The sequence below is a fragment of the Streptomyces sp. NPDC096048 genome (assembly GCF_044763415.1).
In the GTDB taxonomy this organism is placed as follows: Bacteria; Actinomycetota; Actinomycetes; order Streptomycetales; family Streptomycetaceae; genus Streptomyces.
The window spans coordinates 284,044-507,371 of the sequence record NZ_JBIWGG010000002.1 but is presented as its reverse complement, the minus strand read 5'-3'; the positions used below and the strand labels follow the sequence as shown (position 1 = coordinate 507,371).

At 71.8% G+C, this 223,328-nt stretch carries 222 protein-coding genes, 1 tRNA gene and 2 pseudogenes (1 of these 225 running past the window's edge); 75 read left to right on the top strand and 150 right to left on the bottom strand.

What is annotated here, in order from left to right:
• Positions 1-61 precede the first annotated feature (61 nt).
• Positions 62-589 (top strand): universal stress protein, encoded by a 528-nt coding sequence (locus tag ACIQ6R_RS06915; protein WP_055417064.1) that lies wholly within the window; start codon positions 62-64, stop codon positions 587-589.
• Between the two features lie 130 nt (positions 590-719).
• Positions 720-1,286: a GPR1/FUN34/YaaH family transporter gene (locus ACIQ6R_RS06910; RefSeq protein ID WP_404219339.1), complete on the top strand. Its 567-nt coding sequence runs from the start codon at positions 720-722 to the stop codon at positions 1,284-1,286.
• Between the two features lie 177 nt (positions 1,287-1,463).
• On the opposite strand, the gene glmS is transcribed toward ACIQ6R_RS06910, so the two are convergent.
• The 3 genes from glmS to ACIQ6R_RS06895 form a co-directional block, all read right to left on the bottom strand.
• On the bottom strand, positions 1,464-3,281 hold the full coding sequence (gene glmS, locus ACIQ6R_RS06905; RefSeq protein WP_404219336.1) for a glutamine--fructose-6-phosphate transaminase (isomerizing): 1,818 nt from the start codon (positions 3,279-3,281) through the stop codon (positions 1,464-1,466).
• 33 nt (positions 3,282-3,314) lie between these two features.
• Positions 3,315-3,572 (bottom strand): hypothetical protein, encoded by a 258-nt coding sequence (locus ACIQ6R_RS06900; RefSeq protein ID WP_404177252.1) that lies wholly within the window; start codon positions 3,570-3,572, stop codon positions 3,315-3,317.
• A 78-nt stretch (positions 3,573-3,650) separates the two neighbouring features.
• Complete coding sequence (locus tag ACIQ6R_RS06895; RefSeq protein ID WP_404177255.1) at positions 3,651-4,541, bottom strand: DUF4429 domain-containing protein; 891 nt, start codon at positions 4,539-4,541, stop codon at positions 3,651-3,653.
• Positions 4,542-4,629: 88 nt separating this feature from the next.
• Here ACIQ6R_RS06895 and ACIQ6R_RS06890 point away from each other — a divergent pair, with 88 nt between their 5' ends.
• Positions 4,630-6,240: a beta-N-acetylhexosaminidase gene (locus ACIQ6R_RS06890; protein ID WP_404219333.1), complete on the top strand. Its 1,611-nt coding sequence runs from the start codon at positions 4,630-4,632 to the stop codon at positions 6,238-6,240.
• Between the two features lie 75 nt (positions 6,241-6,315).
• On the opposite strand, the gene ACIQ6R_RS06885 is transcribed toward ACIQ6R_RS06890, so the two are convergent.
• From ACIQ6R_RS06885 to ACIQ6R_RS06835, 11 genes are all read right to left on the bottom strand, one after another.
• Positions 6,316-8,088 carry an IucA/IucC family protein gene (locus tag ACIQ6R_RS06885; protein ID WP_404219330.1) on the bottom strand — a complete coding sequence of 591 codons (1,773 nt, stop codon included), beginning with the start codon at positions 8,086-8,088 and terminating at the stop codon, positions 6,316-6,318.
• Positions 8,085-8,642, bottom strand: coding sequence for a GNAT family N-acetyltransferase (locus ACIQ6R_RS06880; RefSeq protein WP_404219327.1), 558 nt, complete (start codon positions 8,640-8,642; stop codon positions 8,085-8,087). The genes ACIQ6R_RS06885 and ACIQ6R_RS06880 overlap by 4 nt, the downstream gene beginning before the upstream one ends.
• The gene (locus tag ACIQ6R_RS06875; RefSeq protein WP_404219324.1) at positions 8,639-9,919 is read right to left on the bottom strand and encodes a lysine N(6)-hydroxylase/L-ornithine N(5)-oxygenase family protein; all 1,281 of its coding nucleotides are present in this window, start codon (positions 9,917-9,919) and stop codon (positions 8,639-8,641) included. The genes ACIQ6R_RS06880 and ACIQ6R_RS06875 overlap by 4 nt, the downstream gene beginning before the upstream one ends.
• Positions 9,903-11,345, bottom strand: coding sequence for a lysine decarboxylase DesA (desA, locus tag ACIQ6R_RS06870; protein ID WP_404219321.1), 1,443 nt, complete (start codon positions 11,343-11,345; stop codon positions 9,903-9,905). Before desA ends, ACIQ6R_RS06875 begins: the two co-directional genes overlap by 17 nt.
• Positions 11,346-11,536: 191 nt before the next feature.
• A complete protein-coding gene (locus ACIQ6R_RS06865; protein WP_404219318.1) occupies positions 11,537-12,397 on the bottom strand; it encodes a siderophore-interacting protein in 861 nt (286 codons plus the stop codon).
• A 26-nt stretch (positions 12,398-12,423) separates the two neighbouring features.
• Entirely contained in the window at positions 12,424-13,467 is a 1,044-nt protein-coding gene (locus ACIQ6R_RS06860; protein ID WP_404219316.1) for an ABC transporter substrate-binding protein, read from the bottom strand.
• A gap of 157 nt (positions 13,468-13,624) precedes the next feature.
• Positions 13,625-13,978, bottom strand: a complete 354-nt coding sequence (locus ACIQ6R_RS06855) for a hypothetical protein (protein WP_404219314.1) — start codon at positions 13,976-13,978, stop codon at positions 13,625-13,627.
• 84 nt (positions 13,979-14,062) lie between these two features.
• Positions 14,063-15,223 carry an acyl-CoA dehydrogenase family protein gene (locus ACIQ6R_RS06850; RefSeq protein WP_404219312.1) on the bottom strand — a complete coding sequence of 387 codons (1,161 nt, stop codon included), beginning with the start codon at positions 15,221-15,223 and terminating at the stop codon, positions 14,063-14,065.
• 5 nt (positions 15,224-15,228) lie between these two features.
• Entirely contained in the window at positions 15,229-16,215 is a 987-nt protein-coding gene (locus ACIQ6R_RS06845) for a hydroxymethylglutaryl-CoA lyase (protein ID WP_404219310.1), read from the bottom strand.
• A complete protein-coding gene (locus tag ACIQ6R_RS06840) occupies positions 16,212-18,149 on the bottom strand; it encodes an acetyl/propionyl/methylcrotonyl-CoA carboxylase subunit alpha (protein ID WP_404177992.1) in 1,938 nt (645 codons plus the stop codon). Before ACIQ6R_RS06840 ends, ACIQ6R_RS06845 begins: the two co-directional genes overlap by 4 nt.
• 37 nt (positions 18,150-18,186) lie before the next feature.
• Positions 18,187-19,803 carry a carboxyl transferase domain-containing protein gene (locus ACIQ6R_RS06835; protein ID WP_404219307.1) on the bottom strand — a complete coding sequence of 539 codons (1,617 nt, stop codon included), beginning with the start codon at positions 19,801-19,803 and terminating at the stop codon, positions 18,187-18,189.
• 105 nt (positions 19,804-19,908) lie between these two features.
• On the opposite strand from ACIQ6R_RS06835, the gene ACIQ6R_RS06830 reads away from it, so the two are divergent.
• The 4 genes from ACIQ6R_RS06830 (at position 19,909) to ACIQ6R_RS06815 (ending at position 23,670) form a co-directional block, all read left to right on the top strand.
• Positions 19,909-20,508 (top strand): TetR/AcrR family transcriptional regulator, encoded by a 600-nt coding sequence (locus ACIQ6R_RS06830; protein WP_404219305.1) that lies wholly within the window; start codon positions 19,909-19,911, stop codon positions 20,506-20,508.
• Between the two features lie 123 nt (positions 20,509-20,631).
• The gene (locus ACIQ6R_RS06825) at positions 20,632-21,789 is read left to right on the top strand and encodes an acyl-CoA dehydrogenase family protein (protein WP_404177292.1); all 1,158 of its coding nucleotides are present in this window, start codon (positions 20,632-20,634) and stop codon (positions 21,787-21,789) included.
• A 10-nt stretch (positions 21,790-21,799) separates the two neighbouring features.
• The gene (locus ACIQ6R_RS06820) at positions 21,800-22,672 is read left to right on the top strand and encodes an acyl-CoA thioesterase (protein WP_404177295.1); all 873 of its coding nucleotides are present in this window, start codon (positions 21,800-21,802) and stop codon (positions 22,670-22,672) included.
• Positions 22,673-22,677: 5 nt separating this feature from the next.
• On the top strand, positions 22,678-23,670 hold the full coding sequence (locus ACIQ6R_RS06815; RefSeq protein ID WP_404219302.1) for a cation diffusion facilitator family transporter: 993 nt from the start codon (positions 22,678-22,680) through the stop codon (positions 23,668-23,670).
• Positions 23,671-23,711: 41 nt separating this feature from the next.
• On the opposite strand, the gene ACIQ6R_RS06810 is transcribed toward ACIQ6R_RS06815, so the two are convergent.
• Both ACIQ6R_RS06810 and ACIQ6R_RS06805 read right to left on the bottom strand, forming a co-directional pair.
• Positions 23,712-24,500 carry a phosphatase gene (locus ACIQ6R_RS06810; protein ID WP_404177300.1) on the bottom strand — a complete coding sequence of 263 codons (789 nt, stop codon included), beginning with the start codon at positions 24,498-24,500 and terminating at the stop codon, positions 23,712-23,714.
• A 61-nt stretch (positions 24,501-24,561) separates the two neighbouring features.
• Positions 24,562-26,133: a PucR family transcriptional regulator ligand-binding domain-containing protein gene (locus ACIQ6R_RS06805; protein ID WP_404219299.1), complete on the bottom strand. Its 1,572-nt coding sequence runs from the start codon at positions 26,131-26,133 to the stop codon at positions 24,562-24,564.
• A gap of 183 nt (positions 26,134-26,316) precedes the next feature.
• Between ACIQ6R_RS06805 and ACIQ6R_RS06800 the strand changes: the two genes are divergently transcribed.
• The 3 genes from ACIQ6R_RS06800 to ACIQ6R_RS06790 are packed head-to-tail and all read left to right on the top strand — an operon-like array spanning position 26,317 to position 30,513.
• Positions 26,317-27,789, top strand: coding sequence for a sodium:solute symporter (locus ACIQ6R_RS06800; protein ID WP_404219296.1), 1,473 nt, complete (start codon positions 26,317-26,319; stop codon positions 27,787-27,789).
• A gap of 52 nt (positions 27,790-27,841) precedes the next feature.
• Positions 27,842-28,831 carry an agmatinase gene (speB, locus tag ACIQ6R_RS06795; RefSeq protein WP_404219294.1) on the top strand — a complete coding sequence of 330 codons (990 nt, stop codon included), beginning with the start codon at positions 27,842-27,844 and terminating at the stop codon, positions 28,829-28,831.
• Positions 28,828-30,513, top strand: a complete 1,686-nt coding sequence (locus tag ACIQ6R_RS06790) for a thiamine pyrophosphate-binding protein (RefSeq protein ID WP_404219292.1) — start codon at positions 28,828-28,830, stop codon at positions 30,511-30,513. The genes speB and ACIQ6R_RS06790 overlap by 4 nt, the downstream gene beginning before the upstream one ends.
• Before the next feature lie 4 nt (positions 30,514-30,517).
• Here ACIQ6R_RS06790 and ACIQ6R_RS06785 read toward each other — a convergent pair whose 3' ends face one another.
• The 4 genes from ACIQ6R_RS06785 to ACIQ6R_RS06770 all read right to left on the bottom strand — a co-directional run bounded on the left by ACIQ6R_RS06785 (position 30,518) and on the right by ACIQ6R_RS06770 (position 33,292).
• Positions 30,518-31,339, bottom strand: coding sequence for an endonuclease I family protein (locus ACIQ6R_RS06785; RefSeq protein WP_404219290.1), 822 nt, complete (start codon positions 31,337-31,339; stop codon positions 30,518-30,520).
• A gap of 236 nt (positions 31,340-31,575) precedes the next feature.
• Positions 31,576-32,184, bottom strand: coding sequence for a TetR/AcrR family transcriptional regulator (locus ACIQ6R_RS06780; RefSeq protein ID WP_404177318.1), 609 nt, complete (start codon positions 32,182-32,184; stop codon positions 31,576-31,578).
• A gap of 93 nt (positions 32,185-32,277) precedes the next feature.
• Complete coding sequence (locus ACIQ6R_RS06775; RefSeq protein ID WP_386309793.1) at positions 32,278-32,505, bottom strand: DUF397 domain-containing protein; 228 nt, start codon at positions 32,503-32,505, stop codon at positions 32,278-32,280.
• Positions 32,498-33,292: a Scr1 family TA system antitoxin-like transcriptional regulator gene (locus ACIQ6R_RS06770; protein ID WP_404219288.1), complete on the bottom strand. Its 795-nt coding sequence runs from the start codon at positions 33,290-33,292 to the stop codon at positions 32,498-32,500. The genes ACIQ6R_RS06775 and ACIQ6R_RS06770 overlap by 8 nt, the downstream gene beginning before the upstream one ends.
• A 162-nt stretch (positions 33,293-33,454) precedes the next feature.
• Here ACIQ6R_RS06770 and ACIQ6R_RS06765 point away from each other — a divergent pair, with 162 nt between their 5' ends.
• Positions 33,455-33,778, top strand: a complete 324-nt coding sequence (locus ACIQ6R_RS06765) for a hypothetical protein (RefSeq protein WP_404219286.1) — start codon at positions 33,455-33,457, stop codon at positions 33,776-33,778.
• Positions 33,775-34,056: a hypothetical protein gene (locus tag ACIQ6R_RS06760; RefSeq protein ID WP_404177329.1), complete on the top strand. Its 282-nt coding sequence runs from the start codon at positions 33,775-33,777 to the stop codon at positions 34,054-34,056. The genes ACIQ6R_RS06765 and ACIQ6R_RS06760 overlap by 4 nt, the downstream gene beginning before the upstream one ends.
• 10 nt (positions 34,057-34,066) lie before the next feature.
• Here the strand turns inward: ACIQ6R_RS06760 and ACIQ6R_RS06755 are convergent, their stop codons facing one another.
• Positions 34,067-34,438, bottom strand: a complete 372-nt coding sequence (locus ACIQ6R_RS06755; RefSeq protein ID WP_404219284.1) for a hypothetical protein — start codon at positions 34,436-34,438, stop codon at positions 34,067-34,069.
• 90 nt (positions 34,439-34,528) lie between these two features.
• Here ACIQ6R_RS06755 and ACIQ6R_RS06750 point away from each other — a divergent pair, with 90 nt between their 5' ends.
• From ACIQ6R_RS06750 to ACIQ6R_RS06735, 4 genes are all read left to right on the top strand, one after another.
• On the top strand, positions 34,529-35,533 hold the full coding sequence (locus tag ACIQ6R_RS06750) for an esterase-like activity of phytase family protein (protein ID WP_404177335.1): 1,005 nt from the start codon (positions 34,529-34,531) through the stop codon (positions 35,531-35,533).
• Between the two features lie 90 nt (positions 35,534-35,623).
• A complete protein-coding gene (locus tag ACIQ6R_RS06745; RefSeq protein WP_404219282.1) occupies positions 35,624-39,364 on the top strand; it encodes an ABC transporter ATP-binding protein in 3,741 nt (1,246 codons plus the stop codon).
• Between the two features lie 91 nt (positions 39,365-39,455).
• Entirely contained in the window at positions 39,456-39,848 is a 393-nt protein-coding gene (locus ACIQ6R_RS06740; protein ID WP_404177342.1) for a hypothetical protein, read from the top strand.
• Between the two features lie 94 nt (positions 39,849-39,942).
• A complete protein-coding gene (locus tag ACIQ6R_RS06735; RefSeq protein WP_404177345.1) occupies positions 39,943-41,367 on the top strand; it encodes a S28 family serine protease in 1,425 nt (474 codons plus the stop codon).
• Between the two features lie 48 nt (positions 41,368-41,415).
• Here ACIQ6R_RS06735 and ACIQ6R_RS06730 read toward each other — a convergent pair whose 3' ends face one another.
• From ACIQ6R_RS06730 to ACIQ6R_RS06720, 3 genes are all read right to left on the bottom strand, one after another.
• The gene (locus ACIQ6R_RS06730; protein WP_404219279.1) at positions 41,416-42,090 is read right to left on the bottom strand and encodes a hypothetical protein; all 675 of its coding nucleotides are present in this window, start codon (positions 42,088-42,090) and stop codon (positions 41,416-41,418) included.
• 123 nt (positions 42,091-42,213) lie between these two features.
• Positions 42,214-44,061: a glycoside hydrolase family 3 protein gene (locus ACIQ6R_RS06725; protein ID WP_404219277.1), complete on the bottom strand. Its 1,848-nt coding sequence runs from the start codon at positions 44,059-44,061 to the stop codon at positions 42,214-42,216.
• Between the two features lie 443 nt (positions 44,062-44,504).
• Complete coding sequence (locus tag ACIQ6R_RS06720) at positions 44,505-45,437, bottom strand: LysR family transcriptional regulator (RefSeq protein WP_404219275.1); 933 nt, start codon at positions 45,435-45,437, stop codon at positions 44,505-44,507.
• Positions 45,438-45,555: 118 nt separating this feature from the next.
• On the opposite strand from ACIQ6R_RS06720, the gene ACIQ6R_RS06715 reads away from it, so the two are divergent.
• Together ACIQ6R_RS06715 and ACIQ6R_RS06710 are read left to right on the top strand one after the other, a co-directional pair.
• Positions 45,556-46,500, top strand: coding sequence for an EamA family transporter (locus ACIQ6R_RS06715; protein ID WP_404219272.1), 945 nt, complete (start codon positions 45,556-45,558; stop codon positions 46,498-46,500).
• Positions 46,497-47,216: a GNAT family N-acetyltransferase gene (locus ACIQ6R_RS06710; protein ID WP_404219270.1), complete on the top strand. Its 720-nt coding sequence runs from the start codon at positions 46,497-46,499 to the stop codon at positions 47,214-47,216. Before ACIQ6R_RS06715 ends, ACIQ6R_RS06710 begins: the two co-directional genes overlap by 4 nt.
• Here the strand turns inward: ACIQ6R_RS06710 and ACIQ6R_RS06705 are convergent.
• Positions 47,200-48,000 carry a sugar phosphate isomerase/epimerase family protein gene (locus tag ACIQ6R_RS06705; protein ID WP_404219268.1) on the bottom strand — a complete coding sequence of 267 codons (801 nt, stop codon included), beginning with the start codon at positions 47,998-48,000 and terminating at the stop codon, positions 47,200-47,202. The genes ACIQ6R_RS06710 and ACIQ6R_RS06705 overlap by 17 nt on opposite strands.
• Positions 48,001-48,205: 205 nt before the next feature.
• On the bottom strand, positions 48,206-49,252 hold the full coding sequence (locus ACIQ6R_RS06700) for a LacI family DNA-binding transcriptional regulator (protein WP_404219266.1): 1,047 nt from the start codon (positions 49,250-49,252) through the stop codon (positions 48,206-48,208).
• Positions 49,253-49,464: 212 nt separating this feature from the next.
• Between ACIQ6R_RS06700 and ACIQ6R_RS06695 the strand changes: the two genes are divergently transcribed.
• The 3 genes from ACIQ6R_RS06695 to ACIQ6R_RS06685 all read left to right on the top strand — a co-directional run bounded on the left by ACIQ6R_RS06695 (position 49,465) and on the right by ACIQ6R_RS06685 (position 52,684).
• Positions 49,465-50,616 (top strand): Gfo/Idh/MocA family protein, encoded by a 1,152-nt coding sequence (locus ACIQ6R_RS06695; protein WP_404219264.1) that lies wholly within the window; start codon positions 49,465-49,467, stop codon positions 50,614-50,616.
• On the top strand, positions 50,613-51,764 hold the full coding sequence (locus tag ACIQ6R_RS06690; RefSeq protein WP_404219262.1) for a dihydrodipicolinate synthase family protein: 1,152 nt from the start codon (positions 50,613-50,615) through the stop codon (positions 51,762-51,764). Before ACIQ6R_RS06695 ends, ACIQ6R_RS06690 begins: the two co-directional genes overlap by 4 nt.
• Before the next feature lie 77 nt (positions 51,765-51,841).
• On the top strand, positions 51,842-52,684 hold the full coding sequence (locus tag ACIQ6R_RS06685; protein ID WP_404219626.1) for a sugar phosphate isomerase/epimerase family protein: 843 nt from the start codon (positions 51,842-51,844) through the stop codon (positions 52,682-52,684).
• A gap of 194 nt (positions 52,685-52,878) precedes the next feature.
• Here the strand turns inward: ACIQ6R_RS06685 and rbsD are convergent, their stop codons facing one another.
• From rbsD to ACIQ6R_RS06655, 6 genes are all read right to left on the bottom strand, one after another.
• Positions 52,879-53,268 (bottom strand): D-ribose pyranase, encoded by a 390-nt coding sequence (gene rbsD / locus ACIQ6R_RS06680; protein ID WP_404219260.1) that lies wholly within the window; start codon positions 53,266-53,268, stop codon positions 52,879-52,881.
• Positions 53,269-53,296: 28 nt separating this feature from the next.
• Entirely contained in the window at positions 53,297-54,199 is a 903-nt protein-coding gene (locus ACIQ6R_RS06675; protein ID WP_404177376.1) for a ribokinase, read from the bottom strand.
• 112 nt (positions 54,200-54,311) lie between these two features.
• Positions 54,312-56,264, bottom strand: a complete 1,953-nt coding sequence (locus tag ACIQ6R_RS06670; protein WP_404177379.1) for a substrate-binding domain-containing protein — start codon at positions 56,262-56,264, stop codon at positions 54,312-54,314.
• Entirely contained in the window at positions 56,254-57,822 is a 1,569-nt protein-coding gene (locus tag ACIQ6R_RS06665; protein WP_404219258.1) for a sugar ABC transporter ATP-binding protein, read from the bottom strand. Before ACIQ6R_RS06665 ends, ACIQ6R_RS06670 begins: the two co-directional genes overlap by 11 nt.
• Positions 57,819-58,868, bottom strand: coding sequence for a LacI family DNA-binding transcriptional regulator (locus tag ACIQ6R_RS06660; RefSeq protein WP_404219256.1), 1,050 nt, complete (start codon positions 58,866-58,868; stop codon positions 57,819-57,821). The genes ACIQ6R_RS06665 and ACIQ6R_RS06660 overlap by 4 nt, the downstream gene beginning before the upstream one ends.
• A gap of 189 nt (positions 58,869-59,057) precedes the next feature.
• Entirely contained in the window at positions 59,058-59,546 is a 489-nt protein-coding gene (locus tag ACIQ6R_RS06655) for a carboxymuconolactone decarboxylase family protein (RefSeq protein WP_404219254.1), read from the bottom strand.
• A 145-nt stretch (positions 59,547-59,691) separates the two neighbouring features.
• Here ACIQ6R_RS06655 and ACIQ6R_RS06650 point away from each other — a divergent pair, with 145 nt between their 5' ends.
• Positions 59,692-60,699: an RNA polymerase sigma-70 factor gene (locus ACIQ6R_RS06650; RefSeq protein WP_404219252.1), complete on the top strand. Its 1,008-nt coding sequence runs from the start codon at positions 59,692-59,694 to the stop codon at positions 60,697-60,699.
• Between the two features lie 146 nt (positions 60,700-60,845).
• On the top strand, positions 60,846-61,463 hold the full coding sequence (locus tag ACIQ6R_RS06645; RefSeq protein WP_404219250.1) for a TOPRIM nucleotidyl transferase/hydrolase domain-containing protein: 618 nt from the start codon (positions 60,846-60,848) through the stop codon (positions 61,461-61,463).
• 236 nt (positions 61,464-61,699) lie between these two features.
• Here ACIQ6R_RS06645 and ACIQ6R_RS06640 read toward each other — a convergent pair whose 3' ends face one another.
• Positions 61,700-62,272, bottom strand: coding sequence for a Uma2 family endonuclease (locus ACIQ6R_RS06640; RefSeq protein ID WP_404219248.1), 573 nt, complete (start codon positions 62,270-62,272; stop codon positions 61,700-61,702).
• Between the two features lie 68 nt (positions 62,273-62,340).
• Here ACIQ6R_RS06640 and ACIQ6R_RS06635 point away from each other — a divergent pair, with 68 nt between their 5' ends.
• Complete coding sequence (locus tag ACIQ6R_RS06635; protein ID WP_404219246.1) at positions 62,341-64,593, top strand: ATP-dependent RecD-like DNA helicase; 2,253 nt, start codon at positions 62,341-62,343, stop codon at positions 64,591-64,593.
• A gap of 244 nt (positions 64,594-64,837) precedes the next feature.
• The gene (locus ACIQ6R_RS06630) at positions 64,838-66,127 is read left to right on the top strand and encodes a citrate synthase (RefSeq protein WP_375916983.1); all 1,290 of its coding nucleotides are present in this window, start codon (positions 64,838-64,840) and stop codon (positions 66,125-66,127) included.
• A gap of 658 nt (positions 66,128-66,785) precedes the next feature.
• On the opposite strand, the gene ACIQ6R_RS06625 is transcribed toward ACIQ6R_RS06630, so the two are convergent.
• Together ACIQ6R_RS06625 and ACIQ6R_RS06620 are read right to left on the bottom strand one after the other, a co-directional pair.
• Entirely contained in the window at positions 66,786-69,047 is a 2,262-nt protein-coding gene (locus ACIQ6R_RS06625; protein WP_404219244.1) for a heavy metal translocating P-type ATPase, read from the bottom strand.
• Positions 69,048-69,080: 33 nt separating this feature from the next.
• On the bottom strand, positions 69,081-69,320 hold the full coding sequence (locus ACIQ6R_RS06620) for a heavy-metal-associated domain-containing protein (RefSeq protein ID WP_404177412.1): 240 nt from the start codon (positions 69,318-69,320) through the stop codon (positions 69,081-69,083).
• A gap of 157 nt (positions 69,321-69,477) precedes the next feature.
• Between ACIQ6R_RS06620 and ACIQ6R_RS06615 the strand changes: the two genes are divergently transcribed.
• A complete protein-coding gene (locus tag ACIQ6R_RS06615; RefSeq protein WP_404219242.1) occupies positions 69,478-70,515 on the top strand; it encodes a zinc-dependent alcohol dehydrogenase family protein in 1,038 nt (345 codons plus the stop codon).
• On the opposite strand, the gene ACIQ6R_RS06610 is transcribed toward ACIQ6R_RS06615, so the two are convergent.
• A complete protein-coding gene (locus tag ACIQ6R_RS06610) occupies positions 70,502-71,104 on the bottom strand; it encodes a GNAT family N-acetyltransferase (protein WP_404219240.1) in 603 nt (200 codons plus the stop codon). The genes ACIQ6R_RS06615 and ACIQ6R_RS06610 overlap by 14 nt on opposite strands.
• 50 nt (positions 71,105-71,154) lie before the next feature.
• Positions 71,155-71,346, bottom strand: a complete 192-nt coding sequence (locus ACIQ6R_RS06605; RefSeq protein ID WP_073723204.1) for an AlpA family transcriptional regulator — start codon at positions 71,344-71,346, stop codon at positions 71,155-71,157.
• Between the two features lie 585 nt (positions 71,347-71,931).
• Here ACIQ6R_RS06605 and ACIQ6R_RS06600 point away from each other — a divergent pair.
• Together ACIQ6R_RS06600 and mmsA are read left to right on the top strand one after the other, a co-directional pair.
• A pseudogene (locus ACIQ6R_RS06600) lies at positions 71,932-72,156 on the top strand (hypothetical protein); the annotation flags it as partial.
• A gap of 14 nt (positions 72,157-72,170) precedes the next feature.
• Complete coding sequence (gene mmsA / locus ACIQ6R_RS06595) at positions 72,171-73,673, top strand: CoA-acylating methylmalonate-semialdehyde dehydrogenase (RefSeq protein ID WP_404177423.1); 1,503 nt, start codon at positions 72,171-72,173, stop codon at positions 73,671-73,673.
• Between the two features lie 67 nt (positions 73,674-73,740).
• Here the strand turns inward: mmsA and ACIQ6R_RS06590 are convergent, their stop codons facing one another.
• On the bottom strand, positions 73,741-74,589 hold the full coding sequence (locus ACIQ6R_RS06590) for a hypothetical protein (RefSeq protein WP_404219238.1): 849 nt from the start codon (positions 74,587-74,589) through the stop codon (positions 73,741-73,743).
• Between the two features lie 343 nt (positions 74,590-74,932).
• Between ACIQ6R_RS06590 and ACIQ6R_RS06585 the strand changes: the two genes are divergently transcribed.
• From ACIQ6R_RS06585 to ACIQ6R_RS06565, 5 genes are all read left to right on the top strand, one after another.
• Entirely contained in the window at positions 74,933-76,357 is a 1,425-nt protein-coding gene (locus ACIQ6R_RS06585) for an APC family permease (protein WP_404177429.1), read from the top strand.
• 297 nt (positions 76,358-76,654) lie between these two features.
• On the top strand, positions 76,655-79,306 hold the full coding sequence (locus tag ACIQ6R_RS06580) for a CocE/NonD family hydrolase (RefSeq protein WP_404219236.1): 2,652 nt from the start codon (positions 76,655-76,657) through the stop codon (positions 79,304-79,306).
• Positions 79,303-80,184: an ABC transporter permease gene (locus ACIQ6R_RS06575; protein WP_404219234.1), complete on the top strand. Its 882-nt coding sequence runs from the start codon at positions 79,303-79,305 to the stop codon at positions 80,182-80,184. The genes ACIQ6R_RS06580 and ACIQ6R_RS06575 overlap by 4 nt, the downstream gene beginning before the upstream one ends.
• Before the next feature lie 277 nt (positions 80,185-80,461).
• A complete protein-coding gene (locus ACIQ6R_RS06570) occupies positions 80,462-82,036 on the top strand; it encodes a von Willebrand factor type A domain-containing protein (protein WP_404219232.1) in 1,575 nt (524 codons plus the stop codon).
• A 103-nt stretch (positions 82,037-82,139) separates the two neighbouring features.
• Entirely contained in the window at positions 82,140-84,068 is a 1,929-nt protein-coding gene (locus tag ACIQ6R_RS06565) for an AMP-dependent synthetase/ligase (RefSeq protein WP_404219230.1), read from the top strand.
• Between the two features lie 68 nt (positions 84,069-84,136).
• Here the strand turns inward: ACIQ6R_RS06565 and rdlB are convergent, their stop codons facing one another.
• Positions 84,137-84,529, bottom strand: a complete 393-nt coding sequence (gene rdlB, locus ACIQ6R_RS06560; RefSeq protein WP_404177444.1) for a rodlin RdlB — start codon at positions 84,527-84,529, stop codon at positions 84,137-84,139.
• 261 nt (positions 84,530-84,790) lie between these two features.
• On the opposite strand from rdlB, the gene rdlA reads away from it, so the two are divergent.
• From rdlA to ACIQ6R_RS06545, 3 genes are all read left to right on the top strand, one after another.
• On the top strand, positions 84,791-85,183 hold the full coding sequence (gene rdlA / locus ACIQ6R_RS06555) for a rodlin RdlA (RefSeq protein WP_386507256.1): 393 nt from the start codon (positions 84,791-84,793) through the stop codon (positions 85,181-85,183).
• 293 nt (positions 85,184-85,476) lie between these two features.
• Positions 85,477-85,704, top strand: coding sequence for a chaplin ChpD (gene chpD, locus ACIQ6R_RS06550; RefSeq protein WP_404177998.1), 228 nt, complete (start codon positions 85,477-85,479; stop codon positions 85,702-85,704).
• A 125-nt stretch (positions 85,705-85,829) separates the two neighbouring features.
• Positions 85,830-86,633: a chaplin gene (locus ACIQ6R_RS06545; RefSeq protein WP_404219228.1), complete on the top strand. Its 804-nt coding sequence runs from the start codon at positions 85,830-85,832 to the stop codon at positions 86,631-86,633.
• 362 nt (positions 86,634-86,995) lie between these two features.
• Here the strand turns inward: ACIQ6R_RS06545 and ACIQ6R_RS06540 are convergent, their stop codons facing one another.
• Positions 86,996-88,285 (bottom strand): ATP-grasp domain-containing protein, encoded by a 1,290-nt coding sequence (locus ACIQ6R_RS06540; RefSeq protein ID WP_404219226.1) that lies wholly within the window; start codon positions 88,283-88,285, stop codon positions 86,996-86,998.
• A 144-nt stretch (positions 88,286-88,429) separates the two neighbouring features.
• Between ACIQ6R_RS06540 and ACIQ6R_RS06535 the strand changes: the two genes are divergently transcribed.
• The gene (locus tag ACIQ6R_RS06535) at positions 88,430-89,662 is read left to right on the top strand and encodes a glycoside hydrolase family 26 protein (protein ID WP_404219224.1); all 1,233 of its coding nucleotides are present in this window, start codon (positions 88,430-88,432) and stop codon (positions 89,660-89,662) included.
• A 49-nt stretch (positions 89,663-89,711) separates the two neighbouring features.
• Here ACIQ6R_RS06535 and ACIQ6R_RS06530 read toward each other — a convergent pair whose 3' ends face one another.
• The 8 genes from ACIQ6R_RS06530 to ACIQ6R_RS06495 form a co-directional block, all read right to left on the bottom strand.
• Positions 89,712-90,857 (bottom strand): GNAT family N-acetyltransferase, encoded by a 1,146-nt coding sequence (locus tag ACIQ6R_RS06530; RefSeq protein WP_404219222.1) that lies wholly within the window; start codon positions 90,855-90,857, stop codon positions 89,712-89,714.
• Positions 90,854-91,573, bottom strand: a complete 720-nt coding sequence (locus ACIQ6R_RS06525; protein ID WP_404177459.1) for a lipopolysaccharide biosynthesis protein — start codon at positions 91,571-91,573, stop codon at positions 90,854-90,856. Before ACIQ6R_RS06525 ends, ACIQ6R_RS06530 begins: the two co-directional genes overlap by 4 nt.
• Positions 91,570-92,730: a glycosyltransferase gene (locus ACIQ6R_RS06520; protein ID WP_404219219.1), complete on the bottom strand. Its 1,161-nt coding sequence runs from the start codon at positions 92,728-92,730 to the stop codon at positions 91,570-91,572. Before ACIQ6R_RS06520 ends, ACIQ6R_RS06525 begins: the two co-directional genes overlap by 4 nt.
• A 19-nt stretch (positions 92,731-92,749) precedes the next feature.
• Positions 92,750-93,439, bottom strand: a complete 690-nt coding sequence (locus ACIQ6R_RS06515; protein ID WP_404219624.1) for a polysaccharide deacetylase family protein — start codon at positions 93,437-93,439, stop codon at positions 92,750-92,752.
• A gap of 79 nt (positions 93,440-93,518) precedes the next feature.
• Positions 93,519-95,261: a murein biosynthesis integral membrane protein MurJ gene (murJ, locus tag ACIQ6R_RS06510; RefSeq protein ID WP_404219217.1), complete on the bottom strand. Its 1,743-nt coding sequence runs from the start codon at positions 95,259-95,261 to the stop codon at positions 93,519-93,521.
• Positions 95,258-96,751: an O-antigen ligase family protein gene (locus ACIQ6R_RS06505; protein WP_404219215.1), complete on the bottom strand. Its 1,494-nt coding sequence runs from the start codon at positions 96,749-96,751 to the stop codon at positions 95,258-95,260. Before ACIQ6R_RS06505 ends, murJ begins: the two co-directional genes overlap by 4 nt.
• A gap of 5 nt (positions 96,752-96,756) precedes the next feature.
• On the bottom strand, positions 96,757-98,187 hold the full coding sequence (locus ACIQ6R_RS06500; protein ID WP_404219213.1) for an exopolysaccharide biosynthesis polyprenyl glycosylphosphotransferase: 1,431 nt from the start codon (positions 98,185-98,187) through the stop codon (positions 96,757-96,759).
• Positions 98,184-99,545, bottom strand: a complete 1,362-nt coding sequence (locus tag ACIQ6R_RS06495; RefSeq protein WP_404219211.1) for a glycosyltransferase family 4 protein — start codon at positions 99,543-99,545, stop codon at positions 98,184-98,186. Before ACIQ6R_RS06495 ends, ACIQ6R_RS06500 begins: the two co-directional genes overlap by 4 nt.
• A 390-nt stretch (positions 99,546-99,935) precedes the next feature.
• Here ACIQ6R_RS06495 and chpG point away from each other — a divergent pair, with 390 nt between their 5' ends.
• From chpG to ACIQ6R_RS06465, 6 genes are all read left to right on the top strand, one after another.
• On the top strand, positions 99,936-100,175 hold the full coding sequence (gene chpG / locus ACIQ6R_RS06490) for a chaplin ChpG (protein WP_073723170.1): 240 nt from the start codon (positions 99,936-99,938) through the stop codon (positions 100,173-100,175).
• 274 nt (positions 100,176-100,449) lie between these two features.
• Positions 100,450-101,208, top strand: coding sequence for a hypothetical protein (locus ACIQ6R_RS06485; protein ID WP_404177477.1), 759 nt, complete (start codon positions 100,450-100,452; stop codon positions 101,206-101,208).
• Positions 101,209-101,413: 205 nt separating this feature from the next.
• On the top strand, positions 101,414-101,695 hold the full coding sequence (locus ACIQ6R_RS06480; protein ID WP_404177480.1) for a hypothetical protein: 282 nt from the start codon (positions 101,414-101,416) through the stop codon (positions 101,693-101,695).
• Between the two features lie 57 nt (positions 101,696-101,752).
• On the top strand, positions 101,753-102,268 hold the full coding sequence (locus ACIQ6R_RS06475; RefSeq protein ID WP_404219209.1) for a hypothetical protein: 516 nt from the start codon (positions 101,753-101,755) through the stop codon (positions 102,266-102,268).
• 118 nt (positions 102,269-102,386) lie between these two features.
• Positions 102,387-102,929 carry a tyrosinase family oxidase copper chaperone gene (locus ACIQ6R_RS06470; protein ID WP_404219207.1) on the top strand — a complete coding sequence of 181 codons (543 nt, stop codon included), beginning with the start codon at positions 102,387-102,389 and terminating at the stop codon, positions 102,927-102,929.
• On the top strand, positions 102,913-103,779 hold the full coding sequence (locus tag ACIQ6R_RS06465) for a tyrosinase family protein (RefSeq protein ID WP_404219205.1): 867 nt from the start codon (positions 102,913-102,915) through the stop codon (positions 103,777-103,779). Before ACIQ6R_RS06470 ends, ACIQ6R_RS06465 begins: the two co-directional genes overlap by 17 nt.
• A gap of 109 nt (positions 103,780-103,888) precedes the next feature.
• Here ACIQ6R_RS06465 and ACIQ6R_RS06460 read toward each other — a convergent pair whose 3' ends face one another.
• Positions 103,889-104,200, bottom strand: a complete 312-nt coding sequence (locus tag ACIQ6R_RS06460) for a chaplin (protein WP_404219203.1) — start codon at positions 104,198-104,200, stop codon at positions 103,889-103,891.
• Positions 104,201-104,400: 200 nt separating this feature from the next.
• On the opposite strand from ACIQ6R_RS06460, the gene ACIQ6R_RS06455 reads away from it, so the two are divergent.
• Positions 104,401-105,054: a DUF2087 domain-containing protein gene (locus ACIQ6R_RS06455; protein WP_404219201.1), complete on the top strand. Its 654-nt coding sequence runs from the start codon at positions 104,401-104,403 to the stop codon at positions 105,052-105,054.
• Between the two features lie 159 nt (positions 105,055-105,213).
• Here ACIQ6R_RS06455 and ACIQ6R_RS06450 read toward each other — a convergent pair whose 3' ends face one another.
• Positions 105,214-106,179 carry a D-2-hydroxyacid dehydrogenase family protein gene (locus ACIQ6R_RS06450; RefSeq protein WP_404219199.1) on the bottom strand — a complete coding sequence of 322 codons (966 nt, stop codon included), beginning with the start codon at positions 106,177-106,179 and terminating at the stop codon, positions 105,214-105,216.
• Between the two features lie 392 nt (positions 106,180-106,571).
• On the opposite strand from ACIQ6R_RS06450, the gene ACIQ6R_RS06445 reads away from it, so the two are divergent.
• Together ACIQ6R_RS06445 and ACIQ6R_RS06440 are read left to right on the top strand one after the other, a co-directional pair.
• Positions 106,572-106,805 carry a helix-turn-helix transcriptional regulator gene (locus tag ACIQ6R_RS06445; protein WP_404219197.1) on the top strand — a complete coding sequence of 78 codons (234 nt, stop codon included), beginning with the start codon at positions 106,572-106,574 and terminating at the stop codon, positions 106,803-106,805.
• Positions 106,806-107,717: 912 nt separating this feature from the next.
• Positions 107,718-108,476 carry a GntR family transcriptional regulator gene (locus ACIQ6R_RS06440; RefSeq protein WP_404219195.1) on the top strand — a complete coding sequence of 253 codons (759 nt, stop codon included), beginning with the start codon at positions 107,718-107,720 and terminating at the stop codon, positions 108,474-108,476.
• On the opposite strand, the gene ACIQ6R_RS06435 is transcribed toward ACIQ6R_RS06440, so the two are convergent.
• The 33 genes from ACIQ6R_RS06435 to ACIQ6R_RS06275 all read right to left on the bottom strand — a co-directional run bounded on the left by ACIQ6R_RS06435 (position 108,477) and on the right by ACIQ6R_RS06275 (position 131,459).
• Positions 108,477-108,836, bottom strand: coding sequence for a hypothetical protein (locus tag ACIQ6R_RS06435; RefSeq protein WP_404219193.1), 360 nt, complete (start codon positions 108,834-108,836; stop codon positions 108,477-108,479).
• Complete coding sequence (locus ACIQ6R_RS06430) at positions 108,833-109,270, bottom strand: hypothetical protein (protein ID WP_404219191.1); 438 nt, start codon at positions 109,268-109,270, stop codon at positions 108,833-108,835. The genes ACIQ6R_RS06435 and ACIQ6R_RS06430 overlap by 4 nt, the downstream gene beginning before the upstream one ends.
• Positions 109,270-109,536 (bottom strand): hypothetical protein, encoded by a 267-nt coding sequence (locus ACIQ6R_RS06425; protein WP_404219189.1) that lies wholly within the window; start codon positions 109,534-109,536, stop codon positions 109,270-109,272. The genes ACIQ6R_RS06430 and ACIQ6R_RS06425 overlap by 1 nt, the downstream gene beginning before the upstream one ends.
• Positions 109,537-109,539: 3 nt before the next feature.
• A complete protein-coding gene (locus ACIQ6R_RS06420) occupies positions 109,540-110,370 on the bottom strand; it encodes an N-acetylmuramoyl-L-alanine amidase (RefSeq protein ID WP_404219187.1) in 831 nt (276 codons plus the stop codon).
• Between the two features lie 10 nt (positions 110,371-110,380).
• The gene (locus ACIQ6R_RS06415) at positions 110,381-110,863 is read right to left on the bottom strand and encodes a hypothetical protein (protein ID WP_404219185.1); all 483 of its coding nucleotides are present in this window, start codon (positions 110,861-110,863) and stop codon (positions 110,381-110,383) included.
• A 3-nt stretch (positions 110,864-110,866) separates the two neighbouring features.
• Positions 110,867-112,072 (bottom strand): hypothetical protein, encoded by a 1,206-nt coding sequence (locus ACIQ6R_RS06410; protein WP_404219183.1) that lies wholly within the window; start codon positions 112,070-112,072, stop codon positions 110,867-110,869.
• 1 nt (position 112,073) lies between these two features.
• Positions 112,074-113,141: a hypothetical protein gene (locus ACIQ6R_RS06405; RefSeq protein ID WP_404219181.1), complete on the bottom strand. Its 1,068-nt coding sequence runs from the start codon at positions 113,139-113,141 to the stop codon at positions 112,074-112,076.
• A gap of 16 nt (positions 113,142-113,157) precedes the next feature.
• Positions 113,158-114,561 (bottom strand): phage distal tail protein, encoded by a 1,404-nt coding sequence (locus ACIQ6R_RS06400; protein ID WP_404219179.1) that lies wholly within the window; start codon positions 114,559-114,561, stop codon positions 113,158-113,160.
• The gene (locus tag ACIQ6R_RS06395) at positions 114,558-117,152 is read right to left on the bottom strand and encodes a hypothetical protein (protein ID WP_404219177.1); all 2,595 of its coding nucleotides are present in this window, start codon (positions 117,150-117,152) and stop codon (positions 114,558-114,560) included. The genes ACIQ6R_RS06400 and ACIQ6R_RS06395 overlap by 4 nt, the downstream gene beginning before the upstream one ends.
• A gap of 12 nt (positions 117,153-117,164) precedes the next feature.
• Positions 117,165-117,317 carry a hypothetical protein gene (locus ACIQ6R_RS06390; RefSeq protein WP_404219622.1) on the bottom strand — a complete coding sequence of 51 codons (153 nt, stop codon included), beginning with the start codon at positions 117,315-117,317 and terminating at the stop codon, positions 117,165-117,167.
• Positions 117,290-117,802 carry a hypothetical protein gene (locus ACIQ6R_RS06385; protein WP_404219175.1) on the bottom strand — a complete coding sequence of 171 codons (513 nt, stop codon included), beginning with the start codon at positions 117,800-117,802 and terminating at the stop codon, positions 117,290-117,292. Before ACIQ6R_RS06385 ends, ACIQ6R_RS06390 begins: the two co-directional genes overlap by 28 nt.
• Before the next feature lie 92 nt (positions 117,803-117,894).
• Positions 117,895-118,473, bottom strand: coding sequence for a phage tail protein (locus tag ACIQ6R_RS06380; RefSeq protein ID WP_404219174.1), 579 nt, complete (start codon positions 118,471-118,473; stop codon positions 117,895-117,897).
• A gap of 30 nt (positions 118,474-118,503) precedes the next feature.
• On the bottom strand, positions 118,504-118,830 hold the full coding sequence (locus tag ACIQ6R_RS06375; RefSeq protein WP_404219172.1) for a hypothetical protein: 327 nt from the start codon (positions 118,828-118,830) through the stop codon (positions 118,504-118,506).
• Positions 118,827-119,279: a hypothetical protein gene (locus ACIQ6R_RS06370; protein ID WP_404219170.1), complete on the bottom strand. Its 453-nt coding sequence runs from the start codon at positions 119,277-119,279 to the stop codon at positions 118,827-118,829. Before ACIQ6R_RS06370 ends, ACIQ6R_RS06375 begins: the two co-directional genes overlap by 4 nt.
• Positions 119,279-119,749 (bottom strand): HK97-gp10 family putative phage morphogenesis protein, encoded by a 471-nt coding sequence (locus ACIQ6R_RS06365; protein ID WP_404219168.1) that lies wholly within the window; start codon positions 119,747-119,749, stop codon positions 119,279-119,281. The genes ACIQ6R_RS06370 and ACIQ6R_RS06365 overlap by 1 nt, the downstream gene beginning before the upstream one ends.
• The gene (locus ACIQ6R_RS06360) at positions 119,749-120,435 is read right to left on the bottom strand and encodes a hypothetical protein (RefSeq protein WP_404219166.1); all 687 of its coding nucleotides are present in this window, start codon (positions 120,433-120,435) and stop codon (positions 119,749-119,751) included. Before ACIQ6R_RS06360 ends, ACIQ6R_RS06365 begins: the two co-directional genes overlap by 1 nt.
• Before the next feature lie 3 nt (positions 120,436-120,438).
• Positions 120,439-120,738 (bottom strand): hypothetical protein, encoded by a 300-nt coding sequence (locus ACIQ6R_RS06355; protein WP_404219164.1) that lies wholly within the window; start codon positions 120,736-120,738, stop codon positions 120,439-120,441.
• A 69-nt stretch (positions 120,739-120,807) separates the two neighbouring features.
• Positions 120,808-122,166 (bottom strand): phage major capsid protein, encoded by a 1,359-nt coding sequence (locus ACIQ6R_RS06350; RefSeq protein WP_404219162.1) that lies wholly within the window; start codon positions 122,164-122,166, stop codon positions 120,808-120,810.
• Between the two features lie 351 nt (positions 122,167-122,517).
• On the bottom strand, positions 122,518-123,171 hold the full coding sequence (locus tag ACIQ6R_RS06345; protein ID WP_404219160.1) for an HK97 family phage prohead protease: 654 nt from the start codon (positions 123,169-123,171) through the stop codon (positions 122,518-122,520).
• Positions 123,168-123,353, bottom strand: coding sequence for a hypothetical protein (locus ACIQ6R_RS06340; protein ID WP_404219158.1), 186 nt, complete (start codon positions 123,351-123,353; stop codon positions 123,168-123,170). Before ACIQ6R_RS06340 ends, ACIQ6R_RS06345 begins: the two co-directional genes overlap by 4 nt.
• A complete protein-coding gene (locus tag ACIQ6R_RS06335) occupies positions 123,350-123,703 on the bottom strand; it encodes a hypothetical protein (protein ID WP_404219156.1) in 354 nt (117 codons plus the stop codon). The genes ACIQ6R_RS06340 and ACIQ6R_RS06335 overlap by 4 nt, the downstream gene beginning before the upstream one ends.
• A 2-nt stretch (positions 123,704-123,705) precedes the next feature.
• Positions 123,706-123,996 (bottom strand): hypothetical protein, encoded by a 291-nt coding sequence (locus ACIQ6R_RS06330; RefSeq protein ID WP_404219154.1) that lies wholly within the window; start codon positions 123,994-123,996, stop codon positions 123,706-123,708.
• 2 nt (positions 123,997-123,998) lie between these two features.
• Positions 123,999-126,329, bottom strand: a complete 2,331-nt coding sequence (locus ACIQ6R_RS06325; RefSeq protein ID WP_404219152.1) for a phage portal protein — start codon at positions 126,327-126,329, stop codon at positions 123,999-124,001.
• 9 nt (positions 126,330-126,338) lie between these two features.
• On the bottom strand, positions 126,339-127,691 hold the full coding sequence (locus ACIQ6R_RS06320; protein ID WP_404219150.1) for a terminase large subunit domain-containing protein: 1,353 nt from the start codon (positions 127,689-127,691) through the stop codon (positions 126,339-126,341).
• On the bottom strand, positions 127,688-128,107 hold the full coding sequence (locus tag ACIQ6R_RS06315) for a hypothetical protein (RefSeq protein ID WP_404219148.1): 420 nt from the start codon (positions 128,105-128,107) through the stop codon (positions 127,688-127,690). The genes ACIQ6R_RS06320 and ACIQ6R_RS06315 overlap by 4 nt, the downstream gene beginning before the upstream one ends.
• A 117-nt stretch (positions 128,108-128,224) precedes the next feature.
• Entirely contained in the window at positions 128,225-128,512 is a 288-nt protein-coding gene (locus ACIQ6R_RS06310) for a hypothetical protein (RefSeq protein WP_404219146.1), read from the bottom strand.
• 30 nt (positions 128,513-128,542) lie between these two features.
• On the bottom strand, positions 128,543-129,010 hold the full coding sequence (locus ACIQ6R_RS06305) for a hypothetical protein (protein ID WP_404219144.1): 468 nt from the start codon (positions 129,008-129,010) through the stop codon (positions 128,543-128,545).
• Between the two features lie 130 nt (positions 129,011-129,140).
• Positions 129,141-129,284 (bottom strand): hypothetical protein, encoded by a 144-nt coding sequence (locus tag ACIQ6R_RS06300; protein WP_404219142.1) that lies wholly within the window; start codon positions 129,282-129,284, stop codon positions 129,141-129,143.
• Positions 129,285-129,368: 84 nt separating this feature from the next.
• On the bottom strand, positions 129,369-129,530 hold the full coding sequence (locus tag ACIQ6R_RS06295; RefSeq protein WP_404219140.1) for a hypothetical protein: 162 nt from the start codon (positions 129,528-129,530) through the stop codon (positions 129,369-129,371).
• A gap of 53 nt (positions 129,531-129,583) precedes the next feature.
• On the bottom strand, positions 129,584-129,970 hold the full coding sequence (locus ACIQ6R_RS06290) for a hypothetical protein (RefSeq protein WP_404219138.1): 387 nt from the start codon (positions 129,968-129,970) through the stop codon (positions 129,584-129,586).
• On the bottom strand, positions 129,970-130,476 hold the full coding sequence (locus ACIQ6R_RS06285) for a hypothetical protein (RefSeq protein WP_404219136.1): 507 nt from the start codon (positions 130,474-130,476) through the stop codon (positions 129,970-129,972). The genes ACIQ6R_RS06290 and ACIQ6R_RS06285 overlap by 1 nt, the downstream gene beginning before the upstream one ends.
• Before the next feature lie 12 nt (positions 130,477-130,488).
• Positions 130,489-130,644 carry a hypothetical protein gene (locus tag ACIQ6R_RS06280; RefSeq protein ID WP_404219134.1) on the bottom strand — a complete coding sequence of 52 codons (156 nt, stop codon included), beginning with the start codon at positions 130,642-130,644 and terminating at the stop codon, positions 130,489-130,491.
• The gene (locus tag ACIQ6R_RS06275; RefSeq protein WP_404219132.1) at positions 130,641-131,459 is read right to left on the bottom strand and encodes a DUF2637 domain-containing protein; all 819 of its coding nucleotides are present in this window, start codon (positions 131,457-131,459) and stop codon (positions 130,641-130,643) included. The genes ACIQ6R_RS06280 and ACIQ6R_RS06275 overlap by 4 nt, the downstream gene beginning before the upstream one ends.
• A gap of 187 nt (positions 131,460-131,646) precedes the next feature.
• On the opposite strand from ACIQ6R_RS06275, the gene ACIQ6R_RS06270 reads away from it, so the two are divergent.
• On the top strand, positions 131,647-131,907 hold the full coding sequence (locus ACIQ6R_RS06270) for a hypothetical protein (RefSeq protein ID WP_404219130.1): 261 nt from the start codon (positions 131,647-131,649) through the stop codon (positions 131,905-131,907).
• Between the two features lie 64 nt (positions 131,908-131,971).
• Here the strand turns inward: ACIQ6R_RS06270 and ACIQ6R_RS06265 are convergent, their stop codons facing one another.
• The 23 genes from ACIQ6R_RS06265 to ACIQ6R_RS06155 form a co-directional block, all read right to left on the bottom strand.
• Positions 131,972-132,229 (bottom strand): hypothetical protein, encoded by a 258-nt coding sequence (locus tag ACIQ6R_RS06265; RefSeq protein ID WP_404219128.1) that lies wholly within the window; start codon positions 132,227-132,229, stop codon positions 131,972-131,974.
• A gap of 2 nt (positions 132,230-132,231) precedes the next feature.
• Positions 132,232-133,275 carry a hypothetical protein gene (locus ACIQ6R_RS06260; RefSeq protein WP_404219126.1) on the bottom strand — a complete coding sequence of 348 codons (1,044 nt, stop codon included), beginning with the start codon at positions 133,273-133,275 and terminating at the stop codon, positions 132,232-132,234.
• Positions 133,272-133,544 (bottom strand): hypothetical protein, encoded by a 273-nt coding sequence (locus ACIQ6R_RS06255; RefSeq protein ID WP_404219124.1) that lies wholly within the window; start codon positions 133,542-133,544, stop codon positions 133,272-133,274. Before ACIQ6R_RS06255 ends, ACIQ6R_RS06260 begins: the two co-directional genes overlap by 4 nt.
• A gap of 85 nt (positions 133,545-133,629) precedes the next feature.
• A complete protein-coding gene (locus tag ACIQ6R_RS06250) occupies positions 133,630-134,184 on the bottom strand; it encodes a hypothetical protein (RefSeq protein ID WP_404219122.1) in 555 nt (184 codons plus the stop codon).
• 33 nt (positions 134,185-134,217) lie between these two features.
• Positions 134,218-134,775: a WhiB family transcriptional regulator gene (locus tag ACIQ6R_RS06245; RefSeq protein ID WP_404219120.1), complete on the bottom strand. Its 558-nt coding sequence runs from the start codon at positions 134,773-134,775 to the stop codon at positions 134,218-134,220.
• A gap of 59 nt (positions 134,776-134,834) precedes the next feature.
• Complete coding sequence (locus ACIQ6R_RS06240; RefSeq protein ID WP_404219118.1) at positions 134,835-135,650, bottom strand: phosphoadenosine phosphosulfate reductase; 816 nt, start codon at positions 135,648-135,650, stop codon at positions 134,835-134,837.
• Entirely contained in the window at positions 135,647-136,483 is an 837-nt protein-coding gene (locus ACIQ6R_RS06235) for a hypothetical protein (RefSeq protein ID WP_404219116.1), read from the bottom strand. Before ACIQ6R_RS06235 ends, ACIQ6R_RS06240 begins: the two co-directional genes overlap by 4 nt.
• Before the next feature lie 82 nt (positions 136,484-136,565).
• Positions 136,566-137,003: a hypothetical protein gene (locus ACIQ6R_RS06230; protein ID WP_404219114.1), complete on the bottom strand. Its 438-nt coding sequence runs from the start codon at positions 137,001-137,003 to the stop codon at positions 136,566-136,568.
• A gap of 39 nt (positions 137,004-137,042) precedes the next feature.
• Positions 137,043-137,489, bottom strand: coding sequence for a hypothetical protein (locus ACIQ6R_RS06225; RefSeq protein ID WP_404219112.1), 447 nt, complete (start codon positions 137,487-137,489; stop codon positions 137,043-137,045).
• Entirely contained in the window at positions 137,486-137,701 is a 216-nt protein-coding gene (locus tag ACIQ6R_RS06220) for a hypothetical protein (protein ID WP_404219110.1), read from the bottom strand. Before ACIQ6R_RS06220 ends, ACIQ6R_RS06225 begins: the two co-directional genes overlap by 4 nt.
• Positions 137,698-138,144 carry a hypothetical protein gene (locus tag ACIQ6R_RS06215; RefSeq protein ID WP_404219108.1) on the bottom strand — a complete coding sequence of 149 codons (447 nt, stop codon included), beginning with the start codon at positions 138,142-138,144 and terminating at the stop codon, positions 137,698-137,700. Before ACIQ6R_RS06215 ends, ACIQ6R_RS06220 begins: the two co-directional genes overlap by 4 nt.
• A complete protein-coding gene (locus tag ACIQ6R_RS06210; RefSeq protein WP_404219106.1) occupies positions 138,141-138,638 on the bottom strand; it encodes a hypothetical protein in 498 nt (165 codons plus the stop codon). The genes ACIQ6R_RS06215 and ACIQ6R_RS06210 overlap by 4 nt, the downstream gene beginning before the upstream one ends.
• Entirely contained in the window at positions 138,635-138,916 is a 282-nt protein-coding gene (locus ACIQ6R_RS06205; RefSeq protein ID WP_404219104.1) for a hypothetical protein, read from the bottom strand. Before ACIQ6R_RS06205 ends, ACIQ6R_RS06210 begins: the two co-directional genes overlap by 4 nt.
• Positions 138,909-139,175: a hypothetical protein gene (locus tag ACIQ6R_RS06200; RefSeq protein ID WP_404219102.1), complete on the bottom strand. Its 267-nt coding sequence runs from the start codon at positions 139,173-139,175 to the stop codon at positions 138,909-138,911. Before ACIQ6R_RS06200 ends, ACIQ6R_RS06205 begins: the two co-directional genes overlap by 8 nt.
• Entirely contained in the window at positions 139,172-139,732 is a 561-nt protein-coding gene (locus tag ACIQ6R_RS06195; protein WP_404219100.1) for a hypothetical protein, read from the bottom strand. Before ACIQ6R_RS06195 ends, ACIQ6R_RS06200 begins: the two co-directional genes overlap by 4 nt.
• The gene (locus tag ACIQ6R_RS06190; protein WP_404219098.1) at positions 139,729-140,565 is read right to left on the bottom strand and encodes a Rad52/Rad22 family DNA repair protein; all 837 of its coding nucleotides are present in this window, start codon (positions 140,563-140,565) and stop codon (positions 139,729-139,731) included. Before ACIQ6R_RS06190 ends, ACIQ6R_RS06195 begins: the two co-directional genes overlap by 4 nt.
• Positions 140,562-140,852 carry a hypothetical protein gene (locus ACIQ6R_RS06185; RefSeq protein WP_404219096.1) on the bottom strand — a complete coding sequence of 97 codons (291 nt, stop codon included), beginning with the start codon at positions 140,850-140,852 and terminating at the stop codon, positions 140,562-140,564. The genes ACIQ6R_RS06190 and ACIQ6R_RS06185 overlap by 4 nt, the downstream gene beginning before the upstream one ends.
• Complete coding sequence (locus ACIQ6R_RS06180) at positions 140,852-141,370, bottom strand: hypothetical protein (protein ID WP_404219094.1); 519 nt, start codon at positions 141,368-141,370, stop codon at positions 140,852-140,854. Before ACIQ6R_RS06180 ends, ACIQ6R_RS06185 begins: the two co-directional genes overlap by 1 nt.
• Positions 141,367-141,492 carry a hypothetical protein gene (locus ACIQ6R_RS06175; RefSeq protein ID WP_404219092.1) on the bottom strand — a complete coding sequence of 42 codons (126 nt, stop codon included), beginning with the start codon at positions 141,490-141,492 and terminating at the stop codon, positions 141,367-141,369. Before ACIQ6R_RS06175 ends, ACIQ6R_RS06180 begins: the two co-directional genes overlap by 4 nt.
• On the bottom strand, positions 141,489-142,535 hold the full coding sequence (locus ACIQ6R_RS06170; RefSeq protein ID WP_404219090.1) for a hypothetical protein: 1,047 nt from the start codon (positions 142,533-142,535) through the stop codon (positions 141,489-141,491). Before ACIQ6R_RS06170 ends, ACIQ6R_RS06175 begins: the two co-directional genes overlap by 4 nt.
• A complete protein-coding gene (locus tag ACIQ6R_RS06165; protein ID WP_404219088.1) occupies positions 142,532-142,963 on the bottom strand; it encodes a hypothetical protein in 432 nt (143 codons plus the stop codon). The genes ACIQ6R_RS06170 and ACIQ6R_RS06165 overlap by 4 nt, the downstream gene beginning before the upstream one ends.
• A gap of 92 nt (positions 142,964-143,055) precedes the next feature.
• A complete protein-coding gene (locus tag ACIQ6R_RS06160) occupies positions 143,056-143,379 on the bottom strand; it encodes a hypothetical protein (RefSeq protein ID WP_404219086.1) in 324 nt (107 codons plus the stop codon).
• Positions 143,276-143,581 carry a helix-turn-helix domain-containing protein gene (locus ACIQ6R_RS06155; protein ID WP_404219620.1) on the bottom strand — a complete coding sequence of 102 codons (306 nt, stop codon included), beginning with the start codon at positions 143,579-143,581 and terminating at the stop codon, positions 143,276-143,278. The genes ACIQ6R_RS06160 and ACIQ6R_RS06155 overlap by 104 nt, the downstream gene beginning before the upstream one ends.
• 390 nt (positions 143,582-143,971) lie before the next feature.
• Here ACIQ6R_RS06155 and ACIQ6R_RS06150 point away from each other — a divergent pair, with 390 nt between their 5' ends.
• Entirely contained in the window at positions 143,972-144,283 is a 312-nt protein-coding gene (locus ACIQ6R_RS06150; RefSeq protein ID WP_404219084.1) for a hypothetical protein, read from the top strand.
• A 469-nt stretch (positions 144,284-144,752) separates the two neighbouring features.
• Here the strand turns inward: ACIQ6R_RS06150 and ACIQ6R_RS06145 are convergent, their stop codons facing one another.
• A complete protein-coding gene (locus ACIQ6R_RS06145; protein ID WP_404219082.1) occupies positions 144,753-145,727 on the bottom strand; it encodes a tyrosine-type recombinase/integrase in 975 nt (324 codons plus the stop codon).
• A gap of 112 nt (positions 145,728-145,839) precedes the next feature.
• A tRNA-Arg gene (locus ACIQ6R_RS06140) sits at positions 145,840-145,912 on the bottom strand.
• Positions 145,913-146,233: 321 nt separating this feature from the next.
• On the opposite strand from ACIQ6R_RS06140, the gene ACIQ6R_RS06135 reads away from it, so the two are divergent.
• The 4 genes from ACIQ6R_RS06135 (at position 146,234) to ACIQ6R_RS06120 (ending at position 152,395) form a co-directional block, all read left to right on the top strand.
• A complete protein-coding gene (locus ACIQ6R_RS06135) occupies positions 146,234-147,841 on the top strand; it encodes a dynamin family protein (protein ID WP_404219079.1) in 1,608 nt (535 codons plus the stop codon).
• 3 nt (positions 147,842-147,844) lie between these two features.
• Entirely contained in the window at positions 147,845-149,875 is a 2,031-nt protein-coding gene (locus ACIQ6R_RS06130; RefSeq protein WP_404219077.1) for a YfjP family GTPase, read from the top strand.
• 327 nt (positions 149,876-150,202) lie between these two features.
• Positions 150,203-150,676 carry a single-stranded DNA-binding protein gene (locus ACIQ6R_RS06125; RefSeq protein ID WP_404219075.1) on the top strand — a complete coding sequence of 158 codons (474 nt, stop codon included), beginning with the start codon at positions 150,203-150,205 and terminating at the stop codon, positions 150,674-150,676.
• A 312-nt stretch (positions 150,677-150,988) separates the two neighbouring features.
• Positions 150,989-152,395 carry a TQXA domain-containing protein gene (locus ACIQ6R_RS06120; protein WP_404219073.1) on the top strand — a complete coding sequence of 469 codons (1,407 nt, stop codon included), beginning with the start codon at positions 150,989-150,991 and terminating at the stop codon, positions 152,393-152,395.
• Between the two features lie 90 nt (positions 152,396-152,485).
• Here ACIQ6R_RS06120 and ACIQ6R_RS06115 read toward each other — a convergent pair.
• Positions 152,486-152,976 (bottom strand): annotated as a pseudogene (locus tag ACIQ6R_RS06115) (integrase core domain-containing protein); the annotation flags it as partial.
• Positions 152,977-153,062: 86 nt separating this feature from the next.
• Here ACIQ6R_RS06115 and ACIQ6R_RS06110 point away from each other — a divergent pair.
• Positions 153,063-153,638 carry a hypothetical protein gene (locus tag ACIQ6R_RS06110; RefSeq protein ID WP_404219071.1) on the top strand — a complete coding sequence of 192 codons (576 nt, stop codon included), beginning with the start codon at positions 153,063-153,065 and terminating at the stop codon, positions 153,636-153,638.
• Between the two features lie 36 nt (positions 153,639-153,674).
• Here the strand turns inward: ACIQ6R_RS06110 and ACIQ6R_RS06105 are convergent, their stop codons facing one another.
• The 12 genes from ACIQ6R_RS06105 to ACIQ6R_RS06050 all read right to left on the bottom strand — a co-directional run bounded on the left by ACIQ6R_RS06105 (position 153,675) and on the right by ACIQ6R_RS06050 (position 163,830).
• On the bottom strand, positions 153,675-155,864 hold the full coding sequence (locus tag ACIQ6R_RS06105; RefSeq protein ID WP_404219069.1) for an FG-GAP repeat domain-containing protein: 2,190 nt from the start codon (positions 155,862-155,864) through the stop codon (positions 153,675-153,677).
• 227 nt (positions 155,865-156,091) lie between these two features.
• Positions 156,092-156,610 carry an HAD domain-containing protein gene (locus tag ACIQ6R_RS06100; RefSeq protein WP_404219067.1) on the bottom strand — a complete coding sequence of 173 codons (519 nt, stop codon included), beginning with the start codon at positions 156,608-156,610 and terminating at the stop codon, positions 156,092-156,094.
• Between the two features lie 160 nt (positions 156,611-156,770).
• On the bottom strand, positions 156,771-158,033 hold the full coding sequence (locus ACIQ6R_RS06095) for a tyrosine-type recombinase/integrase (protein WP_404219065.1): 1,263 nt from the start codon (positions 158,031-158,033) through the stop codon (positions 156,771-156,773).
• The gene (locus ACIQ6R_RS06090; RefSeq protein ID WP_404219063.1) at positions 158,033-158,230 is read right to left on the bottom strand and encodes a helix-turn-helix transcriptional regulator; all 198 of its coding nucleotides are present in this window, start codon (positions 158,228-158,230) and stop codon (positions 158,033-158,035) included. Before ACIQ6R_RS06090 ends, ACIQ6R_RS06095 begins: the two co-directional genes overlap by 1 nt.
• 2 nt (positions 158,231-158,232) lie before the next feature.
• Positions 158,233-159,630, bottom strand: a complete 1,398-nt coding sequence (repSA, locus tag ACIQ6R_RS06085) for a replication initiator protein RepSA (RefSeq protein WP_404219060.1) — start codon at positions 159,628-159,630, stop codon at positions 158,233-158,235.
• Between the two features lie 89 nt (positions 159,631-159,719).
• Positions 159,720-160,037, bottom strand: coding sequence for a SpdD-like protein (locus ACIQ6R_RS06080; protein WP_404219058.1), 318 nt, complete (start codon positions 160,035-160,037; stop codon positions 159,720-159,722).
• A 28-nt stretch (positions 160,038-160,065) separates the two neighbouring features.
• Positions 160,066-160,221 (bottom strand): hypothetical protein, encoded by a 156-nt coding sequence (locus tag ACIQ6R_RS06075; RefSeq protein WP_003950175.1) that lies wholly within the window; start codon positions 160,219-160,221, stop codon positions 160,066-160,068.
• Between the two features lie 11 nt (positions 160,222-160,232).
• On the bottom strand, positions 160,233-160,424 hold the full coding sequence (locus ACIQ6R_RS06070) for a mobile element transfer protein (protein WP_404219056.1): 192 nt from the start codon (positions 160,422-160,424) through the stop codon (positions 160,233-160,235).
• Positions 160,425-160,456: 32 nt separating this feature from the next.
• Positions 160,457-161,110 (bottom strand): DUF2637 domain-containing protein, encoded by a 654-nt coding sequence (locus ACIQ6R_RS06065; RefSeq protein ID WP_404219054.1) that lies wholly within the window; start codon positions 161,108-161,110, stop codon positions 160,457-160,459.
• 85 nt (positions 161,111-161,195) lie between these two features.
• Positions 161,196-162,551 carry an FtsK/SpoIIIE domain-containing protein gene (locus ACIQ6R_RS06060; RefSeq protein ID WP_404219052.1) on the bottom strand — a complete coding sequence of 452 codons (1,356 nt, stop codon included), beginning with the start codon at positions 162,549-162,551 and terminating at the stop codon, positions 161,196-161,198.
• A 3-nt stretch (positions 162,552-162,554) separates the two neighbouring features.
• On the bottom strand, positions 162,555-162,911 hold the full coding sequence (locus ACIQ6R_RS06055; RefSeq protein WP_279566084.1) for a hypothetical protein: 357 nt from the start codon (positions 162,909-162,911) through the stop codon (positions 162,555-162,557).
• Positions 162,912-163,050: 139 nt separating this feature from the next.
• A complete protein-coding gene (locus tag ACIQ6R_RS06050; protein WP_404219050.1) occupies positions 163,051-163,830 on the bottom strand; it encodes a GntR family transcriptional regulator in 780 nt (259 codons plus the stop codon).
• A gap of 18 nt (positions 163,831-163,848) precedes the next feature.
• Between ACIQ6R_RS06050 and ACIQ6R_RS06045 the strand changes: the two genes are divergently transcribed.
• Entirely contained in the window at positions 163,849-164,313 is a 465-nt protein-coding gene (locus tag ACIQ6R_RS06045; protein WP_404219048.1) for an NUDIX hydrolase, read from the top strand.
• A 415-nt stretch (positions 164,314-164,728) separates the two neighbouring features.
• Here ACIQ6R_RS06045 and ACIQ6R_RS06040 read toward each other — a convergent pair whose 3' ends face one another.
• Positions 164,729-165,796: a DNA cytosine methyltransferase gene (locus ACIQ6R_RS06040; protein WP_404219046.1), complete on the bottom strand. Its 1,068-nt coding sequence runs from the start codon at positions 165,794-165,796 to the stop codon at positions 164,729-164,731.
• 134 nt (positions 165,797-165,930) lie between these two features.
• Here ACIQ6R_RS06040 and ACIQ6R_RS06035 point away from each other — a divergent pair, with 134 nt between their 5' ends.
• Together ACIQ6R_RS06035 and ACIQ6R_RS06030 are read left to right on the top strand one after the other, a co-directional pair.
• A complete protein-coding gene (locus tag ACIQ6R_RS06035; protein ID WP_404219044.1) occupies positions 165,931-168,051 on the top strand; it encodes an ATP-binding protein in 2,121 nt (706 codons plus the stop codon).
• A 250-nt stretch (positions 168,052-168,301) separates the two neighbouring features.
• The gene (locus tag ACIQ6R_RS06030) at positions 168,302-168,631 is read left to right on the top strand and encodes a hypothetical protein (RefSeq protein WP_404219042.1); all 330 of its coding nucleotides are present in this window, start codon (positions 168,302-168,304) and stop codon (positions 168,629-168,631) included.
• A gap of 145 nt (positions 168,632-168,776) precedes the next feature.
• Here ACIQ6R_RS06030 and ACIQ6R_RS06025 read toward each other — a convergent pair whose 3' ends face one another.
• The 4 genes from ACIQ6R_RS06025 to ACIQ6R_RS06010 all read right to left on the bottom strand — a co-directional run bounded on the left by ACIQ6R_RS06025 (position 168,777) and on the right by ACIQ6R_RS06010 (position 170,854).
• Entirely contained in the window at positions 168,777-169,085 is a 309-nt protein-coding gene (locus ACIQ6R_RS06025) for a hypothetical protein (RefSeq protein ID WP_404219040.1), read from the bottom strand.
• Positions 169,082-169,813, bottom strand: a complete 732-nt coding sequence (locus ACIQ6R_RS06020) for a GntR family transcriptional regulator (protein WP_404219618.1) — start codon at positions 169,811-169,813, stop codon at positions 169,082-169,084. The genes ACIQ6R_RS06025 and ACIQ6R_RS06020 overlap by 4 nt, the downstream gene beginning before the upstream one ends.
• Before the next feature lie 8 nt (positions 169,814-169,821).
• Positions 169,822-170,046, bottom strand: a complete 225-nt coding sequence (locus ACIQ6R_RS06015) for a hypothetical protein (protein ID WP_329470890.1) — start codon at positions 170,044-170,046, stop codon at positions 169,822-169,824.
• A 529-nt stretch (positions 170,047-170,575) separates the two neighbouring features.
• On the bottom strand, positions 170,576-170,854 hold the full coding sequence (locus ACIQ6R_RS06010) for a hypothetical protein (protein ID WP_404219616.1): 279 nt from the start codon (positions 170,852-170,854) through the stop codon (positions 170,576-170,578).
• 78 nt (positions 170,855-170,932) lie between these two features.
• Here ACIQ6R_RS06010 and ACIQ6R_RS06005 point away from each other — a divergent pair, with 78 nt between their 5' ends.
• The gene (locus ACIQ6R_RS06005) at positions 170,933-171,688 is read left to right on the top strand and encodes a GntR family transcriptional regulator (RefSeq protein ID WP_404219037.1); all 756 of its coding nucleotides are present in this window, start codon (positions 170,933-170,935) and stop codon (positions 171,686-171,688) included.
• A 6-nt stretch (positions 171,689-171,694) separates the two neighbouring features.
• Here the strand turns inward: ACIQ6R_RS06005 and ACIQ6R_RS06000 are convergent, their stop codons facing one another.
• Complete coding sequence (locus tag ACIQ6R_RS06000) at positions 171,695-172,270, bottom strand: hypothetical protein (RefSeq protein ID WP_404219035.1); 576 nt, start codon at positions 172,268-172,270, stop codon at positions 171,695-171,697.
• Between the two features lie 240 nt (positions 172,271-172,510).
• Between ACIQ6R_RS06000 and ettA the strand changes: the two genes are divergently transcribed.
• From ettA to ACIQ6R_RS05985, 3 genes are read left to right on the top strand one after another with little or no spacing between them, the layout of a single operon-like run.
• Entirely contained in the window at positions 172,511-174,175 is a 1,665-nt protein-coding gene (ettA, locus tag ACIQ6R_RS05995; protein ID WP_404177513.1) for an energy-dependent translational throttle protein EttA, read from the top strand.
• A gap of 2 nt (positions 174,176-174,177) precedes the next feature.
• Positions 174,178-174,588, top strand: a complete 411-nt coding sequence (locus tag ACIQ6R_RS05990; RefSeq protein WP_404177516.1) for an acyl-CoA thioesterase — start codon at positions 174,178-174,180, stop codon at positions 174,586-174,588.
• Positions 174,585-175,277, top strand: a complete 693-nt coding sequence (locus ACIQ6R_RS05985; protein WP_404219033.1) for a hypothetical protein — start codon at positions 174,585-174,587, stop codon at positions 175,275-175,277. Before ACIQ6R_RS05990 ends, ACIQ6R_RS05985 begins: the two co-directional genes overlap by 4 nt.
• Before the next feature lie 43 nt (positions 175,278-175,320).
• Here the strand turns inward: ACIQ6R_RS05985 and ACIQ6R_RS05980 are convergent, their stop codons facing one another.
• Positions 175,321-175,734, bottom strand: coding sequence for a globin (locus ACIQ6R_RS05980; RefSeq protein ID WP_404219031.1), 414 nt, complete (start codon positions 175,732-175,734; stop codon positions 175,321-175,323).
• Between the two features lie 75 nt (positions 175,735-175,809).
• Here ACIQ6R_RS05980 and ACIQ6R_RS05975 point away from each other — a divergent pair, with 75 nt between their 5' ends.
• Positions 175,810-176,784 carry a methyltransferase domain-containing protein gene (locus ACIQ6R_RS05975; RefSeq protein ID WP_404219029.1) on the top strand — a complete coding sequence of 325 codons (975 nt, stop codon included), beginning with the start codon at positions 175,810-175,812 and terminating at the stop codon, positions 176,782-176,784.
• 13 nt (positions 176,785-176,797) lie between these two features.
• Here ACIQ6R_RS05975 and ACIQ6R_RS05970 read toward each other — a convergent pair whose 3' ends face one another.
• From ACIQ6R_RS05970 to ACIQ6R_RS05905, 14 genes are all read right to left on the bottom strand, one after another.
• Positions 176,798-178,423: an FHA domain-containing protein gene (locus tag ACIQ6R_RS05970; RefSeq protein WP_404219027.1), complete on the bottom strand. Its 1,626-nt coding sequence runs from the start codon at positions 178,421-178,423 to the stop codon at positions 176,798-176,800.
• Between the two features lie 47 nt (positions 178,424-178,470).
• Positions 178,471-179,817, bottom strand: coding sequence for a VWA domain-containing protein (locus ACIQ6R_RS05965; RefSeq protein WP_404219025.1), 1,347 nt, complete (start codon positions 179,815-179,817; stop codon positions 178,471-178,473).
• A gap of 124 nt (positions 179,818-179,941) precedes the next feature.
• A complete protein-coding gene (locus ACIQ6R_RS05960; RefSeq protein ID WP_404219023.1) occupies positions 179,942-181,360 on the bottom strand; it encodes a PP2C family serine/threonine-protein phosphatase in 1,419 nt (472 codons plus the stop codon).
• Positions 181,361-181,363: 3 nt separating this feature from the next.
• Positions 181,364-184,165, bottom strand: a complete 2,802-nt coding sequence (locus ACIQ6R_RS05955; protein WP_404219021.1) for a tetratricopeptide repeat protein — start codon at positions 184,163-184,165, stop codon at positions 181,364-181,366.
• Positions 184,166-184,409: 244 nt separating this feature from the next.
• Positions 184,410-185,744 (bottom strand): hypothetical protein, encoded by a 1,335-nt coding sequence (locus tag ACIQ6R_RS05950; RefSeq protein WP_404219018.1) that lies wholly within the window; start codon positions 185,742-185,744, stop codon positions 184,410-184,412.
• A gap of 59 nt (positions 185,745-185,803) precedes the next feature.
• Complete coding sequence (locus ACIQ6R_RS05945; RefSeq protein ID WP_404219016.1) at positions 185,804-186,862, bottom strand: glutamate ABC transporter substrate-binding protein; 1,059 nt, start codon at positions 186,860-186,862, stop codon at positions 185,804-185,806.
• Between the two features lie 59 nt (positions 186,863-186,921).
• Positions 186,922-188,376 (bottom strand): hypothetical protein, encoded by a 1,455-nt coding sequence (locus ACIQ6R_RS05940; RefSeq protein WP_404219014.1) that lies wholly within the window; start codon positions 188,374-188,376, stop codon positions 186,922-186,924.
• Between the two features lie 375 nt (positions 188,377-188,751).
• Complete coding sequence (locus tag ACIQ6R_RS05935) at positions 188,752-189,723, bottom strand: N-acetylglucosamine kinase (RefSeq protein WP_404219011.1); 972 nt, start codon at positions 189,721-189,723, stop codon at positions 188,752-188,754.
• A complete protein-coding gene (locus ACIQ6R_RS05930) occupies positions 189,714-190,979 on the bottom strand; it encodes a 6-phospho-beta-glucosidase (protein ID WP_404177548.1) in 1,266 nt (421 codons plus the stop codon). Before ACIQ6R_RS05930 ends, ACIQ6R_RS05935 begins: the two co-directional genes overlap by 10 nt.
• A 42-nt stretch (positions 190,980-191,021) precedes the next feature.
• Positions 191,022-191,915 (bottom strand): carbohydrate ABC transporter permease, encoded by an 894-nt coding sequence (locus ACIQ6R_RS05925; RefSeq protein WP_404219009.1) that lies wholly within the window; start codon positions 191,913-191,915, stop codon positions 191,022-191,024.
• The gene (locus ACIQ6R_RS05920; protein ID WP_404219614.1) at positions 191,912-192,856 is read right to left on the bottom strand and encodes a carbohydrate ABC transporter permease; all 945 of its coding nucleotides are present in this window, start codon (positions 192,854-192,856) and stop codon (positions 191,912-191,914) included. The genes ACIQ6R_RS05925 and ACIQ6R_RS05920 overlap by 4 nt, the downstream gene beginning before the upstream one ends.
• Positions 192,857-192,871: 15 nt before the next feature.
• Positions 192,872-194,209, bottom strand: a complete 1,338-nt coding sequence (locus tag ACIQ6R_RS05915) for an ABC transporter substrate-binding protein (RefSeq protein WP_404219006.1) — start codon at positions 194,207-194,209, stop codon at positions 192,872-192,874.
• Positions 194,210-194,261: 52 nt separating this feature from the next.
• Positions 194,262-195,479, bottom strand: a complete 1,218-nt coding sequence (locus ACIQ6R_RS05910; protein ID WP_404219004.1) for an ROK family protein — start codon at positions 195,477-195,479, stop codon at positions 194,262-194,264.
• Between the two features lie 207 nt (positions 195,480-195,686).
• A complete protein-coding gene (locus tag ACIQ6R_RS05905) occupies positions 195,687-196,775 on the bottom strand; it encodes a mechanosensitive ion channel family protein (protein ID WP_404219002.1) in 1,089 nt (362 codons plus the stop codon).
• A gap of 339 nt (positions 196,776-197,114) precedes the next feature.
• On the opposite strand from ACIQ6R_RS05905, the gene ACIQ6R_RS05900 reads away from it, so the two are divergent.
• The 5 genes from ACIQ6R_RS05900 to ACIQ6R_RS05880 all read left to right on the top strand — a co-directional run bounded on the left by ACIQ6R_RS05900 (position 197,115) and on the right by ACIQ6R_RS05880 (position 202,528).
• Positions 197,115-197,651: an HNH endonuclease gene (locus tag ACIQ6R_RS05900; protein ID WP_019325428.1), complete on the top strand. Its 537-nt coding sequence runs from the start codon at positions 197,115-197,117 to the stop codon at positions 197,649-197,651.
• Positions 197,652-198,139: 488 nt separating this feature from the next.
• Positions 198,140-198,445, top strand: coding sequence for a hypothetical protein (locus ACIQ6R_RS05895; RefSeq protein WP_404177557.1), 306 nt, complete (start codon positions 198,140-198,142; stop codon positions 198,443-198,445).
• A gap of 9 nt (positions 198,446-198,454) precedes the next feature.
• Positions 198,455-200,557, top strand: coding sequence for a 4-alpha-glucanotransferase (malQ, locus tag ACIQ6R_RS05890; protein WP_404219000.1), 2,103 nt, complete (start codon positions 198,455-198,457; stop codon positions 200,555-200,557).
• 83 nt (positions 200,558-200,640) lie between these two features.
• Positions 200,641-200,922 (top strand): hypothetical protein, encoded by a 282-nt coding sequence (locus ACIQ6R_RS05885; RefSeq protein ID WP_404177563.1) that lies wholly within the window; start codon positions 200,641-200,643, stop codon positions 200,920-200,922.
• Between the two features lie 154 nt (positions 200,923-201,076).
• Positions 201,077-202,528, top strand: coding sequence for an FAD-dependent monooxygenase (locus ACIQ6R_RS05880; RefSeq protein ID WP_404218998.1), 1,452 nt, complete (start codon positions 201,077-201,079; stop codon positions 202,526-202,528).
• Between the two features lie 9 nt (positions 202,529-202,537).
• Here the strand turns inward: ACIQ6R_RS05880 and ACIQ6R_RS05875 are convergent, their stop codons facing one another.
• Positions 202,538-203,047, bottom strand: coding sequence for a MarR family winged helix-turn-helix transcriptional regulator (locus ACIQ6R_RS05875; protein ID WP_404177569.1), 510 nt, complete (start codon positions 203,045-203,047; stop codon positions 202,538-202,540).
• 119 nt (positions 203,048-203,166) lie between these two features.
• Between ACIQ6R_RS05875 and ACIQ6R_RS05870 the strand changes: the two genes are divergently transcribed.
• From ACIQ6R_RS05870 to ACIQ6R_RS05860, 3 genes are read left to right on the top strand one after another with little or no spacing between them, the layout of a single operon-like run.
• The gene (locus tag ACIQ6R_RS05870; protein WP_404218996.1) at positions 203,167-204,120 is read left to right on the top strand and encodes an EamA family transporter; all 954 of its coding nucleotides are present in this window, start codon (positions 203,167-203,169) and stop codon (positions 204,118-204,120) included.
• A 43-nt stretch (positions 204,121-204,163) separates the two neighbouring features.
• On the top strand, positions 204,164-205,126 hold the full coding sequence (locus tag ACIQ6R_RS05865; RefSeq protein ID WP_404218994.1) for a DMT family transporter: 963 nt from the start codon (positions 204,164-204,166) through the stop codon (positions 205,124-205,126).
• A 29-nt stretch (positions 205,127-205,155) separates the two neighbouring features.
• A complete protein-coding gene (locus ACIQ6R_RS05860) occupies positions 205,156-206,058 on the top strand; it encodes a LysR family transcriptional regulator (RefSeq protein ID WP_404178003.1) in 903 nt (300 codons plus the stop codon).
• A gap of 249 nt (positions 206,059-206,307) precedes the next feature.
• Here the strand turns inward: ACIQ6R_RS05860 and pepN (ACIQ6R_RS05855) are convergent, their stop codons facing one another.
• Entirely contained in the window at positions 206,308-208,893 is a 2,586-nt protein-coding gene (gene pepN / locus ACIQ6R_RS05855) for an aminopeptidase N (protein ID WP_404218992.1), read from the bottom strand.
• Between the two features lie 112 nt (positions 208,894-209,005).
• On the opposite strand from pepN (ACIQ6R_RS05855), the gene ACIQ6R_RS05850 reads away from it, so the two are divergent.
• Positions 209,006-209,491, top strand: a complete 486-nt coding sequence (locus ACIQ6R_RS05850; RefSeq protein WP_404218990.1) for a DUF1203 domain-containing protein — start codon at positions 209,006-209,008, stop codon at positions 209,489-209,491.
• Here the strand turns inward: ACIQ6R_RS05850 and ACIQ6R_RS05845 are convergent.
• On the bottom strand, positions 209,488-210,504 hold the full coding sequence (locus tag ACIQ6R_RS05845) for an aspartate-semialdehyde dehydrogenase (RefSeq protein WP_404177584.1): 1,017 nt from the start codon (positions 210,502-210,504) through the stop codon (positions 209,488-209,490). The genes ACIQ6R_RS05850 and ACIQ6R_RS05845 overlap by 4 nt on opposite strands.
• A 350-nt stretch (positions 210,505-210,854) precedes the next feature.
• Between ACIQ6R_RS05845 and ACIQ6R_RS05840 the strand changes: the two genes are divergently transcribed.
• Both ACIQ6R_RS05840 and ACIQ6R_RS05835 read left to right on the top strand, forming a co-directional pair.
• Positions 210,855-211,391, top strand: coding sequence for an RNA polymerase sigma factor (locus ACIQ6R_RS05840; RefSeq protein ID WP_375912820.1), 537 nt, complete (start codon positions 210,855-210,857; stop codon positions 211,389-211,391).
• A gap of 1 nt (position 211,392) precedes the next feature.
• Complete coding sequence (locus ACIQ6R_RS05835) at positions 211,393-212,127, top strand: hypothetical protein (RefSeq protein WP_404177590.1); 735 nt, start codon at positions 211,393-211,395, stop codon at positions 212,125-212,127.
• 64 nt (positions 212,128-212,191) lie between these two features.
• Here the strand turns inward: ACIQ6R_RS05835 and ACIQ6R_RS05830 are convergent, their stop codons facing one another.
• Positions 212,192-215,488 carry a S8 family serine peptidase gene (locus ACIQ6R_RS05830; RefSeq protein WP_404218988.1) on the bottom strand — a complete coding sequence of 1,099 codons (3,297 nt, stop codon included), beginning with the start codon at positions 215,486-215,488 and terminating at the stop codon, positions 212,192-212,194.
• Positions 215,489-215,737: 249 nt separating this feature from the next.
• Between ACIQ6R_RS05830 and ACIQ6R_RS05825 the strand changes: the two genes are divergently transcribed.
• On the top strand, positions 215,738-216,223 hold the full coding sequence (locus ACIQ6R_RS05825) for an NUDIX domain-containing protein (RefSeq protein ID WP_404218986.1): 486 nt from the start codon (positions 215,738-215,740) through the stop codon (positions 216,221-216,223).
• A gap of 100 nt (positions 216,224-216,323) precedes the next feature.
• Complete coding sequence (locus ACIQ6R_RS05820) at positions 216,324-217,529, top strand: serine hydrolase domain-containing protein (RefSeq protein WP_404218984.1); 1,206 nt, start codon at positions 216,324-216,326, stop codon at positions 217,527-217,529.
• Between the two features lie 15 nt (positions 217,530-217,544).
• Here ACIQ6R_RS05820 and ACIQ6R_RS05815 read toward each other — a convergent pair whose 3' ends face one another.
• Both ACIQ6R_RS05815 and pepN (ACIQ6R_RS05810) read right to left on the bottom strand, forming a co-directional pair.
• Positions 217,545-218,624, bottom strand: coding sequence for a hypothetical protein (locus ACIQ6R_RS05815; protein ID WP_404218982.1), 1,080 nt, complete (start codon positions 218,622-218,624; stop codon positions 217,545-217,547).
• Positions 218,625-218,829: 205 nt separating this feature from the next.
• Entirely contained in the window at positions 218,830-221,487 is a 2,658-nt protein-coding gene (pepN, locus tag ACIQ6R_RS05810) for an aminopeptidase N (protein WP_404218980.1), read from the bottom strand.
• 146 nt (positions 221,488-221,633) lie between these two features.
• On the opposite strand from pepN (ACIQ6R_RS05810), the gene ACIQ6R_RS05805 reads away from it, so the two are divergent.
• Complete coding sequence (locus tag ACIQ6R_RS05805; protein WP_404177607.1) at positions 221,634-222,272, top strand: DsbA family protein; 639 nt, start codon at positions 221,634-221,636, stop codon at positions 222,270-222,272.
• A gap of 18 nt (positions 222,273-222,290) precedes the next feature.
• Here ACIQ6R_RS05805 and ACIQ6R_RS05800 read toward each other — a convergent pair whose 3' ends face one another.
• Entirely contained in the window at positions 222,291-222,518 is a 228-nt protein-coding gene (locus tag ACIQ6R_RS05800) for a hypothetical protein (RefSeq protein ID WP_404218978.1), read from the bottom strand.
• A gap of 389 nt (positions 222,519-222,907) precedes the next feature.
• Positions 222,908-223,328 carry the 3' portion of a superoxide dismutase gene (locus ACIQ6R_RS05795; RefSeq protein ID WP_404177610.1) on the bottom strand. 221 nt of this gene lie beyond the right edge of the window, so only the last 421 of its 642 coding nucleotides appear in the window; its start codon lies beyond the right edge, outside the window; the stop codon is at positions 222,908-222,910.

Sequence of the window (223,328 nt, the reverse complement as noted above, 5' to 3'; positions counted from 1 at the left end):
GGACACACGGCTCCACCGCACACTGTTGTCCCCCATAGAGGATAAAAACGCCGAGACAGCCATGGCCGGTCACGAATTCTTCGAACCCGCGGACCGCAAGCGGCCCGTCGCCGAACCTACGGCGGCCGAGCCCCTGGCGGCCGAAGAGCCACGCCAGTCGTGCGACCCAGCCTTCAAGCACGGTGTCGTCGTCGGCTTCGACGGCTCCACGTCCAGTGAGCGCGCCCTCGCGTACGCCATCGGCATGGCACGCCGGCTCGGCTCCGGCCTGGTCATCGTGCACGTCGCCAACCGGCTGCCCACCACCGTGTGGGCCGGCTGCGAGCCCCCCGTCTTCGTCGACGTACCGGACCACCGCACCGAGGTGCTGGGTCTGGAGCTGGCGTGCGCGGACTATCTCGCCGAGGTGCCCTGGATCCTGGTCGAGCGCGGCGGCGACATCTGCCACGAACTCGAAGAGGTGGGCCGGGAGTACGAGGCGGACGCCATCGTCGTCGGCTCCAGCCACGGCCTGGTGGGCCGCCTCTTCGGCTCGGTCGCCGGCCGGCTCGCCAAGCGGGCGAAGCGGCCCGTGGTGGTCATCCCGTAGCCGCCTCGGCGGTCGAGGCCCCTCCCTGGTCATGCAGCGTGAACCTACCGACGCGTAGAGGTTGCTTGTGCCCTTGTGAAGGGCATGTACGGGTCACGGTACAACCGCACATGCATGAAGGGAGCCCGCCGTGGACAATGACGTCTCCGCGGGAAGCACCACCACGATCGTCGGCCGACTCGCTCTCGGCGTCACCCTGCTGGCCTTCGGCGTCGGCCACACCGGCGTCATCGACGGCGTGACGGCGGCCGACGCCGTGACCGTCGCCCAGTACGTCGGCGGCGTCGCCCTCTTCGTCGCCGGCCTGCTGGCCCTGCGCGACCGGGACACCGCCTCCGGTACGGCCTTCACCGTCCTCGGCGCGCTGTGGTTCACCTGGGCCGTATCGGTCGGCGGCCAGGTCTCCGCCAACGCGGCGGGGCTCTTCCTGCTGCTCTTCGCCCTCGTCGCCCTCTCCCTCGCATTCGCCGGCGGCGACCTGCTCGGGCAGGGGATGTACGGGCTGCTCTGCGTGTCCCTGCTGCTCCTCGCGATCGCCGCCTTCGCGGGCGGTGCGGCGCTGGGGAAGGCGGGCGGATGGTTCGCCGTCGCGGCGGGGGCGGTCGCCTGGTACGCGGCGACGGCGGTTCTGGCGCACTGGCCCACGGCGATGCGGGGGCGTACCGCGGGCGGCCGGGGTGTGACGGCCACCGGCTAGCTGCGCAGGCCGGGGGGTGGTGGGGCGGCTCCCCGGCGACATGGGCGGCCCTCCACGTATGTGGTGGCATACGTGGGGGGCCGTTCGGGCGTGTTGCCATGTGGGTGCGTGGGGGTTGCTCGCGCCCGTACGGCGGAGCCGCACATCGATGCAGCCCCGCGCCCCTTCGGGGCGCTTCTACTCCACCGTCACCGACTTCGCGAGGTTTCGCGGCTTGTCGATGTCCCGGCCCAGGGCCAGGGCCGTGTGGTAGGCGAGGAGTTGGAGGGGGATGCCCATCAGGATGGGGTCCAGCTCGTCCTCGTTCTTCGGGACGACGATGGTGTGGTCGGCCTTCTCCTGGTCCTGGTGGGCGACGGCGAGGATCTGGCCGCTGCGGGCCTTGATCTCCTCCATGGCCGCGCGGTTCTTCTCCAGCAGGTCGTCGTCCGGCACGATCGCGACCGTCGGCAGGGCCGGCTCGATCAGGGCGAGCGGGCCGTGCTTCAGCTCGGAGGCCGGGTAGGCCTCGGCGTGGATGTAGGAGACCTCCTTGAGCTTCAGGGAGGCCTCACGGGCGACCGGGTAGCCGCGGACGCGGCCGATGAAGAGCATCGAGCGGGCGTCGGCGTACTGCGCGGCCAGCTTCTTGACGTCCTCCTCCTGCTCCAGCATCTCGGCGATCTGCGCGGGCAGCTTGCGCAGGCCCTCGATGATCCGCTTGCCGTCGCGTACCGACAGGTCGCGGGTGCGGCCCAGGTGCAGGGCGAGCAGCGCGAAGGCGACGCAGGTGTTGGTGAAGCACTTGGTGGAGACCACGCAGACCTCGGGCCCGGCGTGCACGTACATGCCGCCGTCGGCCTCGCGGGCGATCGCCGAGCCGACCACGTTGACGATGCCGAGGACGCGGGCGCCCTTGCGCTTCAGCTCCTGCACGGCGGCCAGCACGTCGTACGTCTCACCGGACTGGGAGACGGCGATGTAGAGGGTGTCGGGGTCGACGACCGCGTTGCGGTAGCGGAACTCCGAGGCGGGCTCGGCGTCCGCGGGGATGCGGGCCAGCTCCTCGATCATCTGGGCGCCGATCTGGCCCGCGTGGTACGAGGTGCCGCAGCCCAGGATCTTCACCCGGCGCACGGCGCGCGCGTCGCGGGCGTCCAGGTTGAGGCCGCCGAGGTGCACGGTGGAGAAGCGGTCGTCGATCCGGCCGCGCAGCACGCGGTCCACGGCCTCGGCCTGCTCGTGGATCTCCTTGTGCATGTACGTGTCGTGGCCGCCCATGTCGTAGGAGGCCGCCTCCCACTCCACGGTGGTCGGCTCGGCGGTGGTGCGGGTGCCCTCGGTGGTGTACGTGCGGAAGTCGTCGGCCTTGAGGGTGGCCATCTCGCCGTCGTCGAGGGTGACTATCTGGCGGGTGTGGGCGACCAGCGCGGCGATGTCCGAGGCGACGAACATCTCCTTCTCGCCGATGCCGAGGACGACCGGCGAGCCGTTGCGGGCGACGACGATGCGCTCGGGGAAGTCGGCGTGCATCACGGCGATGCCGTACGTGCCCTCGATCACCCGGAGGGTCTCGCGGACCTTGTCCTCCAGCTTCTCCGCCTCGGAGCGGGCGATGAGGTGGACGAGGACCTCGGTGTCGGTCTCGGAGAGGAACTCGACGCCGTCCGCCTCCAGTTTGCGGCGCAGGTCACCGGCGTTGTCGATGATGCCGTTGTGGACGACGGCGACCTTGTTGTCGGCCGACATGTGCGGGTGGGCGTTCAGGTCGGAGGGGGCGCCGTGGGTGGCCCAGCGGGTGTGGGCGATGCCGGTGGTGCCCTTGAAGCGCGCCGGGACCTTGGCCTCCAGGTCGCGGACCCGGCCCTTGGCCTTGACCATCTTCAGGCCGGCCGCCTTCGGCGAGGTGACGACGATGCCCGCCGAGTCGTAGCCGCGGTACTCCAGGCGCTGGAGGCCCTCCAGCAGCAGGGGGGCGACGTCACGCTTGCCGATGTATCCGACGATTCCGCACATGTATACGTAAACCTCGTGTCCCTCTTCGGCTTCTCAGCCGTAGACGATGCGGCGCAACTGGCGGAGCGACAGCTCCGGCGGTGCCACCGCCCGGTATTTCAGGTCCGCCTCGATCCGTTCGAAGATCGTCGCGTTCACCAGGCCCTGGGCCTGGAGCTCGCGGTGGCGGCGACGGACGAATTCCTCGGTCGTCTCGTCGAAGTAGGCGAGCACGTCCTGGATCACGCGCAGCGCCTCGCCCCGGCTCAGGGGGGTGGACCGCGTCAGATGATCAACGAGTTCGTCGTGCACCCGGTAGATCCTGGGGTACGAGTGAGGGTTTCGCAAGAATCCTGCCCGATTTCGGGCAAGCGCGCCGCGTGTGCGTGACTACATCCGTTTCAGTACCGCCTGCTTCGCCAGCGTGAACTCCTCGTCCGTCAGCACCCCGGAGCGGTGCAGTTCGCCCAGTTCCCGCAGCCGCCGCAGCAGCGCGTCGTGCTCGTCCTCGGCGGCGGGGGTCGGGGCGGGCGCGTCCTCGGCGGGCCGGGCGTCCTCCAGGGCGGCGCGGGCCCCCGGTGCGGCCGGGTGCGGGAGGCGGGCCTGCACGGCCGCGGCCACCAGCGCCATCAGCGGGTCCCGCTTGAAGCCCCACAGCTCCACCGCGTTGGGGTCGTACTTGGGCGGTGCCTTGGTCGGCGCGCCCCGCACGGTGAAGCGGAGGTGGCCGTTCTCCAGGCCGACCGTCGGCTGCCACTCCACCGCGGTGATGTCCGCGAGGGGGAGGGTGCGGGTGCCGGCCGCCGACTTGGCGTCCTCCGCCTGCCACTTCCACTCCAGGCGCACGCGTTCGCCGTCGAAGCTCGCGACGCCGTCCCCGGCGGACACCGACAGCGGCACGGACGGGCCGGGCAGCAGGTAGGCGTCCACCGGACCGGACGGAACCTGGTCGAGCAGCAGGGCGTTGCGCACCTCGTCCGCGAAGTACTCGGCGACGCCGTACCGGTCGGACTCCACGGTCAGCTGGTACGGGTCGTGCGGCTCGGTCAGCCGGCCGCCGGTCGCGTGCAGCAGCGGGTCGGCGCCGTCCCGCAGGCGCAGCCGCAACCGCCCCGACTTCTTGCCCTGCTCGAACGATATGCCCGCCAACGCCGCCAGCGGGACGAGTAGTTCACCCAGTTCCCTGCGGAGCAGGCTGACGTTCTTGTCCCGTCCGGGAGTCAGCCGCAGGGTGTCGCCGTCGAAGACCCACGTTCCGTCCTTCTGGATGATTTCCGCCATGCGCGGATTGTTTCACCGCTTCTGCGTACGGCGGTTGTGAGAGAGAGTGGTCTACACCCATCTCTGCACCATCGTGAAGGGAGCGCACGTGAGACCTCATCGACGGCACCACAGAACGACTCCCCGACTGACCCGGATCCTGGGCTCGTTGCTGCTGGTGGCGGCGGTCGGCGCCATGACCACCGGCGCGGCGCCGGACCGGCGGGCGCCGGCGACGACTCCCCTGGACCGGGTGATTCCGGCCCCCGCGTCGGTCGACCCGGGCGGCTCCCCGTACCGCATCACCCGTGGCACCCACATCCGCGTCGACGACTCGCGCGAGGCCCGCCGCGTCGGCGACTACCTCGCGGACCTCCTGCGGCCCTCCACCGGCTACCGGCTCCCCGTCACCACCCACGGCCACGGCGGCATACAACTCCGCCTGGCCAAGGGCCCCTACGGCGCCGAGGGCTACCGCCTCGACAGCGGCCGCGGCGGCGTCACCATCACCGCCCGCGAGGCCGCCGGCCTCTTCCACGGCGTCCAGACCCTCCGTCAGCTCCTGCCCGCCGCCGTCGAGAAGGACTCCGCGCAGCCCGGGCCCTGGCTGGTCGCGGGCGGCACCATCGAGGACACCCCGCGCTACGGCTGGCGCGGCGCCATGCTGGACGTCTCCCGGCACTTCTTCACCGTCGACGAGGTCAAGCGCTACATCGACCGGGTCGCCCTCTACAAGTACAACAAGCTCCACCTGCACCTCAGCGACGACCAGGGCTGGCGCATCGCCATCGACTCCTGGCCGCGCCTGGCGACCTACGGCGGTTCCACAGAGGTCGGCGGCGGCCCCGGCGGCTACTACACCAAGGCCGACTACAAGGAGATCCTCCGCTACGCCGCCTCCCGCCACCTGGAGGTGATCCCCGAGATCGACATGCCGGGCCACACCAACGCGGCCCTCGCCTCCTACGCCGAGCTGAACTGCGACGGCGTGGCACCCCCGCTGTACACCGGCACCAAGGTCGGCTTCAGCTCGCTGTGTGTGGGCAAGGAGGTCACATACGACTTCGTGGACGACGTCGTGCGCGAGATCGCCGCGCTCACTCCGGGCCGCTACCTCCACATCGGCGGCGACGAGGCGCACTCCACCCCGCACGAGGACTTCGTGACGTTCATGGACCGGGTGCAGCCGGTCGTCGCGAAGTACGGCAAGACGGTCATCGGCTGGCACCAGCTGGCGGGCGCGAACCCGGCCGAGGGCGCGCTCGTCCAGTACTGGGGCCTGGACCGCACCAGTGACGTGGAGAAGGCCCAGGTCGCCGAGGCCGCGCGGAACGGGACCGGGCTGATCCTCTCCCCGGCCGACCGGACGTACCTGGACATGAAGTACGACAAGGACACCCCGCTGGGCCTGTCCTGGGCGGGCTACGTGGAGGTGCGGCGGTCCTACGACTGGGACCCGGCCGCCTATCTGCCGGGTGCCCCGGCCGCCGCGGTCCGCGGCGTCGAGGCGCCGCTGTGGACCGAGACCCTGGAGACCCCCGACCAGCTCGACTTCATGGCCTTCCCGAGGCTGCCGGGCGTCGCCGAGCTGGGCTGGTCCCCGGCGAAGACGCACGACTGGGACACCTACAAGGTGCGGCTCGCCGGGCAGGCACCGCGCTGGGAGGCGCTGGGGATCGACTACTACCGGTCGCCGCAGGTGCCCTGGCCGGCCGACTGACCCGCGACGCCATGCCCGACGGGCACCCCGGAAGACCGTCTCCGGGGTGCCCGCCCGTCTGTGCGGGGCCTTCGCCTACCGGCCCGAGATGGGGTTCTTCAGGCTTCCGATCAGCTGGAGCGCGCCGGACGGGTCCGCGAGGTCCACCATCTGCTCGTTGTCGCGCAGCTGGAGCCGGTTGAGGCAGGAGAGCGCGAACTCGGGCGCGAACATGTCGTACCGGTCGAACTTCTCGGCCAGTTCCGGCACCGACTCCTGGTACTCGCGGGTGACCTCCGCGACCGTCCGCCAGAAGTCGTCCTCCTCCACGATCCCCTCGCCGGCGAGGTTCGCGGCGAGGAAGCGGAAGAAGCAGTCGAAGACGTCCGTGAAGATGGACAGGAGCTTCTTGTCCTCCGGCACCTCGACCGCGATCCGGGAGACCTCCGGGGGCAGCACCGCGTCCGGGTCCATCACCGCGATCTCCTCGGCGATGTCCTTGTAGATCGCGCGCTGCACGACCCCGTCCTTCAGGACCAGGATCACGTTCTCGCCGTGCGGCATGTAGACCAGGTCGTAGGCGTAGAAGCTGTGCAGCAGCGGGACGAAGTAGGCCCGCAGGTAGGACCGCAACCACTCGGTGGGCGCGAGCCCCGACCGCTCGATCAGGGCGCCCGCGAAGGAGGCGCCCTCGTGGTCGACGTGGACGAGGGAGGCCATGGTGGCGAGGGACTCGCCGTCCTGGAGGGACGGCACCGGGCTCTCCCGCCACAGCGCCGCCAGCATCTTGCGGTACGGCGAGTAGCGGTCGGTGGCCTGCTCGTACTCCAGGTGCCGGTAGCCGACGGCCGCCCGCTCCCGGATGATGCTCAGCCCCGTGGACTTCAGCACCGGGTCGCCCTCGATGAGCTGGGCGAGCCAGTCGTTGATGGCCGGGGTCGCCTCCATGTACGCCGCCGACAGGCCGCGCATGAAGCCCATGTTGATGACGGACAGGGCCGTCTTCACGTAGTGCTTCTCGGGGTGCGAGGTGTTGAAGAAGGTGCGGATGGACTGCTGCGCCAGGTACTCGTCGTCGCCCTCGCCGAGGCAGACCAGGTGCCCGCGGGCGACCTCGGCGGCGAAGGTGACGGTGAGCTTGTTCCACCACTGCCAGGGGTGGACCGGGATGAACAGGTAGTCGGCCGGGTCCAGGCCGCGCTCGCGCAGGACGCCGTGGAAGCGGTCGACGGTCGCCTCGCCCAGCTCGTCCCGTACGAAGGACTCGTACTCGATGCCGACGCCGGCCGTGAACGCCGCCCGCGAGCGGTCCGCGGCCAGCCACACCAGCCGGACCGGGCTCGCGGTCTCCGGGGCGTAGGACAGGTACTCGTGGATGCCGAAGCCGAGCCGCCCGTTGTTGGCGACGAAGCAGGGGTGGCCCTCGGTCATACCGGTCTCGACGGCCTGGAAGCCGCTGTTCGCCAGCTCGGCGGAGGTGAGCTTCGGCTTGGTGAGCTTGTAGCAGGTGCCGGAGAGGGTGGAGGAGATCTCCTCCAGGTAGACGGGCAGGATCTGGTCGCTCAGACCCAGCGACTCCTTCAGCTCGATGAAGAAGTCCAGTGCGGCGAGCGGGAGTTCGCTGCCGTCGCGGTGGCGGGTGATCGAGTCGGCGTCCACCTGCCAGTGGTCCAGGGCGCGGACGGTGGCGGTGAAGCGGTACTCGGTCTTGCCGTCGTCGGAGCGGACGACGCAGGTGTCACCCGCGGAGCGCTCCGGGGTGATCAGCCGCTCGTGCGTGAACTCGGCGAGGGCCTTGCGGATCAGGAGGCGGTTGGCCTGGGCCCAGCGCTCGGGGGAGAGGTGGGAGACGGCGTCGGTGAGGCTCACGCGGACACCGCCTTCTCGAACTGCTCGCGGGTGCAGAAGCTCAGCAACGCCTTCTTCTCCGGCTTCTGGATCTCGCGCTCGGGCACGAATCCGACGGCCGCGTTCAGGGCGTGGACGGCCTTGTTGTCGAGGTCCGGCTCGACGACGACGCGGGCGGTCGCCGGGTCGGCGAAGAGTTCGGCCATGACGGCGGTGATGACGGCGCGGGTGAAGCCGTGCACGGGCCGGTCGGTGGGGGCGACCAGGAAGTGCATGCCGACATCGCCCGGCTCGGGGTCGTACAGGCCGGTCAGCTCGCGGTGGACCGGGTCGTACTTCTCCATCAGGAAGGCGGGGACGCCGTCGTGCAGGCCGATGTAGGCGTGGTGGTGCTCGTCGGCGGCTATCTCCATGTAGGCGCGCTCGACGTCCACCAGCTTCGCGTCCTGCATCATCCAGAACGCGGACTTGGGGTGCGTGACCCAGCTGTGCAGCAGACCGGCGTCCTTCAGCGGGTCGAGGGGGCGGAGGGTGAGGGCGCCGACGCCGGCGGCCGTGGGGGTGGTGGTGCTCATGCGCTGAACTCCTGGAACGCGATCGACTTCTCGACCGGGTAGTACTCGGTACCGAGCAGCTCTCGGACGATGTAGCTGTTGCGATAGGCACCCATGCCCAGATCGGGACTGGTGATGCTGTGCGTGTGGACACCCGCGTTCTGCAGGAACACGCCGCCGCCCGTGACGTCGACGGCGTAGTTGCGGGCGACGTCGAAGTTCCCCTGGGAGTCGTAGCGGAGCCGGTCCCGTACGGGCTTGAGGAACTCCGGTTCGGCGTACCGGTAGCCGGTGGCCAGGACCAGGCCCTGGGTCTCGATCTCGAAGTCCTTGCCCTGCTCCTCCTGCCGGAAGCCGAGGGTGTACGTGCCGTCCGCGTACCGGGCGTCGGTCAGCGCCGAGTTGGTGAGCAGGCGGGTGGGGACGGGGCCGCCGAGCTTCTTCTGGTAGAGCAGGTCGAAGATGTCGTTGATCAGGTCGCCGTCGATGCCCTTGAACAGGCCCTTCTGCTCGCTGGTGAGGCGGTAGCGGGTCGGCTCCGGCAGCGCGTGGTAGTAGTCCACGTACTCCGGGGAGGTCATCTCCAGCGTGAGCTTGGTGTATTCGAGGGGGAAGAAGCGCGGGGAGCGGGTCACCCAGTTCAGCTGGTAGCCGTGGACGTCGATCTCGCTCAGCAGGTCCTGGTAGATCTCGGCGGCGGACTGGCCGCTGCCGACCAGGGTGATCGACTCCTTCTTCTGCAGCTCGGCCTTGTGCTGCATGTAGCGGGAGTTGTGGAGGAAGTCGCCGGCCAGGCCCCGGCAGGCGTCCGGGATGTGCGGCGGGGTGCCGGTGCCGAGGACGAGGCGGCGGGCGCGGTACGTGTCGCCGCCGGTCGTCGCCACGACGTACATCTCGTCCCGCTCGTCGTACGTCACCTCGGTGACCGTCGTGGAGAAGCGGACGCAGCTCAGTTTGTTCGCGGCCCAGCGGCAGTAGTCGTCGTACTCGACGCGCAGCGGGTAGAAGTTCTCCCGGATGTAGAACGAGTACAGCCGGCCCTTCTCCTTCAGGTAGTTGAGGAAGGAGTAGGGGGACGTCGGGTCGGCGAGGGTGACCAGGTCCGACATGAACGGGGTCTGGAGGTGGGCGCCGTCCAGGAACATGCCGGCGTGCCACTCGAAGTCCGGCTTGGACTCCAGGAAGACGCCGTTCAGCTCGGCGATGGGCTCGGTGAGGCAGGCGAGGCCGAGGTTGAAGGGGCCGAGGCCGATCCCCACGAAGTCGTACGTCGTGGTGGGCTCAGGAAGCGCGGTCAAGGGACTCTCCCAGGTACTGCTCGGCGTGGCCGGCGATCAGGTCGAGGACGGCGGCGATGTCGGCCGTGGTCGTCTCGGGGTTGAGCAGGGTGAACTTGAGGTAGTGGCGTCCGGCCACCTTGGTGCCCGCGACCACGGCGTCGCCGGAGGCGAAGAGGGCCTTGCGGGCGTACAGGTTGGCGCGGTCGATCTCGGCGGGGTCGGTGACGGCCGCCGGTATGTGGCGGAAGACCAGCGTGGACAGGCTCGGCGCGACGACGACGTCGAAGCGCGGGTCGGCGGCGAGCAGTTTCCAGCCCTCGGCGGCGAGGTCGCACACCTCGTCGAAGAGCTGTCCGATGCCGTCGGCGCCCATCACGCGCAGTGTCATCCACAGCTTGAGCGCGTCGAAGCGGCGGGTGGTCTGGAGAGACTTGTCCACCTGGTTGGGGATACGTTCCTGCACCATGCGGCGCGGGTTGAGGTACTCCGCGTGGTAGGTGGCGTGGCGCAGCGTGGCCGCGTCCCGGACCAGCACGGCCGACGAACTCACTGGCTGGAAGAAGGACTTGTGGTAGTCCACGGTGACCGAGTCGGCGCGCTCGATGCCGTCGATGCGGTCCCGGTACTTCAGGGAGGCGAGCAGTCCGCAGCCGTAGGCCGCATCCACGTGCATCCACACGCCGTACTGCTCGCACAGTTCGGCGATCTCCGGCAGCGGGTCGATGGAGCCGAAGTCGGTGGTGCCGCCGGTGGCGACGACGGCCATGGGGACCATGCCGTTCTCCTTGCAGCGCTCCAGTTCGCGGGCGAGGGCGACGGTCTGCATGCGCTTGTCGTGGTCGACGGGGATCGACACGACGGCGTCGGGGCCGAGGCCGAGCAGTTTCGCCGACTTCTTCACGCTGAAGTGGCTGACCTCGGAGGCGAAGACGCGCAGGTCGGCGAAGTCCTCGGTCTTCGCCTCCTCGCGGGCCAGCAGCAGCGCCTGGAGGTTGGACTGGGTGCCGCCGGAGGTGAACACGCCGTCGGCCGCCGGGCCGAGGCCGATGCGGGCGGTGGTCCAGTCGATCAGTTTCCGCTCGATGAGCGTGCCGCCGGCCGACTGGTCCCAGGTGTCCAGGGAGGAGTTGACGGCGGAGAGCACCGCCTCGCCGAGCACGGCCGGGATGACGACCGGGCAGTTGAGGTGGGCGAGGTAGCGGGGGTGGTGGAAGTAGACGGCGTCGCGGAGGTAGACCTCCTCCAGTTCGTCGAGGACCGCGGCCGTGTCGTGCAGCGGCTTGTCGAGGTCGATCTCGTCGATGCGGGGGGAGAGGGCGTCGACCGTGACACCGGTGAACGGGCGGTCGGTGGTGGCGATTTTGGCGGCCACCCGCTCGACTCCTTCGGTCACGGAGCGGCGGTACTGCTCCGCGGTGGTGTCGTTGAGCAGGTGCGAGCGCATGTGGGGGTCCTCCGGTTGGGGACGGGCCGAGAGGGGGACGGGAGAGGGCGGAGCCCTTGGATCGACTTAGGGTAGCCTAACCTAAGTCACTTTGATCAAGCGCATGCCCCTACGTGACTGCCGTCACTCGCGCCTCATCCGCACGTCACGGACGGTGAATTGGGGCGTTCGGGGCTTTGGGGTGCCGGTCGTCAGCCCTGCTCGCGGAGCTGTTCCTCCGTCAGGCCCTGGCGCCAGTAGCCGACGAAGGTGACGCGGCGGCGGTCGATGCCGCGCTCGCCCACGAAGTGCCGCCGCAGCTGCTTGACGCGGCCGGACTCTCCGGCGATCCAGACGTACGGGCGTTCGGCGGGCGGCAGCTGGGCAGCGCGGAGGGTGCCGAGAGTGGCCTCGGGTCCGCTGGTGACGTCCCTGACCAGCCAGTCGACCTCGGCCTCCGCCGCCGTCGTCAGCTCCTGCACGTCCTCGGCGTGCGGCACCTCCAGCCAGACCCGGGCGCGGGTGCCGGCCGGCAGCGACTCGACGATGGCGCAGGCGGCCGGTACGGCGGTCTCGTCGCCCCAGACGACCACCAGGTCGGTGTCGCCGGGCGGCCGGAAGCGGATCGCCCGGTTGTCGGCGACCGCCGGGCCGAGCAGCACGACCCGGTCGCCGGGGGCGGCGTCGGCGGCCCAGCGGGAGGCGGGGCCCGCCTGGAAGGAGGCCCCGGGCTCGACACCGTGCAGCACGAAGTCGATGTCGATCTCGGCGGTGTCGCCGTGGGCGTCCCGGCGCAGGGCGCGCAGCGTGTACGAGCGCATCACCGCCCGCACGTCGTCGGGCAGTTCCCGCCACCCCTGCCACCAGCCGTCGCCCAGCTCGACGGGCACGGCGGGCTCCGGCTGCCCCGGGTGCGGCAGGAACAGCGACAGGGACTGGTCCTGCCCGTCGGAGTGGAAGGCGCGCAGGTCGGGCCCGGCGAAGGTGACCCGGGCCAGAGACGGACCGAGCCGCCTCGTCCGTACGACCTGGAGGGAGAAGAAACGGAACGGGGCGGCCACGGCCGTCGTCATGAAGGGCTCCGGGAGAAAGGGGAGGGTCAGCCGACCTTCTTGGCGTTCTCGATCGCCTCGGCCAGATTGTCGAGGAGCGGCGTGCACTTGTCGTAGGACAGGATCGGCTCGGGGGAGCGGGCGATGACCTGGCCGGCCTTGACCGCGGGCAGCTGCTTCCAGGTGCCCTCGGTGATGTCGGCGGGCTGGATGGTCGAGGCGCGGTCGTCCATGATGATGACGTCGGCCGGGTACTTGTCGACGTTCTCCCAGCTCAGGCTCTCGAACCAGCCGCCGGTCGCCTTCTTGGCCGCCTCGGAGGGCTCGACGAAGTTCACGCCGAGGGCCTTGAAGTACTCCAGGTCGACGGAGAGGTTGGTGCCGGAGACGTAGAACAGCTCGGCGCTCGCGGAGCCGGCCAGCACCCTGATCTCGGGCTTGGCCTTGGCGGCGGCGCGCAGCCGGGCCGCGGCCTTCTCGAAGGCGGCCTTGGCGTCGGTGACCTTCTTGGCCTTCATGTCCGCGCCGAGCGACTCGGCCAGTTCCCACATGCGCTGGAGCGGCTGGGTGAGCTGGCGGTCGAAGACGGAGATCGCGACGCTCGGGGCGAGCTTGGCGATCTTGTCCTTGGAGTCCTCCGGGACGGACCAGAGCGTGCCCGCGGTGTCGAACGTCGTGGTGATGAGCACCTCGGGGGCGAGGGCGGCGTACTTCTCGACGTTGAGCTTGCCCCACTCGTTGCCGAGGACGGTGACCTTGTCGACGTCGAGGTCGCCGGCCTGGACGTCGGGCTTGCCGTCCTTGGTCGTGGTGGGCCCGAACACGCCCTTGACCTGGACGCCGTAGTCGTGGAGGGCGGCGGCGACACCGGTGAAGGCGACGATGTCCGTCGGGACCTTGTCCAGCTTCACGGTCGTGCCGCGGTCGTCCTCGAAGGACCAGGGGCCGGACTCGGCGGCCGCCTTGTCGTCCGGCCCACCGCTTTTCGCGTCGTCGTCACCGCAGGCCGTGAGCACGGCGCCGAGGCCGAGTGCGCCGCCGGCGGCGAGGATTCCGCGGCGGGAGAAGTTGGCGGTTGTGCCGTTCGACATGGGTGGCTCTGCTTTCGTACGTACGGGGCCGCGTGCGCGTGCCGGCAAGGGGCGGAAGCGCGCTTAGGCTAGCCTAACCTCAGCTTTTCGGCCAAGGGGGTGCCGGGGGTGGGCCCCGCCACTTCCGCGTCGGGGAGTGCGGTCGCCGTCCCGGCTCTCAGTCCCCGGCCCAGCCGATGACGACGAGGGCGAGCGTGGGCACGGTGGTGGCCGCGGCGCTCAGCAGCCAGTATCCGCGCGGCGTCAGCACCGTGCTGTGCCGCAAGGGGCGGTTGGCCAGCCACCACAGGAGGCCGAACAGGGTGAGTACCGGCGTCGCGACCATCACCCAGGGGAGGGCCCCGTCGTTCTCCGTGGGCTCGCGGTCGGTCCACCCGAGAGCGGCGAGGGGCCAGTTGGACGCGAAGTACCAGAGCAGGAACGCCGGGACGACGGCCGGAACCCCCAGCAGGACGTTGACGACCAGGGGGAGGCACAGCCGGAGCCATGAGGGTGCGGTGCTCGTCTTCACGTGGTCTCGCTCGGTCCACTGGCGCGTGATCTTGAGTACCGCGCACCCTACCCGGCCGTGCCCGGCGCCCCGGTGTCCGGAGGCTCAGCCGGTCAGGCCCAACTCGCGTGCGATCAGCATCCGCTGGACCTCGCTGGTGCCCTCGCCGATCTCCAGGATCTTCGAGTCCCGCCACATGCGGGCCACGGGGTACTCGTTCATGAAGCCGTAGCCGCCGTGGATCTGCGTGGCGTCCCGGGCGTTGTCCACCGCGACCGTCGACGAGTACAGCTTCGCCAGGGCCGCCTCCTTCTTGAAGGGGTCGCCCGTCACCAGCCGGGAGGCCGCGTCGCGCCACGCGAGGCGGGCCGTGTGGGCCTTCATCTCCATGTCGGCGATCTTGAACTGGATGGCCTGGTTGGCGCCGATGGGCTTGCCGAAGGCGTGACGTTCCTTCGCGTACGCGACCGATTCGTCCACGCAGCCCTGCGCGAGCCCGGTGCCCAGCGCGGCGATGGCGATGCGCCCCTCGTCGAGGATGCGCAGGAACTGGGCGTAGCCGCGGCCCTCCTCGCCCAGCAGGTTCGCCGCCGGGACCCGGACGTCGGCGAAGGACAGCTCACGGGTGTCCGACGCGTTCCAGCCGACCTTCGAGTACGGGGCGGCCACCGTGAAGCCCGGGGTGCCGGACGGCACGATGATCGCCGAGATCAGGGGCCGGCCGTCCGGCTTGCGGCCGGAGACCGCAGTGACGGTCACCAGGCCCGTGATGTCGGTGCCCGAGTTGGTGATGAAGCACTTGGTGCCGTTGATGACCCATTCGTTCGTCGCCTCGTCGAGGCGGGCCGTCGTGCGCGTCGCGCCCGCGTCCGAGCCGCCGTCCGGCTCGGTCAGGCCGAAGGCGCCGAGGATCTCGCCCGAGCACAGCCGGGGCAGCCACGTCCGCTTCTGCTCCTCGGTGCCGAACAGGTGGATCGGCATCGCACCCAGCGAGACGCCCGCCTCCAGCGTGATGGCCACCGACGAGTCGACCCGGGCCAGTTCCTCCAGGGCGATGCCGAGGGCGAGGTAGTCGCCGCCCATGCCGCCGTACTCCTCCGGGAAGGGCAGGCCGAACAGGCCCATGCGGCCCATCTCCCGGACGATCTCGTACGGGAACTCGTGCCGCTCGTAGAAGTCGCCGATCTTGGGCGCCACGACGTCGTGGGCGAACGCCTCCACCGTGCGGCGGAGATCCTCGAGTTCGGGGGAGAGCTTGTGGTCCATGGCTGTCACTGCTCCTTGTGGGAGTCGGCGTGGGAGTCGGCGGCCGAGTCCTGGTGCGCGAGGGCTCGTACGGTGCGGGACGGGCTGGGTCGGCCCAGGTGGGCGGCCATCCAGACGCTGGTGGCGACGAGAGAGCCGAGGTCGACCCCGGTGTCGATGCCGAGGCCGCGCAGCATCCACACGAGGTCTTCGGTGGCGAGGTTGCCGGTGGCGGACTTCGCGTAGGGGCAACCGCCCAGTCCGCCGGCGGAGGCGTCGACGGTCGTCACGCCGTGCCGGAGGGCGGCGTACGTGTTCGACAGCGCCTGGCCGTAGGTGTCGTGGAAGTGGACGCCCAGCGTGCTCACGGGCACACCGGCCTCCGTGAGCGCGGTGAGCAGGGCGCTCACGTGTCCCGGGGTCGCCACCCCGATCGTGTCGCCCAGGCTCAGCTCGTCGCAGCCCATGTCCAGCAGGGCCCGGCAGACCTTCACCACCTGCGGGACGGGGACCGCCCCTTCCCACGGGTCGCCGAAGCACATCGAGAGGTAGCCCCGTACGTGAACGCCGTCCGCGTCCTTCGCCCGCGCCACCACCGGCTCGAACATGGCCAGGGCCTCGTCCAGGGTGCGGTTGAGGTTGGCCTTGGCGAAGGACTCCGTGGCGCTGGCGAAGACCGCGACGCGGCGGGCGCCGAGCGCGAGCGCGCGGTCGAGGCCGCGTTCGTTCGGCACCAGGACGGGCAGCTCGACCGGCAGGTCCGCGACCGCCGGGAAGAGCTGCTCCGCGTCCGCCAGTTGCGGCACCCACTTGGGGTGCACGAAGCTCGTCGCCTCGATGGTGGTCAGGCCCGTACCGGCCAGACGGCGGATGAACTCCGCCTTCACCTCCGCCGGGACGGTCGCCTTCTCGTTCTGCAGTCCGTCGCGGGCGCCGACCTCGTGGATGCGGACACGCGAGGGCAGGCCCTTCTCCGGTACGGCCATGGGCAGGCCGAGTTCAGCGGCGTTCATGCCGTCTCCTCCGGGTCCTCGGCCGGCGTGATGACCGCCAGCACCTGGTCCATGGCGACCGTCGTGCCCGGCGCCACGTCCAGCTCGGCGACGGTGCCGGCGTGCGGTGCGGAGATGACGTGCTCCATCTTCATCGCCTCCACCACCAGCAGGCTCTGCCCGGCGGCCACCTCGTCGCCGACGGCGACCTTCACCACCGTCACCGTGCCCGGCATGGGCGCGGTCAGCGAGTCGGCGCCCGCGTGGGCCGCGCCCGTGAGGGAGGCGGCGACCGGGTCGTGGTCGCGCACGTGCCAGGCGTCGCCGTCGCGGCCGAGCCAGTCGGCGGCGCGGTGGAAGGTGTGCCGGACGCCGTCCAGCGTCACGGACACGTGGTCCTCGGTGACGGTGTGGGTGCCGCGCGGTGTGTGCTCCACCGGATCGGTGATCCGCAGGTGGAAGGCGACCGGCTTCGGCTCGCCGCCCATGCGCCAGCCGCTCGGCACCGAGAACGGGTCCGTCCAGCCGTCCCCGCGCGGACGCAGCGCGTCCAGCCGTACGGCCGCCGCCGCCTCGTACACCTCCTCCGGTACGTCGGTGGGGACGAGGGCGTCGACCTCCCGCTCCACCAGCCCGGTGTCCAGCTCGCCCGCCACCACCGCCGGGTGGGCGAGGAGCCGGCGCAGGAACCCGGCGTTGGTCTGCACGCCCAGCGTCACCGTCCGGGCCAGGGCCGCGCGCAGCCTGCGCAGGGCGGTGGCGCGGTCGGGACCGTAGGCGATCACCTTGGACAGCATGGGGTCGTAGAGGCTGCCGACCTCGCCGCCCTCGCTGAGCCCGGAGTCGGTGCGGACGCCGTCGCCCTCGGGCTCGTGCAGGCGCAGCACCGTGCCGCCGGAGGGGAGGAAGCCGCGGGCGGGGTCCTCGGCGCAGAGGCGGGCCTCGATCGCGTGCCCGGTGAGCCGTACGTCCGTCTGCGCGAAGCCCAGCTCCTCGCCCGCCGCCACCCGCAGCTGCCACTCCACCAGATCCAGACCCGTGACCAGCTCGGTCACCGGGTGCTCGACCTGGAGGCGGGTGTTCATCTCCATGAAGTAGTACTGCGAGGGGTCCTCGCCCGGCACGATGAACTCCACCGTGCCCGCGCCCCGGTAGCCGCACGAGCGGGCCGCCTGCACGGCCGCCTCGCCCATCGCGGCACGGGTCGCCTCGTCGAGGAGCACGCTGGGCGCCTCCTCGATGATCTTCTGGTGCCGGCGCTGGAGCGAGCACTCGCGCTCGCCGAGGTGCACCACGTTGCCGTGGCCGTCGGCCAGGACCTGGATCTCGATGTGCCGCGGCCGGTCGATCCACCGCTCCACCAGCAGCGTGTCGTCGCCGAAGGAGGCGCGGGCCTCGCGGCGGGCGGCGGCGATCTCGTCGGCCAGCACGGCCGCGTCCCGCACCAGCCGCATGCCCTTGCCGCCACCACCGGCCGACGGCTTCAGCAGCACCGGCGTGCCGATCTCGCGGGCGGCGTCGGCGAGCTGCGCGTCCGTCAGGCCGCTGCCGCTGGAGCCGGGCACCACCGGCACCCCGGCCGCCCGCACCGTCTCCTTGGCGCGGATCTTGTCGCCCATCAGGGCGATGGCGTCGGCGGACGGTCCGATGAAGACCAGCCCCGCCTCCTCGCAGGCCCGCGCGAAACCGGCGTTCTCGGCGAGGAAGCCGTACCCGGGATGGACGGCCTGCGCGCCCGTCCGGGCCGCCGCCTCCAGCAGCCGCTCGACGGACAGATAGCTCTCCGCCGCCGGCGCCGGACCGATCCGTACCGCCTCGTCGGCCTCCCGCACGTGCCGGGCGTCCGCGTCGGCGTCGGAGAAGACCGCCACCGAGCGCACGCCCATCGAGCGCAGGGTCCGGATGACACGCACCGCGATCTCACCGCGGTTGGCCACCAGCACCGTGTCGAACATCAAGCTCCCCATCGCGCTTCCCATCGAAGTCCCCTCCTCACATCCGGAAGACGCCGAACTGGGGCTCGCCCAGTGGCGCGTTGGCACACGCGGTCAGGGCCAGACCCAGCACCTGCCGGGTGTCGGCGGGCTCGATCACCCCGTCGTCCCACAGGCGGGCGGTCGCGTAGTAGGCGTTCCCCTGGTGCTCGTACTGCGCGCGGATCGGCGCCTTGAAGGACTCCTCCTCCTCGGCCGCCCACTGTTCGCCCCGGGCCTCCAACTGGTCCCGCTTGACCGTGGCCAGCACGGACGCGGCCTGCTCGCCGCCCATGACGGAGATCTTGGCGTTGGGCCACATCCACAGGAAGCGCGGCGAGTAGGCCCGCCCGCACATCGAGTAGTTCCCCGCGCCGTACGACCCGCCGACCACGACCGTCAGCTTCGGTACGCGCGTGCACGCCACCGCCGTCACCATCTTGGCGCCGTGCTTGGCGATGCCACCGGCCTCGTAGTCCCTGCCGACCATGAAGCCGGAGATGTTCTGGAGGAACACCAGCGGGATGCCGCGCTGGTCGCACAGCTCGATGAAGTGGGCGCCCTTCTGGGCCGACTCGGCGAACAGGATGCCGTTGTTGGCGACGATCCCGACCGGGTGGCCGTGGATGCGGGCGAAGCCGGTGACCAGGGTCTGCCCGTACTCGGACTTGAACTCGGCGAACCGGGAGCCGTCCACCACCCGGGCGATGATCTCGCGCACGTCGTAGGGGGTGCGGGAGTCGACCGGGACCGCGCCGGACATGCCGTGCGGGTCCACCTTGGGCTCGACGGCCGGCTCCACGCCCCAGGGGAGGGTTCCGCGCTCGGGCAGGGTGTCGACGATCTGCCGCACGATCCGCAGGGCGTGCGCGTCGTCCTCGGCCAGGTGGTCGGTCACGCCGGACACGCGCGAGTGGACCTCGCCGCCGCCCAGCTCCTCCGCCGTGACCACCTCACCGGTGGCCGCCTTCACCAGCGGCGGGCCGCCCAGGAAGATCGTGCCCTGAGCGCGGACGATCACGGCCTCGTCGCTCATCGCCGGGACGTACGCGCCGCCCGCCGTGCAGGAGCCGAGGACGGCGGCGATCTGCGGGATGCCGGCGCCGGACATCCGGGCCTGGTTGTAGAAGATCCGCCCGAAGTGCTCGCGGTCCGGGAAGACCTCGTCCTGCATCGGCAGGAAGGCGCCCCCGGAGTCCACGAGATACAGGCACGGCAGCCGGTTCTCCAGCGCCACCTCCTGCGCCCGCAGATGCTTCTTCACGGTCATCGGGTAGTACGTGCCGCCCTTGACGGTGGCGTCGTTGGCGACGATCACGCACTCCCGGCCGCTGACCCGGCCGATCCCGGCGATCACGCCGGCGGCCGGGGCCTGTCCGTCGTAGAGCCCGTCGGCCGCGAGCGGCGCCAGCTCCAGGAACGGCGAGCCCGGATCGAGCAGCGTGTCCACGCGGTCGCGCGGCAGCAGCTTGCCGCGCGCGGTGTGGCGGGCCCGCGCCCGCTCGCCGCCGCCGAGCCGGGCCGCCGCGAGCTTGGCGCGCAGCTCCGCCACGAGGACGCGGTGGGCCTCCTCGTTGGCCCGAAAGGCCTCGGAGGCGGGATCGGCCGCCGTCGTCAGCTCCGGTGCCTCTTGCATCCTGCGGTCCCCTCACCCGATGGTCGATCGGTCGATCGGTTAATGAGCGTTAACGCATTTCCTTCAGGTTAACGACCGCTAACCTCCCTGTCTAGAATTGAGTCCATGGCCATGAGAACCGACGCCCCCACCCGCCGCGAGCAGATCCTCAAGGAGGCCGCCCGGCTCTTCGCCGAGCGCGGCTTCCACGGTGTCGGCGTCGACGAGATAGGCGCCGCGGTCGGGATCAGCGGCCCCGGCCTCTACCGGCACTTCGCCGGCAAGGACGCGATGCTCGCCGAGCTGCTGGTCGGGATCAGTGACTCGCTGCTGACCGGCGCGAAGCGGCGGCTGGCGGAGGCGGACGGGGTGACCGGCCCCGAGGCGGTCCTCGACTCGTTCATCGAGGGGCACATCGATTTCGCGCTCGACGACCGCCCGCTCATCACCCTGCACGACCGCGAGCTGGACCGCCTCCGGGACGCCGACCGCAAGATGGTGCGGCAGTTGCAGCGGCAGTACGTCGAGCTGTGGGTCGGGGTGGTGCGCGAGGTCTATCCGGCGGTGTCGGAACCGAGTGCCCGCTCGGCCGTGCACTCGGTCTTCGGCCTGCTGAACTCCACCCCGCACCTGGGACGCCCCGGCTCCCTGCCGGGCCGCGCGGTGACGGCGACGCTGCTGCACCGGATGGCGCGGGGGGCGTTCGCGGCGGTGGCCGCCGACTGAAGGGGGCTCCGTGGGCGGGGGAGTGACGAGGGTTACCCACGTCCCGCTCTGGACGCCCCTCCCTACTCGCCGGTACCGTGAAGTCTGAGCAAGCGCTTAGATACATACCCTGGAGGTGGCGCGGTGCGCCGTACGGTGTTCAACGAGGACCACGAGGCGTTCCGGGAGACCCTCCGCGCCTTCATCGAGGCCGAGGTCGTCCCCGTCTACGACGAGTGGTTCGCCGCGGGCCAGGCGCCGCGCGACTTCTACTACAAGCTCGGCGAGCTGGGCATCTTCGGCATCAACGTGCCCGAGGAGTACGGCGGCGCGGGCATGGACAGCCACAAGTTCGAGGCCGTCCACTACGAGGAGACCGCCCGCGCGGGCGTCACCTTCGGCGGCTCCGGCGTGCACGTGCTGCTCGCCCTGCCCTACATCAAGATGCTGGCCACCGACGAGCAGAAGAAGCGCTACCTGCCGAAGTTCGTCACCGGCGAGGAGATGTGGGCCATCGCGATGACCGAGCCGGGCACCGGCTCCGACCTCGCGGGCATGAAGACCACCGCCAAGCTCTCCGAGGACGGCACCCACTACGTCCTCAACGGCGCCAAGACCTTCATCACCGGCGGCGTGCACGCCGACAAGGTCATCGTCTGCGCCCGCACCTCCGCGCCCACCGCCGAGGACCGCCGCTTCGGCATCTCCCTGTTCGCCGTGGACACCAAGTCCGAGGGCTACTCGGTGGGCCGCAAGCTGGACAAGCTGGGCCTGCGCACCTCCGACACCGCCGAGCTGGCGTTCGTCGACGTCAAGGTGCCCGTCGAGGACCTGCTCGGCGAGGAGAACAAGGGCTTCTCCTACCTCGGCCACAACCTGGCCTCCGAGCGCTGGGGCATCGCCTACGGCGCCTACGCGCAGGCCAAGGCCGCCGTCCGCTTCGCCACGCAGTACGTCCAGGACCGCACCGTCTTCGGCAAGCCGGTCGCCCACTTCCAGAACACCAAGTTCGAGCTGGCCGCCTGCCAGGCCGAGGTGGACGCCGCCGAGGCCGTCGCCGACCGCGCCACCGAGGCCCTGGACGCCGGCGAGCTCACCCCCGCCGAGGCCGCCAGCGCCAAGCTGTTCTGCACCGAGGTCGCGCACCGCGTCATCGACCGCTGCCTCCAGCTGCACGGCGGCTACGGCTACATGAACGAGTACCCGATCGCCCGCCTGTACGCGGACAACCGCGTCAACCGCATCTACGGCGGCACCAGCGAGGTCATGAAGATGATCATCGCGAAGAACATGGGCCTGTGACCCGCGAGGCATGAGCGAGGCACTCCAGTCCCTCCTCGATCTGCTCGACCTCGAGCGGATCGAGGAGGACATCTACCGCGGCCACTCGCGCTCCGCCGTCGTCCCCCGGGTCTTCGGCGGGCAGGTGGCCGCCCAGGCGCTGGTCGCCGCCGGGCGCACGGTCCCCGAGGACCGGCACGCGCACTCCCTGCACGCGTACTTCCTGCGCCCCGGCGACCCGGGCGCTCCCATCGTCTACAACGTCGACCGCCTGCGCGACGGCCGCTCCTTCACCACCCGCCGCGTGGTCGCCGTCCAGCACGGCAAGCCGATCTTCGGCCTGTCGGCGTCCTTCCAGACGTACGAGGAGGGCCTCGATCACCAGGCCCCGATGCCGCCCGCCCCGGACCCGGCGACCCTCCCCACCGGCGAGGAACGGCTGCGGAGCTACCCGCACCTGCCCGCCGAGACCGTCGAACGCTTCGTGGAGGCCCGCGCGGCGGTCGACCTCCGCTACGTCGACGACCCGCCCTTCGGCGACTTCGGCACCCCGCGCGACCCGCACTCCCAGGTGTGGTTCCGTACCAACGGCAAGCTCGCGGACGACCCCCTGCTGCACGTCGTCCTCGCCACCTACGTCTCCGACATGACCCTCCTCGACTCGGTCCTGCTCGCGCACGGCCGCGGCGGCTGGGCCGTCGGTGACGTCGTCGGGGCCTCGCTGGACCACGCGATGTGGTTCCACCGGCCGTTCCGCGCCGACGAGTGGCTGCTGTACGACCAGCAGTCGCCGTCCGCGTCCGGCGGCCGCGGCCTCGGCCAGGCCCGCATCTACACCGAGGACGGGCGACTCGCCATCTCGGTCATCCAGGAAGGCGTGGTGCGCGTCCCCCGGGAACACTGAGGGGTATGGCGGAACCTGCACGGGAAGCACGGGAAGCACGGGACACGACGGGCGGCGGCGAGAGCACCTTCACGGTGCTCGTCGCCGCTCTCGCCAATCTGGGCATCGCCATCGCCAAGGCGGTGGCCGGCGTGCTCAGCGGGTCCAGCGCGATGCTGTCGGAGGCCGCGCACTCGGTCGCCGACACCGTCACCGAGGTCCTGCTGCTGACCTCGCTCAAACGCAGCGCCCGTCCCGCCGACGAGGACCACCCCCTCGGCCACGGCCCCGAGCGCTACATCTGGGCCCTGCTCGCCGCCGTCGCCACCTTCGTCGGCGGCGCGGTCTTCGCCCTCTACGACGGCGTCCACTCCCTCACCCACGGCGAGGAACCCGGCGACCCGCTGGTGGCGTACCTCGTCCTCGCCGTCGCCTTCCTCCTGGAGGGCTACTCCCTGCGCACCGGCCTGAAACAGGCGCGCGGCGAGGCCCGCCACTACAAGGTGCCCTTCGGGCGCTACCTGCGCCGCACCCCCGACACCGCCGTGAAGGCCGTCGTCATGGAGGACTCCGCGGCCCTCGCCGGCCTGCTGCTGGCCGCGGGCGGACTGCTCGGCGGGCAGCTCACCGGCTCCGGCGTCTGGGACGGCGTCGCCTCGCTCTGCATCGGCGCCCTGCTGCTGTACGTCGCCTGGGTGCTCGGCCGCTCCAACGCCGAGTTCCTCATCGGCCGCCCGCTGCCCCGCACCGTGCGGGACCGGATCCGGGCGGAACTGGTGGCCGTCGAGCACATCGAGGCCGTACTGGAGCTGACCACCCTCGTGCAGGGTCCGCGGGAGGCGCTGGTCGCCGCCAAGGTCGACTTCCGGGACGTGGCGACGGCCGCGCAGATCGAGTGGGCGTGCGAGCGGGCCGAGCAGCGGCTGCGGGAGGAGTTCCCGGTGGTGCGCCGGGTCTACCTGGACCCGACGCCCGGGTTCGCGCAGCGCCGCTCGGAAGGACTCAGCCCCTGGCCGTGACGGGGCCTGCGGGGCGGGCACGGTCGACCAGGCGGACGGGGCTACTTCAGCCCGGCCTCCGTCAGCAGATACGCCGTCATCGGGTCGTAGTAGCGCGGGCTGACCACGTGGTCGTCCAGCGGCACCGCGACCTGGAGGGTGCCCTCGGACTCGGCGAGGAAGAGGGCCGGGTCGTTGCAGTCCGCGTAGCCGACGGAGTCGACGCCGTGCTGACCGGCGTAACCGGCCCAGCCGTGGTCGGCGACGACCAGGTCGGGCAGCGGGCGGCCCGCGCGCTCCAGACCGGTCAGGATCGCCTTCATCGGCTCACCGGAATGGGTGTGCCACAGCGAGGCACCGTGCTCCAGCACGGCCACGTCCGCGAACTGCTGGACGTACCCCTCCTCCGTCGTCAGCCCCTCCGGGATCACGACGATCTCGCATCCCGCGGTGCGCAGCGCGTCGGCCGTGGCGCGGTGCACGTCGAGCAGGCCGCCGGGGTGGCCGGTCGCGAACAGCACGCGCTGCCCGCCGTCCGCCGCCTTGCGCAGCCGCCCGGCCATGCGCTCCAGCGCGGCCACGGTCAGCTCGGGGTCGATGGTGTCCTGGCCGTACCGGTACTCGGGGTCGTCGTTGACGCCGACCCGCTCCGCCATCACCGCCAGCACGTCCTGCTCGTCACTCCAGCGGTCGCCCAGCTCCAGACCGAGCCAGAAGTGGCGGTCGCCGTTCGCCAGCTTCCGGTAGTGGGAGAGGTTGTTCTCGCGGGGCGTGGCGACGTCGCCCGCGATACGGGTTCTGACGAGGTGTTCGGCGAGTTCGGCGCGGCTGGGTGTCCCGGGTATCGGCATGGCTCCATTGTGAAGCAGCCGACAGTCGGCGTCTTGGGCATATCGCACGCTGGGACGCGGGTCACCTCCGCAGCGCGAACCACAACTCCATCCGTACGTCCGGGTCGTCGAGGTCGGAGTCCAGCAGGGCCGCACAACGGGCGATGCGCTGCCGGACGGTGTTGCGGTGCACGGACAGGGCGACGGCGGTGCGGTCCCAGCTGCCGTGCAGGGAGAGCCAGGCGCGCAGCGTCTCGGTGAGCGCCGGAACGGCCGCGACCGGCGCGAGCAGCGCACGCGCGTGCGCCTCGGCCTCGCCGTCCGGCACCAGGTCGGCCAGCGCGGGCCGCGCCCCGTGCCGGACCAGCGGCACCCGCGTGGCCCTGGCCCGGGCCAGCGCGCGGCCCGCCTGGGCATCGGCGGCCGGCCACTCGGCGGGGGCGACGGGGGCGCTGACGCCGAGCGTCCAGCCGGGCTGAGCGGCCGGGGTGGCGACGGCCGCCGACGCTCCGGTCCCGGTTCCCGGGTCGGTCGCGGGTGCGGGGCCCGCGCCGGCCCCGGGGCCTCCTTCCGCGTCGGCGTGCCGGGCGGCCGGCACGAGTACCCGTACGACGTCCCCGGCCGTGTCGACCAGGGGAGAGCCGAGGGCCGTGCCCAGTGCGGAGGCGGAGACCGGGTCGGGGGACCCGGTGGCGGGGCGGGCGTGCACGACGTGCCAGTGGGTGACGCCCTCGCCGCCCCCTCCGCCCAGCAGCGGCGCGACCTCCTCGGGGCGGGCGCCCAGCAGCAGCCGTACGAGTGCCGAGGAGCGGGCCGCGCCCGTGCCGCTCTGGTGCTCGCCGGTGAGGAGGGAGAGCAGCACGGCCGCGACCGACGCGATGGTCTGGTCCCCGGACTCCCGGTGCCGGGCCGCCACCCCGAGGACGAAGCCCTGCCCGGTGCCGAGGGCGTACGCGGCGAGACGGATGCCGGCGACCGTGTCCGTGGCGGTGCTGGAGGCATGGCCGGTGACGTACCGGGCCAGCTCCGCGAGCGCCCGCCGCACCTCGACCCCGGGCTCCCGCCCCGCCGCCGCGATCTCCGCGCCGTCCGGCCCGTACAGCACCGCCCGCCCGTCGAGCCGGGTCGCCAGCCGGCGCAGTACCGACGGCACCGGGTCCGGACGGGAGGCCGCGGCCGCCAGACCCTGCTGCGCCTCGGAGACCCGCCGCAGCTCGGCGAGCCGGGCCTGCGCCATCAGCTGCCACACCGCGCGGGCCACACCCGAGAACGTCGTCCTCGGCGGCACCTCCACCAGCGGCAGCCCGTACGCCGCGCAGGCCGCGACCAGCGCCCTGGGCACGGTGTCGTGCACCGGCGCCACCCCGAAGCCGAGCGCGGCGCCGCCGGCCGCCACGATCCGCGAGACGTAGTCGTCGAAGTACGTCCCCGACTCCGCCCCCGCCGGGATGTGCACGCCCGCCGTCAGCAGCAGCTCGCCGCCCAGCAGGTACGGGAAGGGGTCGGACATCTCCGAGGTGTGCGCCCAGTGGACCCTCACCTCCGCGGCCGGGGGCCCCGCGAGCTGCCGCAGGGCCAGGTCCTCACGGGACAGCAGGGCCGCGAGCGACACCGGGGGAGTGGGAGGCGTGGGCGGAACGGCCGATTCCTGCATGATGGACGTTTCCTCCATCCAAGTGCTGCCGACTGGATGAAACGTACACTTCGCAGTCGCTTTTCGGCCACCTAGTGTCAACCTCGACCGGCGGCCGCGGGTACGGGCGGATGTCCCCGCGACCAGCCACCGGACAACTCCCCACCGCACGACACGCCACCGACACAGGCGAAGGAGGCCCCCATGGCCGTCGACTACGTAGTGATCGTCGTCTATCTCGCCGGCATGCTGGCCATGGGCTGGTGGGGCATGCGCCGCGCCAAGTCCAAGAGCGAGTTCCTCGTCGCCGGGCGCCGTCTCGGGCCCGCGATGTACTCCGGCACCATGGCGGCGATCGTCCTCGGCGGCGCGTCCACCATCGGCGGCGTCGGCCTCGGCTACCAGTACGGCCTTTCCGGCGCCTGGATGGTCGTCACCATCGGCCTGGGACTGCTCGTGCTGTCCGTCTTCTTCTCCGCGCGCATCGCCCGCCTGAAGGTCTACACCGTCTCCGAGATGCTCGACCTCCGCTACGGCGGCAGGGCCGGCGTCATCTCCGGTGTCGTCATGTGGGCGTACACCCTGATGCTCGCCGTCACCTCCACCATCGCCTACGCCACGATCTTCGACGTCCTCTTCGACGTGAACCGCACCCTCGCCATCATCCTCGGTGGCTCCATCGTCGTCGCCTACTCCACGCTCGGCGGCATGTGGTCCATCACGCTCACCGACATGGTGCAGTTCGTGGTGAAGACCATCGGCGTGCTGCTCCTGCTGCTGCCCATCGCGGTGGTCAAGGCCGGCGGGTTCAGCGAGATGAAGGCCCAGCTGCCGACCTCGTACTTCGACCCGCTGGGCGTCGGCGGCGAGACGATCTTCACGTACGTGCTGATCTACACCTTCGGCATGCTCATCGGGCAGGACATCTGGCAGCGCGTCTTCACCGCGGGCAGCGACCGGACCGCCAAGTGGGGCGGCACCATCGCCGGCACCTACTGCCTCGTCTACGCCGTCGCCGGCGCCGTCATCGGCACGGCCGCCAAGGTGCTCTACCCCAAGCTCGGCAGCCCCGACGACGCGTTCGCCACCATCGTCAAGGACGAGCTGCCCATGGGGGTACGCGGACTCGTGCTGGCCGCCGCCCTGGCCGCCGTGATGTCCACGTCCTCCGGCGCCCTCATCGCCTGCGCCACCGTCGCCAACAACGACATCTGGTCCCGGCTGCGCGGCGCGATCCGCAAGGAGGGCGAGCCCGGCGAGGCGCACGACGAGGTGAAGGGCAACCGCGCCTTCATCCTCGCCATGGGCGTGGCGGTGATCCTCATCGCCATCGCCCTCAACGACGTCGTCGAGGCCCTCACCGTCGCCTACAACCTCCTCGTCGGCGGCCTCCTCGTCCCCATCCTCGGCGGGTTGCTGTGGAAGCGCGGCACCGCACAGGGCGCCCTCGCCGCCGTAGCCGTCGGCGGACTCGCGGTCGTCGGCCTGATGGCGGCCTACGGCATCCTCGCCAACGAGCCCGTCTACTACGGCCTGCTCGCCTCCCTCGCCGTCTACGTCGCCGTCTCCCTGGCGACCCGGCCCACCGACGAGGTGATCCTCACCGCCTGGCGCGAACGCCTCGCCGGACGGGCCCCCGAACCCCGGTCCGAACCGGCGGTTCCGGCTCACCAGTAGAGTCGGACCGCAGTAGTACATACGCGACGAAGCGTAAGAAGGAAGGCAGTACATGAGCAGCAACGAGATGCCCCGCGGCCCCGTCGACTCCTCCCGTGTCCCGCGGTACGCGGGTCCCGCGACCTTCGCCCGGCTGCCCCGCCTCGACGAGGTCACCGCCGCCGATGTCGCCGTGGTCGGCGTGCCGTTCGACTCGGGCGTCTCCTACCGGCCGGGAGCCCGCTTCGGCGGCAACGCCATCCGCGAGGCCTCCCGCCTGCTGCGCCCGTACAACCCGGCCCAGGACGCCTCCCCCTTCGCCCTCGCCCAGGTCGCGGACGGCGGCGACATCGCGGTCAACCCGTTCAACATCAACGAGGCCGTCGAGACCGTCGAGGCCGCCGCCGACGACCTCCTCGGCACCGGCGCCCGCCTGATGACCCTGGGCGGCGACCACACCATCGCCCTCCCGCTGCTCCGCTCGGTCGCCAAGAAGCACGGCCCGGTCGCCCTGCTCCACTTCGACGCCCACCTGGACACCTGGGACACCTACTTCGGCGCCGAGTACACGCACGGCACCCCGTTCCGGCGCGCGGTGGAGGAGGGCATCCTCGACACCTCGGCCCTCTCCCACGTGGGCACCCGCGGCCCCCTGTACGGCAAGCAGGACCTCACCGACGACGAGAAGATGGGCTTCGGCATCGTCACCTCCGCCGACGTCTACCGCCGCGGCGCCGACGAGGTGGCCGACCAGCTCCGCCAGCGCATCGGCGACCGTCCCCTCTACATCTCCATCGACATCGACTGCCTGGACCCCGCCCACGCCCCCGGCACCGGCACCCCCGAGGCCGGCGGCATGACCTCCCGTGAACTGCTGGAGATCCTGCGCGGCCTGGCATCCTGCAACCTGGTGTCGGCCGACGTCGTCGAGGTGGCCCCCGCGTACGACCACGCGGAGATCACCTCGGTCGCGGCGTCCCACACCGCGTACGAACTGACCACCATCATGAGCCGCCAGATCGCCCGGGCGCGCGCGACGGACCAGGAGACCGAGACCAAGTGACCCACGACCACGACCTGGTACTCCGCCCGACCGCCGCCCAGACGGAGGCCGCACTCAACCCTCCCCCCGGCCGCAACGGCGGAGACCTGGTCGTGGAGACCCTGGCCGGGCTCGGCGCGACCACCGTCTTCGGCCTGCCCGGCCAGCACGCCCTCGGCGTGTTCGACGCGCTGCGCCGCTCGGACCTGCGCTACATCGGCCTGCGGGTGGAGAACAACGCCGGTTTCGCGGCGGACGCGTACGGCCGCGTCACCGGCGAGGCGGCCCCGCTGCTGCTGTCGACCGGCCCGGGCGCCCTCACCTCCCTGGCCGCGCTCCAGGAGGCGCGGGCCGCCTCCGCTCCCGTCCTCGCGATCAGCAGCCAGGTCCCGACGGCGGGCCTGGGCGGCGGACGCCACGGCTACCTGCACGAACTCCCCGACCAGGCGGCGTCCTTCCGGGGCGTGGTGAAGTCCGTCCACACGGTCCGCACCCAGTCCCAGATCCCGTCCGCGATCGCGGAGGCGTGGACGTCGGCGCTGACCGTCCCGCACGGCCCGGTGTGGGTGGAGATCCCGCAGGACGTCCTCCTGGCCGAGACACCGATCCCCGTGGTGACCGGTGGCGACACCTTCCCCGAGGAACTGCCCCCGCGCCTCGAACTGACGGCGGTCGCGGCCGACCTGCTCTCGCGCGCGGAACGTCCCGCGATCATCGCGGGCGGGGGAGTCGTCCGGGCCGACGCGTCGAAGAAGCTGCGACAGCTGGCCGAGCGCCTCCAGGCCCCCGTCGTCACGACCTTCGGCGGCAAGGGCGCGTTCCCGTGGACGCACCCCCTCTCCCTCCAGTCCTGGCTGGAGGACCGCCACACGACGGACTTCCTGGAGGACGCCGACGTCCTCCTGGTCGTCGGCTCGGGTCTCGGCGAACTCTCCTCGAACTACCACACGTTCAAGCCGCGCGGCCGGGTCGTCCAGATCGAGGCCGACCTCGGCAAACTCGAATCCAACCACCCGGCGCTCGGCATCCACGCCGACGCCCGCCTCGCCCTCCAGGCCTTGCTGGAGACGGTGGACGAGCGCACCGACCCAGCCGCCCCGGAACGCGTACGGGCCGTGCTGGACAAGGTCCACGAGCGCATCGCGTCCCAGGAACTCACCCTCGAGCAGGACGTACTGGCGGCCGTCCGCAACGCCCTCCCGGCCGGCGCGCCGTCCTTCTGGGACATGACCATCCTCGCCTACTGGGCGTGGTCGGCCTTCGACGCCAAGGCCCCCAACACCATGCACTCGGCCCAGGGCGCGGGCGGCCTCGGCTACGGCTTCCCGGCGGCGCTGGGAGCCGCGGCCGCCGACCCCACCCACCCGGTGCTGGCGGTGTCCGGCGACGGCGGCGCCCTGTACTCCATCGCCGAACTCGCCACCGCCCGCCAGTACGACCTGAACGTCACCTGGCTGATCGTCGACGACGGCGGCTACGGCATCCTGCGCGAGTACATGACCGACGCCTTCGGACAGCCGACGGCGACGGAACTGACCCGCCCCGACTACGTGGCCCTGGCCGAGTCGTTCGGGGTGCCCGGCGTGCGTACGTCCCCGGAGACCCTGGAGACGGACCTGGCGAAGGCGCTCGCGTCACCGGGTCCGTCGGTGGTCGTCCTCCCCGCCGTACTGCGGATGTTCGCGCCGACGCACCTGGACTGACCGCCTACCAGATCGCCTCGACCCACTCCGGGTGGTCGACGAACGGGTTGCGGTTGTGCTGGTAGGAGTCGTAGATGACCTGGTTGCGGCGCTTCTCGAAGGCGTCCGGCGGGTCCTCGTCGTTCCATTCCTTCAGTACGGCGAGCTTGCCGATGTACGGGTCGCCGCCGTTGTCCACGCTGCCGTTGACCTCCAGGTCGGCCCAGCCGTCGCCGCCCTCGTAGCGGACCGCCATGTAGAAGATCATGCGGGCGACGTCGCCCTTGACGGCGTCGCGGGGCTCGAAGGAGTCGGAGTCGGTGAGGCTGCCGCCGCTGTCGGTGAAGCCGCTGCCGCCGTTGTCGAAGTCCTTGTTGCCCCGGACACCGTTGACCCGGACGTCCTCGGGGCGCAGGTGGTGGATGTCCGTGCCGGGCCCGATCGAGGTGCCGAAGTCGCCGTGGGACTTGGCCCACACGTGCTCGCGGTTCCAGTCGCCGGTGTCCCCGCCGTTCAGGTACTTGCTGCGGGAGATGCCCGAGTAGAGCAGGATCACGTTGCCGCTGTCGGCCGGGTCCTGGTCGGTTTTCTTCAGCGCGTCCCAGACCGCCGAGTACGAGAGCTTGGTCTGGTCGCTGATGATCGCGTGGAGCGACGACTTGAGGCCTGCACCGGTCTTGCCGATCGCGTCCTCGTAGTACGTCGAGTCGTAGTCGGTTGCCGTTGCCGTTGCCGTTGCCGTTGCGGTGGCCGGGGTGGCGGCCAGGGAGGGGGCGGCGAGGCCGGCGAGTGCGGCTGCTGTGGCGAGGACCGCGGTTTTCCGGTGCCGTATGCGTATCGCGAGCATGTGGGGTGTCCGATCTACGCGAGTAGTGGAACGGTGAACCGAGCGTGACATGGACATGTTGTAGGTCGGGTGTACGGAGCGTGGCGATTACGTGACGACGGGCCCCCGACCGTGGTGGTCGGGGGCCCGTCGTGCCGGATGCGGCTGGGTCGGTCATGGGGGCGGCCGGTTCGCCACTGATGAGGATGAACCGGGGCGGCGCTCTGCGAAGGCGAGCTGTGAATCCCGGGCTGTGCTCAGTCCGCCGGGGCCCAAGGGGCGAGCAGATCGCGCAGCAACTCGGCGAAGGCCCCGTCCAGGGTGTCCTCCCGCTCCTGGTCACCGACGGCCTCGGGGCAGAGAGCGGCGGGCCGGGCGATCCACAGGACCTTCCAGGGCATGGAGAACAGGGCGGCATCGCTCCACACGCCGCCGCGCGGGGCCAGGGGGTGCAGCAGATCGCTGACGTGTCCGGCGACCACCTGCACCAGGGGGCCGTCGGTCGCGGCATGCGCCCGGGGCAGTGCCGTGTGCGAGGTCCGGGCGATGGCCGCCGTCGTCGGATGGCGCCGGACGATGCGTACGACCTGTGTCAGGTGCCGCACGATTCCGTCAACGGTGCCGTCGCTCGGGTGAGTACGGTCCGCCTCGTCGAAGGCCCGGCCGAGTTCCGTCTGGAGCGCGCGCAGATGTAGCCCGGAGGCGGTCTTCCAGTTCTCGTAGAGGTAGTTGCGCGAGGTCCCGGAGGCGCGGGCGATGGCGGTCACGGACACGTTCAGGCCGTCGGTGCGCATGAGGGTGCGCACCGTGCCGATCACGTTCGCGGTGCCGAGGGGGTTGCGGTACGGCCAAGAGGCGGGGCTCATGGCCCCATGGTCGAGAAAAGCGTGAGCATGTGAGGGGTGAATGTCATCTGGGTACTCGGATGAGCGACTGGAGGACAGTCGGGGGCGGAGTGTTCACGCTTTTGAGGGAGGGGGGTCTTCCTTGAGGGACGTGAGGAACGACGTCCAGCCGGAAGTCGAGAGGAGCAGCGCCGGCCCGGTGGGAATCTTCGAATCCCGCACCGGTATCCCCCCAGGGTGACCGTCCACCACCTCCAGGCAACTCCCCCCTTGGTCATTGCTGTGCGAGGACTTGCGCCAGCCCTTCAGAGTGGCGGCGTTGCGTATGGTCCGGTCAGTCATCGCCTTCATAGCCCCTTGCTGTCGCTTCGAGCAGAGCCAGCGTCTCCTCGAGTGGCAGGGCGTTGCCCAGGGCGAAATCGTAGCGATGCTGCAGTTCCTGGACCACGGACGGGGTGTCGTGGAGCATGCCCATGTGCAAGCCCTCGGCGTACGCCACGGGCGGCTGGTCCTCGAACCACATCAGGGTGAGCATGTTGCTCAGAAGAGGGTGGGTTCCCAGCGCGAACGGCAGCACGTGCACCTGGATCCGGCCACCTCGGGCGAAGCTCGCGAGATGCCTCAGCTGCTCTGCCATGACGCGTCGCCCGCCGATCCGGCGGTGGAGCACTGCTTCGTCGAGCAGCACCCACACTACGGGCGTGACGGGATCGTCCAGAACCTTCGCGCGCTCCAGGCGTGTGACAAGGCGCCTGTCACATTCCTCCTCACTGATGCGAGGGAACGTCGTACTCAGAACCGCACGTGCGTACCCCTCCGTCTGAAGAATGCCCGGCACGAAGGACAGCGCGAACTCACGGATCATCACCGCCTGCGACTCCAGCTGCCGCGCCGCCTCGAAGTAGTCCGCGACCGCCGCGTCCTCCTCCGGAAGGAAGCTGCTCAGCACATTCCCCGTGTTCAGGGCGCGGTCCAGCCGTCGCGCGTCCTCCTTCGACGGCACCCGGCGCCCCGCCTCGATGTGCGCGATGTGCGACCGCGTCATGATGGCCATGTCGGCCAGTTGCTGCTGTGTCAGGTCGGCCGCTTCGCGCTGCTGCTTGAGCCAGTCGCCGTAGATGTTGCTCATCCGTTCGACTCCCGTGTGACAAAGGCGCCGTCACATCCGCGCCCCTGGCGAGCCTAGCTCCGACCGTTTCACTCTGTACGCGCATCGCTACGGAAAGCGAGACCCCCGCGACCGTCGCACCGGTCCGGGGGCATGGTCACCGATCTCCACGGAGCCGACGACATGCGTCACCGTATCGCCCGCCTCGCCGGGCTGCCCCTGCTTCCGCTGCTCGCGCTCCTGCTACCCGGCTCAGGGCGCCGCCGCCGACGTCCTCCCGCGACGGAACCCATCGAATCCCCGTACACCCCGGACGTGACCGTCCGTCGCACCGGCATGCCGGCCCTGCGCGGAGAGGACAACGTGCTCGTACGCCCCTACCTGCTCGCCCACGAACGGCAGGAGGAGGCCCGACGGCGCCAGGCCCGGCGCCGCGCGCTCCGGTTCGCGGTGCACGGCATCGACCTCGGGCCCGGGGTACCGCACGACGTGGAGGTGGCACGGTGAGGCCCGGCGCGCGCCCGGCCCGGCTGCTGCCCTGGACCGGCTCCGAGGGCAAACCCTGCTACCTGCTGACCGACGGCGACGGCCCGCTGTCCCGGATCGCCGACGTCGTCGAGACCACCCACCTCGACATGGCGGAGGACCTGTTGGACCACGCCGCCGCCCTGCTCGCGGACGCTCGGGCGACGCCCGAACAGCTCCGCTTCATGCTGCACCGCATGCGCGAGGCACTCACCGAGGTGCACCGCGTCGCGGAGAGCCGGGGCATGCGGTCGCGCTGAAGGCGAGCCGTCACTCGACCAGTTCGGGAAAGGCCTCCTTGAAGTCGGCGAGCTGAGCGCGATAACCGGCGTTGAATTCGGCCAGTCCGTGCACGCCGAGGTTCTTCTCGAAGGCGACGCTCTGCCTGGGCACCAGGGCGGGTATCGCGCGGAACACTTCGCCCGCCGCCCTCGCGTGCCGGCCCTTCTGGACGGTGGCCACCAGGTCCTTGAAGAGGTCCAGTTCCAGGGCCCGGATGCGTTCGCTCGGACTGTCCTGGCCTTTGAGTTCCTCATCGGCGACCGGTTTTGCCACAGAGGGCTTGGCGAGGAACGTCAGCACCCGCATCGTCGCGTACAGCCGACCGGCCAGTCTGTGGCCGCTCTCGTTCTGGTCTGGCATGGCTCATTACTTGCCACCGGTACCGCGCCGAACCCTGTCCTTCGGAAAGCGGTCAACTCTTGGCCATTCCACCGGCCTAGGGTTTCGGCCATGCGCCCGAGAATGCTCCGCACCGCCCTCGCCACCCTCACCGCGAGCCTCGCGGCGGCCGGCTGTCTCATCGCAACCGGACCGGCCGTCGCACAGGAACGTCCGCAGCGGAACGCCTGCTCGCCCGCCGTCTCCCTCACCGGCTACTCCGACGCCCTCGACAAGACCACCCACGACGGCACCTACGTCGGCAACCTCTCCGCACTCGCCCGCGACGGGCGGGGCACGGTCGCCGCCCTCTCCGACCGGTCCGCGCTCTTCCGGCTGGACGCCCGCTCCCTCCAGCCACGGAACGTGATCCCGCTCGCCGACGAGAACGGCGCCGCCCTCGACGCCGAGGGACTGGTCGCCGACAGGGACAGCACCTACCTCGTCTCCTCCGAGACCGAGCCGTCCGTCCGCCGCTACTCCCGTACCGGCGAGATCCTCGGCCGCCTCCCCGTGCCGGACGCCCTGCGCACCACCCCGGAGGGCCGCGCCCGGGCCAACGGCAGCTTCGAGGGGCTGACCCTCCTGCCCGGCGGCCGGACCCTGATCGCGTCCATGGAGTACCCGCTCGCCGGCGACCCCGCCGACCTCGTGCGCTTCCAGAGCTGGCGGCGGACCGGGCACGGCGGCTTCGGGCTCGGCACCCAGTACACGTACCGGACGGACGGCGGCCTCGGAGTCTCCGAGGTCACCGCGACCCCCTCCGGCCGCCTGCTCGTCCTGGAACGCGGCTTCACCTCCGGCGTCGGCAACACGGTCCGCCTGTACCTGACCGACCGGCACCTGGCCGACCGGCGCGGCACCGCACTCGGCAAGACGCTCCTCGCCGACCTCGCCGACTGCCCCTCCCACGGCGCCACCGCCAAGCAGCCGCAGCCCAATCCGCTCCTCGACAACTTCGAGGGGCTGGCCGTCACCGGCCGGAGCAAGGGCCGCCTGGACGTCCTGATCGTCAGCGACGACAACCAGAACGCCGTACAGACCACCCGCTTCCTCAGGCTGCGTGTGCGCGCCTGAATCGTCACGACGGGATGAAATCCCCGCTCGCCCGTGTTGGTGCCTTCCGGTAGATCAGGTGGATCAGGACGACCGACCGGAGGGCACGGCGTGGACGCGCAACGGGGATGGGCACGACGACTGGCGGGCTACGCCTGGCGCTATCCCAAGGACGTCGTCCTCGCTCTCGGCGCCTCGCTGGGCGGTATGGCCGTCATGGCCCTGGTCCCGCTGATCACCAAGGTGATCATCGACGACGTGATCGGCGACAAGACCAGGGACATGGCCGTCTGGGCCGGTCTGCTCATCGGTGCCGCGGCCGCCGTCTACGTCCTCACCTACATCCGCCGCTACTACGGCGGCCGGCTCGCCCTCGACGTCCAGCACGACCTGCGCACCGACATGTACGGGACGATCACCCGGCTCGACGGGCGGCGGCAGGACGAGCTGTCCACGGGGCAGGTCGTCGGGCGTGCCACCAGCGACCTCCAGCTGATCCAGAGCCTGCTTTTCATGCTCCCGATGACCATCGGGAACGTCCTGCTCTTCCTGATCTCCCTGGTGATCATGGCGTGGCTGTCCCTGCCGCTCACGCTGGTCGCACTCGCCGTCGCCCCCGCGCTGTGGTTCATCGCCCGCCGCAGCCGCAGCCGCCTGCACCCCGCCACCTGGTACGCCCAGGCCCAGGCCGCCGCCGTCGCCGGCGTGGTCGACGGCTCGGTGAGCGGCGTACGCGTGGTGAAGGGCTTCGGCCAGGAGGAGCAGGAGACCGGAAAGCTCAGGGAGGTCGGGCGCAGGCTCTTCGCCGGGCGGCTGCGGACGATCCGGCTGAACGCCACCTACACCCCGGCCCTCCAGGCCGTCCCCGCCCTCGGCCAGGTCGCCATGCTCGCCCTCGGCGGCTGGCTGGCCGTACGCGGGAACATCACCCTCGGTACCTTCGTCGCCTTCTCCACCTACCTCGCCCAGCTCGTCGGCCCGGTCCGGATGCTCGCGATGGTCCTCACCGTCGGCCAGCAGGCCCGCGCCGGCACCGAACGCGTGCTGGAGCTGATCGACACCGAGCCCGCGATCGTGGACGGCACGAGGGACCTGCCCGCCGACGCGCCCGCGACCGTCGAGTTCGACGACGTCGCCTTCGGCTACGCCTCGGAGTCCGGGAAGAGCCGCCCCGTCCTCGACGGGCTCTCCTTCGAGATCCGCGCGGGCGAGACCCTCGCCGTCGTCGGCTCCTCCGGCTCCGGAAAGTCCACGGTCTCCCTGCTCCTGCCGCGCTTCTACGACGTGACGGGCGGCGCCGTCCTGATCGGCGGCCATGATGTGCGCGAGCTGACCCTCGACTCGCTGCGGGCCGCCATCGGGCTGGTGCCCGAGGACTCCTTCCTGTTCTCGGACACCGTGCGCGCCAACATCGCGTACGGCCGCCCCGACGCCACCGGCGAGGAGATCGAGGCCGCCGCGCGGGCCGCGCAGGCGCACGGGTTCATCACGGAGCTGCCCGACGGGTACGACACCACCGTCGGCGAGCACGGTCTGACCCTCTCGGGCGGCCAGCGCCAGCGCGTGGCCCTCGCCCGCGCGATCCTCACCGACCCCCGGCTGCTGGTCCTCGACGACGCCACGTCCGCCGTGGACGCGCGCGTCGAGCACGAGATCCACGAGGCGCTGAAGGAGGTCATGCGGGGCCGCACCACGCTCCTCATCGCGCACCGCCGTTCCACCCTCGGCCTCGCCGACCGCATCGCCGTACTCGACCGCGGCCGCCTCGCCGACCTCGGCACCCACGAGGAGCTCCAGGAGCGTTCCGCCCTCTACCGGCGCCTGCTGACCGACCCCGACGAGCTGGGCGGCGTCTCGCCCGGCCACGCGCGCCCCGCCGAACAGGTGGAGGACACCTCCGTACGGGACGAGCTGGACGCCGAGTTCGACGCCGAGCGCGGGGTCACGCCACGGCTGTGGACCGGCGACCGGGCGCCGAAGGACACCGCCCTCGCCGGCACCCCGGCCACCCCCGAGCTGCTCGCCCAGGTCGACGCGCTGCCCCCGGCCGACGGGACCCCGGACGTCGACGAGACACGGGCCGTGGAGCCGGAGGAGTCGTACGGCCTGCGCCGCCTGCTGCGGGGCTTCCGCGCACCGCTGCTGATCAGCCTCGCCCTGGTCGCCGTGGACGCCGGCATGGGCCTGCTGCTGCCGGTGCTGATCCGGCACGGCATCGACGAGGGCGTCACGCAGGCCGCCCTCGGCGCGGTCTGGGCGGCCGCGCTGCTGGGTCTGCTGGCGGTGCTCGCCCAGTGGACGGCGCAGACCGGTGAGATCCGCATGACCGGCCGGACGGGGGAGCGGATCCTGTACTCGCTCCGGCTGAAGATCTTCGCCCAGCTCCAGCGGCTCGGCCTCGACTACTACGAGCGCGAGCTGACCGGCCGGATCATGACGCGGATGACGACGGACGTGGACGCGCTGTCGACGTTCCTGCAGACGGGACTCGTCACCGCCTTCGTCTCGGTCGTCACCTTCTTCGGCATCCTGGTCGCCCTGCTGGTGATCGACGTGCAGCTCGCGCTCGTCGTCTTCGCGACCCTGCCGCCACTGATCATCGCCACCTACTTCTTCCGCAAGGCCAGCGTGAAGGCGTACGAACTGGCCCGGGAGCGGGTCTCCTCGGTCAACGCCGACCTCCAGGAGTCGGTGGCCGGACTGCGGATCGTGCAGGCATTCCGGCGCGAGCACGACGGCGGGCGGCGGTTCGCCGAGCGCAGCGACAGCTACCGGCAGGCCCGTATCCGGGGGCAGTGGCTGATCTCGATCTACTTCCCGTTCGTGCAGCTGCTGTCCTCGGCCGCCGCCGCGGCCGTGCTGATCGTCGGCGGCGGGCGGATCGACGAGGCGACGCTGACGACCGGCGCGCTGGTGGCGTACCTGCTCTACATCGACCTGTTCTTCGCGCCCGTCCAGCAGCTCTCCCAGGTCTTCGACGGCTACCAGCAGGCGTCCGTCTCCCTCGGCCGCATCCAGGAACTGCTGCGGGAGCCCACCTCGACCAAGGCCCCCGAGAAGCCGCTCGACGTGGCGTCCCTGCGCGGCGAGATCGCGTTCGAGGACGTGCACTTCAAGTACGGGGGTGCCGACGAGGCGGACGCGGCCCTCACCGGCGTCGACCTGCGCATCCCCGCCGGGCAGACCGTCGCCTTCGTCGGCGAGACCGGCGCGGGCAAGTCGACGCTGGTCAAGCTGGTGGCCCGGTTCTACGACCCGACGGGCGGACGGGTGACCGCCGACGGGCAGGACCTGCGCGACCTCGACCTCACCTCCTACCGGCACCGGCTGGGCGTCGTCCCGCAGGAGGCGTACCTCTTCCCCGGCACCGTCCGGGACGCCATCGCCTACGGCCGCCCGGACGCCACCGACGCTCAGGTGGAGGCGGCGGCGCGGGCGGTCGGCGCCCACGAGATGATCGCCACGCTGGAGGGCGGCTACCTCCACGAGGTCGCCGAGCGGGGCCGCAACCTCTCCGCCGGGCAACGGCAGCTGATCGCGCTGGCCCGCGCCGAGCTGGTCGACCCCGACATCCTGCTCCTCGACGAGGCGACGGCGGCCCTGGACCTGGCCACCGAGGCGCAGGTCAACCAGGCCACCGACCGCATCGCGGGCCGCCGTACGACGCTGGTGGTCGCGCACCGGCTGACCACGGCCGCCCGCGCGGACCGGGTCGTCGTCATGGACGACGGGCGGGTCGCCGAGGACGGCACGCACGACGAGCTGCTGGCGCTCGACGGACGGTACGCGCGACTGTGGCGGACCTTCGTCGGGGCGGCCGAACCGGAGGAGCCGGTCGGCGCGCTGCGGTGACACTCGCGCAACCATTCGACACACGGTGCGCGTCCGTACAGCCGTACGCCGGTGCCGCCGTACGGCGGAGGCGGAGAGGGAGGGGACCGCTGTGCGCAAGGGTGGTGCTGGAACACGCCGGCGGCTGGCGCTCGGCACGGCCGTGCTGACCGCGGCCGGGCTGCTCGCCGTCGCGGTGCCGCAGGACGCGCAGGCCGCCGCGGCGTGCCCGGGCCGCAAGGTCCGCACGCTGCCGTTCTCCACCGGGTCCGTCCTGGTCTACAAGCGCGGCGGCTACGTCTGTGCCGTCACCCTCCCCGAGAAGCCCGGCACCAAGCGGCAGATGTCCGTCAGCGTGCAGGCGCGCGGCGGCCGGCCGGTCGTGGACTCGGGGCGCTACGCCTACCGGGCGGGGCCGGTGACCGTGCACGCCGGGAAGCGCTGCGTGTGGGTGAAGGGCAAGGTGTCCAGGGGCTCGGTCAGCTCCGGCTGGATCCTCTGCTGAGCCGGTTCCCGGCAGCCAATCCTCGATCTCCCCTGGTGTGCGGGTGACTTGCTCCGATAGCTTCCGGCGCACATCTGTTTCACAGGGAGGGTGCATGCGCAAGGCGCTCAGATGGCTGCTGGCGCTCGTGGTGCTCATAGGCACCGTCAGCACGGCGGGTGCGGCCACCGCCGCCGAGCCGAAGGCCGTCGACATCAAGGACCGGCTGCTGTCCATACCGGGCATGAGCCTGATCGAGGAGAAGCCGTACACCGGCTACCGCTTCTTCGTCCTCAACTACACCCAGCCGGTCGACCACCGGCGCCCGTCCAAGGGCACGTTCCAGCAGCGGATCACCGTGCTGCACAAGGACACGGCCCGCCCGACGGTCTTCTACACCGGCGGCTACAGCGTCTCCACGAACCCCAGCCGCCGCGAGCCGACCCAGATCGTGGACGGCAACCAGGTCTCCATGGAGTACCGCTACTTCACGCCGTCCCGGCCCGAGCCGGCCGACTGGTCCAAGCTGGACATCTGGCAGGCGGCCAGCGACCAGCACCGCATCTTCAAGGCACTCAAGCCCCTCTACTCCGAGAACTGGCTCTCCACCGGCGGCTCCAAGGGCGGCATGACCGCCACCTACTACGAGCGCTTCTACCCCCGCGACATGGACGGTGTCGTCGCCTACGTCGCCCCCAACGACGTGGTGAACCGCGAGGACAGGGCCTACGACCGCTTCTTCGCCCGCGTCGGCACCGAGGAGTGCCGCGACCGGCTGAACGGCGTGCAGCGCGAGGCACTGGTGCGCCGGGCCCCGCTCAAGGAGAAGTACGAGGCGTACGCCGCCGAGAACGGCTACACCTTCGACACCATCGGCAGCCTGGACCGGGCGTACGAGGCCGTCGTCCTCGACTACGTGTGGGGCTTCTGGCAGTACAGCACCCTCAAGGACTGCGCCGACATCCCGGCAGACGCGAAGAACGCGACGGACGACGAGATCTGGAACTCCGTCGACACCATCTCCGGCTTCTCCTTCTACACGGACCAGGGCCTCGCCCCGTACACGCCGTACTACTACCAGGCGGGCACGCAGCTGGGCGCGCCGACGATCCACTTCCCGCACATCGAGAAGAAGTACATCCGCTACGGCTACCAGCCGCCGCGCAACTTCGTGCCCCGGTCGATCCCGATGAGGTTCGAGCCGTGGGTGATGCGGGACGTCGACCGCTGGGTGCGGCACAACGCCGACCGGATGCTGTTCGTGTACGGCGAGAACGACCCGTGGGGAGCCGAGCCCTTCCGTCTCGGGCGCGGCGCGCACGACTCCTACGTCCTCACCGCGCCCGGCATGAACCACGGTGCCAACGTCGCCGGCCTGGTGCCCGAGGAGAAGGCCCTCGCCACGGCCCGCATCCTCGACTGGGCGGGCGTCGCCTCCGCCGAGGTCCGGGCGGACCCGTCGGCGGCCGAGCCGCTGGCGAGGTTCGACGCCAAGCTGGACAAGCGGGACGTGCAGCGCGAGCCGGCGCTGCGCCCGTAGGACGGTGACCGCGCCCGGCCGCCGCTGAGACGCTCCGATACGGGACGCTCACAGCGGCCGGGCGCAGCCCACCGGCCGTTCGCCGCCGAGGCGGACGTAGAGGCCGGTCGAGGCCGGGCAGTCCGTCCGGACGGCGACCGCCTCGACCACCTTGAACTGCGGTTTCCTTGTGCCCTCGCCGTCGCACGCGGTCTCGCGGACCTTGCCGCCCCCGGCGTCGTAGACGCAGTCGCCGACGATGGTGCGCGGGCCGCCCCCGCCGCCCGGATCGCCGGGGTGCGGCGGCTGGAGCCCCCGCATACAGGCGTAGCCACGGGACACGGCCCCGTCGCCGTCCTCGTCGGACGAGGGGCGCTGCTCGCTGATGTGCAGCACGAAGTCGGTGGTGGCGGGGCACGGCGGCCCGTCGCCCGCACGGCCGTCCTCCCGGGCCACGACCCGGGCCGCCGCCCGCTCACTGTCACACGGCACCTCGGTGAACGAGACCGTCCCGAACGAGCTGCACTCGTCGATCGCGAGGAACACCGCCCCGTACCCGGAGGGCCGCACGACGGCCGGGGCCGAGCCCGACGGGGTCCCCCCGCCGAGCCGCCCGTCCCCGCTCGCGCCCTCGCCGCCGCCCTTCCCGCCCGTCAGGCCGGTCGGGCTCTGGCAGCCCGTCAGCAGCACGGCGCACAGCGCCGACAGGGCGCAGAGCGCCCCCGCAGCCCATCTCTCACGCATCGCCGTCCCCCCGGATCCCCGGTCCAGCGTGACCCGCCGCAGCGGGCGCACGCCAGACGCGCGGGGTGCTTTGCGCACGGCGGCCGGGGCGCCCCCGGCGCGTGGCGTAGGCCGGGCTACGCCCTACGACCGGTACGACAGCCCGTGCCCGAGGGGGTACAGCACCTCGGTCGGATCGTCCGCCCGCACCACCGGCACCGGCAGCCTGCCGCGCGGCCGTACCCGCCCGGCGATCACCCGGGCCGCCGCCCGCACCTCGACGTCGGTCCAGGAGTACGCGGCGAGGTACGCGCGGACGTCGGGGAGCCGGGCCACGTCGTACGGATTGCGGATGGCGACCGCGACGACCGGCTTCCCCGTCTCCAGCAGCCGTGCCACCAGCGTGCGCTGGCTGCTGGCCGCGGTGACGTTGTACGTGGCGACCACCACCGCGTCGGCGTCCCCGGCCGCCGCGACCGCGCGGTCGATGACGGCGGCGGACGGCGCGGTGCCCGTGGACAGGGCGGTGGCCGTGAAGCCCAGCTCCGTCAGCTCGCCCGCGAGGACGCCGGTGGGCGGCCCGGTCGTGCCCGAGGGGGAGGCGGGGTCGGCGCCCACGACGAGCACCTTCGGGTGTTTCCGGCGCGACAGCGGCAGCAGCGGCCCCTCGTTGACGAGCAGTGTGGTGGTCCGCTCGGCGATCCGGTCGGCCGTGGCCAGGTGCCCCCGGGTGCCGACGGTGCGGTCGACGTCCCGCCGGCTGGTGTAGGCGTCCCGGAACAGTCCCAGCTTCGCCTTCAGCCGCAGCACCCGCAGGATCGATTCGTCGAGTCGCGCCTCGGTGAGTTCACCGTCGCGTACGGCGTTCAGGACCGCGTTCCAGGCGAGGTCCAGGTGCGGCGGGTTGAGCAGCTGGTCGACGCCCGCCTTCAGCGCCAGCACCGGCACCCGTTCGTCGCCGTACTTGGTCCGTACGCCCTCCATGCCGAGGGAGTCGGTGACCACGACCCCGTCGTAGCCCAGCTCCTCGCGCAGGATGCCGGTGAGGATGGGGCGGGAGAGGGTGGCCGGGTCGCCGGAGTCGTCGAGCGCCGGGACCACGAGGTGGGCGGTCATGATCGCGTCGATGCCGGCGTCGATGGCCGCGCGGAAGGGCGGGGCGTCCAGCTCCGCCCACTGCTCGCGGCTGTGCGTGATCACCGGGAGGCCGGTGTGGCTGTCGGTGGCGGTGTCGCCGTGCCCGGGGAAGTGCTTGGCACACGCGGCGACCCCGGACCGCTGGTACCCCGTCACCTCGGCCGCCACCAGCTCCGCCACCGCCTCCGGGTCGGCGCCGAAGGACCGTACGCCGATCACGGGGTTGGCCGGGTTGACGTTCACGTCGGCGACGGGGGAGTAGTCCTGGCGGATGCCCATCGCGTGCAGCTCGGCGCCCGCGACCCGGCCGAGGGCACGGGCGTCGGAGCGCGACCCGCCGGCGCCGATGGCCATCGCGCCCGGGAAGAGGGTCGCCGGCTCGCCCACGCGGGCCACTATCCCGTACTCCTGGTCGGTGGAGACGAGCACCGGCAGGCCGCGCGGCAGCTCCAGGGACGCCTTCTGGATGCCGTTGGACAGGTCGGCGATCTGGTGCGGATCGCGGGTGTTGTGCGCCCAGGCGAAGTAGATGACGCCGCCGACCCGGTACTTGGCGACCAGCTCGGCCGCGGTGCGGACGCCGATCTCCTTGAGGTTGGCGTCGATGTCGGCCTGGTCCGGGGCGGTGGCGGAGTGGCCGTAGACCCGCATGACGAAGAGCTGGCCGACCTTCTCCTCCAGCGTCATGCGGGAGATGAGGGCGCGGAGTCGGTCGTCGTCCGGCCTGCGGGCGTCGGCGTGCGCGGTGCCGCCGCCGGCCGCCAGGGTCGCGGTGACGACCGCGGTGGCGGTGAGGACGGTACGTCTGGAGGGGTGTGCGGTGCTTCCCGTGCCGGCCGTGCTGCTGTGGTGCACGTGCGCTCCTTCCGGAGTGATCCGCTGGGGAATCGCTGGAGAGGTGCTGAAGGAAACTTCCAAGGAGTCACCAATATCCGGGAAGTTTCTGCCAGTCAAGGGAGCGCACAGGAGTCACCCGAAGCGGTGGGGAGGGAGCCGGAGGGGCCGCCGTCGGCGCCGGGAAGGGGGCGCGCCGACGGCGGCGTGCTGCGGACCGCGGTACGGCGGAGAGGGTGGTCAGCGATCGCAGCCGGCAGCGAGGCCGACACCGCACCGCGCAGACTCATCCGGCAGCGTGCGGATTGGACGACGGGGGCCGGGGAGGGGTTCCCGGTCGGGCCGGCTTTCCCAAGTCGGTACGCACGGGGTCCGTGGGGCGAGGAATGCCTCCCGCACCGATTTGGGGGTGTGCCGATGCCGTCTCCTGTGTCGACCTGGGGGCGCGCCCGCACCGGCGCCGCTCAGTCGGCTCGTGCGGCGGTGCCCGTGCGGGCCGAGGCGTCCGGCCAGTGGGCCCGTAGCGTGCGCACCGTCTCCGCGATCGCCGGGCGGCGAGCCGCGCCCGCGCGCCACAGTGCGTACAACCGCCGTACGGGCGTCGGCACGAGCGGCACCTCCACCACTCCGGCGGGCAGCGGACCGCGCCCCAGCCGGGGGATCAGGGCGATGCCCAGCCCGGCCGCGACCAGCGCGACGAGGGTCGGGTTCTCGTCGGCCTGGTGGACGATGTCCGGCTCGTGCCCCGCGCCCCGCAGGGTCCGCAGCAGCCAGTCGTGGCAGACCCGCCCGGGCGGCTGACAGATCCACCGCTCCCCGCCCAGCTCCTCCCGCCGCACGCCGTCCCGCCCCGCGAACCGGTGCCCCTCGGGAACGAGCAGATCGCACAGGTCCTCCCCGACGGACGCCTGCTCCACCCCGGCCGGGGCGGGCAGCGGCGCGATGTCCCAGTCGTGCGCCACGACCAGGTCGACCGCGCCCTTCGCCACCAGGTCCACGGACAGATGCGGGTCCACCTCGGTGAGCCGGGCGTCGAGCACGGGATGCCGGGCCGCCAGGTCGGCCAGCACGGACGGCATCAGACCGCGCGCCGCCGACGCGAACGCGGCCACGGTCAGCCGCCCCGCCGGCACCCCGCGCCGCTCCTCCAGCCGGGTCTCCGCCCGCTCCACGACGGCCAGCAACTCGACCGCGGTGGCGGCGAGTTGCCACGCCTCGTCGGTGAGCCGCACCCCGCGCCCCTCCCGCTCCAGGAGCACCGTCCGGGTCTCCCGCTCCAGCTTCGCGATCTGCTGGGACACGGCGGACGGCGTGAAGCCGAGCGCGGCGGCGGCCGCGCCGACGGTGCCGTGCACGGACACGGCGTGCAGAGCACGCAGACGCTGAAGATCGAGCACGAGGCAGCCCCCTGATACGGATCCTGATGTCCCTGATGCGAACAGTTAGCGGTGCTTCATCCAACCATGCAGAAATCATCGCTGGTGCTTCATGGTCGATCGGCGTGATTCTCGACGCATGCGACCTTCCCACCTGCTCCTCGCCGTGCTCGTCGCCGCCGTCTGGGGCGTGAACTTCACGGTCATCGAGATCGGCCTCGACCACTTCCCGCCGCTGCTCTTCTCCGCCCTGCGCTTCCTCGTGGCGGCGCTGCCCGCCGTCTTCCTCGTGGGCCGCCCGAAGGTGGCCTGGAAGTGGATCGTGGCGGTGGGACTGGTGCTGGGCGTCGCGAAGTTCGGGCTGGTCTTCGTGGGCATGGACACGGGCATGCCGGCCGGCCTGTCCTCCCTCGTCCTGCAGATCCAGGCGGTGTTCACGGCGGTGATCGCGGCGGCGGTACTGGGCGAACGCCCCACGGGCGTGCGGGTGCTGGGCATGGTGGTGGCACTGGCCGGCATCGGCGTGGCGGCCCTCGACGAGGGCGCCTCCGGACCGCTGGGCGCTTTCGTGCTGGTCGTCGGGGCGGCGGCCGCGTGGGGCCTGTCCAACGTCCTGACGCGCAAGGCCTCCCCGCCCGACGCGCTGAACTTCATGGTGTGGGTGTCCACCGTGCCGGTACTCCCCCTGCTGGCCCTGTCCCTCATGACGGAGGGCCCGTCCCGGGACCTCGCGGCCCTGCGCGGGCTGGACTGGCAGGGTGCCGGCACGATCCTCTTCGTCGCCTGGATCTCGACCGTCTTCGGCTTCGGCGCCTGGGGCTGGCTGCTGCACCGTCACCCCGCCTCCACGGTCGCGCCGTTCTCCCTCCTGGTGCCCGTCTTCGGCATGTCGTCGGCGGCGCTCTTCCTCGGCGAGTCGGTGACCCCGCTGCGGTGGTGCGCGGCGGCGCTGCTGGTGGGCGGGGTGGCGCTGACGACGCTCACTCCCGCCCGGCGCGGCCGGGACCGGCTGCCGAAGGTGGTCGCGGCCGGCCCGGAAAGCGTTGGACGGCCGCCCGCGCGGGCGGAAGAATCCGTCCGGTGACATTCACCCTGGAGGGGCCGGCCCTCGAAGGCACGCTGGTACGACTGGAACCGCTGGGCCCGCACCACGCGGCGGACCTGGCCGGGGCCGCCGAGGAGGACCGCGGCAGCTACGCGTTCACATGGGTGCCCAGGGCCGACGAGGTCGGCGCCTACATCGACGCCCAGTTGGCGCGGGCGGCCACGGGGCGGCTGGCGCCCTACGCGCAGGTGTCCCTCGCCACCGGCCGGGCGGTCGGCGCCACTTCCTACTGGGAGCCCCGCTCCTGGCTGACGGACGACGCCCTCGACGCCATCGAGGTCGGTTTCACCTGGCTGGCCCGGTCGGCACAGGGGACGGGCGTCAACGCCGAGGCCAAGCTGCTGCTGTTCCGCCACGCCTTCGAGGTCTGGCGGGTCTCCCGGGTCGACCTGAAGACCGACGCCCGCAACGCTCGGTCCCGCGCCGCGATCGAGTCGGCCGGCGCCCGCTTCGAGGGCGTACTGCGCAACTGGTCCCGTTCCTGGGCGCCGGGCGAGGAGGGCCGGCTGCGCGACTCCGCGATCTACTCGGTCACCGCGGCGGAGTGGCCGCGGTGCCGGGAGCGGCTGGAGCGCCGGGTGCGGAGGGCGGTGTCGACCGTCACGGCGGCACCCACGCCCACGCACACCTCGACGCCCACGCCCACGGCCACGTCCACGCCCACGTCCACGCCCACGATCACGCCGCGTCGCTGAGCAGCCGGGCGAGGTGCTCGCGCCCCGCGACCAGCAGCTCCGGCAGCGGTGCGGCCGACTCGTACCACCGCTTCTCGTACTCCCAGCACAGCCAGCCGTCCCAGCCGTGGCGGGAGAGGACGTCCACCACCTCGGTGAGCGGCAGTACGCCGGCGCCGAGCGGCAGCGGGGTGGTGTCCTCGGCGGAGGCGATGTCCTTGACCTGGACGTAGCCGAGGTGCGGGGCGAGGGCCAGGTAGCTCTCCGAGGGCTGCTCGCCGCCCAGCCAGGTGTGCATCACGTCCCACAGGGCGCCGACCTGGCGGTGCCCGACCAGGCCGAGGACGCGCATCGCGTCGGCGCCCGTGCGGTGCGAGTCGTGGGTCTCCAGGAGGATGCGCACGTCCAGCTCGGTGGCGTACTCGGCGGCCGTGCCCAGCCGCCGGGCCGCCGTCGCGTCGGCCTCCTCGGGGCTCTGGTCGGTGCCGCCGCCGGGGAAGACCCGGATGTACGGGGCGCCCAGGTCGCGGGCCAGGTCGAGCAGGGCGCGGATCTCGGCGATCACGGGGTCGTCGGCACCCGGCGCGGCGACCCGCGCGTACCCCGCGAGGCCCAGCAGTTCCACGCCCGCCTCCTTGAACCCGGCCGCCACCGCGGCCCGTTCGTCGGGGGCCAGGCCGGGGTGCACCGGTTCCTCCGGGTGGGCGCGCAACTCGACACCGTGGTAGCCGTGCGCGGTCGCGAGCCCCAGCACGTCGGTCAGGGGCAGGCCGGGGACACCGAGGGTGGAGAACGCCAGCTTCATGACCACGGAGCGTACCCGCCGCCGCCTCCCGCACTCCTCCCCGTCAGCGGGTGTCGCCGCCCGGCGGGCCGACCCGGCCCGTCCTGGGGGTCCCCCCTCGGGGGGAGTTCGAGGACGAGGGTGTCCAGGCCGAAGCGGGGGCGTGGGGGCGGCAGCCCCCGTCAGGCCCGCACCGACGCGGGGCGCCCGGAAACCAACGGCACGCTCACTTCCGCGGCCCTCCGGAGGACCCCCGCACCATCAGCTCCCCCCGCACCGTCGCGATCCCCCCGGGCGGCGCCTCCTCCCGCCCCATCGCGATGCGCCCCGCCCGCGCCCCCGCCTCCGCGAGCGGCAGCCGGACCGTCGTCAGCGCGGGTACCGCGTCGATGCTGAAGGGCAGGTCGTCGAAGCCGGCCACGGACACGTCGTCCGGGATGCGCAGCCCCAGCTCGCGCAGCGCCGCGCACGCACCCAGCGCGACGGAGTCGTTCGCGGCGACGACGGCCGTCAGGGAGGGGTCCCTGCGCAGGAGCTCGAGCGTGGCCTCGTAGCCGGACTGCCGGTCGTAGCGGCCGTGGACCACCCAGCGGGGGTCCTCCTCGATGCCGTGCGCGGCGAGCGCGGCGCGATGGCCCTCCAGCCGGTGCCGGGTCGTGGTGCGCTCCTGAGGACCCGCGATGTAGCCGAGCCGCCGGTGCCCGAGCCCGATCAGGTGGTCGGTCAGCTCCCGGCCGCCCCCGCGGTTGTCGAAGGTCAGCGCGATCGCCCCGGTGTCCGGCGCCGGGGGCCGCCCGCACAGCACCACCCGCGTGCCGGCCTCCGCCAGCTTGCGCAGCTTCGCCGCCACGGCCGCCTGGTGCGCCGCGTCCTCCATCGCCCCGCCGGTCAGCACGACGGCCGCCGCCCGCTGCCGTTGCAGCAGGGTGAGGTAGGTCAGCTCGCGTTCCGGGGTGCCGCCCGTGTTGCAGACCACGGCGAGTCTCTCGCCGCCCGCTCTGCCGCCCGGCCCACCGATCTCGGACTGGATCGCGCCGGCCATGATGCCGAAGAAGGGGTCGGCGATGTCGTTGACCAGGATGCCCACCAGGTCGGACGTCGCCGCCGCCAGCGCGCTCGCGGGGCCGTTGAGCACGTAGTCCAGGTCGTCGACCGCCTTCAGCACCCGTTCCCGGGTGGAGGCGGCCACGGGATAGTTCCCGTTCAGCACGCGCGACACCGTCGCGGGGGAGACCTGGGCGCGGGCCGCCACGTCCGCCAGTGTCACCGTCATGTCCTCGTCCTCCGCATCGCGCCTGTGCCGTACACCGTCGTCCCGTCCCGGGTGACCTTACGGCCGCGGCCCGCCGGTGTTCGTCCCCTCGAACAACTCACCCGAACCGCGGTCTTGTCCAGACCACCGTCCACAGGCTAGCTTCGTAGCGTATAGAAAGCGCTTGCTGTACCGCACTACATCTGACTCATCGCTCGTACGAAGGGAATGACGTGACACGCAAGACGGTGCGAATCGCCATGAACGGTGTGACCGGACGCATGGGCTACCGCCAGCACCTCGTCCGCTCCATCCTGGCCCTCCGCGAACAGGGCGGCCTCGACCTCGGCGACGGCACCGTGCTGTGGCCGGAACCGATCCTGGTCGGCCGCCGCGAGCACGCCCTGAAGGCACTGGCGGAGCGGCACGGCCTGGAGCACGTCTCGACGGACGTGGACGCGGTCCTCGCCGACCCGTCCGTCGACATCTACTTCGACGCCCAGGTCACCTCGGCCCGCGAGGAGGCGATCAGGAAAGCGATCGCCGCCGGCAAGCACGTCTACACCGAGAAGCCCACCGCCACCGGCCTCGACGGCGCCCTGGAGCTGGCCCGCCTGGCGAACACCGCCGGCATCAAGCACGGTGTCGTCCAGGACAAGCTTTTCCTCCCCGGCCTGCTCAAGCTCAAGCGCCTCATCGACGGCGGCTTCTTCGGCCGCGTCCTGTCCGTGCGCGGCGAGTTCGGCTACTGGGTCTTCGAGGGTGACTGGCAGGACGCCCAGCGGCCCTCCTGGAACTACCGCGCCGAGGACGGCGGCGGCATCGTCGTCGACATGTTCCCGCACTGGGAGTACGTCCTGCACGAGCTGTTCGGCCGCGTGAAGTCCGTCCACGCCCTCGCCACCACCCACATCCCGCAGCGCTGGGACGAGAACGGCAAGCCCTACGACGCCACCGCCGACGACGCGGCCTACGGCGTCTTCGAGCTCGACGGCGGCACGATTGCCCAGATCAACTCCTCCTGGGCCGTCCGCGTCAACCGCGACGAACTCGTCGAGTTCCAGGTCGACGGCACCGAGGGCTCCGCGGTCGCCGGACTGCGCGACTGCCGGGTCCAGCACCGTTCCGCCACCCCCAAGCCGGTCTGGAACCCGGACATCCCCGCCACCGAGGCCTTCCGCGACCAGTGGCAGGAGGTCCCGGACAACGGCGACTTCGACAACGGCTTCAAGGCCCAGTGGGAACTGTTCCTGCGCCACGTCTACGCCGACGCCCCCTACCACTGGGACCTGCTGGCCGGCGCCCGCGGTGTCCAGCTCGCCGAACTGGGCCTGAAGTCCTCCGCGGAGGGCCGCCGCCTGGACGTACCGGAGATCGCGCTGTGACCCTCCACCTGCCGGACGCCAACGGCACCCTGCGCGCCTACGAGCCCCGCACCGAGCCCCTCGCGGTCTCCCCAGGAAGCGCTTTCACCTCCCGTACGGTCTTCTCGGCCGCGCACGTCGTCGCCGACCCCCGCGCGGACACCACGCCCGACGGCCCCGCCGCCGTCGACTGGGACGCCACCCTCGCCTTCCGCCGCCACCTGTGGTCCCACGGGCTCGGCGTCGCCGAGGCCATGGACACCGCCCAGCGAGGCATGGGCCTGGACTGGGCCGGCGCGGCCGAACTCGTCCGCCGGTCCGCCGCCGAGGCGAAGGCGGCCGGCGGACGGATCGCCTGCGGCGTCGGCACCGACCAGATCACCGGCGGCACCCTCGCCGAGGTCCGGGCGGCCTACGAGGAACAACTCGCCGTCGTGGAGGAGTCGGGCGCCCAGGCCATCCTGATGGCCTCCCGAGCCCTGGCCGCGTCGGCGCGGAGCCCCGAGGACTACCTGGAGGTCTACGGCCACCTGCTCCGCCAGGCCGCCGAACCGGTGATCCTGCACTGGCTCGGCCCGATGTTCGACCCGGCCCTGGAGGGCTACTGGGGGTCGGCGGACCTCGACGCGGCCACCGGCACCTTCCTCGACGTCATCGCCGCCCATCCCGACAAGGTCGACGGCATCAAGGTCTCCCTGCTGGACGCCCGGCGCGAGGTCGACCTGCGCCGCCGCCTCCCGCAGGGCGTGCGCTGCTACACCGGCGACGACTTCAACTACCCCGAGCTGATCGCCGGCGACGAGCAGGGCTTCAGCCACGCGCTGCTCGGCATCTTCGACCCGCTGGGCCCGCTGGCGGCCGAGGCGGTCCGAGTGCTGGACACGGGGAACACGGAGGGCTTCCGCGCCCTCCTCGACCCCACCGTCGAACTCTCCCGGCACCTCTTCCAGACCCCCACCCGCTACTACAAGACGGGCGTGGTGTTCCTGGCCTGGCTGGCCGGCCACCAGAGCCACTTCACGATGGTCGGCGGCCTCCAGTCGGCCCGCTCCCTGCCGCACCTCGCCCGCGCCTACGAACTCGCGGACGGTCTCGGCCTGTTCCCGGACCCGAAGCGCGCGGAGGAGCGGATGCGAACCCTGCTGAGCCTGTACGGAGTGGACCAGTGAGCGCCCTCGGCCCGGACCGCGATCGCGCCGGCCTTCTCGACAGCGATCTCGACCTGACGCGTTTCAGCGTCAACCAGATGACGGTCAGGCAGTTGTCGCTGCCCGAACTGGCCGCCGCCTGCCGAGAACTGGGCGTCGGCAACGTCGGCCTGTGGCGCGAACCGGTCCAGGCGTACGGCGTCGAGGCCGCGGCCAAGCTGGTCCGCGACGCGGGCCTGACCGTCACCACCCTGTGCCGCGGCGGCTTCCTCACGGCGATCGACGCGGACGAACGGGCGAAGGCCCTGGCCGACAACCGCCGTGCCGTCGACGAGGCCGCCACCCTCGGCACCGACACCCTCGTCCTGGTCTCCGGCGGTCTCCCGGCCGGCGACAAGGACCTGCGCGCCGCCCGGGAGCGCATCGCCGACGCCCTGGCGGAACTGGCCCCCTACGCCGAGCGGCACGGCGTACGGCTCGCCATCGAGCCCCTGCACCCCATGTACGCCTCCGACCGCTGCGTGGTCTCCACCCTGACCCAGGCCCTGGACCTCGCCGAACGATTCCCGGCCCACCAGGTCGGCGTCACCGTCGACACGTACCACATCTGGTGGGACGACCGGGCGCCCGAGCAGATCGCCCGGGCCGGGGCGGGCGGACGCATCCACACCTTCCAGCTCGCCGACTGGACCACCCCGCTGCCCGAGGGCGTCCTCAACGGCCGCGGCCAGATCGGGGACGGTGCGATCGACATGCGGGAGTGGAAGGGGTACGTGGAGGCGGCCGGGTACACCGGGGCCATCGAGGTCGAGCTGTTCAACGAAGGGCTGTGGGCGCGGGACGGGCGGGAGGTGCTCGCCGAGACGGCGGCACGGTTCGCCGCGCACGCGGGGGACGCCGGGCACGCGGGGGACGCCGGGAAGGCGGGCCGGGAAAAATAAATCCGGCGACCCGTGCAACCGTTTCGTCGGTCCGCGGGTCGTACTTGGCATCAGAACCCCAGTGGGGGGACCCGGGGGGGGGATCACGGGGTTCTGAAGGGGAGGGAAACCCGAGGGGGCACGGTCGTCGACCGTGCCCCCTCGAAGTTCTCCGGGTCGTCAGAAGGCTCGCCAGAGAGTCGCCAGAAGGGTTCTCAGAAGAAGACCCCGCACCGCAGCAGCACGTTGGCGTACGGCCGGGCCTCCCCGGTCCGCACCACCAGCCGCGCCCCCGCCGAGAGCTCCTTCAGCCGCTCGTGCGGCACGAGTCGGAGGGCGGGGAAGTGCCCGTCGAGCAGCGCGGCGGCCTCCGCATTGGCCTCCCGGACCTCCGTCGCCGCCGTCGCCCCCTCGACCACCAGCTCGGCGAGCAGGCCGTCCACCACCTCCGCGAAGGACGGCACTCCGGCGCGGAAGGCCAGGTCGACGACGCGCGGACCGGCTGGGACCGGCATGCCGACGTCGCACACCAGGACGCCGTCGCCGTGGCCGAGTTCGGCGAGGGCGCCGGACAGGTGGCGGTTCAGTATCCCGGCCTTCTTCACCGCACGTCCCTCTTCACGGCTTCCTCGCTCACAAGGCCTCCGCCTCCGCCGCCGTCGGGTACGACGCCTGCGCGCCCGCCTTCGTGACGGCCGCCGCGCCGACCCGGGCCGCGTACGCCGCCGCCTCGGCGAGCGACGCACCCGTGCCGAGCCGCCAGGCCAGCGCCGCGGTGAACGCGTCGCCCGCGCCCGTCGTGTCCACGGCGTCCACCTTCACGGACGGGACACGGGAGACGTCAGCGCCCGACGCCACCAGCGCGCCCTCGGCGCCCAGGGTCACGACCACCGAACGCGGCCCCTTGGCCAGCAGGATGCGGGCCCAGTCCTCGGGGCGCTCGCTCACGCAGGCGTCGCCGAGGATCACCTTCGCCTCGTGCTCGTTGACGATCAGCGGGTCGCAGGCCGCCAGCACCTCCGCCGGGAGCGGGCGCGGCGGCGACGGGTTCAGCACGAAGCGGCTGTCCGGCGCCAGACTCCGGACCACCTCGACGACCGTCTCCAGCGGGATCTCCAGCTGCGCGGAGACGACCCGGGACGCGTGGAAGAGGCTCGCGGCGGCCCGGACGTCCCCCGGCGCCAGCCGGCCGTTCGCGCCCGGCGACACCACGATGCTGTTGTCCCCGGACGGGTCGACGGTGATCAGCGCGACGCCGGTCGGCGCCCCGCCCACCAGTACGCCGACCGTGTCGACGCCGGCCGCCCGCTGCGAGTCCAGCAGCAGCCGGCCGTAGTCGTCGTCGCCGACCCGGGCCAGCAGCGCCGTACTGGCGCCGAGCCGGGCGGCGGCGACCGCCTGGTTCGCGCCCTTGCCGCCCGGGTGGACGGCCAGGTCGGTGCCGAGCACCGTCTCGCCGGCACCCGGCCGCCGCTCGACGCCGATCACGAGGTCGGCGTTGGCCGACCCCACGACCAGGAGGTCGTAGTCGTACATGAATCGCTCCCCGATCCGAATGAATCCGAGTGAACCCGGGCGAACCCGAGTGAGGCGGGCGGACGGTCGTGGTGACCGCCCGCCCGTGTGTCCGTGGGCCCGTGAACCCGCGTCAGCCCTCGAAGCCGGCCACGTTCTCCTTGGTGACCACCTTCACCGGCACCTTCACCATCTTCTCCACCTTCTTGCCGTCGGCGGCGCGCAACGCGTTCTCGACCGCGATCCTGCCCAGTTCCCTCGGCTGTTGCGCGACGGACGCGAACAACGTGCCTTCCCGCACCGCCTTCAGCCCGTCCGGGGTGCCGTCGAAGCCGACGACCTGGACCGACTCGCCGGCCTTGGAACCCAGCGCCTTGATCGCGCCGAGGGCCATCTCGTCGTTCTCCGCGAAGACGCCGTCGATGTCGGGGTGCGCCTGGAGCAGGTTGGTCATCACGTCCAGGCCCTTGGTGCGGTCGAAGTCCGCGGGCTGCTTGGCGACGACCTTGATGCCCGGGTAGTCCTTCAGACCGGCCGCGAAGCCCGCCCCGCGCTCCCGGCTGGCGGAGGTGCCGGCCTGGCCCTGGAGGATGACGATCGTGCCCTTGCCGCCGAGCTTCTCGGCGAGCGCCTTGGCGCCCAGCTCACCGCCCTCGACGTTGTCGGAGGCGACCAGCGCGGCCGTCTTCGCGTCGTTGACGCCGCGGTCCACGGCGATGACGGGGATGTCGTCCTTGTTCGCCGAACGCACCGAGGGGCTCGCGGCGTCGGAGTCCACCGGGTTGACGATGATCGAGGACAGGTCCTCGCTGGTGAAGTTCTGCAGCTGGTTGGCCTGCTGGGAGGCGTCGTTCTGCGCGTCCGTGACCGTCAGGTCCACGCCCAGCTTCTTCGCCTGCTCCTCCGCCCCGTCCCTGATCTGCACGAAAAACGGGTTGTTGAGCGTGGACAGCGACAGACCGACCTTCTGCGTCCTGCCGTCGGAGGAGCCGTTGTGCAGCAGCGAGGTCGCGCCCACGACGGCCACGGCCACGGCCGCCGCGATCACGTACGTCAGTGCCTGCTTGCCCTTGCCGCCCCCGCCGGCCCCGGCCGCGGGCGTGGTCGCCCCGGTCCTGCGCCGCAGGGTGTCGAGGAGCACCGCCAGCGCGATGACGACACCGATGACGACCTGCTGCCAGAAGGCGGAGACGGACAGCAGGTTGAGGCCGTTGCGCAGCACCGCGAGGATCAGCGCGCCGATCAGCGTGCCCGACGCCTTGCCGGTGCCGCCCGCGAGCGAGGCACCGCCGATGACGACGGCGGCGATGGCGTCCAGTTCGTAGCCCTGCGCGGCCTGCGGCTGCGCGGAGGAGAGCCGGGAGGCGAGGACGATGCCCGCGGCGGCGGCGAACAGGCCGGAGAAGGCGTAGATGGCGAGCTTCTGCCGCTTCACCCGCAGGCCGGACAGCCGCGCGGCCTCCTCGTTGCCGCCGATGGCGTACATGGAGCGGCCGATGTAGGTCCGCCCGAGGACGAACGCCGTGATCAGCCCCATCACGATCATCACGAGCACCGGCACCGGCAGCCACCCGCCGAGCGTGTCGCCCAGGTGGGAGACGGAGTCCGGGAAGGCGATCGGCGAGCCCTGCGAGATGACGAGCGACAGACCGCGCCCCACCGACAGCATGGCGAGCGTCGCGATGAACGGCGGCAGCTTCCCGTACGAGATGAGGAAACCGTTCACCAGGCCGCACGCGATGCCCGTCGCGACGGACAGCAGCACCGCCAGCACGACCGGCATCCCGGCCTCGGTGGCGCTCCAGGCCAGCACGGTGGCCGACAGCGCGGCGACCGAGCCGACCGACAGGTCGATGCCCGCCGAGACGATGACGAAGGTGACGCCGAAGGCGAGGATCGCGGTGACGGCGGCCTGGACGCCGACGTTCAGCAGGTTGTCGGCGGTCAGGAAGTCCCCGGACAGTGCCGACATGGCGACGACGAGGACGATCAGCGCGGTCAGCGCGCCGTTGTCGAGCAGCAGGCGGCGCAGACCGCCCGGGGCGCCCTGCGCGCCCGGCTTGCTCTTGAGCGTGTCAGTGGCCACCGGAGGCCTCCGTTCCGTCGCTGTGGGGGGTGTTGCCGCGGGGGTCGTTGTCTGATGCGCCGTGCGGAGTGCTGACGGCGAGTGCCATCACGGCGTCCTGGGTGGCCTCGTCGGCGGGGAGTTCGCCCGCGATCCGGCCCTGGGCCATCACCAGCACCCGGTCGCTCATGCCGAGCACCTCGGGCAGGTCGCTGGAGATCATCAGCACGGCGGCACCGGCGGCGGTGAGTTCGTTGATCAGCTGGTAGATCTCGACCTTGGCGCCGACGTCGATGCCGCGCGTCGGCTCGTCGAGGATCAGCACCTTGGTGTTCGCCAGCAGCCACTTGCCGATGACGACCTTCTGCTGGTTGCCGCCGGAGAGCGTGCGCACGTGCTGACCGAGACCGGCCATCCGCACGCCGAGCTGCCCGGCGATCCGCTCGGCCGCCGCGTGCTGCCCCTTGAGGTCGACGAGCCCCGCGCGGGAGGTGGAACGGAGGGTGACCAGCCCCAGGTTCTCCTCGACGGAGGCGTCCAGGACGAGTCCCTGGCCCTTCCGGTCCTCGGGCACGAGCCCGATCCCGGCCGCCATGGCGGCGTTCACGTCGTGACGGCGGAGCCGGTCGCCCGCGACGTGCACGGTCCCCGCGTCGTACGGATCGGCGCCGAACACGGCGCGGACGACCTCGGTCCGCCCGGCGCCGACGAGGCCCGCGATGCCGACGACCTCACCGGCGCGCACCTCGAAGCCGACGTCGTGGAAGACGCCGTCCCGCGTCAGTCCCTCCACCTTGAGCAACGCCGCACCGGCGGCGGCGCGTTCGCGCGGGTACTGCTGCTCGATCGACCGCCCGACCATGAGCCGTACCAGCTCGTCCTCGGGCGTGGTGGCGGGCACCTGCCCGACACTGCGTCCGTCCCGGATGACGGTGACCCGGTCGCCGAGGGCGGCGATCTCCTCCAGGTGATGCGTGATGAACACGATCCCGACGCCGTCCTCGCGCAGCCGCCGCACGATGGCGAACAGCTTCTCGACCTCCTCGGAGGTGAGAACGGCGGTCGGCTCGTCCATGATGAGCACGCGCGCGTCCAGGCTGAGCGCCTTGGCGATCTCGACCATCTGGAGGCGGGCGATGCCGAGTTCACGCACCCGGGCGCGCGGCGACACGGTCACGCCGACCCGCTCCAGCAGCACCTCCGCGTCCGCGTCCATCTTCTTCCGGTCGATCATTCCCAGGCGGCGCGGCTGGCGCCCCAGGAAGATGTTCTCGGCGACCGTCAGGTCGGGGACGAGGTTGAACTCCTGGTAGATGGTGGCGATCCCGAGGCGCTCGGAGTCCTGCGCACCGTGGATGCGCACCTCCTCGCCACCGGCCAGGATCCGCCCGGCGTCGGGCGTGTAGGCGCCGGAGAGCATCTTGATGAGCGTGCTCTTGCCCGCGCCGTTCTCACCGAGGAGCACGTGCACCTCGCCCCGGCGCAGGTCGAAGTCGACGCTGTCGAGCGCGACCACGCCGGGGAAGGTCTTGCGGATGCCCTCGATGCGCAGCAACTCGTCCGGACTGCGGCTGCTCACGGCGTACTCCTTCGTACGGGGGTCGGGGACGGGGGTTCTTGCGGACCGGTGGGCTCGCCGCAGGAGCGGCGCACGACCAGCCGCGCCGGGAGGGTGACGGACTCACCGGGCCGGCCCCCGATGCGGTCGACCAGCGCGCGCACGGCGGCCCGCCCGAGGTCGCCCGTGGGCTGGGCGATCGCGGTGACGGGCGGATCGGTGTGCACGAACCAGCGGATGTCGTCGAACGCGGCGAGCGCGATGTCCTCGGGGACCCGCAGCCCGCGCGCGCGTACGGCGTCCAGGGCTCCGAGCGCCATCAGGTTGTCGGCGGCGAAGACGACCTCGGGCGGCTCGGGCAGGTCGAGGAAGCCCTCGGTGACCCGGCGCCCGCTGTCGGTCTGGAAGTCGCCCTGCCCGATGCAGGCGTCGGGCAGGGGAAGCCCGTAGTCGGCCAGCGCCTCGCGGAAGGCGTCGACGCGTTCGCGTCCGGTCGTGGTGGCGGCGGGCCCGGCGATGATGGCGAGCCGCCGGTGCCCGAGGCCGTACAGATGCGCCACGAGGTCCCGTACGGCCGCCCGCCCGTCCGAGCGGACGACGGGCACGTCCACGCCCGGGATCCACCGGTCGACGAAGACCATCGGCGTCCCGGCCCGCGCGGCGTCCAGCATCCGCGGGGAGCCGCCGTCGGTGGGGGAGACGAGCAGCCCGTCGATACGCCGGTCCAGCAGCGTCGTGACGTGGTGGTCCTGGAGATCGGGCCGCTCGTCGGCGTTGCCGATGATGACGCTGTAGCCGAGCGCGCGGGCCTCCTCCTCGACGGACCGGGCCAGCTCGGTGAAGTACGGGTTCATGACGTCGCTGATGACCAGGCCGAGGGTGCGGGTCTGGTCGGTGCGCAGCGACCGGGCGACGGCGTTCGGGCGGTAGCCCAGCGTCTCGACGGCGGCCAGCACACGCTCGCGTGCGGCGGGGCTGACCGACGGGTGGCCGTTGAGCGCGCGCGAGACCGTCGCGACGGAGACGCCCGCCTCGGCGGCGACGTCCTTGATGCCGATACTCGCCATCGCCGTTCCACCTCCTCGTGGAATCGATTACACGAAGGATTGGAATCGATTACACGGACGGATGGCAAGAGGGGGAGCAAGGGCCGCAACCCAATCGTGACCGAGAGCCCCCGCCCCGGGCCGGACATGCGGCGGCCCGGTCCGGGGCGGGAGGGCCCCGGGCCGGGCCGGAGGCGCTGGCCGGCCGGCTCAGTGGTCGAGCGCGGCCTTGAACATCCCCGCCTCGTAGGAGCCGCCCTTGTGGTGCGTGATCACGGCCATCCGGTTGGCCGCGTTGATCAGGGCGACCAGGCAGACCAGCGCGGCGATCTGGTCGTCGTCGTAGTGCTTGCGCACCTGGGCCCACGTCTCGTCGGACACGCCCTGGTGGGCGTCGGCGAGCCGGGTGCCCTCCTCGGTGAGCGCCAGCGCGGCCTGCTCGGCCTCGGTGAACACCGTGGACTCGCGCCAGGCGGCGACCAGGTGGAGCCGCACCGCGCTCTCACCGGCGGCCGCGGCCTCTTTGGTGTGCATGTCGATGCAGTGACCGCAGCCGTTGATCTGGCTGGCGCGCAGCGACATCAGCTCCTGCGTGGAGTGCGGCAGCGACGACTGCTGGAGCACCTGGGCGGTGCCCGCGAACCGCTTGGCGAACCTGCCGCCGATCTCGTTCTCGAACAGGTTGAATCGGGATTCCATGATCTCGTCCTCACGCTCGGTGCCTCAGTGGCGAACACCTCATTGGCGAACACAAGACGCCGGCGGTCCGGTCCCTGTGACGGGGCGACGATGTGACGTGAGCCACCGCCGACGGGTGTCACAGAGCGGCGCCGGCCGGCGTCCTGTGCGCATGAGACCTGCGGAGGCGCTCGAGCGGGAGCAACTGGTGACGAACGAGTACGGCGACCACGAACAGCACGGCGACCACGAACAGGCCACCGCGACCGGGCGGAACGCCGGCGGGGGTGGACGCACGGACCCCGCCACCGAGGCCTTCGTCGCCCACCGCAACCTGCTCTTCACCGTCGCGTACGAGATGCTCGGCTCCGCCGCCGACGCGGAGGACGTCCTCCAGGAGACCTGGCTGCGATGGTCGGGCGTGGACCTCGCGACGGTGCGCGACCGACGCTCCTACCTGGTGCGGATCACCACGCGCCAGGCCCTGAGCCGGCTGCGTACGCTCGGCCGCCGCAAGGAGTCCTACGTCGGCGCCTGGCTGCCCGAGCCGCTGCTCACGACGTCCGACGTGGCGGAGGACGTCGAGCTGGCCCACAGCGTCTCGATGGCGATGATGCTGGTCCTGGAGACGCTCGCGCCGACCGAGCGGGCGGTGTTCGTGCTGCGCGAGGTGTTCGACCTCGGCTACGACGAGATCGCCGACGCCGTCGGCAAGAGCCAGGCCGCGGTCCGGCAGACCGCGCACCGGGCACGCGCACACGTCGCGGCACGGCGGCCGCGCGGGGCCGTCTCCCCGACCGAGACACGGGACGTGCTCACCGCCTTCCGGCGGGCCGTCGTGACGGGCGACCTCCAGGGCCTGCTCGACGTCCTCGCGCCGGACGTGGTCCTCGTGGGCGACGGCGGTGGCATCAAGCGGGCCGTGCTGCGGCCCGTCACGGGAGCCGGGAAGGTGGCCCGCCTCGTGATCGGCGGACTGGTCAAGCAGGCGGCGGGGGCCTCGCTGGAACCGGCCCAGGTCAATGGCTGTCCGGCGTTGATCCTCCGGCTCGACGGCGAACTCGACACCGTACTGGCGGTGCGCTTCGACGACGGCCTCATCACCGGGCTCTACGCGGTGCGCAACCCCGAGAAGCTGTCGCACATGGCCAGGGAGACCACCCTGCGCCGCTGAGCGAGCGGCCCCACCGTCGCCTGCACCGGGTCCGGAAGGGTGTCGCCGGTCTCCAGCGGTGTCCTGGGGCTGGAGAGGAGGGCAGGCCGGCCGGGCTCTGCCGAAAATCACTACCGGCGCGGCCGCTCAGGGCGGAGACTCGTTCCATGGCGGACATGGGGGCGTTCCGGGTCGCGGTCACCGCGTGGGCGGCCGGTGGCCCCGGCGGCCCCGCGCACGAGTTGGCGACGCGGCTGTCGGTACGTACCGCTGTCCTCCTGGAGGGGCCGAGCGACTCGGCGGCGGTCGAAGCGCTGGCCGCGCGTCACGGCCGCGACCTCGCGGCGGAGGGGGTCTGCGTCCTCCCGATGGGCGGCGCGATGAGCGTCGGCCGCTTCGCCTCCCTCCTCGGACCGTCCGGCCTGGGCCTCCGTCTCACGGGACTGTGCGACGAGCGGGAGCAGGGCTACTACGTCCGCGCCCTGGAGCGGGCGGACGCGGCCCCCGACGGTCTCTTCGTCTGCGCGGCCGACCTGGAGGACGAGCTGATCCGCGCGCTGGGTGTGACGCGGGTGAGGGAACTGGTCGAGGCGGAGGGCGACCTGCGCCCCCTGCGGACCTTCCTTCGCCAGCCCGCCCAGCAGGACCGCCCCGCGCAGCAGCAGCTCCGCCGGTTCTTCGGGACCAAGAAGGGCCGGAAGATCCACTACGGCCGTGTCCTCGTCGAGGCCCTGGACCTCGCGCGCACCCCGAGCCCTCTCGCGGGGCTGTTCGCGGGGCTCTGACCGTGCGCAGCGCCTGCGGGCCTCTCGGCGCAGCCGGAGGCTCTGCACCCGACGCGCGCCCGTACCCGACCGGTCCGGGGGCGGGTGCCCGGCCTCCTCTCTGCCGCTCGACCGTGAGCGGTTGGGCTGATGTTGTCCAAGGAACTGTGAGGGGCCCCCACCCGGGCGACCCTCACTTTCCCGGCCGAGACCTTCACCCCGTTCCTCGAAGCCCTCAAGACCCGGGCACCCCGCCCTCAACCCTCCCGGCCGTACCGCCGGAACTCCGACGTCTCCACCACCCACGGCCCGAACGGCACCGAGTCGCCGAAGATGTATGGCTCCTTGGTGCTGTAGCGGCCCTTGCACGGGTCTGAGTGCACCTGGACCGTGCCGGTGCGCGGGTCGACGATCATGTAGTGCGGGATGCCCATGGCCGGGTATTCGGCCAGCTTCTCGTCGTAGTCGTTGGTCGGGTTGGACGGCGAGACGATCTCGACGGCGGCCAGCACCTGCGTCGCGTCGACAGCGAGGCCCTCTTCGTCGAGGGCGGCTTCCGGGATGACGACGGCGTCGGGTCGACGCATGCGGCCGATCGCCGGGTGCTCGATCTCGGGGCCGTTCTCGCAGACGTAGCCGGGACGGGTGGTGGGAAGTTGCTCGTTGAGCTGGTTACGGATGCGGCGGACGGTTCCCTCATGTCGCTTGGAGGGACACATCATGGCCAGTATCGGACCGGACGGCCCGATCTCGACGCTCCACGCGCCTTCGAGCCGCTCCGCGTACGCTCCGAGGTCCTTGGCGATGGCGCGCATCCTGGCGTAGTCCATATCCCGAGAGTACTGAGAACTCCCTTACCCGGCCGCCTCCTGTCAGTCCCCACCGGTACCGTCGGATCATGCCCAACCAGTCCGATGCCGCCCCCGGCGAACGCCGTCTCGCCACCCTCGAAGGCGTCCTGGAGCGCATCACGTACGCCAACGAGGAGAACGGCTACACGGTCGCCCGCGTAGACACCGGCAGAGGCGCGGGCGACCTGCTGACCGTCGTCGGCGCGCTGCTCGGCGCGCAGGCCGGGGAGTCCCTGCGGATGGAGGGGCGGTGGGGCTCGCACCCGCAGTACGGCAAGCAGTTCCACGTCGAGAACTACACGACCGTCCTGCCCGCCACCGTCCAGGGCATCCGGCGCTACCTCGGATCCGGCCTCGTCAAGGGCATCGGCCCGGTCTTCGCCGACCGCATCACGCAGCACTTCGGCGTGGACACCCTCCAGATCATCGAGGAGGAGCCCAAGCGGCTCATCGAGGTGCCCGGCCTCGGCCCCAAGCGGACCAAGAAGATCGCCGACGCGTGGGACGAGCAGAAGGCGATCAAGGAGGTCATGCTCTTCCTCCAGACCGTCGAGGTGTCGACGTCGATCGCGGTGCGGATCTACAAGAAGTACGGCGACGCGTCGATCTCCGTCGTGAAGAACCAGCCCTACCGGCTGGCGTCCGACGTCTGGGGCATCGGCTTCCTCACCGCCGACAAGATCGCCCAGTCCGTCGGCATCCCGCACGACAGCCCGGACCGGGTGAAGGCGGGCCTGCAGTACGCCCTGTCGCAGGCCACCGACCAGGGGCACTGCTACCTCCCCGAGGAGAAGCTGATCGCCGACGCGGTGAAGCTGCTCCAGGTGGACACGGGGCTCGTCATCGAGTGCCTCGCCGAGCTGGCCGCCGAGCCCGAGGAGGGCGAGGACCCCGGCGTCGTACGCGAGAAGGTCCCCGACCCGCAGGGCGGCGACCCCGTCACCGCCGTCTACCTCGTCCCCTTCCACCGCGCCGAGCTGGCCCTCTCCGCCCAGTTGCTGCGCCTGCTGCGCACCGGTGAGGACCGGATGCCCGGGTTCGGGGACGTCGCCTGGGACAAGGCCCTCGGCTGGCTCAAGAGCCGCACCGGCGCCGACCTCGCCCCGGAGCAGGAGGCCGCCGTCAGACTCGCCCTCACCGAGAAGGTCGCCGTTCTCACCGGCGGGCCGGGCTGCGGCAAGTCCTTCACCGTCCGCTCCATCGTCGAGCTGGCCCGCGCCAAAAAGGCCAAGGTCGTGCTCGCCGCCCCGACCGGCCGTGCCGCCAAGCGCCTGGCCGAGCTGACCGGCGCCGAGGCGTCCACCGTGCACCGCCTGCTGGAGCTCAAGCCGGGCGGTGACGCCGCCTACGACCGGGACCGGCCGCTGGACGCCGACCTCGTCGTGGTCGACGAGGCCTCCATGCTCGACCTGCTCCTCGCCAACAAGCTGGTCAAGGCCGTGGCCCCCGGCGCCCACCTGCTCTTCGTCGGGGACGTCGACCAGCTGCCCAGCGTGGGCGCGGGGGAAGTGCTCCGGGACCTGCTCGCTCCCGGCAGCCCCGTCCCCGCCGTCCGCCTCACCCGCGTCTTCCGCCAGGCCCAGCAGTCGGGGGTGGTGACGAACGCGCACCGGATCAACGCCGGGCAGCACCCGCTCACCGACGGCATGAAGGACTTCTTCCTCTTCGTCGAGGACGAGACGGAGGAGGCGGGGCGGCTCACGGTGGATGTCGCCGCCCGGCGCATCCCCGCCAAGTTCGGGCTGGACCCGCGCCGGGACGTGCAGGTGCTCGCCCCCATGCACCGGGGACCCGCCGGCGCGGGCGCGCTGAACGGGCTGCTCCAGCAGGCCGTCACCCCGGGGCGCCCGGACGTGCCGGAGAAGCGGTTCGGCGGTCGTGTCTTCCGGGTCGGCGACAAGGTCACCCAGATTCGCAACAATTACGAGAAGGGTGAGAACGGCGTCTTCAACGGCACCGTCGGCGTGGTCACCTCGCTCGACCCGGTGGACCAGCGCCTCACCGTGCTGACGGACGAGGACGAGGAGGTTCCGTATGAATTCGACGAACTGGACGAACTGGCCCACGCCTACGCGGTGACCATCCACCGGTCGCAGGGGAGTGAGTATCCGGCGGTGGTGATCCCGGTGACGACCGGCGCCTGGATGATGCTCCAGCGGAATCTGCTGTACACGGCGGTCACCCGGGCCAAGAAGCTGGTCGTCCTCGTCGGTTCCCGCAAGGCGATCGGACAGGCGGTGCGCACGGTGTCGGCCGGCCGGCGCTGCACGGCGCTCGACTTCCGGCTGGCGCGCTCCTGACCCGGACACCTTCCGGTGAAACCTCTCGACCCGTGTGAAAAAAATGATCGATCAAACGAGTCGCAAAGGTCACAGAGCACTTCCGGAAGGGGAGGAGAGGGGGCAGGATGAGCAAGTTGGCGGCACTGAGTGCCGCCAATAGGCCCGATGGTCGACCCCGAGTGCACTCTCCTGAGCCAAGTGGGGGATGGTAGAGACAGTCAGGGCACCTCGAAGATGAGGCACTACGTCGGTGAGGGAAGACGTGAGCGACAACTCAGTAGTACTGCGGTACGGCGACGGCGAGTACACCTACCCGGTGATCGACAGCACCGTCGGCGACAAGGGCTTCGACATCGGGAAGCTCCGCGCCCAGACCGGTCTGGTGACGCTGGACAGCGGCTACGGCAACACCGCCGCCTATAAATCCGCCATCACGTATCTGGACGGCGAGGCGGGCATCCTCCGGTACCGCGGCTACCCGATCGAGCAGCTGGCCGAGCGCTCCTCCTTCGTGGAGGTCGCCTACCTGCTGATCAACGGCGAGCTGCCGACCGTCGACGAGCTCACCGCGTTCAAGAACGAGATCACGCAGCACACCCTGCTGCACGAGGACGTCAAGAACTTCTACAAGGGCTTCCCGCGTGACGCCCACCCGATGGCCATGCTGTCGTCGGTCGTCTCGGCGCTGTCGACGTTCTACCAGGACAGCCACAACCCGTTCGACGAGCGCCAGCGCAACCTCTCCACGATCCGGCTGCTCGCGAAGCTTCCGACGATCGCCGCCTACGCGTACAAGAAGTCGATCGGCCACCCGTTCGTCTACCCGCGCAACGATCTCGGCTACGTCGAGAACTTCCTGCGCATGACGTTCTCGGTGCCGGCGCAGGAGTACGAGCTCGACCCGACGGTCGTCGCCGCGCTCGACAAGCTGCTGATCCTGCACGCGGACCACGAGCAGAACTGCTCGACCTCCACGGTCCGCCTGGTCGGCTCCTCGCAGGCGAACATGTTCGCCTCGATCTCCGCCGGCATCAACGCGCTCTGGGGCCCGCTGCACGGCGGCGCCAACCAGTCGGTGCTGGAGATGCTGGAGGGCATCCGCGACTCCGGCGGCGACGTCGACACCTTCATCCGCAAGGTGAAGAACAAGGAGGACGGCGTCCGCCTGATGGGCTTCGGCCACCGGGTCTACAAGAACTTCGACCCGCGTGCCAAGATCATCAAGGCCGCCGCGCACGACGTGCTCTCCGCCCTCGGCAAGTCCGACGAGCTGCTGGACATCGCCCTGAAGCTGGAGGAGCACGCGCTCTCCGACGACTACTTCGTCTCGCGCAGCCTCTACCCCAACGTCGACTTCTACACCGGCCTGATCTACCGGGCCATGGGCTTCCCGACCGAGATGTTCACGGTCCTGTTCGCCCTCGGCCGGCTGCCGGGCTGGATCGCCCAGTGGCACGAGATGATCAAGGAGCCGGGCTCCCGCATCGGCCGCCCGCGCCAGATCTACACCGGCGTGGTCGAGCGCGACTTCGTGCCGGTCGAGGAGCGCTGAGCCTCCCGGCATCCCCGCAGCGCATCCGGAGAGTCCCGTGCCGCCCCGAGTGGTACGGGATTTTCTGTGGGCGGCGGCGGACCGGGCGGCGGCGACCCGGACAGTAGAAGGCGCCCTGGCGCCGGTCCCCCCACGGGCCGACGAACCAGGGCGCCTTCCCATGTCCCGGTGCGGATTCCCCCCACGGGATCCGGCCGGGCGTATGTGAGGACAGCGCCTGAATCGCTGTACTGAGCGCAACGAGCAGAACCCGTCACGCCTGTGGTGCTTGTGGTGCTTGTGGTGCTTGTGGTGCCTGTTGTGCTGTCGTGCGGTCTGCCGGGACAGCGCACGCCCGGGAGGGCCGCTCAAAGCTTCCCGGTGTACGTGTCCCGGCAACGCAGCTCTGGGAAAGTCCCCCAAGACGTCCCCAGATGCCAGGTGGCGCCCCCCAAGACGCTGCCTGACATCGCCAACTTAGACCTTCGAACCCCTTCGATGGTTACGTTCGCATCACTGTGATCTGCGTCTCTTGCATATGTCCGTTAGGTGCGCAAGAGCCCCGGTACGCGTAACGGGACCCCAGCGTAAGGAAGATGCGAGTGCCTTGTGAAGAGCTTATGTGAGGCGCGTGCCGGACTCCAGAGGCGCCGGCCCTCGACCTGCGGGAAATGCGCGCTCACCGAAAGGCCCGCAGCCGGAGGCTGTTGGTGACCACGAACACCGAGGAGAAGGCCATCGCCGCCCCCGCGATCATCGGGTTCAGCATCCCGGCGGCGGCCAGCGGCAGCGCCGCCACGTTGTAACCGAAGGCCCACACGAGGTTGCCCTTGATCGTGGAGAGGGTGCGCCGGGACAGCCGGATCGCGTCCGCGGCCACCCGCAGGTCACCGCGCACCAGCGTCAGATCGCCCGCCTCGATCGCCGCGTCCGTCCCCGTGCCCATGGCCAGACCCAGATCGGCGACGGCGAGCGCGGCCGCGTCGTTGACGCCGTCCCCGACCATGGCGACCGTACGGCCCTCGGCCCGCAGCCGTTCCACCACGGCGACCTTGTCCTCGGGCAGCACCTCGGCGATCACCTCGTCGATGCCGACCGCTCCGGCGACCGCCTCGGCGACGCGCCTGTTGTCCCCGGTCAGCAGTACGGGAGTGAGGCCCAGCCGGCGCAGCTCGGCCACCGCCTCGGAGCTGGTCTCCTTGACCGCGTCCGCCACGGAGACGACCCCGCGCGCCGCGCCGTCCCAGCCGACCACGACGGCCGTACGACCGTCCCGCTCGGCCTCGTCCCTGGCACGGGCGACCCCGGGCGGGAGAGCGTCGTAGAGGCGCCCCACGGCCACCTCGCGGCCCGCCACGCGTGCGCGTACGCCGCGCCCGGGGACGTTCTCGAAGTTCTCGGCGCCCGGCAGCGCGCCGACCCGCTCCTCCGCACCGGCCGCGATCGCGCGGGCCACGGGGTGCTCCGAGGCGTGCTCGACGGCGCCCGCGAGCCGCAGCAGCTCCGCCTCGTCGGTGCCCTCGGCGGCGTACACCCCGTGGAGGGTCATGCGGCCGGTGGTGACGGTGCCGGTCTTGTCCAGGACGACCGTGTCGACGCGCCGCGTGGACTCCAGGACCTCGGGGCCCTTGATGAGGATGCCGAGCTGGGCGCCGCGGCCGGTGCCGACCATGAGCGCGGTCGGCGTGGCCAGACCCAGCGCGCACGGGCACGCGATGATCAGTACGGCCACGGCGGCCGTGAACGCGGCGACCGTGTCACCGGTGGCGCCCAGCCACCCGCCGAAGGTGGCGACCGCGATCAGCAGCACGACGGGCACGAAGACGCCGGAGATGCGGTCGGCGAGCCGCTGCACCTCGGCCTTGCCGCTCTGCGCGTCCTCGACCAGCTTCGCCATCCGCGCCAGCTGGGTGTCCGCGCCGACGCGGGTGGCCTCGACGACCAGCCGGCCGCCGGCGTTCACCGTGGCGCCGGTGACGGCGTCACCGGCCGTCACGTCCACGGGCACCGACTCGCCGGTGAGCATCGAGGCGTCCACGGCGGAGGCGCCCTCGGTCACCGTCCCGTCGGTGGCGATCTTCTCGCCGGGCCGTACGACGAACCGGTCGCCGACCGCCAGCCGGGCCACCGGGATCCGCACCTCGCGCCCGTCCCGCAGCACGGCGACGTCCTTGGCGCCCAGCTCCATCAGAGCCCGCAGCGCGGCACCGGCGCGGCGCTTGGAGCGGGCCTCCAGCCAGCGGCCGAGCAGGAGGAAGGCGGTGACCCCGGCGGCGGCCTCCAGGTAGATCGTGGCGGCGCCGTCGGTGCGGGAGACGGTGAGGTCGAAGCCGTGCCGCATGCTCGGCATGCCCGCGTCCCCGAGGAACAGCGCCCACAGCGACCAGCCGAACGCCGCGAGGGTGCCGAGCGAGACCAGCGTGTCCATGGTGGCCGCGCCGTGCCGGACGTTCGTCCAGGCGGCGCGGTGGAAGGGGAGGCCGCCCCAGACGACGACGGGCGCGGCCAGGGTGAGCGAGAGCCACTGCCAGTTGTCGAACTGGAGCGCCGGGACCATCGCGAGCAGGACCACCGGAGCGGCGAGCAGGACCGAGACGGCCAGCCGCTGACGCAGGGCCGACAGTTCGGGGTCCTCGCCGCTGTGCCCGGGCTCGGCCTCGTCGGCGGGCTCCGGCGGCGGCGCCGGTTCCTCGGCGGAGTAGCCGGTCTTCACGACGGTGGCGATCAGCTCGGCGACCGGGGTGGTCGCCGGGTGGGTGATCCGGGCCTTCTCCGTCGCGTAGTTCACCGTGGCGGTGACACCGTCCATGCGGTTGAGCTTCTTCTCGACGCGGGCCGCGCAGGAGGCGCAGGTCATCCCGCCGATGAGCAACTCGGCCTCGGCGAGGTGCGGGTCGGCGGCCGTCGCGGCGGTGCGTGCCTGCGTGGTGGTGCTGGTCATGGGCCGGACTCCAGAACGGTGCGTGCGCCGGGCTCAGACCCTGCCGACGAGCTCGAAGCCGGCCTCGTCGACGGCGGCGCGTACGGCCTCGTCGGCCAGGGGTGCCTCGGAGACGACGGTGACCTCGCCGGTCGAGGCGACGGCCCGCACCGAGCCGACGCCGGCGATCTCGGAGATCTCGCCGGAGACGGCGCCCTCGCAGTGTCCGCAGCTCATTCCGCTCACCTTGTAGACGGTGGTGACGGAGCCCTGGGTGTCGGTCCGGGTGGTCATGTCGTTACTCCTCGTCGGGTGTTCATGGGCGGGTACCCGTGATCCAGCGTGGACCACTCACCCCCCACTGTACCCCTAGGGGGTATAAGCCCGGCACGGTCTGCCGTGAGATGGGAGAACGGAGGCGGGAACGCCGGTACGGAAGTGAGGGTGACGGATGCGCGCGGTCGTGTTCGAGCGGTTCGGGGAGCCCGCCGAGGTACGGGAGGTACCCGACCCGGAGCCCGCGCCGCACGGCGTCGTGGTCCGCGTCGAGGCGACCGGGCTGTGCCGCAGCGACTGGCACGGCTGGCAGGGCCACGACGCGGACATCCGGCTGCCGCACGTGCCCGGTCACGAACTCGCCGGTGTCGTGGCGGCGGTCGGCGACCGGGTGGCCGGGTGGCGGCCCGGCGACCGGGTGACGGTGCCCTTCGTCTGCGCCTGCGGGAGCTGCGGGGCGTGTGCGGCGGGCGACCAGCAGGTGTGCGAACGGCAGACCCAGCCCGGTTTCACCCACTGGGGCTCCTTCGCCGAGTACGTGGCCCTCGACCACGCCGACGTCAACCTCGTCGCCGTACCCGAGGGCCTGTCGTACGCGACGGCCGCCTCGCTCGGCTGCCGGTTCGCCACGGCGTTCCGGGCCGTGGTGCGGCAGGGGCGCCTCGCGGCGGGTGAGTGGGTCGCGGTGCACGGCTGCGGCGGCGTCGGCCTGTCCGCCGTGATGATCGCGGCGGCCGCGGGCGCGCGGGTCGTCGCCGTGGACGTGTCGCCCCGGGCGCTGGAGCTGGCGCGTGCGTTCGGCGCGGCGGAGTGCGTGGACGCGGCGCTCACGCCGGACACGGCGGCGGCGGTCCGCGACCTCACCGGCGGCGGCGCCCACCTCTCCCTCGACGCCCTCGGCTCGCTCGTCACCTGCGCCGCCTCCGTGAACGGCCTGCGCCGCCGCGGCCGGCACGTCCAGGTCGGGCTGCTGCCCTCGCCGGACGGCACCACACCGGTGCCGATGGCCCGGACCGTCGCTCTGGAGCTCGAACTCCTCGGCAGCCACGGGATGGCCGCGCACACCTACCCGCCGATGCTGGAAATGGTCCGCACCGGAGCGCTCCGGCCCGACCTGCTGGTGACGTCCGCCATCGGGCTGGACGGGGTCCCGGCCGCACTGGCCGCGATGGGGGCGGCGCCCGGCGCGGGGGTGACGGTCATCGAGCCGTGACGCCGGCCTCGGGGCGGGTGCCTTCGGTCCGGGGGTGCCCGCGGTGGGCGGCCCACTGGTGGTCGAGGACGGCCATCAGCACCTCGTCCACCCACGCGCCGTCGCGCCACTCCGCCTCGCGCCGGATCCCCTCCACCACGAACCCGACCTTCTCGTAGACCCGCAGGGCCCGGTGGTTGTCGGCGTAGGCGTCCAACTGGATCCGGTGCAGGCCCAGTTCCTCGAAGCCGTACCCGACGATCAGCCGGGTCGCCTCGGTGCCCACGCCCCGGCCCCGGCCCCGCGCGCCGATCAGTGTGCGGAAGGTGCAGGTACGGCTCTCGGGCTCCCACGCGTGGAGGACGACCTCGCCGAGGAGTCCGCCGTCGGCGGGATCGGTGACCGCCAGGTCGAGCCGGTCGGGCTGTGCGCCGCGGGAGCCGTACCAGGTGCGCAGCAGCTCCGGGGTGAGCTCGCGTCCCGGTGAGCCGGTGAAGCGCTCGACCTCGGGGTCGTTGATGATCTCCCACATCTGCTCGGCGTCGGCCTCGGTGAACGGCCGCAGTACGGTCCTGTCGCCGGTCAGGACGGGTTTGACGGAGAAGTCCATGGGCAGCACTGTGCCCCACCCACCAGCGGGGCACAGAACGGTTTTCCGGCCTACCGCTTCCGGTTGCGGGGCCGGGACGCCACCCAGGCCCGGACCGTGTCCGCGTACCAGTACGGTTTTCCGCCCTCCACGTGGTCGGGCGGGGGCAGCAGCCCGTGCTTGCGGTACGACCGCACGGTGTCCGGCTGCACCCGGATGTGGGCCGCGATGTCCTTGTAGGACCAGAGCCTTCGGTCGGTCACTAGTCGCACCTCCCCGCGCGCACCGCGGCGGCGACCGGGGACGGCCGCCGGGGGGAGCCGGGCGCTGCGCTGGCGATCACCAAGCCTGCGCGGGGTGAACGACGCGGAGCGGGGGACGGTCAGGGGCCGTTCCCGGGTGTGACGGAAGGCCCGCGTGCGCGTGACATGTGTGACGCGAAGGACGCCTTTGTGACAGGAGTGCCGCAAATGGATACGCCGGAGTCCGGGCGCGGCGCGTTGACTCCGAGGGCCTGGGGGGTCCGGTACGCGCGGGCGGGCCGCCACCCGGACCATGTCGTCCGCCATGTCGTCCGAATGTCCGGACAAAACATTGACAGGCCGCACGTGCGGGGCTAGAAACCGGGGGAGACGCAACGGCGGGCAGGCGACGACGGGCACGAAGGGGAACGAGATGGCGCACGACCCGATCGCCGGGGGCGCGAGTCCCTCCCGCCGTCGCCGGTTCCCCCACCCAACGCCTCCGGCGTGGGAAAGGCCGCTTCGCCCTGGCAGGAGCGAAGTCCGAGCGCCGACTCCCCGCTCGTACCGGACCCGCGCCGGAGGTTCCCGCGTCCCGTCGCCGTGCGGGCCGCCGACACTGCCCCACGTGTCTACGCGGACACCCGAACCGCATACACAGTGTCGGGCGCGCCCGGGGCGCCCGGCTGCTGGGATGGACCCATGGCAGTGACCGCGACCGGAACGTCGCAGACCGCGACCCGATCGTCGCGGACCGCGACCCGATCGTCGCCGGTCACGGCCCGTGAGCTGGACCAACGGCACGTCTCGACCCGTCGCCGCCATCTGTGAAGGAGTTCTCGGTCATGACGAACATCGTCAACCACTGGATCGGCGGCAAGACCGCCGAAGGCGCCTCGGGCACGTACGGGCCGGTGACCGACCCGGCGACCGGCGCGGTCACCACCAAGGTCGCCTTCGCCTCCGTCGACGAGGTGGACGCCGCGGTCGCCGCCGCCAAGGACGCGTACCTGACCTGGGGTCAGTCCTCGCTGGCGCAGCGCACCTCGATCCTCTTCAAGTTCCGGGCACTGCTGGACGCGCACCGCGACGAGATCGCCGCGCTGATCACCGCCGAGCACGGCAAGGTGCACTCCGACGCGCTCGGCGAGGTCGCGCGCGGCCTGGAGATCGTCGACCTGGCCTGCGGCATCACCGTGCAGCTCAAGGGCGAGCTGTCGACGCAGGTGGCCACCCGCGTCGACGTGTCCTCGATCCGGCAGCCGCTCGGCGTGGTCGCCGGCATCACGCCGTTCAACTTCCCGGCGATGGTGCCGATGTGGATGTTCCCCATCGCCATCGCCTGCGGCAACACCTTCGTGCTCAAGCCGAGCGAGAAGGACCCGTCGGCCGCGATGAAGATCGCCGAGCTGCTCTCCGAGGCCGGTCTGCCGGACGGCGTCTTCAACGTCGTGCACGGTGACAAGGTGGCCGTGGACCGCCTCCTCGAGCACCCGGACGTCAAGGCGGTCTCGTTCGTCGGCTCGACGCCGATCGCCCGCTACATCCACACCACCGCCTCCGCGAACGGCAAGCGGGTGCAGGCGCTCGGCGGCGCCAAGAACCACATGCTGGTGCTGCCGGACGCCGACCTCGACGCGGCGGCCGACGCGGCGGTGAGCGCGGCCTACGGCTCGGCCGGCGAGCGCTGCATGGCGATCTCCGCGGTCGTCGCGGTCGGCGCCGTCGGCGACGAACTGGTGGAGAAGATCCGCGAGCGCGCCGAGAAGATCAAGATCGGCCCCGGCGACGACCCGGCGTCGGAGATGGGCCCCCTCATCACCGCGGCGCACCGCGACAAGGTGGCGTCCTACGTCGAGGGCGCGGCGGCCGAGGGCTGCGAGGTCGTCCTGGACGGCACGGGACACACGGTCGACGGCCACGAGGACGGCCACTGGATCGGCATCTCCCTGCTGGACCGGGTGCCGACCACGGCGAAGGCCTACCAGGACGAGATCTTCGGCCCGGTCCTGTGCGTGCTGCGCGCCGAGACCTACGAGGAGGGCGTGGCGCTCATCAACGCCTCACCCTTCGGCAACGGCACCGCGATCTTCACCCGGGACGGCGGCGCGGCCCGCCGCTTCCAGCTGGAGGTCGAGGCCGGCATGGTCGGCGTGAACGTCCCGATCCCGGTCCCCGTGGGCTACCACTCCTTCGGCGGCTGGAAGGACTCGCTCTTCGGCGACCACCACATCTACGGCAACGACGGCACGCACTTCTACACCCGCGGCAAGGTCGTCACCACCCGCTGGCCGGACCCTGCCGACGGTCCGGCGGGCGTGGACCTGGGCTTCCCGCGCAACCACTGAGACGCGGCCGCCCGAGACACCCGGTGCCTCCGTCCCACCCGGTGGGACGGAGGCACCGGCACGGGTCTCAGCCCTGCTGCGCTCCGGAGTTCTTCACTTCCTCCGTGAGGTCGCCGGTCTGCCCGGCGGGCGGGGCCACGATCTCCTTGGTGGCACCGAACTTGTCGAAGTCCATGGTGACCGTCATGGCGCCGAACTCCTGCTTCAGGCGCACCGGCAGGTCCTTGTCCCCCACCCAGATGTCCATGGTGATCGAGTCGGAGCCGGTGGAGTTGAGCATGCTGTCGGCGCCGCTGAAGGCCTCCTTGAACTTGCCCATGTCCTTCTGGTCGAGCACCGCCCGGTAGTGGGTCGTGGTCTTGCCGTTGACGGTCTCCTTGCCGAGGTCGTCGACGTCGCTCGCGTACTTGAGGCCCTTCATGGAGTCCGCCGGGCTGGCACCGCCGCCGCCCCCGCTCATCGCGGCGGCACCCGACTCGCCGAACACGGCCGACCCGTCGATCTTCATCCACTCCTTGCCCGCGAGCGGACCGGCGGGCTGGGGGTCGATGTCGTAGTAGTAGGCGCCGTCCACGAACAGGGTGCGCACGGTCGGGGAGTCCGTGAGTTCCTGCATCTGCGCGGCCTCGGCGTCCATCTCGACGTCGAGCGCGTAACCGTCGCCCCAGGAGTACGTGCCGTCCATGGAGATCGGCTCACCGGTGCCCAGGTCGGTCGTCGTCCTGACCTCGGCGGAGCCCAGCTCCTCGGTACGGTCGGTGGCCCGCGAGAGCGCGGCCATGATCGTGTCGGCCTTGTCCACGGCCTTGTCGGCGGTCTCGGCGGCCGTCTTGGCGCCCTCCGAGCCGCACGCGGTCGCCGCGACCATCGCGGCCGCCGTCAGCCCCACCCAGGCAGCGGTGTATGTCAGCTTCATGAGTCCCCACCCGTTGCTGTGTTCCTGTGATTCACCTGTGCGCAGGACTCTACCGGCCCCCACCGACAGCATCCGGGCAGCGGGCGACGGAACGTTTTTTTGCCCCGTTCCCTACGGTTCCCGTATGCCTCAAGAGCCCCCACGGGAAGGGGTCTGACACTGTTTTCAAGTGTTCTGGCGACTCAGTTCAACGAATTCCGTAGGTAAACAGCCATTGACGCACCGGTTTTCGTCGGTATTCCATCTGGCGTCGGGAGCGGACGAGAACGACGTACGACCAAGCCGCCGGAGGCGATAGCGCTCCCGCCCGAACCACGTCGCACGAGTCGATCGGAACCGCTCCATGACCGACACGCTCCGCCCCGCCGAGACCGCCGCCGCGGCGCCCCCGGACCCCCTGGCCCCTGGGGCGACCCGGACGCTCAAGCGCTCCATCGGGGTCGTCGGCGGCACCCTCCTGACGATCTCGTGCGTGACCCCCGCCTCCACGCTCTTCGTGGTCGTCCCCGACCTGTTCGGCTCGCTCGGCACCGCCACCGCCCTGACGATCGCCATCGGCTCCCTGCTCTGTATCGCCGTGGCGTTCTGCTACTCGGAGCTGGGCACCCTCATCCCCAGCGCGGGCGGCGAGTACGCCATGGTCTCGACGATGGCCGGGCGACTGGCGGGCTGGCTGGTCTTCGTGCTCTCCCTGCTGGTCGTCATGATCGTGCCGCCGGTGATCGCCATGGGCACGGCCGACTACCTCGAACCGCTCGTGCGCCTCGACCCGTCCCTGGCGGGCGCCGGCGTCATGGTGCTCGCCACCCTCGCCGGCCTGCTCGACCTGCGCGCCAACGCCTGGATCACCGGCGTCTTCCTGGTCCTGGAGGTCATCGCCGCCGCCGTCGTCGCGGTGCTGGGCTTCGCCCACGGCGAGCGGGGGCCGGGCAGCCTCGCCTCGATGGAGGTGGCCGGCGCGGACGGCGGCGCGGACCCCGTGACGGGCATGCTGGTCGTCTCCGGCCTCGCCATCGCCCTGTTCGTCACCCAGGGCTTCTCCACCGCCGTCTACCTCTCCGAGGAACTGGAGAACCCGCGCCGCAACGTCGCCCGCACGGTGCTCGCCACCCTCGGCATCTCCGCGGTGATCATCCTGGTCCCGGTCGTCGCCATCACCCTCGGTGCCTCCGACCTCGCGGAGCTGACCGGCGGCGACATCGGCGCCATGGTCACCGCCTGGTCCAACTCCGCCGTCGGCACCTTCGTCAGCCTCTGCGTGGCCCTCGCCATCATCAACGCCGGCATCGTGATGGTCATCCAGAACTCGCGCGTCCTGTTCGCCTCGGCCCGCGACAGGGCCTGGCCCGCGCCGGTGAACACCCTCTTCGCCAAGCTCGGCCGGTTCGGCTCCCCGTGGGTCGCCACCCTCGCCGTCGGCGTGCCCGGCGCCGCGCTGTGCTACGTCGACCTGGACACCCTGTACGGCGTCACGGGCGTCTCCGTCACCGGCATGTACCTGCTCGTCGCGGTCGCCGCCCTGCTCGCCCGCCGGGGTGCCCACCGGCACGCGCACGCGTGGCGGATGCCGCTGTGGCCCGTGCTGCCGGTCCTGCTGATCGCGGTCCTCGCCTACGTCCTGACCCAGCAGGAGACGAGCCACCTGCTGTGGACCGGCGGCATCACCGCCGTCGCCACCCTGTACTGGGCCCTGTACCTGCGCCCGCGCCGCGCCACACGCTGGCTGGTGACCGTCCCCGAGGACGTCCGGGAGCCGGCCCGGCCTTGACCGGCGGTCACGGCGACCGTTCCGGTCATGACCGGTGGTTCGGGGGCCGGCCCGGTCGTGTCCGGCGGTCACGGCGACCGTTCCGGTCGCGACCGGCGGTTCGGGGGCCGGCCCGGTCGTGTCCGGCAGTCACGGCGACCGCCCGGCCGTGACCCGACGGGGCAGGCGCCCGTTCGGCGCGCGGCCCGCCCTACCGCGCCCGTGGTACGCGGCGCCGGCGCCGTACTTCCGTGGGAGGGGCGGCGGTTCAGCCCTCGGGCTGCCCCCGTTGTCGGCGGCGGCCCGTACCGTTGACGCATGGATCTTCGACTGCCCCGCGTGCGAGGGCTGCTACGGGGGCCGCGGCGGATGCTCTGTGCCGCGGCCGCCGTCGTCGTCCTCGCCGGCGCCGGGACATGGACGGCCGTCGCCGGCGACGACCCGCCCCCGGTGCACCGCGCCGACCGGGTCATGGCCGTGGGCGACGGGGTGCGCCTGGACACCTCCTACTTCACGGCGGGCTCCGGCGGCCCCCGCCCGGCCGTCCTGCTCGCGCACGGCTTCGGCGGCAGCAAGGCCGACGTACGGGAGCAGGCCGAGAGTCTCGCGCGGGACGGGTACGCGGTCCTGACCTGGTCGGCGCGCGGCTTCGGCGAGTCCACCGGGAAGATCGGGCTGAACGCCCCGGACGGCGAGGTCGCCGACGTGTCCCGGCTGATCGACTGGCTGGCGAAGCAGCCGCAGATCCGGCTGGACGAGAAGGGCGACCCGCGCGTGGGCGTCGCCGGCGGCTCCTACGGCGGCGCGGTCGCGCTGCTGGCCGCCGGGCACGACCGACGGGTGGACGCGATCGCCCCCGCCATAACGTACTGGAACCTCTCGGACGCCCTCTTCCCGAACGGCGTCTTCAAGAAGCTGTGGGCCGGCATCTTCGTCAACCTCGGCGGCGGCTGTGACCGGTTCGAGGACCAGCTCTGCCGCATGTACCAGCGTGTCGCCGAGTCCGGGCAGCCGGACCCGCAGGCCGTGGAACTCCTCGACGAACGCAGCCCGCAGGCCGTCGGCGAGCGCATCGACGTGCCCACGCTGCTGATGCAGGGCCAGACCGACTCCCTCTTCCCGCTCGGCCAGGCCGACCGGGCCGCGCAGGCGATCCGCGCCAACGGCGCCCCGGTGGCCGTCGACTGGATCTCGGGCGGCCACGACGGCGGCGACCTGGAGACGGACCGGGTCCAGGCCCGTGTCGGCGCATGGTTCGACCGCTACCTGAAGGACGACGAGTCGGCCGGCACCGGCCCCGGCTTCCGCGTCAGCCGCACCCTCGGCTCCGGCAGCGGCGACGGCGAACCCCGCCTGGAGGGCGTGAGCGCCGACTCCTACCCCGGCCTGGGCGGCGAGCCCCGCGCGATCGAACTGCGCGGACGCGAGCAGAGCTTCGACAACCCGGCGGGCGCCAGCCCGCCCGCCGTCTCCGCCCTGCCCGGAATCGGCGGCTCCGGCGGACTGTCCCAGCTCTCCTCGCTCGGACTCGGCGTCTCCCTGGACTTCCCCGGCCAGTTCGCCGCCTTCGAGTCGGCGCCCGTCCGGGAGGACCTCCAGATCACCGGCTCCCCGACCGCGACGGTCCACGTGAAGTCCACCCGCGACGAGGCCGTGCTCTTCGCCAAGGTGTACGACGTCGCCCCCGGCGGCGCCCAGCAGGTGCTCCCCGCCCAACTGGTCACGCCCGTCAGGGTGGCGGACGCCGAGGCGGGCCGGGACGTGAAGATCACCCTGCCGGCCGTCGACCATGAGATCGAGAGCGGCCACCGGCTGCGCCTGGTCCTCTCCTCCACCGACCTCGGCTACGCCTCCCCGGCCGCCCCCGCCACGTACACCGTCTCCCTGGAGGGCGACCTGTTGGTGCCGACGGCACTCGGCGGGAGCGGACAGGTGGCCGGACTGCCCGCCTGGGTCTGGTGGGCGCCCCTCGCGGGAGCCGCCGTCGCCGCGGCCCTGCTGCTGACCGCCCGTCGCCGGACCACGGCCCCGCCGCCCGACCCCGCGCTGGCCGACGTGCCGCTCCAGATCACGGACCTCGGCAAGCGGTACGCCAAGTCCAGCGACCGGTACGCCGTCCGGGACCTGTCGTTCCGGGTGGAGAGGGGCCAGGTGCTGGGCCTGCTCGGGCCGAACGGTGCGGGCAAGACGACCACCCTGCGCATGCTGATGGGCCTGATCACGCCCGACGGCGGCGACATCCGCGTCTTCGGCCACGCCATCGCGCCCGGCGCCCCCGTGCTCTCCCGCGTCGGCGCCTTCGTCGAGGGCGCGGGCTTCCTGCCGCACCTGTCCGGCCGCGAGAACCTGGAGCTGTACTGGCGGGCCACCGGCCGCCCGCCCGAGGACGCGCACCTGGACGAGGCCCTGGAGATCGCCGGTCTCGGTGACGCGCTCGCCCGCGCGGTGCGCACCTACTCCCAGGGCATGCGCCAGCGCCTCGCCATCGCCCAGGCCATGCTGGGCCTGCCCGACCTGCTGATTTTGGACGAGCCGACCAACGGCCTCGACCCGCCGCAGATCCGCGAGATGCGCGAGGTGATGATCCGCTACGCGGCGGCCGGCCGCACGGTGATCGTCTCCAGCCACCTGCTGGCCGAGGTCGAGCAGACCTGCACCCACCTGGTGGTCATGGACCACGGCAGGCTCGTCCAGGCCGGGCCGGTCGGCGAGATCGTCGGTTCCGGCGACACGTTGCTCGTGGGCACCTCCGCGCGCGTGGACGCGCCCCTCGTCGAGAAGGTCGCCGCCCTGCCGGGCGTGGCCTCGGCGGCCGTCGCCGACGGCGGCCTGCTGGTCCGGCTGGACACCGGAGGCACGGCCCGGGACCTGATCGCCGAACTCGTCCGCCTCGACGTGCCCGTGGAGTCGGTGGGCCCCCACCGGCGCCTCGAGGACGCCTTCCTCACCCTGATCGGAGACCCGGCATGAGCACGCTGGCCGAAGGCGCCGCGCCCGCCGGCCCCCAGGAGGTCGCCGAGGGCTACCGCGCGGGCCGCACGCTGCCGGTGCGGGTCGAGCTGGTCCGCCAGCTGAAGCGGCGCCGCACGCTCGTCATGGGCGGCATCCTGTTCGCCCTGCCGTTCGTCCTGCTCGTCGCCTTCCGGATCGGCGGCGAGCCGGGCGGGGCCAACAACCAGATCAGCCTGATGGACTCGGCCACCGCGTCCGGAGCCAACTTCGCCGCGGTGAACCTCTTCGCCTCCGCGGGCTTCCTCCTCGTCGTGCCCGTCGCCCTGTTCTTCGGGGACACGGTCGCCTCGGAGGCCGGCTGGTCGTCCCTGCGCTATCTGCTCGCGGCGCCGGTGCCCCGCGCCCGCCTGCTGTGGTCCAAGCTGGTCGTCGCCCTCATCCTCAGCCTGGCCGCGATCGTCCTGCTGCCGCTGGTCGCGCTCGCCGTCGGCTCGGTCGCCTACGGCTGGGGGCCGCTGGAGCTGCCCACCGGCGGCAGCCTGCCCACCGGCACCGCCGTCGAGCGCCTGGCCGTCACGGTGGCGTACGTCTTCGTCTCGCAACTGGTCACCGCCGCCCTCGCGTTCTGGCTCTCCACCAAGACGGACGCGCCGCTCGGCGCGGTCGGCGGGGCGGTCGGCCTGACCATCATCGGCAACGTCCTGGACGAGGTGACCGCCCTCGGCGACTGGCGCGACTTCCTGCCCGCACACTGGCAGTACGCCTGGCTCGACACGGTCCGGCCCGAACTGGACTGGACCCGCCTCGTCCAGGGCACGTCGCTGTCGGTGACGTACGCGCTCGTGCTCTTCGCCCTGGCCTTCCGGGGGTTCGCCCGCAAGGACATCGTGTCCTAGGAGGCGCCGGCCGGGGAGCGGGCCGAGGGACCGGGACCCGGCCCCTCGGCCCCCGCCATCGAGCCCGCCCACCTCACCTCACCCCACCCCACCCCACCCCACCCCGCTTCGTCGCGGAGACCGCGCCCAGGTCACCGGAGGGTCACCCACCGGTCTCGACGGCCCGCCGCCGTGCCCACTTCGAGACGCACCCGTGACGCCCCGTGCCGCACGTTCCGCCCCGCCCCGCCGTCACAGTCACGTACATCGGCGTCAACGGAACCAGGGGGCACGGAAGATGAAGCGGTACCGGACACGAGGGCCGATCGGCGCGCTGCTCGCGCTCACGGCGGCGGGCGGCCTGCTGCTCACCGGCTGCGGGGGCGACGCGGACCACGGGACGAAGGAGACCGCGGCCGACTCCCGGGGCGGCTCGGCCCCGATGCCCGCGCCCGACCGCCCACGCGGCGAGGGCGAACAGCGGTACGACGGCGACACGGGCACCGGGGAGCCCGGCGAGAACGGGGACCCCCGTGAGACCGCCCCGGCCCCCGACCACCTCTCCACCTTCGCCCTGGACGTCGACACCGCCTCCTACGGTTACGCCCGCCGCACCCTTGCCGAGGGCCGGCTGCCCGACCCGTCGACGGTCCGGCCCGAGGAGTTCGTCAACAGCTTCCGCCAGGACTACGACCGCCCCGACGGCGACGGCTTCACGGTGACCGTGGACGGCGCCCGCACCGACGAGGAGGACTGGTCGCTGGTCCGCGTGGGCCTGGCCACGCGGGCGGCCGAGCAGGAGGGCGAACGCCCGCCCGCCGCCCTGACGTTCGTCATCGACGTCTCCGGCTCCATGGCCGAACCCGGCCGGCTCGACCTCGCCAAGGAGTCCCTCGGCACGATGACCGACCGCCTGCGCGACGACGACTCGGTCGCGCTCGTCACCTTCAGCGACGAGGCCGAGACGGTGCTGCCCATGACCCGGCTCGGCGACCGTCGCGGCCGGGTCCACGACGCGATCGACAGCCTGGAGCCGACCGACTCCACCAACCTCGGCGCGGGGGTCGAGACCGGCTACGCCACCGCCGTCGAGGGCCGCCGCGAGGGCGCCACCAACCGCGTCGTCCTCGTCTCCGACGCCCTCGCCAACACCGGCGACACCGACGCGGACACCATCCTCGAACGCATCGCGGACGCCCGCCGCGAGCACGGCATCACCCTCTTCGGCATCGGCGTCGGCAGCGACTACGGCGACGCCCTGATGGAACGCCTCGCCGACAGGGGCGACGGCCACACCACGTACGTCTCGAACACCGAGGACGCCCGCGAGGCCTTCTGCGAGCAACTCCCGCGCCACATCGAACTGACCGCCCGTGACGCCAAGGCCCAGGTCGCCTTCGACCCCGAGACGGTCGCCGAGTTCCGCCTCGTCGGCTACGACAACCGCCGGGTCGCCGACGAGGACTTCCGCGACGACCGCGTCGACGGCGGCGAGGTCGGCCCCGGCCACACGGTCACCGCCCTGTACGCCGTCCGCACCCGGCCCGGCGCCGACGGCCACCTCGCCACGGCCACCGTCCGCTGGCTCGACCCCCGCACCCGTGCTCCCCACGAGGAGTCCGGCGACGTGGAGACCGGCGCCCTCGCCGACTCGGTCTGGGGCGCGGACCGCGGCCTGCGGGTCACGGCGACGGCCGCCTACTTCGCCGACGCGCTGCGCTCCCCGTACGACGGCGACGGCGACGGCGCCCTGCCCGGCGCACCGCACCTCGGCGCCCTCGCCGAACGTGCCGGCGCGCTGGCCGACCGCACGGAGGACCCGGACGTCCGGCAGCTCGCCACGGCGGTGCGGCAAGCGGACCGGCTGACCTGAGCCGCCACACCCGTTGACCACTTACGCGCAAGTAAGTTTACTCTCAAGTAAGTAACGGGAACAGGCAGCACGACACCACTCCGATCCGCGACCGGGAGCCGACATGGGCGTACGCAGGGACCTGAAACGGGCGAAACGGCACGGCGACCTGGCGTCCCGCACCCGGACCGAGACCGTCCGGGACGCGGACGGCACCGTCCGCGAGGCCCGAACCGCCCCCCTGGCGCCCCGCCCCACCACCGGCAGCACCGCCGACATCCCGTTCACCAACGCGGCCGAGGCCCCCGACGCGGTGGTCCTGCGCCGCGAGGTGAACGGGGCCTGGCGGCCCGTCACGGCGGCGGAGTTCGCCCGCGAGGTGACCGCCGTGGCCAAGGGCCTGATCGCCGCCGGCCTGGAACCCGGCGGGCGGGTCGCCGTCATGTCCCGCACCCGCTACGAGTGGACGGTCCTGGACTTCGCGATCTGGGCGGCCGGCGGCCGGACCGTCCCCGTCTACGCCACCTCCTCCGCCGACCAGGTCGAATGGATCGTCCGCGACTCCGGCGCCCGGCACGTGGTCACCGAGACCGCCGCGAACACCGCCACCGTCCTGACCGGCACCGCCGACCACCCCGAGGGCCCGCGCGCCTGGGAACTCGACGCCGGCGCACTCGCGGACCTCACCGCCCTCGGCAGGGGCGTGAGCGACGAGGAGGTCACCAAGCGCCGCACCGCCCTGACCCCGGACACGGTGGCGACGGTCTGCTACACCTCAGGCACCACCGGGCGCCCCAAGGGCTGCGTCCTCACCCACGCCAACCTGCACGCCGAGGCCGCCAACACGGTCGAGCTGCTGCACCCGATCTTCAAGGAGGTCACCGGCCAGACCGCCTCGACCCTCCTCTTCCTGCCCCTCGCCCACATCCTCGGCCGCACGATCCAGATCGCCTGTCTGATGGCCCGCATCGAGATCGGCCACTTCCCGAGCATCAAGCCCGACGAACTGCGCCCCGCGCTGAAGACGTTCCGCCCGACCTTCCTGGTCGGCGTCCCGTACCTCTTCGAGAAGATCCACGACACGGGCCGGGCGACCGCCGAGAAGATCGGCCGCGGCGCCTCCTTCGACCGCGCCCACCATCTCGCCGTCCGTTTCGGCGCCGCCCACCTGGAGCGTTTCCTCGGCCGCGGCAAGGGCCCCGGCCCCGCCCTGCGGGCCGGCTGGGCCCTGTACGACCTGCTGGTCTACCGCAGGGTCCGGGCGGAACTGGGCGGCCGGATGCGCTACGCCATCAGCGGCGGCTCCCCGCTCGACCACGACCTCAACCTGTTCTTCTACGCCGCCGGAATCATGGTCTACGAGGGCTACGGCCTGACCGAGACCACCGCCGCCGCCACCGTCATCCCGCCGCTCGGCCCCCGCCCCGGCACCGTCGGCCCGCCGATCCCCGGCACCTCGGTCCGCATCGCCGACGACGGCGAGGTGCTCATCAAGGGCGGCATCGTCTTCGGCGCCTACCGGAACAACCCGGAGGCCACCGACGCCGTCCTCACCGACGGCTGGTTCGCCACCGGCGACCTCGGCTCCCTCGACGCCGACGGCTACCTCACCATCACCGGCCGCAAGAAGGACCTCCTGGTCACCTCCGGCGGCAAGAACGTCTCCCCGGCCGTCCTGGAGGACCGCCTGCGCAGCCGCCCGCCCGTCGCCCAGTGCCTCGTCGTCGGCGACAACCGCCCCTTCGTCGCCGCCCTGGTCACCCTCGACCCGGACGCCGTCGCCCACTGGCTGTCGGTCCGGGGGCTGCCCGCCGACACCCCGATGTCCGAGGTCGTACGGGACGAGCGGATGCGCGCGGACGTCCAGAAGGCGGTCGACCACGCCAACGCCGCCGTCTCCCGGGCCGAGTCGATCCGCGCCTTCCGGCTCGTCGAGGGCGAGTTCACCGAGGAGAACGGGCTGCTGACCCCGTCGCTGAAGGTGAAACGGCACGCGGCGGTGGCGGCGTACGCGGACCAGATCGAGGCGCTCTACGCGGCGCCCGGGGGCTGAGCGGGGCGGCGAGGGCATGCGAAAGGGGCGGGCCGCCGATGCGCTCGGCGGCCCGCCCCCGGCCGATGTCAGCCCTCGCCGTTGGAGGACAGGATCGAGACGTCCTCCAGGAGGTGCGCCAGCGCACCGTCGCGCTTGGCCTGCGTGGAGTTCTCGGCGCACTGCTGGTTCATGTCATCGGCCAGGACGTTGAGGTCCTGGATCGGGACGATGCCGATGACGCTGACCGGGATGTCGCTGACGGCGATGCACGGCTTGTTGAACGAGCCCTGGATGAGCGCCATCTGCGGGCTCATGTTGCCGTGGGTCGCCGAGTTGCCGAAGTACTGCGAGGCGCCGTTTCCGTTCGCGGAGACGGGGCCGCTGTCGTCGCCGATCGCCATAGCCTGCGGGGCCGCGGCAGCGGAGGCCCCCATGACGGAGGCGGCGATCGCCGCGTAGGCAACAACCTTCTTGATCACTGGCCAGTCCTTTCTGAGGAAACCCCGTCCACCGGAGCCCTCTGGTCAACTCCGTGAGTGCGTTCGGGTTTCTCCCGTTCACTCCGACGGCCCACAACGGCAAATGTGTGCGGATGCGGGTACCGCCGCGTGTTCCAGCGGATATTCCTGCGCTTTCGAGATCCGATGCGGGCCAACCGGGTGAACGCCCGCAACCAATCACTCCCCACCGGGTTGATGAGGCCGTAGGACAGTGCGTCGCTACGACGAAAGGAACGCGAAGTGCTCAAGAAGGCAATGGTCGCCGCGGCGGCTGCCGCTTCTGTGATCGGCATGACGGCTGCCGCCGCTCCTCAGGCGTTTGCCATCGGGGACGACAACGGGCCGGCCGTGGCCAACGGCAACGGCGCCTCGTCGTCGTTCGGCAACTCGGCGACCGACGGCGACATGAGCCCGCAGCTCTCGCTGGTCGAGGGCACGCTGAACAAGCCGTGCGTCGGCCTCGAGGACATCAACGTCGCCGTCATCAACATCGTCCCGATCCAGGACGTCAACGTTCTGGCGGACGACCTGAACCAGCAGTGTGACGACAACTCCACGCAGGCCAAGCGTGACGGTGCCGTGTCGCACGTCCTGGAGGACCTGTCGGTCCTGTCGGCGAACAGCGAGGGCTGAGCCGCATCCCGCTCAGCCCGGGCGGCCCGCTGACTTTCCCGCGGGCCGCCCGGTCGTACACGGGTCGGGTCAGGTTTTCGCCGGGCGAGCGGAACGATGTCGTCGCTGTCCTGGGGGTACGGCCGTAACAGGTCGTGGTGCATCCGAGTGAATATCGCGGGACACCCCGTTCCATAGTTTCTCCGGCTGTCAATTCCTCGTTTGCAGGCTGCAGGTCATGGTGCGAGCCGTCAATGCTGTGCTCGCGCGGTTTCGGCCGTCATTCAGGCATGACCGCAGAGAAGGGAAAGTTCATGAAGAAGAGCGCTGCTGTCGTCGCGGGCGCCATCCTGGCCCTCGGCATGGCCACCCCGGCCTTCGCCGACGCGGGCGCCGAGGGTGCCGCAGTCGGCTCCCCGGGTGTCCTGTCCGGCAACGTCGTCCAGGTCCCCGTGCACGTTCCCGTCAACGTGTGCGGCAACACCGTCAACGTCGTTGGTCTGCTGAACCCCGCGTTCGGCAACGTGTGCGTGAACGACTGACGTCGTTCCGAACCGACCGGCTGCGTCACGGCCGGCCTTGGCCAACTCGTTTGGTTCAGGGCCGGCTTTTCCCCTTTCTGCAGCCCGTTCCCCTCAGCCACCTCTACCAGCAGGAAGACAACAGAGTGCGACAGACCCTGAGCAGGGGGATGGTCGCGGCAGCAGCCGCGACGGGCATCCTTTCCCTGTGCGGCAGCCCCGCCCTTGCCGACTCGCATGCGGACGGAGCCGCCACGAACTCGCCGGGCGTCGCGTCCGGCAACGCCGTCCAGGTCCCGGTCGACGTGCCGGTGAACGCCTGCGGCAACACCGTCGACGTGATCGCCGCGCTGAACCCGGCCTTCGGCAACGAGTGCGAGAACAGCTCGGACGACCAGGCCGGCGGCTCCGTGAAGCACGGCGCGCCCCACGGCGACGACGGCTCGGACCAGGACGGTGCGTACGGCGGAGGAAGCGCCGAGGACGTCCGGGTTCCGTCCGGCGCCTCCGCCGACGGAGCGGCCGTGGGCTCACCCGGCGTCGGCTCCGGCAACAACGCGCAGGTGCCGGTCGACGTGCCGGTGAACCTCTGCGGCAACACCGTCGACGTGATCGCGGCGCTGAACCCGGTCTTCGGCAACTCCTGCGACAACCAGGCGGAGGAGCCCCCGGGCTACGGCGAGGAGGAGCCGCCGCCCACGACGCCGCCGACCGACGAGGAGAAGCCGCCGCCCACCGAGGAAGAGGAGCCCCCGCCGCCCGGCGAGGAGGAGCCCCCGCCGCCCGCCGGCGAGAAGGAGACCCCGCCGACCCCGCAGGTGGAGCAGCCTCCGGTCCTCGCGGAGACGGGCAGCGAGGCCACGTCCGCCGCCGTAGCGGCCGCCGGTGCCGCGCTGATCGCCGGCGGCGCGATCCTGTACCGCCGAGGCCGCGCCGCCTCCCACCGCTGACCCCGGCCCCAGCCCGCCCCCGACGCCCCCGGCCGACCCCGCACGGTCGCCGGGGGCGTTGTGGCGCCCGGCGCCGGTGACAGACGCCGCGCCCGGCGCAGACGCCGCGCGTGACCGGCCCGGCGAGTCGCCGGGCTTTGGCATGGACGGCCCGGCGAGTCGCCGGGCCTCGGCGTGAGCGGCCCACCGAGGCGCCACGCATCGGGACCCGTCTGCCGGCGAGGCACCGCACCCCGGCACGAGCGGCCCACCGAGGTGCCACGCCCGCCGCCGGGGCCGGGCGGGCTGCCGCTGCCGCCCCGCGGGCCATCGCGCCGAAGTTCCGGCGCCCCCGGGGGCACGCGCCCGGCGAGGGCGGCGCGTCAGTGGCTGCCCGCCCTGTCGTCGTCCGGGCGGTCGGAGCGGTCGGCGGAGGGAGCGGTCGCCTGGCGCACCACGCGGGCGCGGGCCGGTGCCCCGGCGCGCGGGCGGCGGTCCTTCCGGCGCAGGCGGTCCAGCAGCCGTGCGGTCACGTGGCGCCCCCACAGGGTCCACAGGGCCCGGCCGGGCGCCCGGTCGTCCGGGGCGTGCCAGGCCAGCTCGCGTCCGCCGGGCGCCGGACGCAGAGCGCTCAGCGGCGCGTAGTTCTCCACCACGAACGCCCGCCCCGGCTGCGGCGCCCCGTCCGGCAGCGTGCGGTGGGTCAGGTCCAGGTGCAGGGCCCGTACGACGTCCAGCCCGGCGGTGTCGGTGAACAGCCGGAACTGGGCGCCGGGACGCGGGTTGAAGTCGAGCAGGTGATAGCTGCCCGTCGTACCGCAGCGACGGAAGTCGAGGTCGAGGATGCCCCGGTAGCCCAGCTCGCCGGTGATCCGCTCGGCCAGGGCCTGCACCTGCGGGTTCGGCGTCCAGCGGCCGACCGCCGTCAGACCGGCGCCGCGCGGCCTGGCGCGCGTCTTGCGGCCGGGACCGCCCGCCCGCACCGCGCCCGAGCGGTCGGCGTACCCGTGGAAGAACCAGTCGCGGTCCGGTCCCGGCGGCAGGAACGCCTGGAGCAGCAGCCGGCTGCCCGCCTCCTCGGCCCGCCGGTACAGCTCACCGGCCTCCCGCGCCGAGCGCACCAGCACGGTGCTGCGCAGTCCGCCGCCCGGCGGCACCAGCCAGGGTCGGCTCCACTTCGCCACCACCGGCAGCCCCAGCCGCCAGGCGGCACGGGCGGCCTCGGCCGGGCCGTCCGGGACCAGGGTCTCGGGGTGCGGGACGCCCAGGGACGCGCACACGCCGGCCAGCTCCGCCTTGTCCGCCACGCGTTCGGGCAGCGCGCCCGGCAGGTCGGGCAGCAGGTACGCGGGCGCCAGCTCCGCCCGCATCCGCCCCACCGCGACGGCACACGCGTCGTCCATCGGGATCAGTACGGCGGGACGCGCGACCCGCGCGGCGACGCGGCGCAGGACCACCGCGATGTCGGCGGGCGACGCCCCGGGCGGCGGCGGGGTGTGCAGCCGGCTCACATAACGCGAGGCGCGGACCGGGCTCTGCGCGCAGTCGGCGACCACGTGCACGTCCACGCCCGCGCGGCCGAGTGAACGCACCGCACCCAGCGTTCCGTGGTGAAAGGGATTCCGGTCGGTCCGCAGCAGAACGGCGGGGACGCGGGTGTCGAACAGCGACACGGGAAACTTCCTTCGCATTCGATTCGGGTCACCGGTGCGGGCGATCGGCGCACTCGAAAGCCGTAGCGGCGGTGGCGTGATGGCATTTCATATGACTGAGTGTCAGTAAGCAGCAAGAAATCGGGGCTAGGAGAGGAGCCGGTCATGGCCGTACGGCAGTCACGGACCCGGTCCAGGCGGCCGGCTCGCGGCGTCGCGACGGTGGTCGCGGCGGCGGCACTGCTGGCCGCGAGCCCCCAGGTCGCCGCCGGCGAGCCGGTCCCGCCCGCACCGGCACCGCCCGCGCCGGCGCCCGCGGTCCCCGACCGGAAGCCCGGTGCCGCTCCCGCCTTCGGCGCGTACCTGGACTACGGCCCGCGCGGCGTGGCCCGGATGGCGCAGCTCAGCCACTGGCTGGGCGGCGCCGAACTGCGCGTCGGCCACACGTACCTGCCCGGTGACCTCTGGAGCAACATCGAGGGCGCCCCCGGCTTCCTCGACGTGTGGGCCGACTGGCGCACCCGCGAGGCCGACCGGATGTTCGTCCTCAACGTGCCCATGATGGAGCGCAACGAGGAGGGCGTCGACGACGACGAGGTGCGGAAACTGCTGCGCCAGGGGGCCGCCGGGCGCTTCGATCACCACTTCAGGGCCCTCGCCGAACGGCTGGTCGAACTGAACGTTCCGGACACGGTCCTCGTGCTCGGCTGGGAGATGAACGGCATCACCTACACCCATCGGTGCGGGCCGGACCCGGAGGCCTGGAAGACGTACTGGAACAGGATCGTCACCACCATGCGTTCGGTGCCGGGCCAGAAATTCCGGTTCGACTTCACCCCGAGCCGCGGCCGGGACGCCATTCCCTGGACCCGGTGCTATCCGGGGGACGCCACGGTCGACATCATCGGTATGGATTCGTACGACCAGCCACGCGGAATGGCGTTCGACGAACAGGTGAGGGAACCGTACGGACTCCAGGCGCACGTGGATTTCGCCAAGGCCCACGGAAAGCCCATCTCCTATCCCGAATGGGGCCTCTTCCGCAACGGTGACAACGCCGAGTACATGCGGCGCATGCTCGCGTGGATGGACGAGCACGAACCCGTGTACAACACGCTCACCGACTACTGCCCGCACGGTGTGTGGCAGTGCGACGACAACCCCCGGTCCACCGCGGTCTACCGGTCCGTGCTCTTCGGTCGCACCGACGAGCCGGACCCCACGGTCCCGGAGCCGGCCACGCCCACCGCGCCCACCGCGCCGCCCGTACCCGCGGTGCCGCCCAGCGCGCCCGAGCCGTCGGCCGACTGTTCGCCGCTGGAGCTCGGCGACTGGGTCGAGTACTGGCTCGGCGGGAAGCTCTGCATGCGCCTCGACTGGTACTCGCGCCGCAAGTAGCCGCCGGCGGGGGCGACGACGAGGGCGGCGGAAGGGGCGGCGGGGGCGGTCAGGTCCTGCCGCCACCGTCGCGCTCCTTCCGTTCCTCGCGCACCTGCCAGTGGTGCAGCAGTTCCTTGCCCCGCCGGCGTGCGGCTACGTCGCACAGGGCCGCCGACAGCAGCGGGGCCGTATGCCGACGGGCCATCAGTAACCGCTGGTTCGGCACCGGTTCCGGGCGCCAGTGGTGTTTGTACGGCTCGTCGCCCCGCAGCAGGCTCAGCGTGTCGCGTCCCGGGGCGCGGGTGTGCTCGGCGCACGCGTCCAGCAGCATCACCGCCACGTCCGCCTTCCGCTCCCGCAGCCGGGGGTGGGCTCCGTACAGATAGCCGCCCGCCAGCCGCCGCGCCAGCAGCGTCACGTCCACGGCCACCACCTCGTCGTCCATCCGGAACTCGGTGACCACCGCGTCCCCGGAACGCACCATCGGGCCCACCGCCCGTACCAGGTGGTCGCGGAACCGCGTCCGCAGATGCTCACCGGTCACCTTCCGCCCCTGCCACTGCAGCCGGTGCAGCTCCAGCAGCCGCCGCAGCGCGGCGTCCACCTCGTCCGGGAGGACGATCCGGCTCTTGACGCCCAGCGCGTCCAGCCTGCGCAACTGGGCGCGCACCCGCTGCCGGCCCTTGGCCGAGGGCAGCCGGGCGGTCAGCTCGTCCATCGGGCGGGCGGGCAGCTCCAGGCAGAGCGAGTCGGCCACCCGGCGCCGGGGGCCGCGCCAATGGGCGTAGACCCGTTCGGCGGCGGCACCCGGCCGTACCTCGCGCAGGTCGATCAGCGCGGTGCGGGCCACCGCGGACAGTCCCTCGGTGAGCGCGGCCACCGCGTCCTGCCCGCGCTCGTCGTCCAGCAGGACGTCGCCGTAGTCGGAGATCGCCCCGCCCAGCGGCACCAGCGACGGCACCGGACGCCGTACGAGCGTCAGCGGCGCGGCGGCGACCAGTTCGCGGCTGTCGCGGGCCAGCAGCAGCCGAAGCCGGCCCCGCACGCCGTACGACCGCCACCACGAGTGCAGCCAGGCATGGCTCTGGAACGGGGTCGCGGTGGAGCACCGGCCGTACAGCCGCCCCCAGTCCGCGGCCAGCTCCGCGAAGGCGCGCTCGTCGGTGACCAGTTCGGTCGTGTACGCCGTCCTGTACGTCGTCGGGTGCGTCACAGCTGTCCGTGGACGTCCGCCGCCGAGGCGGGCCCGGGCACGGCCGCCGTCGTGCGGCCGGCTTCCCGCGCGGCCCGGCGCGGACGGACCAGCAGCGCGAGACCGCCGAGCAGACCGCCCGCGCTCGCGCCCACCAGCCCCGTCACGGCGGCCGAGGCCGAGGACTCCTCGGTGGGCTCGGTGGCGCGCGCGAACTGCCGCAGCTCCACGTGGGTGTCGTCGGCCGACGCGTCCGCGTGCCGGGTCAGCGCGCGGGCGACCGCGTTGGCCATGTCGGCGGCCTCGTCCGGGCGCGCCGAGGTGGCCGTCACCGAGACCATCGGCGCGTCCGGCGAGGTCGCCGTGCGGACGCTCTCCTTCAGCTTCGCCACCGGCACGCCCGCCCACATCTGGGCGTCCCCGAGTACCGCGAGCTGCGTGGCGACCCGGCCGTAGGCCTGCGCGAAGCCCAGCGCGGACGCCGGGTCGGACTTGTCGGAGGGGACGGCGACCACGTAACTGGTGGCCGTGTACCGCGGGGCGGTGACCAGGCCGTAGCCGGCGCCGAGCAGTCCGCCGGCGAGGACGCCGGCCGCGAGCGGGGACCAGGGCGGCAGGGACCGCAGGCGGCGCAGGACGCGGTGCGGGGCGATGAGCGCGCGGCGGGGACGGGCGGGCTGATCGGCCTCGTCCCGCGCCGCGGGCTCGGCCGGGGACTGGGTGAGGGGCTCGGTCATGCGGAACTGACTCCCTGGGGTGCCGGGGACAACGGGTGCGTGAGGGTGGCCGCGTACACGTCCATCAGCTGGGCGGCGCTGCGGGTGACGCAGTAGTGGCGGGCGGCCTCGGGGGCGGTGCGCGGGCCGGGGCCCGGGCCCGCGGACGCGCGGACCTCGGCGAGGGCACGGGCGAACTCCTCCTCGCCGCCGGTGACCCGCCGGGCGGTGAGCGCGGCGGCCGGGGGCAGGTCCTCGATGGCCGGGCAGGAGGCGTAGAGCACCGGCAGCCCGGACGCGAGGCCCTCCACCACCGCCAGGCCGAAGGCCTCCTCCGGCGACGGCGACGCGAGCACGTCCATCGCGGAGACCAGGGACGGCAGGTCGGGGCCGGGGGAGCCGTCGCTCACGTAGGGGCGTTCGCCGGTGAGCAGGACGCGGTCGGCGACTCCGGCCTCGTGGGCGGTGCGGCGCAGGACGTGCTCCTCGGGGCCGCCGCCGACCAGCAGCAGCCAGCAGTCGTCCGGGAGCCGGGCCAGGGCCCGGACCAGGACGTCGAACCGCTTGGCCGCGGCCAGTCGGCCCACGCCGCCGACGACGTACGCGCCCTGGGGCAGGCCGAGACGGCGGCGGGTGCGCAGCCGGGCGACGGGGTCGAAGCGGAAGCGGGCCAGGTCGACGCCGTTGGGGACGACCTCGATGCGGGGCGCGGGCACGCCCCAGCGCCGCAGCCGGTCGGCGACGGTGGGGGAGACGGCGACCGTGGCGCTGCCCAGCCGCTCCCCGGCGAGGTAGAGGGCGCGGATGCCGGGGGTGAGCGGGCGGCCCTCCATCTGGGAGTCGCCGAGGGAGTGTTCGGTGGCGACGACGGCGCGGACGCCGGCCAGGCGTGCGGCGATGCGGCCGTAGAGGCAGGCGCGGTAGAGGTGGGTGTGCACGAGGTCGTAGCCGCCGGTGCGGATGAAGCGGGTGAGACGGGGCAGCGCGGCCAGGTCGCGGTTGCCGGCCATGCCGAGGTGGACGACGTTCACGCCGTCGGCCAGCAGTCCGTCGGCGACCGCGCCCGGGTTGGTGAGCGTCACGACGTCGCAGTCGACGGGGAGGTGGCGCAGGAGCAGCCGCAGTTGCTGTTCGGCACCGCCGACGCCGAGACCGGTGATGATGTGCAGGGCCTTCATGTCCTTCGTGCCCTTCCTGTCAGACCCCGGCCGCGGCGCGGCGGCGCAGGCGGTGCAGCCGGGTCTTCAGCAGCAGGCGTACGGCCGTGTCCCGCTGCCCGATGTGCACGCGGGGCAGGGCGTGCGGGCCGGTCAGCGGGCCGGGGTCGATGGCGCAGGCGTAGGTGTGACCGGCGGCGCGTACGGCGTCGACGGCGCGGGCGTCGACGGCGCCGTACGGGTAGCAGAAGCCGGTGACCGGAGCACCGATCAACTCCGAGAGCAGTGCTCTGCTTTCGGTGGTCTCGGCCTTCAGCGTGGCGTCGTCCGCCTGGGTCAGGTCCACGTGGGTGAGACCGTGCGAGCCGATCTCGACGCCCTCGGCGGCGGCGTGCCGGACGCCGTCGGCGGTCAGCAGCGGCTTGCGCGGGCCCAGCGGGTCCCACGCGTTGTCGCCGCCGAGCCGGCCCGGCAGCACGAAGAGGGTGGCTCCGCAGTCCCAGCGGCGCAGGCACGGCAGCGCGTGCTCGACGAAGTCGGCGTACCCGTCGTCGAACGTCAGCCCCACCAGGTCGCGGCCACCGCCCCGGGCCCGGGCGGCCAGCAGCTCGCCGACCGGCACACCGCGCAGCCCGCGCCGCCGCAGCCAGCCGAGCTGCGCGTCCAGCCGGTCGGGCGTGACCGTGATGCGGTACGGGTCGTCCGAGCAGTCGCCGACGGAGTGGTACATCGCCACCCAGGGGACGGTGCTGGGGCGCGTGCGGGCGTAGCCGCCGGGACGGGTGCGGGTGTCGGGACGCGTGCGGGCGTCAACGGGATCCGCGGAAGGGGAAACGGTCGCGGAAGCGAAGGAGGACACGGGAACGGAAGCGGATGAGGACGCGGGAACGGAAGCCGAAGCGGCCATGCGGGAGCCTTCGTGTGACGGAGCGGACGAGATCGAGGGCCGGCGCGACGCCTTGGACGCGCAGAACCCGGCCGAGCAGGACGAAGACGCCGACGACGGTCACCACGCCGGCGGCGAGGGAGACGGCCGGCACGGTGAGCCGGTCCGCGACCAGCGCGCCCGCGACGGTCGCGCCGGCCGCCGCCAGCACCGGCCTGACCAGGTCACCCAGGACGCGCCGGACGCGGACCGGGACGCTGCGCGGGCCCATCCCGGCGAGCAGCAGGGCGGCGGTGACGGTGATGCCGGCGGCGTTGGCGGCCGCGATGCCGGTCACTCCCCACGGGCCGACCGCCCGGGCGCCGATACCGGCCGTGGCGGCGATGCCGACGGCCATGGCGGCGAGCGGGTACCAGCTGGCGCGGCCCGCCGAGAAGTAGGAGCGGGCCAGTGCGCCCACCACGGTCTGGCCGAGCAGCCCGAGGGCGTACACGCGCATGACGTCCGCGGTCGCCGCCGTGTCGGCTGCCGTGAAGGCGCCGCGCTGGAAGAGGAGGTGGATCATCTGCGGCGCGCAGGCGACGACCGTGGCCGCGCCCAGCAACACCAGGCAGGCCGCCAGCGCCACGTCCCGCTCGACCCGGTCGCGGGCCCGTTCGGTGTCGCCGTCGGCCATCGCCCGGGCCACCACCGGGAAGGTGACCGTGCACAGCATCAGCGACAGCGTCATCGGGATCTGGGCCACCTTCTGCGCGTAGTTCAGGTGCGAGATGGCGCCGGAGGGGAGCCCGGAGGCGAGGAACCTTTCGATGAGGACCTGCGACTGGCGGCACAGGGCGAAGAGCAGCACGGTGGTGAACAGGGCGAGGGCCAGCGGACGCGCCTGGTCCCCGGTGCCCGCCGGCCGCTCGCCGCCGTCCCGGCGCCGCAACTGCCGCAGCAGCGACGGCAGCTGTGCCGCCACCATCAGGAAGCCGCCCGCCGCGACCCCGACCGCCGCCGAGCGCACCCCCCAGCGTCCGCCGAGTACCAGCATCGTGGCGATGATGCCGGTGTTGTAGGCGACGTAGATCGCCGCCGGCGCCAGGAACCGGCGGTGCGCGCGCAGGGCGGCACTGCAGTACCCGGCGAGCCCGAAACTGACCACGCAGGTGGCGGTGAGCCGGGTGCAGTCCACGGCGAGGGCGTGGTCGGGCAGCCCCGGCGCCAGGGCCCGGACCAACTGCGGGGCGCATACGACGACCAGCGCGCCGACCGCGACGAAGGCCGGCGCCAGCCGGGGCAGGGTCGAGGCGACCAGCGCGCGGACCGGGTCGCCGGGGGCGCCCTGCGCGCGGCGGGCCAGGGCCAGGCTGAACATCGGGACCAGAGCGAAGGCCAGCCCGTCCTCGATCAGCAGCGTCGCCGCGAACTCCGGCACCGTCCACGCCACCAGGAAGGCGTCGGTCTCGCTGCCGGCCCCGAACAGCCGGGCGAGCGCCTGGTCCCGGGCCAGCCCGAGCACCGACCCGGCCACCGACAGTACGGCCGTGAGCAGCGCGGCCCGGGCGAGGAAGCCCCCGGAGGACCGGCCCTCGGCCGCCGCCCGGGTGTCCACGTCCGGTGCGGCGCTCCGGGCCGGCGGTACGGACGGGGGCCGGGCGGCCCGGAAGGGCGTCACCTTCATCGCGCCGGTACCTCCTCCGCACCGGGCCCGAACCCGGTCCGGGAGCGGGGCCCGGCCCCGGCCCCGGTTCCGGAGCCAGACCCGGCCTCGGTCCCGGCCTCGGCCCCGGCCCCGGCCTCGGCCCCGGCCCCGGCCTCGGCCCCGGCCCCGGCCTCGGTCCCGGCCCCAGACCCAGCCCCGCCCCCGCCCCCGAGCGCCCACCAGGCAGCCAGCCCGAAGCACACCGCCGTCAGTACGGTCGAGGGCCCGCCGATGTCGGCGTACGCGAAGTCGGTCAGCTGCCACACCAGCAGTCCGCACGCGACCAGTGCGCAGTCCGTCCCGGACCCCGCACCGGAGCGCCGTACCGTCCGGAGCCCGCGCAGCCCCAGGACGAGCAGCGCCAGCCAGCTCCCCGCCAGCGCGAGCAGTCCGATCAGCCCCTGCTCGGCCAGGATCAGCAGGTACATGTTGTGCGGGGACAGCAGCGGCTGCCTGCGGTACCCCGCGCCCGCGCCGTCGGTCTCGCTGCCCGAGGACAGCGCCAGCGAGGCGTGCGAGTCCCGGTGTTCGGGGAAGCCCTTCAGACCCACGCCGGTCAGCGGCCGCTCGCGCCACATGCCGGCCGCCGCCGCCCACATCGTGTAGCGGTCGGTCACCGACTGGTCGGGCGAGTCGGCGACCTGCGTGATGCTGCCGACCCGCTCCTGGAGCATCGCCGTACCGACCCCGAACCCGCCGACCAGCACCACGCCCGCCGCGACCACGGCCGCCCCCACCGCCAGCGCCCTGCGCGCCCCGGCGAGCAGCAGTTGGGCCGCGCACGTCACCGCCGTGGCGATCCACGCGCCACGGCTGAACGACAGGGCGAGCGGCAGCAGCAGGGCGATCGCGCACCCGGCCGCGAGGACGCGCCGCCGGGCGGGCGCATGGCCCAGCGCCAGCCCGACCGCGCAGACCAGCCCCAGGGAGACGACGGTCGCCATCCCCATCACGTCCTGCGGCCCGAAGGTGCCCACGGCCCGGATCTGCTCGCCCTGGTAGGAGGCGCCGGTCCCGGTGACGTACTGGCGCACGCCGACCGCCCCCTGCCACACCGCCAGCCCCACCATCGACCAGGCGAGCAGCCGTACGTCGTCCCGGCCGCGGACCAGCAGCAGTACGGCGGCGGGCACGAGGACGAAGACCTGGAGGTAGCGGCCGAGCCCGGTGAGCCCGGCGCCCGGCGACACCGCGCCCATGGCGGCGAGGGCCAGTCCGAGCACGGGCAAACCCAGCACCGCGGCCGCCGTACGGGTCAGGGGGCGCCGCCGGTCCCGCACCAGGCGCAGGGCGCAGTACAGCACCACCGCCCCGGAGGCCGCGTCGGCCGGATGGGCGCCGCCCTCGCCGTCCCCCGCGGCCGGCAGGGCGAGCAGCGCGACGACCGCCACCACGGCCAGCACGGGCGGCAGGTGCCGTACGCGCGCGGTGGACCGTGCGGCGGACCGCAGGGGCAGGGTCTGGGCCACCTCGCTCAGCTCCCGGTGGGGCGCACGAGCGCGACGGCCGTGCGCAGCAGGATGCAGACGTCCTGCCACAGCGACCAGTCGTCGATGTAGGCGTTGTCGAAGCGGGCCCGGTCCTCGATGGAGGTGTCGCCGCGCAGCCCGTTGATCTGGGCCAGGCCCGTGATGCCGGCCGGCGCCCGGTGGCGGGCGGCGTAACCGGGGTAGGTCCGGCTGAACTGCGCCACGAAATAGGGTCGTTCGGGGCGAGGCCCGACCAGGCTCATGTCGCCCCGGAAGACGTTCCACAGCTGGAGCAGTTCGTCGAGCGACGTACGGCGCAGGAAGCGGCAGAACCACGGCATCCGGCGCTCGTCCGCCACACTCCACCGGGTCGCCGACTCGTGCTCGTCGGCCGGGCGGTGGGTGCGGAACTTCAGCAGTGTGAACAGCCGGCCATCCTTGCCGACGCGCTCCTGCCGGAACAGCACGCCGGGCCCGCCGATGACCCGCAGCAGCGTCGCACACGTCAGCAGCAACGGGCTCAGCAGCAGCAACAGCGCCCCGGACACCGTCACGTCCAGCACCCGCTTGCCGGCGCCGCCCGGCCGCCGCGCCCCCGACTCCAGAGGCCGGCAGGAGAACCCGGCGAGCCGCTCCCGGCCCGCGTACGCGGAGGCGTCCGCGTCGACCTCCCACACCACGCAGCCGGACTCCGCCAGCGCCCGCAGCAGCGGCCCCTGCCGCGTCCGGACCGAGGGGTGCACGGCCAGCACGTCCCGTACGCCGTTCTGCACGACCGCCCGCTGCACCTCCTCGCGCGTGGTGAGCACGGGCAGGCCCGTGGCGCCGCCCGGGTCGTCGGCGACGATCCCGACCGGGCGCACCCCGCAGCGCGGGTGCCGCAGCACCGCCGAGGCCACGCGCTGCGCGGTCGCGGCGGGGCCGACGATCAGGGCCGCGCGCGGGCGGCTCAGCAGCGCGGTGCGGCGCCGCCGGTGCACGACGCCCCGGCCGGCGCAGCCCACCGCCGCGTGCAGCAGGAGGCCGAGGAACAGCGTGCGGGCGGACAGGGCGTGCGGCGGGGCGTACGCCGCGACGAGCGCCGCCAGTGCCAGCCAGACCACCGTGATCCGGCCGCACAGGGCGGGCAGGTCGTCCAGGACACCCGGCAGCCGCCGGGAAGGGCGTGGGCGCGGCAGCAGCGAGGCGGCGACCAGCAGGGCCGCGAGCAGCGGTTGGAGGGGGGTGCCGGTGAGCATCAGCAAGCCCGGCACCGCCGCCGCCGTGCCGTCCGCGACGAGCAGCGGCAGCGGGGACTCCGGCCGCGGTGCGGGAAGCCCGTCGGGGAACCGGAGACCCGCGGTACCGGCACGCTGCGGCAGCACCGAGACGGGTGAGGAGGAGCCGAGGCCGCGCGGCTGGCCGGCGGGGTTGGGGACGGTGCTTTCCGCGGTCACGGGTGCGTGGACTCCCTGTACTCGATGGGCACGACGGCCGACCGCCCCACGAGCGCGGGCCTGTCGCCGGGGACGGTGCGTGTCCCGGTCGGCCGCCCGTCGCCGAGGAGGTCGCCGTACACCGCCGCGATCGCCGCGGCCGTGTGCCGTACGTCGTGCGTGGACCGGACGTGCGCGCGCCCCCGGCGGCCGAGCGACGCGCGCAGCGGGGCGTCGAGCAGCAGCCCGGTGACCGCGTCGGCCAACGCCTCCGGGGCCGTGGGCGGTACCAGGCAGTGCGGCACGAGAGCGGGCGGCAGGCCCTCGCGGGCGCCGTCCACGTCGGTCACCACCACGGCCCGACCGCAGGCCATCGCCTCCAGCGGAGCCAGCGCCATGCCCTCCCACCGGGACGGCAGGACGACCAGGTCGGCGGCCCGGTACCAGGGCCCGGCGTCGGCGACGGCGCCCGCGAACACCACGGACGCGGGGGCGCGTTCCCCGGGGCGGGCCGGGGCCGGTACGCCGTCGTCCGAACCGGGTACCGATGTGTACTCGGCGAGCCTGGCCCGGGCCGGGTCGTCGCCGAGGAATCCGTACGCCGAGGCGCGCTCGGCGAGCCGCGTGCGGTCCGGGCCTTCGCCGACCAGCACCAGCCGGGCTCCCGGGACCCGAGCGAGGACCGACTGCCACGCGGTGAGCAGGACGTCCTGCCCCTTCTGCCGGCACAGCCGTCCCACGCAGACCACCAGCGGGCCGTGCGGGCCGGCGCCGGACCGGTGCCGTACGTCGTCGACGGCCTCCGCGCCACCGCCCACACCCTCCGCTCCCTGCCCACCGAAGCGGTCGAGGTCGATGCCGTTCGGGATCACCGCCCACCGCCCGCGGATCCCGCTCCGCACCCCCCGCAGCCGCTCCGCTTCGCTCACGCACACGATGCGCGCCGCCCACCGCGCCCCCCACCGTTCCCAGCCGAGCGCGAGGACCGCGGCGGCCCCGCCGACCGCCTCGAACGACCAGGCGTGCGGCTGGTAAACGGTCGGGACGCGCCCGCGTACGGCGAGCCGGGCCGCGAGACCGGCCTTCGCGCTGTGCGCGTGCACCAGGTCGGGCCGTACGTCCTCGATCACGCGGGCGAGCCGCCGCACCTCCGGCACCAGCGCCGGACCCGGCGACCGCGTCGCCGGCCAGCGCCGCACGTCGGCGCCCAGCGACCGCAGGCCGGCCGCGAGACCTCCGTCGGGGCAGGCGACCGCGACACGCAGCCCGGCGGCGAGCTGAGCCCGCGTCACATCCGACACGACGCGGGCGACCCCGCCGTCCACCGGCTGGGTGACATGCAGAACCCGTGGCCGGGAGTCGGTCGGTGGCAGGTGCATACGCGTTTCCTCGCTCACGGAAAATGCTCGGGACGGGCGGGAACGCGTCTCACCGCAGGGCGTCGGCCGCGACGCGGCGTACGCCGGCGCACGCCGCGTCCTGCTGGCAAACGAGCCGGAAGGCCGGCTGGTCACCGCCACGTTCGGAGCTTTCGGTAAGTGCCCTCGGCCGATGTCCCGCAGTGGTGCAAACGGGATGCGTCGGATGGTGTGGGACTCTAGCTGCTATCCGTACTAATACGGCGAAACCGGGTAAGTGTGTTGGATTCGTGAACGCCGCTCTCCGGTGAGATCACTCCTTTGGCGGCACAACTCGCGTGCGTGCCACGCGTTGACACTGCGCCGGGCACCCGCCCGGATGTTTGTGTCAACCCCAAGGAGCACTTCCCCATGTCGCGTATCGCGAAGGGCCTGGCCCTGACCTCCGTCGCCGCCGCCGCGGTGGCGGGCACCGCCGGTGTCGCCGCTGCCGACGCCGGCGCGCAGGCCGCCGCCGCTCACTCCCCGGGTGTCCTGTCCGGCAATGTCGTCCAGGTTCCGGTCCACATCCCGGTCAACGTCTGCGGCAACACCGTCGACATCATCGGCCTGCTGAACCCGGCGTTCGGCAACGAGTGCGAGAACGACTGATCGTCGGCTCGAAACCCTTGCACCGGCCGTCCGTACCGCGGTTCATCCGCGAGCGGGCGGCCGGTTCGCGTTGCCGCACGGACGGCGGTGTGCTGCCCCGAATGGGGGGTGCGGGCGCCGACACGGCCGGAAGGCCTTGACAGGGCGTCTCACCAGGAAGGACGCCGGGACGGGGAAAGACGGCCGAGTACGTACGGGTGCCGCTCGGTTGCAGAGCGCCACGAGCGCTTCCACGGTGGGCACAAGATCCGACGCACCACCGAAAGGAACCCCCATGCGTCTGCCCGCACGGCGAATCGCCACCACCGCTCTCACCGCCGGCCTCCTGATCGGCCTCTCCGGGCCGGCGGTGATGGCGGCCGATGGCGAATCGGTCCGGGAACGCACCCACGCGGCGTCCCACGCCCCCCTCCCCGACGTGGCCGAACTGCAGAGCCAGGTCGGCAGCCTGGCCGGCCTGGGCGGCGTGCTCACGCCGGTCACCGACCTGCTCAACGCCGTCCTCAAGGCCGACAACGGTCAGCTCTCCGACACGGACGCGGACAAGCTCGCCGCCGCCGTCAAGGACGCCCTCGCCAAGGCCGACGCGGCGGACGCCGACGCCGACGACACGGCGACCGCCCCGGGCACGACCGCGCCCGGTACCACCACCCCCGGCACGAGCACCCCGGCCCAGCCGCCGGTCGTGACCGCGCCGGAGGCCGAGACGCCGGTCACGCTGCCGGCGCCCGTCGTGGCGCAGGGCACTGACGAGAACGCGGCGGCGGCCGACCTGGCCGCCCAGTCGTACGCCGCTCTGCAGAAGCAGATCGACGCCCTGGTCAAGGCCACCACCTCCGGTACCGCCGAACAGGTGAGCCCGGCCGTCGAGGACGTGGTGACCGGCGTCGTCAACGTGGTCGCCGCCACCCTGGTCGGCAGCGGGCTGCCCGCCGCCGACCTGGCCGGTCTGCCCGCTCTGCCGGCCGCGCCGGAAGCCGCCGCTCCGGAAGCCGCGGTGCCGGCGAACCCGCTGCCGGCCAACCCCTCCTGACGACCGAGGCGTTCCGGGCCGTCGCGCCATCCCGCACGGGGTGCCGCGAGGGCCCTTCGCCGTTCTCCATTCCCTTTCCCCTCCATTCGGCCCTCCGGAGATCTCATATGTCTTCCGGACGCGGGGTTTCCGTGCCCGGTGCAGGTCGTTAGGCACGGCGTCAGCATTTCGTCCGGTGACACGAGTTGCCGAGGAAAGGAACACGATGAAGTCCCTCAAGGCCGCCGCTGTCGTCGCCGGGTCCCTGGTCGCCGCCGGCTCCGCCGCGCCCGCGTTCGCCTACGACGCCGCCGACATCACGCCCACCAGCCTCAACGGCGCCGTGAACGCCCTCACCGCGGAACCCATCGACGTGATGCCGCTCAAGCACCAGTCGGACGCGCTCGACACCGAGAACAAGGAGTCCGTGCTGCACACCGTGAAAGGCGCAACCGCCGACCTGAACTCCGAGGGCGGCCTGCTCGGCGGCCTCCCGCTGGGCGGCTGAGCTCCCTTCCCGCCTTTCACCGTTCTTCTCGCATTCTCGAAAGGGACCGTGCCTGAAATGAAGTCGACCACCAGACGAACCCTGGCCGCCGTCGTCACCGGTGTGGCGGCCGCCGTGGGCGTAGCCGCGACCCCCACCACCGCGGCCGGCGCGATCCCCGTGCCGGTGCCGCTGGACGGTGCGGAGACCGCCCTCGGCATGGAGCTGCCCGAGGTGGCCGGCGAGCTGCCCGTGCCGACGGCCGGCGCGCCCGAGGGCCCGCGGTATGTCGAGGGCCGGCTGCTGCCGGAGCGGACGCTGCCGCAGTTGCCGGTGCACGGCGGGCTGCCCGGCGCCGACCTGCGCCAGCCGTTGCCGCGCGTCCTCGGTGACGACTTCGACCACGCCGCCGTCGACGTCCCCGCCGCCGGGCTGCGGACACTGGCACCGGGCCTGTCCCTGGACGCCCCCCTCACCGCGCCGAACCCCGGCGCCTTCGGCCTGCCGACGGCCAAGCTCCCGCAGGTGGGGCTGCTGACCCCGATGGTCCGGACGGTTCCCGTGGCCGACCTGGGCGTCGGGCCGGGGCTGTAGCCGTCGCGCCTCGCGGCGCGGGTGCGGCCTGTGCTCCGACTGGCCCTGCGAGCGGTGACCGCGGAGCCCGCCGGCCGGTTAGCGGTGCGGACCACCGGAACCGGACGAGGAGCGAGCCATGGTCGTCAACGCGGGCGGAACAGCGAACGACGCGGAGCAGGAGCGGGGTCACCAGGGGGAGGGCCCGGCGAGAGTCGGGCCCGCGTCCGGAACCCGGCGGCAGATGATGCGAGGGCTGCTCGCCCCGGCCCTCGCCGTGACGCTGGCACCCCTGGTCGCGGCCTCCCGGCCCTCCCGGGCCGCCGCCACCGGGGAAGGGGCGGGGGCCGCGCGTCCCGAGCCGCACGCCGTCGAGCCGGGCGAGAGCACCTCGTTCGACGAGACCTACCGGGGCCGTCGTATCCGCGGCATCCGGTCCGCCGCGGGCCGGGCCGTCGGTGCCGGCACCTGGCACGTCACCGTGGACGGCCGCCCGCTGCACCTGATGCGCCGGGCCGACGGCAGCTGGCTGAGCATGATCGACCACTACCGGTCGTACCCCACCCCCCTCGCCGCGGCCCGCGGTGCCGTCGACGAACTCGGCCCCGGCGAGCACCTGCGCGACACGCCGGCCGCCGCCGGCCAGGACCACTCCGGGGGGCACCATGGCGTACACGCGTAAGGACGTCAGCACGCTGACCCGCACCGAGAAGCGACGGTTCGTCAAGGCGTTGCTGGAGATCAAACGGCGCGGCGAGTACGACGAGTTCGTGCGCACCCACATCGAGTACTACGTCTCCGACGGCGAGGACGGACTGCGCACGGCGCACATGGCGCCGTCCTTCCTGCCCTGGCACCGCAGGTTCCTGCTGGACCTGGAGGAGGCGCTGCGCCGGGTCGACCCGTCGGTCACCGTGCCGTACTGGGACTGGACGAAGGACCGCACCACCAAGTCGGCGCCGTGGACCGCCGACCTGCTCGGCGGCACCGGGCGGCGCTCCGACCACCGGGTCACCACCGGGCCGTTCGCCCACGCCGAGGGCAACTGGACCCTCAAGGAGAACGTCACCGACACCGAGTACCTCACCCGGGACCTCGGCCGCGCCCAGGACCCCATCGCGCTGCCCACCAAGAGCGACCTGGAGTGGGCGCTCGACGACCCGGCGTACGACACCGCGCCCTGGGACTCCACGGTCCGCGAGGGGTTCCGGAACAAGCTGGAGGGGTGGGGGACCGGCCGGGGCAGTGTCTCCTGGCGCAACCACAACCGTGTGCACCGCTGGGTCGGTGGGGCCATGGTCGGCGGCGCGTCCGTCAACGACCCGGTGTTCTGGCTGCACCACGCCTTCGTCGACCTCCAGTGGTCCCGCTGGCAGGCCCGGCACCGCGGCGCCCGCTACCAGCCCGCCGAGCCACCCGGCCGGGGCAGCGCACAGCGCGGACGGATCGTCGCACGGCACGAGAGGCTGCCGCCGTGGGACGTGACGCCGGACGAGCTGGAGGACCACAGCCGGATCTACCGGTACGGCTGAGCGCCCGGCCCGGAACGGTCGGATTCGAGCGGTCGGACCCGGGCGGCCGGCGCCGACATGGGGAGAGCCCCGGCCGGGGAGGCCGGGGCTCTCCTGGTGCCTACGGGACTCAGCCGCCGTAGCCGCCGTCCTCGTTCTTGCCGTCCTCGCCGTGCTTGTCGCTCTCGTCCTTCTTGTCGTCGTCGCCGTTTTCGCAGGCGTTGCCGAAGGCCGGGTTGAGCAGCCCGATCACGTTGACGGTGTTGCCGCACACGTTGATCGGCACGTGTACCGGAACCTGGACGACGTTGCCGGACAGGACACCGGGCGAACCGATGGCCGCGGCTTCGGCGTCCGCGTCCGCCATGGCCAGGCCGGTGCCGCTGAGCACCACAGCGCCGGCGCCGAGTACGACGCCGGCGGCCTTCGCGATGCGAGACATCACGTTCTCCTTCTGACTCGGGGAGCACGGCGGCAGGACGCGCCACCGCACTGCCGGTCCAACGCAGCAGGTCGCGAAGGAGTCACGGGAGGAATGTGAGGATCACCCTTTTTGAACAGAAGGGCGGCGAGGGGGCTGAGGGGGCTACGGGGGCGGAAAATCGCTCCGCTCCGCGCCGGGGTGTCCACTAGCCTCCGGGCATGGTTAACGACCAACCCGACCGGTTGACGGAAACGCCGGAGCAGTCCGCGCAGTCCGCGCAGTCCGCGCAGTCCGCGCTGTCCGCGCTGTCCGCTCTGCCCGGCCTGTTCGCCGAGGAGGGCCGGGTGCGGGCCTTCGCGGCCGTGGCCCTGGGGGCGGGCGACGCCGCACAGGTGGCGGATGCGGCCGGCCTGTCCGCCAAGGACACGGCCGCCGCGCTGCGCCGGCTGCGGGAGCAGGGCGTGGTGACGCTCGGGGACGGCGGTGAACTCGTCGTCGCCCACGACCGCTTCAGGGACCTGGCCCGCGCGGGCCGACCGGCGGCGGAGGCCGCCGGGAACCCCGGGGCGGGTGACGACGACCGGGCGGCCGGCATGATCGTGCGGACCTTCGTGAAGGACGGGCGGCTGGTCCGCCTCCCCGCGCGCTGGACACGCAAGAAGGTGGTGCTGCGGCACATCGCCGAGCAGACCTTCCAGCCCGGTGCGGAGTACCCGGAGCGCACCGTCGACGAGAAGCTCCGGGCGTGGTGCGAGGACGGCGACGTCGACCATGTGACGCTCCGGCGCCATCTGGTGGACCTCGACCACCTGCGCCGGAGCGGTGGAATCTACTGGCGCCCGGGGGAGTCCGCCCGGGCGGGCATCGCCTGAGCGTCCGGAGCCGGAGCTGGAGTCGACGCCGGGGCCGGAGCGCGGTCGACGCCGGGGCCGGAGCGGGGGTCGACGCCGGAGCCGGAGTCGAAGCGTGAGTCGGCTTCGGAGCGGGCGCCGGAGCCGCAGTCTGAGCCGGAGCCGGAGCCGGAGTCGGCTTCAGGGCGCGGGCAGGCGGCGTACGGGTGAGCCCGCGAGGTACGCCTGGATCGCCTCGACCGCCTGCCCGTAGTACGTGGCGTAGTTGGCCCGTGAGACGTAGCCCAGGTGCGGCGTCGCGAGCAGGCGCGGGGCGGTGCGCATCGGGTGGCCGGCGGGCAGCGGCTCGGTGTCGAAGACGTCCACGCCCGCACCGGCGATCCGGCCCTCGTGCAGCGCGGCGAGCAGGGCGTCCTGGTCGACGATCGCCGCGCGCGAGGTGTTGACCAGGTAGGCGGTCGGCTTGAGCAGGGCCAGTTCGGCGGGGCCGAGCAGGCCGCGGGTGCGGTCGCCGAGCGCCAGGTGGACGGAGACGAAGTCGGCGGCCCGCAGGAGCTCCTCCTTGGAGGGGGCGAGTTCGACGCCGACCTCGTCGGCGCGCTCCCGGGTGAGGTTCTGGCTCCACGCGCTCACCCGCATGCCGAAGGCGAGGCCGACCCGCGCCACCCGGCCGCCGATCTTGCCGAGGCCCAGCAGTCCGAGCCGACGGCCGTGCAGGTCGGCGCCCACCGTCTGCTGCCAGGGGCCGCCTTCGCGCAGCCCGTTGCCCTCCTGGACGATGCCGCGGGCCAGGCCCAGCAGCAGGGCCCAGGTCAGTTCGACGGGCGGGGTCGAGGAGGAGGCCGTACCGCACACGGTGACGCCGTGGGCGTCCGCGGCGGCGTAGTCGATCACGCTGTTGCGCATGCCCGAGGCGACGATCAGTTTCAGCCGGGGCAGCCGGGCGATCAGTGACCCGGGGAAGGCCACGCGCTCCCGCAGCGTGATCACGATGTCCACGTCGGCGAGCGCCTCGGCGAGGGCGTCCTCGTCGCCGAAATGGGTTTCGAAGGACACGACGTCCACGGCGTCCGCGACCGGGGACCAGTCGAGGATCTCGGTCGCCACCTGCTGGAAGTCGTCGAGCACCGCGCAGCGCAGTCGCACGTCGTCCGGTCCTCCCGCCAAACGGGCAGTGGCGCCCCCGGCAGGACTCGAACCTGCGGCCAAGCGCTTAGAAGGTGCGCGAGGTTTAGCGATGTGCCTACCTGCGTCTTTGCTGGTCGCGTCAGACCAGACTAAGCATAGGCGCTTGGTCTGAGATTCTTCCAACTTTGGCGGGGACTTGATCCCTCAAACGGGCGCCGCCCCGAACCCCACTGTAGGGCCCGGGGCGGCAAGGAGACCGCGGCTCCACCATCTGGGTGGGTGAGTACCTCGCGCGAGGGACCGACCGCGGCTCCCGCTCATCGCGACGCGGAGCGTGCCCGCACCGCAAGATCATTAAATGTGCCCCGCTGGGCACAGACAAGAGACGATGATCACTAGAGCGTGATCGGGTGCCACTCGATCCCATGCCCGCCTGGGTACCAACCCGACGCCGGCAGATCGGGGAGCGCATCCGCGCCGCACGCCTCCACGCAGCCCTCACGCAGGAGCAGCTCGGCGAACGCGTCGGCAGGGACCGCCGCACCATCCACCGGTGGGAGTACGCGCAACGCGTGCCCGACCTCGAAGACCTGCTGCTCCTGGCCGACGCGGTCGGCGTGCCCCTGCGGGACCTGGTCGACTGACGGGCGGCTGCCCTGGTGTTGCTTCGGCACGGGCAGCCGCCCTCTTCCGGATGGAAGGCCGACACCTCGTCGCGAGGAGCCCTCCCCTGGCTGGCTGCCAGGAGTCTGTGGGTGAGCGGCCCGCCCCCGACGGGGAGGCGAGGGTGGGCCGCTCGGGAGTCACCGACACGATCGGCGGGGTGCGCGCCGGTGACGTGGAACCCGCCGATGCCACGTTCGCCCTGTGACACCAGCGGGGGCTCATCAGCGACCGAGGCCCACCGGCGCCGTCTGCGTTGGCACCTTCTTGCATGGCCCCTGGTGCCGGTACAAGGTGACACCCGCGCCCGACGTACCCGGATGGTCGATCGTGTCGAACGGCTCGTCCGGCCCGATCTGCTCGTCGCAGTTCGTACAGATCTTCAGCATGCGCGGGTCCCCTCCAACGGGCGCGGCCGGTTGCCACGCCGAGCTATCCGCCACTCATCGCCGAGCTGGGCACCCTGCGAGCAGACGCCCTCCCTGCACGCCCGGCAGCCAACGGCATGCCGCGACCAAGCACGAAACACGAGCTGCTCGGGACTCCACTCCTCGGACATCCGCTACACCTCTTCCACTTCGGCCCAGATCTCGGGGGTGCCGGTGGCGCTGCTGCTGCCCCATGCGTCGGCGCTGCGGAGCACCGCAAGGGCCGCATGCCAGGCGGGCCAGTCGGTAGCGGCAGGCGCCGGCGCGTGTATGCGAGTGCGGCCGTTCAGGGCAAGCAGATGTACGGGCTCCTCAAGGGCCCGCTCCAGCGCGGTCCTTAACGCTGCTGCTCGCAGGCTGATAGGCACGACTATCCCCGCTCTCGTGCGAGAGAATGACTCTCGTACGAGAGTAGCGACCGCGGCACTACTCTGTCACGCAAGTCACACCGAAAGGAGGCGGACAGTGAGCACCGAGACGCCCCTGTACCTGCAAGTCGCCGAAGCACTGCGCGCCCGCATCGAGTCCGGCGAGCTTCCGCCAGGTACCCGCCTCCCGTCCGTCGCCGAAATCTCCGCCGAACACGGATGCAGCAACAGCGTGGCCACCCGCGCCTACCGGCTCCTCGTCGATGACGGCCTCGTCGTATCCCGGCACGGCGCCGGCCACTACGTGCGCAGCAGCGAGACGCCGGAGCTCCTCGTGCGTCGGCACCGTCGGCGGTCCGAGGACTCGCCGTTCGCGCAGGGCGCGGCCGAGCAGGGCGCCGAGGGGACGTGGCGGCACGAGTCCACGACCGAGCAGGCCACCGAGACCGTGGCCGTGCGGCTGGGGATCGCGCCGGGTGACGCGGTCATGCACACCTCGTACGTGTACCTGGCCGACGACCGGCCGGTGCAGTTGGCCGAGTCGTGGGAGCCGCTCGCGCTCACCGGGCAGTCCCTCGTCGCGCTGCCGGAGGTCGGCCCCTACGCGGGTGTGGGTGTGGCCGCGCGGATGCGGGTCCTCGGTGTCGAGGTGAGGGAGCCGGTGGAGCGGGTCCAGTCCCGCATGGCTACGCGTGCTGAGGCGCAGGCTCTCGCGATGACGCCGCCCGGGCCGGTGCTCGCCATCGAGCGGACGTACCACGATCAGGCGTCGGGCCGCCCGGTGGAGACTGCGGACGTCGTCATGCGTGGCGACCGGTGGGTGGCCATCTACGGGCAGGAACCCACCGGGCGCTGATCACACTCCAGTTCGGTTGTACTCGTCGATCCGATCCGGCGGCGCCGGCGGCTCGATGCGCTGCTGCCGCATCTGCCCGGTCAGCTCCGACACGTACCAGGAGAAGGCACGCACCAACGAGGTGAGGCTGTCGATCCTCCGCTCCTGCCTTTCGATCTTCGCCTTCAGCTCGTCTCGGATTTCCCGGAATGCCGTCAAATCTGCCTGCCGCTGAGCCGGTTCGGCGGCCGCCTCAGCAGCGGCGCGGGTGGCCTCGGCCGTAGCAGCCGCCGCACGCGTCGTTGCCCGGGCGGCGAACGCTCCCGCCACGACAGCCCCAACGGTTCCAATGACGGCAACGAGGCCTGCCCAAAAGGTCACGGCGCCTTACCTTTCCGGGCGGGTCTCAGGTGGGGGACCGAATGTTCCGGCACTGAGCTGGCCCACAGGATGACCCCGACGTGCGAGGTGAGGTACCAGACGGCGACGTACGCGCCGCGTGAGTAGGTGCCGCTGACGACAGCGGCGGTGTAGGCGATGGCCCACACGGTGGGGGGAATGAGCGCGGCCACGAACCCCCACCGGTCACGGCCTACCCGCAGGAACGCGGATACGGCAGTGACGATTCCGGCAGTGATCCACAGCCACGCCCAGTGGCGTAGCGAACAAACGCGGGTGAGGAGTTCCAGGCCCTCGTCGCCTGGTGGGGTGACCAGGAACGACAGCCCCCAGCACGTCTTGCCGACGCCGAGAATCAGGAGGAACTGTCCGCGGCGGCCGAGCTGCTGGCGGAGCCGCCGGGCCGCCGCGCACATCAGACGCTCGGTGCTGTCGAAGCGGAGTTCTTCGGGCCGATCAGGCGGGCCGCTATGCCCTTGACCAGGGTTACGACGGCCGCCATACCGCCGACGCCGACGCTCTCCCAGAAGGAGACGGACAGCATGTCGGCGGGGCCGGCAGCGAGCGCGACCGCGCTGGCCGCTCCCAGGAACGTCCAGATGATCCGCTCGAGGAGGTCGACCGTGTAGGTTCTGGCGGTCTTCACCACGGTGTCGGCGGCGGGCAGGTTGATGTCGGACATGGGTCAGCTCTCCTTCAGTTCGGCGACCTCGGCGCGGAGCGCGGCGAGTTCCTTCTCTTGGCGGATGACCGCGTTGTAGATCGAGCGGAGGTATGACTGGGGGGTCCAGTTCGGGTTGGTCTGGACGTCGGGCGCATCCGACGGGGCCTGAAGGATGTCGCTGAACCAGGCCGCGTTCGCGATGTCGTTCTTGTCCATGCCTGCCATGGGGTCCTCTTCCTGCTCGGACTGGTTGGGGGTCTTGCTGTCGAGGCGGTCGCCGATCCGGGCGCGCATCGACGACATGGTGAAGCCGCGGGGGTCGACCTTCCCGGGCTGCCACTCGAGGTGACCGATCACGGAGCGCTCGTTCCAGCCGTGATGCCGGCACACGGCGGCCGCGGCGCGTTCGATGGCCTCCAGCTGGGCGGCGGGCCAGGGGTCTTTGCCGTCGCCGAGGTTCTCGCACTCGAAGCCGTAGAAGTACCGGTTGCCGTCCGTGTTCGCCTCGTTGTCGGCGGGCAGCGACGTCTCATTGGTGACCGCGCGGAGGACGTCGTCGTCGCCCAGGCCCGCGTGGTTGGCGCGGCCGTAGCCGACCAGGTAGATCGTGCCGTCCTTGGCGATGACGCCGTGACACAGCGGGCCCGGCAGACCGGAGTAGCCCTTGCGGCAGATCTCCACCGTGTTCGCGGTCCCCCGGGTCACGGTGTGATGGATCATCACGCCACGGACCGGGCCCCACGGACCCTTGTGGTTGCGGTTGTGGTCCCGCCAGTTGCCGACTTCGACAACGCGTAGGCCCTCGGCGCGTAGCGCGCTGAGGAAGGTGGACGGGGTCATGGGATCGGCCATGGTGGTCCTTTCAGAGGAGTCGGGCGTAGCGGAAGCTGGCGCCGATGGAGCCGCCGCCGCCGTACTTCCCGCCGGTCGTCGCGCCCGACGTGCGGCGCACCTGCACCTGGACTTTCAGCGACGCCGACGCCCGGTACGTGGCCAGGGAAAGTTCCAGCACCGGGAACGTGTACGTGAACGTGGCGGGCACGTTGCCGGTGGCGACCTGCGTGGAGTCGTCGAACATCACGCGCCACTCACCGCCGGAATTCACGCCGCCCACCTGGTCGCCAACGAAGATCAGGCCGAGGGCCAGCGACGCCGTGCGAGGGGTGAGGATCGTCTCCCATAGGGTGGTCCAAGCCTCGTTGTCCTCGTACGCCAAGACCGGGAACGACGTCGGGTAGAACGGCACCTCGTCCCGCTCCCGCGTGGACCGTTCCAGCCGCGCCACCTTCTCCTCCAGCTCGGCGAGCCGCTGGAGGAAATCGACAGGCTTCTGCACCTTGGGCATCCGTCACACCCCCACGCACGTGAGCTTGACGCGCTCGGGCCCGTTCACCGCTGTGTTCTCCATCGACACGATGCGAAGCACGCCTTGCCGGCCGAGCGGAGACTGCGGCTCCGGGTCGATGACGAACAGCGCCTCGTCGCCCACGCTGTAGCTGCCGAACGCGGGATCGGCGTCGGCCGCCACCTCGAACGTGGGCTGAACCATCGACTGTGACCGTGTCTGGAGATCCGCGTTCGTCATGCCCTGCACCTGTGCCGCGTCCACCACGTTGTCGTACTTGGCGACGCCCTCAAGGAGCGGCCAACCCGCATCGATGAGGGCCTGCGACCGGGCCGTTTTCACGATCCGTGCTGCGCCCTCGCCCTCGCCGAGCCCCGTCATCTCGGTGACCATCGACGCGCCGTCCTCTGGCCAGTCGTAAGAGAGGATCGACCCGGCCACACCGCCCTTGGAGAAGACGAGGCCGCTCTCGTCGGCAGTGCGTCCGCGCCGTGGGTACCAGGCCTGCGCGCGCCGGTAGCGGCGGGGCGCCTGGTTGTTCGCCGAGGACGTCCACCCGACTTCAATGCCGAAGTCGAACCCATCGTCAGCGGCGCTCAGTTCGGAGATGGCTTTGTAGATCTCGGGCCGTTCGTAGCCGAAGTAGGTGGTGCCGTATCGGTTGACGCCGTGCGCGGTCCCGGTCAGCGGGTTGATGTCGACATTGATCGAGCCGCCGGACTCGGCCTGCGCGTACCAGAGCAGCGACCAGATCAGATACTTCTGGTCCTGCCAGATTCGTTGCCCACCCTCGTTGACGTACCGGGTGTCGCTGATCTGGGACAGGTCGCTGGACAGGGTCTTCTTGATGTAGCGGCGCTGGAAGTAGGAGAGGAACTCGGCGGCTTGGATGGCCTTCCCGCCCGATACCTGTTCGCGGGTCCAGACGATGCCACCCCAGATGAGGACGCCGTCCCGGTCGACGTACACGGCGGTGCGGGCGGGCATGCTCGCGATCTCCGGGTCCAGCTGGAGCGTTTCGTCGTTGTACGGGATGGTGCCGCGCAGGGTGCCAATGCCGTTCAGCTCGAAGCTGTACGTGACGTTGGCGAGGGGCAGTTCGGCGAGAAGGACGTCTGTCCGCAGGTCGCAGAACAGGTACGTGTACGTGTGCGTCGGCTGCTGCTGCTCGGCGGCCATCGTCTCGAAGGCCATCAGGTTGATGGTCATCTCAGGCCGCCGTCGCGTAGCTGATGTTGGCGGTGATCCATCCGCCGATACCCATGGTGATGCCAGCCGAGGAGAAGGTGCCCAGACCTCCGTTGGCGGGGTTGACGGCGCCGACCGTGAGGAACGTCGAGTCGTGGTACAGCCAGCACTGGCCCACCCGGAACGTGCCCGGCGGATTGATCATCGCGTCACCGGTCCACCGCATCAGGTCGTTAAGCGGCGACACGGGAAGGGAGAACTGCGGCACGCCCGTCAGGCTCGTACCCGACGCAAATTCGAGGAGAACTTGCAGGTCCACGTGATCCCCGGCATGGCGATACTTCGCCCGCACCGTGCCATTGCCGATGTTGATGTTCGCCAGTGACGGCGTGTACGGGAGCCACTCGCCGAGCACCGGCTGAACGTTGCCCGAACCGTCGCCGTACACGAACCGGTCGCCGTCGGACTGGTAGAACACCTGCCCCGGGTGCGGCCGCGGGGGCTGAATGTTGCTGGTCACCGGCACGATCCCGCCGAGGCCTACGGTGTAGTTCCGCACGTCCGAGATGTGGTTGTTCCCGATGCTGGCCTGCGACGGGCCGACCGTGATGTCCGCGAGGATCTGCGCGTTCGGCGGCAGCGTTCCGCGCACCGTCGCTCCCGACGTCGCAGCGTACGGGCCCTGGATCACTTCGATCCGCGCCTCCGAGATGTCCCCGGCGTACTCCTGGTCGTACACCGACACGACGACCGTGTCCTTGCGGTACTGGCCGGCGCCGCCGGAGGGCTGCACCGTCCGGATCACGTCGGCGTCGTTGCAGACGATGTAGGTACCGGTGCCTCCGGTGTCGTGCTGGTCGATGAACGCGAACCCGCCAGACACGATGACGCTCATGTTCGGGGTGGGCGCCGCACGCACCTTGAGCTGCGCGTTCTGGTACGAGGGCTTGATGCCCTGCCGGATCCGCAGCGGGGTCGCCTCGTCGACCTGGAACCCCGGGTAGGACATGAGCGCGGCGATCGCCAGCCGGTCACTGCGGGCCGGGTAGCTACCGGCCTGAAGCCAGATGGGCGGGTTGATCAGGGCCATGTCGGACCCCCCTTCTTTACAGGCTGGTGTCGCGCCAGGTGATGGTCAGCAGGGACGATTGGTCGGTGGCGCCAGGCAGGGCGCCGCCGCGGTAGGCGATCTCGTTGGTGCCAGGCTTCAGGACGGGCCACGTCGACCCGGCGCGGACCCAGGTGCGACGGGGGCTGGTGCCCATCAGGAGAACCGCCCGGGACCGGGTGTCGATGATCAGGTACTCGTTGGCCTGCACTGTGGCGTCCAGGGCGAGGATCCCGCCCGTGGTGACCTGCTCGATGGCGGGAGTGGCGATCGGGCCGTCCAGGCGCAGTACGGGATAGGCGTCGGCGGCGCCCTCGTTGAGGGCGGTCACCCGGCCTGATGTGCCCTGCGCGCCGTAGGAGCGGCCAGTCGTCCCGTGCAGCCGGGACGGCGACGCGTGCGGCACCGTCTCCCACGTACACAGCGGCTGGTCACCGTCGATGTAGTCGTGGAGGACGGTGCCGGTTTCCACCATCATCGCGTCCGCCAACCATGTAGCCCCGGTTGGCGCGTTGTAGGCGATGGCGACCTCAGTACAGGTCTGACCAGCGGGCACGGTGTACTGAACACTCACCCGCTCCCACTGCCCAGGCGTGGGCGTGCCCGCGCTGGCCACGTCCAGAGTGGCCGAGGCCGAGCGGAACGCGAAGAACGCGGTGGTGCCCGCACCGTCGGTCTTCACCCACACCGACGCCGTCACCGTCGTGCCCGCGGCCGCCGGCGCGATCGAGTACCGGGTGCCACCGAAGGTGGTCCCAGCCTGCTGGACGTGTCGGATAGACGCCGTGCCGTACCGGGCGTCGCTCGTGATTCGGTCGCGGGTCGCGCCGCTGTACACCTGCGTGTTCGACAGGTCCACCTCGGCGGACGGGTTGAGCACCCGGTTCCGCAGCAACGGGACCGGGCCGCCGTAAACCAGCGGGTAGGTACGGCCGGCGCTCGGCGAGTACGCGGCCGTCCACGCAGCCTTCTCCTCGAGCCCGTACAAGTACGGGTCGGCGCAGTACAGCTGGAGGGTGGCGTCGCCGATCCGCCACAGGTACTCCGCGTCGTACGGGATGGCCCGGCGCCTGACCTTCGCCCACACCAGACGGTTCTGGTCCAGGAACTGGAGTTGCGCTGGCCGTACCCCCGGCTGAGTCGCCGCCTGCAACGCCAGCGTCAGCTTCCGCAGATGGTCGGGTGTCTCGCCTCGGATGCCCAACTTCAGGTTGATGGTCCGGGGGCCAGTGAAGTCGGGGCCGGTGTAGTCGCCGTGCTGCTGCGGACGCTCCATGTCCTCGCTGCGGATCTCGGGCAGGTCGTCCAGGCCGTCAAGCGCCGTCACTGTGTACGGGGTGCCGGGGCCGAAGACGAGGTCTCCCCACTGGATACGGCCGATCGCCTGCTGCGGCATCGTCATCGCCTCCCCACGAGACCGAGCCACGACAGCTCCCGGACCACGCCCTGCGGCGTGGCCTCAGTGCCGTGCAGGTGGATCTCGTTGTACTGGTCGCCGCCGCCTGTGCCGGCGTACACGGGCCGCAACTGCTCGGCCGTGGGCACCGCCAAGGAGGACGGGATGGCCGGGAAGGCCGGGCCCGCCGTGGCGGGTAGGCCAGGCAGCTGCTCGAGGACCGCCTGTAGCTGCGGCAGTCGGGCGAGGATGCCCTCTTCGAAGCCCTCGATGAGTGCGCGGCCCGAGAAGCTGGTGTAGCCGCGCCCGGAGAAGGGTCCCTTCTTCGCGGGGCTGAAGGGGAAGTAGTCGCGGGCCGCGTCCACGGCGCTGGCGGCGGCTCTCGCCACCGCTCCGATCATGGACACGATGCCGTCGATGAAGCCCTGAATGAGGCTCCGGCCAGCGTTGAAGAGGACACCGCTGAGGCCACCGACGGCGCCGGCGGCCCGGCTCGGCAGACTCGCGACGGAGGCCACAGCCTCGGCGATCTTCCGCGCGATGACGCTGAGCATCTGGGCACCCGCGGAGGCTGCTGGGGCGAGCATTCGACCGGCCAGCGGACCGAGCGCGCTACCTGCACGGCTGGGCATCCCAGCCAGCTGCGCCACGGAGTCGCCCACCCCGGAGCGGACCCGTTGCAGCATGGACACCGTCGCGGAACCGACCTGCCGTCCCAACGCGCCCTTCAGACCGGAGATCGCGCCCTCGGCGCGGCCCGGCCACGATGCGAACTCGATGACCGTGGTGCTGACCATGTCCACCACGAGATCCTTCGCCCCCTGAAGGGCGCCGGAGAAGTCCCCGCGGAGCAGCTGCGTGACGATCTGGATCGCGGGGATGGCGAACCGCTCGATGAACTCGCCGACCAGACGAATCCAGTAGGTGAACTTCTCCAGCCACACCACCAGGTAGGGAAGGATCGCGGCGATCAGCTCGGCCAGCGGCGGGATCAGCGGGGCGATCGCGTATGCCACCTCGCCGAGCGACGTGGCCAGCTGCTCCAGCAGCCCCGTGTCCTCCAGCTCCTGGAGGATCGTCATCAGGCCCTCGCCGAGCTTGTCGATCAGCTCCTGCGCAGGCGGGCCGAGCTGGATCAGCACCGGCGCGATCAATCCCAGGGCCTTGGCGAGGAGCGGCGCCGCCGTCGTGGCCAGCTTGCTCATCGTGTCGAAGAGCGCATCAAGCCCTTCCTGGAACTCGGGCGTCCCCGTGATCTCGGCCAGCGCGCCGGTGATCTCTTGGAGGACACCGACCATGCCCTCGCCGTCGGCCGCCGAGCCGAAAATGTTCCCGATGATTTCGAAGACGTTCTCGCCGACCTCCCACAGCTCGCTGAGCAGGGAGATCGCGTCCTCGATGGCCTGCTCCATGCGGCCCGACTCGAAGGCGCTGTCCAGCTTCTTGCCGATGCCCTCGGCTGCCTTCGCCGCATGGTCGGTGAGCCGCTCGAAACTGGGACCGGCCGCCGCGCCGATCTGCCCGAGCGCCTTGACCACGATGCCGGGAATGCCCGACAGGTTGGTCAGCCCGGTACTCGCAGAGTCGATGGCCCTGCCGAGGGTGCCGCGCTCGCCGAGGTCCCGCGCGGCGGCCAGTACCCCCTTGCCCATCTCGTTGACCGCATCGGCCGAGGCCAGCAAGCCACGCCGCAGGATGGGCAGCACGGTCTGGCCCGTGCGCTCCAGGTCATCGCCCCAGTCCGCGAAGACCCTGTCCTGCACCTCCTGCTGCAACTCCCGCAGCGCCGGGGCCGCATCCCGAATCGCCGTCGCGAACTTCCGCGCCTCCGGAGACAGCTTCTCCAGCGCCTCGGCGAACTCCTCCGACTTGCTGGGGTCCAAGGCGGCCGTGACCGCGTCCTCCACCCCGACCATGGCCAACTTCAGCGTGCCCGACGCCAGCTGCACCGCAGCCATCCCCGTGACCCCGACGGCCGCCGCCGGCGCCACGTTCGCCAGCGTCGCCACCAGGCCGGCCACCACCGGCACAGCCGTACCGATCCCGGCCGCAGCCACGCCCACACCCGACAGGGCGCCCACCGCCGAACCCGCCATCGCGGGGATCCGGCGCAGCAGGCCCATCAGCCGGTTCGGGCCGTCGGTGTCCACGTCCACGTCGATATCGACGTCCGTGTCGTCCGCGCGGCGGGCGGCGGCTCGAAGCTCCTCCAACTGCCTGAGCGCCTGCCGGGTGGACGCCTGCACGTTGATGTTCGGGTGCGTGTCGGACAGCCGCTGGAGGTGCGGCTCCAGCTCCTCGAGCCGCCGTAGCGCGTCACCGATGGAGACGTCCACGCCGATCCGCTGATCGGCGAGACCCTCAAGCTCATCGCGGACGCGGGCAAGGTCGCGGTCCACATCGTCGGTGGAGGCGTCCACGTCGATCGTGGGCAGGTTCCCCACGAGGTCCCGCAACTCCCGCTGGATGCCGCCGCCGAGGGCCGCGCCGACGCTGGAACCCTGCCGGCGCGCGTCGGCGACCGTCCCAGACAGGCCGGTGAGATCGACGCCCAGGTGGGAGACGAGGTCCGGCAGGTTGATCTCGTCGGCGGCCACAGAGTCACCTCCTCATCGGCGGGCCATCGAGGCGAATCCCAGGAGGGACGTGCCGTCGGCGGGTTCGGGACTGCGTCGGCCGCCGGTCTGGTGGGCGGCCTGATGCTGCTCGGCCAGCGTCAGAAGCTGGCAGAGGGTCATGTCCCAGTAGGCGTCTGGAGGAATGTGGAGGGCACCGACGGCGAGGTAGTAGAGCTCAGCCCAGGGGAAACCGTCTCGATCGTCGCCCCGGCCTCCGGGGCCTGGTCGTTTCCCAGGGCCGCCAGCGCCTTCTGGAACGCGCCCTGGAACGCCTCCACGTACTCCTTGATGCGGCCCGGGTAGAGCAGGTCTGCGATGTCCGCGCCGTCCGTGCGGCGCCGGTACACGATGTCGCCGCTGATGCGGCGCTCGCCCTTGGCGTCCTGGTGCTCGCGGTAGTGCGGTTCGAAGCCGCCCGGGCCGACGCATCCGGCGCCCACCAGTTGGATGACGGGGCCGAACGCGGCGCCCTGACCGGTGGTGTCGATGGCGTTCTGCACGGCTGCGACGGACCCGTACCGGGCTTCGAGGAGGGCCAGGGCGCGGAAGCTGTAGCGGAGCTGGACGCGGGTGCCGTCGGTGAGGTCGACGGAGCCGCCGCCGCCGAGGAGGTCTGTGCCTGCGGTCATGGTGGTGTGTCCCTACGTGAGTGCCGGGTTTCGGCCTGCGGGTGAGGGGAGGGGCCGGGCGGGCGCGTGAGCGAGGGCGCGCCCGCCCGGGGTCACGGAGTCGCGGCGGTCGGGATCGCGATCGCGGTCTCGTTGATCTCGACGTCGATCCACTCGCCCGTCGAGATGAGCGGCACGCAGCGGGCCTGGTTCTCGATCGTGCGGTAGTCCTCCTCGGCCAGGCCCAAGCCCGGAAACGAGGACATGACGCACTTGAGGAGGCTGAAGTGGACGTCGCCGCCGACCAGGTCACCACCGGACGTGGGCGTCTTGCCGACCAGCTTGTAGGGCAAAGGCTTGGCGCCTTGCTTCAGCGACCACTTCGTCTTCTGCGCTGGGGTGGTGCCGGAGTCGGTCACCTCGGAGTCGACCAGCGCGACCAGCACGTCCAGGCTCAGCTTGGCGTGCGGGTACGACACGGTGATGTTGGACAGGGCCGCGTCGGAGTCCAAGAGCCCGTTGTCACCGCGGAGCTCCTTCACCTCCACGTCGCCGCTGATCTCCATGGACTTGATGCCGGGCACGTCGATGCCCGCCCCGTACGACGGAGTGCCGTCGGCGGGGTCGCTCAGCAGCGGGAAGATCTTCGCGTCTTCCACGGCGTACAACTTGGTCACTCGCGAGATGGGCATGGCTGTCCTTCCTGGTGCCGGGGTCCGGCCCTACGGAGTGGTGTCGGCGCCGAACGACGCGGACGGATCGGGGACGTGGTCGGTCATCGGCGGCTGCTCAGGCTCCACGGCGGCCGGAAGCGTGACCAGCTCGTCGCCCTCCAGCTCGGGCAGCGGCCCGGCGTCCTGCGGGACGATCACCCCGTCCACCACGAACCACGTGATGCCGGGCCCGTCCGTCTGCACAGACACCCCGCCGTGCGCGCCCTCGGACAAGAACGCCACCCGCTCGATGGTCGAACCGGCCGCCGCCGGCCAGGCCGAGCCGAGGTACGTCACGACGTCCTCGCGGGGCATCTCGGTGAACATGACGGTCATGCGGGGGTCACTTCCTCACGGAGCAGGGCGCGTCGGATCTGAACGGTGATGGAGTGCCGGACGCGGTTGTCGGCGATGGGGATGCGGTCGATGTCGTCCACGCGGACCGCGTGCACGGTCGCCGGGTGGGCGGGAAGCTGGCAGCCGTGCAGGGCGTGCGCGATGGCTTCAGCGAGGCCGTACCGCTCGGTGACCTTCGTCGTGGTCGCGCCGGTCTTGATGCGGGCCTGCTGCACCAGGTCGACCGTCACCGTCTCGATGATGTTGACCTCGGCATCGGGGTCCCCGAAGTCCCCGTTGGCCACGTTGTCCAGGCCGGCGGGCATGCCCTCCTGCACGACGATGAACGGCGGTGCCTGCCCCTCACGCGGTCCGTCGCGGAAGACGGGGACTCCGAACTGGAGCCCTTCGAGGCGGGCCTTGATGGCGCCCGCGGTGCTCGCGGCCATCAGCGCCTGCCGATCTGCGAGGCGTGGGCCCGCCAGAAGATCTCGGTCATTTCGATGGCGGGCCGCATGAACGGCTGCGCCCTGGTCCCGGGGTGGTTGACCTGCGCGACTGGGTGCGCGGCCCCCGGCCAGTACAGCGCGCGCTTGTTCACGGGCTTGATGACGTGCGGCGACGTGCCGTACTCCACGGCCGCCGCGTAGTTCACGTTCGTGCCGATGACGTAGCCGACCGAGCGGCCCGAGCCCTCGGCGCGGGACACGATGCTGGAGCGCAGCCTGCCGGTGTCGACCGGGGCCCGGCGGCGTGCCTCGTTCTGTACGTCCACGCGGGTGCGGTCCACGGCGCGCTTGACGTCGTCGGACATGCGGCCGAGGTACCGGCGCAGGCCTCGCTCGTACGGACGGGTGTTGATCTGCGTTGACACCTGCGTGCCAAGACGGAGACGGCCACGGGACCGGAAGCGCGCCATCACACACCGCCGATCAGGTTGTAGCCGCGGTTGAGGTAGCCCGTCAGAAGGGCGTCGACCTGCGTCGATCCGGTGGAGGCGGTGGGTCCGACGACGCCCGACGCCCCGTCGTCGTCGGTGTCCTCGATGGCGACGTTGTTGCCCTCGTCGTCCACCTGGAGGCCGCCATCCTCGGCGGCGTCCGCGTCCGACGGTGCGGCCTTCGCCTGCAAGTCCGCAGCGAGCAGCGCGCACGCCTGCCCCACCATCTGCGGCACCGTGTCGTACCCGAAGGAGCCGAGCACCTTGACCTGCTCGGCGCCCCACCGCTCCCACAGGCCGAGCCAGCCCCCGTTGTACGACTCGGCCCCGGCCACGAGATCGTCGTAGCCGCCCCACGCGAGGTGCACGGCGTCGATCTGCCCGAGGACCCGAGACGAGGTGACCCGGTACGCCGATGCGGGGATGGACGCCCCGTCGTCGGGCTCCAGGACGGGCATGACGCTGGTGACCGTGCGGACGCGGCGCGGAAGGATGACCAGTCCATCCGCGCCGACGTCCGCCACCACCACCAGGTCAGTTGGTTCGAAGACCTGCTGTGTGTAGGCGTCGATCCGCTCCTGGGCAGCAGCGATCCACGCGGTGACTTCGGCACTCGTGCCGGTACACCCCGCGTCGCGTGCGTCCTCTTCAGAGCAGTACGCCACAGGTCAGCCCTGCTCGCCCTCGGCCTCGGCGGCGTCCAGCTCCCGGCGCACGCCCTCGGTGACGACGGCGCCCTTGGTGATGATCTGCCGGGCGTAGCCGCCCGGGTGGTGGTCCAGGACCGGGCCGGTGACCTGGCCACTGCCGTTGTCGGACAGCGCCCGGTAGGCGTCGGCCGGCGCCTTCTGCCCGACCTGCCAGCCCTCGCCCGCGTCGTACTCGCGGGTGGAGATGACGGCCGGGTTCGGCTGCTCGGGCGTCTCGGTGGCCTGCGGCTCGGGGCTCTTACGCGATGTGCTCGCCATGGGTGGCTCCTCGGTGGAGGGGTGGTCTGCGGGGTGGGGCGCGGCCGGGGAGGTGGCCGCGCCCAGGGATCAGGCGCCCGCCGGGGCGAACGTGATCCGGACGAAGGCGGCCGGCGTGTGCACGGCGACGTTCGCGCGCATCTCGGCGAGCACGACGAGCGTGTTCTCGACGAAGAAGTTCGCGTGGCTGTCGGACATGAGGATCGTCACGCCCTGCCTGGTCCACAGGGTTGCGCCAGCCCGGAACCCGCCGAGCAGCGCGGTGCCGGCGGCCATGGCCACGGTGGTGACGACGCGCAGACCCCACAGGCGCATCGCGGCGCCCGGCTCCTGCACGCTGGTGATGACGCGGAACTGGCCGTTGTCGTCGGTGTCGAGCTCGATGTCCTGCCAGTCGAGCGGGTTGAGGATCACGGAGTCCGGCGGGTACAGCGCCAGTTCCGCCTGAGTCCTGGCCTTCCTCACCGTGATCAGCTTGGCATCGGTGCTGCCCGCCCCGGGCTGGTAGGTGCCGATGCCGGGCGTCGTGAGGATGCCCTGCATCTCTGTCGTGCCGTTGCCGTTCAGAACCTCGCGGTCCCGCTTGTACAGCAGGCCATAGGTGAGGCGACCGTTGATGTACCCCATCAGCTGGCCGTTGTCGTCCGCAGCCTGCCGCGTGATCGGCACCCAGTGGGCGACGGTCTTGAGCGTCGTGGTGATGAGCTCGAACTCGAACGGACCGCTCATCGGCTTCGTGGCGCCCTCGGCGACGACCGCCGCCTTGTTCCACGTGCCGACACCGGTCACCGGTCCGGAGATGTCCCGCAGGTACTCCAGCGTCGTGCCGTCGCTGGTCTGCTGGTCCAGCAGGTCCGCCACGAGCAGCGGATAGTCGGGGTTCTCGGGGATGACGCCCGGCACCCGCGTGTTCTGGAGCGGGTACGTCTGGGTCGTGGTGGTGCCGGCCGGGGCGTCGCGGGTCTCGATCGGCTCGGAGAAGTCCACGCCGATCTTGCCGCGCATGCCGCCGGCGCGGAACGTCTCGAGGGCCTTGGAGCGGACGAACGCCTCGGCGACGGTGAGCGGGTGCGGATTGCCGCGGTCGTCGGGCTGCATGCCCGGCTCCTCGCGGCGCTGCTGGCCGCCGCCCTGTGGCTGCGGGTCTCCGGCGGGGAGCGTAGCGGCCTGGAGGGCGCGGCGGCGGGCGTCGCGCTGGTTGGCCTGCTCGATCTGCGCGGTGATCTGGTCGGCGCGGGCGAGGAGTTCGTCCACGTCGCCGTCGTAGTTCTCGTCCGCGAGGAGCCGGGCGACCTCGTCGCGCTGCTCCAACAGGGTGGGGGCGCCGCCCTTGATGGCGTAGATCGGGTACCGCTTCGCCGGGTCCTCGCCGATGGCGGCGCGGCCCTTGCGGTATCCGACGGGGCGTACGCGAGCGAAGTTGCTCACGGTGTCCTCCTCGGTCCGTGGACGGCGTGCAGCCGCCCATGCGTGATGGGGTGCTGCGTCCGTCTTTCACGGCCGGTGGAACGCGCCCGGCGGTGCTCGCGGCTTTCACGTCCGGTGCGAGCGGCCCGGATGGGTGGAGGGTAGATCGATTGGCGGGTGTCGTGTGTGGGGGGTCTGCAATTCGCGGTGTCGACGGGCGTCTACCTGCGTCGTCGTCCCCGTCGGGAGTGCTTCGGCAGCGACTTGTACGGCGCCGATCGCTGGTTGCGGTGAGCCCAGCGCCGGGCGAACGGCATCCTCCGTGCGAACATCGCCCGCCACTGCGCCCGGCTCACGAACCGCCGGGCCATGTCACTGCCTCTCCACGGTGGTGAGGCGCAGCAGGGCCGCGCGCCGCTGCCGCTCCTGCATCCGCCGGTCCTGCTCGTCCTCGTCGGCCTGGCGCTCCTGCTCCTCGCGGATACGGTCGGCGATCGTCGGCGCGTCCACCTCGGCGTACAGATCGCCGAGCGCGCTGCGCACCGTCTTCAGCTTCGAGCCGGGGACAGCGGCCATACGGGCGGTGATCTGCGAGACCTCCACCAGCCGCGCGCTGCGGATGTTCTCCAGCGCGTCCTTCCGCTTGTCCTCCTCCATCTCGTACAGCTTCTTCCAGTCCGGCAGGTCGGTGCGCACGAAGCCCACGGACAGCTCCCGTGCCGACCCGGAGCGGGCCATCACGCGGGCGTCCCGCCCGGCGGCGGTGTCGTCGTAGCGGCCCTCAATCCACAGGTGGTCCGCGCGCTCCTCGGCCCGGAAGGTGCCCACCGGGCTGTACGGGGAGTGCATGAACAGCAGGGCGTAGTCCTGCTTGTCGAGACCCTTCCGGAACACCCCGGGGTGGAACGTGGTGCCGTAGCTGTCCTTCTTGCCGTAGCGGCAGGCGTACCCGGCGAAGGTGCCGTCGTCGCCGTCCTCTACGCGCCACTCGATGTCTTCGAGGCTGCGGAACTCGATCTCCGTCATGCTCGGGTCCTCCTGCTCTTGCACGTCTGCGCGTGCGTCTTGGCGGCCGTGAGATCTGCCACCTGCTTGACCTTGACGGCGTCGGGCAGGTCGTCACGGGTGAGGTCGACGTCTGCCACGGCCGTGATCCGGGCTGGCTGCTGGACGTGGCAGTACGGGCACTCGATCATCAGGACGTTCACGAGGCGGCTCCCTTGGCCTTGTTCAGGGCGTGCTCGGCGTACTGCTCGGCCACCGCGTCCATCAGGCCGCGGTGCACCGGGCTCAGGTTCGGCGCGTACCGGTAGACGGCGGTCGTGCCCTTCATGCCGTCGTACTCGTAGACGACGCGCGGGTCCCGCCGCGGGAAGGCGAGCGTCTTGGGGAGGTCGCCGTTCGTGTCGCGCATGACGGCGCCGCGCTGCCCGTCGTACGGGCCGCGGCGCACCTCGTGCAGCGGGACGTTCGGCGGCCGGTACGCCCCGTTGTACTGGTGGTACTCGGCGGCCTGGAGGACGCACGCGACCTCCCCGCGCAGCAGGGTTGCGGCCATGGTCAGGCTCCCTTCCGAGGCGGCCAGCACCACGTGCCGGGCTGGTCGCCTTCTTGGCGAGAGGGAGCGAAGAAGTTGGCGGGCCCGTCCAGCCACACGCTGAGGTTTACGTCCGAGTGGGTTGGGTGGTCGTTCACCGAGGTCACCATGGCCGCGTACGGCTGGCCGAGGCGGGGTTCGTTGAACTGGTCGGACACGTCCGGAGGGTTGTGGCTGAGCTGGTCACGGATGCGAGCCACGTCCTCCTCGGACAGCAGGTAGTGGACGATCCGTCCGACGGTGGGCAGGGGCATGGTCAGGACTCCTCGAACTCGAAGGTGAGCGCGCAGCGGCAGTTGATCGACTGCGCGGCCGGGGCCGACGGATCCGCCGGCCACCGAGACTTGGTGATGGTGAACCGCTTGTTCATCGCCGCGGTGCGGCCGTTCTCCTGGCGGTGGGTCTCGCGGGTCCGCTGGTCGGCGGTGGCCAGCCAGGTCTTGCGGGTGGCGCCCGCGTCCAGGGCGGCGAGGAAGCTGGCCTGGTTGTAGCCGCCGACGGTCTCCGTCCGGGCGATCATCGTGGCCCGGTAGTCCGAGAGGTTCGTGAACACCTGCTGCAACCGGGCGCGCAGCTCGGGGATCGCCTCGCCCTCAGCCACACCGGCCGCCAGCAGCTGCGCGCGCAGCACCTGCTCGGTCGTCGCGGTTACCTGCCCGGCCAGCTCCTCGAGGCGGGCCTTCAGCGCGTCCGCCACGTCGGGCTCGTCCAGGTCGAAGCTGCCGGTGATGGTGGTGCCGCCGCGCCGCCACACCCGCTCCAGGAACGGGCGCATCAGTTCCCCGGTCCGGCGCCGCCAGTACCGGCCGTCGAAGATCTCCCGGACCCGGATCCGCTGCTCCCACCCATCCGGGCCGGACGCAACGTCCATGTCGGTGAGCCGGGCGGCCGGTACCTGCTCCGGGTCGGGCGGGGCCAGCGTCAGCAGCTGCTCGCGGGCGAGCGCGGCGGCCTGCGCCCTCACCTCGGTCAGCCACTCCTCGGACCGCTGGGGCTTCTTCATCAGCCGGTCGAAGTCCCGCAGCACGCGCTCCCGCTGCTCCCGGGCGAGGGCCTGCACGGTGCGGCGCCCGGCACGCTCCAGCTCGTCGTATGCCTCGTTGATCTCGGCGAGGGAGGGTGACGACGGGGCGTCGTCGGCGCGCGTCAGCTCCCGTCGTCGGGGCGTCGGAGGGGCGTCGACCTGCGTCGGAGCGCCGCCGAGGAGCCGGGAAAGGGCGGCCTCCACGGCGCGCTCCACGACGGTCCCGACGTCGGGTGTCGACGGGGGCAGGCGGGAGAAGTCGGCGTCCCACGACCGGGCGTCGTCGCCGCCGGGCACGCCCTGGACGGGGGCGAACTGCGCCCGGTACGGGGTGAGCGTGTTCTGCCCGATCCCGCCCGGCAGCGGGTCCAGGCCGAGGACGGCGCGGGCCTCGTCCACCGTGGTGATGTCCGCGTACATCGAGGCGCGCGCTCGGTTGGCCACCGAGTCCTGCGCCTCCTGCAACGCCTCCACGCCGGACAGGTCGAACACGGCCTCCTCGTTGTCCGAGGGCAGCAGCCGCAAGTCGATCTCGGAGGAGATCATCTCCAGCTTCGGCTTGATCGTGTCCGACCACAGGGTGGCCTTCGCCGCCGCCCGGTTCTCGTACGTCGTGCCCGCGGCGAGGTAGTCGTGCGGCACGCCGAACGCCATCATCACCTCGGCCGCGTTCGCCATCCGCGACTCGAGGTAGGCCATCTCCTCGGGGGTGAAGGTGAGCCGCTCGTAGCCGATGCCCTTCCCGCCGGCCTGGCCGCCCGCGCCCGGCGTCGAGCGGACGAGGAGGTTCTTGCCCGCGTTCTCCGGGCCCTGCATCGACGACCGCCATGCGGCCTTGACCTGCTCGAACTCGGTCTCGTTCATGTCGCCGAGGTAGACGACGCCCGTCGGCCGGGCCCCGTTCGCGTACGAGGAGCGCTGCCACTCGCGGGCGTAGGCATCCATGTCGACCGCGTGCCTGGCGGCCTTCCACGGGGCGAGGCAGCCGAGCGGATCGAACGGGTGCGGGTACCGGAGCCAGAGCATCTCTTCCGGCAGCACCGGAACCTGCGTGCCGTCCGCTCGGCGAATCATGAACCCGGCCAGGTTCGCGGTCGTTGGCCGCTGCGCGAGTGGCTTGTCCACCACCACGTCGACCTGATCGAAGACGAGGTTCAGTTCCGTGATGGGGCCAAGGCCGGTCTCCCCGCGGTCGAGCCACACGAACGCCTGCCCGGCGAGCTCGGCCTGCTGGAGGGCGAGCGACTTCAGCGCGCGGGCGGACATGAAGGGGTTGGGCCGCTTGTTGAACAGGTGGCTGATCTCGTGGTTCTCGATCACGCTGCCGTCCTGCCGGGCCACCACCAGCGGCACCGAGGACCCGTTGTCGGCGATCGCCGCCACACACCGGTACGCCACGGCCGAGTTGGCGTATCCGCGGGTCTCGGCGTCCAGGGCGAGCGTCAACGACTGCTGGCCGCCGATGCTGGCCACGGTGACGGGCATGCGGTCCCGCAGCACGTCCAGCCCGCCGACCCGCTTCTCCCGGGCCCGGCTCAGCGCTCGGTTCCTGTAGTGGCTCAACTGGTCCTCCTAGGCGACCGCGGCAAGGTTGCCCGCAGGGGCGAGCATGAGATGGGTGAGGGCCCACACGTAGGCGTCGAGCCGGTCTGGGGAGTCGTCGCCGGGGACCCAGGTGGTCAGCTGCTCCTCGAGGTCGGGCAGCGAGCCGACGACGTGCGCGGAACGCTGGTCGGTGAGGGCGGCCACCGGCTCGGCCCGGGTCTGCTTGCCGCGGCTGGCGGTGACGGTGCGGTAGTTCACGGTCGGGTCGACCTGCCGGACGACGGTGCCGATCCACTCACCGCCGTTGTTGGTCTCGGCCACGATCGCGTCGGCCCGGTGCTCGTGGTACGCGCGGATCGCGCGGCGTGCGGCCTCGATCGGCGGCATCCGCCCGGACAGGTCATCGATCGCGTAGCCGTGCTGCCGCGCGAACCCGTTCTTGTCCGGGATGTACGCGGCGCCGCGCCCGGCCACGATGATGCCCATCTCATCGGCCTCATCAGTCGACGTGGCCGCGGGGTCCATGGCCACGACGACGCTGGACAACGGCGGGGTAGCGCCGACGCGGGCGGCGTCCAGCCCGGCCATCGACCACAGGGCGCCCTCGATGTCCTCCAGGAGGACGCCGTCCAGCTCCTGCGCCTCGATCCTGGTCCCGGCGTACTTGGCGATCAGGTGCTGGCGCATCTCCTCGGGGAGGTGGATGGCGTCGCGTGTGCGGCCCTGCGTCACGTGGACTTTGGGGCTGGCCTTCAGCTCCACCAGTTCCTTGCGGGGCTTGGGCGTGGTGGAGCCGATGTAGTGGGGGTTGGGGCCGATGCGCAGGCCCATCTCGCTGTGGGTGATGGCCTCGGAGAGGCGGCGTTGCGCGGCCACCTCTTCCATCCAGACGAGGCAGCGGTTACCGCCGGCGCGGAGGCGTTCGACGTCGTCAGGGGTGTGCGCGCCGAACAGCTTGGCCTCGGCTCCGTTCGGCCAGCGGGCGAAGGTGCCGCCGGCCGTGGTGCGCAGGACCACCCGCGGGTCATGGGCGCGGAGCCCCGACGGGCCGTTGACGCAGGCTTCCACCGCGTCGCCCTGTGTCGGGGCGATGATGGCCATGCGGTGGCCGCCGCGTAGCCGCGGGTCGCAGGGCGGGCCGTTGACGTGGTCGACCATGTAGCGGGCGCAGCCGTCGGTCTTGCCGGTGCCTCGGCCGCCGAGCTGGAGCCACCAGCCGAGCGTCTCGATCGCGTCTGGAGGGACCTGCCACGGGTACGGCGTCCACCGGTTCCAGCGCTTCTGCCACAGGCGGGCGGCCAGCTGCTCCTCGAGGAGTGCCAGTTCTTCGGGGGTGAGCTGCTGGACGCGGGCACGCAGCGTCTCCAGGTCGACGGTCATTTGGCCCCCAGCTGCTCGAACTCTTCGGCGAGCGCCATGACGCGGGCCGTCATCTCGTCGGTGACAGTGACGCTGGCCTTCACGGGGGCGTACAGGCCGAGGAGCTTGGCCTGGTGGTCGAAGAGGCGGACGAGGCCTTCGACGGCGCGGACATCGCCCTTGATGACCTTGGGCATCAGGGAGTTGATGGCGATGTCCAGGTTGCCGAGCTGCTCGCCGAGGTACTCGCCGTGGGCGGCCTTCGCCTCCTCGGCCAGTTCGGCGACTCCGCGCTTCCACGCCTTGTAGACGTTCTTGACGTCGCAGTCGAGGCGGGCGGCGATGTCGCGGAAGGCGAGGCGTTCTTGGGTGCGCAGGCGTACGACCTCGTGCTGTCGCACGAGGCCCAGATCGTGGTGCGCCTGGCGCCGCGGCATGTCACCTCCCTGTACGGAAGGTACGGATTTTGAGCGGGCCAGGATCTTGGGGTCTGCAATTCGCGGACGTGGCGAGGCCCCGCTGCCGCTGGTCAACGGGGCCGTGGTGGTACCGAGTCAGGCGTTGCGGGCCCTCCACTCGGCCGCGCGGATGACTGAGGAGTGGATGCCGACGACCGGCCGGGCCGTCTCCGTGTGCGACGGCGCGGGCTGCACGTTGATGGTCGTACGGCTGACCGCCTCGGCGACCGGGCGCAGGGCGCGCCCCAGGTTCTCCAGGAACGTGAATGCCGCAGCGGCCACCTGACGCTCGAATTCGGACGGCTCTCGAACGGAAGCGGCCACACGGCCACGGTCGACCTGGCTCAGGGCCCGGGCGCGGTTGGGATAAGGGCGGTAGGTCATGGTTCATCCTCCCGTAGAACGGGGCCCGCGTCAGCCGGTCGACGGGCAGGCGTCCCACCGCCACGCGCCGCCCTCACGCACCCACGGCTGCCCTTCACGCTCGAACTGCGGGATATTCCCCGCCCCATAGCTCACGCGGGCGAGGTCCCCGGACAGCTGATCGACCTTCACGTCGGTCGCCTTCTGCGCCCCGTACTGCTGGTGCGCACCCTCAGCCATCCCCACCCACGACGCCTTCGTCATGGTCTTCTTGCAGCGCTCGGACAGCGCGGCGTAGCCGGACTCGTCACCGCTGAACAGCGCGGCCGTGTAGTCCCGGACGGCTTCCTCCAGGTCGGCCTTGGCGGTGCCGTCGTCGGGCGCGGGCGTCTGGCCGGCGGCCGGGCTGGACGCCGTGCTGGTGGCCGGTGCGGCGTCGTCGCTTTCGTCGCCCGAGGAGCAGCCGGTGACGGCGAGGGCCAGGGCGGCGGTGAGTGTGATGGTGGCGCGGGTGCGCATGGGTCCCCCCACAGGACGGTGGTCAGTGAGGGGCATGGTGTCATGGCGGGCGTGGGTGAGGCCCCGCCCTGGGGGAATGTGGGCGGGGCCTCGTTGACGGTTCCGACGGTACACCGCCGGTCTGACAGTGCTACTTCTTCGGCTGCTTCGGGGTGCCGGGGACGGGCTTCTTCTCCCGGGGGTACCAACCGCCGCGCGAGGCGCTGTAGTCCGTCTCCTTGCCCCGTAGGCGCGGGTCGTCCTTCTTGATCGGCTTGGGGAATCCGAGTGCCATGATGGCCTCTCCGTCTCGTGCTTCGGGATGGGACCGGGGCGGCCGGCGTCTTGGCGGATGGACGGCCGTCCCGGGGCGAGTGGGTCAGAGGTCGCCGCGGCGCTCCAGTTCGTCGAGACCCTGGTCGATGCCGTAGTGCGCGGCTTCGCGCGTGGCGTCGGACATCTCGGGCCGGTTGATCTCTTCCCTGAGTCGCTGCACCTCGGCCTTGATCTCGGTGCTGCTCACGTGGTCGTAGCGCTTCATCTGATGTGCTCCTGTTCTCTGAGGGAGGACCGGGGCGGGTCGCCTCGGAAGGTCTATGCGGTCGCCTCGTCGGCGGTGTGCACGATGTGCACGTGGGTGTGGTTCGGGCGGTCGGGCGGAACGCTGCGGTAGATCAACATCCCCTTCTGGCCTTCGAGAGGGGTTACGCCGAGAAGCGTGTGACCTGCGCATTCGCTACAGGTGTGGCGCCCCTCCCCCGGTGGGGGAGGGGTGGACGAATCGGACACGCGGCGGGTGACCGACCACCAGACGGCCACAGTGCACGCGGCCACGGTTGCGAGGATTCCGGCGGCGTCGGACACGGCGAACAGCACGCCGAACACGAGGGCGAGCAGCAGCACCACGACCACGGCACCGGCGAGCGTGCTCCGCTCCTCGGGCTCCTGCGGCTCCTCGGCCGCCTGCTTCCGGCGCCCCATCACAGCCGCCCATACAGGCCGTCGCCAAGCCAGTTCACGGCGACCGCGATCGGGGCCGCAGCGAACCCGGCAATGCCAGCCGACGTGCCGTGGCAGATGCCGCACCAGGCGCCGCGCTTCAGGTCCACGCCATACCCGGTCTTCCGGGACAGGACGATCAGGATCGCGGTCAGGATGAGGACGACGGCGCCGCCGGGCTGCGTGAGCGGCAGGTAGGTGACGCGGCCCGCGGTCTGCCCTGCCTGGCCGCCGACGCCCCACACCAGGGCGACGTCACCGAGCCAGTTGGAGATCCACAGCGCGGTGTCCGCGGCCCAACCGATGAGGCCCCCGACGCCGAGAACGACCAGGACGCCGTACGTCCAGGCGAGGAGGAAGGGGAGCAGGGTGCCAGCGTGGCCGGCGGGGTTGTGGCGGAGGGCTTTGAGGCCGGGCCACCAGTCGGCGAGGTGCCAGGCGAGGAGGAGGAAGCCGACGGTCACGCCGCCGTACGTCACGACAGTCATGTCTGGGGTCCTTCAGCGGAGGACGGCGACGCCGAGCGCCGCGAGGGTGAGGATCAGGGCGCACGTCCCGGACACGGGTGGGACGGTGCGGAGGTCGACAAGGGCCAGGCCGAGGAGCCCGAAGGCGGCTGCGAGCACGAAGAACACGGCGAGCAGCACGACGGTCACCCCGCCTGGTGCAGCTGCGTGGGCCGCTGGGGCAGGTCCTTCAGGTGCGGCTCGTGGTTCTCGATCTCGGCGCGCAGGTTGCCCCGGAGGATCGACGCGGACGGCTTGGCCAGTTTGGCGGCGACCAGGGCCGCGCCCATCTCGCCGGTGGTGGGCCGGAACCCGGAGTCGTACAGGCGGCGGATGATCGCGCACCGGGCGTCGCTGTATCGGATGGCCGGTCGCTCCGGTCGCTGCTCCTCGAGGGCGGGCCGCTCTCCGGGCTCCTCGGCGGGCGGGAGGGCGGGGGCCTGCTCGGGCATCGGCGGCACAGGCTGCTCCTCGGCGCGCTCCACCGTCACGGCCGGGGCCGGGGCGGGCGTCTCCTCGGCGGCCGGGCGCCGGGCGAACCAGACGTGCAGCTGCCGCATCAGCGCGCCGAACGCGAGCAGGGCGGCCACCGGCGGGACCGCGGCCACCACGTACTCCAGCACCGGGGCGTCCGGGCCGACGCCGGCCACGTTGAGACCGATGGAGCCGAGGGCGCCGACCGCGGTCAGGGCGATGGCCCACGGGTCGACGGTGCGCAGGTAGGAGGCGCGGAGGATCAGCAGCTCACCGGCGAGGTAGAAGAGGTCGAGGACGGCCGGCCACGCCCACGCTCTCGCGGGGTCGGCGCCGAGGCCGTGGGCTTCGGCGACGTCGTGCAGGTGGTGGTAGCTGAGCCAGAAGGCGATGCCGGTGATGCCGGTGATGATGACGGCGGCGCCGACGGCGAGGCCGAGCCCGGACGTAGCCGCCGGGTCTGGGGTGTGCGTAGGCTGCTGGTCAGCCATGGAGGTCACTCTCCGGTGGTCAGAGTCCCGTTCGGTGGTCGCACACCGGCGGGGCTCGTTTCAGTTGTGGGGCGTCGTCGGGCGTCGTCGGCCCGTCGTGACGCCCAAGGGGTCCCCCTTGGGACCAGAGAGTACCCCTTGGGTGGCGCTGTGTGCAGCCCTACTCTCCGGGCGGGAGGTGGCGTGGGTGGCTGGTGAGGTCGAGCGGGTACGCGAGGCGCTGCGGGGGCTGGAGGCGATCCCCGATGCGCTGGACCGGGCGGCGGCTTGCGCAGAGGTGCTGCGCGAGTGGCCTGAGCTGCACCGGACGTTGGCGGACGTGCGGCAGCAGGCGGTGCGCACGGCGAAGGATCAGGGCCACACGTTCCGGGAGATCGGCGCGCGGATGGGCGTGACCGGGGAGACGGCCGGCCAGATCGCGGCGGGGAAGAACCGGGCGTCGTCGTAGACGTGTCGACGCCCCGTCACCGGCCGTCTGTGGGCGGGGTGACGGGGCGTCTGGCCTGCGTCGATCAGTAGCCGTCGAGGTACTCGGTTTCGATGCGCTGCACGGCCCGGGCCGGGAAGATGATCGGCGCGCCTCTGCTGGTCCAAACGACCCACTGGCCAGTGGGCGAGGCCAGCTCCAGGGCCTTGGCGGTGGCGAAGGTGTAGGCGTTGACCCCCTCGGGGACGGGGATGGTGCCGCCGGGGTACCGCTTGCAGGCGGCGCCGACGATGAGCACGAAGCGGATCTCTCGGGCTGCGGAGGGCGAAGTGGTGACGGCCATGGTCAGTCCTTCGTGGTGGGCTGCTCGGTGCCGTCCAGGGCGTAGGTGATGCGGCGGGCGGAACCTTCGATGGCGAGCGCCGAGGTCTCGTAGCCGTCGGTTCGGGCCGCTGCTGCGTCGGCGTGGAGCTGATCGACCATGGCGCGGACGCGTTCGAGGGCGGCCTGCGCCTGATCCCGCTCCCCCTTCGCGTCCCGCCACTGCCGGTTGCGCAACCGGATCTGCGCCCACAGGTTCTGTATCTGGGTGGGGTCGGCACCGTTCGCGCGAAGGCCGGCGCGAAGGACGCGCAGTTCGGTCTCGGCGATGTCCGCGCGCTGCACCGCGCGGGCGCGTTCGGTCTCGGACCGGTTGGACGTTTCGTGCGCGATGCTCAGCAGCTCCTCGGCCTGCTCGGCGCGGCGGTGGGCGTCGGCGAGGAGATCCGCCGCACGCTCGGCCTTCCGCGCCCGCTCCTTTGCCAGCTCCAGCGCTGCGGCGATGCTGTCCCGGTCGCGCTCGATCTCCTCGGCCTTCGCCTTCCACGTGGCACGGCCAGCGCGCAGCTGGTCGGCGCCCCGTATCTCGGCGTCGACCAGGTCCCGGAGCGCGGCGACTTCGCCGGAGGTGAGGGTGCCTCGGTCGGCGCGGGCGAGGAGGTTGTGCAGGCGTTCGCGGCGGATGGCGCGCTGCTGGTCCCCGTCGGCGGCCGGGGCGCTCAGGTACGCGCGCATCGGCGCTTCGTCTTCGGCGACCTCGCGGGCATAGGGGAACGGCAAGGACCGCTTCACCCCGTCGTCGGCCGGGGCCTGCTGCTTGTGCTCGCGGGCCACGTGCTCGGCGAACAGGCGGCGCGGAATCATCGCGGGCGGCGGACAGAACGGGCAGGGCTGGCGTACTTCGATGCCGCTGAGGGGGCTGGTGAAATCGGGCCTCGGCCCGTCGTCGGCCGTCGTCGTCGGGGCGTCAGCGGACGTCGACAGGGCGTCGGCGATCGCCTTGGCCTGCGTTGTCAGCCTGTCGACGGCGGCGACGACGGCCCGCGCGTCCGCGCTCATGGGGCTCATGTGGTCTGGTCCTTCCGGGTGCAGGTGGTGGGCTCGTGCTCGGCGCCGGCGGACGTCCACCAGCGCTCGCAGCACGCGGCGGCGAGGGCGACGGCGACCACGCCGTCCTCCAGGCCGATGTGTTGGGCGGGTGGGCGTGCAGCGCGCTCCGCGCGTTCGGCGGCAACGCGGGCGGTGATCCGGCCGCGTGACCAGAACCCGTGACACCAGACGGCGGGCAGACCGACGACGATCGCGAGGGTGATCAGGGCGGCGGCGGTGGTGCTCACGGCTTCCTCCAGGGCGGGTAGGCGTGGTGGGCGAGGGGCAGGCCAGCGGTGACCATGACGAGGGCGACGAAGGCGACGACGTGGATCACGGTTGCGCCCCGTCCTGCCGCGCCCCGGCGGCGTGCCCGGTCTCGTCCTCGACGGTGTACGTGGTCGTCTCGCGGACGAGGCGGCGCTGCACCCGCGTGCCGTCGTTCCACAGCGGGCGCCGTTCGCTGGACATCCGCAGCTGCTCGGCGGCCTGGGAACGGTCGCGGCGCAGTCCGCTGGCGGGCATCCACTCGTCGCCGTCGAGGATCTCGACTCGCCACTGGTGCAGCGGTGGGTGGGCCTGCGTCTCGGTGGCTGCCGTCTCGTCGGCCATACGGCGCAGCCGCCGCGCGAGTCCCGCAGCGACGTCGAGGGACCGGGCGCGGGCGTTCGGATGGAAGTCGATCCCGGCGATCTCGTCGGCGGCTTCGCGGAGGACGGCGGTCCGGTCGGCGAGCACGGGCACCCCGGCCAGCACCGCGTCGGCCATCGCCTCGAACACCTCACGGTCCGCCGGGAACGCCTTGTTCCAGTGCGGCTCGCGGGGCGGGCGCTCCCGCTCGTACAGGGCGGCGGCGATGCGGTCGCGGAGCGGAGTCTGGTCGGTCATGGTCGTCTCCTGGTCGTGGTGGTGGGTGATCAGTCAGGCAGCGCGTGCAGCGGCCTGTACGGGCGCAGGAGCGCCGCACGCGCCCTCGGCGGCCCGGCGGTCGCCGAGATCCGCCACAGGCGCTCCAGCAGCCGCACGCGCCGCACGACGACGCTCCGCAGACTTCCGGCCCTGCGCCCGCTTACACGGCACACACGCCTCCTCGCCCATCCGGCGATGCATCAGATAGCCGCGCACCGTCCCCCCAGCCGCGTGCGCCACTGCCAACAGCCGGCGCCGCTCCGCCTCCACGGCCTCGTCGTGCGCGGCCCGGCACAGCGGGCACGGCTGCTCGCTGCGCCGGATGTGCGTCCGGTAGCCGCGGTCCGTCCCGCAACCCGCTGCGCGCGCCTCGAAGTCGACGCCGCCCCACACGCCGTGCTGCTCCTTGTTGGTGAGGGCGTGCTGCTGGCAGGCGAGGAGCAGGGGGCAGGCGTGGCACTGGCGGGCGGCGGCGTGGCGTTCGGTGGGGTCGGTGCTGAACCAGGCGTCGGCGTCGAGGCGGCAGGGCAGGCCGGGGGTGCGGATCATCAGGTCGTGCAGGGCGGTCATCCCGTGCCTCCCAGGGGGTTGGTCGTGGGGCAGTTGGCTGGTCAGGCGGTGGTGGCTGGTCAGGTCATGCACCAGCCGCTGTCACAGGCGCCGTCGGCCTCGTCGAACATCGGCAGCAGGTCGACGCCGTCGGGGATGGCCTGGCGCAGGGGCTTGTTGAAGCGGGTGAGGTAGACGTGGTCCTTGCCCAGCTCGTCACGGCGCTGGTTCAGGAGTTCTTCGAGCTGACACGCCTTCTCGAACAGCTCGGGCTCGTCGCGTCGCTGGTCGTGCCACGTCTCGGGCCGGTGGAACGGGCAGAAGTAGCAGCTGCTCTTGGGCGGTACTGGCAGTCCGGCTTCGCGGATGACGCGGGCACAGTCGGTGCGCCGCAGTCCGAGATCGAGCAGTGGGTACGTGATGACCTCGTGCGGTTCGACGCGCCGGTTGTTGGCTCGGTGGATCTCATCAACGGAGATGCCTATGCCGATCACGGCCGGGGCCGCTTCGGTCGCACCGCGCCGCTTCAGTTCCTTCGCGATCGTCTTGATCTTGAAGTCGACAGTGCAGCTTCGAGTGCCGGGCGCTCCGTTCGACATGCGCACCGGGATGGGCAGGGATCTGGACCCCTCGCGAGTCAGGCGGCCCATCAGGGTCTCAACGGTCCCATCTCGCTTCACGCGGTCGAGGACGGCCAGTTCGATGCCGTGCTCGGCGGCGTAGGGCCTGGCGTACTCCTCGAGGTACCGCAGGGTCGCCGGGTTCTCGGAGTCGTCGCCGACGTTGGCCATGAGGAATAGCCGGAAGTCGATGCGGCCCTGTGCGGCGAGGACGAGGAGGGCAGTGGATTGAACGCCACCGCCGTAGCTGATGGAGCGGAGCGTGGGCGTGGTCATGCGGTGTGCCTTCCGTGGTCGGTGTTCTCGGCGTCGCGTTGGCAGCGGGCGCAGAGTCCGCGGCCGGGACGGATGAGGGGGATGTGGCAGCCGCGGCAGCGTCCAGCGGTGGCGGCGGGCGGTGGTCCGGCGCTCGGCATCGGCGCGGTGGTGGGAGGTTCTTGGGGGAGCTGATCTTGAGGGCCGGAAGCCCGATCCACCTGAGGTTGGTCAACAACCTCAGCCCCGTCATGGGAAGACCGTGGGAACCCCCCTGGGTTGTTCGGGGCGCGGTCCCCCGAACCATTCGGGGCGCGGTGCCCCGAACCCATACCGGGCGCGGTGCCCGGAACTTCTTCAGCCGTACCGCCGGTAAGTTCCGGGCGCGGTCCCCCGAACTGGTTCGGGGCGCGGTCCCCCGAACTTTCGGCGTCCTCGGACCACGCTGCGGGCCGCTTCCCCGGCTTCCGAGCGGTCGACTTCAGGTAGTCCTCGGCCGCCTGCCAGTCCGGGAACGGGTGCACGACGATCACGTACCGGGCCGCCCGGCCGCGCTTCCGCTCGCCGAGCACCTGGACGACGCCGGCTCGTATCGCGGCCTCCATGTAGCGGCGGGCGTCCTTCTCGTCGCAGCACGCAGCCTTGGCGATGTCCTGGATGCGGATGGGCTTGCGGTCCGAGTTGAAGGCGATCTCTCCGGAGGCGGCGGCGAGGTTCCGCAACTGGCAGAGCAGCAGGGGCAGGCCGGACCGGCGCAGGTACGTGGACATGGCGCGTGTCCACTTCCACGACAGGGCGTTCCCGTAGGCGTTGGGGACGCTGCCGCTGGCGGGGGCCTGCTCGTCGCTGCTCAACTCGGTCTTCTTTCAGGCGGGGTGTGGCGGGGGCCGACGGGCCCGGGACGGCGCGCGGTGGGGTCGTCCCGGGCGGTGGGCGCTAGCGGACGTACTCGGCGCGACGGCGGTCTTCCTTCTCCCGCTCGGCCTGCCGGAACTCGGCCTCGGACGGGTAGCCCGCGAACGAGGAACCGAGGAGGTCACCCGCCTTACGGGGGCCGTTGCCGATCTCGTCGAGGGTTCCGTCCATGCGGCGGGCCCTCCACATGGCGCGCTTCGCCTCGAGGAGCGCGGCCTGCTCCTCGTCGTCGCGGGCGGCCTCGCAGCCGGTGACGCGGAGCTTCACCTGCGGCTGCTTCTCCTCGCCCTTGGCGTGGCCGGTGTACTGGACGGAGGACAGTTCGACGATGGCGACGATGGTCTCGCCGGGGTTCTCGAAGAGCTGGCGGCGCTGTTCGTCGGAGAGGGCGACTTCGACGAGGCCGGCGGTGGCGTCGAGCTTGACTTCGACCTGTGCGTCCTTGTGGAGCTTGGGCATGGGGTTCCTTCCGGGTTCGGTGGTGCCGGGGGGTGGGGGTCAGGTGTTGTCGGCGATGGCCTGCGCGAGGGCGAGGCCGAAGCGCTGGCGGTCGCGTACGGGCATGGCGGGGTCGAAGGCGAAGTGGATGCGGACGAACGGGCCGTTGGCGCCGTCGAGGTTGATCACGTCGGGCGAGGGCTCGAGGCCGTCGGCGCCGAGGTTCACGGCCCACTCGGACACGTTCGCCGCGCCGTTGATCAGGGTGTGGATCTTCCGCTGCGCCTCGGCGTAGACGTCCGTCCCGTCACCCTCGGGGTCGAGCGCTCCGGCCCATGTGGCGCCTTCCGGCGCGAAGTCGGGGTCCTCATCGATGACGGTCGACTGGATGTGGCGGTCCTCCATCTGCTCGCCGACGCCTACGTAGTCGGGGTCCGCGGTGAGGCTGGCGTGCTGGCGGGCGGCTTCGGTGCGGAGGTCGTCGTCGGTGTACGGGCGATCGGTCACGTGGTCGGTCCGTTCTCGTGGTGGGTGGTGTCCGCGGCCGAGGCGGCGCGGTAGGTGTAGAGGGCGGGTGCACGGCGCGTCCCGGGTATGTCGAGCCCTTGTAGCGCCCACGGACTGTGGGCGTCGCACCGCCAGCCGACGACGTAGAAATGCACTTCGCCGTCGTGGCCGGGGGCGGGGGTCTCGCAGGGGCCCGGGATCGCGCCGTTCATGCCGACAGTCCGAAGATGGCCGCGAACGCCTTGTCGGCCCGCCGGTTGGCCTCCCGCAGCGGCCGGTCCGCGTAGTGCGCACCAGCGACGCAGCCAGGCATGTCGCAGGTGCGGGTCAGGCGTCCCTCGGGGTCGCGGCCGTGGTGCAGGCGGAACGCGACGCGCGGGGCCGGGGTGCGCCGGCCGCCGTGGCAGACGATCGGCAGCGTGCCGTCCAGGTAGCCGGTCCACCTCACATGCCCGTCGTCGCCAGCCTCGGCGTGGGCGCGGTAGGCGTCCTCGATGGTGGCGTGTGGGGCACCGCCGCCGCGGACCCGAGGAGGAAGGTCGAGCGCGTGGTGGGTCGCGCTGACGGTCTTCCGGCTGACGTGGAGCTGGCGGGCGATGTGGAGGTGGGAGACTTCGGCGCGCAGTAGCTCGGCGATGTCGGCGCGGATCTTCATCGGGTCACCGCCCCGTAGCCGAGGGGGTCCTCGTCGGGGGCCAGGCCGCGGACGACGAGGACCAGCTGCCCGCCCTTCACGACCGGGCCGAGACGCATGTCCGGGCCGAGGAGCCGGGTGTGGTCGTCGTCCTCGAGGAGGCCGGCGTCCACGATGCCGTCCACGGCGGCCTTGAACGACGGGTACCAGTTCGCCGGGTCGTGACGGCCGTTGCCCTTCGGGTGGACGACGCCGAGGACGTGCGCCCGCTGGAACAGCGGTCGGGGGCGGACGGCGTCCAGGGCGTCCATGAGGGCCGGGCACTCACTGACGGCGTCCCGCGCGGCGCGGCGCAGCTTGGCCACCGCCTTCATGCGGTCCTTGTAGTGGAGCGCCCGGTTGGAGTTCAGCAGGGGCAGGCCAGCGGGCAGGGGGATGACGAACGGTGCGGGCCGGGGCCCGGCCACCGCGGGGGTGGCCGGACGCTCGGGGTCGAACAGGGCGGGCGTCGTCACGCTGCACCGCCCTTGGTCTGCTGCTGTGCGCGCCACCGCCGGTGGTAGTCCGGGCGCCGCTTTCGCCACTCCCGCAGGTACTCGCGGGTGAAGACGCGGTGGGCTTCGAGGGCCGGTTCGCAGGCGGGCAGGTTGCCGGTCCGCTGGTGTCGCTGGTAGCCGCGGTCGTCACCGGTGCAGCCGATGGGGCAGGTGCTCGCCTCCGGTTCCGGGGTGGTCGTGTCGCGCATGGGAACCGCGCGCAGCTCGGCGAGGGCACGTTCGATGGGGTCAGCCACGGGCCACCGCCGTGGGCGTCTCGCAACGGCACGTCCAGCAGGTACGGGTGCCGGTGCCGTTGAAGCGGTGCAGGGTCACGCGTTCCTCGGCCGGGCAGTACCCGAGGTCGTCAATCTCGGTCGGCCGCAGCAGCTCCCGCAGGGGCGTGGTCTCCTCGAGGGCGCGCGGCGCGCTGGCCGGGACGGCGAGCCACCGGGACAGGAGCGCGCCGACGCTGATGGATAGGACCAGGGCGAGAGCGATGTAGGCGAGCGTCACGACGTCGCCCCCGCCCCGGGCTGCTCGCCCGCGCCGACAGCGGCCGGAGCGGTGATGCCCGGCAGGGGCAGGGTGCCCGACTGCCACGCCTCGGCGATCGCGTCGCGCGCCGCGGGCTTGAAGCGGAGCGAGTGGTTACGGGACCGGGTCGCCTTCACCTCCACGCCGGGCACGTCGTGCAGCTCGCCCGTCTCCTTGTCCACCACGCGGGCCACGCCGGCGGCCGTCATCTCGGCGAGCAGCTTCTCGGCGAAGGCGCCCCGCACTTCGGCGACGAACCGCCGCTCCACCTCGCCCGGGTATGCCTCCATCACCCACGCCTTGAAGGCGTCGCCGTCGGTCACCTTGGCCTCGGGCTTCGGGTCGGTGAGGGACAGCGTGGCGACGGGCGTACCGTCGGGCAGAAGCGCGGCGATCTGCCGGGTGCCGGTCTCCTCCTCGGCCTTGTCCAGGCCGGACTGGAGGTCGCGGCGGACGGCGGTCAGCCGGTCCTTCACGACGTCGGCGAGGGCCTTCAGCGTGGCTTCCTCAAGGGCCAGTTCACGGAGGTTGCTCATGCGGCGGCGCTCCCTGCCATGAGGTCGCGGGCCTGCCGGAACTCGGCGGCGGTCCCCTGCTCGATCGGGTGGCCGAACGCGGTGACGAACTGGTCGGGCAGCCCGTCGGCGAAGTTGACGGCGCGGGCGGCCTCCCACATGGCGTCGAGGGCCTCCTGTCGCTCACCCGGTCCGGCGGGCGGCATGGCGCCGGGACGCCGCTGCTGCTCGGCCGGGGCCGGGGCGGACGGCTCCTGCTTCGGCACGGCCCGGGGCGCCGGCGGGGTCGGCTCCGGGTCCTGCTCGCCCTCGGCGTGGGCGGGGGTCGGCTCGCCGCCGACCGGGGTGTCCTCCGACTCCTTCACGGGCTCGCCCATGTAGGCGAGGGACCGCAGGACGACGGGGGCCTGCGAGCCGTCGTTGTAGAGGGACAGGCCGAACTGGTCGCCGAGGTTGACCGCGCACCGCTTCAGGGCCTGGCTGAGCGCGGTCTTCATGGCGAGGTCGTGGGCGTCGCCGATGGACGGCTGATTGATCGCGTCGCCTGCGGCGGCGTCCTCGAAGACCGTCATGGGGCGGCCGTCGGTGCCCTTGATCGTGAGGCGGACCTGCGCCCGGTACACGATCGTCCAGCGCGACCGGTTGCCGTCCTTCGTCTCACGCTCGGAGACGAGGTCGAGCGACTGCGTCTCGATGGTGAAGCCGTCGAAGCCGAAGATGCGGATCAGCTGGCGGCGGACGTCCCACGCCTCGAGGTGGGACATGCCCCGCAGGTGACGGACGCGGTTCTCGCTGATGGGCTGGAGCAGGAACGCGACCTGCTTATCGGTCAGGCGACCGGGATTGGTGCTCACGAGATGCGGTCCTTTCGGGCGGTGCAGAGCGTGTAGTAGCGGGCGTTCGGCTGGTCGTGAAGCCGGAGCACGCCCTGCCGGGCGCGGCGGGAGAGGAAGGCGCGGGCGTCCTCGCGGTACAGGCGTCGGCCGTAGCGGACGGCGTAGAGCTGCTGGACGCGGGCGGTGTTCCACTGGCCGCCCCAGGTGCGGATCGCGTGGTCGAGGACGCGGTCCCAGTCCGGGGGCCAGGAGGGGGCGGGGCCGGCGGCCGGGGCGGTTGCCCCGGCCTGCACGACGGTCGACATCAGGCGCCGTCCTTCCTGCTCTTGAGCGTGTAGAAGCGGCCGTCCTTCGGCCCGTGCTGGAGGAGGTGGCCACGGCGGGCCAGTTCGGCGAGGTCCCGGCGCGCGGTGCTGCGCTGCGTCGGCCCGCCCGTCACGCGGCGCAGGGCCTGCACCTGGCCGACTCGCCACTGCCCGCGGTGGGTGCGGATCGTGTCGAGGAGCTGCGCGAGGCGCTGTTCGCGGGCGGGGGTGGCGTCGGCCGGGGTGCGGCTGCTCTTCCCCTGCTCGGCGCGGGCGGCGGCGTCGTCGGCCCGGTGCTCGGCGAGGAGCTTGCGGACGTCGCCGAGGTCGCCGTGCTCGGCGACGGCGTGCAGCGTGGCCAGGGTGCCGCGCAGCATGTCCAGCTCACCCGGGTACGCCTCGGGCCCGGGGCGCTCGGCGTCGTACCGGGCGAGCAGCTGCCCGGCGAAGGCGGCCGGGTCCTGGTACTCGGCGTAGCAGACGCGCAGGGCGTGCTCGATGACGGTGCGGTAGCTCACCGGGCACCCCCGTGGTGGCGGTGGATCAGTCGGGCGAGGAGAGAGGGGAGGTCGCTCGCGCAGAACGCGACCCAGACGAGTCCGGCGGCGGTGGCCCAGATCAGCCATTCGAGGAAGATCACGACCGGTCACCCGCCTCGGCGTCCGGGCCCGGCGCGGTGTTGTGCGCGTGCTGTGCCTCCGCGATCAGCCGCCAGGTCCCGCACGTCTTCTCCACCTCGGCCAGCGCCGTCTCGGCGGTCGCGTGGGTGATGGCGGACGCGGCCAGCTCGTCGAGGAAGCCCGTCAGGTCCTCGTGGTCCATGAGCCGGGCCCACGGCAGCGCGGGCGGGTACGCGTCCAGCTCGTCGCTGCGGTAACCGTGCCCCGGCCTCCGCCAGGCCGCGCACGCCTTCTCCACCGCCGCCAGAACCTCGCGGTCCGGGACCTCCGGGGAGTGCTGCCACCGGCCCATCGCAGCCGACACGAGGTCGCCGAGGAATTCGTGCAGATCGTCGTCCGACATGGTGTGCGCCCACGGGAGCGCGGTGCCGTTCTGCGCCTCCAGCTCGGCGACGCGTGCCTCCGCCTGCCGGATCAGCGCGGCCTGGGCCTCGAAGTTGTCGGCCTGGTTCCTCTGACACTGCTCCAGCTCGGCGACGCGGTCCCGCAGTGCGTTCTCGACCTTCAGTCGCTCGCCGCGCTTCTGCACCAGGTCGGCGACCGTGGCCGCAGCCTCGGCGAACTGACGCTTCACCGTGCGGGTCTCGTTCTCCGCCCGGAGCCGGGCCTGACCCAGTTCGTCGACCTTGGCCAGGAGCTGCTCGTTCGTCGCGAAGACGTTGTCCCGCTGGTCACGGAAGGCGTTGCGCTGCCGCCTCAACTCGGCGGCCCGAGCCTCAGCGTCCAACAGCCGCCGCAGCACCGGCCCCATCCGCTCGCCCATCCAGGACACGAGGTTGAGGCAGTACAGGTCTTCCCACGTCGGGTGCTCGTGCTCGCGCCGGTCCCGCACCGACTTGGCGAGCTGCTCCACCAGGTGGCCAGTCGCGGGCTTCGCGTCGCCAATCAGCTCGGCGATCGCGACGCGCTGCTCGGGCGGCATCTGGGGCTCAGGGCCGACCGGCATCGGCAGCGCGCCCAGCTCACGGACCGCGGTCTCCAGGTCCCGGATCGGCTCGCTCATGCCGCCACCCCGAACTCCGCAGCGCGCTCCAGAACCGCCACCGCCGACTCCGTGGTCCGCAACTCCACGTCGCCCCACGCATCCACGTGCGCCTCAAGTTCGAAGATCCCGCCGAACAGCGGGCCCTCGCCGTCGACCTTCAGGCGCAGCGCCAGCGTGGCGATCGCCTGGTCCGACAGCAGCGACGTGCGGTGCGGGTCGCCGGTCGTCGCCGTCTTCAGCGCCGCCACGATCGACATCGGCCGCAGGAAATGCGGGACGCACATCTCCCGGTCGAACACGTCCGGGACGAAGTCGCCCTTGTACAGGCCGCGCTCGGCGAGCAACCGAGCCGCCACCCGGAACACGCCAGGCACGGTCGTCGGCGCCGCCAGCGGCGACGCGTGCAGCGGGATAACCCTGCTGCTGGTCTGCAATGATGTGGCCACTGGTGGCCTCTCTTCCTTGTTGGAGGGGTGCGCCGGTCTGGGGGGTCGCCGGGCCTGCAAGCGGGCGGCCCTTCGGCGCGTGTGGGGGAGGATCAGGCGGCCGGCTTCGAGCGGGCCTGAGCCAACTCGGCCTTCACGCGGCGGGCCTTGTCCTTCTGGGCCAGCTCCCGCTTGGCGCGGCGGGCCTGCGCGGACTTCAGCGCCAGCTCCTGGTAGTGGGCCTTCTTCTTCGAGGCCGCGATGTCCATCAGCTCGGCCTCGGTCGCGTCCGGGTGCTCCTTGCGCGCCATGTCCAGGAACCGGGTGTGGTGGCTAGCGCGCCGGGCGGCCGCGGTACGGCTCGACCTGTCCGTGGTGTTCGCCCAGCTGATGTGTGCCGCGAGTCGGAGCTGCATCGTGCGCTCGCTCGTGTTCACGTCCATCTCCTTCTGTTCGAGGCCTGCCCGCGCCCATGGGCGTGGGCAGATGTTCCAAAAAAAGAGCGTCTCGGCGTACAGCGAGAACCTCGCATATGCGCTCGGCAACCTCCTCTGTGACTGAAGGTCGCTCCCCGCTCAGCAGTGCGTGAATCTTGCTCTTCGAGACGCCGACGGCGCCGGCGAGACTCCGGATATCCATGGAGCGGCCGCCGGGGGCCCAGGTCATCAGCCCGCGCAGTACGTTCCTGTCGGTCAGATGGAACCTGGTGTCGCTCATGGGTGCGCCTCCGCTTTGCTGCCCACGATCGTGGACAACCCCAGTAGAGCACATCGTTAGAGCGGTGTCCACGATCGTGGGCAGGTGCGAGTTCGGTCAAGATTCGGCTGGGTCCGGTCTTAGGTTCCCCTCACTGCCCTTGATCGTGGACAATGACTCGCGGGCCGAAATGGTTGTACGGTCTGACCTGCAATTTCACGCACACCTTCGAATATGGGTGTGGACTAGAGCGCCTGGAGAGGCGGAGGGATGCCACAGCAGCGAAACGCACTCACGGAACTCGTGCAGGCTCACGTGGGTAGGGGGCGGCGCATGTCGACCCGCGAATTCTCCGCTGTCGCTGTGGACCCAGAGACCGGATGGTCGCCAGGGAAAAGCCTCGTCCAGAAGATCACTGCCGGACAGGGGTACGACATCACCCCCCAACTCGTCTCCGCCGTCGCGGAAGGGCTCGGCGTCGACCGCGAGATCATCGCCGCCGCCGCACACCTCCAGGTGATCGGCTACACCGACGCCGAACTGGCCGACGGGCCGCCGGCGAAATTGATCCGCATCCTAGGCACCGAGGGTGGGTCGGACGACAAGGCCCGCGCGATCGCCGAACGGTGGGACCGCGAGGCGTAGTTGGCCACTCTTCCGAGTGACGTTCCTCCCGGGGTGGTTTACCCCTGCCCATCTCCGGTGACGTGGTAACCCGCTGTTGCGGGTGTTATGCCCTGTGCACACGGCCCCGTGCGTCATACAGTGATCGGACCTCGCGCGGTGTCGAACGCACGTACGAATCGCGCTGCTCGGAATCGTCGTGCGGGAACAGGGGGTCAGGTGACAGAAGTGCGAGTAGAGCAGGCCGAACTAGACAGCGGCACACCCGTCATGTACCGCGACAACGGGTCCCACGTCCGGCTCGCTCACGATCCCCACCAGATAGACGAAGCTGCGGCCCTCGCGCTCCTGTGCACCCGGGTCCCGCGCCTCGTAGGGAACATGCGCATCACGCGCCTGCGGTGAGCCCAGCAACCCCCCACCGGGCCGCACCAACACGCCAGGCCCCGGACACCGGTTCGCCGACGAACCGGAACCGGGGCAAAGGCGCTCAGGATAGACGGTCAGCAGGCGACAGCCGGGCGTGCGCCTTCCGGGCTCGCTCTGCACCCGCCGACGCTCCGTATCGCGCGAGCATCTGCCGCGATCTCCATCCCGTGATCCGCATTAGGTCATCCTCGTTGCCGTCGTACAGTCGCCACTGATGCGCGAACGTGTGCCGGAACTGGTGCGGATGGATGTGCTCGATCCCTGCCTCGATGCAGCGGCGCTCGACCATCGTGCCCACGCCCCAGATCGTCAGCCGGTGCCCCTTCTTCCCGCGGTCGCCCCACCACAGCCACATGCCTTCTTCGAGTGGCTTGCCCTTGTGCTTCGCGGCAGCCCGCAGGTACCGGTCGAGCACACCCGCGCACTTCGCGCCGAACGGCACGCTGCGCGGTACCCCGCCCTTGCCGAGGACTCGCAGCACCTTGAGGTCGAGGTCGAGATCTTCGACCTTGCGGTCGGTCAGCTCGCTGAGACGCAGGCCGGTGTCGATGAACAGCGTGATGATCGCGGTGTCGCGCCGGTCGACGTACGTCTTCCCCTTGCACGTCTTCAGCAGCCTTTCGAGGGCGTCGTCTGGGATGACGGGCACCTCCTTCTCGGGGACCGTCGGCGCCTTCATGGTTCGCATGGGTGTGCGGTCGATCTCTTCCTCATCCTCCAGCCACTTGAAGAAGGTGCGCAGCGCGCGGAAGTGCTGATGGGCGTTCGCCGGCGAGGTCCGTTTGATGGTGGCGGCGATGTACGCCTGCACGTGCTCGCGGTGGACCTCGTCCAGGTCGGTCGGCGCGGGCCGGCCGGGGTTGCCTTCGTCGTCGGCCACCGGCTGATAGCCCGTCTCTGCGTCGAGGAGGAAGGCGCCGAACTGTCTCGCGGCATTTCCGTAGATACGGATCGTGTTGTCTGACTTATTCTCGGACTTGAGGGCGCGCAGCCATGAGGCAGCCATCGGCCCGATGTTGTACCGCTCATCTGCCATGGCCCCACTGTGTGCCCACGATCGTGGACAGTCAAGGCGCTTGGCCTGATAGCGATGTGCACGGGTCGGGAAAAGAAGAAGACCAGCGTTTCCGCTGGTCAACTGGGGTAGGCGCCCCCGGCAGGACTCGAACCTGCGGCCAAGCGCTTAGAAGGCGCCTGCTCTATCCACTGAGCTACGGGGGCCTGGTGTGGTGGCCTCGGTCGTGGTGCCCGGGTGTGGGCTGATCCGTGACGGTACCGGGGACAAGGATAGGGCTCCCGGCTCCATGTCCCTGATGCTTCGCCTCCGTGGCTCGATGTGGAGGTTCGGTGAAGCGGTCCTGATAATCGCAGGCAGGTACGAATCGTGCATCGCTTTTGGCGTCTCGCGCATCGGGTGTTGTGCACTCGTTATGCCTGCGCTGCCCTCGCGTCCCACTAGTCCTTTCCGTCCGGAGTGTCTGGTCGGCGCGCAGACATGCCCATATGCTTCAGAATTCCCCTAAAATTGGGCATTCTTCACATGTGGTGACCTTGGACGTACGGCCTCAGCTGCTCGACGCACTCTCCGCCCTGCGCGACCGTGTCGCGGCCGCACGCTTCCCGCTGCCCCTGGCGGGGGCTCCACGCGCGCGTGCCAACCGCGACGAACTGCTCGCTCAGCTCGACGACTACTTGGTGCCCCGGTTGAAGGAGCCCGAAGCGCCCTTGCTGGCCGTGGTGGGCGGATCCACCGGCGCCGGGAAGTCCACGCTGGTGAACTCCCTTGTGGGGCGGCGGGTCAGCGAGGCGGGTGTGCTGCGGCCCACGACCCGGACGCCGGTGCTGGTGTGCCATCCGGAGGACCATCACTGGTTCAGTGGCATGCGGGTGCTGCCCGACCTCACGCGCGTGTGGGTGCCCCACCGGGAACCGGACGACGACCTGCTCCTGCCGGGCGAGAACCCCGCGCGCGTACTGCGGGTCGAGACCGCCGACTCCCTGCCGCCCGGCATCGCCCTCCTGGACGCGCCCGACATCGACTCCCTCGTCGCCGACAACCGCGTCCTGGCCGCCGAGCTGATCTGCGCCGCCGACATCTGGGTGATGGTCACCACGGCCGCCCGGTACGCCGACGCCGTCCCCTGGCATCTGCTGCGTACCGCCAAGGAGTACGACGCCACCCTGGTCACCGTGCTCGACCGGGTGCCCCACCAGGTGGTGTCCGAGGTGTCGCGGCAGTACGGGGCCCTGCTCACCAAGGCCGGGCTCGGCGAGGTGCCCCGCTTCACCGTGCCCGAGCTGCCCGAGTCCGCCTGGGGCGGCGGGCTGCTGCCGGCCAGCGCGGTGGCGCCGCTGCGGGCCTGGCTCGTCCACCGGGCGCAGGACCTCGGGGCCCGGCACCACGCCATGGCCCGCACGGCGCACGGCATCCTGGACTCCCTGAAGTCCCGGATGCCCGAACTGGCCGGCGCCGCCGCCGCCCAGTACGCCGCCGCACTGCGGCTCACCGCCGCCGTCGACGGCGCGTACGACGCCGAGCACGCGCGCGTGCGGGGGCGGTTGCAGGCGGGGGCCGTACTCGCCGGGGACGCGCTGAAGCGGTGGCGGGCCTTTCCCCTCGACTGCTCCCCCGAGGAACTCCTCGACTCGCTGGTGGAGAGCCTGAGCGCCCTGCTGCTGTGCGCCGTCACCGCCGCCGACGAACGCGTCGACGAGGTCTGGCAGCGCGAACCGGCGGCCGCCGCTCCGGAACTCGCCGACCGCGACCCGGAGCCGGAGACCGCCGAGCACCGCATCGGGATGGCCGTACGGCGGTGGCGGCGGGAGCTGGAGGAGTACGCCGAGGAGGAGGTGGGCCGGCTCGACCGGAGCATGGCACCGGACCCGGGAGTGGTCGCCGCCCTGGTCGCCACCGTGCTGCTGGGCGGGCGGCGCGCGCGCATCGCCGGGGAACGGCTCGCCGAGCGGATCGGTGCCCACGGAGCGCTGCGGCTGCGCGACCGGGGCGGGCGGCTGCTCGACGAACACGTGGACCGGGTCGTGCACATCGAGCGAGAACGCCGACTGGCGCCGCTCGACCGGCTGGAGGTGCATCCCGAACCGCAGGCCGAACTCATCGCCGCGCTGTCCGTACTGCAGAAGGAGAGGTGACCGGTGACCGCTGTCACTGACCAGGACCCCACCGAGCACACCGACCACACGACGGAGGAAGCGGGCCGGAAAGGCCCGGCGGACCGGACGGGCGGCACGGGCGGGACGGGCCGGACGGGCCGGACGGGTTCCGGGGACGGCCGGGGCCCGGAGCGGGGCGCCGACAAGGACGAGAGCGAACGCGCACGCGGCTCCCACGCGCGCGTACGGGACGGCGGAGAGCCCCGCCGTACGGACCGGGACCGGGGGAACGAGCGCGTGGAGCGTACGGAAGGCAGCGAGCGTACGGAGGACGCGGCCGGCGGTTCGCCCGGGTCCGGGGGCGGGGGAGAGGGCGCCTGGGGCGACGGGCTGATCGCGCGGCGGGTGGACGAGAACAGCGGGGCGGAGCGGTTCAGCATCGTGCCGAGCAGGCCCGCCAGTTCCTCGGCCCTCATGCCGCTGGCGTACGACGGACAACTCAGGTCGCGGCTGGACGCGCTGCGCGAGCTGGTGGGGCTCTCCCGTACCCGGCTCGACAGCGGGACGCTGGCCGAGGCGGGCCGGGTCCTCGACGAGGCCGCCGCGCGGCGCAGACTCTCCGGGCAGCACACCGTGGTGGCCATCGCGGGTGCGACCGGCAGCGGCAAGTCGCAGCTGTTCAACACGCTCGCCGGGGTCCCGATCTCCGAGACGGGCGTCCGCCGGCCGACCACCGCGGCGCCCATCGCGTGCAGCTGGAGCGACGGCGCGGCCAGCCTCCTGGACCGGCTCGGCATCCCCGGCCGGCTGCGGCGCCGCCCGCTCCAGCACCCGGACGCCGACTCGCCGCTGCGCGGGCTGGTCCTGATCGACCTGCCCGACCACGACTCGGCGGCCGTGCAGCACCGCGAGCAGGTGGACCGCATCCTGGCGCTCGTCGACGCCGTCATCTGGGTCGTGGACCCGGAGAAGTACGCCGACGCCGTGCTCCACGAGCGCTATCTGCGGCCGATGGCGGGCCACGCGGAGGTCACCCTCGTCGTCCTCAACCAGGTCGACCGGCTGCCCGGGGAGGCGGCCGAACAGGTCCTCGACGACCTGCGGCGGCTGCTCGACGAGGACGGCATCGCGCTGGGCGAGTACGGCGAACCCGGCGCCACCGTCCTCGCCCTGTCCGCCCTCACCGGGGAAGGCATCGGCGAACTGCGCGAAGTGCTCGGCCAGTTCGTCGCCGAGCGGCAGGCACCGGCGCGCCGTATCTCGGCCGACGTGGACGCCGCCGCCTGGCGCCTGCGCCCCGTGTACGTCACCGGGCGGCGGACCGGGCTCAGCGAGGAGGCGCGGGAGGAGTTCGCGGACCGGCTGGCGGACGCGGTGGGTGCCACCGCGGCGGGCGAGGCGGCCGAACGCTCCTGGCTGCGCAACGCCAACCGCGCGTGCGGCACGCCCTGGCTGCGGCTGTGGCGCTGGTACCACGACCGGCGCGAACCCCCCACGGGACGGCTCCCGCTGCGCGCCCAGGCGGACGAGGAGGCCACGGCCCGTCAGCGCGTCGAGCAGGCGGTGCGTACGGTCTCGGAGCGGGCGTCTGCCGGGCTACCGGCGCCGTGGGCGCAGGCGATGCGCGAGGCGGCCTTCCGCGGCGCCCAGGGGCTGCCCGAGGCCCTCGACGAGCTGGCGGTGCGCACGGGGCTGCCGCCGGGGCGTCCGCCGAGGCCGGGCTGGTGGCCGGTGGCCGTGCTGGCCCAGGCCGCCATGACCCTGCTGCAGGTGGTGGGCGGCCTGTGGCTGCTGGGCCAGATCATCGGCTTCATGCCGCCGAACCTGGGCGTACCGGTCCTGCTGATGCTGGCCGGGATCATCGGCGGCCCCCTCATCGAGTGGAGCTGCCGTATCGCGGCACGCGGACCGGCACGGCGTTACGGCCATGAGGCGGAACGCCTGTTGCGGGAGGCGGCCGCCGGATGCGGCCGGGCCAGGGTGCTGGATCCGCTGGCGGGGGAGCTGCTGCGGTACCGGGAGGTGCGGGAGCAGTACGGACGGGTGACGGGGGCGGGGGCCGCGACGAGGTAGGGGCCGCGCGCCGGGGGACGGGGGACGGGGAGGCCGGATGGCCAGAGAGCCGGATGGCCGGATGGCCGGAGGGCCCGGTAGGGGTCGACGGTGTGGGCCGCGGACTTCGTTGCCGCCCGGGACTCCCACTCGCTGGGGTGACGGAGTTCTCCACAGGCGCCGGAACGGTCCACAGCCCGCGGCGGGCTCGGCCCGGGCGGAGGCAGTCTGGCTTCGCGGCGATCGCGACGGACGCGGTCGTCGCGGCAGCGGCGGCGTGCGGGACGCGACGCCGGCCGCGCCGGACACAGCCGTACGGGACGTGCCCGTACGGGAGGGAGGACTCCGATGAACGAGACGATGATCTGCGCCGTCGGCAACGTGGCCACGCAGCCGGTGTTCCGGAACCTGGCGAACGGGCCGTCGGCGCGGTTCCGGCTGGCGGTCACCGCGCGCTACTGGGACCGCGAGAAGAGCGCGTGGACCGACGGCCACACCAACTTCTTCACGGTGTGGGCCAACCGGCAGCTCGCCGCCAATGTCTCGGCGTCCTTGGCGGTGGGCGAACCCGTCGTCGTGCAAGGCCGGTTGAAGGTGCGCACGGACGTGCGCGAGGGGCAGAACTGGACCTCGGCGGACATCGACGCGGTGGCGATCGGTCACGATCTCGCGCGCGGCACGGCGGCGTTCCGGCGCACCGGGAGGGCGGAGACGGCGGTCTCCCCACCGCAGCCCGAGCCCAACTGGGAGACACCGGCGGCGGAGTCGGCCGACGCGGACGACACCGGACAGCGACCGGAGCCCGCCGCCGCGGTGGCATGACGACGGCGGGTCCGCCGGAACTGACCGAAGCCGGAACTGACCGAAGCCGGAACTGACCGAAGCCGGAACTGACCGAAGTACGGCTTATCGGCGAATGCGCCCCGCGCGACCCCGGGTGGATTTGTCGATAAGCCCTGCTCACCTGCCCTGTCGGCGATAACGATTCCGAGTCGGATCACCGTGTGGACGAACATCATCGGCAAGCACGGTGTGTCAGGTCCTTAGGATGCCGAACGAGCCCTGTGGGGCTGGTGATTCTGCTGGTAGGACCGTGCCCCCCACGCCAACGGGTCCTGCTCGAAGGGGAATTTGGTGTTTTCTTCGCTCACCGCGCTGTCTCTGCCCGGCCGAGGGGCGGCGCGCCGCGCCACCGCGGCACTGGTGTCCGCACTCGCCGTCGCGAGCGTGGTGTCCGGTGCCGGTCAGGCGGCCGCCGCCCAGGACGCGGCGGCTCGGGGCCAGGGCGGGGCGACGGCCACCATCGGCGGCCTCAAGGCGCACGGCACCGCGGTCATCCACGGCGAGGGCGGCGACCAGGAGGTGCCGGCCGGCCTGTTCGAGATGTCCGTGGAGGGCGGCGGCATGCTGCAGACGTACTGCGTCGACATCCAGAACCCGACGCAGAAGGACGCCAAATACCACGAGACTCCGTGGAGCGGCACGTCACTGGGCACCAACAAGGACGCCGGCCGCATCCGCTGGATCCTGCGGAACTCCTACCCCCAGGTCAACGACCTCGCCGCGCTCGCGAAGAAGGCGGGAGTCCGCGGCGGTCTCACCGAGCAGGAGGCCGCGGCCGGCACGCAGGTCGCCATCTGGCGCTACTCGGACGACACCGCCGTCGACGCCGTCGACCCCCAGGCCGAGCGGCTCGCCGACTACCTGGAGAAGAACGCCCGCGGCCTCACGGAGCCCGCGGCGTCGCTCACCCTGGACCCGCCCGCGGTCTCGGGCCGCCCCGGTGAGCGGCTCGGCCCGCTGACGGTGCGCACCAACGCCGGCGGGGCGACGGTGACACCCCCGGTGGACGCCACCGCGGGCGGGGTGCGGATCGTCGACAAGAAGGGCGAGCCGGTCACCTCCGTCACCGACGGCACCCAGATCTTCTTCGACGTGCCCGAGGACGCCGCTGCGGGCACCGCCGAGCTGACGGTCCAGGCCTCGACCACCGTGCCGGTCGGCCGCGCCTTCGCCTCCGAGAGCCGCAGCCAGACCCAGATCCTGGCCGGCTCCAGCGAGTCCACGGTCTCGGCGACGGCCACCGCCACCTGGGCCGACCAGGGCGCGATACCCGCCCTGTCCGCGACGAAGAACTGCGCCGAGGGCGCCCTGGACATCACCGCGCTCAACGAGGGCGACGAACCCTTCACCTTCGAACTCCTGGACAGCGAGTACACCATCGCACCCGGCGAGACCCGGACGGTGACGGTCCCGCTGCCCGAGGACCGCGCCTACGACTTCACCGTCCGCGGCCCGGCCGGCTTCGAGCGGCGCTTCACGGGCGTACTCGACTGCCGCACCCGAAGCGCCGCACTGGCCGACACCACCCGCCCCCTCGGCGAACCGGCCCCCACCAGGGTCGTCACCCCCACCCCGAACCCCAACCTCGCCGAAACCGGCAGCTCCGGAGCGACGCCCCTGATCGGCGGCGCGGCCATCGGCCTGGTCGTGATCGGCGGCGCGGTCCTGCTGTTCCTCCGCCGAAGGAACGAAGGGTGACGAGGCGCCCCGCCACGGAGGCGCCACCTCACATGCTCCGCCGTGCGGGTCACAGTGGCTCGTCGGCCGGACGGCAGGTGACGCGGCCCAGGTGTGCTGACCGGACAGGTCGGTGACGCGGCCGGCTGGGGTGTGGCCGCTGTTTCCGGTGCGGGGCCGGTGGCAGTTGTACCGGTCCAGCCAGTCGGGAAACGCTGCCTGACGTTCGCTGTCCGAGGTGCGGGGCCGGTGGTAGGCCCATTCGTCGAGCAGGGTGCGGTGGAAGCGTTCGACCTTGCGATTGGTCCGGGGCCGCCAGGAACGCGGCCGAGTTTCCCGACGTCGATGTGGACGAGTTCGCCGGGGCGGGCTCGTTCGTAGCGGCGGACGGGTTCGCCGGTGGCCCGGTCGCAGGCGGCGAGGGCTGGCAGGTGGTGTCGGACGAGGATGCGGTGGGCGGTGCAGGCGGCGATGCCGGTACGGGCGACCAGCCGCACCGGTCCGATGCGGTGTTCGGGCCGCGGGCGCACGACCCGTTCCTCGATGATGTCCTGCGTGCGGCCAGGCTGGTGGTGCGGGCGGCTGGAGCGGCCCTGCATCCCGGCCCCGAACCCAGAAGGCCCTCACCTGTTCGAGGACCCAGCCCGCGTGGCACCGACGTCCCGGGACAGCAACCTAGGGTGTACCGATGCAGCCCGCCCCACCGCCGCGGATATCGGCGAACGAACTCCGCCCCGGCCGTCACTGGTATCTCACAGGGGCCGCGGTCGCCGTCGTGCTGATCGTGCTGGGCGCGGCCATCGGTGTGCAGCGGTTCAACGACCTGATCGACGCGGTGGACGCCAACCACCGGTTCGCCAACGGTGACACCGTCAGCCTCCGGCTGGAGCCGGGGAGCGAGAAGACGATCTGGGTCAGGTATCCGGGCCGGTCGCCCGGCCCGGAGTGCGACATCAGCGGGCCGGGCGACCCAGGCCTCACCGACCCGGGACCCGACGTGTTCCTCACCCGCGACGAGACCTGGATGCCGCTCCACACCATCGACGTACCGCGGTCGGGCGACTACACGGTCACCTGCTCCTCCCAAGCGCTCTCCCGGTACGCCATCGGGGACTCCGGCGGCCTTGTCGCGTTCGCGGGCTGGCTGATCCTGGCCATCTCTCTCCCTGCCCTCGGGCTCGGCATCTGCGCCGCCATCGTCCTCGTCACCGCGGTCCGTCGCAGCGGCCACCGCAAGCGGCTGCTCGCCCACGGCCGACAGTGAAGGCCACCTTGAGTTCCGAAGAAGCGAACCGGCCGATCAGAGGAGCGGGTCCAGTCCGTTCAGGTGGGCACCGGGTTCGGTAGCGGGAAACGGCGTCCTCCACTGCCCCGTGCCGTAATAGAACCTCATGTACGTGTTGGTGCCGGCGCTCTCGGGGACAGTGACCACGTCGCTCCAACCGTCGCCGTCGACGTCCCCCGGTCCGATGATCCGGTACCCGCTCCAGCCGCCGCCGATCCGTGATCGGGGCGTGAAGGTGCCGTCGCCCTTTCCGAGGTAGAGCCACAGCACGCCGGACCTGTCACGGGCGACGAGGTCGCCGGCCGGGGCGCCCGCCAGGTTGCCGGTGGCAGTCAGCTGGTTGTAGACGCCCCAGCCGCCGCCGACGCGCTTGCGGGCGGCGAAGGTGCCGTCGTTCTTGCCGGGGTAGAGCCACAGCACGCCGGCCTTGTCCCTGGCGAGGAGGTCGTCCCGACCGTCACCGGTCAGGTCGGAGCCGCTGGTGAGCTCGTCGTAGATGCTCCATCCGCCGCCGACGCGCTTGCGGGGGGTGAGGGTGCCGTCGCCCATACCCGCGTACGACCAGAGGACGCCGTCCTTGTCGCGGGCGACGAGTCCGCCGGCGGCGGGGACGATCCTGTCGTACGTGTTCCACCCGCCGCCGATCCTGGTCCGGCGCGGCGTCTCGTCGTAGGACAGGTGCCGGAGTTGGCCGACGTCGTACAGGGACAGGACCCCGGTCGAGGAGCGGCTGAAGATGTCCGGCGAACCATTGTCGTCGAAGTCGTGCGAGCGGGGTGCGCGGGTGACGGTGAACGAGCCGGTGCGCTCGACGGCCGGCCCAATGCCGTTCGCGGGCTCGGCCCTCATCGTCCACGTGTACGCGCCCCGATACGCCGGGAACTTGTCCAGGAGCCCGTCCCAGTCCACGCGGAACTCCGTCGTGTCCGGCACGGGCCCCCAGGCCGTGACGGCGTCGGACGTGCCCGTGGCGGTGTGGACCAGCTTCAGGTGGACGCGCGCGTTGGAGCGGCTGAGTGTCCAGGCGGCCGGCACCCTTCCACCCGCCTGATCGAGGTCGACGGCGCCGCGCGGCGCCAGGGGCTCGGACAGGGGGGTGAGGGCGGTGGGGACTCCCGTGGTGGCCAGGACGGACACGGTGGGACGGTCGCCGTTCGGACCGGGTGTGATCCGGTACAGTCCCTCGCCGTGCTCGATCGTGCCGCCGGTCGCGATCAGACCGCCGTCGGCGGTGGGAACGACAGAGGTGGCGTGCGCGAGGAGCTGGACGGTCTTGCCCGTCATCAACGACCGGGCGGTCAGGTCCGACTGACCGACCGGTCCCAGGGCGGTGAAGGCCTCGGGGTCGCTGTACACGGCCCAGTCGCCCGCGATGCCGAACGTCAGCGTGGTCTCGTTCGCTCTCTTCACCCACGTGCTGCGGCTGATCTCCCGGGAGCCTCGCCGGACTACCGCCAGGACCGAGTTCCCCTCGGCGTTCCGCTCGTGCCAGACCACATGGGTCCCCGTCCCGCCGGCGGGACGGATGACATTCTCGTTGTTCCGGATGTCGTACGTCGCCGTCACCGAAGCCGAGGCGAGGTCCACAACGGCCAGCCGCTGCTCCCATGTCCCGTCCGTACGCTTGAAACCGCGGAGCAGCAACGTGTGCGGGTCGGTGTTCGTCGCGGCAAGCCACGACATGCCCTCCGGCAGACCGGTCACCGTCCGGTCCACGACCCGGCCTTGGCCGTCCTTGTCGAACAGGTGCGGCTCCCGCCGGTTGTCCACGCGCTTGGATGCGACGAGCGTGGTTCCCTGGTAGCGGAGGACGTGGTACTCCCCGTCGAGGTTGTAAGAGATCAGCTCCTTGCCCGTGGCCATGTCGATGAAGGTGTGCGTAGTGCCCTCGATCCGGACGACGGTGTCCGTACCCGGATCCGCTCTGTACGGCCCGCCCGGCAGTGGGGTCCGGATGCCGTCGTACCGTCTCCACGTGTAGACGTCGGTCTCGCCCTCCTTGTGGCGCGACAGAAAGCCCGTGGGCCCGCCGGAAAGGGCGACCGTGTCGGGCGGTACGGCGATCGCCGCCTGATGGTTCGTGGCGGGTGCCGTCACCGCCGGGTCGGCCGCGAGAACCGGGGCGGTCAGGCCGCCGGCCGTCACAGCGAGAGCGACAGCAGCGGCAACGGCGAGGCGCCGTCCGGTGGGGCTGACATGGTTCAACGGAAGCCCTCCCAGGCGTCGTGTTCGTGGCGTCGAAGCGCAACGAACAAAGCGACCCACGAGAGTCGTGCAGGGTTGTACGGTCGCTCGAAAGGGGCGGAATGGCGGTTGATTCCCGGTTGGGCTGGGACTGTCCGACGTGTTGCGCGCGGTCGCGGGACTCCACGGAGCAGCCGGCGTTCGGCACGCCTCCTTCGTGTTCGTGGATCGACTTGCTGGGGCGGTACTCATCGTGGCGCGACGGTACTGAGCCACCCGGCCAGCGCGTGGAAGTCGGCGTCCACGAGGCCCTTGGCCGGGTCGACCCGATGAAGCAGTGCCGGCGCGGGGTGGCCGTCAGCGACCCAAAGGCGGTCCATGGCACTGATCTCGTCGTCGACCCAGATGAATGGCCGACCGTCGGCCCACTCGACCAGGGAGCGGGTCTTCCAGTGCAGACCCCGCGGGCCTTCCTCGACACAGGCGTCCGGCCACTCCATCACGGGAAGCCTCGGTAGGCCGACGCGCGGGGCGACGACCTCGTTCGCCTGGTCCATCCAGGTCGTCGCCCACACGAGAGGGCAGCCCAGGGCCATGAGGCTGGCACCGATCCCGGGGTCGAGCCGGGCCAGCAACGGGTTCCCCTGATCGACGGACGTCAGGGTGCCGTCAGCAGCGATCTCCGGCCGGTCGACCGGTGACCCGAACGGGATGAGGGGGCCGTCGACGTCGAGGAAGAGGAGAGGGTGATCCGCCGTGCTGGTCACGGTGGCACGATAGCTCGACGCACGAAAGGCCAGGTCAGAGGGCTCGGACGGATCGCGTTTCCGCCCAGGGGTGGCGGTGCGGCAAGATGGGGTGTTACTTACCGCGAGAGGGCATGAAAAGGCCCCTCACCAGCGGTTTTATCGCCGACGAGGGGCCGTCTCAGGCAGCCTGGGCCGTCTCTGGGCCGTCGTGAGCGTGACCGGCGGCCCGGTACATCGCGGAGATGGCTTTCCGCGTCCGCGTCTCGCTGGACGGCATCAGGTGCGTGTAGACCCGGAGGGTGAACCCCGGGTCGCTGTGACCGAGGTAGAGGCTCAAGGCCTTGATGCTCTCTCCGGCGTCCAGGAGGACCGATGCGTAGAAGTGCCGGAGCGCGTGCATGCCGTGCTCGCGGGCGGCGGCGTAGCGCTTGCCCTTCTCGGGGGCAGAGATGATGCCGGCGGAGGCGAGGGCGGGCTTCCAGGACTGGTCGTTGAACGCCTGGCTCCAGATGGCTGCGCCGATACCGCTGGTGAAGAGGAGCCGGTGAGTGACCTTGGGACCGGTCGGGGTCAGCCAGGGCAGGGTGATGGCCACGGGCGGGAAGGCCGCCATGTGCTCGCGGAGCGCAATCGACACCTCCGGGTCGAGGGGGACGTCACGGAGCTTGCCGCGCTTCGGCGGGGCGAAGACGAGCGTGCCGCGTACCTTCTTGACCTGCTGGCGGACGTAGAGCCAGCCGAGGTCACCGATGTTGTCGACGGCCAGACCGAAGATCTCACCCTGTCGGAGTCCGCATCCGGCACCCAGGTCGACCATGGCCCGGTACCGCTCGGGGAGGCCAGCCCGTACGCCGAAGACCTGCTCAGCGGACCAGGGATGGACGCGTGACGGCGCGGGACGAGGTGCCTTGACCGATCGGGCCCGGCAGGGGTTCGAGGCCAGGAGACGGTCATCCACGGCCGCATTGAGTACGGAGGACACCGCGTCGAAGATGAGGCGCCGGTACTGGGCAGACGCCACGGCGTCTTCGAGTTGGCGGTTCCAGTCGCGGATGTGCTCGGGCTGGAACGAGCCGATCGGACGCGTGCCGAGATACGGCAGGGCATGGAGGCGCAGCCTGCCTTCGACGGCGGCCCGGCTCGTGAGGTCGGTTGTAAGCGCGGCGAGCCAGCGGTCCGCGTACTCGCGGAAGGTGACACGGGCGGCCCTCGGGTCGATGTACTGCCCGTGCGCCATGTCAGCTTCGATGTTGGTCAGCCATGCGTCAGCCAAGCGCTTCTGCTTGTCGGGGAAGCTCTTGGACTTCTCGGTGCCGTCGGGGCCGATGTAGCGGGCCCGGTAGCGCATGCCCGTTCCGTGGCGGTCGGTATTGACCCTGCGCGTCTTACCGTCTGCTCCTACTTCGGTCCGATACCAGCGGTCCTGGATGTGGCCGGCCATCAGGCGGCCTCCCCGAGCTGCGAGTCGACCCAGCACCGCACGTCGCTCGGGTCGAAGCGGAGGTGCCGGCCGACGCGGAAGCCACGGGGGCCGGTGCGCTTGCGCCGCCACTGGTAGACCGTCTCGACGCTGGGAAGCTCGAACATCTCGACCAGGTCCTCAGGGGTCAGGAACCGGGTTGGCAGCTCTGAGGGCATGGTCAGCACTTCCCTTCGGTGGCGAGTTGGTCGCGTAGGGCTTCACGTGCGGTTTCTCGGTTGAGCTGGAGATCCCGGGCGATGGTGGCGGCGAGGGCGGATTCGCCGGGGGTGTGGCCGTGGCCGGCGTACTGCCAGTCAGTGAGGACGAGCACGGTGTCCGGCTCGCGGTCGTCCAGGGCGAGGGCGGCGTGTTCCTGGGCGGCGCGGTAGTCGGCGCGTGTCTGGCGGAGGGCGCCGAGGGTGGTGGAGTAGCGGCGGGATTTGGAGGAGAAGTGGCCGCGGAAGCCGAGCATGTGAGCCCAGGCCCAGAGGCGCCGGTCCGGGTAGAGGCGGTCCAGGTCGCGGCATGCGGTGATGAGTCGGCGGGTGTGGTCTGGGACCTGGTGGCGATCGAGTTCCGCAAGTTCGCCGATACGGCGGTCAAGCGTGCCGGTGTTCTCGGCTGCTTTGGTGGAGTACTTGGCGACGTAGGAGGCGACGGCCTGTTCGGTGATATCGGAGCCGTCGCCGAACGCTTTCACTGGGCGTACGTCGAGCTGTGTGCCCCAGCGGAAGGACCGGGCCGGTTGGTCCCCGGCGGCCGGGACGGAGACGGACGTGTATGAGTGCGCTGCGGCAGCGTGGATCGCGCCGGCAAGGAGGTCGACCGTTGCCCAGGCGGGCGGCGGTGTTCCGGGCCCCTCCGGTCCGTCGAGCCGGATCACCGCATGGAAGTGCAGGGCCCCACGCTTCTGAAACTCGGCGACCTTGCCGTACGAGACGCGGAGACGGTCAGCGAGTTCTCGGCGGGTAAGGCCGGCGCGGGCGGCGAGTTCGCGACGAAGGCGGGTGGTGAAGCGCTGCCAGAGCTGTCCCGCGTGGTTGTTGAACAGGACGGCGCCCGCGTAGTCGTACGTGCTGGGGTTGAGGGCGGTGCCCAACTCCGTGGCATCCGGGGCGTGCTGAGTACCGCAGCGGCAGGCGTCGTGGTCGGGCCGGTTGTGGACCGGGCCGAAGGAGGGAGCGGTGAGCGTGGCGAACACACGCGGGTGATCCCGGACCGTGGCGGGGACGTCTCGGCGGTCGTCTCCGGCCAGGCCCGCGCGGATGAGGTGGTAGGTGTCGCCCGCGTAGGTCCAGGCGCAGGACGGGCAGCGGGCGGCGCGGCGGTTGCCGCAGGCGAGGCGGAGGCGTCCACCGGGCTCAACGGCGGTCGTGTAGTGGTGCAGGGTCTCGCCGGTGGTCTTGTCCTTGTGGAGGGTCCAGCCGGTGAGGTGGATGGGGTCGGAGCAGCCGCCGGTGCGGCGGATCTGGTCTTCCCACCGGGTGTAGTCGGGGGCCGAGGCGACGCGGAGGAGGTCGCCGAGGGTGGTCGAGTCGAGCAGCGGGGCATGCGCGGTCGGGGCGCGGTGCGCCATGCTGGGTGCTTCCTTCCGGTTGTGAGATCGGTTGGGGACGGCGCCCGGGCGGCGGATGCTTGGCGGTATCGAGGCCGCCCGGGGGCCGGTCAGCGTCGTTTGGCGTCGGCGTGGATGAGGGAGCGGATCACCAGGGCGCAGACGGCGACCGAGGCGCCGGTGATGGCGACGGCCAAGAGCATCGAGACGAGAACGGCGCCGACGACCAGGACGACGGCCGTTCCGCCGCCGACGAGGGCGAGGGCGGTGCCGGGGGTGAGCTGCACCGTGGGCCGGGACGGCGCGGCAGCGACCGGAGCAGGAGGCGGGACCTGCGCACTCGGCACGACGGCGGTCGGCTCCACGACTACGGGCGGCGCGAGGTGGCCGGCGGGCGTGGGGTTGGTCGGGATCTTCGGGCGGAGCATCGGTGTTCTCCCTACAGGTTAGGTTGTGCTACTTGACGAAGCCGTTGACGACGGGGGCCAGCACGCTGTCGGCGATGAGGAAGCCGCCGAGGAGGAGTACGGCGATGAGCCACCAGGGCGGGCGGATGAGCTTGACGCCGAGGTAGCCGACGGCGAGGAGCGCGAGCCAGAGCGGGACGTCCATCGGGTGGCCTCCTAGCTGACGCGGCAGCGGTGGGTGCGGGCGGCGAGTTGCGCGGCGGACTGGCTGGAGTAGTCGGCGGACCAGCCGCAGCGGTCGTTGGTGCACACGGCGGCGTGTTTGGTCTGGCCTCGGCGGTCGCGGTGGATGCCGATCTGCACGGGGCCGATCCGCATGACGGAGTGGAAGAAGTCGCGGGCGGGCATGTCAGTCGATCTCCTAACGTGTCGCGGTCATGTCATCCGAGCTGTGCAGCGATGGCATCGGCGAGGTGCGGCGGGACGCCGAGGCGGGCGCGGAGGGTGTCGGTGTCGATCCGGACACCGGTGCGGGTGTGGTGGTCGTCGGCGACTTTGCGGGCGTGGTCGACGAGCGCGGCCGGGACCGGCACAGCCGTGGGCAGAGCGGGGGTTTCCTGGGTCTGCGGGGTGGCGGGGGGCTCGGGCGCCGGGTCCGGCTTGGCGGCGGTGGGTTCGGGCGCAGGGGCCGGAGCTGGGTCGGAGGATGCCGGGGGATCCGGGGACGGTTCTGCGGGTGAGTGAGCGAGGAGGGTGCCGCCCATAAAGGCCAGGGCGGGCCAGGCCGCGACGAGGATGCGTAGCCAAGGCGGGACGTCGCCGAGGTCGAGGAGCCCGGCGGTGGCCACGTTGGCGCCGAGCGAGGCGACCAGGGCGATGATGAACCAGCACCAGGCCAGCCGGGACGGGCCGTCGGCACGCAGCCGTCGCCAGGCGGCGACCAGGAGCAGGTCGACCGAGACGGGATAGGCCCAGGCTTTCCAGCCGGTCTGTCCGGCAGCGGCGGCGAGGTCGTGGAGGTGGGCGAAGGACAGCGCCCCGGCGATGACGGCCTGAACGAGTACGGCGTCGATACGGAGAGCGGGGCGGGCCATCACGGCTCCTTCCTGTGATCAGGCATGGCGGGGGTAGGGACCCGGCGCGAAGGACGGTCGCGCCGACCGTGGGAGGGGGAAGGTTTCAGGCGGTGGCGGGGGCCGTCTTGGACAGCGGCACGCGGGCCGAGGGCAGCGCAGCGACCGCGGGCCGGAAGGGCGCGAGGGCGGGCAGCTCGGGGGTGCGGTCGGCGTGCTTGTTGCAGACGTTCACGGCCTGGCGCAGCGTGGTGTGCGGGGCGCGGATGCGGTGCCAGCCGCCGGTGGAGTCCCCGGCGATGGCGATTCCGCGCGTCTCGGCTGGGATCTGGATGGCGGCGAGGACGGCGTCCGGGGCGATGTCGCCGAAGGCCATGTTCGCGGACGTTTCGTCGTTGACGCGGTGGGCGGTGCGGCCGGTGAGCTGGGCGCGGAGCATGGTGATGCCCTTGCCGAGTTCGGAGCCGAAGCGCTGCCCGCAGATCTCCAGGTAGATGCCGGCCGCGCGGCCGAGCTGGGCGAGGCGGACGAGGGCGGTGATGATCCGGTCCCGGCGCTTCTCTTCCTCTTTGCTTGCGAAGAGCGCGAGTTCGGCGACCTCGTCGACCAGGACGACGACCGGCACCGGCCGCAGGTCCTCGGGCAGGTCCCAGATGTCGGCGGCGATCTCGGCATCCGGTACGGCGACGCTGATCCGCTGTTCGGCGCGGATGAGCTGATAGACGTCCTGCATGTGGGACACCAGCGCCTCCAGCAGCTCCAGCGCGGTATCCGGGTTGTCGGCGAGCGCGGAGAACCGGCGGGCCAGCGGGAACAGCTCGACCCCTTGCTTGCAGTCGATGCCGACCAGCGCGACGTGGTGCGGGGCGAGCCCGGCGACGAGGTTGCGCTGATAGACGGACTTGCCGGACTCCGTGGCGCCGAGGGTCAGGCCGTGCGGGACGGCGCGGTAGTCGCGGTAGTGCACCGAGCCGTCCTCCTGCAGCGCGACCGGGACACGCATCGGTCGGGTGTCGGTTTTGGCCGGCATCTGCACCCGCTTGAGTACGTCGTAGCCGGTCATCCGGATCTCGACCACGCCGGAGCGCAGCTCACGGGAGGTGACGCCGTACATCGCGAAGGAGTGGCGCAGCCGGTCCGAGGCGGCGGCGACGTCGAAGGCGTCCTGTCCCGGGCGGAGTTTGAGCCGCAGGACCAGGCCGGTGTGGGTGGGCCGCAGCCGCAGTATGCGCGGCGCGCGGGATTCCGGTGCCGGGCGGTTGGTCATCCTGGCCAGCATGAGGCGCCAGCGCGAGGGCGGGACCGTCAGCCCGCAGGCCTCCATGACGGAGGCGTAGCGGACCAGGACGCGCACGACAGCGAAGGTGACCCCGAAGGTCATCCAGTACCAGGCGGGACGCCGCCACCGCAGGAGACCCGCAGCGGCGACGACCACCAGCAGTAAGACCGTCGGCCACGTCATGGCTCAGGCCGCCTTCGAGCCCGTGCCCGTGGTGGCCAGCGAGGTGACGGCGACCGCGCGGAAGGCGATGCCGTGCCGCTTCTGGCCGTTGAAGTCGTTCTCCCACGGCCGGGCGATCAGTCCCGTGAGCGCGACCGGGGTGCCCATGGTCAGCTCCCCGGAGATGCCGGTCTCCGGGACAGTGACGGACAGGATCTCGACTTCATCGTTGGCCGCGAACATCACGTTCACGGTCATCAGCTTCGCGCCGGTCTCGGCGTCGAGGGCCAGTTCGCCGGTCCGGCGGTCCTTCACCTTGGGCTCCGGGGTCTTGGCGACCATCACGACCGCAGCGGAGGTGTCTACGGGAATCTGACGCACAGCGGATCACTCCTCTATAGGTGCTGAACTCCACCACTCATGTACATGAGTGACATGAAGAAGAGTGCATCACTCCTGTATATGAGTCAACCCGCCGGGACACCGAAGTCACGACGGGTTGGGAGAAGTTGAGCGGGCGTCAGTCAGCCGCAGGGATCCGGTACTCGAAAACGAACTGGTCAGCAGCCATGAGCGTGTCGCAGACCTCCACCACGAGCCCAGCCGTCGTACGAGCCTCCCGGATCAGATGAACCACCGGCGCACCCGGACTCAGCGCCAGCTCGGAGGCTTCCGCCTTGGAGGCCGGCCGCGCTTGCAGCGTCTCAACGAACTCGGCGAACTCATGCCCGTGGTCTTCGAGTCGGGCGTAGATGCCACCGCCGCCGGGGTTCTCTGCGAACAGCTCCGGGATGTCCTTGACGACGTCCCACGGGAGGTAGGAGGAGGCGGTCTCGACCGGGGTGCCGTTGCGGAAGTAGAGGCGCCGCCGGGCAAGCACCTGAGTGCCGGCGGGGACACCGAGCCGCTGAGCGGCATCCGCGGGGGCCTCCATAGGCCCGATGTAGAGGACGCTCACCTTGGCCGTGGCACCGGACTGCGCGGACTCCGCGAGGTACGCGGCCTTGCCGCCCTGTCGGAGCGAACGCCGGAAACGGTCGGAGGAACGGTGCCGTACCGGCGGCCGGTCCTTCACGATCGAGCCCTTGCCGTGCCGGGTCTCGACCAGCCCACTCGCCCGCACCTCGACCATGGCCTTGCGGATCGTGCCGCCGGACACGCCGTAGCGATCCACCAGCTCCGATTCACTCGGCACCATGTCACCGGGCTTGAGTACACCCGCCCGGATCTGCCGCACGATCTCGTCCGCGATCTGCACGTACCGAGGCCCGGACCTGCCCCCCTCTACCGCAGTTCCCATAGTCCTTCCATGCCTCCTATGCTCCTGTACATGAGTCAACCACAGGAAGCAACGTCGCCGCCCCTGCACTCCGTATCCGTAGCCGGAGTCGTCGTGCGCGAAGACGGCCGCCTCCTGGCCATCCGCCGAGCCGACAACGGCACCTGGGAACTCCCCGGCGGCGTACTCGAACTCAACGAGACCCCAGAAGCCGGCGTAACCCGCGAAGTCTGGGAAGAGACAGGCATCCACGTCGAGGTCGACGAACTCACCGGCGTCTACAAGAACACCACCCGAGGCATCGTCGCCCTGGTATTCCGGTGCAAGCCCTCCGGCGGCACCGAGCGCACATCCAGCGAGTCGACAGCCGTCTCCTGGCTCACGCCCGACGAGGTGAGCAAGTACATGGCCGAGGTCTACGCAGTCAGGCTCTTGGATGCCCTGGACGGCAACGGCCCCCACGTGCGAAGCCACGATGGCAAGCACCTCATCCCAGCGGGATAAGACTTTCCCTACTTCATCAAGGCCCGCGCACGGCGCGGGCGCGCGCCGCCTCTACGGCGCGGCCCGCCTCCTGTCTTCGCCCCGGCTGGCCGCGCCCGGCGGCGCGCTGCGTGCATGCGGGCAAGGGCGGGACGTCATCCGCGGGTACAAGATGATGCCTCCGGCGGGGGATCGGCCGGCACCGGGATGGAGGGAGCCGTCGCTGACTGCGGACCCGTAGGGGTGCGCGCGGGGTGCTCCCATCCCGTCCACCGTCGACCCAGGCAGAGCCGAGCAGACGCGGCCCAGGGGCGTCAAGGTCGTTCGTACAGTGGCGCGCTCCACCTTGACGCCCCTGAACCACGCCCGCTCCACGATGTGTGGGTCGACGGCGGACGGGATGAGAGCTGGGGTGATTGGTGGGCTGAGCTGGCCCCTACACCAGAGCGACGTCACTCACCGAAGCTGTAACGCCCCTTTTAAGGATGGCAGACGCGATCAGCCCAAGACCCTTGGCCATACGAACCGGAACAGCATTGCCAATCTGACGTTCGATTGATCCATAGTTTCCGGAGAACCTATAGCTAACTGGGAATGTCTGAAAGGTAGCAGCTTCCCTCAGCGTCAACCCGCGATGCTCGGTTGGATGCACAAAGCTGCCACAAGCCGGCGTGGTGCATCGCGTGGTCATCGTAGGCGCAGGTTCATCCAACTTAATACGGCCGTACGAGCTGGCAGCCGACCTATTTTTCAACTTTCTATGACAGTCGAGCTGATGCTCCTCTGGCAGATCGAACCTATTCCCATTGATAGGGATGGACTCAATCCGCCGCCTCACAGAAAGACTGCTTTCACGATGCACGTCCAGCGGGTCCCCAGGACGCAGGTGCCGCTTCAAGTGATCTAGAACGTTACGCGCTGTCCGCCTACTCGTCGCGAAGGACCCTGGCAGAAGGTCCAGAATTTCCTCATCAGGAGAAAAGCGCAAGTCTTCACGCACGGCAAATAGAATGAACCTCCTCCTCCTCTGTGGAACCCCAAATGATGTGGCGTCTAGCGCAGCCCCTCGAAACGTATACCCTTTACTGCGAAGATGGTCCAGAAGGGCAGAAAGACGGGCATCGCGCTGCAACCCGGGCACATTTTCCAGAAGGAGAATCTTCGGCAGCATCCCGTCAACGAACCTGGCCACATCAAGCACGAGGTCGTTGCGATCCTGATCGACCTCTCCCTTGGCCAGAGTCGAGAACCCCTGACATGGAGGGCACGCCTTCAGGACATCGAGCTGCCCCCGCCGGAGCCCAATCGAGTGCAGGAGATCGACCGGATCAACCTGGCGGATGTCGCAGCTCAGGAGCTTCACCCTCGGATGGTTCTGCCGGTAAGTTGCGGCAGCTTCCGCGTCGTTCTCTACAGCAGCGAGAACGTTGAGGCCGGCGTCTCGAAGGCCCCGAGTAGCCCCCCCGGCCCCAGCGAACAGGTCGACGGCACTGGGTCTGAGCATGGAGGGATCTTAGCCCTGCAGAGGTAGCAAAGCACCAGCAGCCCTGGCGCGTTGACCGCTACTGGATCACACTATGTGCACTGAAGGTGACCGACCATCACCGAGGTGGGCGGCCGTCACGGGAGGGGCACAGGGTGGAGCAGCACAGCGGGTACGAGGCCAACGACCAAGGGGCCGACGAAGGGGCTCTGTTCGCAGCGATCCCGAATCAAAGCGCGCCGGGGCACGACGACTTCACACCCAGCGACGCTGCCCCTTCGGGCGAACCGTACACAATGCGGATCAGTCGCCTAACTGTTGACAAGCTGGGCATCAAGATGTACGACCGCGTGTCCGCCGTGCTCGCTGAAGTCATCGCCAATGCCTACGACGCCGACGCCGAGAGCGTGAAGGTCTACCTCCCTTGGGGCGTGTTCCTGGCCGCAAAGGCGGGAGGCGCGGCGGTCGGACCATACGAGATCACGATCACGGATGACGGCCACGGTATGACTGCCGCCGAAGTCAATAGCCATTACCTTACAGTCGGATCTGACCGCAGGAAGCGCTTCGGGAAAGACTCCTCTCGGGACAAGAACAGGCCCGTGATGGGACGCAAAGGCATCGGCAAGCTGGCGCCATTCGGAATTTGTGAAACCGTCGAAGTTATCACCGCTGGCGGAGATAAGATCGACAAGGGATACGAGGTGGCTCACCTCATCCTGTCATTGAATGACATCCTCGACGATACCCACAACGTATATCACCCGACTCCCGGCCCTCTGGACGGCACTTGGGCGCCTGACCACGGCACCACGATCAAGCTGCGAGACTTTCGACGGAAGCGGGTTCCGTCGGGCACAGAGCTTCATCGGCAGCTCTCTGCTCGGTTTGGAATCAAGCGAGCCGACTGGAACGTGGAGTTGCACAACACCGAGGGCACCCTGTTCCCTGAATCGCTGCACCTCGGGGAACTGGACATCGATATTTTGGAAGAAACCAAGATGATCCTCGATGACCGCTGCGTGGAAACGGAGGTCGGAGAAATGCTTCCCATCTCGGGGTGGCTTGCTTACACGCGGAAACCGTACAAAGATGAAGCGATGGCGGGAGTTCGAATCTTCTCGCGAGGCAAGATTGTTTCCCAGACTCGCGACTTCGGAATTCCTTCAGGGTTTCACGGCGAGTACAGCATTCGCTCGTACCTCGTGGGAGAAATCCACGCTGAATGGTTGGACGAAAACGACGACCTAATTCGTTCCGATCGCCAAGATATCATCTGGAGCTCGGAAGCCGGCGATGCCCTGAAGAGGTGGGGGCAGGCTGTTATTCGTGAACTGGCGAAGAGAGGGAAAACCGCACTCTCTAAGCAGACATGGGAAGACTTCCAGGAAACTTCAAAAATCAGCGAGCGCCTTGAATTGGAAGCTCCAGGGGACAAAGAGTACCAGGATTCCGTCAAGCAAGCCGCTCGCCTCCTCGTTTCGGATCGAGATCGGGAGTCGGTATCCAATCCCGAACACGCAGAAAAGGTATTCGAGCTCTCTAAGGTGATCGGCCCGCACAAGACCCTCCTCGAAACACTTCACCAGGTCGCCGAGGTCTCAGAAAGCCCCCTGGACATCATCCTTGGACTGTTCCAGAAGGCCCGGATCGCCGAGATGTACTCGCTCGGCCAAGTGGCCTCTGAGCGCATCGAGGTCGTAAACCGTCTGACCTCTCTCATCAACGACGGAACGACGTTGGAGCAGCCATTGCAGGAGCTCCTCGAGCAAGCCCCCTGGCTACTGGCGCCAGAATGGACCCCTCTTGGAATGAACGAATCACTTGAGCGAGTCAGGAAGTCATTCGAAGCGTGGTATTTCAAGAAAGAAGGCGTGGCCCTTGTAACTACTGCCATTAACCGTCACCGTCGCGAGCCTGATTTCGTCATGCTTCACGACTCCGGCACTCTATGGATCGTTGAAATCAAGCGGATGGACTACCACCTGACTGACGCGGAGTATCTACGAGCAGTCAACTATTTGACCGATCTGGATACTTTCCTGGACTCAAACCCGACACTCGGACAACAGTTCCCGGTACGGAAGCTCACATTCATCGCGGATCACACGGATAAGCTCAGCAGCGTTTCTATTTCCTCAATGCAAAACGATCATCGAATTGACATCCGAGGCTGGCATGAGCTCCTTGACGACACGCTGAGGGCACATCGTGACTTCCTCTCACGCGTGGAGACAGTCCGGACGGATGGTGCACTGCCGCCAGCTGGGATCTGACATACACGAAGGTGGCCCCGGTGCCCCAGAGAACCATCCCGATCTGCTCAACTGCGGCGTGGCCGACTCGTGGACGGCAGTTGCATGTGTCAGCCCTCGCACGCCTCTGAACAGCAGTAATGCGTGAGCCGCAAGGACCCTCCGGAGCCGTTGGCCGATCCCACCCTGCGGGATCCTGGCGTGGCACTCGGGGTGGATGGAGCCCCGATGTACTGGGTAGGGTCACAGCCCGCCAAAGGTGGAGGGAACGTTGGATCTCAGCGAGGTCGAGAAGGCCGTAGACGCAGGCAAAGGCTATGCAGCTGTCAGCGTCAAGACACTTCGCAACGCTGTGGGGGCAGCCCGGGCGAAGAAGAACGTAGTAGCCGAGATCTCTGCTGGCCTGCGGGCGGCCGGACTTGGTCACGTACCGTTCGAAATACCCAAGCGTCAAGATCGCGTGGTGCTGGTGTACCGCCTCGGGACAGGCGAGGGTGCTGCGCTCATGGCGATGGTAGAAGCAGCTCACGGGGACGGTGAACAAGCGAACGGTGCTGCGTGGCTGCTGAGCACCATGCTGCCGTCTTTGGAAGCCCGGTAAGGAGCCCTCATGCCAGAAGCCCACGGCCTCTGAGGCTTGTCAGAGCCGTGGGCTTCCCGTGACGTCGTGGGCTTCGACGGATACGCCGACCTGGGAGACAGGACACGTAGGGCGTGGTCAAGAGATGGCGGCGTAGTTGGCGGGGTTAGCTCTCTTGGAGGGCCGGGTCGCGCAGTGCCAGGAGGTGACCGCGGCTGGATGCGACGCGGAGTACGTCCCGCAAAGCTTCGGTCAGCTCCATGGCCAGCGTCCGTACGTCGCCAAGGGCAGCATCCTGGCTGTTCAAAGTCTCTGATGCCAGCGTCAGCAGTTCAACCGCTGTGTCGAGTTGGGCTGATTCGATGCTGTCCGCCAATCGGGACATGTAGCCGCCCTGGGCGTCGGTGCTCAGGTAGCAGGGCTTGCCTCCTGGGCCCGACCAGGGGAGGAGTCGCAGTTCGTTCGGTGCTGTCATCCTTGGCTCTGCCTTTCGTCGATCACGTGGTGGGCGGTGAAGACGGCGTCGACTCGATCCCCCGGGAAGGCCAGGAGCGCGGCTTCGATGACGCGGCCCGTGGAGTCGGTGGCGATACGAGTGATGGAGAGGACGACGGAGGCGATGCCGACCCGGAGGGCCGAGGCTTCGTCCGGTGTCGGGAAGCGAGCGCTCACCGTCTCTCGAGCAGCAGTCGGGGGTGGAGCGAGGAAGGCGAACCTTCTGACTGCCTCTCTGAATGTGGAGGCGTCGTCGAGCGCTTCGGGTGGGACCAGGTCGTGCGGCATGTAGACGCGCGCCAGGCCGTGAGGTGACTCTCCTTCGCGGCTGACGCAGGTGAACTCCACGACGGGGCTGCCTGTGGGCACCTTCAACAAGGTCGTCAAGTGCGCTTGAGCCTGAACTGTGGTGCTGCGGATGGTGACGCGCAAGTCCGGCTCGCCGGCGGTCCACGGGTCCAGGGTGCCCCAGCCGCCGACGTACATGATCTTGCGGTGAGGGCGGCGGACGAAGTTGCCTTTGCCGTGGATCTTCTCGATGAGGCCTTCCCTCTGGAGCACGGCGAGTGCTCTTCGCAGCGTCACCGTGCTGATCCCGTAGCGGTCGGCGAGGGCAGCCTCGGATGGAAGGCGTTCGCTCGGCAGGAGGCGGCCGGCTGTGATCTCCTGCCGGAGGTCGTCGGCGATGTCGTGGTGGCTCGAGCGCATGGAGCTGGTCACCGCCTTCTCAGCATTCGCACGGCGACGAGTCGGGTACGCGCATGTATGGTCAGCAGTTCGCCCGACTCGAAGACCAGTTGCTTCGCTCCCTGGGGGAGTTGGAAGAGGTCTCTCACCCGGAAGGCATGGCCCCCGAGTTGGATGATGTCGCCGCGCTGCACGGTCGTCGCTGTGACCTCGATGTTGGAGACCAGTGCGCCGCCGGGGGCATACGCCCTCACCGCGTCACCCCCAAGACTGCGGACGGGTCAACGCCCGAGTGGCAAGGGCAGTCGCACGCCTCGCAGATCACTGGAATGTCAGCCGGGACCGGCATCGGGGAGGCGTCGACGCAGACGTGGTGCGTGCCGAGCCGGCATGCAGTCGAGCGGTAGGGGACGGACGGGACGTCTGCGATGTGCGGCTGTCGACGATGCGGCATCAGTGCACCCCCGTCAGCGCTGACCAGGCGTCCGCCGAGAGATGAGGGGCGATGACCATCGCACGTGTCCGGACGCGTCCTTCCACCGCCAGGACGTACGGGCGGACCAGGGCCACGTCCTCTCCTCTGAGCAGGTTGCGGTGAGATGCCGCGTCGTCGGCTGTACGGCCCAAGACCGGGGCCGACGTGCCATTGGGCCTACGAGAGACGGGAAGAGGCGGGTGAGGAAAGTCGGGCACTAACGGCCGGCGGTGCTTGCCTCTTGGGGAGTTCCGCGCCCTGGTGAGGGAGAAGGCGCGGCGGATACGGTTGAGCACGCTGTTCAGCTCCTATCGCTGATGGCTCGGTCCCCCGACATCGCCCGTCGTGGGGACCGCTTTGCGTACGACCGCCCATAAGGTGCGGCCGTTCAAGCTGGTGGCGAGAAGCCCGAATCGGTCGGCCTCAGCCACCACGTCCAGGACCTCCCGCCATGACTCGGCGGAGAGCGCGTCCGGCACCTCCGCTTCCACCGACGTGTGCCGGGGGTGTTCCTCCACTCGCGTGGGAAGTCCGAGGGCGGACAGCTGGGCGGCGAGGGCCGCCGCGCTAACTCCCGAAGCGGGCACAGGGCAGCCTCCGTCACCGGCGATCACTTTGAGTGAAGCTAGTTAACTAGATTAGAGCTAGTGGACTAGATTTTCCATATGCCTGAGCAACCGCCCTATCTCCGCATCGCCGACGAACTACGGCGGCGGATCGCGGAGCGCGCGTGGGAGCCGGGAGACCGCCTGCCTTCCCGCGCTCAGATCGGCCAGGAGTGCGGCGTCGGTGAGAACGTGGTCCGTCGGGCGCAAGAGCTGCTGATTTCCCAAGGTGTGCTGGAAGGCCGCGCTGGGTCGGGAACCTACGTCGCCGAGCCCAGGCAGCGGGTGCGGGTGGTGCGTTCGTCGGCGCGTGAGCAGCCGAGCGGGTCGCCCTTCCGGGCTGACATGAAGGCCGTGGGTAGGCAGGGGGACTGGGAGAGTCGGACGGACGCCAAGGTGCCGGCCCCCGCAGACATCGCGGCGCGACTCGGGATCGACGAGGGCGAACTGTGCGTGCGGACCGCGTACGAGTTCCTGGCGGACGGCAGGCCGGTGCAGCTGTCGACGAGTTGGGAGCCGTACGAACTCACCGCCGGCACTCTCGTCGTTCTCCCCGAGGGCGGGCCGCATGCTGGAGCGGGTGTCGTGAACCGTATGGCCGCGATCGGCATCACGGTCAGCCATGCCGTGGAGCAGCCAGAGCCGAGGCAGGCGACCGCCGAGGAGGCGTCGCTACTCGGCATCCAGAAAGCTGCCCTTGTCACGCACATTCGGCGGACGTACTACAGCGACGACGGTCGGCCTGTGGAGACAGCGGACATCGTGGTCCCCGCGGCTCACTGCGAGATCGTCTATGAGATCCCGATCAATCGATAGCCACGTCTAGGGTCCGCCGTATGGCCGATGATTCTCCGTCCTGCTCTGAGCGCAGGCAGCCCCTGAAGTCGGGTGGCCTTGTGCATCGAGCCATCCGGCGAGCGCGGAGAAGTCGGCGCCATTGAGGCCCTTGGTCGGCTCGACCTGGTGCAGGAGTGAAGGCCCGGGGTGGCTGGCGTCGACCCAGAGGCGGTCCATGGCGCTGATCTCGTCGTCGACCCAGATGAAGGGTCGGCCGGCGGCCCACTCGACCATGGGGCGAGTCTTCCAGTGGAGGCCGCGCGGGGTTCCTCCTGCATCGGCGTCCGGCCACTCCAGCACCGGCAGCCTCGGCAGGCCGATGCGCGGGGCGACTACTTCGTTCGCTTCTTCCATCCAGGTCGTCGCCCACACGAGCTGACAGCGCAGAGCAATGAGGCGCGCCCCAATCCCGGGGTCGAGTCGGACCAGCAACGGGTTCCCCTGATCGACGGTCGTCGAGGAGGCGGCAGCGACCTCCGAATGGCCAGCCGACGACCCGAAAGGGATCAGTGGGCCGTCGACGTCGAGGAAGAGGAGGGGGCGCTCCGACGAGCTGGTCACGGCAGCACCGTAGCCCCGCGCAGCGGGGGAGCGGCACCCTCGGGCTGGGCCGTCTCTGGGCCGTGCGAGGGTGCCCGAGGCCGACCGACGGTGACCGGCAGTGACAGGCGAGGCTCCGGCGGCATCCGGGAAACCCCAGGTCAGAGCCCCCGCCCGGAACGCGTTTTCTCCCAGGGGTGGCGGTGCGGCAAGATGGGGTGTATCTGCCCACTGCCTGATCAAGCTGCCGGACGGTTTCTCTTGGCTGAGTACATTTACACCATGCGCAAGGCGCGCAAGGCGCACGGCGACAAGGTGATCCTTGATGACGTCACCCTGAGCTTCCTGCCCGGCGCGAAGATCGGTGTGGTCGGACCGAACGGTGCCGGTAAGTCGACCGTTCTGAAGATCATGGCGGGGCTCGAGCAGCCCTCGAACGGGGATGCCTTCCTGTCTCCCGGTTACACGGTCGGCATCCTGCTGCAGGAGCCCCCGCTGAACGAGGAGAAGACCGTCCTGGAGAACGTCCAGGAAGGCGTCGCCGAGGTCAAGGGCAAGCTCGACCGGTTCAACGAGATCGCCGAGCAGATGGCGACCGACTACTCGGACGCCCTGCTGGAGGAGATGGGCAAGCTCCAGGAGGAGCTGGACCACGCCAACGCCTGGGACCTCGACGCCCAGCTGGAGCAGGCCATGGACGCGCTGGGCTGCCCGCCCGCTGACTGGCCCGTGGTCAACCTCTCCGGCGGTGAGAAGCGGCGTGTGGCGCTGTGCAAGCTGCTGCTGGAGGCGCCCGACCTGCTGCTGCTCGACGAGCCCACCAACCACCTCGACGCCGAGTCCGTCAACTGGCTGGAGCAGCACCTCGCCAAGTACGAGGGCACCGTCGTGGCCGTGACCCACGACCGGTACTTCCTGGACAACGTCGCCGGGTGGATCTGCGAGGTCGACCGCGGCCGGCTGCACGGCTACGAGGGCAACTACTCCAAGTACCTGGAGACCAAGCAGACCCGCCTCAAGGTCGAGGGCCAGAAGGACGCCAAGCGCGCCAAGCGGCTCAAGGACGAGCTGGAGTGGGTGCGGTCCAACGCCAAGGGGCGGCAGGCCAAGTCCAAGGCGCGTCTCGCGCGGTACGAGGAGATGGCCGCCGAGGCCGACAAGATGCGGAAGCTGGACTTCGAGGAGATCCAGATCCCGCCGGGCCCGCGCCTGGGCAGCGTCGTCGTCGAGGTCAACAACCTCAGCAAGGGCTTCGGGGACAAGGTCCTCATCGACGACCTCTCCTTCACGCTGCCGCGCAACGGCATCGTCGGTGTCATCGGCCCCAACGGCGCCGGCAAGACCACCCTCTTCAAGATGATCCAGGGCTTCGAGGAGCCGGACTCCGGGACCATCAAGGTCGGCGACACGGTCAAGATCTCCTACGTCGACCAGAGCCGCGAGAACATCGACCCCAAGAAGACGCTCTGGGCGGTCGTCTCCGACGAGATGGACTACATCAACGTCGGCCAGGTCGAGATGCCCTCGCGGGCGTACGTCTCCGCCTTCGGCTTCAAGGGACCGGACCAGCAGAAGCCGGCCGGCGTGCTCTCCGGTGGTGAGCGCAACCGGCTCAACCTCGCGCTCACCCTCAAGCAGGGCGGCAACCTGCTGCTCCTCGACGAGCCGACCAACGACCTCGACGTCGAGACCCTCAGCAGCCTCGAGAACGCCCTTCTGGAGTTCCCCGGGTGCGCCGTGGTCGTCTCCCACGACCGGTGGTTCCTGGACCGCGTCGCCACGCACATCCTCGCCTACGAGGGTGACTCCAAGTGGTTCTGGTTCGAGGGCAACTTCGACTCGTACGAGAAGAACAAGGTCGAGCGGCTCGGTGCGGACGCGGCCCGTCCGCACCGCGCCACCTACAAGAAGCTGACCCGGGGCTGATCTTGCGGCACATCTACCGCTGCCCACTGCGCTGGGCGGACATGGACGCGTACGGCCACGTCAACAACGTGGTCTTCCTCCGCTACCTGGAGGAGGCCCGTATCGACTTCCTGTTCCGCCCGGAGAAGGACTTCAAGCAGGGGTCCGTGGTGGCACGCCATGAGATCGACTACAAGCGGCAGCTCGTCCACCGGCACCACCCGGTCGACATCGAGCTGTGGGTCACGGAGATAAGGGCCGCCTCCTTCACGCTCACCTACGAGGTCAAGGACGGCGACCAGGTCTACGTCCGCGCCTCGACGGTGATCGTGCCGTTCGACTTCGAGACGCAGCGGCCCCGCCGGATCACCGCGGAGGAACGGGAGTTCCTCCGGGAGTACACGGACGACAAGGAGGAGGCCGTCGCCGCATGACGGTGCTCCATCTGGCAGACGAGGGGGAGGCCGCGGATCTCGCGGCCTTCCTCTCCCGGCTGATCCATTACGACCGTTCGGCGGCGGTGCGCCTCCAGGCGGCCGGTACCGCCCTCGCCGTCTTCGGCCGGCCGCCCTCCTTCGAGGTGCTGGCCGTGCGCGCGGTGCGGCTGGCCAAGCCGTACGAGAACGGGCTCGACGTCACGCTGGACGTGACCGTTTCCGCCGGTGAGCTGCTGGAGACGGTGGACGAGGCGGCCGCCACCGCCGGTGTGCCGGGCGCGGTGACCGGGCCGCCGTGGGCCGGGGTGCTGCCCCCGCGCGGCGGCTGGCGGCCCGAGCCGGGACTGCCCGCTCCGGACGCCCTGCGTGCGCTGGTCGCCGCCGCGGTGGCGGAGTTCCGTTCCCGCACGGGCGAGCTGGCGCCCGAGGGCCGTACGCGGGCCGAGCTGGACCGGATCGGGCGGGAGATATGGTCCCGGACGGTCGGGGACACCGGGCTGCCGGTGCGGGCCGTGCACGCGGCCCAGTCACTGGGGTTCCTGCGGGCGCCTGCCGGGGAGCCCCTGTCCGGTGAGGCCGCGCCCAGGCTGTTCTCCTCGGGCGCGTGGCTGCGGCTGCGCACGCCCTTCGGGTCGGTCGTCCTGCGGCGGGCGGGGACCGGGGCGCTGGGCATCAGCGTGCGCTGAGCCCGCCGCCGCACGTTCGCCGATCGACCGATCGACCGCGGGGTCAGTCCGGGGTGTTGACCATCGAGGCCGCCGCGTACGTCAGGTACTTCCACAGCGTCTGCTCGTGCTCCTCGGAGAGTCCCAGCTCGTCGAGGGCGACCCGCATGTGCTTCAGCCAGGCGTCGTGCGCCGCCCGGTCGACGGTGAAGGGGGCGTGACGCATCCGCAGCCGCGGGTGGCCGCGGTTGTCGCTGTACGTCGTGGGGCCGCCCCAGTACTGCATCAGGAAGAGCGCGAAACGCTCCTCGGCCGGGCCCAGATCCTCCTCCGGGTACATCGGCCGCAGGATCGGGTCCTCGGCGACCCCCTGGTAGAAACGGTGGACGAGCCGGCGGAAGGTCTCCTCCCCGCCGACCTGCTCGTAGAAGGTCTGCTCCTGAAGCGTGCCGCGCCGAATCTCATTCACGTCGTCCATGGTCTCAGACGCGTGGACATAGGTCTTGAGGCTTAGGACCCCTGCCGTCCGCCGCCCGGCCCGTACTGTGGAGGCATGGGCGGGCACCGGGATCTGGACGGCCTCGCCGCCTCCGCGCGGGCGGAGCTGGTGCGGGAGATCGAGCTGAGCGGCGCCTGGGCGGCCGAGCCGGTGTGGCGGGAGGCCTTCGCGACGGTCCCGCGCCACCTTTTCGTGCCCTACTACTACGTCGGCGTCCGGGGCGGCTACGAACGCCGCTGGGGCGAACACCCCGACCGGCACGCTCGCGAGCGCTGGGTGCACGGCGCCTACGCCGACACCCCGCTGGCCACCCGGCTGCGCGACGGCGAACTGCTCTCCTCCAGCAGCCAGCCGTCGCTGATGGCGATGATGCTGGTGGAGCTGGGGGTGAGAGACGGTGACCGGGTCCTGGAGATCGGCGCCGGCACCGGTTACAACGCCGCCCTGCTCGCCCACCGGCTCGGCGACGACGATCTGGTCACCACCGTCGACCTGGACGCCGACATCACCGAGTCGGCCCGCCGGCACCTGGACGCCGCCGGGTACCACCCGGCCGTCGTCACCGGCGACGGCGCCCGCGGGGTGCCCGAACGCGCTCCTTACGACCGGATCCTCGCCACCTGCGCGCTGCCCTCGATCCCGCGCGCCTGGCTCGCCCAGTGCCGTCCCGGCGGCCGGATCCTGACCCCGCTCGCCACGGGACTGGTCGTCCTCACGGTCCGCGACGCCGGGCACGCCGAGGGCCGCTTCCTGCACACGCCCGCGTACTTCGTGCCACTGCGCGGCGCCGAACGGTCGGAGCCCGAGACGCCGGGCCTCGGCGGGGTGCCGCGCCGGGCCCGGGAGGACGACCTGTTCCGCTTCCTGCTGGCGCTCGGCCGGGGCCGCCTCGACCCGCAGGAGGCGTACGCCCTGTGGGACCGCGAGGACGCGCCGCGGCGCGAGCGCTACGGGATCACCGTCAGCGGCGAACGGGCCTGGGCCTGGCTGGACGACCCGGAGGGCCCGTACGCCTGGCCCTTCACCTGACGTACGGCGCTGACTAGCCCCGGCGGATCGTGATCGTCGTCCAGGCGCCGACGTGCACCCGGTCGCCGTCCTGGAGCGGCACCGGCACGAAGGGCTGGATCGGCTCGTCGCCGCCGTTGACCGTCGTGCCGTTCGTCGAGTTCTGGTCGACGACCGCCCAGCTGCCGTCCGGCTGCTGCACCAGCACCGCGTGCTGGTGCGAGACGCCCGGGTCCTCCGGGGGCACCGCCAGGTCGATGTCCGGGGTGTCGCCGGTGGAGTGCCGGCGGCGGCCGATCGTGAACTGGTTGCCGGTGAGCGTGCGCTGCTGCTCGGGCGAGTACGCGGGCAGGTTCAGGCCCGCGGCCTCGGGGCCGGAGCGCTGCATCATCGCCATGAAGTAATCGCGGTCCGGGCCGATGGTCGCCGTCCAGGTCGTCGGCTGCTGGGGCTGCTGAGGCCGCTGAGGCTGCTGGGGCTGCTGCGGGAACCCGTAGCCGCCGCCCGGCGGGGGCGGCGGAGCCTGGGTGGCGCCGGGCTGCGGGTAGCCGTAGCCGTTCCCTTGGCCCGGTCCTCCCGGTCCTCCCGCTCCGCCCGGTCCTCCCTGTCCGGTGGACGACGGCGGAGAGAGCACCCAGTCGTCGTCACCGCCGCCGAAGGACGGGCCGCCCTGCTGCGGGCGGTTGGTCTCCCGCGGGAAGGCGGGCGGGGCCGGCGGACCGGACTGCTGCTGGTAGGCCTGCGGGGCGCCCCCCGGCCCACCGGGCCCGGACGCCGGCGGAACCGGCCGCGACGGGTCGGCACCGAAGCCGGGCGGGGGCGGCGGGCCTCCGGGGCCGCCAGAGCCTCCGGGACCGTGCGGGCCACCTGGGCCACCGGGACCGCCGGGGTTGAAGGGGCCGGAAGGACCATTCGGACCGCCCGGACCACCGGGGCCACTGCCCGGACCGCTTGGACCACCGGGGCCACTGCCCGGACCGCCTGGACCGCCGGGGCGGCCAGGGCCACTGGGACCGCCGGGGTTGAAGGGACCCGAGGGACCATTCGGACCGCCCGGACCACCAGGACCACTGCCCGGACCACCAGGACCACTGCCCGGACCCCCCGGACCCCCGGGACCCCTGCCCGGGCCGCCAGGGCCACCGCCCGGACCGCCCGGACCCGAGGGGTCACCGCCGAAGGGCGGCCCCGGTGGGATCGGCTCGGCGGGGCGGTTCATCTGGGACGGGCGGGAGCCCTGGTAGTCGTACGAGTCACCGCCGCCGTACGACGGACCCGTCGGCGGCTGCTGGAAGTGCGGCGCCGGACCACCGGGCGCCGGCGGGCGCGGGGCTGCCGGGGTGTACGAGGTGGCGGTGTTGGTGAGGAAGTTCCACCGGCACTCCTCGCAGAACGGCGCCCCGCCCTCACGCGGCGTGCGGCACTGCGGACACAGCTGAGGCTCGGCACCGGGGCCGCCGGGGCCGCCGGGGCCGCCGGGGCCGCCGCCAGGTCCGCCAGGTCCGCCCGGACCACCGGGACCGCCGGGCGGCGGAAAGCCGTAGCCGCCGCCCGGGGGCGGGGGCGGGGGAGGGGGCGGCACGGCACCGGCCATGCGGTGACCGCAGACCTCGCACCAGTCGTCGGAACCCGACTGGTGTCCGTTCGGGCAGGTCGGCATGTCGGAGCTTCCCCCTCTTGCGGGCTTGTGGAGTGTGTTGTCCTGCGTCACTTCTTTACACGAACAGTCTTTGTCGACCGAGTCTCGAGAGTCATCTCGTCGGCCTCCTCGACCTTCGCTTTCAGTCGCACAGTACCTTCCGCCGCGTCGACGACGTCCACCACCTTCGCGAGCAGTTTCGCGGTATCCGCGTTTCCGGAGGCTCCGGCGAGCTGAACCGCGCGGCCCAGTTTGGCCGTTGCTCCGTCGAAGTCTCCCGCTTTGCGCAGATCCAGCCCCTGCTGGATGACTTGTGCCAGTTCGGCCTGCCCGGTGTAGTGGGCCACTTGCGGGTTGATCGACGTGGAGGCGGCCATGTCGTCCGTCCACACGGCCCGTACGAGACCCTGCGCGCCGAGGTTCTGGACGCTGCCGTCGGGCTCCGGGATGACCAGGGAGACGCGGGCGGCCAGCATCTCCTGGCCGAGGTCCGCGGCCGGTACCTCCACGCAGACGTGGTAGTCACGGGACTCGTCGCCCCAGGAACCGGTGGGGTAGTCCCCGGCGCGCGGGCCCGCCTCAGTGCGGCGGCCGGTCAGCTCCTCGACCGTGGGGGCGACCTGCTTCACGAACTTCACCGTGGTGTCGACCGGGGTCCACAGGCGCAGCGCGACGTCCGCGACCTCCTTGCCCATGGCCGTCTCCATCATCCGCGTGAAGTCGGCGGCGAGCCCGGCCGGGTCGGCGACGATGTCGGCGGTTCCGAGCATGGCGGAGGCGATGCCTGTGACTTCTTTCACTTCCCAGTCGGTGCCCACGCCGCGGGCGTCACAGGTGAAGCGCCCGGCACAGGCGTCGAGTGCCGCCTTGAGCTCCTCCGGAGATTCGTGCTCGTTGCGGCCGTCGGTGAGCAGGATGCCGTGCCGGATGGCGACGTCCGCGGTGGACAGCAGCCGGTCGGCCAGCCGCAGCCAGGTGCCGATGGCGGTGCCGCCGCCCGCGCTCAGCTTGCGCAGCGCCTGCTTGGCCTGCTCCCGGGTGGTGGCGTCGGCGACCGCGAGCCGGCCGCCGCCCGGGTACACCTCCTTGGCCACGTGCGTGCCACCGACCACCGCGAAGTGCACGCCGTCGCGCAGGGTGTCGATCGCGGCGGCCGTCGCGTCGCGGGCGTTGCGCATCTTGGTGGGCGGGTAGTCCATCGAGCCCGAGCAGTCGACCATCAGCGCCACGGCCGCGGACGGACCCTGGCCCGGCGAGTACAGATGGGGCGCGGCGACCGCGCTCCCGACCGTGCCGCCGCCGGTCGCGGTGACCGTCACGATGGCGTTGACCTCACGCCCGCCCTCGGGCAGGTACTCGTTCTGGTAGACGTCCACCGAGAACCGCGGCACGTTCGACTTCGAGAAATTGGCCATGCCGGATCGCATCCCCCTCTACGTCCCCACACCGGTGGGGTGTCTGGCTGCCGGCGCGGACCGCCCCCTGCGGCCCGCGAGGCCGCCCCGCGCCCGTACCCGTACCTGTCCCGCGCGGCGGGCCTCAGGCCGATCCTGCCCCCTGCGGCGGGGCCGGGAACGGCAGGAGGGCCACTGTTACGTTGTCGTGGCCCCCGCCGTCCAAGGCGTGGCCGACCAGAACGCGGGCGCTGTGCAGGGGCCGGGCGGCGGCGTCGAGGGGTGTGGCCTCGGCCATCTCCTCGGCGGACTCGGCGTAGTTCCACAGGCCGTCCGTGCAGACCACGACCACGCCGGGGCGGTCCGGCTTGAAGGACGCGGTGTGCGGCTCCAGTTCGTAGGCGTCGGCGCCGAGCCAGCCGGTGATCGCGTGGGCGCGCTCGTCGGCGTACGCCTCGGCCTCGCTCATCAGGCCGGCGGCGACCATCTGCGCGGCCCACGAGTCGTCCTCGGTGAGCCGGGCGGGCGGTGTGCTCCGGTCGACCGGCACCCAGTAGACGCGGCTGTCGCCGACCCAGCCGACGACCAGCAGCCCGGACGTCACCACGGCACCGACCAGGGTGCAGGCGGGCGCGTTCTGGTGCGGGGCCTGCTCGCGGGCGGTGGCGGGTTCGTCCGCCAGCGCGTTGACGGCGTGCGAGGCGGCGAGGATGGCGTCGTGCATGGCCTGCTGCGGATGCGTGCCCCGCGGCAGGGCGGTGAGCAGCGACTCGCCGGCCGCCCGGGACGCGGCGAGCGAGGCGTCGTCGGGCCGGGTCGCGGAGGACACGCCGTCGCAGACGATCGCCACGGTCGCGGGCGCGCCGTCGGGCAGCGCGGTGCAGCCGACGGAGAACGCATCCTCGTTGCGGTGATGGCGCAGCCCGCGGTCACTGACCGCGGCGACGGGGCCCGACTCCTGCTCCATGTGGTCGCGTTCGCGGGGCTGGGCGTGCCCGCAGTTCTCGCAGTAGCCGTCATCGTCGACCCGGCCCGCGCGGCAGGCCACGCACACCTTGTCGCCCGCGGCCGGTGCCGGTCGCACCGGTCCGGCGGGGGCCTGCGGCTCGGTGGCCAGTCGCGGGTCGGGTGCCTGAAGCGGGTACTCCTCGGGCTCCCGCGGCCGGTCGGGACGGTCGAACCGCACGCCGGCCGCGGGTGGCTCCGGCGGCGCCGCCGGCATCGGCGGTGCGGCCGGTGGGGTCGGTGCGGCCGGCATCGGCGGTGGGGTCGGTGGCAGCGGGGAGCCGCCGGAGTCGGTGCCCGGCACCTCGGCCGCCGCGTGCACCGGGGCGGGCCGGCCGGAGCCGTCCGAGTCCCGGGCCACCGGCCAGTCCACGCCGTCCGGCGGCGAGGACGGCGCGGGCACCGTGCCGTTCATGGCGATCGTCGGGCTGTCGTCGGGCCGCGCGGGCACCGCGGACAGGTCGTATCCGCACGCACCGCAGAAGCGGTCGCCCGACTCGAGGGGTTCCTCGCAGCTCGGGCACTTCGACACGGCGGCCTGCTGGGGCATCTGCGACATCAACTACACCCACGTCCGGGGGCGGTAACGATTGGCACGTTCCACCAGGTCGATCCTCTCTTCGCCGCCCCGCGCCAGCCGAGCCAGCGTGCGGTACGAACGCTCCAGGCCGAAGCGCAGGCCGCGTTCGTCCAGGCCGCTGCCGAGCAGCGTCCGTCCCCCGGCGGCGGGTGGGACGGAACCCCGACCTCCGGAGAGTACCCAGTCCAGCGCGCAGCCGAGGACCTCGGCCGACAGTTGCTCGCGCCGCGCCGGATCCAGACCGTACACGTCCAGCGCCTCGACCTGCCGCGCGGCGGCGAGGAGATCGTCCAGGAAGGCGACGTCGCCGGCGCCCGCCGTGCGCTGCCGCAGCCGTGCCCGCACGGCCGCCACACGCGCGGCCGTGCAGTGTACGGACGACTCCGGCACCGACTCCAGCGTCCGTACGGCGCCGGCCCGGTCGCCGCCGGCGAGCTGCACCCGGGCCAGCCCGAACGCCGCGCTCACATGGCTCGGGTCGGACGACCACACCAGGCGGTAGTACTCGGCGGCGTTGTCGAGTTGCCCCAGCACCTCCGCGCACAGGCCGAGCGCCAGCTTGGGGGCGATCTCGCCCGGGAAGGCGTCGTAGACGGCGTCGAAGGCCAGCGCGGCGACCTCGTGATCCCCGGTCACCAGCGCGGCCAGTCCCCGGTACCAGACCACCCGCCAGTCATCGGGCCGCTCGCCCTCCAGGGTCTCCAGGGCCTCCAGCGCGCCGGGCGCGTCGCCGCTCTCCAGCCGGGCCCGGATCTGCCGCAGCCGGGTCTCGGTCGACGGCGCCGGGGCGGCGGCCAGCGCGGTCAGCAGCTCACCCGGCGCGGACGCCATGAGGCCCGCCAGGAAACCCGCGTTGGGGTCGCCCGCGTCGACCCGGGGCACCGGCAGGGCGAGGGAGGCGGTGGGCGCGTCGGCCGGCTTGACCAGGCCCGAGGCACCGGCGTCGAACCCGCTGATGCCGCCAGGGCCGCTGATACCGCCGGGTCCGCCGACGCCGCCGAGTGCACCGACCTCGCCGACCGAACTCACCGCACCCGGCAGCCCGGCGCTCGCGCCCGCTCCTGCGGCCGGTCCGGTACTCGTGCCCGGCCCGCCGGGCGCGCCGTGACCCGTGCCCGTCCCGCCCGGTACCCCGACCCCCAAGCCCGTCCCGCCCGGCGCCCCGACCGCCGCGCTCGTCCCGCCCGGCAGCGCGGGGCCGCTGCCCGCGCCGCCCGGCCGCAGCGCCGGAGCCGGGGCGGAGCCGCGCCGCTTCGTACCCGGCGCCCGGGCTCCCAGCCGCGACACGTCGCCATCCAGCCGGGGGAACAACTCCGTGTCCGTCACCTTGACTTCCGGTCCGAACAGCGTGGACACGGCGGGCCGGGCGCGGCCCGTCTGGAGCGAGACCACCTCGCGCAGCACGCCCGTCAGCTGCTCCGCCATCTCCTGCGCGGAGGCGAAGCGGCGGGCCGGATCCGGGTCGGTGGCGCGCACCAGCAGCCGGTAGAACGACTCGTACCGCCGGAAGACGTCGATGGTGTCCGGGTCCGGCAGGGAGTCGGCGTAGACGTTGGTGTAGCCCTGGAAGTCGAACGTCAGCACGGCGAGGGTGCGGCCGACGGTGTACAGGTCGGACGCCACCGAGGGGCCGACGTCGGCGACCTCCGGCGCCTGGTAGCCCACCGTGCCGTAGATGGCCGACTCCTCGTCGTCCATCCGGCGCACCGCGCCCATGTCGATCAGCTTGAGCTGGTCCTCGGTCTGGATGGCGTTGTCGACCTTGAAGTCGCAGTAGAGCAGGTTGCGGCTGTGCAGGTGGCCGATCGCCTCCAGCGCCTCGATGCCGTACGCGCAGGCCTGCTCGACCGGCAGCGGGTCGCGTCTGCCCTCGGGGGAGCGCCGCGCGTTGGCGATCTCCTTCAGCGACTTGCCGCCCACGTACTCCATGACGATGTAGCCGTCGAGGGAGCCGGTGCGCTGGTCGAGGTGCTCGACGAAGTTGTAGATCCGCACGATGTTGGCGTGCTCGATCTCGGCGAGGAAGCGGCGCTCGGAGATGGCCGCCGCCATCGCGTCCTGGTCGCCGGTGTCCAGCAGGCCCTTGAGGACCACCCAGCGGTCGGAGACCGCCCTGTCCACGGCGAGGTAGATCCAGCCGAGCCCGCCGTGCGCGAGGCAGCCCACCACCTCGTACTGGCCGTGCACGACGTCCCCGGCCTTCAGCTTGGGCACGAACGAGTACGGGTGGCCGCACTTGGTGCAGAAGCCCTCCGTGCGCCCGGGCCGCTCCCCGCGCGCCCGCCCGACCCGCGCCCCGCAGTCCGAGCGCGAGCAGAATCGCTTCCGCTCGGGCACCTCGGGATTGTCCAGGACCATCGCGCGCGGATCGGGCCGCGGGATCGCCGGGACCTCGACCAGGCCGACACCGAGGCGCCCGCGCGCGGAGGAACCGGCGGGGGACCCCGAGCTGCGCACCGACACCGACCGGCCCGTCGACCGTCCCGACACCGAACGCGACAGCCGTCCCGACACCGAGCGCCGGGACCTCGACGAGCGCGACGACTGCGACGACGTACGCGAACCGCGGCCGCTGGACCGCGAACCGCCGCTGCCCGCCGAGCCGCGTGATCCGCGCGAGCCCCGGCCGCCGCCGGTGATCCCGGTGGGCGTCGAGCCCACCATGCCGTTGGAGGCGACGACCGGTGCGAGACCGCACATGTCGCAGTACAGCTCGCCGCCGCCCATGTCCTCGTAGGTCCCACCGCAGCCGGGACGCTGACACGTCCGCTGTGCCTCACTCATGACGCTGCCTCCCCCCAGGGGGTGTCGTTCGGATCTTGCCGGGGTCGGGTCGCGGGGTCGGGCACGCGCTCCCCCATTGCCTGAAGGCCGCGGGAGGTGCCCCCAGCGGCGTTGTCGTCGGTTGCCAGGGTTCCGCCCTGTCGCCCTCCTCCGCCTCGCGGCCGCACGCCCCAGACCCCGCTCGGGTCGGTTGCCGGGCACCGTTGCCCGGAGCCGGCCTGATCCGAACGACACCCCCTGTCGCTCACGAGCCCGGCCCCGTCCGGTCCACCGGTCCGCCCTGACCGGGCACGCGCGGGGCGGAACCGAGCAGGTCGGCCGCCGCGTGCTGGTAGCGCAGCACGGCCTGCTCGGCGACGCGCAGGTCACAGGGCGCGCTCCACAGCATGCGGCGCGCCTTCTCGTACTTCTCGACCAGCTCGGGATCCTCGGCGAAGCCGAGCCGGGCCACCTTCGCCTTGTACGCGTCGAGCCGGCCGCGCAGTTCCGCGCGGACCGCGAGCGGCGCGGTGACCGCCGTCAACGACTCGCGGGCGCGCAGCAGCTCGTCCTCCGCCTTCTCCTCCAGGGACTCCAGGAGCGGGGACAGGCGGTGCCACTGCGCGTGTCTGCGGTACTCGGCGGCCGCCGCCAACTGCTCCTGGAGCACCGTCGGCGGTCCGCTGACGACCGGCACCTCCGTCGCCGCGATCTTCGCCAGCACCTCGCCGCGCGCGGTGCGGGCCTCGGCGAGGGTGCGGTCCGCGCGGGAGAGCACGTCCCGCAGGGCCACGATCCGGCGCTCCGCGTCCTGGCGCACCGTCAGCACGGCGTCGATCTCGCGGCGCACGTCCTCCAGGGCGCGCGCCTCCCGGTCGTACACCGTGGTGTCCGGCCGGCCGCCGCCCGGTGCCGAACTGCCCTCGGCGGGCAGCCAATAGGCGAGCGGGTCGGACACCACCCGCTCGCGCAGCTTCGTCAGGGTGCGGGTGATCCGCTCCAGGTCGTCACCGGCCGGGTGCTCGCCGGGGCGGACGCCCACGGAGTGTGCGAGGCGGCGGGTGCGCTGGAGCTCGGCGGCGAGTAAATCGATCCGCGCGGGCAGCGCCGACCACACCGCGTCGGCGGCGACCACCATGTCGAGGGAGGTCGCGTACAGCTGGTTCATCCGGTCGACCAGGGCCGCCAGCGAGTAGCGCTCGCTGAGCCGGCCCGGGCCGCCGTCCAGGGTGGGCGCGGCGGCCGTGGCGGTGGCGCCGCCGGCCACCGTGACGGCGTCGCCGCGCAGCAGTTCGGTCAGCTCGGCCAGGTCCTCGCGGCTGGACCAGCGGCGCCGGGAGCGGATCTCCCGTGCCGTGCGCAGCGCGCCCGTGTACGCGTCGAAGTACGTCCACAGCAGCGTGATCGACGCCTCCGCGGCGGCCCAGCGCTCGCCGGTCACCCCGGTGAGTTCGGCGCCTTCGAGGAGTCTGCGGCCCGCGTGGTCCTGGAGGGCGAGGAGCGAGGTCTCGACCGCCTCGTGCTCCGCGCCGAGCCGCGCCAGCGCACGGTCCACCTCGTCCCGGTCCATCACCGGCCCGGTGGGTCCCGTGTCGCCCATCGATCACCCCTCGCTGTCGCGGACTTGTGCGTGCTTTTCCCTGCGCTGCGGCGGTCGTCTCAGTTCTGGCGCAGATACTGCGGGGGCGGTGGCTCCGACTTCCCGGAGTCGTCGCCCATGGTCTCCGACAGCCACTCGTCGTACGAGTTCTGCCAGCCCTCGGCCTTGTCGGCGCGCCATTCCACGAGGATCTGGTTGACCCGGCGTACCAGATCGTCGGCGTCCTGCTTCATCGCCACGCCGTAGTACTCGGTGGTGAAGGCGTCACCCCGCAGTTCGACCGTCGGGTCCTGCGCGGCCTGGCTCGCGGCGAGCGCGCCGTCGGTGACCACCGCGTCCGCCTCGCCGAGCTGGAGCCGCACCAGGCAGTCCAGTTGGTTGGGCACGGTGGTGCTGAGGTCGGCGTCGGCGGCCGGCCTGCCGTCCAGCTGGTCCTGCTCCAGCGTGCTGAACGCCGTCGAACCCGCCGCCGTGCAGATCCTCTTGCCGGCGAGCGTGTCGTCGTACCCGGTGATGTCCGAGGACTTGGGCGCCAGCACCTGCTGGCCGGTCTCGAAGTAGGGCGCGGAGAAGGCGACGTCCTGAATGCGGTCGCAGTTGATGGTCATCGTGCGGACCACCATGTCGACCCGGCCGTCCTGGATGGCGGGTATGCGCTGGTCGGTGGGGATCGCCTTGAACTGCACGGCGTCCGGGTCGCCGAGGATGTCCTCCGCGATGCGGTGCACCAGGTCGATGTCGAAGCCCTCCAGCTCGGCGTCCCCGCCGCTGTTCGGGTCGCGGTAGCCCCAGCGGTAGCTGTTCTGGTCGACGCCGACGATCAGCTTGCGCTTCTCGCCCCGGCGGCTCTGGATCTCGTCGATGGTGGGGCCGTCGGCGTCGTCCGGGGACAGCGTCTGCTTCTCCGGGGCCGTGCACTCCTCGGCGGCGCGCGCCTGGCTGCCGTGGGCGACTCCGTGGCCGCCGGCGCCGGTGCCGGTGCCCGCGCCGCCGCCCTCGCCGTGCGAGCGGACCACCGGCAGGAGCAGGGCGAAGAGCACGGCGAGGGCGCAGGCGAAGGCCATCGCCCCCACACCGCCCCAGCCCCTCAGGCCGGCCCGCAGTCGTCGTGCACGCATCCTCGCGCCTCCTTCCACGGGTGCCCCTTCCCGCCCGTCCGCCGGGTCCACGCCCCGCTTCACCGGTACTCCGAGAGCCTGCGGCCGATGCCCAGCAGCGCGCCCGCCGCGCCGAGCCCGGCCAGGACGCCGGCGCCCTGCGGCAGGTAGCCCATCGCGTCCAGCCCGTCTCCTGCGGCCTGCTCGAACTCCCGCTCCTCGTGGGCGATGGCGGCGGCCAGCGAGGCGTCGACGCCGTCGAAGCACTCGACCGTGGCGCCCTTGCCGCCGATGACCAGGTCCAGCGCCTGCTGGTAGTTGCCGCTCTCGTCCTGATCACGGGCCGAGGCGTGGCGTTTCTTCCACTCCGCCATGTTGCTGTTCGCCGCCGCGACCGGACGCTCGCCCGCCTCGTCGTCGGCGAGCCCCTTCGCCTCGGCCAGGCCCTTGCCGAGGGTGTCCATGTTCTTCTCGAAGTCGAAGTCGTAGGCGTCGAACGTCTCGTCGCCCACCTTCTTCGTCTCCGCGCCGCGCGCCACCAGCGTGAGGTTCTCGTTGCCCCGGGCCTTGAGGGAGGCGATGCGGGCGTCGTGCAGCACGTCCAGGGAGCGTACGCCGTGGTCGTAGGAGTCGCCCAGGTTCGACCGCGCGACGCTGTGGCCGACGACCAGCCAGAGCAGGACGATCGTGGCGGTGGCCGTGGCGGCGGCCAGGCCGTGGTTCAGGACCCGGTTGGTGCGCCGGTAGTTGCGGTGCTGCGCCCAGGCCAGGGCGGCGAGCGCGAGGACGCCGAGGGCCAGCGCGGCCCAGGGGTAGGGCCTGGCGTCCGCGTAGTCGGCGCGCAGCCGCTGGTTCTCCTTCTTGTAGAGGTCCTCCGCCGCCGGGAGCATGTCCCGCTGCATCTTCTCGTTGGCGTAGCGCAGGTAGGCGCCGCCGACCGGGAAGCCCTGGCGGTTGTAGGTGCGGGCGCGCTCGATGAGGCCCTTGTACTCGGGCAGGAGGCGGTTGAGCTTGGTGATGGTCGCGGCGGAGGGGGAGTCGGCGTCGGAGTTGGCAGCGGCGGTCACGAGCCCTTCGGCGGCCGTGCGGACGCCCTTCTCGTACCGGTCCCGGGACGCCTTGGTCTCCTGGCCGCCGGCCAGGAAGCCGCTGGAGGCCGCGGTGTTGGCGTCGGCGAGGGAGCGGTAGATGTCGGCCGCGTCGGAGGTGAGCGGCTGGCTGCGGATGAGCACGTCGTCGGCGGCCTGGGACCGCTCGTTCATCTGCCAGGCGGTGACGGTGCCGAAGGCGACGACGAGCGCGGCGAGCAGTGCGCCGATGATCCGCAGCCGCCCCGGCTCGGTGACGGCCGCCGCGCGCAGCCGGTCCACGCCTTCGGCGAACGCGGTGCGGCGGGGCTCCGAGGGCGGGGGGCCGGCGGGGGCGCCGCCCGACCGCTGGGGAGGGAGCGGCCGGGGCTGCGGCGGTACGGCCGGCAGGGCGGGCGCGCCGGTGCCCGGCGGCGGCGCCGCGCTGCCCTTCGGCGGTCGAGTCACTGCTGACCTCCCCCATGGTCATCCGTCGCCGCAAGTATCCCTGCCCGCACCGAGATTCGCACCGGGCTTCACCCGATCTTGGTCCGATCCGGGTGTAACGCACCACCCCTGCCCATGAATACGCCACCGGAACCGGTTCGGTTCCCCGGGCGGGACTCCGTGCGGGGCGGGTCCCGGCCCGGACCCGGGCGGGCCTGTATCCGTGCCCGGGCTTGGACCCGCACCCGGGCTGGTCCCGGGCCCGGGTTCGGCTTGGGCCTGGCCGGGCACGGGAAGGGCTTGGAACCGGGTCCGGGCCTGGTTCGGGTCCGGGCCCGAACCCGAACCCGGGCCCGGGACGTGCCCGCCGCGGAGTGGGCTTCGGGCAGCGGGGTCTCAGGCAGCGAAGTGTGCCCGTGCTCGCGTGTGGGCGCCGGGGGCCGCGTCCGATCGGTCGAGTCCCAGCAGGACCGCGCCCAGGACGGGCGGCGCCGTCACCACTCGCGGTACGGCCTTGGGGGCGCGGGCCGTCAGCAGTCGACGTATGCGGTCGTCGAGTTGGGGGTGGCGGGCCGCCAGGACGCTGCCGCCCAGCAGGACCGGGGTCTCCTCCGCGAGCAGGTCCAGCCGGGTCAGCGCGACCGTGGCCATGGCCACCACCTCGTCGGCCTGCCGGTCGACGACCGCACGGGCGAGCGGGTCGCCGTCCGCCGCCGTGGCGAACAGCACGGGGGTCAGTTCGTGGCGCCGGACGGGCTCGATGTGCCGCAGGTGCAGCGCCTCGATGAGGGCGTACATCGAGCCGAGCCCGAAGTGGGCCGGCAGGGTGCGGGCCAGTTCCGTGGGCTCTCCGCGGCCGTCCTCCGCCCGCGCCGCGTGCCACAGCGCCTCCTCGGCCAGTCCCCAGCCGCCGCCCCAGTCACCGGAGAGGCGCCCGATGGCCGGGAAGCGGGCGGTGCGGCCGTCGGGGCGCATGCCGACGCAGTTGACGCCGGCCCCGCACACGACGGCGACGCCGAGAGGCTCGTCGATGCCCGCCCGCAGGATGGCGAACGTGTCGTTGCGTACGTCCACGCTCGTACCCCACGCGCGCGCGTCCAGCGCGGCGGCCAGTTGCTCCTCCTCCACGGGCAGGTCGGCGTTGGCCAGGCACGCCGAGACGTGGTCGACGGAGGTGACCCCGGCCGCGGTGAAGGCCCGCTGCACCGCCTCCGCCAGGGTGTCGACGGCCCGCTCGACGCCGACCGCGGGCGGACGGAAGGCGCCGCCGCGGGCCGTGGCGAGGACCTCCCCGTCCGCCGTCACCACGGCCACGTCGGTCTTGCTGTTGCCCGCGTCGACGGCGAGCAGGCTTGCGGTCAGGCCCACGCCAGGTGCTCCCGGTTGTGTGCGATCAGCCGGTCGGTGAGCTGCTCGGCGTACGTGTACTGGCCGACGAGGGGATGGGCGAGCAGCGCCCGGAACACCCGGTCCCGGCCACCGCGCAGGGCCGCGTCCAGGGCCAGGTCCTCGTACGCCGTCACGTTGGCCATCAGGCCCGCGTACAGCGGGTCCACGGTCGGCACCGGCAGCGGAGCGGCGCCCTTGCCGCCCACCGCCGCCGGAACCTCGATCACCGCGTCGTCGGGGAGGAAGGGCAGCGTGCCCCGGTTGTACGTGTTCACCACCTGGTACGGGGAGCCCGCGCCGCCGAGCAGGGCGGCGGCGAGGTCGACGGCGGCCTCGGAGTAGTAGGCGCCGCCGCGCTTCGCCAGCAGGGCGGGCTTCTCGTCCAGGGCCGGATCGCCGTACATCTTCAGCAGTCGCCGCTCCATCTCCGCCACCTCGGCGGCCCGGGAGGGCTTGGTGCGCAGCTCGTCGACGACCTCGTCGTGGGCGTAGTAGTAGCGCAGGTAGTAGGAGGGGACGACGCCCAGGCGGTCCAGGAGGGGCCGGGGCAGGCGGAGGTCGGCGGCGATCGTCTCGCCGTGCTCGGCCAGCAGGCGGGGCAGCACGTCCTCGCCCTCGGGGCCGCCGAGGCGGACACCGGTCTCCCAGGTGAGGTGGTTGAGGCCCACGTGGTCCAGGTGGACGTCGGCGGGTGACACCCCCAGCAGGGCGGCGAACTTGCGCTGCAGCCCGATCGCCACGTTGCACAGGCCGACCGCCCGGTGCCCCGCCTGGAGCAGGGCGCGGGTCACGATGCCGACCGGATTGGTGAAGTCGATGATCCACGCGTCCGGGTTGGCCCGGCGGACCCGCTCGGCGATGTCCAGCACCACCGGCACGGTGCGCAGCGCCTTGGCCAGGCCGCCCGCGCCGGTCGTCTCCTGGCCGACGCAGCCGCACTCCAGGGGCCAGGTCTCGTCCCGCTCGCGCGCGGCCTGGCCGCCGACGCGCAGCTGGAGCAGGACGGCGTCGGCGCCGTCCACGGCCGCGTCCGGATCGGAGGTGGTGACGACGCGGCCCTCGTGCCCCTGCCTGGCGAAGATGCGGCGGGCGAGGCCCCCGACCAACTCCAGCCGGTCCGGCGCCGGATCGACGAGGACCAGCTCCTCGACCGGCAGGGTGTCCCGCAAGCGGGCGAAGCCGTCGACGAGTTCGGGCGTGTAGGTCGAACCGCCGCCGACCACGGTGAGTTTCATCCAGTCATCAATCCTTCGCTCGTTCCTTGCTCATCCCTTTGCTCATCCCTTGACTCCGGTCAGCGTGACGCCCTCCACGAACGCCTTCTGCGCGAAGAAGAACACGAGGATCACGGGGGCCATGACCAGCACGGTCGCCGCCATGGTGAGGTTCCAGTCGGTGTGGTGGGCGCCCTTGAAGGACTCCAGGCCGTAGGAGAGGGTCCAGGCGCCGGGGTTCTCGGAGGCGTAGATCTGCGGGCCGAAGTAGTCGTTCCAGGCGTAGAAGAACTGGAAGAGGGCCACGGCCGCGATGCCCGGCTTCGCCATCGGCAGGACGACCTTGAGCAAGGTGCGCAGCTCGCCGCAGCCGTCCACCTTCGCCGCGTCCAGGTACTCGTCCGGGATGGTCAGCAGGAACTGCCGCAGCAGGAAGATGGAGAACGCGTCGCCGAACGCCATCGGGATGATCAGCGGCCAGAGCGTGCCCGACAGGTCGAGCTGCTTCGCCCAGAACAGGTACATCGGGATGATGACCACCTGCGGCGGCAGCATCATCATCGAGATCACCAGCATCAGGGACAGCTGCCGGCCCCGGAAGCGGAACTTGGCCAGCGCGTACGCCACGGGGATCGACGACACCACGGTCAGGACGGTGCCCAGCCCCGCGTAGAGCAGCGTGTTCCTCCACCAGGTGAGGAAGCCGGGCGTGTCCAGGACCGTGCGGTAGTTGCCCCACTCCCAGGTGTGCGGCCACAGGTCGCGGGTGAGGGCCTGCTGGTCGCTCATCAGCGAGGTGAGGACCACGAACCCGAACGGCAGGGTGAAGAAGAGGGCGGCGGCCACGCCCAGGGAGTGGACGGCGATCCACTCCAGCAGGACGCGCCGGCGGGCGGCGCGCCGTTCGGTGGGGGGCGTGCCCCCGGCCACCGCGGGCCGTTCCAGTACCCGGGTCATCGTTCACCTGCCTGGATCAGACCGCCCCGGCGGCGCATCAGCAGCGCCGTGAACGCCATGGCCAGCGCGAACAGCACCAGGGCGACCACACAGGCGGAGCCGTAGTCGAAGCGCTGGAAACCGAGGTTGTAGACGAGCTGGGGGAGGGTCAGGGTCGACTTGTCCGGGTAGCCCGGCTCGAAGGACTGGCCGGAACCGCCGATGATCCCGGAGGCGACCTTTCCCGCGACCAGCGGCTGCGTGTAGTACTGCATCGTCTGGATCACGCCCGTGACCACCGCGAACAGCACGATCGGCGAGATGTTCGGCAGCGTGACGAACCGGAACCGCTGCCGGGCCGACGCCCCGTCCAGCTCGGCCGCCTCGTACTGCTCCTTCGGTACGTCGAGCAGCGCGGCCATGAAGATGACCATGAGGTCGCCCACGCCCCACAGCGCGAGCGCGGTCAGCGCCGGCTTGGACCACGCGGGGTCCGTGAACCAGCCGGGAGCCGGTACGCCCAGCCCTTCCAGGACGGCGTTGACCGGGCCGGTGCCGGGGTTGAGGAGGAAGACGAAGGCCAGCGTCGCGGCGACCGGCGGGGCGAGGTAGGGGAGGTAGAAGAGGGTGCGGAAGACGCCCGCCCCCGTCCTGATCCTCGTGACGATCAGACCCACCCCGAGCCCGAACACCACCCGGCAGGTCACCATCACCAGGACCAGCCAGAGGGTGTTGCGCAGGGCCGGCCAGAACAGCGGGTAGTCCTGGAAGACGTACACCCAGTTGTCCAGGCCCCGGAACTCCGGGACGCCGAAGCCGTCGTACCTCATCAGGGAGAAGTACACGGTGGACACCAGCGGATAGGCGAAGAAGACGCCGAACCCGACGAGCCACGGTGACATGAAGGCCACCGTCCGAAGCGCCGACGACCGGCGCTTCGCGCGGAGAGTGTTCGCGGTCATGAACGTCATGAGCCGCTACTTCGTCTGCTCGATGTCGCGGTCGATCTGCGCGGCGGTCTTCTCCAGTCCGGCCTTCAGGTCCTTCACCTTGCCCGACTCGTACTGGTAGCCGAAGTCCTGGAGCGTCAGCTGGTACGTGGAGCCGTTGACGGAGGCGGGCGGGGAGTTCGACTCGGGGTGCTGGGCGATGTCCATGAAGGTCTCGAACGCCGGGTCGGTCTTCAGATCGGGCGACTTCAGGGCCGGGAACGTGGAGGGCACGTTGCGGATCGCGTTGGCGAAGGCGACGACGGCCTCGGTGTCGGTCGTCATGTACTTCACCAGCTCCCAGGCGGCGTTCTGCTTCTCGCTCTGCGGGGCGATGCCCATGACCGTGCCGGAGAGGAACCCCTTGCCGTACTCGTCCACCTCGTCGTCGGCGACCGGCATCGGCGCGGTGCCGATCTCGAAGTCGACGCCCGCGTCCTTCGCCATGCCGAGCCGCCACTCGCCGTCGAGCTGCATGGCCACCTGACCGGTGTGGAAGGGGTGCTTCGCGCCCCACTCGTCGCCGAAGGTGTTGCGGTACCTCTCCAGCCTCCCGAAACCGCCGAGTTCGTCGACGAGCTTCTTCTGGTAGGTGAACATCTCCGCGAAGGCCGGGTCCTCGGCGACGTTGGACTTGCCGTCCTCGTCGAAGTACGCGTGGTCCCACTGGGACATGTAGTGGTCGACCACGGTCTCGTAGCCGTGGTAGTTCGGCATGAAGCCGAGCTGCTCGTAGCCGTCCCCCTTGGGCTCGGTGAGCTTCTTCGCCACCTCGGTGAACTCCGACCAGGTCTTCGGCGGCGCCTTGATCCCGGCCGCCTCGAAGGCGTCCTTGTTGTAGTAGAGCCCGTAGGCGTCGCCGAGCAGCGGCAGGGCGCAGCGCGTGCCCTCGAACCGCGTGTAGTCCAGCATCGGCTTCGGGATGAGCGCGTCCAGGTCGAGTTTCGACTTCTCGACAAAGGGCTTCAGGTCGAGGAACGCGCCCGAGGAGCAGAACTTGCCGATGTTGGAGGTGGTGAACGACGACACCACGTCCGGGCCGTTCGAACCGCCCGCGCGCAGGGCCTGGTTGAGCTTGTCGTCGTTGATGTTGCCGACGACCTTGACCTTGATGTTGGGGTGCGCCTTCTCGAAGCGGTCCACGTTCGCCTGTACGGCCTTCACCTCGGCGGGCGCGCTCCAGCCGTGCCAGAAGGTGATGGTCGTCTCGGCGTTCGGGTCGTCCGTGGCGCCGGTGCCGGACTGGCCGGTGCAGGCGGTGGCGAGGAGGGTGAGGGAGGCGGAGGCGGCGACCGCGAAAGCCGCTTTCCTGGATATTCCGGGCATGGCGAATCTCCCTGGGGCAGGGCGTGGCGGGACGGGGGCGGGTGGTGCGGGCTCAGCGCGAGGTGTCGAAGACCTCGTCGCGGGTGGTCGCCAGCGCGCTCTCCAGCGCGCCGCGCAGTACGGGATGCTCGGTCACGTCACCGACGACGAGCCGGGGCCTGGACGCGGCCAGCTCCTCCAGCTCGTCCTGGACCAGGGCGCGCAGCGCCTCACCGCCCGCGGCGAGCGAGGTGCCGCTCAGGACCACCAGTTCGGGGTCCAGGACGGAGACGAGGGACGCGAGACCGGTGGCCAGCCGGGTGGCGTACGTCCGGAGCAGGCGGCGGTGCGGGTCGTTGTCGTCGTCGGTCCGCGCGGCCCGGGCGACGAGGGCGGCGGCCACCTCGTAGTACGGCCCGGAGGGCACGGGGGCGACGCCTAGCTCCCGGGCCAGCCCGGCCAGGGCCTGGGAACCGGCCAGTTCCTGGAAGCCGCCGCTGCCCGTACGGCTGACCTTGCGGACCAGCGGGGCACCCGGCACCGGCAGGAACCCGACCTCGCCCGCGCCGCCGGTCCAGCCGCGGTGCAGCCGGCCGCCGAGGACCAGGGCGGCACCCAGGCCCTCCTGGTTCCACAGCAGGACGAAGTCCTCGTGGCCCCGGGCCGCGCCGAGGCGCTGCTCGGCCACGGCGGCGAGGTTCACGTCGTTCTCGTACTCGACCGGCATCGGCAGGGCGGCCGCGAGTTCGTCGAGCAGGGTGGGGGAGTGCCAGCCCGGCAGGTGGGCGGCGTAGCGCAGCCGCCCGGTGCCCGGATCGAAGGCGCCCGGGGTGCCGATGACGAGACGGCGGACGTCGTCCCGGGCGAGTCCGGCGGCCTTCACCGCGCCGTCGAGTGCGTCGGTGACCTGCTGGACGACGGGGGTGGCGGCGCGCCGTCCCGGGGTGGCCAGCTCGTACCGGCCGACCGTGCGCCCCGTGACGTCGGCGACCGCGGCGAGGACGCGGTCCGGGGTGACGTCGAGTCCGGCGGCGTACGCGGCGGCCGGATTGACCTCGTACAGCTGGGCGCCGGGGCCGGGGCGTCCCTCGGTCGTTCCGCCGGCCAGCACGAGTCCCGCCGCCTCCAGGCGGGCCAGCAGCTGGGAGGCGGTCGGCTTGGACAGGCCGGTGAGCTTGCCGATCCGGGTGCGGGAGAGCGGTCCGTGCTCCAGCAGGAGGTCCAGGGCGGCCCGGTCGTTCATGGCGCGCAGGACGCGCGGGGTGCCCGGCGTGCCGGCGGTTCCTGCCATGCGTGTCCACACCTGCCTCTCGGCCGCTCAGTTTTTCAGTGTCCGGTGGGGGAAGTCCACCGGCCGCCCTCCGGGTGCGAGGGGGGTCGGTCTGTTAGGAAAGTTTCCTGTTGGCTGAGAAACGTAGGCCCGCCGGGGACGGGCGTCAAGAGACCGCCCCCGAGGCGACGCGGTCGTCCCTCGGGGGCGGGGTGGGGGCCGGGCCCGCTACTTGGTGGTGCTCGTCGGGGGAATCGGGGACGCCGCGATGGACTGCGGCGACACCGTGCTCGCGTACGCCGACGGCGCCGCGACGCCGGCCGTCGGGTCGGCGGCCGCGGCGGTCTGCCCCGGGATCTCGGGACCGCCGACGATCTGGATGTCGGCCGCGTCGAAGGCCCGCTTGATGCGCCAGCGCAGTTCGCGCTCGACGGTGAGGGCCTTGCCGGGCATGGTCTTGGCGGAGACCCGCACCACCATGGAGTCGAGCAGTACGGAGTCCAGGCCGAGCACCTCGATCGGGCCCCAGAGCATCTCGTTCCAGGGCTCTTCCTTGCTCATCCGCTCGCCGACGGCGGCGATGGACTCCTTCACCTTGTCCAGGTCCTCGTCGGAGCGGACGGTCACGTCGACGCCGGCCGTCGACCAGCCCTGGGAGAGGTTGCCGATCCGCTTGACCTCGCCGTTGCGGACGTACCAGATCTCGCCGTTGTCGCCGCGCAGCTTGGTCACCCGCAGCCCGACCTCGATGACCTCGCCGGAGGCCACGCCCGCGTCGATGCTGTCGCCGACCCCGTACTGGTCCTCCAGGATCATGAAGACGCCGGAGAGGAAGTCGGTGACCAGATTGCGGGCGCCGAAGCCGATCGCGACGCCCGCGACGCCGGCCGACGCGAGCAGCGGCGCGAGGTTGATCTGGAAGGTGCCGAGGACCATCAGGGCCGCGGTGCCGAGGATGAGGAAACTCGCCACCGAGCGCAGTACGGAGCCGATGGCCTCCGAGCGCTGGCGGCGCCGCTCGGCGTTGACCAGCAGGCCGCTCAGCGCGGTGCTGGCGCCCGTCCCGGCCCTGCGGTTCATCCGGTCTATCAGCTTGGTGATCGCCCGCCGCACCACCACCCTGAGCACCGCCGCTATCACCATGATCAGCAGCACCCGCAGCCCGATCGCGAGCCACGTCGACCAGTTCTCCTCGACCCAGCCGGCGGCGTTCGTCGCGCTCTCCTGGGCGTCCTGGAGCGAGGGCACCGCCGGGGCCGTCGGCGACGGGGACGGCGACGAACCGGCGGCCGGCAGGACGGCGGCGGACAGGGACACGGCGGATACCTCCAGGTGCGGCGACCCGTCCTCACAGGTCCGGGCCGGGTCCGGTCCGAGGTCCGGCCGAGGTCCGCTCCGAGGTCACGGAAAGGTCACTGGACGGGCAGGAGCACCACACTAACGGGGCACCGGGCGCGGATCGGCCCGAAACGGTCGGGAGAGACGGTACTCACCCGCGCTTGAACTGGTCACGGTCGTGGGGATGCATTCCGTGTGGTCGAAAACACTCCCAGCCCGTTACCGGGACATGGTGGCGCTTCCGCCAGCCATGAGGGGAGACTGACTACGGATCGTCCCGGCGCGAGCCACGCGCCGCCGGCGTACAAGGAGGCATCCGTGCCGCATGTCCTGGTTCTCAACGCGTCGTACGAGCCACTCGGCGTCGTACCGCTCCGCCGCGCGCTCGTCCTCGTCCTCGAGAACAAGGCCGTGTGCCTTGAGGAGTCCGGCGCCTATCTGCACAGCGCGACCGTCACCGTGCCCGCACCCAGCGTGGTCCGGCTCAAGCGATTCGTGCGGGTTCCCTACCGGGGGCCCGTCCCGCTCACCAGGCGGGCGCTCTTCGCGCGCGACGGAGGCCGGTGCATGTACTGCGGCGCCGTCGCCACCAGCGTCGACCACGTCATCCCGCGCAGTCGCGGGGGTCTGCACGCGTGGGACAACGTCGTGGCGTCCTGCCGCCGCTGCAACCACGTCAAGGCCGACCGGCACCTCGGCGAGATCGGCTGGCGCCTGCGCCACAAACCCGCCCCGCCCACCGGCCTGGCCTGGCGCATCATCGGCACGGGCCATAGGGATCCGCGCTGGCTGCCGTACTTGCAGCCGTACGGCGCGGAGGACGCCATGGCCCGGATCGACGGCATTTCCGCCTGACGGTCCGGGCTTTCGTGTACGCCGGGTCGGGCTCGCTCAGCGCACCGTCGTACGAGGTGGCCTCGACGGCCATGAGGACGGGGGTGGCGTCGGCCCGTTCGCCCTGGCCGACGAAGGCCCCCGCCGGGGCCGGTGAGGCGTCCGGTCGGGCGCGACCGCCGCGGTATGCCTCGATCACCGGTCCCTGTGTCGGATCCAGCCACAGGTCGGGTCGGTGTCGCATGCGAGTGCGCGATAGCCGGCGGGGAGGTGCGCCCGGGTGCTTCGGGTGCTTCGGGTGCTTCGGCTGCCTCGGGAGCGGCCGGTTTGCATGATCTTCGCGCGGGATAGGTGACTGTTCTGCCCGGATTCGTGGAGATCTCGCGAGCGTGGAATGTGACCAGGGCCACGTTGTCGGTGCTGGGGTGCCTGTCCTCGCGCGGACTGGGTAGGGCTGCCGTAACGCGCCAAAAGCGTGCTCGAAACAACGCTCGACGAAGGAGACCCCCGTGGTTGCACTGGCACCGCTTCTGCTCCCGGCCCCGTCCAAACCCGTGGCGGAGCCGTCCACTCCTTGGGCGGAGCCCTCCGCCGCCTCCGACACCCCGCACTACTGCGTCTTCGGCGCCACCGGCAGCTGCGCCGACGCACCGCTCACCAGCGAACCGCCACTGCCCGACGCCGAGCCCCTCACCAGCGAGTCGCCGTTCGCCGACGCCGTGCCGCTGACCAGCGAATCCTCGCCCGAACTCACGGCGGACGTGCCGGACCAGGGCGGCCCCTCCTTCGCCGTCCCGGAACCCACGAGGTCGTAGAGGTCACAGATGCCAGCAGCCCGGCCGGCCGAGCCCCCCGCCGAGGACCTTCCCGAGGATCTGACCCGGCTCGCCGCCCTGCACGGCGTCGCCACCTCCTACAGCCCGTCCCCGGACCGCACCGTCGCGGCCTCGGCCACCGCTGTCACCCTCGCGCTGGCCGCCCTCGGCGTGGACACGAGCACGCCGGAGGCCGTACGCGCCGCGCTCGCCGCCCGCGAGTCCGTGCTGCGCGAACGCCTGCTGCCGCCCGCCGTGGTCGCCTGGAGCGGCGGCGGCACACCCGCCGCCCTGGCCGCCCTGCCCGAGGGCACCCGGCTGCGCGTCGACACCGAGCAGGGTGAGACCCGCGCCGACGCCGGGGGGCTTCCGCCGGGCGTCCACCGCCTGACCGCCACCGCGCCCGACGGCCGGGCCGCCCTGGCCCACCTGATCGTCGCGCCCGCCCGGCTGCCCGTCCCCGCCACGCGCTCCTACGGACTCCTCGTCCAGCTCTACTCCCTCCTCTCCCGCCGCTCCTGGGGCATGGGCGACCTCGGCGACCTCGGCGAACTGGCCGCCTGGGCCGGACGTGCCCTCGGTGCCGGGTTCGTCCAGGTCAACCCGCTGCACGCGGCCGTGCCCGGCGCGCCCACCGACCCCTCCCCGTACCGGCCCTCCTCGCGCCGCTTCCCCGACCCGGTCCACCTGCGGATCGAGGACGTGCCCGAGTTCGCGTACGTCACCGACCACGTGCGCGCCCGGGCCCTCCAGGAACGGGCCGGACGGCTGCGCGAGGCCGTGCTGGAGAAGGACGCCCTGATCGACCGGGACGCCGTGTGGGAGCTGAAGCGCGAGGCCCTCGAACTGCTCCGCGAGGTCCCCCTCGGCCCCGGCCGCCGCGCCGCCTACTGCGACTACCTCGCCGAACAGGGCACGGCCCTGGAGGACCACGCGACCTGGTGCGCGCTCGCCGAGGTCCACGGCTCCGACTGGCACCGGTGGCCCGAGGGCCTGCGCGATCCCCGCTCGGCCGAGACCGACCGCGCCCGCACCGAGCTGATGGACCGCGTCGACTTCCACTCCCGCCTCACCTGGCTCACCGACACCCAGCTGACCGCCGCCCAGCGCACCGCCCGCGAGGCCGGAATGCCGGTCGGGATCGTCCACGACCTCGCCGTGGGGGTGCATCCGCGGGGCGCCGACTCCTGGGCGCAGCAGGAGTACTTCGCCGACGGCATGTCGGTGGGCGCACCGCCCGACGCCTTCAACGCCCGCGGCCAGGACTGGGGCCTGCCGCCCTGGCGCCCCGACCGCCTCGCCGAGTCCGGCTACGCGCCCTTCCGGCGCCTGCTGCGGGGCCTGTTCCGCTACGCCGGAGCCCTGCGCATCGACCACGTCATGGGCCTGTTCCGGCTCTGGTGGGTCCCCGACGGACACCCGCCCACCGAGGGCACCTACGTCCGCTACGACGCCGAGGCGATGCTCGCCGTCCTCGTCCTGGAGGCGGCCCGGGCCGGCGCCGTGGTCATCGGGGAGGACCTGGGCACCGTGGAACCCGGCGTGCGCGAGGCGCTGCGCGAACGCGGGGTGCTCGGCACGTCCGTGCTGTGGTTCGAACGGGACTGGACCGGCGACGGCCGCCCCCTGCCCCCCGACCGCTGGCGCGCCGACTGCCTGGCCACCGCCACCACCCACGACCTGCCGTCCACCGCCGCCCGCCTCACCGGCGAACACGTCGAACTCCGCGACCGCCTGGGCCTGCTCACCCGCCCGCTGGAGCAGGAGCGGGCCGAGGCGGCGGCGGACACGGCCGAGTGGCTGGACGCACTGGCCCGGCTCGGTCTGCTGCACGGCACCGGCGGCGACACCGGTACGCCCTCCGAGGAGGCCGGCATCCAGGCCGTCCACCGCTTCCTGCTGCGCACCCCCGCCCGCATGGCCGGCATCTGGCTCCCGGACGCCGTCGGCGACCGCCGCCCGCAGAACCTCCCCGGCACCTGGGACCAGTACCCGAACTGGCGCCTGCCCGTCGCCGACGCCGAGGGCCGCCCCGTGACCCTGGAGGACCTGGCCGCCTCGGCCCGGCTGCACGCCCTGATCGACGTCGTACGGGACCGCGCCGGCGGCTGAGCGGGCCCGCCCGGAGACCACTCGCGGCCCCCGTACGGCACCCCGGGCGCGCGGCCCTTCCGGCCGTTCGCTAACTTTGCACCGTGGACAAGAAGAACGCCCTGCGCGCCGGCGCCCTGGCAGCCGGTACGACGCTGATGATGCTGCTCATGTCGTCCCCCGCGCTCGCGCTGACCCGCGACGACGGCGACGACCCCGGCACAGGCCTGAGCGTCGTCGAGACGCTGGGTCTCTACGTCGTGGCCCCGATCGCGCTGTTCGTGATCATCGCGGGCCTGGTCCTGGTCCTGGACAGGTCCAAGGAAGAGCACCGCGTGACCTCCCGCAACATCAAGACCCGGCCCAAGGCCGACGCCAAGGTCTGACGGCCCACCCCACCTCCACCGAGGGCGCCGGTCCCCTCGCACGTACGCGCGTCAGCGGTGTGCGGGCGGGAACCGGCGCCCTCGGCGTGCGTGTGACGGCCGCGTCGGCTGGGCAGGAGTGAGCAGCGTGCCTGCGCATCTCTCAGGAGGCCACATGAACGGCACCCGCTCCGTGATCGTCGTCGGCTCCGGCCCCACCGGCCTCCTCCTGGCCGGCGACCTGGCCGCCGCCGGTGTTCCCGTCACCCTCGTCGAGAAGCGCCCGCACCGGATCAGCAACCTCTCCCGCGCCTTCGCCGTGCACGCCCGCACCCTCGAACAGCTCGACGCCCGAGGGCTCGCCGACGAGTTGGAGGCCGTGGGCCGGCCCCTCGAACGGCTCGGTCTCTTCGGCCGGCTCACCGTCGACCTCGGCGCCCTTCCCTCCCGCTTCAACCACCTCCTCGTCGTCCCGCAGTACGAGGTGGAGAGGGTGCTGGAGCGACGCGCGGTGAAGGCCGGGGTGGAGTTCCGCTACGAGAGCGAGGTGACCGGCCTGGCGCAGGGTGCCGGTGGCGGTGCGGACCCGGACGACGGCGTGGGTGTCGAGGTCCGCGGCCCGGGCGGGGAGACGGCGACCCTGCGGGCGGCGTACGTCGTCGGCGCCGACGGGATGCGCAGCACCGTGCGCGAGGCGACCGGGCTGCCCTTTCCCGGCCGCTCCGTCATCAGGTCCGTCGTGCTCGCCGACGTACGGCTCGCCGAGCCGCCGGAGACACTGCTCACCGTCAACGCGGTCGGGGACGCCTTCGCCTTCCTCGCGCCGTTCGGCGACGGGTACCACCGTGTGATCGGCTGGCACCGCGGCCGGAACGTCCCCGACAGCGAGCCGCTCGAGCTCGACGAGATCAAGGAGATCACCCGGCTCGCCCTGGGCCGGGACTTCGGGATGCGCGACGCCCGCTGGATGTCCCGCTTCCACAGCGACGAACGCCAGGCGCCCGCCTATCGCGTGGGCCGGGTCTTCCTCGCCGGTGACGCGGCGCACGTGCACACCCCGGCCGGCGGTCAGGGCATGAACACCGGACTCCAGGACGCGGCGAACCTGAGCTGGAAGCTGGCGGCCGTGCTGCACGGGCACGCCGGCCCCGAGCTGCTGGACACCTACCAGACCGAGCGGCACCCCGTCGGCAGGTCGGTGCTGCGCAGCAGCGGCGGACTCATCCGCCTCGCCATGGCCAAGCGCCCCTGGACGCTGGCGCTCCGGGCGGGGACCACCACCGTCCTCGACCACGTGGGTCCGGCCCGCCGCCGGGTGGCCGGCCAGATCGCCGGCATCGGCTACCGCTACCCCGCACCCCGCGGTGCCCATCGGCTGACCGGCACCCGCGTTCCCGACGTGGCCCTCGCGGGCGGCGGCCGGCTGTACGAGGCGCTGCGCGGGGGCCGGTTCGTGCTGATCACCCCGGGGCCGGCCCCCGGAGCGACGGACCGGCTGGCCGTGGAGCGCTGGGCGAGCGGACGGCGTACGGCGGTGCTGGTGCGGCCCGACGGATACGTGGCCTGGGCGGCGGACGGCGCGGACCCGGTGGAGACCGAGGCGGCCGTCGCCGCGCATGTGGGCTGAGCGGGCCGCCTACTTCTCGGTGCCGGCGAGCAGGTCCCGCAGCAGGTCGGCCAGTTGGGCGGCCTGTTCGTCGTCGAGGGCGGACAGGGCCTCCGTCTGGGCGGCGAGGCCCGCGCCGACCGCCTCGTCGATCAGCTCCAGCCCCCGGTCGGTGAGCGTGACCCGCAGCCCCCGGCGGTCGTGCGGGTCGGGGGAGCGGCGCAGCAGTCCGGCCCGTTCGAGTTTGTCGAGGCGGCCGGTCATGCCGCCGGTGGTGAGCATCAGCGTGGCCGAGAGCTGCCGGGGGGAGAGCGTGTAGGGCTCGCCGGAGCGGCGCAGGGTGGCCAGGGCGTCGAACTCCCCGCGGGAGATCCCGAAGCGCGCGTAGGCCTTCTCCATCCGGTCGCCCATGGCGCGGGCGAGCCGGAAGACGCGGCCGAACACCTCCATGGCGGCCGTGTCCAGGTCGGGCCGCGCCGTCGCCCACTGGTCGATGATCGCGTCGACGGGGTCCTTGCGCGGCTCGGGGCGTTCGGTCATGCCATGAGTATCGGGACAACTCCGCTCGGCCGCAAGAAAGTAGCTTGACGGAATCTTGCTTAGAGGTAAGCTACTTTCCATCGAGCTTCTTGCTTGCCCGTCTCCCGAAGGGGTCCCTCATGGCCGCCGGCCGCCCCGCCCTCATCGCGCTCACCGCCCTCGCCCCCGTCTCCTGGGGCACCACCTACGCCGTGACCACCGAGTTCCTGCCGGCCGACCGGCCCCTGTTCACCGGGCTGATGCGCGCCCTGCCCGCCGGTCTGCTGCTGCTCGCCCTCGCCCGGGTGCTGCCGCGCGGGGCCTGGTGGTGGAAGGCGGTGGTGCTGGGCGCCCTGAACATCGGGGCCTTCTTCCCGCTGCTGTTCCTCTCCGCGTACCGGCTGCCGGGCGGCACGGCCGCCGCGGTCGGCTCGGTCGGCCCGCTGTTCGTCGTCGGGCTCTCGGCGCTGCTGCTCGGGCATCGGCCCACCGTCCGGTCCGTGCTCACCGGCGTCGTCGCCGCGTTCGGCGTCAGCCTGGTGGTGCTGAAGGCGGCCGGGGCGCTGGACGCGCTCGGCGTGCTGGCGGCCCTCGCGTCCACCGCCTCCATGTCGGCCGGCACCGTGCTCACCAAGCGGTGGGGCCGCCCGGACGGCGTCGGCCCGCTCGCGCTCACCGGCTGGCAGCTGACCGCCGGCGGCCTGCTCATCGCGCCGCTCGCCCTCCTGGTCGAAGGCGCCCCGCCCGCGCTGGACGCCCCGGCGGTCGGCGGCTACCTCTACCTGGCGCTGGCCAACACGGCGGTGGCGTACTGGCTCTGGTTCCGCGGCATCGGCCGGCTCTCCGCCACCCAGGTCACCTTCCTCGTCCCGCTCTCGCCGCTGACCGCCGCCGTCGTCGGCTGGGCGGCGCTCGGCCAGGCGCTGACGCCGGTGCAACTGGTGGGCATGGCGCTGGCCTTCGGGGCGACGGCCGCGGGGCAGCTCGCGCCGCGCGCGGAGGCGGCCGGGCGTTCCGCCACACCTTTCAGTTCCTCTTCAAAGAACGGTCGAAAAGATTCGATGGACCTGACGGGTTCGGCGCTGCGACGGTAGTCCCACCGCGATCGTCGCCCACCGCCCACCTGAAAGGACCTCCGTGGCCGTAGCCGACCCCCGGACCAGCACCACCCCCGCTCACGCCCCCGCCACAGCACCCGCCGGTCCTGCCGCACCCGCCGGTCCTGCCGCACCCGTCGCCCTCGGTATCGGGCTGGCCGTGCTCGCCACCCTCGTCTGGTCCGGGAGCTTCGTCACCTCCCGGGCCCTCGGCGACAGCGTGCCGCCCGTCCAGCACGCGTTCTGGCGCTGGGTGGTGGCCCTCGCGGTCGTCGCCCCCTTCGGCGCCCGGCGGGCCTGGCGGCAACGGGACCTGATCCGGCGCCACCTCGGCTTCGTGCTCCTCGCCTCCCTCCTCGGCGTGACCGTCTACAACACCCTGGTCAACCAGGCCGGCGTCACCACCCCCGCCGCCAACATGGGCATGATCATGGCGGCGTCCCCGGTCCTGATGGCCGTCTTCGAACGGGCCGGCGGCGTACGGCTCGGCGCCCGCCGGGCCGCCGGGCTGCTCGTCGCCTGCGCGGGCGTGCTGCTGCTGGTCTCCGGCGGGGCGTCCTTCTCGGCCGGCGACCTGTGGATGATCGCCGCCGCCTGCTGCTTCGGGTCGTACAGCGCGCTGCTGCGCCGCGGGCCCGCCGGTCTGGACGGAGCGGGGTTCCTCTTCACCACGTTCCTGTTCGGCACGGTCCTGCTGCTGCCCGCCCAGGGCGTCAGCCTCGCCGTCCAGGGCGGCTTCAGCCCGACACCGGACACCGTCCTGCCCCTCCTCTACGTCGGCGTCGCCTCCTCCGCGGTCGCCTTCTTCGCCTGGAACAAGGCGATCTCCCTCATCGGTCCGTCCCGCGCCGGAGTCGTCTACTACCTCCAGCCGGTGTGCGTCGCCCTGCTGTCCTGGGCACTGCTGGCCGAGCCGACCGGCTGGGCGCAGGCGGGCTGCATGGCGCTGATCCTCGGCGGCGTCGTCCTCGGCGCGGCCACGGGGGCAGGGCGGCGGCGGTGACGGGGGCCGCCCGCGGACAGGTTGCCGCCATGGCCGACTGGGACATCCGCAAGCTGCACATCCTGCGGACGCTGCGGGAACGGGGCACGGTGACCGCGACGGCCGAGGCGCTGCGCATGACGCCGTCCGCCGTCTCCCAGCAGCTGACGAACCTCTCCAGACAGCTCGGAGTGGAACTGCTCCAGGCCCACGGCAGACGGGTCCGGCTGACGGACGCGGCCCGGCTGGTGCTGCGGCACGCCGAGGCGGTGTTCGAGCAACTGGAACGCGCCGACGCCGAGTTGGCGGCCTACGTCCACGGGGAGGCCGGCGAGGTGCGGGTCGGCGCCTTCTCCACCGCCGTGCCCGCCCTCGTCGTACCGGCCGTGACCGCGCTGCGGGCGACGCACCCGGGGGTCGCGGTGCGCGTGCGGGAGGCCGAGGCGCAGGAGGCGTACGAGCTGCTGGCCGCCGGTGAGGTGGACCTCGCCCTGTCGCTGGCCGCGCAGGCGCCGAGCGCCGCCGACCCGCGCTTCACCCGCGTCCCGCTCCTCGCCGACCCGCTGGACGTCGCCCTGCCCGGCGGCCACCCGCTGGCCCGCGCGGACGGGCTGCGGCTGGCCGACCTCGCCGCCGAGCCGTGGATCTTCGGCGGCAGCGGGCCCTGGTCCGACATCACGCGCGGAGCCTGCGAGGCGGCCGGGTTCCGGCCCGACCAGGCCCACGCGGCGGCCGGCTGGACGGCGATCCTCGCGATGGTCGAAGCGGGCATGGGCGTCGCCCTGGTACCGCGCATGGCGGCCGTGCCGCGGGACGGCGTGGTGATGCGCGAACTGCACGCCGACCGCCCCGTCCGGCACGTTGTCGCGGCCGTCCGCAAGGGCGCGGCGGAGGGCGCCGCCGTCGGCACCGTCCTGACGGCACTGCGCGCGGTGGCGGACGCCCGCCCCTGAACGCACGGGGGAAGCGGCTGCGGGGAGGCCGGCGAGCGCGGCCGTGGAGAGGGCCCGCCCAGGGCGTCTGCGGAGAGCCGCCAGGACGTCAGCGGACGAGGCCGCCCAGGGGGTTCGCGGAGAGGACACCGGGCCCGCACGCGGAGAGGAGACACCAGGGCCGGTCGCTGAACGCGTACAGGGTCCCGGACACACCGGGGGCGCCCGGCACGGTGCCGGGCGCCCCCGGGGGCGTACTGGTGGCGTCGTCTACTCGGTCGCCGCCGCGTCCGCCGCCTGCGCCCTCAGCGCGCGCTCGATGCCCGAGCGGGACTCCGAGACCAGTCGGCGCAGGGCCGCGTTCGGCTCGGCGGAGGACAGCCAGGCGTCCGTGCGGTCCAGGGTCTCCTGGGACACCTGCACCGCCGGGTACAGGCCGACCGCGATCTGCTGGGCCATCTCGTGCGAACGGGACTCCCAGGCACCCTTGAGCGCCTCGAAGTACCGCTCCGTGTACGGCGCCAGCAGCTCGCGCTGGTCGGTCTGGACGAAGCCGGCGATGACCGCCTCCTGCACGGCGTTCGGCAGCTTGTCGGACTCCACGACCGACTCCCAGGCCTCCGCCTTGGCCGCCTCGGTCGGGCGGGCGGCACGCGCGGTGGCGGCGTGGCGCTCACCGGCGGCCGTCCTGTCCCGCTCGTACTCGGCCGCGATCTCCGACCCGCCGAACCGGCCCACCGCCGCGAGCCGCTGCACGAACGCCCAGCGCAGCTCGGTGTCGACGGCGAGGCCCTCGATCGTCGTCGTGCCGTCGAGCAGCGCGTCGAGCAGGTCCAGCTGCTCCGGCGTCCTCGCCGTCGCCGCGAACGCGCGCGCCCACGCCAGCTGGTGGTCGCTGCCCGCCTCGGCGGCCCGCAGATGGGCCAGCGTGGCCTCCGTCCAGCGGGTGAGCAGCGCCTCGCGGGCGGTCGGGGCGGCGTACTGGTCGACGGCCAGCTTCACCTGGCGGTGCAGCGACTGCACGACACCGATGTCGGACTCCTTGCCGATGCCGGACAGCACCAGCGACAGGTAGTCGCGGGTCGCCAGCTCCGCGTCCCGGGTCATGTCCCAGGCGGACGCCCAGCACAGGGCACGCGGCAGCGACTCGGTGAAGTCGCCGAGGTGCTCGGTGACGACGGCGAGGGACTGCTCGTCGAGGCGGACCTTCGCGTACGACAGGTCGTCGTCGTTGAGCAGCACCACGGCCGGACGCCGCTTGCCCACCAGCTGCGGCACGGCCGTCAGCTCGCCGTCCACGTCCAGCTCCACGCGCTCACCGCGCACCAGCTTGCCGCCGGCGTCGAGGTCGTAGGCGCCGATCGCGATGCGGTGCGGACGCAGCGTGGGCTCACCCTTGGCGCCCGCGGGGAGCGCCGGGGCCTCCTGGCGGATCGCGAAGGCCGTGATGACACCATCGGCGTCCGTCTCGATCTCCGGGCGCAGGACGTTGATGCCGGCCGTCTCCAGCCACGCCTTCGACCAGGTCTTCAGATCGCGGCCGGAGGTCTCCTCCAGCGCGCCCAGCAGGTCCGACAGGCGCGTGTTGCCGAACGCGTGCCGCTTGAAGTACGCCTGCACACCCCGGAAGAACGCGTCCTCACCGACGTACGCGACGAGCTGCTTGAGCACCGAGGCGCCCTTGGCGTACGTGATGCCGTCGAAGTTGACGAGCACGTCGTCCAGGTCGCTGATGTCCGCCATGATCGGGTGCGTGGACGGCAGCTGGTCCTGCCGGTACGCCCAGGTCTTCATCTGGTTGGCGAACGTCGTCCACGAGTGCGGCCACTTCGAGCCGGGCGCGTCGGCCTGGCAGGCGGCCTCGGCGTAGGTGGCGAACGACTCGTTCAGCCACAGGTCGTTCCACCACTCCATGGTGACCAGGTCGCCGAACCACATGTGCGCCAGCTCGTGCAGGATCGTGGCGGCCCGCACCTCGTACGCGGCGTCCGTCACCTTCGAGCGGAACACGTACTGGTCGCGGATGGTCACCGCGCCCGCGTTCTCCATCGCGCCCGCGTTGAACTCGGGCACGAAGAGCTGGTCGTACTTCTTGAACGGGTACGGGTAGTCGAACTTCTCCTGGAACCACTCGAAGCCCTGCCGGGTCACCTCGAAGATGGCGTCCGCGTCCAGGTGCTCGGCCAGGGAGGGCCGGCAGTAGATGCCGAGCGGCACGGACTGGCCGTCCTTCTCGTACACGCTGTGCACCGAGTGGTACGGGCCGACGATCAGCGCCGTGATGTACGACGAGATGCGCGGGGTCGGCTCGAAGACCCAGACGTTGTCCCGCGGCTCGGGCGTGGGCGAGTTGGAGATGACCGTCCAGCCCTCGGGCGCCTTCACGGTGAACTGGAAGGTCGCCTTGAGGTCCGGCTGCTCGAAGCTCGCGAAGACGCGGCGCGCGTCCGGCACCTCGAACTGCGTGTACAGGTAGGCCTGGTCGTCGACCGGGTCGACGAACCGGTGCAGACCCTCACCGGTGTTGGTGTACGCGCAGTCGGCGACCACGCGCAGGATGTTGCGGCCCGGCAGCAGCCCCGGCAGGGCGATGCGGGAGTCCTGGAACACCTCGGCGGCGTCGAGGGAGTCGCCGTTCAGCGTCACCTCGTGGACCGTCGGCGCGACCAGGTCGATGAAGGACTCGCCGCCACTCCCGTCGCCGGTCTCCGCGACGTCGAAGCGCACCGTGGTCACGGACCGGTAGGTGCCGCCCTCCTGCGCGCCGGTGAGGTCGAGATCGATCTCGTACGAGTCAACGGTCAGCAGCTTCGCCCGCTGCCGCGCCTCTTCGCGAGTCAGGTTTGTGCCAGGCACGCGGTCATCTCCTCGTTATGTGTGGGTTGCGCCATCCTTCCACGTGGCCCGCACGGAACGCGATGTCCATTTACCGCCGGTGGACGGGCCGGACGGGCGCGAGCCTGGACGCATGGAGAGCTACACCGCACGGCCCATCGCGCCGGCCGTCCTTACGGAACTGCGCGCCACCGACGACGCGGGCCGCGTGCCCGTCCCGGTCACCGACGACGAGGGCGGCGCGCCCCTGCGCTGCTGCCTGCGCCGCAGCCGCCCCGGCGAGCTGATCGCCCTGGTCTCCTACGCCCCGCTGCGCCGCTGGGCGGCCGGCACGGGCGTCGACCCGGGCGCGTACGACGAGCAGGGCCCGGTCTTCGTCCACGCCGAGGAGTGCGCGGGACCGGACGGTGACGGCCTCGCCTTCACCGGCGCCCACCGCACGCTGCGCCGCTACTCGGCCGAGGGGCGCATCCTCGGCGGGCGGCTGGTCGAGGCCGCCGAAGGGCCCGACGGCTTCGGACCCGCCCTCCGGGAAGCGTTCGACGACCCGGCCGTGGCGTTCGTCCACGTCCGGGCCGTCGAGTACGGCTGCTTCCTCTACGAGGTGAGGCGGGGCTAGCCCTTCAGCTCCGCCGCCACCAGCTCCGCGATCTGCACCGCGTTCAGGGCCGCGCCCTTGCGCAGGTTGTCGTTGGAGACGAACAGGGCGAGGCCGTTGTCCACGGTCTCGTCCTGGCGGATGCGGCCGACGTACGAGGGGTCCTGACCGGCCGCTTCCAGCGGGGTCGGCACCTCGGTGAGCGCGACGCCGGGGGCACCGGCCAGCAGCTCCTTGGCGCGCTCCACGCTGATCGGGCGGGCGAAGCGGGCGTTGATCTGGAGGGAGTGGCCGCTGAAGACGGGCACGCGCACGCAGGTGCCGGAGACCTTCAGCTCCGGGATCTCCAGGATCTTGCGGGACTCGTTGCGGAGCTTCTGCTCCTCGTCCGTCTCGTGCAGGCCGTCGTCCACGATGGAGCCGGCCAGCGGCAGCACGTTGTACGCGATCGGCGCCACGTACTTGTCCGGCTTCGGGAACTCCACGGCCGAGCCGTCGTGGGTGAGCTTGGGGGCGTCCGCGCCGACCTTCTGGACCTGCTCGAACAGCTCGTCCACGCCGGCCAGGCCGGAACCGGACACGGCCTGGTAGGTGGCGACGACCAGCGCTTCGAGGCCCGCCTCCGCGTGCAGCGGACGCAGGACCGGCATCGCGGCCATCGTCGTGCAGTTCGGGTTGGCGATGATGCCCTTGGGGCGGTCGGTGATCGCGTGCGGGTTCACCTCGGACACCACCAGCGGGACCTCGGGGTCACGGCGCCAGGCGGAGGAGTTGTCGATCACGACCGGGCCCTGGGAGGCGACCTTCTCGGCCAGCGCCTTGGAGGTGGCGCCGCCCGCCGAGAACAGCACGATGTCCAGCTCGGAGTAGTCGGCGGTGGCCGCGTCCTCCACCGTCACGCCGTCCAGTTCCTTGCCGGCGCTGCGGGCCGAGGCGAACAGGCGCAGCTCGGTGACCGGGAAGTTCCGTTCGGTGAGGATCCTGCGCATGACCGTGCCGACCTGACCGGTGGCTCCGACGATTCCGACCCTCACGGTGACTCCTTCTCCGTTTGTGCGCGTGTCTTCACGCGCGCTTTGCTCGGCCGAGACTTTTCCATCATGGGGCGAAGCCCGGCCCGCCTGTCCAATTCTTTGCGCGGTGTGCCCGCACCCTGGGACGCGGCGGCGAGGACAGCGGGCGCGGTCCTTCGGCGGCAACCCGGGCTGAGCTGCACGAATTCCCTTGCACCGGGCCCCGCGCCGCAAGCTGTGCTGTTCCGCCCCTGCCCATCCCTTCCCACCCCACACGACGATGTGACGTACGCCTCGCACCGGGTCTCCGCCGACCGGGCGAACGTTTCGGGCCCCGTCGGCGTCATAGGGGAAACGTGGCTGGGGGAGGGGTGGCTGTGCTGCGCAGAAAGGCCCGCCGCGGCCAGGGGGACGGCGTGCTCGACGACCCCCTGGACGCGGCCCAGGAACGCCGGGTGCGGGCGGTGCTCGCGCTCGGCGGCGTGCCGCAGGCGGACCTGCCGGACGGGGTGCAGCAGGTCCGCCTGCGGTTGCTGGAGCGGACGGCGAGCGGACGCGAGGCGCCGCGCGACGTGTCCGCGTGGGCGGCGGTCGTCGCCTCCAACCTGGCCATGGACTGGCACCGGGCCAGGCGCCGCCAGGACCGGCTCGGCGAGCGCCTGGCGGCGCTGCGCCAGGCGGAGCACCCCTCCGGCGAGGACACCAGCCTGCTCTCCCTCGCCGTCGCCCAGGGACTGGACGAGCTGCCCGACGCCCAGCGTCAGGTCCTCGTCCTGCGTTTCTACGCCGACCTGCCGGTGCGCGGCATCGCCGAGGAGCTGGGCATCCCCGAGGGCACGGTCAAGAGCAGGCTGCACACGGCGGTACGGGCGCTGCGGGCCCGCCTGCACGAGGACGAGGTGGTGTGAGATGGCCGCCGAACAGCATCCCGGTGGGCACGACGCGCTGATGGCCGCGATCACGGGCGAACCGCCGCCGCCCGGGGCGGGCGCGGACGCCGAGGCCGAGTACCGGTCGGCGGCGGCCGACGTGGCGCTGTTGCGGGAGCAGCTGGGGATCATCGGGCGGTCGCTGGGCGAGCCGCCTCCCCGCCCCGAGGCCGCCCCGGCGCGGGAGCCCTCCCGCCGCCCCCGTCGCCGTCCGCTCGCCGTCGCCTTCGGCGCCCTCGCGGTGGCATGCGCCGGCGCGGTGGTGACGGGGCTCGGGTGGCTGGTGGTGCAGGGCGGGAACGGAGGCGACGACGCGGCGAGCGGCAAGGCCGCGGCGAGCGACGAGCAGGCGGGCTCCACCGACTCCGGTGGCGTCGCCTTCGGCAGCCCCCGCTACCTCGCCTGCGCCCGTCTGGTGGCCGAGGGCACGGTGACCGGCGCCGAACCGGTGCCGGAGGCCGGGCAGCACCGGATCACCCTGGACGTGACCCGCTCCTACAAGCCGGGGGAAGGGCCCGGGAAGGCGGGCGAGCGGATCACGTTCGTCCTGGACGACACCACCGCCCGGCTCGCCGTGGGCGACCGCGCGCTGATCGGCGTCCCCCTGCACGGCGACCGCCCGGACTCCGTGATCACCGGCGAGGAGGCCATCGCCGCCGAACGGGCCTGGATCACCGCGTCCCTGCCGGAATCCCGCACCCTCACCTGCGACTGACCCCCGGCACGCGGGAGGGCGGGCGCCCCTACGGAGCACCCGCCCTCCCTGGTGCCGCACCGGACTACGGCACGACCTTCCCGATCCGTACGCTGCCGAGGCCCGCGGTCGTGCCGTGGGCGTTCACCAGCTGGACCTGCCCGAAGAACTCACGGCCCTCCGGAGCGGCGGCCAGCGCCGTGACGCCGGCGGAGACCGTCGCGGAGCCGCCCGCGCCGAGCTTCACCGACGCCGAGCCGTCCACGGCGACCGAGCCGAGGGACGCGGCGAAGTACACGTCCCGGTAGTCGTACTCCGTGCTGCCCGACGGCACCGCGTAGCCCACGACCTCGACGGTGTAGGCACCGGCGGCCGGCTTCGGCACCGAGACCGACTCCTCCGAGTCGCCGTCGGCGGACTGGCCGACGACGTTGCCGTCCTTGTCGTAGACCGTCAGGTCCAGGTCGGCGGCCGCGTCGGAGACGCCCCCGATGGCCACGTCCAGCGACTCGGCGCCCTCGGGCACCTCGACCGTGGACGTGGTCGTCCCGCCCTGCCCGATCGACGGACGGGACGTCTCGGCCGAGCCGAGCGGGCCGCCGACCAGCTTGCCGTCGATCGGACCGTACTGGTTCGTCACCTTCCAGGAGGCGTCGGCGGGGGTGCCCACCTTGGCCTCGGGCACGGTCACGACCTCCGGGTCGAAGGTGGCGCCGAGGACGGTGACGTCCAGCTTGTACGGGTTGTCCAGCAGCGGCGAGGTGCGCCGCGACTCGACCTCGATCTCCCAGACGCCGGGCTGCGGGTCGACGTACGCGCGCACGTCGGGCCGGCAGCCGTTGCCGTCGAGGTAGTTGTTGTAGCAGTACGGCGTGGAGGTGCTGTCGACCGGGACGCCGTACGGGTGGATGGCGATGAACCGGGTCTGGCTCCCGTCCCTCAGCCCGCTCATCGCCACCTCCAGCGTCTTCGCGCCCTCGGGGACGGTCACGAAGTACGACTCGGTGTCGTTGCGCTGGACGGAGTCCTTCGCGGAGAAGTCGTACTCCAGCGGGGCCGAGGCCACGACCGTGGTCAGGACCAGCTTGTCGGTGCCCTCGGTGCGCGGGTCGTCGACCTCCAGGATCGCGCTCTTGAGGCCCTCGGAGCGCGGCTGCGCCTGCACCTTGACGGTCACCGGCTCGTTCAGCGGCAGCCGAACCTCGTCGGAGCCGACGATCCGGAAGGTGCGCCCGGCGTTGTTCTCGAAGTGCAGCTCGTGCCGGATCGCCCGGTCCGCGCCGGACGTACGGGTCAGCGTGATGTCGTACGTCTTGCGCTCGCCGGCCTTCAGGCCGCCCTCGCGGTCGTAGAGGCCGGTGCCGTGGCCCGGGGTCTTCAGGAACTGGTCGATGGCGGTGTCGACCGGCGCCTTGACCGTGTACTCGTGGGCGGTGGCGCCCTTGCGGATCGACCGCCAGGCGTCGGGGATGTTGATCAGGCCCGCGCCCTCCTCGTACGCCTGCACGCCCTTGATGTGGTCGGCGGTGGAGGTCAGCGCCGTGCGCAGCTTCGCCGGGGTGAGGTCGATGTCCGCCTGCTCGGCGGCCGACAGGAGCAGCGCCGAGGCGCCGGCGGCCTGCGGGGACGCCATCGACGTGCCCTGGAGCATGCCGTAGCCGGCCGGGAGGTCGTAGCCCGCCTCCGGGACCGGGGCGCCGGGGGCCCAGGTCTGGATGGTGTTGACGGCGGCGCCGGGCGCGGTCAGCGTCGGCGTGAAGCCGCCGTCCTCCCGCGGGCCGCGCGAGGAGAACGGCATCATCGCGTACCTGGTCCTCACCGCGGAGCCGTAGTTGGCGGCCCAGGTCTCACGGGAGATGGACGCGCCCACCGAGATCACCTTGTCGGCGAGCGACGGGTCGCCGATGGTGTTGGCGCCGGGGCCGGAGTTGCCCGCGGAGATGACGAGCTGGACGCCGTAGGTGTCGATGAGGCGCGTGTACAGCGCGGCACGCGCGTTGTTGCCGTCGTTGAGCGCGGGGAGGCCGCCGATCGACATGTTGACGATGTCGACGCCCCGGTTGACGACGAGGTCGATCATGCCCTCGGTGAGCGCGACGTTGGTGCAGCCGCCGCTCCAGGTGCAGGCGCGGGACGAGACGATCTTCGCGCCGGGCGCGGCGCCGTCCATCCGGCCGCCGAACAGGCCGTTGGCGGCGGCGAGTCCGGCCACGTGCGAGCCGTGCGAGCCCTCGATGACGCCGATGTTGACGAAGTCGGCCTTCGCGCCGGCCCCGTTGTAGACGACGTCCTCGCGGATCTCGACGACGAACGGCTGGCGCTCCGCCACGTCCGTCTTCGGGTCGTCGGTGCCGAAGTACCCGATCTGGAAGCCGTCCTTGTACGGCTTCATCGGGGTGTCGTCGGCGAAGTCGTGGTTGTCGTTCAGGTCGACGCGGACCGTGCCGGCCTCGGCGTCGTAGAGGACGCCCCAGGAGTCGGTGGTGTCGCCGTCCCGGTTGGCGTCGCCCCCGGCGTCACCGCCGGTGGTGTACGACTCCAGGAAGGTGCTCACCTGGTACGAGCCCGCGGGCGCCGTCCAGGTCTCGCCGCCGAAGGTGAACGTCGGCCCGGAGACGGAGGTGAGCATGGGGCGCCAGGTCCGGTCGCCGTCGACGACCGGGTCGGTCGCGGTGACCCAGTCGACGATCTTGCGCTCGCCGGTGGTGGTCTTCTGCAGCGCCGGGTGGGCGAGGTCGACGCCCGAGTCGAGGATGCCGATGGTGATACCGCGGCCGTCCGCCTTCGGGTACTTCTTCACGAAGTCGACGGCGCCCGTCTCGAAGGACGGGTTGTACGGGTTCTCGGCGGGGGTGCGGCGGTCCGGCGCCGGGTAGGAGCGGCCCTTGTGGTGCTCGGCGCCCTTCGCCCGGTCCGCGCCCGGAGTCGGGTCGTCCAGCGGGATCTCGTCGCGCAGGTCGATGCCGTGCACGGAGGAGAGCTTGACGGCGGCGGCGATGGCCGAGTCCGCCTCGGCGGTGGGCACGGTGGCGCGGACGTAGCCGGGCTTGTCGTACGTACGGCCGACGGAACCGCCGCCGACCGCGTCCAGCTTCTTCGCCACCTCCTCGGTCTGGCCCGGCGCGGTGGCGACCATCATCGTGACGTTCTTGGTGCCGTCGGCCTTCGCCTCGGCGAGCAGGTCCGCGTCGTCCGAACCGAGCTTGTCGGGCGCGGACTTGACGGAGGCGTCGACGGGGGCAGTGGCCCCGGGGCCGTCGGCGGCCAGGGCGAGGGGTATCGGCCCGACGGCGCAGAGCGCGGCGACGAGGCCCGTGGCGACGGCGATGCGGGCCGCGCGTCTCGCGCCCGGTATCGGTTCGCGCTGGGGGGTGTGGGTCATCGGCATCCCTTGTAGGTAAAGGAACGTGCGTGAACGACCGGGGCCGATCGGTCCTGGCCGCGGCAGTCCGGAATCCGATCCCGGACGACCGCTCAGCTTTACGTAAGGGTTCACTGTTTGGGGAGAGTTGTCCGGGGCGGGATGGAGCCATGGCGTACTTCCGCCATACGCCATCGGGGACACAAGGGGCGCGCTGTGACAATCCCGTGAGCCGCACCGCGGCCCGCGCCGGCGGGCTAACGTTCCGGAGTGCGCCGAAAGCTGAGGGTGGCGGCCTACGCCATATGTGTCCGTGACGGACAGGTTCTGCTCGCCCGGTCGCCGGGGCCCGGCGGGGTCCTCGAGTGGGTGCTGCCGGGCGGCGGCATGGAGCACGGCGAGGACCCCCACGACACCGTCGTGCGCGAGGTCGAGGAGGAGACCGGCTACCGCGTCGAGCCCACCGCCCTGCTCGGCGTCGGCTCCCGCCGCGTCACCCTCACGAGCCGCGGCGGGCTCGGCGGGCTGCTGCGGCGGACCGTCGACCAGCACGGCGTACAGCTCGTCTACGAGGTCCGGGTCACCGGCGGTGACCTGCGGTTCGAGGTCGGCGGCTCCACGGACCTGGCGGCCTGGCAGGACCTGACCGCCGTCCCGGGGCTGACCCGGGTGCCGATGGTCGACATCGGGCTGCGGCTGTGGCGGGAGAGGCCGCCGTCGGGACGGGCGGAACGCCCGCGGGCCGAGGAGGGCTGAATGGCGCTCAACCACCCCGGTGCGCGGCAACCTTCGCGCCGCCCGTCCGGTCCCTCCCCCCGACCGAGCAGCGCACAGCCCGCAGACGATGGGGGAAGACATGACCGTACGCGTACGAACCACCCTGGTGGCGGCCACCGCCGTGGCACTGTCGGTGGCGGTGGCGGGCCCCGCGGTGGCAGCGCCGGCCGGCGGAGGCCACGACGCGACCCGCCGCGCCATGGAGGCCGCGGTCGCGGACGGCGTGCCCGGCGTGACCGCGACCGCCCGGGACGGTCACCGCACGTGGTCGGAGACCGCCGGGGTGGGTGACCTCCGGACCGGCGAGCCGCGTTCGGAGCGGGACCGCTACCGGGTCGGCAGCATCACCAAGACCTTCGTCGCCACCGTCCTGCTCCAGTTGGAGGCCGAGGGCCGGCTCTCGCTGGACGACACGGTGGACGAGTGGCTGCCGGGCGTGGTCGAGGGCAACGGCCACGACGGCGGCCGCATCACATTGCGCCAACTCCTCAACCACACCAGCGGCGTCTACAACTACACGGCCGACGAGGAGTTCGCCCGCACCCACTTCGCCGAGGACGGCTTCTTCGAGCACCGCTACGACACGGTGACACCGCGGGAACTGGTCGGGGTCGCCATGGCCCACGAGCCGGACTTCGAACCGGGCGCCTCCTGGAACTACTCCAACACCAACTACGTCCTGGCCGGCATGGTGATCGAGGAGGTCACCGGGCGCCCGTACGGCGACGAGGTGCGCCGCCGCGTCATCGAGCCGCTGAAGCTGCGCGCCACGTCGGTCCCCGGCACCCGGGCCGGCCTGCCGCGGCCCAGCAGCCGCGCCTACTCCAAGCTGGACGGGACGGCCACGGGCCCGACGTACGACGTGACGCGGCTCAACCCGTCCATCGCCGGTCCGGCGGGCGAGATGATCTCCAGCTCCGCCGACCTGAACCGCTTCTACACCGCCCTGCTCCGCGGCAGGCTGCTGCCCGCGAAGCAGCTGGCCGAGATGACGACCACGGTCCCGGTGGCGAAGGGCGCGAGTTACGGCCTCGGCCTGATGAAGAGGGAACTCGGCTGCGGAGTGACCGTCTGGGGCCACGGCGGCGGCATCCACGGCTCCTCGTCGGAGGCGGTGACGACGAGGGACGGCCGGCACGCGCTCGCCTTCAACTTCAACGGCGACTGGTCGGGCGACAGCGACGCGGTGATCGAGGCGGAGTTCTGCGCCGAGCAGGGGCACCACGCACGAGGAGGGGCCACCGGCACAGCGGTGGCCCCGGTGGCCCCTCCTCTCCCCTCCTGATGCCGCCCCGGTCCGTCACTCCCGGGGCAGCACCACGACATACGCGGCGGGTTCCCTGTCTCCGGCCGCCATCAACGCCGTACGGACGACGGCCGCCTGGTGTTCCGGGCAGTCCCGCAGTTTGCGCGGCGTGAGGTGCACGACCGTGATGCCCAGCCGTTCCAAGTGCTCCCGCTTGCGGGCGTGTTCCGCCCAGACCGCGTCGTCCTCCTGCTGCCGGTGGGCGCGGGTGTCCAGCTCCAGCGCCACCGAGTGCTCGGGCCAGAAGGCGTCGACGCCGCCGAGGTGGGGGCCGCCGGGCAGGCGCAGGTCGACGTTCCAGACCGGTTCCGGCAGCCCGTGTTCGCGCACCGTCCGGTACAGGCGCTGCTCGGCCAGTGCCCGCCCCTCGGCGACCAGCGCGTCCACCGCGTCCACCACGTGCGGGCGGCTGAGCAGCCGGGCCCGGTTCAGTTCCCGTACCACCGCCGCCGGTTCGCAGTGACCGCCGCGCACCGCCTCCGTCAGCAGCCGGCGGACGACGCCCGCGTCGGTCAGCTCCGCCACCGCGTCGGCCAGGGCCCGCGCCACCGGAGCCACCGGGACCCCGGTCACCTGCAGGGGGGTGGGCAGTGCGGTGGTGCGGACGATCCGCGCGCAGCCCGTCGTGCGCAGCCGGCGCAGTCTCGGGACCAGGACGTCGATGGCGTCCAGGGACGGCAGCGGGGGAGCGGCGGAGAAGCCGTGCAGCGTCAGCGCGGCCAGGCCCGTGATCATCGCCTCCGCGTAGGCGGGGGCGGGTGTCTCCTCCCCGCCCGGCTGGACCGGCACGGAGGCGGGGACACCGGCGGACGCGCCGCCGTTCGCACCGGCGGTCCGCTCCCGCGCCGCGTACAGCAGTACCGCGTGCAGGCGCTCCTCGCTGGTCGGCGGGCCCGGGTGGAGCAGGACGACGTTGGGGAGAAGCTGCTGCCAGGGGCCGCCGGGCCGGCACTGCTCGCCGGTCTCGGCGGCGGAGACACCGTGCGCCCGCAGCTGGGCGGCCGTCATCAGCCGGCGCCGGCCGCTGGCCAGGTGGTGGAGCGGGCGGGGGGAGAGCGGGGTGTTGTGCGTCATGACCGGGGGTTTCCCGCGTCCGAACCGCCCCTTAACCGCTGTTACACGCTCATCGCCGAATCCGGACAGGACCGCCCTAAAGGACGGGTGTTCGGATGCCGAAAACCCCTGGTCCGCCGAGGTGGGGGCCAGGGGTTACGGCTGCTGTTGACTGAATTCCGTAACGATGACGGAACGCCCAATCATTGGCCAGAGGTCGGTGTGATCAGCGGCCCGCCGCCGCGTCACACGCCTGACCCCGCAGCGCCCGCGCCAGGTCGTCCCGCGCCTCCAGCACCAGCCGGCGCAGTGCGGGCGCGGCCCCCTCGTGCGCGGACAGCCAGACGTCCGTCGCGTCCAGGGTGTCCTGGGAGTCCCGCAGGGACGGGAACAGGCCCCGGACCACGTCCATCCCGATCTGGATGGACCGCTCGGCCCACACCCGCTCGATCGCCGCGAAGTACTTCTCGGCGTACGGCGCGATCAGCTCCCGCTGCGAGGGCTGCGCGAAGCCCGCGATGGTCGCCTCCACCAGGGCGTTCGACAGCGCGTCCGACTCCACGACCCGCGCCCAGGCCTGCGCCTTCACCGCCGCCGACGGACGGGCCGCCAGGCAGCGGACCTGGTGGCGCTTGCCGGAGGCCGTGTCGTCGCGGGCCAGCTCGGCGGCGAGCACGCTCTCGTCGGCCTCGCCGTGCGCGGCGAGCGGCTCCAGGAACGCCCAGCGCAGCTCCTGGTCCACGTCCAGGCCGTCGATCTTCTCCGTGCCCTCCAGCAGTCCGCGCAACAGCCCCAGTTCGGCCTCGTCGGACGCCACCGCCGCGAAGAACCGCGCCCACGCCAGCTGCTGCTCGCTGCCCGGCGCCGCGTCCCGCAGCTGACGCAGCGCGCCCTCGCCGAGCAGCCGGCCGCCGGCCCGACGCCAGTCGGGGGCCGCGTAGTGCGTCAGCGCCGAGTTCGCCCAGGCGTGCAGCATCTGGACGACGCCGATGTCGGACTCGCGGCCCGCGAACCGCAGCACCAGGCCGATGAAGTCGCGCGCCGGGAGCAGCGCGTCCCGGGTCATGTTCCACAGCGCCGACCAGCACAGGGCACGGGCCAGCGGGTCGGTCAGGGTGCCCAGGTGGTCGCGCAGCGTCGCCAGCGAGGTCTCGTCGAAGCGCGTCTTGCAGTACGTCAGGTCGTCGTCGTTGACCAGCACCAGCTCGGGCGCCTCCGCGCCGGCCAGCTCCGCCACCACCGTGCGCGGCCCGTCGACGTCCACCTCGGCGCGCGCGTACCGCTCCAGGGCGCCGTCGCCCGTACGCCGGTACAGGCCCACCGCGACGCGGTGCGGGCGCAGTTCCGGGTGCCCCGCCGACGGAGTCGGCTGATTGAGCACAGCGGCGGCCTCCTGCACCACGGCCAGCTCGTCGACCGTGCCCGCCTCGCTCAGCAGCACCTGCGGGGTCAGCGAGTTGACGCCCGCCGTCTGGAGCCAGGACCGCGCCCAGGCGCCCATGTCCCGCCCGCTGGTCTCCTCCAGCACCGACAGCAGGTCGCCGAGGCGCGTGTTGCCGTACGCGTGCCGCTTGAAGTAGCGCCGGGCGCCCTCCAGGAACGCGTCCTGGCCGACGTACGCCACGAGCTGCTTGAGCACGGAGGCGCCCTTGGCGTAGGTGATGCCGTCGAAGTTGAGCTTGGCGTCCTCCAGGTCGCGGATGTCGGCCGTGATCGGATGGGTGGACGGCAGCTGGTCCGCGCGGTAGGCCCAGGCCTTGCGGCGGTTGGCGAAGGTGATCCACGCGTCCTTGAAGCGGGTCGCGCCGACGTTCCCGAAGGTGCCCATGAAGTCGGCGAACGACTCCTTGAGCCACAGGTCGTCCCACCACTCCATGGTGACCAGGTCGCCGAACCACATGTGCGCCATCTCGTGCAGGATGACGTTGGCCCGGCCCTCGTAGGACGCCCGGGTCACCTTGCCGCGGAAGATGAACTCCTCCCGGAAGGTGACCAGCCCCGGGTTCTCCATCGCGCCGAGGTTGTACTCCGGCACGAACGCCTGGTCGTACTTCCCGAAGGGGTACGGGAAGTCGAAGTGGTCGTGGAAGAAGTCCAGGCCCTGCTTGGTGACCAGGAAGACGTCGTCGGCGTCGAAGTGCGGCGCCAGGCCCTTGCGGCACAGGGCGCCGAGCGGGATCTCCAGCCGCGTACCGTCCTCGAGGACGCGCTCGTAGGAGTCCGTCACGTAGTGGTACGGACCGGCCACGACGCACGTGATGTACGTCGAGATCGGCTTCGTCTCCGCGAACCGCCACACCCCGCCCGCCCGTCGCCCACCGCCGCCCTTCTGCGGAAGCGCTTCGCGCCCTTCTTCGATGCGTTCGCCCGCGCCGTTGCTCCACACCGTCCACTCCTCGGGCGCCCGCACCTCGAAGCGGAACGGCGCCTTGAGGTCCGGCTGCTCGAAGTTGGCGAAGACCCGGCGGGAGTCGGCCGGCTCGTACTGCGTGTACAGGTACACCTCGCCGTCCTCCGGGTCGACGAAGCGGTGCAGGCCCTCGCCGGTGCGGGAGTAGGCGCACTGGGCGTCCACGACCAGTTCGTTGTCGGCGGCCAGGTCCTCCAGGGCGATCCGGGAGCCGTCGAAGACCTCGCTCGGGTCGAGGTCGCGGCCGTTGAGGGAGAGCGCGGTGACGCTCGGCGCGATCAGGTCGGCGAAGCTGCTCGCGCCGGGTTCGTTGCAGCGGAAGCGGATCGTGGTGACGGACCGGAAGGTGCGCGGACCGTCCCCCTCCGGCTCTCCGGTGGCCGAGCGCACGTCGAGGGACACCTCGTACCCGTCGACGGAGAGCAGGGCGGCCCGCTCCCGGGCCTCGTCGCGGGACAGATTCTCACCGGGCACGGGCGGCACTCCCTCGGATGGTGTTCAGTATGCGGACAGCACCGATCCTGCCATGTGGCCCTGACGGGCGGCAGCCGGGAATGGCCGGAGCCGTCGGCCGGTTGCCAGGGGAAAAGGCTCGGCCGCGTCGCGTACTGAGGAGAGACATGTCAGAGAAGACCCCCGTCGACTTCTGGTTCGACCCGCTGTGCCCCTGGGCCTGGATGACCTCCCGCTGGGTCCTGGAGGTGGAGAAGGTCCGGGACATCGAGGTCCGCTGGCATGTGATGAGCCTCGCCGTCCTGAACGAGGACAAGATCGACGAGCTGCCCGAGGAGTACCAGGAGATGCTCCGGACCAAGGCCTGGGGGCCGGTCCGGGTCGTCATCGCCGCCCAGGAGGAGCACGGCGCCGAGGTGCTCGGCGACCTCTACACGGCGCTCGGCACCCGCTTCCACAACCAGGGCGAGGGCCCGGAGAAGGAGCCGGTCGCCGCCGCCCTGAAGGACGTCGGCCTGCCCGAGTCCCTCATGGACCACTGGGACTCCACCCCCTACGAGCCCCAGCTGCGCGCCTCCCACAAGGAGGGCATCGACAAGGTCGGCCAGGAGGTCGGCACCCCGGTCATCGCCGTCCCCGGCGCCGACGGGGAGCAGCTCGCCTTCTTCGGCCCGGTCGTCACCCCGGCCCCCAAGGGCGAGGACGCCGCGAAGCTCTGGGACGGCACCCTCGCGGTCGCCTCGGTGCCCGGCTTCTACGAGATCAAGCGCACCCGCACCAAGGGCCCGGACTTCAGCAACCTGTAGCGGCCACCGCCACCACGGTCACTTCTCCCCGTCGGCGGCCTGCCTCCGGAACCTCTCCGGCAGCAGGCCGCCGTCGCGCTGCTTGTCCCAGCGCTGGAACCGCACACAGCCGGTGACGTCGCAGCGCCAGTAGTCGTGCACGTACGGGATCTTCAGCTGCTCCTTCACGGCCGCCTTCTCGGCGTCGTCGAGCGGGCGGAAGTCCTGCATCCCCCCGCAGGTGGGACAGGCCAGGCTCTTCCTCATCGGCTCCTCCGCGGTGCCCGTGGGACCGGGCGGCCGACGTGGCGCCGGGCCCGGGACGGCAGTACAGCGCGTGGCCCGCGCGCCGCGCCAGAGGCGGGACCGGAGGAACAGGGGCCCGTGCGGCAGGAACAGGGGCCCGTGCGGCGCGCGGGGCAGGCCCGCGCGCCGGTGGCGGTCATGCCGGAGCGCGTCCTGGAGGCGCCGGCCGCACCCTGGACCTGTCCCGCCGCACCGCCCTCAGACCTGCCCGATCCGCCTGTTCCGGTCGTCCCGGGCGTTCCGGGCGTACAGAAAGCCCCCGCGAGTCACGTCCTCGCGGGGGCTTCCCTCATTCCGCCTGCCGCCGTGAAGGGTGAGAAGACGATCACGAGGCAGGACGTCTCAGGAACTCAGGGCGCCAGCAGCAGCGTGTTCGTACGGGACTTGGCGGCCTCGTAACGCTTCGCCACGTCCTGCCAGTTGACGACGGCCCACATGGCGTCGATGAAGTCGACCTTCTGGTTCTTGTACTGGAGGTAGAAGGCGTGCTCCCAGGCGTCGAAGACCAGGATCGGCGTGGCGCCCTGGCCGACGTTGCCCTGGTGGTCGTAGACCTGCTCGACGATCAGGCGGCCGCTCAGCGGTTCGTACGCCAGCACACCCCAGCCGGAACCCTGGGTGGTCGCGGCGGCCTTGGTGAGCTGCGCCTTGAAGCCGGCGAAGGAGCCGAAGGACTCGGCGATCGCGTCGGCCAGCTCGCCCACGCCGTCCGCCTCCAGTGGTTCGCCGCCGCCGTCGCCGGTCATGTTGTGCCAGTAGATCGAGTGCAGG

Bases quoted from the DNA above. Each gene is read 5' to 3' on its own strand.
- ACIQ6R_RS06915 (WP_055417064.1), top strand. From the start codon at position 62: ATGGCCGGTCACGAATTCTTCGAACCCGCGGACCGCAAGCGGCCCGTC.
- glmS (WP_404219336.1), bottom strand. From the start codon at position 3,281: ATGTGCGGAATCGTCGGATACATCGGCAAGCGTGACGTCGCCCCCCTG.
- ACIQ6R_RS06895 (WP_404177255.1), bottom strand. From the start codon at position 4,541: ATGGCGGAAATCATCCAGAAGGACGGAACGTGGGTCTTCGACGGCGAC.
- ACIQ6R_RS06880 (WP_404219327.1), bottom strand. From the start codon at position 8,642: ATGAGCACCACCACCCCCACGGCCGCCGGCGTCGGCGCCCTCACCCTC.
- desA (WP_404219321.1), bottom strand. From the start codon at position 11,345: ATGCGCTCGCACCTGCTCAACGACACCACCGCGGAGCAGTACCGCCGC.
- ACIQ6R_RS06865 (WP_404219318.1), bottom strand. From the start codon at position 12,397: ATGACGACGGCCGTGGCCGCCCCGTTCCGTTTCTTCTCCCTCCAGGTC.
- ACIQ6R_RS06860 (WP_404219316.1), bottom strand. From the start codon at position 13,467: ATGTCGAACGGCACAACCGCCAACTTCTCCCGCCGCGGAATCCTCGCC.
- ACIQ6R_RS06850 (WP_404219312.1), bottom strand. From the start codon at position 15,223: ATGGACCACAAGCTCTCCCCCGAACTCGAGGATCTCCGCCGCACGGTG.
- ACIQ6R_RS06845 (WP_404219310.1), bottom strand. From the start codon at position 16,215: ATGAACGCCGCTGAACTCGGCCTGCCCATGGCCGTACCGGAGAAGGGC.
- ACIQ6R_RS06840 (WP_404177992.1), bottom strand. From the start codon at position 18,149: ATGTTCGACACGGTGCTGGTGGCCAACCGCGGTGAGATCGCGGTGCGT.
- ACIQ6R_RS06835 (WP_404219307.1), bottom strand. From the start codon at position 19,803: ATGCAAGAGGCACCGGAGCTGACGACGGCGGCCGATCCCGCCTCCGAG.
- ACIQ6R_RS06830 (WP_404219305.1), top strand. From the start codon at position 19,909: ATGGCCATGAGAACCGACGCCCCCACCCGCCGCGAGCAGATCCTCAAG.
- ACIQ6R_RS06820 (WP_404177295.1), top strand. From the start codon at position 21,800: ATGAGCGAGGCACTCCAGTCCCTCCTCGATCTGCTCGACCTCGAGCGG.
- ACIQ6R_RS06815 (WP_404219302.1), top strand. From the start codon at position 22,678: ATGGCGGAACCTGCACGGGAAGCACGGGAAGCACGGGACACGACGGGC.
- ACIQ6R_RS06810 (WP_404177300.1), bottom strand. From the start codon at position 24,500: ATGCCGATACCCGGGACACCCAGCCGCGCCGAACTCGCCGAACACCTC.
- ACIQ6R_RS06805 (WP_404219299.1), bottom strand. From the start codon at position 26,133: ATGCAGGAATCGGCCGTTCCGCCCACGCCTCCCACTCCCCCGGTGTCG.
- ACIQ6R_RS06800 (WP_404219296.1), top strand. From the start codon at position 26,317: ATGGCCGTCGACTACGTAGTGATCGTCGTCTATCTCGCCGGCATGCTG.
- speB (WP_404219294.1), top strand. From the start codon at position 27,842: ATGAGCAGCAACGAGATGCCCCGCGGCCCCGTCGACTCCTCCCGTGTC.
- ACIQ6R_RS06785 (WP_404219290.1), bottom strand. From the start codon at position 31,339: ATGCTCGCGATACGCATACGGCACCGGAAAACCGCGGTCCTCGCCACA.
- ACIQ6R_RS06780 (WP_404177318.1), bottom strand. From the start codon at position 32,184: ATGAGCCCCGCCTCTTGGCCGTACCGCAACCCCCTCGGCACCGCGAAC.
- ACIQ6R_RS06775 (WP_386309793.1), bottom strand. From the start codon at position 32,505: ATGACTGACCGGACCATACGCAACGCCGCCACTCTGAAGGGCTGGCGC.
- ACIQ6R_RS06770 (WP_404219288.1), bottom strand. From the start codon at position 33,292: ATGAGCAACATCTACGGCGACTGGCTCAAGCAGCAGCGCGAAGCGGCC.
- ACIQ6R_RS06765 (WP_404219286.1), top strand. From the start codon at position 33,455: ATGCGTCACCGTATCGCCCGCCTCGCCGGGCTGCCCCTGCTTCCGCTG.
- ACIQ6R_RS06755 (WP_404219284.1), bottom strand. From the start codon at position 34,438: ATGCCAGACCAGAACGAGAGCGGCCACAGACTGGCCGGTCGGCTGTAC.
- ACIQ6R_RS06750 (WP_404177335.1), top strand. From the start codon at position 34,529: ATGCGCCCGAGAATGCTCCGCACCGCCCTCGCCACCCTCACCGCGAGC.
- ACIQ6R_RS06735 (WP_404177345.1), top strand. From the start codon at position 39,943: ATGCGCAAGGCGCTCAGATGGCTGCTGGCGCTCGTGGTGCTCATAGGC.
- ACIQ6R_RS06730 (WP_404219279.1), bottom strand. From the start codon at position 42,090: ATGCGTGAGAGATGGGCTGCGGGGGCGCTCTGCGCCCTGTCGGCGCTG.
- ACIQ6R_RS06715 (WP_404219272.1), top strand. From the start codon at position 45,556: ATGCGACCTTCCCACCTGCTCCTCGCCGTGCTCGTCGCCGCCGTCTGG.
- ACIQ6R_RS06705 (WP_404219268.1), bottom strand. From the start codon at position 48,000: ATGAAGCTGGCGTTCTCCACCCTCGGTGTCCCCGGCCTGCCCCTGACC.
- ACIQ6R_RS06700 (WP_404219266.1), bottom strand. From the start codon at position 49,252: ATGACGGTGACACTGGCGGACGTGGCGGCCCGCGCCCAGGTCTCCCCC.
- ACIQ6R_RS06685 (WP_404219626.1), top strand. From the start codon at position 51,842: ATGACGGTCAGGCAGTTGTCGCTGCCCGAACTGGCCGCCGCCTGCCGA.
- ACIQ6R_RS06675 (WP_404177376.1), bottom strand. From the start codon at position 54,199: ATGTACGACTACGACCTCCTGGTCGTGGGGTCGGCCAACGCCGACCTC.
- ACIQ6R_RS06660 (WP_404219256.1), bottom strand. From the start codon at position 58,868: ATGGCGAGTATCGGCATCAAGGACGTCGCCGCCGAGGCGGGCGTCTCC.
- ACIQ6R_RS06655 (WP_404219254.1), bottom strand. From the start codon at position 59,546: ATGGAATCCCGATTCAACCTGTTCGAGAACGAGATCGGCGGCAGGTTC.
- ACIQ6R_RS06645 (WP_404219250.1), top strand. From the start codon at position 60,846: ATGGCGGACATGGGGGCGTTCCGGGTCGCGGTCACCGCGTGGGCGGCC.
- ACIQ6R_RS06640 (WP_404219248.1), bottom strand. From the start codon at position 62,272: ATGGACTACGCCAGGATGCGCGCCATCGCCAAGGACCTCGGAGCGTAC.
- ACIQ6R_RS06635 (WP_404219246.1), top strand. From the start codon at position 62,341: ATGCCCAACCAGTCCGATGCCGCCCCCGGCGAACGCCGTCTCGCCACC.
- ACIQ6R_RS06625 (WP_404219244.1), bottom strand. From the start codon at position 69,047: ATGACCAGCACCACCACGCAGGCACGCACCGCCGCGACGGCCGCCGAC.
- ACIQ6R_RS06620 (WP_404177412.1), bottom strand. From the start codon at position 69,320: ATGACCACCCGGACCGACACCCAGGGCTCCGTCACCACCGTCTACAAG.
- ACIQ6R_RS06615 (WP_404219242.1), top strand. From the start codon at position 69,478: ATGCGCGCGGTCGTGTTCGAGCGGTTCGGGGAGCCCGCCGAGGTACGG.
- ACIQ6R_RS06610 (WP_404219240.1), bottom strand. From the start codon at position 71,104: ATGGACTTCTCCGTCAAACCCGTCCTGACCGGCGACAGGACCGTACTG.
- mmsA (WP_404177423.1), top strand. From the start codon at position 72,171: ATGACGAACATCGTCAACCACTGGATCGGCGGCAAGACCGCCGAAGGC.
- ACIQ6R_RS06590 (WP_404219238.1), bottom strand. From the start codon at position 74,589: ATGAAGCTGACATACACCGCTGCCTGGGTGGGGCTGACGGCGGCCGCG.
- ACIQ6R_RS06585 (WP_404177429.1), top strand. From the start codon at position 74,933: ATGACCGACACGCTCCGCCCCGCCGAGACCGCCGCCGCGGCGCCCCCG.
- ACIQ6R_RS06580 (WP_404219236.1), top strand. From the start codon at position 76,655: ATGGATCTTCGACTGCCCCGCGTGCGAGGGCTGCTACGGGGGCCGCGG.
- ACIQ6R_RS06575 (WP_404219234.1), top strand. From the start codon at position 79,303: ATGAGCACGCTGGCCGAAGGCGCCGCGCCCGCCGGCCCCCAGGAGGTC.
- ACIQ6R_RS06570 (WP_404219232.1), top strand. From the start codon at position 80,462: ATGAAGCGGTACCGGACACGAGGGCCGATCGGCGCGCTGCTCGCGCTC.
- ACIQ6R_RS06565 (WP_404219230.1), top strand. From the start codon at position 82,140: ATGGGCGTACGCAGGGACCTGAAACGGGCGAAACGGCACGGCGACCTG.
- chpD (WP_404177998.1), top strand. From the start codon at position 85,477: ATGAAGAAGAGCGCTGCTGTCGTCGCGGGCGCCATCCTGGCCCTCGGC.
- ACIQ6R_RS06535 (WP_404219224.1), top strand. From the start codon at position 88,430: ATGGCCGTACGGCAGTCACGGACCCGGTCCAGGCGGCCGGCTCGCGGC.
- ACIQ6R_RS06525 (WP_404177459.1), bottom strand. From the start codon at position 91,573: ATGACCGAGCCCCTCACCCAGTCCCCGGCCGAGCCCGCGGCGCGGGAC.
- ACIQ6R_RS06520 (WP_404219219.1), bottom strand. From the start codon at position 92,730: ATGAAGGCCCTGCACATCATCACCGGTCTCGGCGTCGGCGGTGCCGAA.
- ACIQ6R_RS06515 (WP_404219624.1), bottom strand. From the start codon at position 93,439: ATGTACCACTCCGTCGGCGACTGCTCGGACGACCCGTACCGCATCACG.
- murJ (WP_404219217.1), bottom strand. From the start codon at position 95,261: ATGAAGGTGACGCCCTTCCGGGCCGCCCGGCCCCCGTCCGTACCGCCG.
- ACIQ6R_RS06495 (WP_404219211.1), bottom strand. From the start codon at position 99,545: ATGCACCTGCCACCGACCGACTCCCGGCCACGGGTTCTGCATGTCACC.
- chpG (WP_073723170.1), top strand. From the start codon at position 99,936: ATGTCGCGTATCGCGAAGGGCCTGGCCCTGACCTCCGTCGCCGCCGCC.
- ACIQ6R_RS06485 (WP_404177477.1), top strand. From the start codon at position 100,450: ATGCGTCTGCCCGCACGGCGAATCGCCACCACCGCTCTCACCGCCGGC.
- ACIQ6R_RS06480 (WP_404177480.1), top strand. From the start codon at position 101,414: ATGAAGTCCCTCAAGGCCGCCGCTGTCGTCGCCGGGTCCCTGGTCGCC.
- ACIQ6R_RS06475 (WP_404219209.1), top strand. From the start codon at position 101,753: ATGAAGTCGACCACCAGACGAACCCTGGCCGCCGTCGTCACCGGTGTG.
- ACIQ6R_RS06470 (WP_404219207.1), top strand. From the start codon at position 102,387: ATGGTCGTCAACGCGGGCGGAACAGCGAACGACGCGGAGCAGGAGCGG.
- ACIQ6R_RS06465 (WP_404219205.1), top strand. From the start codon at position 102,913: ATGGCGTACACGCGTAAGGACGTCAGCACGCTGACCCGCACCGAGAAG.
- ACIQ6R_RS06460 (WP_404219203.1), bottom strand. From the start codon at position 104,200: ATGTCTCGCATCGCGAAGGCCGCCGGCGTCGTACTCGGCGCCGGCGCT.
- ACIQ6R_RS06455 (WP_404219201.1), top strand. From the start codon at position 104,401: ATGGTTAACGACCAACCCGACCGGTTGACGGAAACGCCGGAGCAGTCC.
- ACIQ6R_RS06430 (WP_404219191.1), bottom strand. From the start codon at position 109,270: ATGTGCGCGGCGGCCCGGCGGCTCCGCCAGCAGCTCGGCCGCCGCGGA.
- ACIQ6R_RS06425 (WP_404219189.1), bottom strand. From the start codon at position 109,536: ATGTCCGACATCAACCTGCCCGCCGCCGACACCGTGGTGAAGACCGCC.
- ACIQ6R_RS06420 (WP_404219187.1), bottom strand. From the start codon at position 110,370: ATGGCCGATCCCATGACCCCGTCCACCTTCCTCAGCGCGCTACGCGCC.
- ACIQ6R_RS06415 (WP_404219185.1), bottom strand. From the start codon at position 110,863: ATGCCCAAGGTGCAGAAGCCTGTCGATTTCCTCCAGCGGCTCGCCGAG.
- ACIQ6R_RS06410 (WP_404219183.1), bottom strand. From the start codon at position 112,072: ATGACCATCAACCTGATGGCCTTCGAGACGATGGCCGCCGAGCAGCAG.
- ACIQ6R_RS06405 (WP_404219181.1), bottom strand. From the start codon at position 113,141: ATGGCCCTGATCAACCCGCCCATCTGGCTTCAGGCCGGTAGCTACCCG.
- ACIQ6R_RS06400 (WP_404219179.1), bottom strand. From the start codon at position 114,561: ATGACGATGCCGCAGCAGGCGATCGGCCGTATCCAGTGGGGAGACCTC.
- ACIQ6R_RS06385 (WP_404219175.1), bottom strand. From the start codon at position 117,802: ATGACCGCAGGCACAGACCTCCTCGGCGGCGGCGGCTCCGTCGACCTC.
- ACIQ6R_RS06380 (WP_404219174.1), bottom strand. From the start codon at position 118,473: ATGCCCATCTCGCGAGTGACCAAGTTGTACGCCGTGGAAGACGCGAAG.
- ACIQ6R_RS06375 (WP_404219172.1), bottom strand. From the start codon at position 118,830: ATGACCGTCATGTTCACCGAGATGCCCCGCGAGGACGTCGTGACGTAC.
- ACIQ6R_RS06370 (WP_404219170.1), bottom strand. From the start codon at position 119,279: ATGGCCGCGAGCACCGCGGGCGCCATCAAGGCCCGCCTCGAAGGGCTC.
- ACIQ6R_RS06365 (WP_404219168.1), bottom strand. From the start codon at position 119,749: ATGGCGCGCTTCCGGTCCCGTGGCCGTCTCCGTCTTGGCACGCAGGTG.
- ACIQ6R_RS06355 (WP_404219164.1), bottom strand. From the start codon at position 120,738: ATGGCGAGCACATCGCGTAAGAGCCCCGAGCCGCAGGCCACCGAGACG.
- ACIQ6R_RS06345 (WP_404219160.1), bottom strand. From the start codon at position 123,171: ATGACGGAGATCGAGTTCCGCAGCCTCGAAGACATCGAGTGGCGCGTA.
- ACIQ6R_RS06335 (WP_404219156.1), bottom strand. From the start codon at position 123,703: ATGGCCGCAACCCTGCTGCGCGGGGAGGTCGCGTGCGTCCTCCAGGCC.
- ACIQ6R_RS06330 (WP_404219154.1), bottom strand. From the start codon at position 123,996: ATGCCCCTGCCCACCGTCGGACGGATCGTCCACTACCTGCTGTCCGAG.
- ACIQ6R_RS06320 (WP_404219150.1), bottom strand. From the start codon at position 127,691: ATGACCGTCGACCTGGAGACGCTGCGTGCCCGCGTCCAGCAGCTCACC.
- ACIQ6R_RS06315 (WP_404219148.1), bottom strand. From the start codon at position 128,107: ATGCCGCGGCGCCAGGCGCACCACGATCTGGGCCTCGTGCGACAGCAC.
- ACIQ6R_RS06310 (WP_404219146.1), bottom strand. From the start codon at position 128,512: ATGACCTACCGCCCTTATCCCAACCGCGCCCGGGCCCTGAGCCAGGTC.
- ACIQ6R_RS06305 (WP_404219144.1), bottom strand. From the start codon at position 129,010: ATGCGCACCCGCGCCACCATCACACTCACCGCCGCCCTGGCCCTCGCC.
- ACIQ6R_RS06300 (WP_404219142.1), bottom strand. From the start codon at position 129,284: ATGGCACTCGGATTCCCCAAGCCGATCAAGAAGGACGACCCGCGCCTA.
- ACIQ6R_RS06295 (WP_404219140.1), bottom strand. From the start codon at position 129,530: ATGAAGCGCTACGACCACGTGAGCAGCACCGAGATCAAGGCCGAGGTG.
- ACIQ6R_RS06290 (WP_404219138.1), bottom strand. From the start codon at position 129,970: ATGGGGCGCCGGAAGCAGGCGGCCGAGGAGCCGCAGGAGCCCGAGGAG.
- ACIQ6R_RS06285 (WP_404219136.1), bottom strand. From the start codon at position 130,476: ATGACTGTCGTGACGTACGGCGGCGTGACCGTCGGCTTCCTCCTCCTC.
- ACIQ6R_RS06275 (WP_404219132.1), bottom strand. From the start codon at position 131,459: ATGGCTGACCAGCAGCCTACGCACACCCCAGACCCGGCGGCTACGTCC.
- ACIQ6R_RS06265 (WP_404219128.1), bottom strand. From the start codon at position 132,229: ATGGCCGTCACCACTTCGCCCTCCGCAGCCCGAGAGATCCGCTTCGTG.
- ACIQ6R_RS06260 (WP_404219126.1), bottom strand. From the start codon at position 133,275: ATGAGCCCCATGAGCGCGGACGCGCGGGCCGTCGTCGCCGCCGTCGAC.
- ACIQ6R_RS06250 (WP_404219122.1), bottom strand. From the start codon at position 134,184: ATGACCGACCAGACTCCGCTCCGCGACCGCATCGCCGCCGCCCTGTAC.
- ACIQ6R_RS06245 (WP_404219120.1), bottom strand. From the start codon at position 134,775: ATGACCGCCCTGCACGACCTGATGATCCGCACCCCCGGCCTGCCCTGC.
- ACIQ6R_RS06240 (WP_404219118.1), bottom strand. From the start codon at position 135,650: ATGACCACGCCCACGCTCCGCTCCATCAGCTACGGCGGTGGCGTTCAA.
- ACIQ6R_RS06230 (WP_404219114.1), bottom strand. From the start codon at position 137,003: ATGCCCAAGCTCCACAAGGACGCACAGGTCGAAGTCAAGCTCGACGCC.
- ACIQ6R_RS06220 (WP_404219110.1), bottom strand. From the start codon at position 137,701: ATGAACGGCGCGATCCCGGGCCCCTGCGAGACCCCCGCCCCCGGCCAC.
- ACIQ6R_RS06215 (WP_404219108.1), bottom strand. From the start codon at position 138,144: ATGAAGATCCGCGCCGACATCGCCGAGCTACTGCGCGCCGAAGTCTCC.
- ACIQ6R_RS06195 (WP_404219100.1), bottom strand. From the start codon at position 139,732: ATGAGCAACCTCCGTGAACTGGCCCTTGAGGAAGCCACGCTGAAGGCC.
- ACIQ6R_RS06185 (WP_404219096.1), bottom strand. From the start codon at position 140,852: ATGTCGACCGTCGTGCAGGCCGGGGCAACCGCCCCGGCCGCCGGCCCC.
- ACIQ6R_RS06170 (WP_404219090.1), bottom strand. From the start codon at position 142,535: ATGAGCGAGCCGATCCGGGACCTGGAGACCGCGGTCCGTGAGCTGGGC.
- ACIQ6R_RS06155 (WP_404219620.1), bottom strand. From the start codon at position 143,581: ATGGATATCCGGAGTCTCGCCGGCGCCGTCGGCGTCTCGAAGAGCAAG.
- ACIQ6R_RS06150 (WP_404219084.1), top strand. From the start codon at position 143,972: ATGTCGACCCGCGAATTCTCCGCTGTCGCTGTGGACCCAGAGACCGGA.
- ACIQ6R_RS06145 (WP_404219082.1), bottom strand. From the start codon at position 145,727: ATGGCAGATGAGCGGTACAACATCGGGCCGATGGCTGCCTCATGGCTG.
- ACIQ6R_RS06125 (WP_404219075.1), top strand. From the start codon at position 150,203: ATGAACGAGACGATGATCTGCGCCGTCGGCAACGTGGCCACGCAGCCG.
- ACIQ6R_RS06110 (WP_404219071.1), top strand. From the start codon at position 153,063: ATGCAGCCCGCCCCACCGCCGCGGATATCGGCGAACGAACTCCGCCCC.
- ACIQ6R_RS06095 (WP_404219065.1), bottom strand. From the start codon at position 158,033: ATGGCCGGCCACATCCAGGACCGCTGGTATCGGACCGAAGTAGGAGCA.
- ACIQ6R_RS06090 (WP_404219063.1), bottom strand. From the start codon at position 158,230: ATGCCCTCAGAGCTGCCAACCCGGTTCCTGACCCCTGAGGACCTGGTC.
- repSA (WP_404219060.1), bottom strand. From the start codon at position 159,630: ATGGCGCACCGCGCCCCGACCGCGCATGCCCCGCTGCTCGACTCGACC.
- ACIQ6R_RS06080 (WP_404219058.1), bottom strand. From the start codon at position 160,037: ATGCTCCGCCCGAAGATCCCGACCAACCCCACGCCCGCCGGCCACCTC.
- ACIQ6R_RS06075 (WP_003950175.1), bottom strand. From the start codon at position 160,221: ATGGACGTCCCGCTCTGGCTCGCGCTCCTCGCCGTCGGCTACCTCGGC.
- ACIQ6R_RS06070 (WP_404219056.1), bottom strand. From the start codon at position 160,424: ATGCCCGCCCGCGACTTCTTCCACTCCGTCATGCGGATCGGCCCCGTG.
- ACIQ6R_RS06065 (WP_404219054.1), bottom strand. From the start codon at position 161,110: ATGGCCCGCCCCGCTCTCCGTATCGACGCCGTACTCGTTCAGGCCGTC.
- ACIQ6R_RS06060 (WP_404219052.1), bottom strand. From the start codon at position 162,551: ATGACGTGGCCGACGGTCTTACTGCTGGTGGTCGTCGCCGCTGCGGGT.
- ACIQ6R_RS06050 (WP_404219050.1), bottom strand. From the start codon at position 163,830: ATGGGAACTGCGGTAGAGGGGGGCAGGTCCGGGCCTCGGTACGTGCAG.
- ACIQ6R_RS06045 (WP_404219048.1), top strand. From the start codon at position 163,849: ATGCTCCTGTACATGAGTCAACCACAGGAAGCAACGTCGCCGCCCCTG.
- ACIQ6R_RS06040 (WP_404219046.1), bottom strand. From the start codon at position 165,796: ATGCTCAGACCCAGTGCCGTCGACCTGTTCGCTGGGGCCGGGGGGGCT.
- ACIQ6R_RS06025 (WP_404219040.1), bottom strand. From the start codon at position 169,085: ATGACAGCACCGAACGAACTGCGACTCCTCCCCTGGTCGGGCCCAGGA.
- ACIQ6R_RS06020 (WP_404219618.1), bottom strand. From the start codon at position 169,813: ATGCGCTCGAGCCACCACGACATCGCCGACGACCTCCGGCAGGAGATC.
- ACIQ6R_RS06005 (WP_404219037.1), top strand. From the start codon at position 170,933: ATGCCTGAGCAACCGCCCTATCTCCGCATCGCCGACGAACTACGGCGG.
- ACIQ6R_RS05985 (WP_404219033.1), top strand. From the start codon at position 174,585: ATGACGGTGCTCCATCTGGCAGACGAGGGGGAGGCCGCGGATCTCGCG.
- ACIQ6R_RS05980 (WP_404219031.1), bottom strand. From the start codon at position 175,734: ATGGACGACGTGAATGAGATTCGGCGCGGCACGCTTCAGGAGCAGACC.
- ACIQ6R_RS05975 (WP_404219029.1), top strand. From the start codon at position 175,810: ATGGGCGGGCACCGGGATCTGGACGGCCTCGCCGCCTCCGCGCGGGCG.
- ACIQ6R_RS05970 (WP_404219027.1), bottom strand. From the start codon at position 178,423: ATGCCGACCTGCCCGAACGGACACCAGTCGGGTTCCGACGACTGGTGC.
- ACIQ6R_RS05965 (WP_404219025.1), bottom strand. From the start codon at position 179,817: ATGGCCAATTTCTCGAAGTCGAACGTGCCGCGGTTCTCGGTGGACGTC.
- ACIQ6R_RS05960 (WP_404219023.1), bottom strand. From the start codon at position 181,360: ATGTCGCAGATGCCCCAGCAGGCCGCCGTGTCGAAGTGCCCGAGCTGC.
- ACIQ6R_RS05955 (WP_404219021.1), bottom strand. From the start codon at position 184,165: ATGAGTGAGGCACAGCGGACGTGTCAGCGTCCCGGCTGCGGTGGGACC.
- ACIQ6R_RS05950 (WP_404219018.1), bottom strand. From the start codon at position 185,744: ATGGGCGACACGGGACCCACCGGGCCGGTGATGGACCGGGACGAGGTG.
- ACIQ6R_RS05945 (WP_404219016.1), bottom strand. From the start codon at position 186,862: ATGCGTGCACGACGACTGCGGGCCGGCCTGAGGGGCTGGGGCGGTGTG.
- ACIQ6R_RS05930 (WP_404177548.1), bottom strand. From the start codon at position 190,979: ATGAAACTCACCGTGGTCGGCGGCGGTTCGACCTACACGCCCGAACTC.
- ACIQ6R_RS05925 (WP_404219009.1), bottom strand. From the start codon at position 191,915: ATGACCCGGGTACTGGAACGGCCCGCGGTGGCCGGGGGCACGCCCCCC.
- ACIQ6R_RS05920 (WP_404219614.1), bottom strand. From the start codon at position 192,856: ATGACCGCGAACACTCTCCGCGCGAAGCGCCGGTCGTCGGCGCTTCGG.
- ACIQ6R_RS05915 (WP_404219006.1), bottom strand. From the start codon at position 194,209: ATGCCCGGAATATCCAGGAAAGCGGCTTTCGCGGTCGCCGCCTCCGCC.
- ACIQ6R_RS05910 (WP_404219004.1), bottom strand. From the start codon at position 195,479: ATGGCAGGAACCGCCGGCACGCCGGGCACCCCGCGCGTCCTGCGCGCC.
- malQ (WP_404219000.1), top strand. From the start codon at position 198,455: ATGCCAGCAGCCCGGCCGGCCGAGCCCCCCGCCGAGGACCTTCCCGAG.
- ACIQ6R_RS05880 (WP_404218998.1), top strand. From the start codon at position 201,077: ATGAACGGCACCCGCTCCGTGATCGTCGTCGGCTCCGGCCCCACCGGC.
- ACIQ6R_RS05875 (WP_404177569.1), bottom strand. From the start codon at position 203,047: ATGACCGAACGCCCCGAGCCGCGCAAGGACCCCGTCGACGCGATCATC.
- ACIQ6R_RS05870 (WP_404218996.1), top strand. From the start codon at position 203,167: ATGGCCGCCGGCCGCCCCGCCCTCATCGCGCTCACCGCCCTCGCCCCC.
- ACIQ6R_RS05860 (WP_404178003.1), top strand. From the start codon at position 205,156: ATGGCCGACTGGGACATCCGCAAGCTGCACATCCTGCGGACGCTGCGG.
- ACIQ6R_RS05850 (WP_404218990.1), top strand. From the start codon at position 209,006: ATGGAGAGCTACACCGCACGGCCCATCGCGCCGGCCGTCCTTACGGAA.
- ACIQ6R_RS05835 (WP_404177590.1), top strand. From the start codon at position 211,393: ATGGCCGCCGAACAGCATCCCGGTGGGCACGACGCGCTGATGGCCGCG.
- ACIQ6R_RS05830 (WP_404218988.1), bottom strand. From the start codon at position 215,488: ATGACCCACACCCCCCAGCGCGAACCGATACCGGGCGCGAGACGCGCG.
- ACIQ6R_RS05820 (WP_404218984.1), top strand. From the start codon at position 216,324: ATGACCGTACGCGTACGAACCACCCTGGTGGCGGCCACCGCCGTGGCA.
- ACIQ6R_RS05815 (WP_404218982.1), bottom strand. From the start codon at position 218,624: ATGACGCACAACACCCCGCTCTCCCCCCGCCCGCTCCACCACCTGGCC.
- ACIQ6R_RS05805 (WP_404177607.1), top strand. From the start codon at position 221,634: ATGTCAGAGAAGACCCCCGTCGACTTCTGGTTCGACCCGCTGTGCCCC.
- ACIQ6R_RS05800 (WP_404218978.1), bottom strand. From the start codon at position 222,518: ATGAGGAAGAGCCTGGCCTGTCCCACCTGCGGGGGGATGCAGGACTTC.